Genomic DNA, 228502 nt, shown 5'->3' with positions numbered 1-228502 from the left:
AGCGACGCGGGAGAAGGGGCTCCGGCACCGGCTCGCTGAGCTGCGCGGTCCCGACGTACCGGCCAAGACCCTGGACGCGCGCGCCCTCGCAGCGCTCGCCGCGAACCCCGGGTGCGAGCGGCGGGCGATCCTGGACGGCGCCGGGGTGGACAAGGCGCGGCTGGCGAGCGCGCTGGGCGCGCCGTCCGGGTTCGGGCAGTCGCAGTTCGCGCTGACCCGTGGGAACGCGTTCGAGGCGAAGGTGAAGGCCGACGGCGGCGCGGAGTTGCTGCGACTGGCGCACGCCCGCCTGGATCCGGGCGCCGAACCGCCCGAGGGTGCCGCCGTACCCGACCTGACCGCGCACGGCCCCGAGGGGCGTGCTGCCCGGACGGCGCTGGCGCTGCGCGAGGCCACGCAGGCGGGCGGCTGGACCCTGCTGGACCATCCGATGCTCGCGCTGGACGTGGCGGGCTCACTCGCCTTCCTGGAGCCGGACGCGGTGGTGGTGCACCCGGACGGCAGCTGGTCGGTGGTGGAGATCAAGTCGTTCCCGATGCTGGACGGTTCGGCGGACCCGGCGAAGGTCGGCGCGGCGGCCCGGCAGGCGGCGGTGTACGTGCTGGCCCTGGAGAACGTCGCGGCGCGGCTCGATCCCGCCCCGGTCGTACGGCACCGGATCCTGCTGGTGTGCCCGAAGGACTTCTCCAACCTGCCCGCCGCGTCCGCGGTCGACGTCCGCAAGCAGCGCGCGGTCACCGCCCGTCAGCTGGCCCGGCTCACCCGGATCGAGGAGATCGCCGAGACCCTGCCCGAGGGCACGTGCTTCGCGCCCGACCGCAGCGCCGAGGAGCTGACGGCGGCCGTGGCGGCGGTCCCGGCGACGTACGCGCCCGAGTGCCTGTCCGCGTGCGAACTGGCCTTCCACTGCCGGGAACGCTCCCGCGAGGAGGGTGCCGTCACCCGCCTGGGCCGGCCGCTGCGCGCGGAACTGGGCGGTCTGACCACGGTCGAGGACGTCCTCGCGGCGGCCCGCGGCGAGAGCGGCGACCCGGCCGACCCGGCGGTTGTGGCCCTGCGCCGGGCGGCGGCCCTGCGCACGGAGGCCCTGGCGGACGCGCCGCGCCAGGAGGTCGCCCCGTGTCCCTGATCGCCACCCTCGCCCGGCTGGAGGCCGTCAGCAGTGGCCGGGCCCAGCCCGCCGCGACCGTCCGGCACCGCCATCTGTCGACATGCCCGCTGGTGTTCGTGCCGCTCACCACCGCCGGTGAGGCGGGCGCCCCGCTCGGCGCGCTGGTCGGCACCGACCGGGACGCGCCGCGCCTGCTGGTCGTGCCGCAGCCCCGCGACCGCGATCTGCGCTTCTCCTTCCTCGCCGACCTGGCCGATGTCGTCCTGCCGTACATCGACTCCTACGCCGAGTCGGTGGAGGCGGCCGAGCGCACCGAGACCGACCCGGAGACCGGCAAGCGGGTCAAGGTCGAGGTGGAACTGTGCGCGGACGCTCCCCAGCTGATCGTGCCGAGCCGCGCGGGCCTGGACTTCGTACGGCTGCTGGGCCGCTCGATGCGGTTCCGCCGGACCGCCGAGCAGGACCCGGACGCCCCCTACCCGGCGCCGCCCCGGGTGCCGCTGCTCGGCCGGTGGCTCACCCACTACGGCGAGCGGTCCCGCGTCCCCGGCTCCTCGCTCCTGCTCGCCCTGACCGACGTGCTGTCCCGGCACTGGGCGACCGGCCAGTCCAGTCTGGAGGACCAGCACCTGGGCGCACTGCTCGCCTGGATCGATCCTCCGGAGGGCACTTCCGGCGCCGAGGCCGCGCGCCGGGCCGAGCTCGCCCGCGACTCCGCCGGCCAGTTGCTGTGCCCGCCGGCCGGACCCGCCACCGACCCGGCGTTCGACAACAAGCTGCTGGCCCCGGCGATCGAGCGCTACGACCGCGCGCGCACCGCGCTCGCCGCCGCCGAGGACGCCCTGGCCGCCGACGACCGGCTGGCCGCGCTCACGGCGGCCGAGCGGGAGATCCGCGACCTGGTGGCAAGCCGCACCCGGCCCACCTGGGACGCGGTGTGGCGGGGTCTGGACCTGCTGCGGGCACTGCCGGAGGGCGCTCATGTGGCGGAGCGCTGGACCCGCGACCGCTGGTCCTTCACCGGGCACCGCGACCGGGTACTGGCGGGCGAGCCCCCGCAGCCGCGCCGGGACGACGCGGTGACGGCGGCGAACAAGCTGGCCACGCGCGAGCGCGAGCAGGCGCGGCTGGAGGCGCAGGAGGCGCTGGACGACCCGCTGGTGATGGCGGGCCGGCGGCTGGCCGGGGAGGCGTTCGCGGGCGAGGTGACCGATGTCGTCATGGCGTACAGCGAGGGCAAGCGGCCGAGCCCGCGCCCGCTGGTGACGGTCCGCACCGACGACCGGCCGCATCTCGCCGAGCGGGCGAGGGTGTACCGCTCGCTGGGCGGCAAGCCGCAGTCGTTGGAGTTCGCCGGGTACGAGGGCTCCTCGGACGGGGGTGTGCTGGTCCTCCGCGTCCTGGACAAGATGGGGCGCGGCAGGGAGCCGGAGCCCGGTTCGGTGCCGGAGAAGGGCGACCGGATCTGCTTCACCCTGTTCGAGCACGAGCAGCGCGGCGGCGCGAAGCTGCCCGACCCGGAGGAGACCCCGTGGACCCACGGCGGCCCGCCGGGTGAGGCCCTCCAGGAGGCCGCCGATCCGATCACCGAGGAGGACGTGCTGTGACGACGGTCGACTTCGACCCCGGAGCCGCTGCCGCCCGCGCCACCGACGCGATCCTCCACGACACCCTGCACGGCACCGAGCGCGGTGTGGTCGTGGACTCCCCGCCGGGTGCCGGGAAGTCGACGCTCGTGGTCCGCGCGGCCCTCGAACTGGCCGGGGCGGGCCGCCCGCTGATGGTGGTGGCGCAGACGAACGCCCAGGTGGACGATCTCGTGCTGCGGCTCGCCGAGAAGAACCCGGACCTGCCGGTCGGCCGCCTGCACAGCAGCGACAGCGACCCCTACGACAAGGCGCTGGACGAGCTGCCGCAGATCCGCACGTCGGCGAAGGCGGCCGATCTGAACGGCCTGCCGGTGGTCCTGTCCACGGCCGCGAAGTGGGCGCACGTCAAGGTGGACGAACCCTGGCGGCACGCGATCGTCGACGAGGCGTACCAGATGCGCTCCGACTCCCTGCTGGCCGTGGCGGGCCTGTTCGAGCGGGCGCTGTTCGTCGGCGACCCCGGGCAGCTGGACCCGTTCGCGATCGTCGGCAGCGAGCAGTGGGCGGGCCTGTCGTACGACCCCTCGGCCTCCGCGGTGACCACCCTGCTGGCCCACAACCCCGGCCTGCCCCAGCACCGCCTCCCGGTCTCCTGGCGGCTGCCCGCCTCGGCGGCGCCCCTGGTCTCCGACGCGTTCTACCCGTACACGCCCTTCCGCAGCGGCACGGACCACGGCGACCGCCGCCTGACCTTCGCCGTCCCCTCCGACGGCTCCGGCCCGGACCAGGTGATCGACGAGGCGGCGGAGTCCGGCTGGGGCCTGCTGGAACTGCCCGCCCGGCACACCCCGCGCACGGACCCGGAGGCGGTGCGGGCGGTGGCCGCGGTCGTGCGCCGCCTGCTGGACCGAGGCGGCGCGGCGGTCTCCGAGCGCTCGGACGATCCCGCTCCCCTCACCGCGGACCGCATCGCCGTCGGCACGGCCCATCGCGACCAGGCGGCGGCGGTCCGTGCGGCGCTCGCCGAGCTGGGCGTGGCGGACGTCACGGTGGACACCGCGAACCGTCTCCAGGGCCGGGAGTACGACGTCACGGTCGTCCTGCACCCGCTCTCCGGCCGCCCCGACGCCACCGCCTTCCACCTGGAGACCGGCCGCCTGTGCGTCCTGGCCTCCCGGCACCGCCACGCCTGCATCGTGGTCTGCCGCGCGGGCGTCGGCGACCTCCTGGACGACTACCCGTCCACGGAACCGGTCCAGCTGGGCACGCTGGTGAAGTTCCCGGACGGCTGGGAGGCGAATCACGCGGTGCTGGCGCATCTGGCGGAACACCGGGTGGGCTGGCGGACGTGAGCGGATCCCGGCGCCGGACGCGCACCCTCCGCCGGACGGAGTCCGGCACGCCGCCGGAGGCGGCCGATGAACACAGCCCGGACGGCTGGGAGGCGAATCACGCCGTGCCGGCGCATCTGGCGGAACACCGGGTGAGTTGGCGGACGTGAGCGGATCCCGGCGCCGGACGCGCACCCTCCGCCGGACGGAGTCCGGCACGCCGCCGGAGGCGGCCGATGAACGCAGCCCGGACGGCTGGGAGGCGAATCACGCCGTGCCGGCGCATCTGGCGGAACACCGGGTGAGTTGGCGGACGTGAGCGGATCATCGGGTTGCGGTCCCCCGCGAGAACCGGCCACGACGGCCTCTTGCGGGAGCGCGGGACAATGGACGGTGGCCCACCTGAAGGCGGCGCCCAGCGAACCGTACGAGGAGGAGACAGGACATGGCGGAGCCCACGCCGCGTCGTAACGAACCGCGGCTACGCCCCGCGCCTCTGATCTTCGAGCCCGCGGAGGCGGCCGGCGATCCCGAGCACTTCTTCGACCTGGAGTCGATCGAGGATCCGCGGTCGCTGCTGGCCCGGGCCACGGAGCTGACCCAGGCGTTCCGCGCGGCCGCCGACCGGGCCGTGGAGTTCCAGGCCATCGCGGCGGCCCAGCTCGCCGACCCGCGCCGGTTCGACCGGCTGACCCCGGCGGACATCGCCGAGCGCGCGGAATGGACCGAGGACTACGCGAAGAAGATGGTCGAGTACGGCCGGGACCTGATGCGCGGGAACGCCGAGGGACGGACCTACCCCGATCCCGTGTGATCCCGGGACCTGAGCAAGCCCGCCAGTAGGCCCGCCTGGCATATGCCAGGCGGGCAAGATACTCCTCCCCCACCGTCTCTGTCCCGGTTTTCGGCAACTCAGAAGAACTGCCCGCTCACGCCCGGTACATCTGGGTGGCATGAGCAGCGCACCGAACGTCACCCGAGTCACCTCCGACGGCGTCGCCTGGCTCGCCTCGGCCGGCACCTATCCGCGGAGCATGCTGGCCCTCTGGGACGAGCGCCCGGACGCCCCGGTCGTCCTGCCCTGCGGCACCGTCTTCGACGTGGTGAGCGCACCGGCGATCTTCGGTCGCCGGATGCTGGACCGGTTGTGGGACGACGGCCCCGGCTCGGGCCCGGTCGCGGTGTTCCGGGGCCGTGTGCTGCTGTTCGCCGCGCCGGGTACGGCCCAGCGGCTGCCCTCGCTGCTGGCGTGGGAGGAGTGGGGCTCGAACCGTACGGAGGCGGTGCCGCCGCTGCTGTGTCACGGCACGGGCGACGCCGTGACCGTCCCGGCGCCGGCCGGCTCCGACGCCCCCGGCGACTCCCGCTGGCTGGTCGCCCCGGACACGCGTCATCCCTGGTTGCCGGGGCCGGAGGTGGTCCTCTGGGCGGCCGTGCGGGCAGCCCGCGCGGCAGTGCGGATATCGATTTTTCCTCCCGCCGACCAGGATGCTAAGGTCTACGACGTCAGCAGGCGCCGCTAGCTCAGTTGGTTAGAGCAGCTGACTCTTAATCAGCGGGTCCGGGGTTCGAGTCCCTGGCGGCGCACGATGGCGATGGCGAGGCATGTCCGCGGAAGGTGCGGACCTGGCTCGCCATCTCTGTTATTGCGCGGCTTCGCCGCGCGTTGTGGGGGCTTCGCCACCCACACCCCCCTCAGGTGGGTCCAGTGAGCGTGGGTCGGGAGCGCATTGGCCCAGTGGGCGTGGACCCGGAGCGCATCGGCCCAGTGATCGTGGAGCTGGAGCGCATCGATCCAGTGGGCGCAGGCCGGAATCGCACCGGCCCAGAGACCGTAGACCCGGAGCGCATCGGCTCAGTGACCGGGCCCGGAGCCCATCGGCCCATGACCGGGGGCCCGGAGCCCATCGATCCAGTGGTCGCAGGCCGAAGCCCATCGGTCCAGTGGCCGTGGCCCCGAAGCCCACCGTCCAATCGCCGCAGGCCGAAGCCCATCGGCCCAGAGACCGTAGACCCGAAGCGCGTCGGCCCAGGACCGGGGCCTGGAGCGCGTCGCCCCAAAGACCATGGGCCCGGAGCGCATGATCCAGTGGCCGTAGTCCCGGAGCCCATACGCCCAGTCACCGCACGCCGAAACCCATCCGCCCAATCACCGCAGCCCGAAGCCCATCGCCCCAGTGACCAGAGGCCCGAAGCCCATCGGCCCAGAGACCGTAGGCCCGGAGCACATCGCCCCAGTGACCAGGGGCCCGGAGCAGATCGGTCCAGTGATCGAAACCCCGGAGCGCACGATCCAGTGATCGAAACCCGGGAGCGCACGATCCAGTGATCGAAAGCCCGGAGCGCAACGATCCAGTGATGCCGGCCCGGAGCGCGTCAGCTCAGAGACCGTAGGCCCGGAGGCGTCGGACCAGTAACCGTGGGCCCGGAGCGCGTCGGTCCGGCGGCCGCCAGGGCCGGGCCGTATCGGCTCGATTCAGTGGCCGTGCGCCGGGAGGTCAGCCGGTGATGCCCGGGGTGATCTGCACCGTCCACGCGCCGGACAACGTTCTCCCCTCCACCTCCACCTTGACGCCCTGGCCGGGCACGGTGAAGGTCTCGCCGACGCCGACCGGGGCGTCGGCGAGGGGTGGGTAGACCGAGTTCTCCCAGCAGGCCTCGGTGTGGGGGTGGGCGTCGACGACCTCCACGGGGCCGCCGCCGGATTCCGTGCCGCTTCTGATCCGGTACACCAGGACACCCTGCCGGCAGATGGCCCGGTCGTTGCCGGCCGCTCCGCGCGCCTCGAAGGCCAGGACGCTGTCGGGTCCGGTGCGCACGATCGCCAGCTTCACCCCGTGTCCGAGACCGAAGGCCGCGGCGCCCGCCGGGCCCAGCACCGGGACGCCGGGCCCGGCCTCCAGCGGCTCCAGGGTCAGCCGGGTCGGCCGCGCGCCGCGCACGCACACCACCTGGCGCGGATCCAGCCAGCCCAGCTTCCACTTGTGCCAGGCGAACAGGTCCGGCGACAGCCCGAACTGGCTGCCCATCAAGTCCCAGTCGCCGACGTAGGTGTCCCAGTCGCCCTTGCCGTCGACCGGGCGGTGGTAGAGATCGGGCAGGTCGAACACATGGCCGGTCTCATGGGCGAGGACGAGGCGGTCCGGCGGGTGCTTCTCGAAGACCGTGACGACCCGCCGGATGTCCGTGCCGTCCACATGGACGGGCGTGTCGAGGTTCACGACCTTCGTGGCGTCCGAGTCGACGCCGGGCGCGTCCGGGTCGGCGACGAAGTACACGACCTGGTAGCGGGAGAAGTCGACCTCCTTGTCGGCCACCGCGAACGCGTCCCGCAGATAGGCGGCCCGGTCGTCCTCGTCCCAGTCCCGCTTTATGGCGTACGCCGTGGACGGCCGGGGCATGCGCAGCCAGTGCTTCAGCGGGTGCGGTCGGATGGTGAACCTGCCGTAGGAGGCCTGCTGGTAGTAGCGGCTGGTGGCCGGGAAGTGGTCGGCCGTCAACTCGGCGGGCGTGGTGCGCGGGGTGGCGTCCGGGAAGGAGAGAAAGACCAGCACGGCGTCGTCCGCGCCGACCGCACGGCCGTAGTCGGCGTTCCAGGTGTCCAGACCCTCGGAGTGGTGGGCGTCGGTCCGGTGCAGGGCGCAGGGGGTCGTGGAGAAGGGCTCGGCGACCGCCGGGCCACCGAGGATCGAGGTCGCGGCGAGCGCCGACAGCGTGGTGCACACGGCGGCAGTGCTGCGCAACTTGGGCACGGGCGTGACCTCCGGACGCGTTCGCGGGGACCCGCATCCAGATTGCTGGTATTTATTGGGCTATGCCCTGTTCGTCTGCACCACAAGAGTGAGTGCGCCCCCGGGGTGCGCCGGCGCACCATGGCGCCCGACACCCCGAAACACTCACGGAACGTCACAACTGGTCGGGGGCCCCAAGAACCCGTCCAGGTGCGGGCAGAAACGATCTGTCAGAAACTGTGCTCCGTCCGGGACACTGGAGAGTGGCTGGAAGGGCCCGGGGCCAGCCTCTATGATCGGCACACTTTCCGGCACGGACATCGATCGAGTGCACTGCGGGAGCGAGCGGTGAGCGGAACGTCCGAAGGGCCGACGCCCGCGGCAGACCTCGACCGGTCAGCCGTCACAGACAGTGACCACACCACCTACCACCGTGTCTTCGCGGCCGCCCCGCTCGCCATGGCCGTCGTGGACCGCGCCGGACTCGTCGCCGGCGCCAACGCGGCCTTCGGCGAGCTTCTCGGCACCGATCCGGACACACTCACCGGACGGGTCGCCGCCGACCTCGTCGACCTGGCCTCGGACGCCCGCAGCTGGCACGCCTACCGCGAGGTCCTGCGCGGCCGGCAGGCGAAGCTGCGCTGCACCCGCCGGCTGAAGCACCCCGAGGGGCACTCGGTGTGGGTGCAGGTGACCGTGGCGCCGCTGAGCGGCGAGCCCGGGGTGCTGCTGTCCGTCGCCGACATCAGCGCGCGTCGCGAACTCCAGGCGCGGCTGCGGCACTTGCAGATGCACGACCCGGTGACCCGGCTGCCCAACCGCACGCTGTTCTTCGAGCGGCTGACGGCCGCGCTGGAGGCGGAGTCGTACGAGCAGAGCGGCACCGGCCGGATCGGCCTGTGCTATCTGGACCTCGACGGCTTCAAGGCGGTCAACGACACCCTCGGCCACCGCGTCGGCGACCGGCTGCTCGCGGCCGTCGCCGAGCGCCTGACCCGGGTGGCCGACGAGGCCGGCTACGCCCGCGCGGTGACCCCGCTGGTGGCCCGGCTCGGCGGCGACGAGTTCGCGCTGCTCGTGGAGGACTCCACCGGCACCGAACAGCTCGCCGATCTCGCCGAGTCGGCGCTCAAGTCCCTGGAGGAGCCCTTCGATCTGGCCGGTCAGCGGCTGTCGTTGACCGCTTCCATCGGAGTCGTCGAACGCCATGCCGCCGGCACGACCGCCACCGGTCTGATGCAGGCCGCGGACACGACCCTGTACTGGGCGAAGGCCGACGGCAAGGCCCGCTGGACCCTGTTCGACCCCGAGCGCAACGCGCACCGGATGACCCGTCAGGCGCTGTCGTCCACCCTGCGCCCGGCCATCGAGCGCGGTGAGTTCGCGCTGGAGTACCAGCCGTTGGTCGGGATGGAGGACGGACGCCTGTCCGGGGTCGAGGCACTGATCCGCTGGAATCATCCTCAGTTCGGCACACTGACCCCGAATCGGTTCATCGGACTGGCCGAGGAGGACGGTTCGATCGTGCAGCTCGGCCGCTGGGCGCTCGCCACCGCCTGTCGCCAGGCCCGCCGCTGGCAGCTGGACCATCCCGCGGAGCCGCCCATCTTCGTCAGCGTCAACGTGGCCGTACGGCAGGTGTGGGACTCCGACCTGGTCTCGGACGTGGCGGAGGTCCTCGCCGAGACCGGACTCGCCCCGCATCTGCTGCAGTTGGAGCTGACCGAGTCGGCGGTGATGGGCTCGGCCGGCCGCCCGCTACAGGCCCTGCAGGCCCTCAGCGACATGGGCGTCCGCATCGCCATCGACGACTTCGGCACCGGCTACTCCAACCTCGCCTACCTCAGCCGCCTGCCGGTCTCCACTCTCAAGCTGGACGGTTCCTTCGTACGCGGCTTCCAGTACGAGGCCGACAAGGACCCCGCGATCGCCCCCAACCCGGCCGACGAGGTCATCGTCGAGGCGATGATCCAGCTGGCCCACCGGCTCGGCATCACCGTCACCGCCGAGTGCGTGGAGACCTCGGCCCAGGCCACCCGCCTGCGCCGCATCGGCTGCGACACCGGGCAGGGCTGGCTGTACTCCCGTCCGGTGCCGCCGGATCGTATCTCCGAGCTGCTCGGCGAGCAGACCTACGCGGTCGGCAAGCCGTAGGCGTCCGCGATCAACTCATAGGAGCGCAGGCGCAGTTCGCCGCGGTGGGCGTGGGAGACGAGCATCAGCTCGTCGGCGCCGGTGCGCTTGTGCAGGTCGTCCAGGCCGGAGCGGACCTCGTCGGCGGTGCCGTGCACGATGTTGGCGGTCCAGGAGGCGATGAACTCCTCCTCCACGGGGCTGAACTCGTGCTTCTCGGCCTCGTCCGGGTCGGGGAAGAGGCCGGGCCGACCGGTGCGCAGCCGGAGCATGTTGAGGGCCATCGCCCGGGTCTGGCGGCGGGCCTCGCGCGCGTCGTCGGTGGCGAGGGTGGAGACGCCGATCAGCGCGTAGGGCTCGTCGAGGACCTCGGAGGGGCGGAAGGTCTGCCGGTACAGGTCGAGCGCCGGGATGGTGTTCTGCGCGGAGAAGTGGTGCGCGAAGGCGAACGGCAGGCCCAGCAGACCGGCGAGGCGGGCGCTGAAGCCGGAGGAGCCGAGCAGCCAGACGGGCGGGCGGTGCGGGGACTGGACGCCGCCGGGGGTGGTGGCCTGGACGGGCCCCGGGATCGCATGGATACGGCGGTACGGGTGCCCGTCGGGGAAGTCGTCGTCCAGGAAGCGGGTGAGCTCGGCGAGCTGCTCCGGGAAGTCGTCGGCGCCCTCGTTCAGGGTGTCGCTGCGGCGCAGGGCCGCGGCCGTGGCGCCGTCGGTGCCGGGGGCGCGCCCGAGGCCGAGGTCGATGCGGCCCGGTGCCAGCGCCTCCAGGGTGCCGAACTGCTCGGCGATGACGAGGGGCGCGTGGTTGGGCAGCATGACGCCGCCCGAGCCGAGCCGGATGCGCTCGGTGTGGGCGGCGAGGTGGGCGAGGATCACGGCGGGCGAGGAGGAGGCGACACCGGGCATGGAGTGGTGCTCGGCGACCCAGTACCGGTGGAAGCCGCGGGCCTCGGCGAACCGGGACAGCGCCACGCTGGTGCGCAGGGCGTCGGAGGCGGTGCTGCCCGCGCCGACGGTCACCAGGTCCAGTACGGAGAGCGGGACGGGGGCGGTGCCGTGCGTCGTTCCCCGGATCTCGTCTGCCTCGTCTGCCGACACGTGTGGGCCTCCTGTTTGTGGCGTGCGCTGTCCTGGGGTGCCTTAACAGGAGGCAGTCTCCGCTTATTCCGGCGTAGTCTCCGCTTATTCCGGCGTTCGTGCCGCCCGGGTCAGACCTGCACGATCGGTTCCCTCGTGAACAGCGTCCCGAGTGTGGGCGCGTTCACTCGCCGGTCGGCCAGCCGCAGCCCCTCCCACACCGTCACCTGGTTCGCGGTGAGCACCGGCTTGGACAGCGCCTTCTCCAGCAGTGACAGATGCGCGGCCGTGTGCAGGGCCGTGTCCGGCAGCAGGACCGCCTCCGCGTCCGGGACGTCGGCCGCCCGGGCCAGCGTCAGCACGTCCTCCTCGCCCCACGTGCCGACCTCGGCCGCCGTGATGATCCCGGAGGACCGGATCCCGGCCACCTCCAGGCCGCCGGCCCGCAGGAAGTCCGCGAACAGCGCGGCGATGTCCTCCGGGTAGGTCGCGCCGACCGCGACCCGCCGCACCCCGATCTCCCGGGCCGCGTGCACGAAGGCGAAGGACGTCGAGGACGCGGGCATCCCGGCCAGCCGGGCGAGCGTGCGCACCTGGTCCTGGGCGCCCTCCCAGCCGTGCACGAAGCCACCGCTGGTGCAGGCCCAGACCACCGTCTCGGCCCCGGCGAGCCGCAGGCTCTCCATGCCCGCCCCGAGCCGCTCGGCGGAGCCCATCTCGCGCAGCGCCGCCACCCGGTGCGCGTCCTCGCCGATGTCGGTGTGGACCAGGTCCACCCGGATGTCGCTGCCCAGGAGCTGCTCGATGCGCGGATAGTCGTCCTCGGCGGAATGGCCCGGGTAGAGGAATCCGAGTGCGGTCATGTCCAGCCTTCCTGCGTCTCTTCCGGCGTGTCTTCCGGCAGTGCGGAGGGCCAGGCGCGCGCCGACTCGTCCAGCAGCGCCTGATACGGCCCCACGGCTCGGGTACCCAGTCGGCGCAGCGCAGCCCACATCGTGACCTGGTTGGCAGACAGCACGGGAATGCGCAGCTCGGCCTCCAGCTGGGGGATCACGTCGTACGTCGGCAGGTTGGTGCAGGAGATGAAGAGCGCGTCGGCGGTGCCGGGGCGGACCGCCTGCCGGGCCATGGCCACGACGTCCCGGTAGGGCACCCGCCAGATGTGCCGGGTCAGGCCCATGAAGGCGCACCCGGTGACCTGGACGCCGGCCTCGGCGACGAAGTCCTCCAGCGCCCGGGTCACCGACACGGTGTACGGCGTGACCAGCGCGACGCGCCGGACACGCAGCTCCTCCAGCGCCTGAAGCAGCGCGCCGGACGTGGTCACGGAGGGCGGCGCGCCCGCGAGGCGCATCGCGGCGCACATCGCCCGCTCCCCGGCGACCCCGCCGACGAAGCTGCCGGAGGCGCAGGCGTAGGCGACGACCTCGGGCCCGACGGCGGTCAGCGCGCGCACGGCGTCGCCGAGGGTCTCGTGCTCGCTCACCAGCCGGGCCAGGTCCAGGCTCACCTCGACCGGCACGAACGGGGTCCGGGTCAGATGCAGCGACACCTCGTCGGGCACCCAGCGCCACAGCTCGCGATCCAGGGCGAAGTCGAAGGGGGCCACCACGCCGACCCCGCGCTGGGGGCGGGGGCCGCCGAGAAAGGAGACGTCCATCGCTGGCACCGGCCTCACGCTGGGAGACGAGTGGGCAACGGATCGCGAATGCGCCCGTGTTGACGAAGGTAGGTTCGGGTGCGAGCGTGGTCAATCCGCGGATAATCCGCGCATGTCAGACGCTCGATCCGCGCTCGTCGGACTCACGTGGTCCGCGCACGTCAGACGCTCGGAGCCGCCCCGTATGACGACCCTCCCGACCCTCCTGGTGCTGGACGCCGACCCGCCGCCGCGCCTCGGCCGGCTGACCGGCCGCGCCCGGATCGTGCACACGGACGCCGCCCGGCTGGCCGAGCGGCTGCCGCAGGCGGACGTGCTCCTGGTCTGGGACTTCACCTCGCACGCGGTGCGCGAGGCCTGGCCCGGGGAGGGGCCCCGCCCGCGCTGGGTGCACACGGCGAGCGCGGGCGTGGACCATCTGCTGGGCCCGGAGCTGGCGGCCTCCGACACGGTGGTCACGAACGCGCGCGGGATCTTCGACCAGCCGATCGCCGAGTATGTGGCGGCCCTGGTGCTGGCGGTCGCCAAGGATCTGCCGCGCACGCTGGAGCACCAGCGGGAGCGGACCTGGCGGCACCGGGAGGGCCGGCGGGTGGCGGGCACGCGCGCGTGCGTGGTCGGCTCGGGCCCGATCGGCCGGGAGATCGTACGCACCCTGAAGGCCCTCGGCGTGACGACGGCGCTGGTCGGGCGGGTGCCGCGGACCGGCATCCACGGCCCGGCCGACCTGGACCGGCTGATCTCCCGCGCGGACTGGGTGATCGCGGCGGCGCCGCTCACCGAGGAGACGTACGGCATGTTCGACGGCCGCCGCTTCGGCATGATGCAGCCCTCGGCGTTCTTCGTGAACGTCGGCCGCGGCCAGCTCGTCGACGAGGACGCCCTCGCCCACGCCCTGACCCGGCGCTGGATCGCGGGCGCCGCCCTGGACGTCTTCACCACCGAACCCCTCCCGCCGGACAGCCCGCTGTGGGGGCTGCCGGGGCTGATCGTCTCCCCCCACATGAGCGGGGACACGGTCGGCTGGCGGGACGAACTGGGCGCGCAGTTCGTGGAGTTGTACGAGCGGTGGGCGGCGGGCAGATCACTGGTGAACGTGGTCGACAAGAAACGCGGATACGTCCCCGGTCACTGACCGCCCGGATCCTTGGAGGGTGCATGCAGCTCACCGACCTCACCGCCGTCCAGCTCCTCGACGGTTACCGCAAGGGCGAGTTCAGCCCCGTGGAGGCGACCGGACAGGCCCTGGAGCGGGCGCGCCGGATCCAGCCGGAGGTGAACGCGTTCGTACGCCTCACCGAGGAGGACGCACTCACCCGGGCCCGGGAGTCGGAGGAGCGCTGGCGGCGCGGTGAGCCGGCCGGGCTGCTCGACGGGGTGCCGGTGACGGTGAAGGACATCCTCCTGCTCCGCGGCCACCCGACCCTGCGCGGCTCCAGGACGATCTCCGAGCAAGGTGATTGGGAGGAGGACGCGCCCTCGGTGGCCCGGCTGCGCGAGCACGGGGCGGTGTTCCTGGGCAAGACGACGACCCCCGAGTTCGGCTGGAAGGGCGTGACGGACTCCCCGCTGTCCGGGATCACCCGCAACCCGCACGACCCCTCCCGCACCGCCGGCGGCTCCAGCGGGGGCAGCGCGGCGGCCGTGGCGCTCGGCGCGGGCCCGCTGTCGCTGGGCACGGACGGCGGGGGCAGCATCCGTATCCCGGCCGCGTTCTGCGGCATCTTCGGGCTGAAGCCGACGTACGGCAGGGTGCCCCTGTATCCGGCGAGCGCGTTCGGCACGCTGTCGCACACGGGCCCGATGACCCGGGACGCGGCGGACGCGGCCCTGCTGCTCGACGTCATCGGCGCACCCGACCCACGCGACTGGTCGGCCCTGCCGCCCGCGCCGGGCTCCTTCACCGAGCACCTGAAGGAAGGCGCGCACGGCCTCCGGGTGGCGTACTCCCCGTGCCTCGGCGGCCAGGTCGCGGTCCAGCCGGCGGTCGCCGCGGCGGTACGGCGGACGGTGGCCACCCTCGCCGACCTCGGCGCGTACGTCGAGGAGACCGACCCGGACTTCAGCGAGCCGGTGGAGGCCTTCCACACCCTGTGGTTCAGCGGCGCGGCCCGGCTCACCGAGCGGTTCTCCCCACGCAAACGGCAGCTGCTGGACCCCGGCCTGCGGGAGATCTGCGTACGGGGCGCCCGCTACAGCGCGCTGGACTATCTGGCCGCGGTCGACGTCCGCATGGACCTCGGCCGGCGCATGGGCCGCTTCCACGAGCGCTACGACCTCCTGGTCACCCCGACCCTGCCGCTGACGGCGTTCGAGGCGGGCGTGGAGGTGCCCAGGGGCTCGGCCCACCACCGCTGGACGGGCTGGACGCCCTTCACCTACCCGTTCAACCTCACCCAGCAGCCCGCGGCGACCGTCCCGGTGGGCACGGACGCGGACGGTCTCCCGGTGGGCCTCCAGCTCGTCGCCGCCCGGCACCGGGACGACCTGGTGCTGCGGGCCGCGCACGCGCTGTACGAGGCCGGGGTGGCATCGGCGCCCACGGTCACCGCCGTCCGGTAGCCGGGCGGGCCTCACGCCCGACGGAAACCGAGCGTCTCCCCAGCCGCCCCGCTGCGCCACAGGTCGTTGCAGGCCTCGGCCATCGCCTCCAGCCCCTCCACCACCTGGCCCCACACGATCCCCGGCACCCACCCCACGTCACCGTTGAGCAGCAGGTTGTTGCGCTCGTAGAACAGGGCCAGGTCGACCACTGTGGTGCCGGGGCGGACCTCGCGGTCGTAGCCGTAGGCCCGGGTGCCCAGTTCGGTGCCGGCGAAGGAGAAGTAACAGAGGTCGCCGGGAATCGGGGTGACCGTCGGGTTCTCCAGTGGGGGTTCCGTGGAGGCGAACGGCGGGAAGAGGGCGTAGATCTCGTTGCGCGCGTATTTGGCGTGATAGACGTCACCCGCGAGCGGGAGCGCGTCCCATACCGCCGCGCAGGTCAGGGGTGCGCGGTCGGCCAGCAGTCGTGCCGTGCAGTGCACGTCCCGCTTCTCGAGCGAGACGGTGACGAATCGATCGGCCATGAAAACAAGGGTGCATAGCCCGGATGCGCTTGGGTAGCCGCGCCGCCATGGCTCCACCACTTGGGAACGACGTACACACATTCCGGTCGGAACTCAGACGCGCCGGGCACACCCGGCGTTCGGTGCTCGGTGGCCTCGCCGCCCTCGGTGTGCTGGGCGCGGCGGGCTGCTCCCGGGTGGCCGAGGCGTCCGGCAAGGAGGGCGGCGACCTGCTCGACCGCCTCCGCGCGCAGGGCGTCGTACGGCTCGGGATCGCCGGTGAGGTCCCCTTCGGGTACATCGACAAGAACGGGCAACTCACCGGTGAGGCGCCCGAGCTGGCCAAGGTGATTTTCAAGCGGCTCGGGGTGGACAAGGTACAGCCGGTGCCCACCGAGTTCGGCTCGCTGATCCCGGGGCTGAACTCGCAGCAGTTCGATGTCGTGGCGGCCGGAATGTACGTCAATCCGGAGCGCTGCCAGCAGGTTATCTTCGCCGACCCGGACTATCAGATGCTGGACTCGTTCATCGTGCGCAAGGGCAACCCGCTGGGGCTGCACTCCTACAAGGACGTCGTCGCGAAGAAGGCTAAGTTCGCCACCGGCACCGGATACGCCGAGATCGAGTACGCGGTCGGGGCCGGCTACAAGCAGAGCGACATTCTGATCGTCCCGGACCAGGTCGCCGGGCTGAACGCCGTCGAGGCGGGCCGCGTCGACGTCTTCGCCGGTACGGCGCTCACCACCCGCGAGGTGGTGAAGAAGTCGAGCAAGGCGGAGGCGACCCAGCCGTTCGCACCGCTGGTCAAGGGCAAGCCGCACGTCGACGGCGGCGCGTTCGCGTTCCGGCCGACCGAGACGAAGCTGCGCGACGCGTTCAACGTCGAGCTGCGGAAGCTGAAGAAGAGCGGGGAGTTGTTCCGGATCCTGCGGCCGTTCGGCTTCACCAGGGCCGAGATGACCGACCTCACCGCGAAGGAGCTGTGCGGCGGATGACCTCGGGACTGTGGGAACTCGTACTCAACGGCGTCTGGACCACCGTCCAGTTGCTGGTGTTCAGCGCGCTGCTGGCCGCCGCGGTGTCCTTCGTCGTGGGCATCGCGCGCACGCACCGGCTGTGGATCGTGCGCTTCATGGCCGGCTGCTACACCGAGGTGTTCCGCGGCACCTCGGCGCTGGTGATGATCTTCTGGGTGTTCTTCGTGCTGCCGGTCGCCTTCGGCTGGCAGCTGGTGCCGATGTGGGCGGGCACGCTGGCGCTCGGCCTGACGTACGGCGCGTACGGCTCGGAGATCGTGCGCGGCGCGCTGCAGTCGGTCGATCCGGCGCAGCAGGAGGGCGGTATCGCGCTCAGCTTCACCCCGGCCCAGCGGCTGCGGCTCGTTCTGCTGCCGCAGGCCGTGCCGGAGATGATCCCGTCCTTCTGCAATCTGCTGGTCGAGCTGCTCAAGGGCACCGCGCTCGTCTCGGTGATGGGCATGGGCGATCTGACGTTCAGCGCGAACCTGGTCCGGCTGGCGCTGCAGCAGAGCGCGGAGATCTACACGTATGTGCTGCTGATCTACTTCGTGATCGCCTTCCTGATCACGCGGCTTATGCGCGCCCTGGAGAAGCGGCTGAAGGCGGGGATCGGCAAGGACGCCGGGACGTTCTCGGCGGCGCGTGAGCTGAAACGCGCGCAGACGACCGGAGTGGGGGGTCGTGTCGCATGAAGTGGGACTGGAACGCGGTGAGCGAGTTCATGCCGCACTTCTGGGACGGGCTGCGGGTCACCCTGGAGGCCCTGGCCCTCGGCTCGCTGGTGTCCTTCAGCCTGGGCCTGGTGTGGACTCTGCTGATGCGGACGCCGAGCCGCTGGGTGCGCTGGCCGGTCGGGGTGGTCACGGAGTTCGTGCGCAACACCCCACTGCTGGTGCAGCTGTTCTTCCTGTTCTACGTGCTGCCCGAGTGGAATGTGACGTTCTCCGCGCTGACCACCGGTGTCTTCGCGATCGGCCTGCACTACTCGACGTACACCATGCAGGTCTACCGGGCCGGTATCGAGGCGGTGCCCGCCGGCCAGTGGGAGGCGGCGACCGCGCTGAACCTGCCCCGGCGGCGGACCTGGACCGCGGTGATCCTGCCGCAGGCGATCCGCCGGGTGGTGCCCGCGCTCGGCAACTACGTGATCTCCATGCTCAAGGACACGCCGATGCTGATGACGATCACCGTGCTGGAGATGCTCGGCCAGGCCCGGCTCTTCTCCCAGCAGCACTTCCAGTTCACCGAGCCGGTCACCGTGATCGGCGTGGCCTTCATCCTCATCTCCTACCTGGCCTCCCTACTCCTGCGAGCCCTGGAGCGACGCCTTGTCCGTTGAGACCCGTCCGCAGCCCTCCCGCACCGACGCCCAGCCCACCGAGCTGATCCGCCTGGAGAACGTCACCAAGCGGTTCGGCGCCAACACCGTGCTCGACCGGCTGGACTTCTCCGTCGACGCCGGCCGGCACGTGACCCTGATCGGCCCGTCCGGATCCGGCAAGACCACGATCCTCAGACTTCTGATGACCCTCACCAAGCCGGACGAGGGCACGATCACCGTCGACGGGGAGCAGCTGTTCCCGGCGCCGGAGAAGCAGGTCCGGGAGGTCCGCAAGAAGATCGGAATGGTGTTCCAGCAGTTCAACCTGTTCCCCAACATGAGCGTGCTGCGGAACATCACGGAGGCGCCGGTGCAGGTCCTCGGCATGTCCAGGGACGAGGCCGAGGAGCGCGCCCGGGAGCTGCTGGAGCTGGTGGGACTGACCGACAAGTGCGACGCGAAGCCGACCCGGCTCTCCGGCGGACAGCAGCAGCGGGTGGCGATCGCCCGGGCGCTGGCGATGCGGCCGCAGGTGCTGCTGCTGGACGAGGTGACCTCCGCGCTCGACCCGGAGCTGGTCGCGGGCGTCCTCGACGTGCTCAGGGACATCGCCCGCAGCACCGACATCACCATGCTCTGCGTGACCCATGAGATGGGTTTCGCCCGTGACATCTCCGACCGGGTGCTGATGTTCGACGGCGGCCAGGTGATCGAATCGGGTTCCCCGGAGAAGATCTTCTCCGAGCCGGAGCAGGACCGCACCCGGGAATTCCTCAGCGCGGTCCTGTGACCAGGGCGCGTGGATCCGGAAGATGCCGAGGTCCAACCGCTGGGTCATGACTTTGGCATATGCCAGAGGGTCTGCGCCGCAGTTGGGAGGGGTCCGGCGGGCAGAAGAATCTCGCCAACCCCCTCTCCTCGCAGCGGGTTTGCCCGTTATCGTGGTAGCGATCCGCCGACCGGATCTCGCGGCACCCACAGGCGAAGCGAGCGCAGGGGGAAACACCGTGGCGCTGATGAACGAGCCGACCGCCCCGTACCACTCGGCCCAGGACGCCCTGCGCGTGCTGGAGACCGTCGCCCGCCACTCCGCCGGCGTCACCGACACCGAGCTGGCCCACCGCACCGGCCTCGGCCCGGAGCGGCTCACCGCCCTGCTGCGCATGCTGCGCCGGGAGGGCTATGTCGAGCAGATCACCGATGGGGCGTACGTCACCGGCGACACCCTGCGCCGCCTCACCTCCGCGCACGACCGGGAGCGGGCGGTGCGCGAGAAGCTCCAGCACACCCTGGACCGGCTGCGCGACTCGGTCGGCGCGGCGGTCTACATCAGCCGGTACGTCGACGGCGAGGTCAAGGTCACCCAGTACGCCGCCGGGCCCACCACCCCGGCGGTCAACGAGTGGGTCGACTTCCGCTACTCCGCCCACGCCACGGCGGTCGGCAAGAGCCTGCTCACACAGCTCGACCACAACGCCCGCCGCGACCATCTCTCCCGCCACAAGATGGCCCGCCTCACCTCGCGCACCATCACCAGTGACAAGCTGCTGCTGTCCCGTCTGGAGTCCCAGCCGCCGACCGTGCCGGTCCTGGACCTGCAGGAGTACGCGATCGGCACCGTCTGCGCGGCGGTCCCGATCACGGCGGGCTCCTCGGTGGGCTGCCTGGCGCTGTCGCTTCCCGTGGCGCACGCCCACCGCCTGAAGCAGGCGGCGGACACGCTGAACCGGAACGCGGCGCCGGTGCTGCTGTCCCTGGCGCTCTAGGGGCCCCACAGGGTGGTCACGAGCACCCCTCAGGACCAGGTAGTATTTTCTTCGTCGCCAGCCGCGGGAGACAAAACCACGGCAGGCGAGAGTCATGCGCCGCTAGCTCAGTTGGTTAGAGCAGCTGACTCTTAATCAGCGGGTCCGGGGTTCGAGTCCCTGGCGGCGCACAATTGACGATGGCGAGCCAGGTCCGCACAAGGCGCGGACCTGGCTCGCCATCTCTGTTATTGCGCGGCTGCGCCGCGCGTTGTGGGGGCTTCGCCACCCACACCCCCTTCGCTGTCCGCAGCCGTGAGCCTTCGGTACCCCTCCTCCCCCGGCGGCCGCCACCACACCGGATCCGCGCACCCGTACCCCTCACGCCGCAGCAGCGCCCGGTGGATCTTGTTCGTGGCCGTCACCGGCATCCGCTCCACCACCCGCACGAACCGGGGCGCCATCTTGGTGCCCAGGTCCGGCTGGGCGGCCAGGAACTCAGTGAAGCCCGTCGGATCGAAGGTCCCGGCGATGGTCGCCATCACCTGGTCCCCGGTCACCGGGTCCGGCACCGCGTACACGGCGACGGCCACCGCGCCCTCGTAGCGGGCGACGATGTTCTCGATCATCGCGGCGGCCAGGTTCTCCCCGTCGACCCGGATCCGGTCATCGGTACGCCCCGCGAAGTACAGATAGCCGTCGGCGTCCCGGTAGAACAGATCACCCGTCCAGTACGCCCCGCCCCGGCGCCGCTCGGCCTCGGCGGCCGCGTTCCTCCAGTAGCCCTCGAAGGGGTTGGGTCCCCGGTTCACCAGCTCGCCGATCGCCCGCTCCCCGTTGAGCAGCCGCCCGGCGGGGTCGAACCGGGCCGGCGGGCACTCGCGCCCGGTGGCGGGGTCGAGCACCACCAGCCCCGGTCCGGCCGGCCCCACCGCGCCCCTCGGCGTACCCGGCGCCCACTGGATCGCCGCGCCGCCCTCGGAGGACCCGTACCCCTCCACCAGCCGGACCCCGAACCGCCGCTCGAAGGCGGCCGCGTCCACCGCGCCGGCCTCCGTGCCGAACCCGAGCCGCAGGGGGTTGTCGCGGTCGTCCGCACGTTCCTCGGTGGCGAGGACGTACTGGATCGCCCGGCCGACGTACGTGAAGTACGTCGCCCCGTACCGGCGCACATCGGCCAGGAACCCGGACGCCGAGAACCGCCGCCGCAGCGCGACGCCCGCGCCCGCCGCCAGCGCGGGCGCCCAGTCGGCGATCACCGCGTTGCCGTGGAACATCGGCATGCAGATGTAGTGCACGTCGTCCGCGCGCACCCCGAACTGCCGCACCAGCGCCTGCCCGGCCGCCGCCAGCCGGCCCTGGGAGCAGAGCGCGGCCTTGGGGGCGCCGGTCGAGCCGGAGGTGAAGTACAGCAGCAGCCGGTCGGCGGGTGTGGCGCGGGACGGGTCGGGTACGGCGCCGGCGTAGGGGGCGAGGAGGGCGGCGTACTCGGGAGTGTCCGTGACGAGGAGCCGTATGCCGGGCAGGCCGAGCCCCGCCAGCAGGGGCAGATGGGCCCGCTCGGTGACCAGGAGCGGGCACTCGGTGTGCAGGATGTCCCGGGCCAGTTCGGGTCCCCGGCGAGTGGGATTGATCCCGGCGACGGCCGCGCCGGCCAGGGCGGCGGCGCCGAGCCAGAGCGGGAACTCCTCGGTGTTGTCGAGGAGCACGCCGACATGCGGTACGGCACCCGGGGGCAGCAGGTCGGCCAGCAGTGCCGCCCGTGCCGCGGCGCCGGCGGCCGTCTCGTGCTGCGTCAGCGTGCGCCCCTCGCAGCTGAGTCCCGGCCGGTGGTCCCCCCACCGCGCCGCGACCAGCTCGGCGACCGTGCGTGTCATGGACTCCATGGAGCCGCACGGTAACTGACACAGCGTCAGATGAGGAGGGTCACGGGAACATGCCGGCCGACTCGGCGAACATCGTGTGCGCCATGACCATGAAGCCGACGCAGAAGGTGATGGCCGCGCCGAGGAAGGCCACCCCGAAGCCGGTGCCGACGGCCAGCCTGGCGGGCGCCGGCGGGCGGGCCGTGGCCCGCTGGGGCTGCTCCGGCAGATACCGCACGGTGACGAAGTCGCCTTCCATGACGGTCGACGGGCCGTTCTCCTCCTCGAAGCGGACCGTGCGGCCCTCGCGGGTGGTGAACTCGTAGACGTGGTGCAGGGTCGTCCGCACGGACGTGTCCCCGCCGCCCCCGCTGGTCGTCGTGTACATCCGCAGACAGCGCCCCTCGGCGGTCAGGCCGTGCGCCCACGTCCTGCCGATCCGCCGGGCGCGGCGCATCAGCAGGAAGGCGGAGTACCCGAAGCCGGCGATCATGACGGTGGGTACGGCGTAGAAGAAGATCTCGAACATGAGGTTCCCCCGAGGTCCGGTACGCCGCTCCACTCGATCGGCGTGCGAGGAACCTACCCGGCGGTAGGCGCGGTCGGCCTCAAGGGAACCTCAGTTTCCGTGCTGTGGCGGAACGGTCCTCAGAAGGTGACGTCCGAGCAGGCGTAGAACGCGTTGCCGGTGTCGGCGATCGTCCACACCGCGAGGATGACGTGGTGCCCGCTCAGCCCGGTCGGCAGGGTGCCGCTATGGCTGAGGGTGGCCGGCGGGCGCCGGCCGTCGTACGGGACCGTCAGGAACGGGGTGAGGTTGAGATCCGAGCGGGACAGGGCGTGGTTCTGGTTCCAGCCCTGCCTGGTGACGAAGTACTTGAAGTCCGTCGTGGCGTGCTGGGCGGTGAACTGCCAGCGGAAGGTGTACGTCTGCCCGCCCGTCACCCTGGTGGTGGGCCAGGCGCCGCCGGACGGGGTGGTCGGCGAGCTGAGCTGGGCGAACCGGCTCAGCCCGCCGTTGCAGAGCTGGCCGTCGGCGGGCCCCGCGGCCGGGAATCCCTTGGGGCCCTCGACGCTCTGCGGCTCGTACTGGATGTCGCCGCAGCCGGTCACCGTGCCGTTGGCGCAGAGTTTCTGCCTGCTGATCGGGAGGTCGGTGTAGCCGTGCCCGCTGGCGCCGCCGGTGGAGAGCGCGAACGCTCCGGCGGTCACCACGCCCAGCACGACCGCGGACAACCTGGTCCTGGTGTGCATACTGCCGCTCCTGGAGAACGTGGGGAGTTCGGTGAGCTGTGCAGGTAGGTCCAGACCAAGTGCCAGGTTATTGCCGTTAGTTGAACATGTCCATACCAATCTCGGCCCGTGCCGGGGGCCGTGCGGCAGGCCGGACTACGCCGGTTCCCCGCGCCCCGCGCAGAAGGCGACCGTCAGATCCCGCACCAGCACCTTCCGCTCGTAGTCGTCGAGTTCGACCAGACCGCGCCCGGTCAGCCGGGTCACCGTGTCCTCCACCGAGTCCACCACCGATTCGAGCATGCCGGCCCGCTGCCCGGCGTCCAGCCGGGCGATCCAGCGCCGATGCATCGCGGCGGCGACCTCCGGGACGTACTCCACCCGCAGCGGCTGCACCGCGAACACCTCCAGGCCGACCGGCTCGGTCTCCTCCGCCACCAGCCGGGTCAGCTCGTCCCCGGCCGCCGTCGCCCCGCCGTCCGTGCCGCCCGCCGGCTCCACCGGCACCCGCGCCAGCGCCGCCTCCACGCACTCGCGCAAATACGCCTCGTGGTCCTCGACGCCGAGCGTCGCCCGCGCGGTGTCCCGCATCCGCCACACCACCAGCACCGCCACCTTGAGCGGCACCCCGTCGGGATCCGCCGCCGGCATCGGCTCGCTGCGCCAGTGCCGCAGCCGCACATCGACCCGGTGGCGCGGCAGCAGCGGGTTCACCCAGAGCAGCCCGGTACGCCGCACCGTCCCCCGGTAGCGGCCGAACAGGCCGAGCACCCAGGCCCGCCCGGTCCGCCCCCGGGTCAGCCCGCCGAAGCCGAAGATCCCGAGCACACTGGCCCCGGTGTACGCCGCCCACTGCGCCGGGCCGAGCCCCGCGCCCAGGGACGCGGGCAGCCGCAGCACCTCCACCGCGGCCGGCGGGAGCTGCCCGGCCCACCAGGAGGTGGCCAGACAGCCGGTGATCCCGCACACCCCGGCCAGCGCACCGGCCGCGCCCGGCAGCACCCGCGCCGGGCGCTCCACCAGTTCCGGGTCGATCTCCGGCAGCGGCCGACGGCGCTCCGGCGCCGGGGGTGCTGCGTCCGGCTGCTCGCCGGTGTCCGGCCGACGGGCCACCACGGCGGGCTTCAGCGGCACCTTCACCGGGTCCAGCGGCTCGCTGTCGTCGCGGTAGAGCAGATGGACGGGGATCTCCGTGGCCGATCCGTTCTGGATCAGCCGGTCCGTGCGCTCGCCCGGCTCCAGTCCCTCGGATTCGGGCGGTGTGTGTGATGTGGTCGTACTCATGCGTGTCTCCAGCCTCCGCGCCAGACGCGTGATGAACAGGGGGATGAACAGGGGTTGGTGAGGATGCGTGATGAACAGGGGTGGTGTGCGGACAGGGATGGTGTGCGGGACAGAGCCCTTGGGGCCGGGGGCCGGCCGGGTCGGCGTCCCGTCGTGTGGTCGGGGTCCGGCTACGCGAACAGCCGGCGCCAGGTCTCCGGTCCCGGGTAGCCGTCCGCCGCGCCGCCGCGCCAGCCCTGGGTGCGCTGGAAGGCCTCCACCGCGCGCCGGTCCGCCTCGCCCCAGCGTGGACCGGGACCGGTGGCGTAGAACCTGCCGAAACCTTTCTCCATCAGCCGACGGCCCAGCTGCGTGACGTACGCGTTCTCCGCGCCCGGACGGAAATAGCCCCGGCCCGGATAGCCGGGCACCCCGTGCGAGGCCGGCACCCGCTGTGCGGCCGGCACGCCGTGCGCGGCCGACCGGCCCGGTCCTGCCGCCGGGGCGATGTTCTTGCCCTTGCCGGTGACCAGCAGTTTCCAGGTGCGGGGGCCGGGCAGCCCGTCGGCGTTCCTGCCGGTCCAGCCCTGGGCGAGCTGGAAGGCCCGGGTCGCCCGCCGGTCCGCCTCGCCCCAGCGCGGACCGGGGCCCCGGGTGTAGTAGCGGGCGCCGCCCCTGGCGATCAGCATCCGGCCGAGCAGGGTGACGTACGCGTTGTCGGCGCCCGGGCCGAAGTGGGCGGCGCCCGGATAGGGGACCTTCTTGAGCGCGGCCGGCGGCGCACCCGCGGTACCGGTGCTCAGGCCCTTGTAGCGGTAGGGGACGTACTTGTCGGCATGGCTCCAGTAGGGATACGGAGTGGCCTGCCGGCGGGTGTGCGGGGGTGTCTGCTCGTAAACCGTGTAGTAGGTGTGCGTGTAGTCCGTCCAGCCGCCGAAGATCACCACATGAGAGCCTTTCTCGGGGTCGTCGGGATTGTGGTAGAGCAGGATGTCGCCGGGTTCCAGCTCCTCCTTGGTGATCTTCACGCCGAACTGGTCGAGGCTGCCCGTCCACTCGTTGCTCGGCAGGCCCCAGGCCATGGACACATAGCCCGAGCAGTCCTGCCGGTAGCCGTCGCTCCAGTAGTCCTCCATGCTGTACGGCACCTGCGCGGCCACCCAGATCTTGGCCCGGTTGATGATCTTGGTCCGGGTGGTGGCGGGGACCCGGGCCGTGCCCGGCCCCGCCGGTTTGCCCTCGCGGCCGTGCAGCGGAGCCTGGGCGCCCTGGGGAGTGTCGGGCTCACCGCCATCGGCGGCGTCGGCGCGCGCGTCGGCGAGGCGGCCGGGGGCGACGACGGCGGCCGCCGGGGTGACCGCGCCGAGGACGGCGGACGCGGCGGCCACGGCCACGATTCCGCAGGCCGCCGAGCGGGCGCCGGAGCGGCCGGAGAACAGCCCGGGGCCGGCCCGCCGCCCCTGGACGCAGCCGGGGCAGTCGCAGTCGCGGGCGGGGGCGACTTCCTCGAACGCCGGAGCCGTCATGCGATCTACCTCACATTCGAAGGGGCTTTGTCCGTGAGTGTGCACATTGATCAGTTTTCCAACTGTCCGGCAGATCGCCACTTTGACGGTCCGAATGATGTACACACCCCTCCACGTCGCCGGCTGATCACCTGGGGGTGGTCACGGGCACCCCTCAAGGTCAGGTAGAGTTATCTCCGTCAGCAGGCGCCGCTAGCTCAGTTGGTTAGAGCAGCTGACTCTTAATCAGCGGGTCCGGGGTTCGAGTCCCTGGCGGCGCACGATGACGATGGCGAGCCACGTCCGCAAAAAGCGCGGACCTGGCTCGCCATCTCTGTTATTGCGCGGCTGCGCCGCGCGCGGTGGGGGCTCCGCCACCCACACCCCCGTGTCGCAGTGAACCGGTATCGAGAAGCGGAACAGGGTCGTCCCCCCGACTGGCCGGATACCCTCTGGCCATGGCAGCCCGGGACCTCCAGGAGCGGATCAAGAAGCTGATCGTCGACCGACGGCTGCCCTCGGGTGCCCCGCTGCCGACCGAGCCCGAGCTGATGGAGTACCTCGGCGCGAGCCGGAACTCGGTGCGCGAGGCCCTGAAGGCGTTGCAGGCGATGGGGATCGTGGAGATCCGGCACGGGTTCGGGACGTACGTCGGCTCGATGTCCTTCGCACCCATGATCGAGGGCTTGGCCTTCCGCACCGTCGCCGGGCACTACCGCGGCGAGGACTCCCTGCTGCAGCTGCTGGAGCTGCGCGAGGCCGTGGAGACCGGGCTGGTCTCGCGGCTCGCCGGGCGGCTGCCGGAGGCGGACCTCGTTGAACTGGACGCCCTCGTGGACCGTATGGAACAGGAGGCCGCCGAGGGGGCGGGCCTCGCCGAGACCGACCGGGCCTTTCACGCCACCCTCTACCGGGGGCTGGACAACGTGCTGCTGAGCGAGGTGCTGGAGGCGTTCTGGGACGCCTTCCACCGGGTGCAGCGGGATCTGGTGGACGTGCCGCAGGACCCCAGGGTCACCTGCCGGCAGCACCGGGAGATCCTGGACGCGGTCCGGTCCGGCGACTCACTGCGGGCGGAGGAGGCCATAAGAGATCACTTCGGCAACATCCGCGTCCGCCTCTCCACCACGGGCACTCCCCGGCCCGCCGAAACCACCGGCACGCCCCAGCCACCCGGGACCACCGGCCCGCCCCCGCCGCCGCAGACCACCGGCGCGCCCCCGCCTCCCGAGCCCCACGCGCGCCACAATGAACGGGTTTGATCGGTAAACACCGCGTTTCGCGTCTTGCGATCATGCGGAGCGCCGTAGAACCCTGGGTGTCCGAGCTGCCGCCGTTTGGAGGGAGTTGGGGGGAAGCAAACGGTTGCCGGACGGCGGGGCGGGGGCCCCGCCCATGAACCGATGCCGAGGGGGGCATCATGCAACCGGAAGGTCGCCGTCCCGTGTCTATGAGGTGGGGAAGACGTGGGGACTGCGAGCCACCACAGCGACAGAACACGCGGTGACCTGCGTGTGGGGGGAATGACTCATGACGTCGACGCCGAAGGGCGCCGGGCAGAGCCACGTTCACGACGATCCGTCACAGACCACTCAGTTGAGGGTGATCGGGCACCGGACGGGCCAGTTCCGCCGGATAAGGAAGAGCCTGCCGAGATACGACTACGAGCACTACAGCCGACTCGCCGGTCCCCTCACCCAGCCCGACCCGGGCAAGCCCTACAAGGTGCAGTACCGGTCGCTGCTCTCGCAGGAGCCGCACCGCATCCGCGCCGCGCTCATGCTGGGCGCGGCCCCGATCCTCTCCCTGGTCCTGCTGTTCTGGCTGCTGCAGCCCGAGCACTGGACCGAACGGGACTATCCCGCCTATGACTTCCTGCCGGCGCTCGACGTCGTCATGCTCGTCTCGATCGGCCTGATCGAGTTCTTCCGCTGCATGAACGTGCTGTCCAACGCGCACGCCACGCTCGTCGCCCGCGACCCCGTCCCGGTGATCCCGGAGACCGGCACCAGAGTCGCCTTCATCACCACCTTCGTGCCCGGCAAGGAGCCGCTGGAGATGGTGACGAAGACCCTGGAGGCGGCGGTGAAGCTCCGTCACCGCGGCCTGCTGCACGTGTGGTTGCTGGACGAGGGCGACGACCCGGCCGTCAAGGAGGTCTGCGCCCGGCTCGGCGTGCACCACTTCACCCGCAAGGGTGTGGAGCGGTGGAATCAGCCCAAGGGCCCGCACCGCGCCAGGACCAAGCACGGCAACTACAACGCCTGGCTGGCGGCGCATGGCGACGACTACGACTTCTTCGCCTCGGTCGACACCGACCACGTTCCGCTGCCCAACTACCTGGAGCGGATGCTCGGTTACTTCCGCGACCCGGACGTCGGCTTCGTCATCGGCCCGCAGGTGTACGGCAACTACGACACCTTCGTCACCAAGGCCGCCGAGTCCCAGCAGTTCCTCTTCCACGCCCTGATCCAGCGCGCCGGCAACCGCTACGGCGCCCCGATGTTCGTCGGCACGTCCAACGCGGTGCGGATCAGCGCCATCAAGCAGATCGGCGGCCTGTACGACTCCATCACGGAGGACATGGCGACGGGCTTCGAGATGCACCGCGCCAAGAACCCGGCGACGGGCCGGAAGTGGAAGTCGGTGTACACCCCGGACGTGCTCGCGGTCGGCGAGGGGCCGAACGCCTGGACGGACTTCTTCACCCAGCAGCTGCGCTGGTCCCGGGGCACGTACGAGACGATCCTCAAGCAGTACTGGAAGGGCCTGTTCACGCTGGGGCCGGGCAAGCTCTTCAACTACACGATGATGATCATCTTCTATCCGATGTCCGCCCTCAACTGGATCCTCGCAGCGCTGAGTTGCGCCCTGTTCCTGGGCCTGGGCGCCTCGGGCGTGAACATCGACCCGACCGTGTGGCTGATGCTGTACGGCAACGCCTCCGCGCTCCAGATCGGCCTGTACATCTGGAACCGGCGGCACAATGTCTCCCCGCACGAACCGGAGGGCTCCGGCGGTGTCGCGGGCATGGTGATGTCCGCCCTGTCCGCGCCGATCTACGCACGCTCCCTGATGGATGCCGTACTGCGCCGCAAGAGCAAGTTCGTGGTGACGCCCAAGGGCGAGTCGGCGAGCCCTGACACGCTGTTCGGGACGTTCCGGGTGCACTGGTTCTTCATCCTGGTCTTCGCCGGCTCGCTCGCCGCCGGCTTCGTGTTCGGGCACTCCCACCCCGCGATGCTCACCTGGGCCTCCTTCGCCCTGCTGATCACCGCCTCGCCGATCTGCGCCTGGCGGTACACGCTGTGGCAGGAGCGGAAGAAGCCGAGGCCGGCGGCGGCCACGGCGGCCGGCGAACCGCGGGACGCGGTGCCCGCCCCGTACGCGGCTCATCCGCCGCTCAGGCGGCCCACCTGGACGGCCGGCGAACAGCACGGGGACCGCGGCGCGGACCGGAGCGGGGAGAACGAGCAGACCATGCAGATCGCCCTTGGCGGACTTGGGGGAAGCAAGGAATGAAGGACCAGGCCGGCCGCCGTCGCGCCCGCAGGCTCGCGATCGGTACGGCGGTGGTACTCGCGCTGGCCGGGATGAACGGGCCGTGGCTCTATCGCTTCGGCACCGCGCAGTACCACCACTACAAGATCAACAGACCCGAGTACAAGGCCGAGAACGGCCACTGGGACATCATCGAGTTCCCGCCGGAGTACCGCCAGGACACCATCCACGCGGCGCTCCTGCACACCGGCAAGGTGCTGCTGGTGGCCGGCTCGGGCAACAACCAGGACAACTTTGACAAGAAGAAGTTCGACACCCGGATCTGGGACCCGGTCAAGGGCACGATCAAGAAGATCCCCACGCCCAGCGACCTGTTCTGCACCGGCCACACCCAGCTCGCCAACGGCAATCTGCTGATCGCGGGCGGCACCAAGCGGTACGAGAAGCTCAAGGGTGACGTCAAGAAGGCCGGCGGCGTCATGATTCTCTACAACGAGAACCCGGACAAGCCGATCACCCTGCCCGCGGGCACCAGGTTCACCGGCAAGCAGAACGGCAGGACGTTCGTCTCCCAGGACCCGGTGCTGATCCCGCGCGCCACGAAGGTCTTCGACAAGACCGGCAAGTGGCTGCGGAACAACCCCGGTTACGGCCGTGTCTATGTCGAGGCGCCGCAGGAGGGCGCCCAGTACGAGACCGGTACCCAGGACAACTACCGGATCCAGGGCCTGGCCGGCGCCGACGCGCGCAACACCTACGGCATCGCGCAGAAGCTCGCCCTCGACAAGAAGGACTTCGAGGGGATCAAGGACGCCTACGAGTTCGATCCGGTCGCCGAGCGGTACATCAAGGTCGACCCGATGAACGAGGCCCGCTGGTACCCGACGCTCACCACCCTGTCGGACGGCAGGATCCTCAGCGTCTCCGGCCTGGACGACATCGGTCAGCTGGTGCCGGGCAAGAACGAGGTCTTCGACCCGAAGACGAAGAAGTGGACGTACACGAAGACGGTCCGGCAGTTCCCGACGTATCCGGCGCTGTTCCTGATGCAGAACGGGAAGATCTTCTACTCGGGTTCGAACGCGGGGTACGGCCCGGACAACGTCGGCCGGGACCCCGGCATCTGGGACGTCGACACCAACAAGTTCAGCAAGCTCCCCGGGCTGAGCGACCCGAACATGATGGAGACCTCCGGAACCGTGCTGCTGCCGCCGGCGCAGAACGAGAGGTTCATGGTGATCGGCGGTGGCGGCGTCGGTGAGTCGAAGCTGTCCAGCAAGAAGACCCGGCTGATCGACCTGAAGGCGAAGAACCCGCACTTCGTGGACGGTCCCGAGCTGGAGAAGGGCACGCGCTATCCGCAGTCCTCGGTCCTGCCCGACGACACGGTGCTGGTCTCCGGCGGCTCCGAGGACTACCGGGGGCGCGGCGACTCCAACATCCTGCAGGCGCGGCTGTATCACCCCGACAGCAACAGCTTCACCCGGGTCGCGGATCCGCTGGTGGGCCGGAACTACCACTCCGGGTCGATCCTGCTGCCGGACGGGCGGGTGATGTTCTTCGGCTCCGACTCGCTGTACGGCGACAAGGCGAACACCAGGCCGGGGAAGTTCGAGCAGCGGATCGAGATCTACACACCGCCGTATCTGTACCGGGACTCGCGGCCGACGCTGAGCGGTGGCCCGCAGACGATCGCCCGCGGCGCCTCGGGGACGTTCACGTCGGATCACGCGGCCGGCATCAAGAAGGTGCGGTTGATCCGGCCGAGTGCGTCCACGCATGTGACGGACGTGGATCAGCGGTCGATCGCGTTGGACTTCAAGGCGGCTGGGAACAAGATCACGGTGACTGTGCCGAAGGATCGGAATCTGGTGCAGTCCGGGTGGTACATGCTGTTCGTGGACGATGATCAGGGGACGCCGAGCAAGGCGCAGTGGGTGCGGGTGCCGTAGCGCTCCCGCGGGTTGCATTGTCGGGTGCGGGAGCACTGTGGCTGAGCGCGCAGTTCCCCGCGCCCCTACCGTTGGCTGTTCTCAGCGAGTTCGAGAGCGTACGTCGCCCACCAATCGCCCGCCTTGGGCCCCCCCTTGCACTGCCCGTCGGACTCGCCCGGCCGCTTGACCCACAGATAGGCGTCCACCAGGGGGTCGGCCGTTTTCGTCGTCGGGGTCTCGCCCAGGGCGCGGCCCGGCGGGTTGCACCAGCGCTGGGCCGGGTCGCCGGACGTGTAGGGGCCGTTGCCGTTGCGGCTCGTGTCGATGACGAAGTGCTTGTTGCCGACCTTCGCCGAGAGCTGCTTGCCGTAGGCGATGGAGTCCTGGGTGGAGTAGAAGTTGGAGACGTTGACGGAGAAGCCGTCGGCCTGGTCGATGCCGGCCTGCTGGAGGGACTGGAAGATCTGGTCGGGGCGGCCCCAGCCGGCGTTGCCCGCGTCCAGGTAGACCTTGGTGTTCTTCAGCGACTTGAGCCTGGCGATCGCGCCCTTGAGAAGGTCGTAGCGCTCCTCGTGGAACTGGGCCGGGGTGCAGCCGTCCACGAGGTGGAGCACGGCGTCCGGTTCCAGGATCACGATGGCGGGACGGTCCTCGATGCCCCGGGCCACGGCGTCGATCCAGGCGCGGTAGGCGTTGCCGTCGGCGGCGCCGCCCTGGGAGTACTGGCCGCAGTCGCGGTGCGGGATGTCGTAGAGGACGAGCAGGGCCGTGCGGTCGGACTTCGCGGCGGCCTCGGTGAAGCCGCGCGCCTCCTTCTCCGGATTCTCCGGGCCGATCCACTCCCCCACCGGCTGCTCGGCGATCTTGCGGACCTGCGCGGCCTCGGCCTTCTTGCCGGACTTCTCGTAGGCGGCGAGCTGACGGGCCGCGGTGCCGTCCGGGTTCACCCAGAACGGATCGGCGGCCTTGGGCTGTTGGGTGATCCGGGCCCCCGGGTCGCCGTTCTTGTCCCCGCCACCGGAGGAGCATCCGGCGAGCAGCAGCGCCGCCCCCAGCACCGCCGCCGCCGACGCCCGCGCGGAAGAACGGGCCCCCCTGCTGTCGTACATGCGATTCCCCCCTGGGCGCACTGGTCCGGGTGTCCAATCGTGGCATATCCGCCCGGTCCGTCACGAGGTCGCGAGGTCGCGCGGCGGGGCGTACGGGGCGGGACGTACGGGGGTCAGCCTGCGGTTCCGGTGAGGTACGCGGAGACCACGACGTTGGCCGTGTAGCTGTGGGCGGCGCGGTCGAAGGGGCCGCCGCAGGTGATCAGGCGCAGCTCGGCGCGACCCGGCCGGTGGGGGCCGTAGGCCTGGCGGGCGTCGAAGCCTGCGCGGGGCAGGACGCGGACGTCGTCGATGACGAACTGGGCGACCTTGCCGTCCGAGCGGACCACCCGGACCGTCTCGCCGGGCTTGAGGGTGCTGAGCCGGTAGAAGACTGCGGGCCGGGTCTCCGTGTCGACGTGCCCGACCAGGAGAGCCGCACCCCTGGCGCCGGGTGTGGTGCCGGCGCCGTACCAGCCGACCACGCCCGGCTGGTCGAACGGGGGCGGGTCGACGGCGCCCCGGGCGTCCAGTCCCCGGCTCACCACCGGCGCCTGGACGCCCAGTTGGGGGATGTCGACGCGCTGGGGCACGGCGCCCGCCCCGAGCGGCGTGGCCGGGCTGGGCAGCCGGGCGGCCTGCGCGGGTGCGAGGCCGAACAGGTTCCCGGTGGCGGGGCCGTCCGCGGTGTGCGGTACGCCGGTCAGCCCGCGCCCCCACAGCCACAGCCCGAACAGCAGCACCGCCCAGGTCAGCCAGGTGATGAGCCGGTCGGTGCCGGTGGTGCGCCCGTGGTCGTCGGACATGGGCCGCGCTCAGCGGGTGCCGCGGCCGCGGCGGGTACGGAGTCCGACGGCGACCGCCGCGATGCCCGCGAGGGCCAGGCCGGTCACCGCCTGACCGGTGTCGGGGCCGGAGTCGGTGGTGGCCACCGTGGCGAAGTGAGCGGTGCCGCCGCCGCCCGCGGGGACGGGGGCGACGGGCAAGGGGGCCCCGCCGAACAGGCGGCCGGGGTCCTGGAACTGTCCGGCTGCCTGGTTGGGCGCCGTCCCCGGCGCCGTCCCCCTGCCGACCACCGTGATCCTGCCGCTGATCACGAAGTCGGCGCAGGTGATCCTGACGTCGTAGGCGCCCGCCCTGAGGGAGGAGCGGACGCGGGTCTCGCCGGACAGGGTGCCCTGGCTGCCGGTCAGCTGCGCGTCGGCGACGAACGCGTCCGAGACGGCGGTGCCCTGCCGCCCGGAGCAGCCGTGCACCCGCACGGAGACGTCGGTGCCGGGTGCGGGGGCCGCGGGCGTCACGGAGACCGAGCCTCCGTCGGCCGCGTGGGCCGCCGGAACGAACGCGGCGACGGCCAGGATTCCCGTACAGAGAGTGAGGCGTAGTGAGCCCATCGTGAACCTCCAGTTACCAGGAGGCTCCCCCGCGCCGGGCGCCTCCGCATCCTCGGGAGGCGCCCGATTGCTCCGAACGGGTGGATGAAGGTTTGAAAACCCCAGGTCAGACCCGTTTGGCGGCGGGTCAGACGAGTTCGACCAGGTCCGCGATGGAGTCGACGACCTGCGAGGGGCGGAAGGGGTAGCGGTCGACGTCGTCGGGCTGGGTGACGCCCGACAGCACCAGGAAGGTGCGCATTCCGGCCTCCAGGCCCGCGAGGACGTCGGTGTCCATGCGGTCGCCGATCATCGCGGAGTTCTCGGAGTGGGCCCCGATGGCGTTGAGCCCGGCGCGCATCATCAGCGGGTTGGGCTTGCCGACGAAGTACGGCTTCTTGCCGGTCGCGGCGGTGATCAGGGCGGCGACCGAGCCGGTGGCGGGCAGGTCGCCCTCGGTGGAGGGGCCGACGTTGTCCGGGTTGGTGGCGATGAACCGGGCGCCGTCGTTGATCAGCCGCACTGCCTTGGTCAGGGCCTCGAAGGAGTAGGTGCGGGTCTCGCCGAGGATGACGAAGTCGGGGGCGTGGTCGGTGAGGATGTAGCCGATGTCGTGCAGCGCCGTGGTCAGACCGGCCTCGCCGATGACATAGGCGCTGCCGCCGGGCCGCTGGTCGTCGAGGAACTGGGCGGTGGCCAGGGCGGAGGTCCAGATGTTCTTCTCCGGCACGTCCAGACCCATGCGGCGCAGCCGAGCGTGCAGGTCCCGGGCGGTGTAGATGGAGTTGTTGGTGAGCACCAGGAAGGGCCGCCCGGACTCGCGCAGCTTCTTCAGGAAGGCGTCGGCGCCGGGGATCGGAACACCCTCGTGGATCAGGACACCGTCCATGTCGGTGAGCCACGACTCGATCGGCTTGCGGTCTGCCATGTTGTGCGTCTCCTGGCGTGCGTACGGTCAAGAACAGCGGGGGACGCCGGAACCACGGCGTACCGACGTCCCCAGCCTAATCAGCGCGGCCTGATCTTGACCCGGCCCTACGGCGGCCGATCGGCTCAGCTTCCGGTGGCCGACTTCCAGTCCTCCACGTACGACGTGAGGTTCTTGTCGATGTCGTTCCAGTCCGGCTCGAAGATCTCCACGCCGTCCATCAGCTTGGTGAGGGCGATGGCGTTGGCGTCGGTGGCCTTGACGTCCTGGCGGGCGGCGAATCCGCCGCCGATCTCGCTGACCTCCTGCTGCTGCTTCTGCGCGAGCATGAAGTCGAGCAGCTTCTTGCCGTTCTCGCTGTGCGGGGCCTTGGTGACCAGGCCGGCCGCGTACGGCAGGGCGAAGGTGGTGGGCTTGCCGTCCTGGCCGGCCGGGAACCAGATGCCGAGGCCCGGCATGTCCTTGGACTGGGCGTAGTTCATCTGCACATCGCCGTTGGCGACGAGCAGCTCGCCCTTGTCCACCTTGGGCGCGAGCTTGCCGGTGGAGGCGGACGGGCCGACGTTGTTGGCCTGGAGCTTCTTCAGATAGGCGAGCGCCTGCTCCTTGCCGCCGAAGTCGTGGACGGCCTTGATGAGCACGGCGGTGCCGTCACCGGCGACACCGGGGGTGGAGTACTGGAGCTTGTTCTTGTACTTGGGGTCGAGCAGTTCGTCCCAGGTCTTCGGGGCCTGCTTCAGCTCCCTCTTGTTGTAGACGAACCCGAAGTAGTTGTCGACCACGGAGGTCCATGTGCCGTCGGCGGCCTTGTCGGCGCCGCCGACCTGGCCGAAGTCCTTCGGCTGGTACTTCTGCAGCAGGCCCTTGCTGTCGGCCTGCTGGATGAACGGCGGCAGGGTGACCAGCACATCGGCCTGCGGGTTGGACTTCTCGCGGACGGCGCGCTGCACCATCTCGCCCGAGCCGCCCTCGACGTACTTGACCTTGATGCCGGTCTGCTTGGTGAAGTCGGCGAAGACCTTGTCGTACCAGCCGTCGCCGTTCTCGCCCTTGAGGCCGTCGGCGCTGTAGACGGTGACGGACTGGGCGTCGGAGGCGGCGGAGGAGCCGCCGCAGGCGGACAGCACGGGGGTGGCGAGCAGGGCGAGGGCTATGGCGAGCGTGAGGCGGTTTCCGGACATGGCGAGGCCAACTCCTGGCGGGTGAAGGGATTTACGGGGGGTGCGGAGTGATCAGCGGTACGACGCCCGGGTGCGGACCCGGGAGACGGCGAACAGGACGAGCAGGGTCGCGGCCATCAGCACCACGGCGACGGCGGAGCCGGTGAACAGGGCACCGCGGTCGGTGGCCGCGTAGATCAGGACGGGCAGCGGGGTCCAGTCCGGCGGATAGAGCATCATCGTGGCGCTCAGCTCGCCCATGGACAGGGCGAAGCAGAGGCCGGCGGCGGCGGTGAGGGAGGGCAGCAGCAGGGGCAGGCGGACCCGCAGCAGGACGTGGGCGGGCCGGGCGCCGAGGGAGGCGGCGGCCTGTTCGTAGGCCGGGTCGAGGCGGGTGATCGCCGCCGACACGGACTGGTGGGCGAACGCGGTGACCAGCACGGTGTGGGCGAGGATCACGATCCACCGGGTGCCGTTGAGCAGCATCGGCGGCCTGGAGAAGGCCACCAGGACCGACAGTCCGACCACGACCGACGGCACGGCGACCGGCAGGACGAACAGGGCGTCCATGAGCCGCCGGTGGCGCTTCTTGAGGCCGGCGGCGGCCAGCGCGGCCCAGGTCCCGACGGTCAGCGCGAGCAGGCTGGCGGCGGTGGCGGTGAGCAGGCTGGTGGTGAGGGCCTGGAGGGCCTCGCCACGGGTGGCGGCACGGTAGTTCGCGGTGGTCAGTGCCGAGGGCAGCGCGCCGGACCAGTGGGTGGCGAAGGAGGCGCCGAGGACGACGAGCAGGGGAAGCGCGAACAGCGGCACGAACAGGACGAGGAACACCGCCCACACGGCCCACCTGGCCTTGCGGCTATGCACCAGCACGACGGCTCACCACCCGGTAGAGGCCGTAAAGCCCCACGGAGATCAGGACGTTGACGACGGCGACCACGCAGGCGCCCGGGTAGTCGGACTCCAGGATCGCCTTGCTGTAGACGAGCATCGGCAGGGTGGTGACCCCCTTCGCGCCGGTGAACAGCACGATCCCGAACTCGTTGAGACACAGCACCAGCACCAGGCTCCCGCCGGCCGCGAGCGCGGGCAGCGCCTCCGGCAGGACGATCCGGCGCACGATCCGGGGCGCCCGCGCTCCCAGCGAACCGGCCGCCTCCAGCTGCGCGGTGTCGAGCTGCGAGAAGGCGGCGAGCAGCGGCCGCATCACGAACGGCGTGAAGTAGGTGACCTCCGCCAGCAGCACACCCCAGGGCGTGGTGAGGAACTGGAAGGAGCCGATGATCCCTGTCGTGCCGTAGATGAACAGCAGCGCGAGCGTGATGAGGAAGGACGGGAAGGACAGGTACACGTCGATGAACCGGGCCACCCCCTTCGCCCCGGGGAACGGCACGAACGAGATGACCAGCGACAGCAGGAACCCGAGGACCAGGCACCCGGCGGTGGAGGCCAGCGCCAGCCAGACGGTGGTCCACAGCGCGTTGCGGAAGCCTTCGGAGGCGAAGACGTCGGCGTACGGCTGGAGGGAGGTGCCTCCGCTGTCCGGCTGGAAGGACTGCTGGACGACGAGGGCGAGGGGGTAGAGGAAGAAGAGGGCGAGGAGCGCCACGGGAGGAAGGGCCCACAGCAGCCGCCTACTCATGGCCGACCTCCGCGGGCAGCAGCACCGCGTCCTCGGGAGCGAAGTGCAGGGTCACGGTCTCTCCGTGCCGGGGCGGATCCTTCAGCTCGCGCACGTCCGCCATGACGGAATGCCCGTCGACCTCGACGTACAGCCGGTGCGTGGCGCCGCGCCACTGGATCTCCCGTACGGCGCCGACGAGTTGATTGGGGCCCTCGCCCAGCCCGACCAGATGCGGCCGTACACACAGCGTCGCCCGCGCTCCCGCGGCGGCGCCCGCCGTGTCGACCTTCAGTTCCGTGCCCGCGAACGCGACTCCCCCGGACCCCACGGTCACCGGCACCAGGTTCGCACCGCCCACGAAGGACGCCGTGAACTCGTCGCCCGGCGCCCGGTACAGCTCCCGCGGCGTACCACAGGCCCGCAGCTTCGCCTTGTCCATCACCGCGATCCGGTCGGCCAGTGTCAGCGCCTCGACCTGGTCGTGGGTGACGTACAGCATCGTCATGTCCGGCAACTCCCGGTGCAGCCGGGCGAGTTCGGCCAGCATCCCGGACCGCAGCCGGGCGTCCAGCGCGGACAGCGGTTCGTCGAGGAGGAGGACGTCCGGCCGGATGGCCAGCGCGCGGGCGATGGCGACCCGCTGCTGCTGCCCGCCGGACAGCTCGCGCGGGTGCCGGCGGGCGTAGGCGGCCATCCCGGTCAGCTCCAGCGCCTCGGCGACCCGCTGCCGTATCGCGCTCCTGGGCGTCTTGCGCGCCCTGAGTCCGAAGGCCACGTTCTCGTCGACCCGCATGTGCGGGAACAGCGCGTAACTCTGCACGACCATGCCGATGCCCCGCCGGTACGGCGGCAGGTCCGTCACGTCCCGGCCGCCGAGGAGCACCCGCCCGGACACGGGCCGTACGAACCCGGCGACCGCCCGCAGCGCGGTGGTCTTGCCGGAGCCGGACGGCCCGAGCAGCGCCATGACCTCGCCGGGCTCGACGGTCAGGTCGAGCGCGTGGAGGACGACGTTGCCGTCGTAGGCGACGGTGACGGAGTCGAAGCGGATGCTCATCTCACCGTTCTTCCCTGAGCAGGGCGGGCAGGCCGGCGACCGAGTCGAGGACGCGCGTGGCGCCGGCCGCGCGGAACTCCTCGTCGCCGTGCGCCCCGGTGCGCACGCCGGCGACCAGCCCGGCCCCGGCGCGTACCCCGCTGAGCACGTCGTAGGAGGTGTCCCCGACGACGGCGACCTGGCGTACGTCCTCGGCGGCCTTGGTGCGGACGAAGGCCTCCAGGACCATGTCCGGGTACGGCCGCCCGCGCCCGCCGGCGTCCGCCGGGCACAGGGTGAGCGGGACGAGGTCCCGCCAGCCGAGGGCGTCGAGGATCGCGTCCTGGGTGACCCGGGCGAAGCCGGTGGTCAGGACGACGGTACGGCCGCCGCCGGCCAGCTCCTCGATGGCCTCGCGCGCTCCCGGCACCGGGGCGATCAGGCCGCCGTCGACCAGATCGCCGTACGCCTTCTCGAAGGCGGTGTTGGCGCGCTGGGCGCGGTCCTCGGCGCCGAACAGGTGGCGGAAGACGGAGATCTTGGACTCGCCCATGGTGGCGCGGACGTAGGCGAGGTGCTCGGCGTGCTCGGCCGAGCCCGGCTCGACGCCGAGTTCGCCGGCCGCCGCCTCGAAGGCACGCTCGACCAGTCCGCCGTCGGCGACGGTCGTACCCGCCATGTCCAGGACGACCAGACGGATGTCCGGGGTGATGTCGGTCATGGGTTGCTCACCAGCCCAGTTCGTTCGCGGTGGTCTCGGCTATCGCGGGGGCGCAGGTCATGCCGCGCCCGCCGGGCCCGGTGACCAGCCACACCCCCTCGCGCACCGGCCGGCGGTGCACCACCCGGCCGGGCTCGGTGCACTGCGCGTACACACCGGCCCAGCGGCGGCGGATGCGCGGCAGCGGCCGGCCGAGCAGGGACTCGACGATCCCGGTGAGGTGCTCGTACGGCTCCTCGACGGTGTCGAAGGCGAAGGGGTGCTCGTACTCGTGGGTGTCGCCGATGGTCAGGCCGCCGTCGGCGCGCTGCACCATGAGCAGCTGCATCTTGTGCGTGGCCGCGGTCTCCGGCTGCGGCTGCCGGGCGTTGAGCTCGTCCAGCGCCGGGGAGGCGTAGGCCGGGTAGTAGCGGAAGCTGTCGGCGTCGGCGACGGAGGTCGGCAGCGGCTCGCCCAGCGGGTCGGTCTGCATCATCTGCAGGCGGACCCGGTGCACCGGGAGGGCCGGTCCCGCAAGTTCGCGGACCAGTCCGCCGAGCCAGGCGCCGGTGCACAGGACGACCGTGTCGGCGCGATGGACGTCGCCGTGGTCGTCCCGGACGGTGCCGGCGCCGACGACCTCGCGCACCTCCCGGCCCGGCAGGAAGGTGTAGTTCGGGGACTTCAACAGCTCGGTTCGGAGGGCGAGTTGGGCGGTGCGCGGCTCGACCGCCGCGTCCCGCTCGCAGTACAGGGCGGCGGTGAAGTCGCCCCGCAGGGCCGGGTTGAGGGCGCGGGCCTCGCTCGGGACAAGGAGCTTGTAACCGCGGGCCGCGGCGTCCGGGCGGGCCACGGCGGCCTCGGCGACGGCGAGTTCCAGGGGGCCGCGGACGGGGGTCAGGGACCCGTTCGCCCTGAAGCCCAGCGCCGGCACCCGTGCGCCGATCCCTTCCCACAGCTCCCGCGCCCGCAGCGCGGTCTCCAGCTCTTCTCCCGCGGCGCGGCCACTGACCCAGATCTGCCCGAAGTTGCGCAGCGAGGCGCCGCGCGCCTCGGCCTCGCGCTCGATCTGGACGACCTGGTGGCCGCGCTGTACCGCATGCCAGGCGTGCATGGTGCCCACCACGCCTGCTCCGACGACTGTCACTTTCACGACGGCAACGCTCCTCGGGATCGGGGAACCGGAGACATCCGGCTGACAACGCGAGCGTGAACGACCCATCACGTTTGGGCTAGACCCGTTATCTTTCCGTGACATTGAGGAGGGGGGTCGATACCCGGACATCAGTCGCTTTTCAGCCCTTGAGGTGGGTGGTGAAGGAGAACCGGTCCCCGCGGTACAGCGAGCGCACGCGCTCCAGGGGTCTGCCGTCGGTGTCCCGGGAGACGCGGTGGATCAGCAGCATCGGCAGGGCGGGCGGGGTGCCGATGAGCAGGGCCTCGCGGGGCGTGGCCAGCACGGTCTCGATGCGCTCGTCGGCGTCGCCGAAGGAGATGCCCTGGCTGGTCAGATAGCCGTAGAAGGAGGAGTCGGGGTCGAAGTCGGCGTCCAACCGGGGCACCCGCTCGACGGCGACGTACGTGCTCTCCAGGCCGACCCGCTCCTCGTCGGCGAGCAGCACGCGCTCCAGGTGCCAGACAGGTTCGCCCCGGGTGAGCCCGGTCTCGGCCGCGAGGGCGTCCGGACAGGGGAAACGGTCCAGGGAGACGAGCGCACGACCGGGCGTACGGCCCTGCCGGCGCACACCCTCGGTGTAGCTCGCGAGCGACAGCGGCTGGGCGAGCTTTGGCCCGGCGACGACGGTTCCCCGGCCCTTGCGCCGCAGCCGCCCTTCCAGCACCAGCTCCCGTACGGCCTGCCGTACGGTCTCCCGGGCGACGTCGTAGCGCTCGGCGAGGTCCCGCTCGGTGGGGATGACGCTGTCCTCCCCCAGCTCCGCCAGCAGCGCGGCGATCCGTGCCTTCACCGCGTAGTACTTGGGGATACGCCCGTGCTCGGGGATGCCGGAGCGGACGGGGGCGCCGGGGGCCTGGTCGTTCGGGTAGTCCACGCAGGGATCGTCGCAGACGGCAGGGGTATCCGAGGTACGGCCCCCGGGCTCAGCGGCGTCTGCGGGCCAGCAGCAACGCGCCGCCGGCGACCCCGAGAAGCGCGGCGGTGGCCGCGAGCAGCCCTTGGGCGAGGCGGGATCCGGTCAGCGCCAGCTCACTCGGGTCCTCCGCGTCACCCTCCCCCACGGCGGCGTACGGCAGGTCGGGGTCTGCGGTGGGGGCGGCCGGGGTTTCGGTGCCGGTGCCGGGTGTGGCCTGCGGGCCGCCGGACGCGCTGGGTGCCACACCGCCGCCGTCCTGGGAGGCGTCCGGAGCCGGGCCCTGCGTGGCGTCCGGAGCCGGCGACGCATACTCCCCGATCCCGAAGCGGTAGGCATTGGACTCCCCGACCCAGTCCCCGTCGTCACCCCGGCGCTGGACGACGGCTGCGTTGGCGGTGACCTGGTTGGCTGCGGTGCCGGAGGGGAACACGAGTCTGACCTTGACGCTGACGGTCCTGCCGGGCGGTACGGCGAACCCGTTGAACCCGGCGCCGTCGAGCACGCCGATCAGCTCCTGCTCGTCGGTGCTCTCGAACGTCACCGGCCGGGCCGTGCGGCCGTCGTAGAACTCCAGCTTGGGCTGGTTCGGTTTCAGCTCGCGCTTGTCGTCGACGAGGACGATCAACGGATGGATGCCGGTGCAGGCGTGGCTGGTGGTGTTGGTGAGGTCGATGTACCAGGTGCCGTATCCGCCGCCCGCCTCGTAGGAGGGCGGGCCGCCCCGGATCCGCGCGGCGAGCGGGAAGGCCCGCGGGTTGCCGGCGGTGCAGGCCGGGGGCGGGTCGGCGAGTGCGGCGGCCGGCGCCGCGGGGCCGACCACCCAGGCGGAGGCGGACGCGGCGGCCGCGGTGAGGCAGAGGGCCAAAGGTGTAAATGGTCGCATAAACACATAACCATGTCGGTCAGATGGGCACACCCGCGTCCGCCACTCCGGTACGGGCCGCGAAGTCCGCTCGATCGGCGGGGTAACACTTGAACAGGCCTGCGCACCCTGCCCGACAACAGTGCTGAGGAGCATGCAACATGAAGATCGCGACGTCCCAGAAGATCACCACGTTCCTGATGTTCGAGGGCGTCGCCGAGGACGCGATGACCTTCTACACCTCGCTCTTCGACGACGCCGAGGTCGTCAACGTCACCCGCTACGGGGCCGACGGCCCGGGCAAGGAGGGGAGCGTGCAGCACGCCACGTTCTCGCTCGCCGGTCAGCAGTTCATGTGCATCGACAGCCCCGCGCACCACGACTTCACCTTCACGCCCGCGATCTCACTCTTCGTGCAGTGCGAGGACGAGGCCGAGATCGACCGCCTCCACGCCGCCCTCACCGAACAGGGCACGGAACTCATGCCCCTGGGCAACTACGGCTTCAGCGCCAAGTTCACCTGGCTCAACGACCGCTTCGGCGTCTCCTGGCAGCTGAACCTGCCGGCATGACCTGACCGACGCCCACCCACCGAGCCGCGTCAGACCGTACGCGGCTGCGGGTCCGCCGTGGCCGCTCGCGCAGTTCCCCGCGCCCCTTCGGGGCGCTCCCGCCACAGCACAGCGCAACGCCCGTCACACATCCCCCCGCCCGAACACCGGCGCCAACAGCAACTGCGCGGCCCCCTCCGCCACCACCCGCTCCCCCCGCGGAGCGACCCGCACGGATGCCCCACGCACCCCCTCCCGCCGAGCCCGGGCATCGAGCACCTCCCCGACTCCCCGCACAAAACCCTCCGGCGCCCCCGCGATCGTCCGCCCGCCGAGCAGCACCACGTCGATGTCCAGCAGCCCGACCAGATTCGCCGCCGCCACCCCCAGCACCCGCGCCGCCTTCCCGGCCTCCCCGCGCCCCACCGCCGCCAGGCACAGCGCCTCCACGCACCCCCGGTTCCCGCACTCGCACAGCGGCCCGTCCAGCTGGATCACCTGGTGTCCGAACTCCCCCGCCCCGGTCCGCGCCCCCCGATGCACACGCCCACCGATCACCAACCCGGCCCCGAGCCCCGTACCGAGATGCAGATAGGCGAAGGAGCCGCCCTCGCCCCCCTCACCCCCGACCGACAAGCCGAGCGCCGCCGCATTGGTGTCCTTGTCCACCACCACCGGCACCCCCAACCGCTCCCCGAGCGCGTCCCGCAACGGAAACCCGTCCCACTCGGGAAACCCGGTCACCCGGTGCAGCACCCCCCGCGCATGATCGAGCGGCCCCGGAAGCGCCACCCCCACCCCGAGCAGCGACCCGGCCCCCGCCGGACCCTCCCCGCCCGGCCCTTCCTCACCCGGAAACGCGCCCAGCACCTCCCGCACCACCCCCGTCACCGCATCCCCGACCACCGCCAGCACAGCCTCCGCCCCGGCCCCCAGATCCAGCTCGGCCCGCCGCTCCCCCACCACGGCCCCGTCCAGATCGACCAGCACCACCCGCAGCTCGTCCCGGTCCAGATGCACCCCCACCGCGTGCCCCGCCTCGGGCACCAGCCGCAGCACGGTCCGCGGCTTGCCCCCCGTCGACGCCCGGCGCCCGGCCTCCGCCGCGAACCCCTCCTCCCGCAGCCGCGCGGTGATCTTGCTGACGGCCTGCGGGGTCAGCCCGGTCCGCTCGGCCAGTTCGAGCCGGCTGATCCCCTCCGCCCCGGCATCCCGCAGCAGCCCCAGCACCAGCGCGGCGTTGTGCGACCGCACCGCGACGAGGTTCGCCCCCACCGGCCCGCCACCGCTCGCCGACACTCCGCCCGCGGACACACCGCTCGCCGTCCTCGTCCTGTTCACGCCACCCATTGTCCCCACCACTTGCACTTTGGCAACAGCGTTGCGAAAGTAGCTCCATGGGATCCATGACAGGGCGCACGACCGCCACCCCTCTCCGCGTCGGCCTGATCGGCTACGGCCTCGCCGGCTCCGTCTTCCACGCCCCGCTGATCGCCGCCACCGAGGGCCTCGCCCTGGACACCGTGGTCACCTCCAACCCGGAGCGGCAGCAGCAGGCCCGCGCCGAGTTCCCGGACGTGACGCTCGCCGCCGGCCCCGAGGACCTGTTCGACCGCGCGGACGAGCTGGACCTGGTCGTCATCGCCTCCCCGAACAAGACGCACGTCCCGCTCGCCACCGCCGCCCTGAAGGCGGGCCTGCCGGTCGTCGTGGACAAGCCGCTGGCCGGCACCGCGGCCGAGGCCCGCGACCTCGCCGCCCTCGCCGAGGAGCGCGGACTGCTCCTGTCGGTCTTCCAGAACCGCCGCTGGGACAACGACTTCCTGACCCTCCGCAAGCTGATCTCCCAGGGAGACCTGGGTGACGTATGGCGCTTCGAGTCCCGCTTCGAGCGCTGGCGCCCCCAGCCCAAGGGCGGCTGGCGCGAGTCCGGCGACCCGGCAGAGATCGGAGGTCTGCTCTACGACCTCGGCAGCCATGTCGTCGACCAGGCGCTGGTCCTCTTCGGCCCGGTCACCGAGGTCTACGCCGAGACGGACCTCCGCCGCCCCGGCGCCGAGACCGACGACGACACCTTCATCGCGCTCACGCACGCGAACGGCGTCCGCTCCCACCTCTACGTCTCCGCGACGACCGCCCAGCTCGGCCCCCGCTTCCGGGTGCTGGGCTCGCAGGCGGGCTATGTGAAGTACGGCCTCGACCCGCAGGAGGCGGCCCTGCGCGAGGGCCTGCGCCCCGGCCCCCGGTGGGGCGCGGAGCCCGAGTCCCTGTACGGCCGTATCGGCGCCGGAGAGTCCCCGCTGACCGGCGGCGGCACCCCCGTACCGACGCTCCCCGGCGACTACCCCGCCTACTACACGGCCGTCGCCCGCGCCCTGGCCGGCGCCGGCCCCAACCCGGTGACCGCCCTGGAGGCGGCCGCCGCCCTCGACGTACTGGAAGCGGCCCGCAAGTCGGCCACGGACAAGGTGACGGTGACCCTCTGATGCCACACCAGCAGCACCCCCAGCACCACCCGCAGATCACCCCCAGGACCACCCCCGAACTCACCCCGTCCGTGGAGGAGTTGGAGGCCCAGGAACGCCGCCTGGTCTTCCCGCGGTTCACGTACGACGACGCCTGGGCCCTCGGCTCGCTGCTGGTCGAACTGGCCCGGGAGCGCCAGGCCCCGGTCGCCGTCGACATCCACCGCGCCGGCCGGCAGCTCTTCCACGCGGCCCTGCCGGGCTCCACCCCCGACAACGACTTCTGGATCGCCCGCAAGCGCCGGGTGGTGGAGCGCTACGGCGCCTCCTCCTATCTGGTCGGCGCCCGCTTCCGCGCCAAGGGCACGACGTTCGAGGACTCCTCCCGCCTCGACCCCGACACCTACGCGGCCCACGGCGGCTCGTTCCCGATCAACGTCGAGAACGTGGGCGTCATCGGCGCGGTGACCGTCTCCGGGCTGCCCCAGCTCCAGGACCACAGGTTCGTGGTGGAGGCGCTGGAGCAGTTCCTGAAGGTGTGACACCCGCCGGGATTACGTGACGGATCCCTCCGGTTGGGAATGGCTGCAGACGTGATGATCACGGCCCCACCCGGAGGGACAGCCCCATGAGCACCGTGAGCACCTTGAAGGACAGGATCGGCCGGTACGGCATCTGGAGCATCGGCCTGCGTGCGGAGGACCCCTCCCGGCGCGGTGAACTGGGCGAGGCGGCTGCCGAGTTGGAGGAGCTCGGCTTCGGCGCCGCCTGGCTGGGCGGCAGCAGCGCCGCCCGGCACGCCGTACCCCTGCTGGAGGCGACCGACCGGCTCACCGTCGGCACCAGCATCCAGAGCATCTGGCAGTACGACGCCGAGACCAGCGCCGCCGCCTTCGCCGAGGTCGACGCGGCACACCCCGGCCGCTTCCTGCTCGGCCTCGGCGTGAGCCACGCCAAGCTCGCCGACCAGTACCGCCGGCCGTACTCGGCCCTGGTCGCCTATCTCGACGCCCTGGACAAGGCCGGGGCGCCCGCCGACCGCCGGGTGCTGGCCGCCCTCGGCCCGAAGGTCCTGGAGCTGTCCCGCGACCGGGCGGCGGGCGCGGTGCCGTACCTGGTCACGCCCGAGCACACCGCGCACGCCCGCGAGATCCTCGGCGCCGACCCGCTGCTCGCCCCGGAACTGAAGGTCGTCCTGGAGAGCGACCCGGCCCGTGCCCGTTCCCTCGCCCGCGACACCCTCGCGATGTACCTCGCCCTGCCGAACTACACCAACAACTTCCTCCGGCACGGCTTCACCGAGGACGACCTGGCCGACGGCGGCAGCGACCGCCTGGTCGACGCCGTCTTCGCCTGGGGCGACGACAGCCGCATCCGGGACCGCATCGACACCTTCCACGAGGCGGGCGCGGACCACGTGGCCCTCCAGGTGGTGTCAGGCGGCGACAGGAACACCCTCCCGAGGGAGCAGTGGCGCCGCCTGGCTTCTCTCTTGGGGTGAGCTCAGGCGCCCCGAGGGGCGCGAGGAACTGCGCGAGAAACCACGGACGACCCGCACCCGCCGAACTCGCGCAGCCCTCACCCCCTTAGGCGTCTTTGAGCTCCTGCCGCTGCCGCCCGAGCCCAGGAATCTCCAGCTCGACCACATCCCCGGCCCGCAGATAGGGCTTCGGCTCGGGCCGCCCCATGGCCACCCCCGCCGGCGTCCCCGTATTGATGACGTCCCCGGGATACAGCGTCATGAACTGGCTGACATACCGCACGACCTCCGCCACGGGAAAGATCTGCTCGGCTGTCGTACCGTCCTGCTTCAACTCCCCGTTGACCCACAGCCTCAGCGACAGATCCTGCGGGTCGGCGACCTCGTCGGCCGTCACCAGCCACGGCCCCAGCGGATTGAACGTCTCGCAGTTCTTGCCCTTGTCCCAGGTGCCACCGCGCTCGATCTGGAACTCCCGCTCGGACACGTCATGGGCCACCGCGTACCCCGCGACATGCGCGAGCGCCTCCTCGGCCGACGACAGATAGCGGGCCGTACGTCCGATGACGACCGCCAGCTCCACCTCCCAGTCGGTCTTGGCCGAGCCCCTCGGGACGAGCACCGTGTCGTTCGGCCCGACCACCGTGTCCGGCGCCTTGAAGAAGACCACCGGCTCGGCGGGCGGTTCGGCGCCGGTCTCGCGGGCGTGGTCGTGGTAGTTGAGCCCGATGCACACGATCTTCCCGATGCGGCCGAGCGGCGGCCCGATGCGGAGCCCCGTCGCGTCCAGCGCGGGCAGCTCACCGGACTCGGCCGCCGCCCGCACCCGGTCGAGCGCGGCCTCGTCGGCGAGGAGCGCGCCGTCGATGTCGGCCACGAGGCCCGACAGGTCCCGCAGCGTCCCCTCGGCGTCGAGCAGCGCGGGCCGCTCGGCCCCTGCCGTACCCACTCGCAGCAGCTTCATGGTCACAATCTCCCTCGATCGCGGACGCCCGGACCGATGGGTGCAGCCATCGGAGGACTGGTCGATCCTCCAATCGGTCGGTCCAGTCCGCAAGACCTTGTTCACGTACTGGACCGTAACCGCGCCTGCTACTGGTACAGCGCGGCCCGTTCCACCGCGGTCCAGGCCGTGCTGGTGACGACGTACAGCGCGGCGGCCAGCGGTACGACCGCCACGGTGACGAGCGTGAAGAAGGACATGAACGGCATGACCTTGTTGACCGCGCCGAGCCCCGGCACCTGCTCGCCGCCCTTCGCGCCCGCCGCGCCCGCCGCGAAGGGATCGGCCGCCATCATCCGCTTGGTACGGAGGCAGTTGAAGGTGGCGATGACCGCGACGATCGCGAAGAGCCCGAGATAGACCAGCCCCGCCGGCCCGAACATCCCACCGCCGGCGAGGGCGTCGGCCCAGCGCCCGCCCAGCGGCGCCGCGAACAGCCGGTGGCGGAGCAGCCCGTTGCTCGCACCGCCGATCGTGGAGCTGGAGAAGAGGTGGTAGAGGAGGAAGAAGGCGGGCAGCTGGAGCAGGCTGGGCAGACAGCCGGACAGCGGTGACACCTTTTCCTCGGCGTGCAGTTCGAGCACCGCCTGCTGCAGCCGCTGCGGGTCCCTGTGGTGCTTCTCGCGCAGCTCGGCGATGCGCGGCTGCAGTGCGGCGCGGGCGCGCCGGCCGCGGGCGGCGGCGCGGGACAGCGGGTGGACGAGGAGTCGTACGAGCGCGGTGAACAGGACGATCGCGGCGGCGGCCGCGGAGGCGTGGAAGAGCGGCTGGAGCAGGTCGGCGAGCTGCTCGACCAGACGGGCGAAGACGGTGAAGACGGAGGAGAAGGACATGGGTGAGCCCTCCGGGGGTCTCGTCGTGCCGGAAGTGAACAGAGCGGCATGACGACCCGCGCGGGTCACGTGTGCGAAGGAGAGACGTGCCCTACGCGGCGGTCGCCGGAAGGGCGTGCCCGGGTGCCCTGGGCCGGCGCCGGCCGGGCGCGTCGGGATCGCGCTGCGGCAGGAAGGCCGTACGCCGGGCCCGGTCGCGGATCGCCGTACGCACGCGGGTGGGCGGGACGGCGGGCGCACAGCGGGCGGCGATCAGCGCGCAGGCGGTGAACGCTGCCCCGGCCGCCGCGGTCGCGGCGAGCGCCACGGTCGCGGAGAGGTTGCCGGTGTCGAGCAGCATGAGCGGCAGGAGCAGAAGCAGCAGCGGGGCGAGCGCACGCGACCGCGCGAGACTGCGGACCACTTGGCTTCCCCCTCCCACGGTCTCAACCTCCGTTGCCTGTTTGCCCTTTATACAGGTAGAGCCGAAGACAAGTAGAGCCGAATACAGGCAGCGCCGGATACAGGCAGAGCCGACCCGGCACCGGAAAGGGCCCCGCATGCCGCGCACTCCCACCTGCGTCCTGACCGACACGTCTCCCGCGCGGGTAGACCACGGTCACAGCGTGGACCGGTTCGTCGAGATCGGCTCCTTCACCAAGGTGCTCACCGGTACGGCGCTCATGCGCATGGCCGCCGCGGGCCTGCTCGACGTGGACGATCCCGTCGAGCGCTGGCTCCCCGCCGCGCCGCGCACCGGCATCACGCTGCGGCACCTGGCCGAGCACACGTCCGGGCTGCCGCGCCTTCCGCCCGGCGCCGGGGGCCGCGATCCGTACGCCGCGTTCGACGGCGACGCGCTGCAGCGGCTGCTCGGGCGGCTGGACGGGGTCGTGGTCCGGCCGCCGGGAGAGCAGGAGGAGTACTCCAACCTCGGGTACGCGGTCCTGGGCGCGGCACTGGTCGGCGCGGCCGGTGCGCCGTACGAGGAGCTGCTCGCCGAGCATGTCCTGCGGCCGCTGGACGTGCATGAGGTCAGCGCACGTCCCGACCCCGGCCGGCGCCTGCTGGCTCCCGGGTTCCTCGGCAGGACCCGCAGGCCCTGGACCATGGACGGGGCGATCCTTCCGGCGGGCGGTCTGTGGGCGACCCCGCGTGCGGTCGCCGATCTGCTGGTCCGGCTGGTGCTGGAGCGCCGGCTGGGAGATCCCGCCCCCTCCTGGCAGACGGCCGGCCCGCTGCTCTGGCACAACGGCGCGACCCGCCACGCCTCCGTCTTCGCCGGAGCCATGGCGGACGGCCGGTGGGTGGTCGTCCACCGGCTGGGCGGCCGGGCGGAGGCGACGGACCAGGCCGGGATCGACGTCCTCAGGGGCGCCGGATCGGGCACCGCCTGACCGGCCGGCTCAGAGCACGGCCTGTGGTCACGCCGGTTCCGTCTCCAGCGGCTCCAGCAGCCGCTTCGGCTTCAGCAGGACCCGGCTGACCGGATCCGCCGGGTCGGGGTCGAGGCCCGGGCCGGGCTCCATGACCACGTCCTCGACCGGTACGACGACCCCGCAGGCGCGGCATTCGCCGTACGACCCGAGCTCCGTGCCGCAGTCCGCGTGCCGGAAGTACCGCAGCCGAGTCTCGGTGAAGTGCTCGCGGCCCCACAGTCCGAGGGCGCGCAGGGTGGGCCACAGGGCGATGCCGCGCTCGGTGAGGACGTACTCGTCGCGCGGTGGCGACTCCTGGTACCGGCGCCTTTCGAGGATGCCCTCGGCGGTCAGGGTCTGCAGGCGGGCGGCCAGGACGGCGCGCGGGATGCCGAGGTGAGGTGGGTGTGGGTGGACCAGGAAGTCGTTGTGACCTGCTCTCCCCCCTGGAGGAGGGAGATTTCGGCCTGCTCGCCGCTGTTGTGCCGCTACGCGGCACGAGCATCGGTCGAGCTTCCGTGGCTTCCTGCTTCATCGTGCTGTGCCAGAACAGGTTCTGGTCTTACCGGCGCTGCCGTGATCACTTTCACTTGAGCGGTGAGTGGATGGCGCTGCGGGAGCGGGCGCAGCCGCGCTAGCGGGGCCGCATGGACACCAGCTTCCCCCACACCACCATCCGGTAGCGCGAGGTGAACTCGGGGGTGCAGGTGGTGAGGGTGATGTAGTAACCGGGCTGGTCGTACCCGTACCCGGGCCGGACGAGCGAGCGCGGGACCGGCCGGACGACCCCCGAGTCCAGGGCGGAGGTCTGCGGCAGGATCTGGTCGACGTCGTACGTGTACGTCGCCGTCCGCGTCTCCACCTCGATGTCGTCCCCGCGCCGCAGCCGGGGCAGGTACCGGAACGGCTCGCCGTGCGTGTTCCGGTGCCCGGCGAGCGCGAAGTTGCCCGCCTGCCCCGGCTGCTGGGTCCCCCGGTAATGGCCGACGTACCCCTTGTTGAGGACGTCGGCCTTGCTCACACCCTCGGCGATGGGCACACGCAGCCCCAGCCGGGGGATGGTGAGGACCGCGTACGCCTGGGACCGCAGGGGCAGACTGACGGACGTGTACGACCGCTGCGGCGCACGGGACTCGGAGCCGTCCGGGGCCGATGCGGGGGCCGTGGATGGTGAGCCGGAGGTGGCGTCGGGCGTCGGGGCCGCGCCACCGGCGCCGTACCCCCCATGCCCCCACTCCCGCTCCAGCGCCTCCACCTGCCGCTCGGCACCGCGCCGGGCCTCCCGGTTGGTCCACCACAGCTGGTGCACGACCAGCAGCATGAGCAGCACACCGACGGTGACCAGCGCCTCGGCCCCGCCCCACAGCACGCGCCGCCGCCGGGCACGCCGACGCCGATCGCTGTGCCGTACGACCCGCACACCCGACCATGCCGGCATCCGCACCCACCTCCACGGGCCCCCACGGGAGCCGCCCGCAGGGTAGGCGCAACGGGCACAACTGGCCATAGTCGCAAGCGAATCGCCGACTTCGGCGGCTTTCTCAACGGGTTTGAGGAACCACTGTCAGAACCCTCGACAACCCCACCCGTCACCCCCGATGCTTCCTGCTGCCGGAGCCGCAACGGAGAAGCGGACAGACGGAGAAGCAGACAGAAAGAAGCAGGCAGACGGAGAAGCGGACAGACGGCGAGGCGGGAGAGGCAATGATCCGACGCAGAACCCTGTTGGCCGCAGCGGGCAGCGGCATCCTGGGCGGCGCCCTGGCCACGGGCACGGCGAGGGCGGACGCGACGATATCGATCAACCCGGCGACCACCTACGGCACTTGGGAAGGCTGGGGCACCTCGCTGGCCTGGTGGGCGAACATCTTCGGGGCGAGGGACGACTTCGCGGACATCTTCTTCACGACGAAGACGACGACGTACGACGGCACGGCGCTGCCCGGCCTGGGCCTGAGCATCGCCCGTTACAACCTGGGCGCGTGCAGCTGGAACAGCGTGGGCGGCGAGTCCATGGTCGCCTCCCCCAACATCCCGTCCTTCAAGCAGATCGAGGGCTACTGGCAGGACTGGACGAACGAGGACCCGACGTCGTCGTCCTGGAAGTGGACGGCGGACGCGACGCAGCGCGCGATGCTGCAGAAGGCGACCCAACGAGGCGCCGTCAGCGAACTCTTCGCCAACTCCCCCATGTGGTGGATGTGCCTCAACCACAACCCCTCGGGCGCCTCGGGCGGCGGCAACAACCTCCAGTCCTGGAACTACCGCCAGCACGCCTCCCACCTGGCGTCGGTGGCCCTGTACGCGAAACAGAACTGGGGCGTGACCTTCACGACGGTGGAGGCCTTCAACGAACCGTCCTCCTCCTGGTGGACGGCGACGGGCACCCAGGAGGGCTGCCACATGGACGCGACGGTCCAGTCCGCCGTACTCCCCTACCTCCGCAGCGAGTTGAACAAGCGAGGCCTGACGGCGACGAAGATCTCCGCGTCGGACGAGACGAGCTACGACCTGGCCCGCACCACCTGGAACTCCTTCTCGTCGACGACGAAGGGCTATGTGGACCGGGTGAACGTCCACGGCTACCAGGGCTCGGGCGGCCGTCGCGACCTGCTCTACACGGACGTGGTGACGACGGCGGGCAAGGCCCTGTGGAACTCGGAGACGGGAGACGCCGACGCCACGGGCCTGACCCTGGCCGGCAACCTCCTCTACGACTTCCGCTGGCTGCACCCGACGGCGTGGGTGTACTGGCAGGTGATGGACCCGAGCGCGGGCTGGGCGACGATCGCGTACGACGCGAGCACCTTGCAGCCGGGAGCGGTGCAGACGAAGTACTACGTACTGGCACAGTTCACCCGCCACATCCGCCCCGGGATGACGATCCTGGACACCGGGGTGAGCTACGCGGCGGCGGCTCTGGACAGGCAGGCGAAACGCCTGGTGATAGTCGCGGCGAACACGTCGTCGGCGGCGACGACCCTGACCTTCGACCTGTCCCGCTTCTCCTCCGTGACCGGCGGCTCGGGAGGCCTCGTCCCCCGCTGGAACACGGTGACGACGGGCGGAGCGGACCTCTACACGCCGCATTCGGACACATACGTCTCCGGCAAGACCCTGTCGGTCCCCTTCGCACCGAAGTCGATCCAGACGCTCCAAGTGGACGGAGCGACGGCGTAAGGAGAGCGGCGGGAAGCCAATGAACTGGCCTTACTCCCTCCTGTCACCGCTCGGCAGTACGGTGTCCCCCATGCGCCCCGACACGCCTGCCGAGAACGTCGACCACACCGCCGAAGCGGCACGCCTGGAGCGAACCGCCGGACTGTACCCCGAGGACGCCGAGGCCCTGCTGCTGCGGGCGGCGGCCCACCTCGAACTGTCCGGCGACCGCCCCGCGGCCACCGCGCTCTACGACCGCCTGCTGTCCACGACGGACGCCCTGGAGAACCCCGCCCTCGTACGAGCCCTGAAGGCGTCGAACCTCTGGGAGTACGGCCACGAGGCGGAGGCAAGGGCGATCATCGAGGGCCTGCGCACCTCCGCTCCCCGCGATCCGGCCCCCTGGGTGATCATCGCGGAGTCCCTGGAGTCGCACGACGAGCTGGAGGCCGCGGCGGAGACCTTCACGGAGGGGGTACGGCTGCTCCTCCCGTCCGCGCAGGACACGGACCCGGCACCCACCACCCACCCCCTCCTCTACGGCCGCCACCGCGTCCGCCGCATGCTGGGCGTGCCCCACGACACCTGGGACACCCTGGCGGACAAGCTCCACACGTCGTCCGTGTCCCTGGACGAACTCCACGACCCCAAACGCGTCTGGTCCCTGGGCTCGGAGAACCCGGCCGAACTCCAGGCGGAAATCACCCGCCTCCAGGCCGAACTGGGCGCCTACAGAGAGGCCCTCTCCCGCCCCTTCCCGGTGGCGATCCTCCACTGGCCGGCGGGTGAGCTGACGGAACTCCTCTCGGCCTACCCGACCCTTGCCGTGGAGTACCCCTCCCACGACACCCACCTCGCGACCATAGAGTCGTCCCTGCGCGAACTGTCGTCTTCGGGCACGGCGAACCTGGGCATCGTGACGGGGACGGTCCCGTCGTACGAGGCCTTCGCCGCCTCGGAGGGGTCGTCACCGGAGGACGTCACGCTGCTGCCGCAGTATGCGACGACGCTGGCGGCGCGGGGGCGGGCGGTGGCTTGGCCGCCGCAGAGGGGGGCGGGGTGCTGGTGCGGCACGCCCCAGGCCTATGAGGCGTGCCACGGGGCATAGAGCCGGGGCCCTACGGCACACCCCCACCCTCACCACCGCAAGCCGCTGCCCCAGCCCGGCGCGCCGCCACGCCGCTGGCGCGCCCCTCATTCCGGCTGCCCATCCACCCCACCGAACGGCTACCCACCTGGCCCCCGCCTTCCCCGGGCCGCCCGCTCGCTTCTTCCCCGTGCTGGAGCGGCCCGGGTCAAGGGTGGCCCGAAGGGCCATCGGCGCCAGCCGACGCGAGAGTGAAGCGCAGCGGAACGGACGCGCCCTTGAGGCGGGCTGCGGAAGCACGACAATGCCGAGAAGCGGGCGACCCCACGGCCACTTCCCAATGGCTCTACTCAGCGCCGGGGTCAACTCGGCTCAGCCACCACTCACGGTGGTAGCGAATGTAGTCCAAGTGAATCTTGTGCTTCCGGTGCCTCTTGAGCTTCGGCCGAAGGTTCCCGCCCAAGGCCCCAGCCCGCACGATGATCGACCAATCGTCGTCAATAACGATGGCACCGATATCAAGTCGCACATGACAGTTGGGGCACAGACATAGGACGTTCGGCTCCACGTCCGGGCCCTTGTGTGGCTTCCCCAGGGGACGGATGTGGGCACCTTCGCTGTAAGGCTTCCCGCCCGGCCCCACCAGCCGGAGGCCACACGCCTGGCACTCTCCATCGTGGAGCCTCTTGACGTTCCTTATCACCGCGTCGTCGCGCACCAGGCGCTGGACTTCGGCGCGACGCGTCTCAGGGAACTTTTCCCCTTCCGGTGCCTCCTCGTCCGAGTCCTCCTCGGCGTCTTCACCCCCCACTTCCCCCGCATCTTCTTCCGGAAGCTCCTCCTGTGGGCGCTCTTCCCGCTGCTCCAGCAGGTCGGATATCTGGCGCTCCACCGAGGTTGGATCTTGGAGCTCATCGGGCAGACGCTTCAGGTCAAACTGGCAGATCTCGATCGGTGTGCCATCCGGCGCCGGTGACTTTGAGATGGCCGTGCGGATATCCGTTATCTCGTACAAGCCGTCGTACCTGTAGCAGTTGATCGGCGAGTATCTCGAATCACCCTTCCATCCACGTATGACCCGAATGACATGCCCTCGGTCATAGCTCCGCTTTAGCGCGGCATTGTCCTGATACTCCCAGGACTGGCTACGCAGGAGCCTCTTAACCCCATCAACCTTCACCTTGTCCTTGTCAGGCGAGGCCCCCGTGTACCGGATCGTGGTCCAGTCGTCGTGATCGTCCTCGTATCCGCCGTGCAGCACGATGGCGTCAGCAACTTCACTACCGTCCTCGTCATCGAGCCATGAGATGCCACGCACCGTGTCCCGATGGAGGTTGTTGTGCTTCACCTGCAGCCGCCGGTGGAACTCCGCGCCCGGGGCGATGCCATCGATGTGACCGATCTTTTGTTCTCCCACCCCGACATACTGAAGCGGCTCGATCAGTCATGTCACTTTCAAATCGCCATTTGACCGATTCACTGCCGTTGCACGATCGAGTTGAGCAGCGTCGGCAAGCTGCCACGGCTTGTCAGTGGTCCCTGTTACAACTGGTCATGCGGTCTGAGGGATCAAGGGGGGACACGCATGACTCAACCGGGGGATCTGCCACAACCCGTCTCGGGTGTGTACGAGCAGCTCGTTACGCGCCGCTTGCAGGCGCAGATGAGGCAGTTGGACGCACAAGGTTGGAAGGCCATCGATGCGGAGGTCAGCGAAGAGTCCACCCCGCATGTGCTGGCCCACCACATCGGTGAGGCCGTGAGGCTCAGACTGAGCCAACTGCCCCACAGCAAGCAGGTTGCCCTCGCCAACGAAATCATGTGCTCGCTGGCCGCCAGCGCTCCGGATCCCGATATGGACGAAATGGGCGGCGCCATCGTTGACGGCCCCCGGCAACTGCTCGCACTTGCCGAGCCTGAAGCGCCAGGCGTCTACGCCATTCGCCCGCTCACACCCCTGTCCGAGACGGCGTTGATCACGAACGCACCAGACGATCCCAGCCTGGGGGCAGAGTTGCGAGCGGAGCTGGCCACTGCGGACCGTATCGACCTGCTCTGCGCTTTCGTGAAGTGGTACGGCATACGGGTCCTCGAAGACTCACTGCGCGCGGCGAGGGAGCGCGGAGTCCCGATCCGGGTCATCACGACCACCTATATCGGCGCCACCGATCGCTACGCCTTGGACCGCCTAGTCCGTGAGTTCGGTGCCGAGGTGAAGGTCAACTACGAAGTCCGGTCCACGCGTCTACATGCCAAGGCGTGGCTGTTCCGACGCAACACCGGCTTCGACACGGCCTACGTGGGCAGTTCCAACCTGTCAAAGGCGGCACTGCTCGACGGCCTGGAGTGGAATGTCCGGCTGTCGTCGGTCGCCACTCCCAGAGTTCTCGACAAGTTCGAGGCAACCTTTGACGCCTACTGGGCCGACGCAGCATTCGAGACGTACGACCCCGTCCGCGACGGCGAGAGACTTGCGGAGGCGCTGACCCAGGCGGGCAGTACCGGGTCGGCCGGCGAGCTCAAGATCAGCCTGTCCGGCTTGGAAGTGCATCCACTCCCGCACCAGAAGGACATGTTGGAGCGTCTCCGTGTCGAGCGTGAGATCCGCGGCCGTCACCAGAATCTCCTAGTTGCGGCTACCGGCACCGGCAAGACCGTCATGGCCGCCCTGGACTATCGGAACCTGCGCGACAAGTTCGGCGGAGCACTCCCGCGGCTGCTCTTCGTCGCCCATCGCAAGGAGATCCTGAAGCAGTCCTTGCGGACCTATCGTGAGGTTTTGGACAACGCGTCCTTTGGCGAGTTGCTTTACAACGGTCAAGAGCCCAGCGACTGGACACATGTCTTCGCCAGCGTCCAATCGCTCAACCTCCAACGCCTAGAGCAGTGCGATCCCAAGCACTTCGACGTCATCGTCATCGACGAGTTCCACCACGCTACGGCGAACACGTACCGACGCGTGATCGAGCACTTCAGACCGACCGAACTCCTCGGCCTCACGGCCACCCCGGAGCGGATGGACGGGCTCAACGTTCAGGACGAGTTCTTCGGCGGGCGTATCGCCGCCGAGCTTCGGCTCTGGGAAGCACTCGAAAACGACCTACTCTGCCCCTTCCACTACTTCGGACTCCCAGACGGCACCGACTTGACCAACCTTGCGTGGCGATCGGGCACCTACGACCGGGACGAGCTCGGCAATCTCTACACAGGCGACCACGCGCGAGCTCGTATCGTCATCAAGCAGGTCAAGGACAAGATCGCGCATCCAGGTTCTATGCGCGCGCTGGGCTTCTGCGTATCCAAGGCGCACGCGCACTTCATGGCCAGGTGCTTCCGCGAGACGGGCTTCAAGGCCAAGGCCCTCGACAGCGACTCGGCTCCCGCCGTACGTGAACGCACGCTGGAGGATCTCAAGGCCGGACGTATTCAGGTGATCTTCTCCGTCGACCTCTTCAACGAGGGACTCGACGTCCCTGATGTCGACACCCTGCTCCTCCTGCGCCCCACTAACAGCGCAACGCTGTTCCTCCAACAGCTTGGGCGCGGACTGCGTCGTACACCGAACAAGCCAGTGCTGACGGTGCTCGACTTCATCGGTCAGCACCGTGCGGAGTTCCGCTTCGAGGAGCAGTTCCGAGCGCTGACCAACCTGTCTCGCAACCGCTTGGTGGACAGCATCGAGCGCGACTTCCCCCAGCTGCCTTCCGGTTGCCAGATCATCCTGGAGGGCAAGTCCAAGGACCTCGTCCTCGACAACATCCGCACTCAGCTCAAGGCGACCATCACAACACTCGCGAAGGAGGCCAAGAGCTACAGCACACCCAGGTTGGCCGACTACCTGCGCGAGAGCCGTCGCGAGATCAGGGAGCTCTACAAGAGCGACAACTCATGGACCAAGGTACTTCGCAAGGCTGAGTTCATCGAGGAGGCAGCCCCGACAGGTGAAGCAGACCTCCTCAAACGTGTTCATGCGTTCCTCCACGTAGACGACCCCGACCGGGTCCGGGCCTATCTCCGCCTTCTCGAAGATGACGCCCCCGACTACGGCTCGCTGTCGCCCAAGGACCAGGCGTACGCCCGCATGCTCTTTTTCAACCTGTGGGACAACGCCGGCGGCTTCAGTAGCTACCAACAGGGGCTCGAATCGTTGCGCACCCAGCGGCTAGTCCGGGACGAACTTCGACAGGTCCTGTCCTACATACTCGACGAAGCCGACCACTACCCCATCCCTCTGGACAGCTCACTCAGCCACATCCCACTGAAGGTCCACAGCGCATACAACCGTTCCGAGATCCTTGCGGCCCTGGGAGTGGCACAGCTGGGCGGACAGATGCCACGAGACTTCGGCCAAGGCGTGCGTTGGATCGAAGAGATCAAGACGGACGCACTGCTCATCACCCTGGAGAAGAACGAGCGGGACTTTTCACCCACGGTCCGCTACAGGGACTACGCACTCAGCCCCACCCGCTTCCACTGGGAGTCGCAGAGCACCACGCCGGAGAACTCGACAACGGGCCTGCGCTATCAGCGGCATGCCCAGCAGGGCAGCCATGTCCTGCTGTTCCTGCGCCGCTACAAGCGGAACAGCATTGGCAAGTCCGAGCCTTGGATGCTGCTCGGCCCAGCCACCTATGTGAAGCACACCGGCAGCAAACCCATGGCGATCACCTGGGATCTGCAGCATGAACTTCCCGCCGATGTGTGGTCGTACTCGGCCGCGATCTCCAGCGGATGAAAGTGCGGCCGCCTGTTACGCCGGAACGTCAGTCTCTGCCTCAAAGTGCACTTGAGCCCGGTCCAGCACATCGTCTGCATTGCGGCCGTGAGCGTGAAGCCAGTGGAGGAGGTCGGCGATGATGTTGATCGCTGCTTCCTCCGCACAGGCCAGTCTCATTCTGCGCCCCCCGGCACTCGCGGCACGTGGCGACTGTTCGGCCTCGTAGAGGTCCAACAATCCCTCTGCTCTGCTCAGGCGTGGACTGGCGTTCGCAGGGCAGGGCAAGGCCGACTCGGTAGGGATCTCACACCACGTCACCTTCCGATCCGTCCCGATCTCAACGCCCCAGCGGGTAGCGATGGACTCAACAAGTCGCATGCCACGGCCGCTTTCAGAGGCCAGTCCCACCTCAAGCAAGGCGGGCAGAGCGCGGGTGTCCGGATCGTGCACCTCGATCCGCAAGTGGGTGCCGCTCATGGAGACGGCGAGCGTGGTCGGGGTTCCGAGGCCCACATGCGTGATGACGTTGGTGACGAGTTCACTCACGCAGAGTTGTGCCGCCTCCACGACGTCCTCCAATCCCCACAGCCCCAGGTGAAGGCGCATCAGTCGTCGGAGAGCCGCCACTTCCTCAGGTTCTGCCGTGAACTGGAGATCCCACGGTTTCCTCGGCGGACTGGCCTCGTTGTGCCCCACGTCAACTCCCTCCCATGGATGCTGCGTTGCGCTCTGCAACTGACGATGCACCTAGAGTTGCAGTGGAACTCTCAAAATGGAACTCTCATGTTGAGGCCGTGGGAGCGCGAGCGGAGCACACGCGCCCCCGGCGCACACCGTCTTGCCGTGCCGCTACGGCAGCCAGGACGATCTAACCGATCGACGCGAAGGGTCAGGACATGGCAGTTGGACCGACTACTCGTAGGCGCCAGCTCGGCGCGGACCTCCGACGTCTTCGTGAGGTCAAAGGCCTAACCCTTGAAGAGGCGGGCGCCCGGGTCGGTATTTCAAAGGCAACGCTCAGCCGCTATGAGACAAAGGAAGGGACCGTCAAGTGGCCGACGGTAGACGCTCTTTGTCGTGAATACGGCGCCTCAGACGAGGAGCGCCTCGCGCTTGTCGAACTGGCCAAGGCGGCCAAGATCCAGGGCTGGTGGCGCTCGCTCGCCGACCCCATTCCCGAGTCCATGAACCTCATGCTGACCCTAGAGGACGAGGTCGTACGAGAAGACCACTACGCCTGCATGTACGTTCCTGGTCTCTTGCAGACCCGCGCCTACGCCGAAGCGGTCCACCGCGCTTCCGAAGTGGGCTGCCCCGAGCGGGAGGTACAGCACATGGTCGACATCCGCATGAAGAGGCAAGAGCTCCTTGACCGCGATGAGCCTCCGCACATCTGGTGTGTGATCGACGAGGCCGCCATCCGACGCATCGTGGGCGGACGCGAAGTCATGCAGGAACAGCTGCGGCACCTGCGGGCGCTAAGCGAACGACCGCACATCACCGTGCAGGTGCTCCCGTTCTCAAGGGGCGCCCACGCAGCCGCCGTCGGCAGCTTCGCCGTCCTCCGCGGACCGAAGCGGGAACTGGACGTGGTCTACGTCGATCTCCTCGGCGGCGGGCTCTTCATGGAAAAGCCCGGGGAACTAGATCGCTACAGGTTGGCGTTTGAGTATCTGAGCGCCCAGGCGCTCGACCTGGAATCCTCAGCAGAGCTCATCGCCCGCATAAGCAAGGAGTCCTGATGACCAGACCGTCTGCGCCCTTCTGGTTCACGTCGACTTACAGCGGGGGCAGCGGTACGGAATGCGTTGAATGCGCGCGGATGACCGAAAGTATCCTCATACGCGACTCCAAAGACAGAAGCGGGCCCGTGCTCTCCGTCAGCGGCCAGGCCTGGCACGCGTTCACCGGGGCCCTTCGAAGGGGACTGCTGGAAGACTGAGGCCCCGTGCTCCGAGGTGCCGCGGCACCCCACCCAGACGGAGACACTCCAGCCTCATCCACCGCGCCCACAGGGAGCTATACATGACCGACGGCCACCAGAGCGATACCGACCTCGTCTGGTTCAAGTCGTCGTACAGCGGAGGCAACACGACCGAGTGCGTGGAGACGGCCTTCGTCCCGGGGAGTGTGCTCATACGGGACTCGAAACGCCCTGGCGGCCTCCGTCTCACTGTCTCAGCGTCTGCGTGGACGAGGTTTGTTGCGGGCGCTCGATCTTCATCTCGCAATACTTCGGTGTAGCTTGACGGCGAGTGTCAGCCCGTTGAGGCGTTGAAGTTCTTGATCACTCCGGGCAGCTCCGCGAGACTCTCGATTCTGAAGGTCGGGAGCCTCTCGGCTTCCGCCGAGCGCCACTGGATCGTGGCCCATGGTCCTCGGTGGACCAAGGCAGTGTGCATGCCCGCGGCGGCGGCCGGCCGGATGTCGTTGTCGATGCGGTCGCCGACGTACAGGATCTCGTCCTTGCTGAAAGGGACCACTTCGGCGACGCAGCGGAAGAAGGCAGGATCTGGCTTGCTGGCGCCCCAGTCATCCGAGGTTCCGATCGAGTCGACGTTGTCCGCCAACAGTTCCCGGAGGATCTCGCCGGACCGGATCGTCTGGTTGCCTGCGATGCCCAGCCAGATGCCATCCGTCCGCAGCGTGGTCAGCGCAGGCCGGACGTCTTCGTAAAGGTCCTCTTCGCCGAAGGTCTCCGGCCGCCCGGCCGCCGCCCGCCTCTCACGTTCCTCGTACAGGTCAAAGCCGGGGCAGAACTCCTGGAAGACATCTCGGTAGTCACGCCCCTGAGCGATGACCGCCCCGAACATGGCGTGGAAGGTATGGCGGGCCACGCCGAGCCAGTCGGCCCAGGCACCGTACTCCCTGGTTTCGTCTACGAGGCACTCGCCGACGTCGAACACCACAGCACGAATCATGGGCGCAGGGTAGTAACCGGGTCTTCGCGGTCGACAGTGCATCGGTAGCCGATGAAGGCACCAACGGCCGAACAGAGCCCCGCTTCCTAGATCAATTACCCCACTACGGGAATATTTCCCTGTCGTCATGGACGCCCTGTGCCGAGCCGACCTAGCGTCATCCTCGGGTGGAGGGACAGGCCCTGCCCGTCGTACAGGGGGCACAATGGCGCGTGCGGATCTGACGCGGCTGACCGGCAATGGGAACTGGGAGTGCGGGGGCGATGACTGCCCCAACGTGTACCGGACCGGCTCAGGGTCGTTCGTGGTCCAGGGGAATCCGTCGGATGCCTTCGACCCGCCAGAGGGAGAGGCTCTCGTGGAGATCCCAGAGGCGGTGCTGAGGGAGGCTGTCCGTGCTCTTGGATGGTGAGGACTGGCGGAGGACGTTCGATGCCATGCAGAAAGAGGGTGGCGTCTGGAGACTCTGCCCGTCTACCGTGTGCCGCAGGAGGAAGAAGCTGTTCGCCGGTTCCTGGCCGGGGAGCCGGTGACGCGGGAGGCGACGCAGCCTTGGTTCGACCGGGTCAGGGCTTACGTGGCGAGCGGACGCAGTGTCGGGCGAGTGCACATCGTCACTCAGCCCCTCACGGACTACCTTCGCTTCGAGTTCGAGCACTACCGCCACAACGTCGAAGCCGGCGAGGCGATCCACATCCTCGACGTTTCCGATCGTCCCAACCCTCTCGATGGGGTGCAGGACTTCTGGATGTTCGACCATTCTCGGATCGTGCTCATGCACTATGAGCCGGACGGCACTCAGATCAGCCGGGAAGTGTACGACGGCGACCCGGTGCCGTACCAGGAGTACCAGCGCATCGCCCTTGCGGAATCGGTGCCCTTCGAGGAGTACGTGAAGGGCCTTGACACTTGATCCTCAGCAGCTAGGGCAGTCGAAAGCCGACCTGGCCGAAACACTGCGAACGCTGCGCAAGCGAGCCGGCCTGTCCCAAGTCCGGCTCGCCAAGCGTTGCAATGTTTCACAATCAAAGATCAGCAAGCCGTCGGCGCCAGATCCCCCCGCCCGAAGAGGAGGGCGTATCCCGGGGGGAGTTGGGTGAGGAGGCGGGTGGTCAGGGGGGCGCCGACCCAGTTCGCCAGGGTGCTGAGGACCGAGCTGACGTCCCAGCGGGCCGTCGCGGGGGTTGAGCCCTCGATGCGCGTCGCCACCGACTCCACGAACTCCCTTGCCGTCAGGGGGTGGGTCGCGGGGATCTGGGAGGCGATCACTCGGGCCGCTTCTCGGGGGAGGGACTGGGCCAGGGCGACGCGTTCGTCGCCGGTCACGTGGCCGCCGAGGGCTGAGAGGACTATCCGGGTCACGCGTTCCGCCTCCGCCCTCGTGGTGTACTGACCCGCCTCGCGCACCCGCTCCGTCAGTTCGTGCCAGCGCCTGGTGTCGGCGTCGCCATCACGGGCCGACAGGGCGGACGGGGTGGGGATCGTTGTTCTCGGCTGCGAGGTCGTCACGGTCATCGTGCTGGCTCCTCCTCCGGGGCACGTCGGGGCACGGGCAGGGCCGTGCCCCGTGATGCAGGGGACTTGGGTCGGTGGATCGGCGCGTCCCGGGTTCCGCTCGTCACCCGGGACGCCTTGTGCCGTCGGCTGTCCGCCGTGCGGGCGGTCAGCCGCTGATCTGCTTGCGGCCGACGTCGCCGCCCGTGATCTGGATGCGGCGTGGCTTGGCCGCTTCGGCCACCGGGATGCGCAGGGTCAGGACGCCGGCCTCGTACGACGCGTCGATGCGGTCCGTGTCGAGGGTGTCACCGAGGAACAACTGGCGGGTGAAGGTGCCCGAGGGGCGTTCGGCGACGAGCATCTCCGCGTCCTCGGGGGCCGGGTTGCGGCGCTCGGCGCGGACGTTGAGGACGTTGCGCTCGACGTCCAGCTCGATCGACTCGGGATCGATGCCGGGCAGATCGAAGTGGACCAGGAAGTCGTCCCCCGAGCGGTAGGCGTCCATCGGCATCGCGGCCGGGCGCGTGGCCTCTCCGAAGAGCTGCTGCGTGAGGCGATCGAATTCACGGAAGGGGTCCGTGCGCATGAGCATCACAGGTCACTCCTCTCTACGGGAACTGGGATGCGATGCCCTACGGCTTCTTATATAACCCCAAGAGGGAAAGTTGACAAGCCTCGACTCAGGTTGGTCGAGTCGACTGACCTGCGCGTTAGCCTCGGCCGCAGAGACAACGCAAAAGTGGAGAAAGAGGAGGCAGTCGTGGCCAGGGTTCCCAGTGCAGTCGTAGCCGCCACCGGGCTTGTCGGTGGGTATGGCGTGGCCCGTTGGACCAAGAAGCGGCAGCTGGGTGGGGCCGTGCTGGCCGTCGCCGGGGTCGCCGCCGCTCAGCAGTGGCGTGCGCAGGCCGGCGGGAAGGCTGCGGGTGCGCTCACGGCCGCTTACGTCGCCGCGTTCGCCGGGTCCCATCCGCTGGCCAAGAAGGTCGGCGCCTGGCCGTCCGTCCTCGGTGTCGCCGGCGCCGTCGCCCTCGCCTCCTGGGCCGTCGCCGACCGCCGGGGCTGACCCAGGGGCGCCAGTGCTCCGGCCGACGCCGACCGCAGGGGACACCCCCGGCACCGGCACTTCCTCCGGCGCCGGCGCCGCCGACGTCGACCGCCGGGGCGCAACCCCCGGCACCAGCACTTCGGCCGGCGCCGTGAGACCCCGTCGCGCAACGGCGCCCACCATCTGCCGAGCGCGTCCCCGCCGGGCAACGGCACCCACTACCTGCCGAGCACGTCCGACCCGAGCGGCAAAGCAGCGGTCAGGGGCTCGTGAGCCCCGCGTCGCCTCACTGCGTCAGGGATTCGGCGACCAGCCGCCAGATCTCCGCGGCGAGGTCCATGTTGCCGCTCGACTGGGCCTGCTCGGCGAGGTCGCGCAGGCCGGTGATGGCCGCCTCGCGGTTGCCCTCCATGAGCAGCACCCGGTTGCGCAGCATGTCGAGCCTGACCTGCTCCTGATAGGGCGTCACATCCTTGAAGCCCTCGAGCTGGGTCAGCAGCGCGCGCGCTTCGGCGGGGCGGTTCTGGAAGACGGCCACTCGGGCGTGCAACGCCAGCAGTTGCTGCTCCATGGTCGGCGTTGCCGCGAACGGCATGCACGCCTCCACTTCCTCGACGCGCCGCTGAGCGGACTCGATCTTCGGCGGTCTGCACAAGAGATCGAGGTGAGCCGCATCGAGGCGCAGGCGCATCCACAGCGTGAGGTCGTCCCGGCCGTTGAACCCTCGGATGGTCTGGTCCATCAACTCTGCGGCGGCATCGAGATCACCCTGGCGGGTTCGGATGTTGGCCATGGTCCACAGGGCCTCGGCCCAGCGCACTCCGGACTGCCCCTCGACCAGGGCGAGCAGCTCATCGCAGTAGCGCGCGGCATCAGGAAGCCGCCCGGCCTCGGCGAGGGCCGACACCAGGGCCAGCAGCGTGGACGTCAGCACCCGGCTGGGAAGGTCTTCGCTCTTCGCCAGCTCGTAGGCGCGCGTCGAGATGGCGACCGCGTCGTCGATCTGGCCGGTGCTGCGCATGCAGCGGGCCAACTCGGCCAGGACCCTGGCCTGCAGCTCGGGCAGTCCGATGTCGTCGCTGAGCGCGACCAGCTCGTCGAGGCTCTCCCGCTGTTCGGCGAACTCCCGGCGCCGGCGGCGCCACTCGGCGACCTGCCACAGCGCCTGCCAGCGAAGGAGCGGATCCTCGCCGCCCGACGCCTTCAGCGCCTCGGCGAGCGTCTCGCCGGCTTCGTCCTGGCCCAGGCCGGTGGCCAACGTCAGGCTCTGCACCAGTGACGTGGCCGTGGACTCCGCCAGCTCGGCCGGGCTGATGCCCAGCTGGGCGGCCAGATGCGCCACGGCCCGCTCGGTGGGCTGGCGCGCGCCGGACTCGAGCCGGGACAGATAGCCGGTCGACATGCCTTCGCCCGCGAGGGCGGCGAGGGTCAGGCCCCGCTCGGTCCTCAGTTGCCTGAGTCGGCGGCCGAAAACCGGCTGCTCCAGCATGTCTGAACTCCCGCGGGTGGCGACGTCGTACGACGTCCGACTGATCCCTTCACCCCGATCCTAACCCGCTTGCCCATATGGTGGCAATTCTTTGCCCGCCTGCAACCGCTCTGGTTGAGCGGTCCAAACTACCTTGGCAATCACTTTTGGCAACTACTTGCCAATGCCATGGCAAGCGTCGTAGCGTTCCTGTCGTCGCCAAACGCCGTACAGGACAAGGGGATTCGTCATGGGACAGAGCAACCGTGGTTTCGCCGAGGCAGGACTGCGCCGGCTGCACGACGTGCTGGCGCGGCATGTGGAGTCGGGAAAGATCCCGGGGCTCGTCGCCCTCTTCAGCCGGGGAGACGAGACGCACGTCGAAGCGCTCGGGACGATGCGTCATGACGGTGGCGCGCCGATGCGCCGGGACACGATCTTCCGGATGGCCTCGACGTCCAAGCCGGTCACGATGGCGGCGGCGATGGTGCTGCTCGACGAGTGCCGGCTGCGGCTGGACGACCTGGTGGAGCCGTGGCTGCCCGAGCTGGCCGACCGGCGGGTGCTGAAGCGGATCGACAGCCCGCTGGACGACACCGTGCCGGCGCGGCGGCCGATCACCGTACGGGACGTGCTGGCCTCCACCTTCGGGCTTGGCATGGATATGACGTCACTCGGCACCCCGATCATGAACGCGGTCTTCGAGCAGGGGCTCACGCCCAATCTGCCCGAGCCGATGCCCGAGCAGGACGAGTGGATGCGCCGCCTGGGCACGCTGCCGCTCATGTACCAGCCCGGGGAGCGCTGGCAGTACCAGATCAGCAACGACCTGGTCGGCGTGCTCGTCTCCAGGGTCACCGGCCAGTCGTTCGAGAGCTTCCTGCGCGAGCGCATCTTCGAACCCCTGGGCATGAAGGACACCGGTTTCCACGTGCCCGCCGACGACATCGACCGGCTGCCCACCCTCTACGCCCCCGACCCGCAGACCGGCGAGTTCATCGTGTGGGACGAGGCCAAGGGGGGACGCTGGAGCGAGCCTCCGGCGTTCCAGAGCGGCGGCGGCGGCCTGGTGTCCACCGCCGACGACTACCACGCCTACTTCCGGATGCTGCTGAACGGCGGCATGCACGACGGCGAACGGATCCTGTCCCGGCCCGCCGTCCAGCTGATGACCACCAACCGCCTCACGCCCGAGCAGAACGCCGCCCGCAACGCCATGGCCCGCGACAACGTCCACGTGTCCTTCGGCCAGGGACAGCACGGCGGCTGGGGCATGGGGATGGCGGTGCGCACCTACCGCGGTGACTACGCGCCGGTCGGCCAGTTCGGCTGGGACGGCGGAAGCGGCACCTCGACCTACGCCGACCCCGACAACCAGCTCACCGGCATCCTGCTCACCCAGGTCGGAGCGTCCGTCCCGGATTCGGTGCTGCTCATGCACGACTTCTGGACCACGCTCTACCAGGCCATCGACGACTGACACCGACCGACCACCCGACTGATACCGACCGACCACCCGACGTCCCCGTGGCCCCGCCTGTCGTCCGACGGGCGGGGCCACGTCCGGGGCTACGTCGTCCGGGCCGCCGACCGTGCCCCACGCCCCGCCCGGCACTCCGGTCGACCTCGAAAACCCTTCGTCACTCCGCCGGAATGACCTCACCTCGCCGGAACGCCCTCCGATACGCCTGCGGGCTCGTCCCCACCACCCTCCGGAAGCGTTCCCGGAAAGCCGTCGGTGAGCCGAAGCCCGTCTGGGCGGCGATGCGCTCCACCGGGTACGGCGTCGTCTCCAGGAGGTACTGGGCACGGCGTACCCGGGCCCGGTGCAGCCACTGCAGCGGTGTCGTGCCGGTCTGCTCACGGAAGCGGCGGTTGAGGGTGCGGGTACTCATCCCCGCCCGGGCCGCGATCTCGTCCACCGTCATGTCGCGGTCGCAGTGGTCCTCCAGCCAGTGGAGGAGCGGTTCCAGGGTGGCACCCGACGGTGCCGGGGGGAGGTCGTGGACGATGAACTGGGACTGGCCGCCCTCCCGTTCCAGCGGCATCACCGACATGCGTGCCGCGTGCGCGGCGACCGCGGAGCCGAAGTCCCTGCGGATCATGTGCAGGCACATGTCCAGCGCCGCCGCCGCGCCCGCCGACGTCAGGAACTGGCCGTTGTCGACGTACAGGACGTTCGGGTCCACCGTCACCTCCGGGTACCGCGCCGCCAGGTCCCCCGCCGCGCACCAGTGGGTCGTCGCGCGCAGGCCGTCCAGCAGGCCCGTCGCCGCGAACAGGAACGCGCCCACGCAGATCGAGGCGATCCGGGTGCCGTTCGCCGCCGCCGCGCGAAGGGCCTCCGGCACTCCCGGCGGTAGCTCCTGAGGCACTTCCGCCACGCCCGGCAGGATGATCGTGTCCGCCTCCGCCAGCGCCTCCAAGCCGTACGGCGCCCGCACCATGAAGGCCCCCGCGCTCACCTCCCCCCGCACCGAGCACACCCGCACCCGGTACGGCACCCGGCCGTCGGGCAGCCGCGCCCAGCCGAAGGTGTCGATGGGAGCGGAGAGGTCGAAGGGGATGACGCCGTCCAGCGCCAGTACGGCCACGGTGTGCATGGCAGGATCCTAGGCCTACGACGGATTGCGGCCGATGGCGCCCATCAGCCCCGTCACAGCGGAAACCGCCTGCCTCCCTATGGCGGGAATCCGTCGAAGCCTGGCACTCCCGCCACTTCTGCAAGATCCGTCCACCGCCTACCGTCACCGCGTGACCAAGTTCCTCCTCGCCGTCCACGTCCTGGCCGCCATCGTCGCCGTCGGCCCCGTGACCGTCGCCGCCAGCATGTTCCCGCCCGTCGCGCGCCGGGCCCTCGCCGCGCCCGGCGATCCCGGTGCCGGCGGCACGCTGCACCTGCTGCACCACATCTGCCGGGTCTACGCCCTCGTCGGCGTCGTCGTCCCGGTCTTCGGGTTCGCCACCGCGAGCGAGATGGGCGTGCTCGGGAGCGCCTGGCTCATCGTGTCGATCGCGCTGACCGCCCTCGCCGCCGTCGTCCTCGTCGCGCTGGTGCTGCCCGCCCAGGGCGCGGTGGTGGAGGGCCGGGGCACGAACCCCGCGCGGCTCGCCATGTCCACCGGCATGTTCAACCTGCTGTGGGCCACCGTGACCGTCCTGATGATCGTGCGGCCCGGCTCCACGACGGGGGCCTGACGGCACAGGCGCCCTACGGCGTACTCGGCGCCGACGGCCCCTGCGTACCCCCCACACCAGGCGCACCCCGCGTCGCCGCCCTCGTCCGGCTCGCCACCGCCGTCAGCGGCCGGGCGATGTCCTCCAGGGAGCGGCGCTCCGCCCGTACCGCCAGGAAGGCCGCGACCAGACCCGCCGCGCACATCAGGGCCGCGCCGATCGAGAAGGCCAGGACCGTGTCGCCGACCTTTCCCGTGCCGGTGAGGTCGGCGAACAGCAGCGGGCCGCTGATGCCGCCGGCCGCCGTGCCGAGAGCGTAGAAGAACGCGATGGACATCGCCCGCGTCTCCATCGGGAAGACCTCCGAGACCGTCAGATACGCGCTGGAGGCGCCCGCCGAGGCGAAGAACAGGACCGCGCACCAGCAGGCAGTCAGCGTGCCCGCGCTCAGCTCGCCCTGGTCGAACAGCCACGCCGTGCCGAACAGGAGCAGACCCGACAGCAGATAGGTCGAGGAGATCATCACCCGGCGGCCCACCGTGTCGAACAGCCTGCCCAGCAGCAGCGGGCCGCAGAAGTTGCCGACCGCGATCACCGCGAAGTAGTAACCGGTGTGACCGGAGGGCACGTCGAAGAACCTGGTCAGGATCGCGCCGAAGCCGAAGGTGATCGCGTTGTACAGGAACGCCTGGCCGATGAACAGGGAGAAGCCGAGGACCGCGCGCCTGCGGTAGTGAGCGAAGACCGTGCGGGCGATCTCCCGGAACGTCACGCTCCTGCGCTGGTGGATCTCCAGCTCGCCCCGCGGCTCGGGCAGCGTCACGCCCTTCTCCCGCTCCACCCGGCGCTCGATACCGGAGACGATCTCCTCCGCCTCCCGGTCCCTGCCGTGGATCAGCAGCCAGCGCGGGCTCTCCGGGACGTGCCGCCGTACCAGCAGGATCACCAGCGCCAGGACCGCCCCCAGGGCGAAGGTCAGCCGCCAGCCGACGTTCCTGGCCAGCAGATCCGTGTCGAGCGCCACGATCGACAGCAGCGCGCCGCCCACCGCGCCCAGCCAGAAGCTGCCGTTGATGATCAGGTCGACCCGGCCGCGGTGGACGGCCGGGATCAGCTCGTCGATCGCCGAGTTGATCGCCGCGTACTCACCGCCGATGCCGAAGCCGGTCAGAAAGCGGAACAGGAAGAACCACCAGGCCTCCCAGGAGACGGCGGTCAGCGCCGTCGCCGCCAGGTACACCGCCAAGGTGATCATGAAGAGCTTCTTGCGGCCGTGACGATCGGTCAGCCGGCCCCAGAAGAGGGCGCCCGAACAGGCGCCGGCCACATACAGCGCGGCGGCCGTGCCGGTGATCTGCCCCGAGGTGATCGACACCCCGCTGCCCGGTTCGGCCAGCCGGCCGGCGATGTTGCCGACGACCGTGACCTCCAGGCCGTCCAGGATCCAGACCGTCCCCAGACCGATCACGATCGTCCAGTGCCAGCGGGACCAGGGCAGACGGTCCAGCCGGGCGGGAAGGTCGGTGATGACGGTCCGGCCCGTCCCGCCGGGCCCGCCGGTCTGCGGTGCCGGCGTCCTCGCTGCGGCCATGGGCTCCCTCCTCGCCGAAGGACGTCCCCCCGACATACGGGAGACGGCAGGACGGGTGCCCGCGTACCGCGGATTCAGGCGCCCAGCGTCCGCGTCACCGTATAGATCAGCAGGCCCGCCAGTGACCCCACCACCGTGCCATTGATCCGGATGAACTGCAGGTCGCGGCCGATGTGCGCCTCGATCTTCCGGGTGGTGTGCTCGGCGTCCCAGCTCGCCACGGTGTCCGTGATCAGCGAGGTGATCTCCCGGCGGTACGTCGTCACCACATGCACCGCCGCACCCTCGACCCAGCTGTCGACCTTCTCCTGCACCTTCGGCTCCGTCGCCATCCGCGCACCCAGCGACAACAGCGCGGACCGCACCCGCATCCGCAGTTCGCTCCGCTCGTCCTCGGCCGCCGCCACCATCATGGCCCGTACGGCCGTCCACGCGGACGCGATCAGATCCTGCACCTCGCCCCGCCCCAGGACCTCACCCTTCAGCCGCTCCACCCGCGTCCGGGTGTCCGTGTCGGACTGCAGATCGGAGGCGAAGTCGGTGAGGAAACGGTCCAGCGCGCCACGCGCCGGATGCGAGGGCATGTCCCGCATCTCGGTGACGAACCGCAGCAGCTCCTTGTAGACCCGCTCGCCGACCTTCCGGTCCACGAACCGCGGGGTCCAGCCGGGCGCGCCACCCTCCACCGCCACCATCACGTCACCCCGGTGCAGCACCAGCCAGTCCTGCGCTCTGGCCACCACCAGGTCCACCGCCCGCCGGTGCCCGCCGTCGGCGACGATCCCCTCCAGCATCTTGCCGATGCCCGGCGCGACCTCCTTCGTGTTCGCCCGCCGGGTGATCGCCTCGCTCACCACCACCTGCACATCCCTGTCCCGCAACACGGTCAGCGCACCGCGCAGCGCCGTGGCCAGCTCCGCCGTCACCCGGTCCGCGTGCTCCGGCTCGGCCAGCCACGCCCCCAGCCGGCTGCCGATGCCGACCGCGCGCAGCCGCTGCCGTACGACGTCCTGGGAGAGGAAGTTCTCGCCGACGAACTCGCCGAGCGAGACACCCAGCTGATCCTTCTTGGTCGGGATGATCGCGGTGTGCGGGATCGGCAGCCCCAGCGGGTGCCGGAACAGCGCCGTCACGGCGAACCAGTCCGCGAGCGCACCCACCATGCCGGCCTCGGCGGCCGCCGCGACATAACCGGCCCAGGGACCGGCGCCCTCGTGCGAGGCGAGCTTGGCCAGGACATAGACCACCGCCACGACCAGCAGCATGCTCGTCGCCGTGAGCTTCATGCGCCGCACCCCGCGCCGGCGCTCCTCGTCGGCCGGGGTGAAGGCCGTCATGGTCCGGTACGACACACCCCGCGCCGGCGCCGCTTCCGTCTCGGTCGATTCCATCGGCTCCACCCGTTCAGCTCCGCCCGCTCACTGATCCGTCCAGTGATCCGGCCCAGTGATCCGGCCCAGTGATCCCGTCCGGTGATCCCGTCCGGTGATCCCGTCCGGTGATCCCGCACACAATTGTCCCTTCCTGACCGACTCCCGGAACGGAACAAGAGTTCCCGGCGTCTGTCAGAAAAGAGGATTTGAGCAGGGCCCTGACAGCTCTCCCCGGCCCATGACGCATCATGGGCTCACCAAGATCGGAGCCTCGGGCTCCCATCCCCGAGGAGAACAACACAAGCATGACCAAGCGTCATGGTTATGCCGTACTGAGTGCGCTCATCGCGCTGGTCGTAGCCGTGTCCGCCGCCATCTACCTCACCGTGGCGGCCGACGACGGCACCCCGCACGGCGCCCTCACCGACGACCGCCCCCACCACGGCTCCTCCGTCGCCCCCGCCTCCACCGGCACCTGGGTCGGCGCCTGGTCCGCCTCCCCGGTGGGCGGCGAACCCGGCACCGAGACCCACGGCCTCGCGGGCCGCTCCGTGCGCAACATCGTCCACACCAGCACCGGCGGCACGAGCGCCCGGATCACGCTCTCCAACCTCTACGGCCACGAGCCGCTGACCATCACCCACGCCTCCATCGCACTCTCCGCCGGCGACGGCACCGCCGCGGCCGAACCGGACTCCATGCGCCGCCTCACCTTCGACGGCGCCACCAGCGTGGTCATACCCGCCGGCGAAGAGATCGCCGGCGACCCCGTACACCTCACCGTCCCGCACGACAGCGACGTCCTGATCACCACCTACTCCCCCACCCCGTCCGGCCCGGTCACCTACCACCCGCACGCGAGGCAGATCTCCTACGTCGCCACCGGCGACGCCACCGAGGACGCCACCGGCACCCCCTACACCCAACAGACGACCTACTGGCGCTACCTGACCGCCCTGGACGTCCTCAGCAACGAGGCCGACGGCACCATCGTCGTCTTCGGCGACTCCATCACCGACGGCATCACCTCCACCATCGGCGCCAACCACCGCTGGCCCGACATCCTCGCCGGCCGACTGCGCACCGCGCTCGAAGACAGACGGCAGGTGCCCCGCTACAGCGTCGTGAACGAGGGCATCAGCGGCAACCAGGTCCTCGCCGACGGACTCGGCCGCCCGGCCGAGAACCAGAGCGGCCTGGGCCGCTTCGCCCGCGACGCGCTCACGCACCCGGACGTCAAGGTCGTCGTCATCGACCTCGGCGTCAACGACATCCTCCGCAACCCACGACTCGCCGACCCCAACCAGATCCTCACCGGCCTGCGCACCCTCGTCCGCGAGGCCCACGCCCGCGGCCTGAAGGTCGTCGGCGCCACACTGATGCCCTTCCAGGGCCACCGCGGCTGGACCGCCGCCCGCGAGGCGGTACGACAGCAGGTCAACGCCGAGATCCGCGCCGGCCGGGTGTACGACGCCGTGGTCGACTTCGACAAGGCGCTCCGCGACCCGTACGACCCCCGACGCCTCCGCCCCGACTACGACTCCGGCGACCACCTCCACCCCAGCGACCTGGGCTTCAGCAGGATGGCCAAGGTCTTCGACCTGAACACGCTGAAGGGCGCGGGGCAGACGGAACTGTAGGTACGGGCACGAGGAACACTCACGGGCTGCCGGGATACTGGCTGGCATGACCCGCTTGATCCTCGCCACCCGCAACGCCGGAAAGATCGCCGAGCTGAGGGCGATCCTCGCCGAGGCCGGACTCCCCCACGAGCTGGTGGGCGCCGACGCCTACCCCGACATCCCCGACATCAAGGAAACCGGCGTCACCTTCGCCGAGAACGCCCTCCTCAAGGCCCACGCCCTCGCCCAGGCCACCGGCCTCCCCGCGGTCGCCGACGACTCGGGCCTCTGCGTCGACGTCCTGAACGGCGCCCCCGGCATCTTCTCCGCCCGCTGGTCCGGCCGCCACGGCGACGACAAGGCCAACCTGGAGCTGCTGCTGGCCCAGCTGGCCGACATCGCGGACGAACACCGGGGGGCCCACTTCGCGTGCGCGGCGGCGCTTGCCCTGCCGGACGGGCGCGAGCAGGTGGTCGAGGGCCGGCTTCGGGGTGCACTCCGGCATGCGCCCGCCGGCACGAACGGCTTCGGCTACGACCCGATCCTCCAGCCGGAGGGCGAGACGCGCACGTGCGCCGAGCTGAGCCCGGAGGAGAAGAACGCGATCAGCCACCGGGGGAAGGCGTTCCGGGCGCTGGTGCCAGTGGTTCGGGAGTTGTTGGGCTGAGATTGCGGAGAGGCCCCGCACCTTTGAAACGAAGGTGCGGGGCCACTTTTGCCTGTGCGCCCGGTCGGATTTGAACCGACAACACCAGGCTTCTAAGGCCTGTCTCTCTGCCATTGGAGTACGAGCGCGTGCCCGGATCTACCTTACTGGGCGAGAGTATGCCGTTGCCGACCACCTCGGCACCAGGTGCTCGTGGTCGCGTGGCAGTTGGGGCACAGCAGCCGGAGATTCTCACGCCGGTCGTCGCTCCAGTCGCCGTTGATGTGGTCGATCTCCAGCGTCATCGGCTGCCCGAACCACTCTGGCCCAACGCCGCACTCGGCGCACTCCTCCGGTACGCCCACCTCGTGGAGCGCGCGGCGCAACAGATGGGTTCGCGTCCTGCGTCGGCCGTCGTGATTGACCAGGATGTCCTCGGGGCGCTTCGCGCGGTCTGCGTACGTCTTGCCTCGTTGATGCGCCTGCCCCAGGAAGTGCGCGGTCGAGATGCCCTCTTCGGCGATCCACTCACGCAGCAGCGCGCGCTGCGTGCCGGTGTCGGGGCGCCCAAGGCGGCGCAGCGTCTCTGCGATGGAGATCGACTCGCCGACCGCTTGGCGCAATTCCTCGGGAGCGGGGCGACTTGGCCTGCCAGAGTCGGAGAAGTGCGAGATGTCGATCCCGAAGTGGGCGAATCGCCGCACGAGATAGCGACGCACCTTGCCGTACGGGCTGGTGCCGAAGAAGGCGATGACCTCGTTCAGGCTCGCACACCGCTCGGCGGCCTCGGCCAACCGCTCACGCGTGTACTGCACGCCGCTGCTCATAGGGCGCCGCCCCGAGAACGGCCCTTGCCGCGCCCTCGGTAATTGTCCGTGGTCGAGTGGCAGTTGGGGCACAGGAAACGGAGGTTCTCGATGCGGTTGTCACGCCAGTTGCCGTCGATGTGATCGACCTCCAGCGGTAGCGGACGGCCCCGCCACTCCGGCTCTGTACCGCAGCGAGCACAGCGCTCCGGCACCCCTACGGCCGTCATCGCCCACTTGAGCCTGTCGCTCGGAATGCGCCGGGCCTGGCCGACCGGTTGCTCGACGAGCAGGGCCTCCGGTGTTCGGGCGCGCCAGGGTTTCCCTCGCCGGGTCGGCAGTTGGAAGTGCGAGGTGTCAATGCCATACGCCTTGATCCTGCGGCTGATGTGCATGTGGCGGCCCCCGACCACCTCCAGGCCGAGATGGCGCAGCACTTCGCACATGTTGGTCGATGCCGCCACCGCCCGCTCAAGCATCTCCCGCGTCCACTTCACCCCCTCCCGCTCGAAGTGCGCGACATCCACCCCGAGCTTCTTCATCCGCTCCAGGACATAGCGCCGCATCGAACTCCTCGGATCCACCCCCAACCTCTCCAACGCATCCGACAAAGTCCGCGCCCCGCGAGCCGCTACTTCCAGCCGCTCCTTGGTGTACGCGCTGGCCCCCATCGCCCCCCTCCGTTCCAGGCGTGCGTTCGCCGCCCGCACGGAGTAACGAACCGGTAATCGGACAGTCACGCAGGGGAACGAGAAGGCGGCTCGCACCGGAATGTCCCGGTGCGAGCCGCAGGCAGTGGAGACAGGTGTCCTCAGATGCCCAGATCCTTGATGATCTTGGCCACGTGGCCCGTGGCGCGGACGTTGTAGAGGGCTCGTTCCACCTTGCCCTCCTCGTCGACGACGATCGTGGAGCGGATGACGCCCATGTAGGTCTTGCCGTAGTTCTTCTTCTCGCCGTACGCGCCGTAGGCCTCGGTGACCGTCTTCTCCGGGTCGGCCAGGAGCGTGACCTTCAGGGACTCCTTCTCGCGGAACTTCGCCAGCTTCTCCGGGGTGTCGGGGCTGATGCCGAGCACGTCGTAGCCGGCGGAGGCCAGGACGTCCAGGTTGTCGGTGAAGTCGCAGGCCTGCTTGGTGCAGCCGGGGGTCAGGGCGGCCGGGTAGAAGTAGACGATGACCTTGCGGCCCTTGTGGGCGGACAGGGAGACCTCGTTGCCGTCGGCGTCGGGGAGGGTGAAGGCGGGGGCCACGTCCCCCGGCTGGAGTCGCTCGCTCATCGGGCCAGCGTAACCGGGGGGCCTTGCGGCGCGCCGGGAGGAGAAGCTGACAGACTGTCCGGAACAGCATCACAGACTTCGGAGGCCGTACGGTGGCGGACACGTCGGACACCAGAACCCCGGCGCAGATCGAGGCGGACATCAAGCGCCGCCGCGAAGTGCTGGCCGAGACGCTCGACGAGATCGGGGTGCGGGTGCATCCGCAGACGATCATCGGGGATGCCAAGGCCAAGGTCGTCGCCAACATCGATCACACGGTCGGGCGGGCCTATGTCCAGGTCAACCGGGTGGTCACCGAGGTGCGGGCGCAGTTCGTCGACGAAGAGGGCGCGCTGCGGGTGGAGCGGGTCGTGCCGGTCGCGGTGCTCGCCCTCGGCGTCGTGGGACTGCTCGCCGTGGGCCGCAGGCGGCGCAGGCGCTGACCCGGGCTCGGACGAGCGGGGCGAAGGCAGGTAGGTTCGAGGCGTGAGCGCCAACAGAAACCAGCACAGCACCCCCCATCACGACAAGCTGCCCATCCGGATGCTGCACGACCGGGTTCTGGTCAAGCAGGAGACCGGTGAGGGCGAGCGGCGGTCTGGGGGCGGCATTCTGATTCCCGCCACTGCGGCGGTCGGGCGGCGGCTGGCCTGGGCCGAGGTCGTCGCGGTCGGGCAGAACGTACGGACCGTGGAGCCGGGTGACCGGGTTCTGTTCGATCCGGAGGACCGGGCCGAGGTCGAGGTGCGGGGTGTGGCGTACGTGCTCATGCGTGAGCGGGATCTGCACGCCGTGGCCGCGGACCGTTTCGAGGGGTCGGAGGACTCCACGGGTCTGTATCTCTGAGTCGTCGTCTTCGAGTCGTTCCGGTAGAGGGGTTCCGGTAGAGGGGCTGGTGACCGTGGTCACCAGCCCCTTTGTCAGGCCGCGGGGTCGCCGCCTCCGGTGCCGGCGGCCGTGCCGGTCGTGACGCCGCCGCCATCGGTTCCGCCGCCGGTGGCCGTGCCGCCTCCGGTGGTCCCTCCGTCGGTCGTGCCACCGCCGGTCGTGTTGCCGCCGCCCGTCGTGCCGCCGCCCGTGGTGTCTGCGCCGGTGGTGTTGGTGCCGCCGCCCGTGGTGGTGCCACCGGTGGTGCCGGTGCCGCCGGTGGTGGTCGTACCGCCGTTGGTCGGGGTGCCGACGGTGCCGCCGCCGGTCGGGGTGGTGGTCGCGCCGCCGCCCGTCGGGGTGCCGGTGGTGCCGCCGTTGCTCTGGTCACCGGTCGTGCCCGGCTGGGCCGAGCCGGTGGCGCTGGGCGCCTGCGGCTGGTCGGCGCCCTGCTCCAGTTGGAGGTCGAAGGCGGAGGCCGATGTGTTCTTCAGCGCGTCCGCCGTGTACTGGGCCCAGATCTGGGTCGGTGCGCCGCCACCGTTGATACGGGCCTGGCCGAGGGCGCCGTACAGCGGCATGTGCTTGGCCGTCACCGGGTCCTGGCCCATGACCGAGACCACCGTGGCCAGGTCGGGGGTGTAGCCGGCGAACCAGGCGGCGGTGTCGTTCTCGGCGGTACCGGTCTTGCCGGCCGCCGGGCGGCCCGCGGCCTGTGCGGCGGTGGCGGTGCCGTTGTCGACGACGCTCTGCAGGATGGAGGTGGTGGTGTCGGCGGCCTCGCGGCTGACGACCTGCTTGACCGACTGCTCGGGCAGCTTGACCTCGTCCGTGCCGTCCTTGGTGATCTTCTCGATCAGCGTGTACGTGCCGTGCTTGCCGTGGTTGGCGAGCGTGGCGTAGCCCTCCGCCATGTCCAGCACGCTGGCGGTGGCGGTGCCGAGGGCGATCGACGGGTACGGCTGGAGGTCCGGGGTGTCGGAGGGGATGCCGAGGTCGATCGCGGTCTGCTTGACCTTGGACGGGCCGACGTCGACGGCCATCTGCGCGTAGACGGCGTTCACGGACAGGTCGGTCGCCTTGGTGACGTCGATCTGGCCGTACGACTTCTGGTCCTCGTTCTGCGGGGCGTAGGCGCCGCCGCTCCAGCCCTGGACGGGGCGTTCGTTGGTGCCGTCGTACAGGGTGTTCGGGGTGATGGGGCGGCCGTCCTGGGTGGTCGAGCCGTTCTGCACCGCGGAGGTGAAGACGAAGGGCTTGAAGGTGGAGCCGACCTGGAAGTCACCGCGGGTCGCGCCGTTGGTGTACTGCTTCACGTAGTCGATGCCGCCGTACATGGCGACGACCTTGCCGGTCTTCGGGTCGACGGAGGCGCCGCCCGCGCGGACGTACCTGTCGACCTTGTTGTTCTTCTTGTCCAGCTTGGCGATCAGCTGGTCGTTGACCGCCTTGACGAAGGCGTTCTGCCGGTTCTTCTGGATGGTGGTGGTGATGCGGTAGCCGCCGGTCGCGAGCTGGTCGTCGGTGAGGATGTTGTTGGTGGTCAGGTAGTGCTTGACCGCCTCGACGAGGTAGCCGCGCTGGCCGGACATGCCCGTGGAGACCGTCTGCTCCTTCGGCATCGGGAACTTCATCCCGGCGCGCTGGGACTGGCTGAGCCAGCCCTTCTTGACCATGCCGTCCAGGACGTAGTTCCAGCGGGCGACGGCTGCGGCCTTGTTCTCGGGGTGGGCCACGACGTCGTACTCGCTGGGCGCGTTGACGAGCGCGGCGAGGTAGGCGGCGCGGGCCGGGTCGAGGTTCTGGGCGTCCACGCCGTAGTAGGCCTGGGCGGCGGACTGGATGCCGTAGGCGTTGCGGCCGAAGTAGCTGGTGTTGAGGTAGCCCTCGAGGATCTCGTCCTTGGACTTGTTGCGGTCCAGCTTGATCGAGATGAAGAACTCCTTGGCCTTGCGGGTGACCGTCTGCTCCTGGCCGAGGTAGTAGTTCTTCACGTACTGCTGGGTGATGGTCGAGCCGGACTGCTTGCCCTTGCCGGTCGCCGTGTTCCAGGCGGCGCGGACCATCGCCTTGGGGTCGATGGCCGACTCGGTGTAGAAGTCGCGGTCCTCGGCGGCCAGTACGGCGTGCTGGGCGTCCTTGGAGACCTGGGCGAGGCTGACGTTCTCCCGGTTGATCTGGCCGTCGCGGGCCAGCTGGGAGCCGTCGGCGTAGAGGTAGACGTTGGCCTGCTTGGTGGCGAGGGCGTTGGCCGGCGGGATGTTGACCATGGAGTAGCCGAGGAAGAAGAGGCCGACGAGCAGCAGGATGCCGATGACGAAGGTGCCGAGCACCATGCGCCAGGTCGGGATGATCCGCCGCCATCCGGTCCGCTTGGGCCGCTTCGGCTTCTTGCCGTTGCCTCCGGCCGGTTCACCGTCGCCGGGGGTGGGGGTGGCTGCCGCGCCTGCGGCGCCCGCGGGGCCGGCCTGGGAAGCCTGGGCGGCGGCACTGGCGGTGCCGACCGCTCCTGCCGCCTGGGTGGCGCGGGGGGCGGTGCCGGGGCCGGGCGTACGAGGGGTGCGCCCGGCGGCGTTCGGCTCGCCGGCGGCCGTCTTGGCGGGGTCGCCCGGCTCGGCCGCTCGGGGAGCGTTGACCCGCCGGAGCACCTGGGTGGTCTCGGGCGCGGGCGCCTGCCCGGAGCCCTGTGCGGCCCCGGCCGCGGGCGCCGTGACGCGCCGCAGCACCTGTGTGCTCTCGGCGGACTGAGCCTGCGCCGGGACCTGCGGCTTCCCGGAGTCAGTACGGGGCCGACCGGAGCCCTGGGATACGGCGGAGCCGCCGGAGTCCTGGGAAGAGCTGGAGGGCTTGGAGCCCTGGGGAACGCCGGGGGCACCTGCGGCCTGGGATGCGCTGGAGGACCCCGAGCCCTGGGACGCGCTGGAGGGCTCCGAGCCCTGGGAAGCGCTGGGTGCACCTGCGGCCTGGGACGCGCTGGAGGACCCCGAGCCCTGGGACGCGCTGGGGGGCTCCGAGCCCTGGGAAGCGCTGGGTGCACCTGCGGCCTGGGACGCGCTGGAGGGCTCCGAGCCCTGGGAAGCGACGGAGGACCTGGAGCCCTGGGAAGCACTGGAGGCGCCTGCGGCCTGGGACGCGCTGGAGGCGCCGGACGCCGAGGCGGCGCCGGCTGCCGAGCCACCCGAGACCTGGGTCTCACGAGCCGCCGAGCCGCTGCCGGACGCCGACGCGCCCTGGTCCGACGCGCCCGTACCGGAGCCCGCGCCGCCGCGAGCCCCCGAGCCGTCACCAGCAGCCCCACGGGACACCGGCGCGCCTCGGTCCACCGAGCCTGCGCCGAAGCCCGAGCCCCTACCGGAACCCGAGGCCTCACCGGACGCCGAGCCTCCGCGCGCCGTCGAGCCCCCACCGGGGCCCGAAGCCGCGCCGGAAGCCGAAAGGCCACCGGAACCCGTGTCGTTGGACGCGGTCGCCTCCTGCTGTTCCGTCCGGCCGCCTCGGGCCGCCTGGCGGGCCCGGGCCATGGAGGCCGTCCGGTCCAGGGCCGAGCGGTCCGCCGCAGTCGACGAGCCCGCCGGAGTCGAGCGGTCCGGGGAGGCCATACGGTCACCGGCTCGGCCGGACCCGGTCTCCCGAGCCTGACCACCCTGACCAGCCTGACCAGCCCGGTCAGCCGTGCCGCCCTGCTCAGCCTGACCAGCTTGCTCGGCCCGACCAGCCCGGTCGGCCTGCCGGGACTGCGCGCCCCGGTCAGCCTGCCGGGACTGCCCGCCCCGCTCGGCCGTACCGCCCGTCTCGGCCCGCGCGGACTCCGCCGCACCCGCCGCACCCGGCGTCTCCCGGGACCCCGCCCGTCGGCCGGACCCCTCGGACTCCGCCGTACCAGCCGCACCCGCCGCACCCGGCGTCTCCCGGGACCCCGCCCGTCGGCCGGACCCCTCGGACTCCGCCGTACCAGCCGAACCCGCCGGCCCCGGCCTCTCCCCGGACTGCCCGCCGGCGCCCTCGGGCTGTGTCGCTGTGCCGGCCCCCTCGGGCTCGGCCTCCCCGGGCCGCTTTCTCGGCGGCATGCCTTCGTTCGGCTGCTGCGGCTGCGGCTCGTCGCTCATTCGTGCACGGACTCCTGTTTCGCGTCGTACGTTCCCGTACGCCTCGTACGCTCTTCTGCGCCCCCAGTTTGAAGACTCTCGCACCTGGCGTTCCGTTCCCGGATTCCAGCACGCTTCGACCACGAAATTGCGTGGCCGGACGCCGGGCTCCGGGACTAGGCTCCTGCGCTTCGGTGTCGAGCGGTCCCGGGAGGTGGACTGGCGTGGGCGCGGGACGGTTGTACGTGGCCGTCGCGGCGGGGGGATTCAGACGGTACGCGACGTATCGGGCCGCCACTGCGGCAGGGGTGTTCACGAACACGGTCTTCGGGCTGATCCTCGTCTATACGTATCGGGCGCTGTGGGACGAGCGGCCGCACCTCGGCGGGTGGGATCAGGCGCAGGTCGTGACGTATGTGTGGCTGGGGCAGGCGTTCCTGTCGACGCTCGCGATCGGCGGCGGTGGCGTCGAGACCGAGTTGATGGAACGCATCCGTACGGGGGACGTGGCGATCGACCTGTACCGGCCCGCCGATCTGCAGATGTGGTGGCTCGCCACCGACCTGGGCCGGGCGTTCTTTCAGTTGGTGGGACGAGGGATCGTTCCCTTTGTCTTCGGTGCTCTGTGTTTTCCGGTGTACCTGCCGACGGACATGGGCACCTGGGTCGCCTTCTTCGTCGCCGTGCTGCTGGCGATGCTCGTCGGATTCGGCATCCGGTACCTGGTGGCGCTCAGCACGTTCTGGTTCCTGGACGGCATGGGTGTGACGCAGATGTCATGGCTGGTCGGCTACTTCTGCTCGGGCATGCTGCTGCCGCTGAACATCTTCCCGGGGGCGCTCGGCGAGGTCGTACGGGCGCTGCCGTGGTCCTCGCTGCTGCAGGCGCCGGCCCAGGTGCTGCTGGGGCACGCGGATCCGCTGGGCACGTATGTGTTCCAGGGCGCGTGGGCGGTGGTGCTGCTGGGCGCGGGGCGGCTGGTGCAGTCGGCGGCGACGCGCAGGGTGGTGGTCCAGGGTGGCTGAGATCGGCCCCGGCCGGGTGCGGGAGGGGGTGCGGGCCTATCTGATGATTGCCGGGATGTGGATCAGGTCCACCATGGCCTACCGCGCCTCGTTCCTGATGACCACGTTCGGCAACTTCTCGGCGACTCTCCTCGATTTCGTCGGGATCATGCTGATGTTCTCGCGGGTGGACGCGCTGGGCGGCTGGTCGCTGCCGGAGGTGGCCTTCCTGTACGGGCTGTCCGGTACGGCCTTCGGTCTTGCCGACCTGGTGATCGGGTCGATGGAGCGGTTGGGGCGGCGGGTGCGCGACGGCACGCTGGACACGCTGCTGGTGCGGCCGGCGCCGGTGCTGGCCCAGGTGGCGGCCGACCAGTTCGCGCTGCGCCGGCTGGGCCGGGTGGTGCAGGGCCTGCTGGTGCTCACCTGGGCGGTGGCCCGGCTGGACATCGCCTGGACGCCGCTGAAGCTGCTGCTGATGCCGGTGATGGTGGTGAGCGGCTGCGGGATCTTCTGCGCGGTGTTCGTGGCGGGGGCGGCCTTCCAGTTCCTGGCGTCGGACGCCTCGGAGGTGCAGAACGCCTTCACCTACGGCGGTACGACGCTGCTGCAGTATCCGCCGACGGTGTTCGCGAAGGAGCTGGTGCGCGGGGTGACGTTCGTGCTGCCGCTGGCCTTCGTCAACTGGCTGCCCGCGACCTATGTGCTGGGGCGGCCGTATCCGCTGGGGCTGCCCGAGTGGCTGGCGTTCGCTCCGCCGCTGGTGGCGGTGGGGTGCTGCGCGCTGGCGGGGCTGGCCTGGCGGGCGGGACTTCGTTCGTATCGGAGTACAGGGAGCTAGCGCGGTGGCGGACAGCGATTTCATCTCACTGGAGCAGGTCGAGAAGGTCTTCGAGGTGCGCAGGAAGACCGGGTTCCTGAAGCGGGAGCGGCGCGAGGTGCGGGCGGTGGACGCGATCTCGTTCAGGGTGGCGCGCGGGGAGATGGTCGGGTACATCGGGCCGAACGGCGCCGGGAAGTCGACCACGATCAAGATGCTGACCGGCATCCTGACGCCGAGCGGGGGCAGGCTGCGGGTGGCGGGCATCGATCCGTCACGGGAGCGCCGGCGCCTGGCGCACCGGATCGGGGTGGTGTTCGGGCAGCGTACGACCCTGTGGTGGGACCTGCCGCTGATCGACTCCTACCGGCTTGCGCACCGCATGTACCGGATCCCGGATGCGCGTTACCGGGAGAACCTGGACCGGTGCGTCGAACTGCTGGAGCTGGCCGCCCTGTTGGACGTGCCCGTGCGGCAGCTCTCGCTCGGGCAGCGGATGCGCGGGGACATCGCGGCGGCCCTGCTGCACGACCCGGAGGTGCTGTACCTGGACGAGCCGACGATCGGGCTGGACGTCGTGTCGAAGGCGAAGGTCCGTGGTTTCCTGCGGGAGTTGAACGCCGAGCGGGGTACGACCGTGCTGCTGACGACGCACGATCTGCAGGACATCGAGCAGTTGTGCTCCCGGGTGATGGTGATCGACCACGGCCGGCTGATGTACGACGGGCCGCTCGTGGGGCTGCACGAGGCCGGGGAGAGCGAGCGGACGCTGGTGGTGGACCTGGAGCGGGAACTGCCGCCGGTGGAGGTGCCGTCGGCGCGGGTGGTGCGGGTGGAGGGGCCGCGGCAGTGGCTGGCGTTCCCGGCGGGGCAGTCGGCGGCGCCGCTCGTGGCGTATCTCGCGGCGGAGTATCCGCTGGTGGACCTGTCGGTGCGGGAACCGGACATCGAGGCGGTCATCGCCAAGATGTACGCGGAGAAGGCGGTCTCGTAGGCTGCTGTCATGACCGACGACGCAAGTCCGGACCTCCGGGCGTCCGACAGCGACCGTGAGCGGGTCGCCGAGGTCCTGCGGGACGCTCTGGCCGAGGGCCGGCTCGACATGGCGGAGTTCGAGGAGCGGCTGGAGGCGACGTACAAGGCGCGTACGTACGGCGAGCTGGCGCCGCTCACCCGTGATCTGCCGGCGGCCGGCACGGTGACGGCGCCCGTCCCGGTGTCCTTCACCAAGGAACCGGCGGAGAGCGGGAGTTGGGCGGGCCGGATCGTCGGGGGCGAGGGGTCCTCGGCGGGTGCGGTCGCCATCATGTCCGGCTTCCAGCGCAAGGGCCGCTGGACGGTGCCGAAGCGGTTCGACTGCTTCGCGTTCTGGGGCGGCGGCGAGATCGACCTGCGGGAGGCGGACTTCGCGGACCGCGAGGTCGAGATCAACTGCGTGGCGATCATGGGCGGGGTGCAGGTCATCGTGCCGCCGGGGGTCGAGGTCGTGGTCCGCGGCATCGGCATCATGGGCGGCTTCGACCATCCCCGGGACGACGGCCCGCCGGAGCCGGGCGCGCCGCGGGTGATCATCGGGGGCCTTGCGTTCTGGGGCGGGGTGGACGTGACCCGCAAGATCACCCGAGCGGAACGGCAACGGCTGAAGGAGCGGCGCCGGGACCTGGAGCGCTGAGCCCTGCGCCCCTGGGTCACTTCGTGCAGACCTTGGTGAGTTCGCCGGCCGCGTCCGTGACCGGGCCCAGGTCCGGCGTCTTGTCGCCGTTCTTGAGGGCCGTACGGACGTTCCCCACGGCCTTATCCAAGTCGTCGACCGCCTTGTTGACGTCGGCGTTGTCCGTCTTGTCGCCGATCTTCCTCAGGTTCTGCTCGATGGAGTCGAGGGAGGCGTCCGCCCGGCTCGGGTCGCTCGCCGCGTTCTCGACCGCCTGCTGGAGGTCGGTGACGCTGTCGGCGATGGAGTCGGCGGTCTGCACGCAGTCCAGGGCCTTGTTCACGGCGTCGCAGCCGGTGGTGAGGCCGGTGGTGAGCGCGGCGAGCGCCACGGCGGCGACGGCGGTGAGACGGCGTCGGCTGACGGCCATGGTGGTGTTTCCCTCCCCTGGTAGGGCCCGTACGGCCCGGTGCGGCCGCCGTACCCCTAGGACGCCGGGACGGGCGCGCGGGTTGCCCCTGCGCGCCCGTCCTTTTGGTCTGCCCTTTACTTCCGGGTCTTCCTGCTTCCGGGTCTTCGCCTACTTCGCGAGCGTGGCTTCGAGGGCCGCGCGCTGGTGGGCGGCCAGTTCGGCGCAGCCGGTGACGGCGAGGTCGAGCAGGGCGTCGAGTTCCTCGCGGGCGAAGGGCTCGGCCTCGGCGGTGCCCTGGACCTCGACGAAGCGGCCGTCGCCGGTGCAGACGACGTTCATGTCGGTCTCGGCGCGCACGTCCTCCTCGTAGCAGAGGTCGAGCAGCGGGACGCCGCCGACGATGCCGACGGAGACGGCGGAGACGGTGCCGGTGAGCGGCTGGCGGCCGGCCTTGATCAGCTTCTTGCGCTGGGCCCAGGCGACGGCGTCGGCGAGGGCGACGTAGGCGCCGGTGATCGCGGCGGTGCGGGTGCCGCCGTCGGCCTGGAGGACGTCGCAGTCGAGGACGATGGTGTTCTCGCCGAGCGCCTTGTAGTCGATGACGGCGCGCAGCGAGCGGCCGATGAGCCGGGAGATCTCGTGGGTACGGCCGCCGATCTTGCCCTTGACGGACTCGCGGTCGCCGCGGGTGTTGGTGGCGCGGGGCAGCATGGCGTACTCCGCGGTGACCCAGCCCTCGCCGCTGCCCTTGCGCCAGCGCGGCACTCCCTCGGTCACGGAGGCGGTGCAGAACACCTTGGTGTCGCCGAAGGAGACGAGGACGGAGCCCTCGGCGTGCTTGCTCCAGCCGCGTTCGATGGTGACCGGGCGGAGCTGTTGGGGGGTACGGCCGTCGATGCGAGACATGGCAAGGAGCCTAGCCGTACCTGGGGAAGGGGCTCCGCCCGCGTCGGGAAGAGCCCCTTTTCCGGTGAGCCCGTGGGCTCACATCATGTCTTCGATCTCCGCGGCGATCGGGTCGGCATCGGTACCGATGACGACCTGGACGGCCGTGCCCATCTTGACGACGCCGTGGGCGCCGGCGGCCTTCAGGGCGGCCTCGTCGACCAGGGAGGGGTCGGACACCTCGGTGCGCAGCCGGGTGATGCAGCCCTCGATCTCCTCGATGTTGTCGATGCCGCCGAGGCCGGCGACGATCTTCTCAGCCTTGCTGGCCATGTTCCTTCTCCCTGATCCGAACCGCTTTGTCGCAGTAACCCACAGTTGGCCCATCTTCGCGAGCGGTCATGCCGTGCGTGCCGAATGATGGCGATCACGACAGCGGAACCGTCCGCCAACTGGTCTACACCACAGGGGGTACGGTCGCCAAACCGCGTCCGAGTCGAGTGGCCGGGAGGACGCCATGAGTGCCGAGAGCGCGCCCGCGGCCAGCACGGCCGGCCCGGCGCGGGAACGCTGGAACCACCTGTTCCAGGGCCTGCAGAAGATGGGCCGCAGTCTGCAGCTGCCGATCGCGGTGCTGCCGGCGGCGGGCATCATCAACCGGCTGGGCCAGCCGGACGTGTTCGGCAAGGACGGGCTCGGCTGGACGAACGTCTCGAAGGTCATGGCCGGCGCGGGCGGCGCCCTGCTCGACGGCTCGATCGGGCTTCCGCTGCTGTTCTGCGTGGGCGTGGCGATCGGCATGGCGAAGAAGGCGGACGGCTCGACGGCGCTGGCGGCGGTGACGGGTTTCCTCGTCTACTACGGGGTGCTGCACCAGTTCCCCCAGAACTGCCCCGGCGGCTCCAAGGCGATCCCCCAGGTCGGCTGCCAGGTAACCGTCGGCGCGGGGACGGGTTCGGTGACGCCCTTCACCTTCCAGAACCCGGGCGTCTTCGGCGGCATCGTGCTGGGCCTGCTGGCCGCCTTCTTCTGGGCCCGCTTCCACCGCACCAGGCTGGTGGACTGGCTGGGCTTCTTCAACGGCCGGCGACTGGTGCCGATCATCATGGCGTTCGTCGCCATCGTCCTCGCGGCGCTGTGTCTGTGGATCTGGCCGCCGATCGGCGGCGGACTGGAGAGCTTCAGCAAGTGGCTGCGGGACGCGGGTTCCTGGGGCGCGGGGGTCTTCGGCGTCGCCAACCGGGCGCTGCTCGTCGTCGGTCTGCACCAGTTCCTCAACGTGCCCATCTGGTTCCAGTTCGGCAGCTACACCAAGCCCGACGGCACGGTGGTGCACGGCGACATCAACATGTTCCTCCAGGGCGATCCGCACGCCGGCCAGTTCACCTCGGGCTTCTTCCCGATCATGATGTTCGCGCTGCCGGCCGCCGCGCTGGCCATCACGCACTGCGCCAGACCGAGCCGCCGCAAGGAGGTCGGCGGCCTGATGCTGTCGGTGGCGCTGACGTCGTTCGTCACCGGCATCACCGAGCCGATCGAGTACTCGTTCATGTTCATCGCGCCGCTGCTGTACGCCGTCCACGCCCTGCTGACCGGTGTCTCGATGGCGGTGACCTGGGCGCTCGGGGTGCACGACGGGTTCAGTTTCTCGGCCGGCCTGATCGACTACGTCATCAACTGGCGCCTGGCGACGAAACCGGGGCTGATCATCCCGATCGGCCTGTGTTTCGCGGCGGTGTACTACGCCGTCTTCCGGTTCGCGATCACGAAATTCGACCTGAAGACACCGGGCCGTGAGCCGGAGGACGAGGTCGAGGACATCACCAAGGCGTGACTCCCTAGCACATCGGCACGCCGCGTAGCGTTCCGGTAGCGGATTTCGTGGTTCCTTATACCGCCTTCATCGTGCTACAACAGGTCTACACCACTGAGTGGTGTAGACCACCACCGATGGAGGAACCATCCATGAGCACCGCCACCGCGACGGCGGCTCCCGCGAAGAAGCGGGGATCCGGTCTGTTCCAGGGCCTGCAGAAGGTCGGCCGCAGTCTGCAGCTCCCCATCGCCGTACTGCCGGCGGCGGGCATCCTGCTGCGTCTGGGCCAGCAGGACATCCACGACAAGCTGCACCTGCCCGACAAGGTCACGGCGGTGTTCGCCACGGCCGGTGGCGCCATCTTCGACAACCTGCCGATGCTGTTCTGCATCGGTGTCGCGATCGGCTTCGCCAAGAAGTCGGACGGCTCGACGGCGCTGGCCGCCCTGGTCGGCTTCCTGGTCTACAGCAATGTGCTGAAGGCGTTCCCGGTCACCGAGGCCAAGATACAGAAGGGCGCGGACATAGCCGCGACCTACAACAACCCCGGTGTCCTCGGCGGCATCCTGATGGGTCTGCTGGCCGCCGTTCTGTGGCAGCGCTACCACCGCAAGAAGCTGGTGGACTGGCTCGGCTTCTTCAACGGCCGCCGGCTGGTGCCGATCATCATGGCCTTCGTCGGCACCGCCATGGGTGTCTTCTTCGGTCTGGTCTGGAAGCCCATCGGTGAGGGCATCTCCAACGCCGGCGAGTGGATCACCGGTCTCGGCGCGGTGGGCGCGGGTCTGTTCGGTCTGGTCAACCGCGCGCTGATCCCGGTCGGCATGCACCAGTTCGTGAACACCGTCTCCTGGTTCCAGATCGGTGACTACAAGAACGCGGCCGGCCAGGTCGTGCACGGCGACCTGAACCGCTTCTTCGCCGGTGACCCGCACGCCGGTATGTTCATGTCCGGCTTCTTCCCGATCATGATGTTCGGCCTGCCGGCCGCCGCTCTCGCCATCGCGCACGCCGCCCGCCCCGAGCGCCGCAAGGCCGTCCTCGGCATGATGATCTCCCTCGCGCTGACCTCCTTCGTCACCGGTGTCACCGAGCCGATCGAGTTCTCGTTCATGTTCATCGCACCGCTGCTGTACGCGATCCACGCGGTGCTGACGGCCCTGTCCATGGCGATCACCTGGGCGCTCGGCGTCCACGCGGGCTTCACCTTCTCCGCGGGCTTCATCGACTACGCGCTCAACTGGAACCTGGCGACCAAGCCCTGGCTGATCATCCCGATCGGTCTGGTCTTCGCGGCGATCTACTACACGGTCTTCCGCTTCGCGATCGTCAGGTTCAACCTCCCCACCCCGGGCCGCGAGCCCGAGGAGGAGGTCGAGGACCTCACCAAGGCCTGACGGCCACGACATGACGAAGGCCCCCGGAAGGTTCCGGGGGCCTTCGTCATGCGGAGGCTAGATCTCGTACGTCGTCCTCGGCGCCGCCAGCTCCACCGGCCCGCCGAACACCGCACGCGCGTCACGGAGGTTCACCTGCGGATCGGTCCACGGCGGGATGTGCGTGAGCACCAGGCGCCGCGCGCCGGCCCGCGCGGCCGTCTCGCCCGCCTCGCGGCCGTTGAGATGCAGGTCCGGGATGTTCTCCTTGCCGTGCGTGAACGCGGCCTCGCACAGGAACAGGTCGGTGTCCCGGGCCAGCTCGTCCAGCGTCTCGGTGACCCCCGTGTCGCCGGAGTACGTCAGCGACCTCCCGCCGTGCTCGATACGGATGGCGTACGCCTCCACGGGATGGCGGACCCGCTCGGTGTGCACCGTGAACGGGCCGATCTCGAACGTGGACGGCTTGACCGTGTGGAAGTCGAACACCTCGCTCATGGACGAGGCGGACGGGGTGTCGGCGTAGGCGGTGGTCAGGCGGTGTTCGGTGCCCTCGGGGCCGTAGACCGGGATGGGGTCGCAGCGGCCGCCGTCGTGGCGGTAGTAGCGCGCGACGAAGTACCCGAGCATGTCGATGCAGTGATCGGCGTGCAGATGGCTCAGGAAGATCGCGTTCAGGTCGTAGAGACCGCAGTGGCGCTGCAGCTCGCCAAGGGCGCCGTTGCCCATGTCGAGGAGCAGCCGGAAGCCGTCGGCCTCGACGAGGTAGCTCGAGCAGGCCGATTCCGCGGACGGGAACGACCCCGAGCAGCCGACGACGGTGAGCTTCATGAAGCAGAAACCTCCGCTGGCGGAAAGATCATAAAGGGGCTGGAAACGGGGGTCGTGCGGTTCGTCGAGCGTAAGGCGCGAAAGCACGGGTCGCTCCTCCGCCAGGGGCCGTTGTGGGCGAACTCACCTGTGCTGTCACCGGTTCGGCTGGACCGGGGGCGCATGAGGATCCGCAGAGGGCGCGCAATCCTCGGCGCGCGCCGGTAACGTCGTCGTATGGACACGTCCTGGTGGCTGGCACTCGCGGCGGTGGTACTGCTCGCGCTGGTCGCCACGCTCATCGACGGCTGGGGGCGCGGCCGCCGGTACGCCGGCCGGCGCCTCGGATCGCTCGGCCGCATGCGCCCGGGGCAGGCCGCCCGGCCGGTCCCCGGGGACATCTGGTGGGCGGACGTCCCCTACGAGGACCGCGCCGACGCGAAGGACCGGCCGTGTCTGGTGCTGGCCGTGCGCGGGAACAGGGCCACGGTCGCCAAGATCACCAGCAAGTACCACGACGAGCGCGCGGGCGTGATCCCGCTGCCGCCGGGCGCGGTCGGCGACGCCCGCGGCCGCCCGAGCTTCCTGGAGACCGACGAGCTGCGCGAGGTGCCGGTCGGTGACTTCCGGCGCCGGGTGGGTGTGGTGGACCCGGTGCTGTGGGACCAGGTACGGCACCTGGCCGGCTGATCACTTCACGTTCACCGTGACCGTCCACTCCTGAATGCCTTTGCAGGACACCTGGCCCGGCGCCGTCGGCTCGGCGCACAGGGGGCGGGAGGACGTCAGTTTCTCGGTGCCGGTGGCCACCGCCTGGTACGCGGCCGTCGCCTGGCCCGGCAGGATGACGAAGCCCGCGTTGATGCCCTTCAGCGCGCTGCCGGTGGCCATGAGCGGCTTCCAGGGGCGGGACTTGGTGCCGTCCAGGGTGACCCGGACCTCGCCGCCCTTGGCCACGCACACGGTACGGCCGCTGTCGGAGGCCTTGAGCTGGACGAGGGGGGCGCAGCCGGCGCCGCTCGGGGATGCGGACGGTGACACCTTGCTGCCACCGCTGCCGGTGTCCTTGCCGCTGTGGGAGCCGCAGCCGGCGAGGAGCAGCGCTGTGGCCGCGAGGGCACAGAGGGTCGTACGGCGCATGGGGGTTCGCCTTTCTGCCGTGCGTGGCCGTGAGGGTTCGGCCGCCTGGTGCAGATGTGACGTACCGGTACCGAAATAGGATCCCGCACGCGGACGGTTTCCGCGTGCGGGACCCGGGGTCGTGCGGAGGATCAGCTGGTCGTCAGGGCGGTGTCGTCCACGACGAAGCTGGTCTGGAGGGAGGAGTCCTCCACGCCGTTGAACTTCAGGGTGACCGTCTGGCCCGCCAGCGAGGACAGGTCGAAGGTCTTCTGCGCGTACCCGGAGTTCGCGTTGACGTTCGAGTACGTCGCCAGGGTGGTCGAACCGGCGGTCACGGTCAGCTTGTCGTACGCGGTGCTGCCGGTCTCGGCGGTGTCGATGTGCAGGTAGAAGGTGAGCGTGGCCTTGCAGCCGGCCGGGATCGTCACCGACTGGGACAGCGTGTCGGTGTGGCTGGAGCCGTAGCCGTCGAGCCAGGCGTAGTACGAGCCGCCGTGGGCCGCCTCACCGGTGTCGTTGGTGATGACGCCGCTGGAGGTGCTCCAGCCGGTGTTGCCCGACTCGAAGCCCGGGTTGGCCAGCAGCTGGGAGGAGGAGCAGGTGCCGCCGGAGGAGCCGACCGTCCAGGTGAAGGACGTCGAGCCGGAGGCGCCGGTGGAGTCCTGCGCGGTGACCGTGACCTGGTAGGTGCCCGCGGTGGACGCCGTACCCGAGATCAGGCCGGTGGAGCTGTTGATGGACAGCCCGGTCGGCAGGCCGGAGGCGCTGTAGGTGAGGGCCGCGCCCGCGCTGTCGCTGGCCTGGATCTGCAGGCTCGCCGAGCTTCCGGTGGTGGTCGACTGGCTGCCGGGGTTGGTGACGGTCACCGTGTTGCCGCTGCTGGAGCCGGCGGTGAAGGCGGCGGTGCCGTTCGGGGTGCCCCAGCCGGTCGGGCCGTCGTAGCCCGTGCGCGCGGTGCAGAAGTACGAGGTGGAGCAGGAGCCGTTGGAGCCGCTGGTCACGTCGTACAGGTTGCCGGTGTGCTGGTAGGGGTACTTCGCCGGGTAGTCGCTCGCGCCCGGGGTGCCCGCGAGGGCGTAGACGCTGGCGACGATCGGCGAGGAGGCGCTGGTGCCGCCGACGACGCCCCAGCCGGAGCCGCCGTAGGTGTCATAGACCGCCACACCGGTGGCCGGGTCGGCGACCGCGGAGACGTCGGCCTCCATGCGCTTGGTGCAGCCGGTGTCGGTCTGCCAGCTCGGCTTCGGGTCGTAGGCGGAGCAGCCGGAGCCGGTGCCCTCGGTGGAGTTGGTGTGCCACACCGACTCGCTCCAGCCGCGGGAGTTGGAGGCGGTGGTGAGCGCGGTGCCGCCGACGGCCGTCACGTACTGGGAGGTGGCCGGGTACTCGGCGCCGTAGGCGGAGTCACCCGAGGAGACGGTGATCGCGACGCCCGGGTGCTTGAAGTACGAGGTGTCCTCGCTGGTCTGCGAGGAGGACTCGGAGCCGCCCCAGCTGTTGGAGACGAACTTGGCGCCGAGCGAGACAGCCTCGTTCTCGGCGATGCCGAGGTCGGTGTCGTTCGCGGAGTTGGCCTCGACCAGGATGATGCTGCAGTTCGGGCAGACCGCGCTGACCATGTCGATGTCCAGCGCCTCTTCACCGGCCCAGCCGCTGTCGTTGGTCGGCAGCGAGGTGGTGGAGCCGGTCTGGCTGACCTGCTTGAAGCAGCCGTTGGCCTTGGTGCAGGAGGACAGGCCGTAGGTGGAGCGGTAGGTGGCCAGGTCCGACTCGGCGTTGGGGTCGTTGTAGGCGTCGACGATGGCGACCGTCATGCCCGAACCGCCCGTGGTGGGCAGGTTGTAGGCGCTGTGCAGGTTGGCCGGGGAGAGGCCGGAGGGCGCCGCGGCGGCGACCGCCGAGGCGAGGCGCTGCCGGATGTCCGTGCGGCGCTGGGCGAAGCAGGACGCGTAGCCCGGCTTGGCCTTGGCGCACAGGTGCTCGGTCGGCACCTTCTGGCCAGCCTTGCCGGTCGAGTGGAAGGTCTGCCGCTCGGGGGCGGTCAGCGCCTTGGCGTTCTGCGTGACCTTGGAGGTGTGGGGGTGAGCGGTGGCGGACTGGGCGCCGGCGGTCGGTGCGGCGACCAGACCGGCGACGGTCAGGGCGAGCGCGGGGAAGGCGACGGCGACGAGTCTTCGCAGACTCCGTCTCCGCCGCGTAAGGCGTGACTCACGCATGGGGTACTGCCTCCGGTTGACGTGGGGTATCGCACTGGATTGGCAGGCCCGTGACGCGCGTAGCGGCGGCAGAACCGCGCAGTCATGAGCATGACACTCTCAGGCACCTGTCATCGCCTGGTGAGCGTGACATGACAGGGTGCGGGAGGACGCTAGCTCTGGCCTGAGCACCACTGGCAGTGGTGAAAGAATTTCTTTGCCTTGCCATAGGAATGGCTTAGCCCCCTCATGGGAGGGGGCTGGTGACCGCTTGATCCGCGTTAATGCGGTGTTACGAAAACCGTGCTACGCCCAGAGCTGGCCCTGCAGCGTCTCGATGGCCTCCTCGGTGGTGGCCGCCGTGTAGACGCCGGTGGACAGGTACTTCCAGCCGCCGTCGGCCACGATGAAGACGATGTCCGCGGACTCCCCCGCCTTGACCGCCTTCCTGCCCACGCCGATCGCCGCGTGCAGGGCCGCTCCGGTCGAGACGCCCGCGAAGATGCCCTCCTGCTGCAGCAGTTCACGGGTACGGGTCACCGCGTCGGCCGAGCCGACCGAGAAGCGGGCGGTGAGGACCGAGGCGTCGTACAGCTCGGGTACGAAGCCCTCGTCCAGGTTCCTGAGGCCGTACACCAGGTCGTCGTAGCGCGGTTCGGCGGCGACGATCTGCACGCCCGGCCGGTGCTCGCGCAGATACCGGCCGACGCCCATCAGGGTGCCGGTGGTGCCGAGGCCGGCCACGAAGTGGGTGATCGAGGGGAGGTCGGCGAGGATCTCGGGGCCCGTGGTGGCGTAGTGGGCGCCCGCGTTGTCCGGGTTGCCGTACTGGTAGAGCATCACCCAGTCGGGGTGCTCGGCGGCCAGTTCCTTGGCCACGCGTACGGCGGTGTTGGAGCCGCCCGCGGCCGGGGAGGAGATGATCTCGGCGCCCCACATGCCGAGCAGGTCCCTCCGCTCCTGCGAGGTGTTCTCCGGCATCACGCACACCATGCGGTAGCCCTTGAGCTTGGCGGCCATGGCGAGGGAGATGCCGGTGTTGCCCGAGGTGGGCTCCAGGATGGTGCAGCCCGGGGTGAGCCGGCCGTCCTTCTCCGCCTGCTCGATCATGTGCAGCGCGGGACGGTCCTTGACCGAGCCGGTGGGGTTGCGGTCCTCCAGCTTCGCCCAGATACGGACGTCGGCGGACGGCGACAGCCGCGGCAGGCGCACCAAGGGGGTGTTGCCCACCGCGGCCAGCGGGGAGTCGTAGCGCATCGCTGCTCAGCGACCGATCAGCGCATGCCGCCGGCGACGGCCGGCAGGATCGTCACGGTGTCGCCGTCGGACAGCTTGGTCTCGATGCCGTCGATGAAGCGCACGTCCTCGTCGTTCAGGTACACGTTGACGAAGCGGCGCAGCTTGCCCTCGTCCACGATGCGGGCCTGGATGCCCGCGTGCCGGGTCTCGAGGTCGGCGAACAGCTCGGCGAGGGTGTTCCCGCTGCCCTCCACCGCCTTCTGGCCGTCCGTGTACGTGCGGAGGATGGTCGGGATGCGGACCTCGATGGCCATGGCTCAGGGCTCCTGTCGGAAGGTGTCGTCGGTTCGGTCAGGCGCGCGGCGGCGGCGCGCCGCGGCTCAATGCCGGACGGCGGCAGCGGGGTGGATCAACAGATGGCGCTGTTCAGCCTGCACAGGTCGACGTGCAGCCGCGCCACGAGCAGCATGCCCGGCGCCTTGTCGCTCACGTCGAGAAGAACCATGGGCTCATCGTAACGATTCCCGGTCGGGTCATCGGAGTGTGATCTCGCATGCTGGATGAAATCCGACCGCATCGCGGGATCAGTAGGCCTCCACGACCTTGACCTCCTCCTCCGTGACCTCGCCGTCCACGATCCGGAAGGAGCGGAACTGGAACTCGCCGAGGCCGTCGGCGTCGCGGGTGGAGACCAGGACGTAGTGGGCGCCGGGCTCGTTGGCGTAGGAGATGTCGGTGCGCGAGGGGTAGGCCTCGGTCGCGGTGTGGGAGTGGTAGATGACCACCGGGTCCTCGTCGCGGTCGTCCAGCTCGCGGTAGAGCTTGAGCAGATCGCCCGAGTCGAACTCGTAGAAGGTCGGCGACATGGCCGCGTTCAGCATCGGGATGAAGCGCTCGGGGCGGTCCGCGCCCGCCGGGCCCGCGACGACGCCGCACGCCTCGTCGGGGTGGTCCTTGCGGGCATGGGCGACGATCTGGTCGACGAGGGCCTGGGTGATGGTCAGCATGTCCGTCAGGATAAGCAGAAGGGCCGTTCCGTACCGAAGAGTGGTACGGAACGGCCCATATGCCGGACGTCCTGAGCGGCAGCCGCCGCGGGGCACCACGAGAGCCCCGTGCGGCCGGACGTCCCGGAGGGGATGGTCAGCGCTTGCGGAAGGCCGCGGCCTCCGGGTTGCGGCGCTTGAGCACCCAGTAGGAGACGCCGAGGATCGCGGCCCACAGCGGAGCACAGTAAAGCGAGACCCGGGCGTCCTTGTCGATACCCATGAGTACGATCACCATCAGGATGAACGCCAGCGCGAAGACGCTCGTGTACGGCGCCCCCGGCGCGCGGAACTCGCTGTGCGGCAGCAGCCCGCGGTTCGCCTTCGCCCGGTAGCGGATCTGGCAGACCAGGATGACGATCCAGGCCCACATGCCGGAGATGGTCGCGAAGGAGACGACGTAGTCGAACGCCTTGCCCGGCCACTGGTAGTTGATCCAGACGCCGACCAGCATGAGCGCGGCGGAGAACGTCGTGCCGACCAGCGGGGTACCGCTGCGCGTCAGCCTGGTGAAGAACTTCGGGCCCTGGCCGTTGAGCGCCAGGTCGCGCAGCATGCGGCCGGTGGAGTACATACCGGAGTTGCAGGAGGACAGCGCGGCCGTGAGCACGACGAAGTTGACGATGCCGGCGCCGACGGACAGCCCCATCTTCTGGAAGGCGGCCACGAACGGGCTCACGCCCGGGTGGAACTCGGTCCACGGCACGACCGACAGGATCATGATCAGCGCGCCGACGTAGAAGACGGCGATGCGCCACGGCACGGTGTTGATCGCCTTGGGCAGCACCTTCTTGGGGTCCTTGGACTCGCCCGCGGTGACACCGACCAGCTCGACGGCGAGGAAGGCGAACATGACCATCTGCAGGGTCATCAGCGTGTTGCCGACGCCGTGCGGGAAGAAGCCGCCGTCGCTCCACAGGTGGCTCACCGAGGCGGTCCTGCCCGCGTCGGAGAAGCCGATCGTGAGGATGCCGGCGCAGATCAGGATCATGCCGATGATCGCGGTGACCTTGACCATGGAGAACCAGAACTCCAGCTCACCGAAGAGCTTCACGGAGATCAGGTTGGCGCCGTACAGCACGATCGTGAAGATCAGGGCCGAGACCCACTGCGGGATGTCGAACCAGTACGTCATGTAGGCGGCCGCGGCCGTGACCTCGGTGATGCCGGTGACCACCCAGAACAGCCAGTACGTCCAGCCGGTGACGAAGCCCGCGAAGGGGCCGATGAACTCGCGCGCGTACTCCGAGAACGAACCCGACACCGGGCGGTACATCAGCAGCTCGCCGAGCGCCCGCATGATCAGGAAGATGACGAGACCCGCGATGGCGTAGGCCAGGATGAGGCTGGGGCCCGCCTTGGAAATGCCCTTGCCCGCGCCGAGGAACAGGCCGGTGCCGATGGCTCCGCCGATGGCGATCATCTGGATCTGCCGGGACCCGAGCCCGCGCTGGTACCCCTCGCCGTCCTCGCTGTCGGCCGGCGCGGCGTCCTTGCCGTCCCGATGCTGGTCGACCTGCGCTGAGGTCATGTGTGGTGCGCCTTTCTCCATGCCGACCCGGGCCTTTCGTCGGCCTCGGATCGGGTTTCGATCCCCCCGGATTGCTGGAGCTGGGCGGCTTTCCAGGTCCGCCCGTGCCTGGCCGACGGTCGTCGGCTCGGTGGCGCACCCGGCCGGACATGGGTGGTGTCGGCCGGGCGGTCGTGAAGATTTATCACGGCCGCAATATGGATCACGGGGGCGCGGTGTGGCGCATCGCACAGGGAAAAGGGGACAAAGAGCGCCCGTATGCGGCAAACCAGGCCGCAACGGTGACGGGATCGTTATCCGGATTTGAGCGTCCGCTGAGCGAACACCCGTGCACCGTAAAATGCCCTGATTACGCCATAAGCGTGTTGACCAGGGTCTCCTGGAGCCCGCCCAGCCACAGATAGGCCATCACCATCGGCTTGCGCGGGTCCTCGTCCGGGAGCCGGTAGAGCAGATCGGTGTCGTCCTCGTCGGTGATCTCCAGCCGGGTGCCGATGGCGAGCCGCAGGTCGTTGAGCGCGCCGAGCCACTGCCGGGACTCCGCCGGCGCCAGCTTCAGCACCGCCCCGCCCTCGCCCACCGGGGCGAGCGCGTCCAGGGCGCGGATCACCGCGAGCGCGTTCTCGCGCTTGCCGGCGCGCAGGTCGTTCTCGGTGTAGCGGCGGAACTCGGCGGAGTGGGCCTGCCGCTCCTCGGCCTCGGCGGGCGAGTCCGGGGCCTGCTCCGGGTCGTTGTAGGCATCCGGGAAGAGTCTCCTGAGCACCGGATCGGCGGGCGGCTCGCTCGGGCCCTCCGCGAACAGCTCGGCGAGCGGGTCCTCCGGGCTGTCGGCGCCCGGCCCTGGGCCGATGAGCTCCAGGAGCTGGACGGCCAGCGACCGGATGATGGAGATCTCGACGTCGTCGAGCGCGACGGCCGCGCCGCCGCCGGGGAGCGGTTCGAATTGTCCGGGCATGTAAATGAGTTCGCTACTTCCGGTCCTGCTGCAGGGTGGCCCACAGACCGTAGCCGTGCATCGCCTGCACGTCGCGCTCCATCTCCTCGCGGCTCCCGCTGGAGACGACCGCCCGGCCCTTGTGGTGGACGTCGAGCATGAGCTTGGTGGCCTTGTCCTTCGAGTACCCGAAGTAGGACTGGAAGACATACGTCACGTAGCTCATGAGGTTGACCGGGTCGTTGTGCACGATCGTGACCCAGGGGACGTCGGGCTCGGGTACGGCGAAGACCTCCTCCGCCGACTCTGTGCGTTCGATCTCTAGGGGCGCGGGTGACGTCACATTGCCCATGCTGCCACGGCGAGGAAAAATCGTCACACCGACGAAAAGGGAGTACGATCCCCAGTCATGAACACAGCGGACCTTGGGCTGCCGGTGGACGTTCCCTCGACGGCGCTCTTCACTGACCAGTACGAGCTGACGATGCTGCAGGCCGCCCTGAAGGCCGGTACGGCCGAACGGCGGAGCGTGTTCGAGGTCTTCACCCGGCGCCTGCCGGAGGGGCGCCGCTACGGCGTGGTGGCGGGCACCGGGCGGGTCCTGGACGCGGTGGAGAACTTCCGCTTCGACGCCGACGTCCTCGGCTTCCTGCGCGAGCGGCAGATCGTCGACGAGCGGACCCTGAAGTGGCTCGCCGACTACCGCTTCAGCGGGGACATCTGGGGCTACCCCGAGGGCGAGGTCTACTTCCCCGGCTCGCCGATCATGCGCGTCGAGGGCACCTTCGCCGAGTGCGTGCTGCTGGAGACGGTGATCCTCTCCATCCTCAACCACGACTCCGCGATCGCCGCGGCCGCCTCCCGGATGGCCTCCGCCGCGGGCGAGCGCCCGCTGATCGAGATGGGCGCCCGCCGCACCCACGAGCTGGCGGCGGTCGCCGCCGCGCGCGCCGCCTACGTCGGCGGCTTCGCGACCACCTCCGACCTCGCGGCCGGCTTCCGCTACGGCATCCCGACGGTCGGCACCTCGGCCCACGCCTTCACCCTGCTCCACGACCGCGAGCGGGACGCCTTCCAGGCCCAGGTCGACACCCTCGGCCGGGGCACCACCCTGCTGGTGGACACCTACGACGTCGCCGAGGCCGTCCGTACGGCGGTGGAGGTGGCCGGCCCCGAGCTGGGCGCGGTCCGCATCGACTCCGGCGACCTGCTGCTCGTCGCCCACCGGGTGCGCCAGCAGCTGAACGAGCTCGGCGCGGCCAACACCAAGATCGTCGTCACGTCCGACCTGGACGAGTACGCGATCGCCTCCCTCGCCGCCGCTCCCGTGGACGCCTACGGCGTCGGCACCCAGCTGGTGACCGGCTCCGGGCACCCGACCTGCTCCATGGTCTACAAGCTGGTCGCCCGCGCCGAGTCCGGCGACCCGAAGGCGCCGCTGGTGCCGGTCGCGAAGAGGTCCAGCGGCGGCAAGACCTCCATCGGGGGCCGCAAGTGGGCGGCGCGCCGGCTGGACGAGGACGGGGTGGCGGAGGCCGAGGTGGTGGGCACCGGCCCGGTCCCGGCGGACCTCGCCGACCGACAGCTGCTGGTGGAGCTGATCAAGGGCGGGGACGTGGTGGCCCGCGAACCCCTGGACGCGCCGCGCGACCGCCACATCGCCGCCCGCGCGAACCTCCCGCTCTCCGCCACCCAGCTCTCCCGAGGGGAACCTGTCATTCCGACGGAGTACGTCCAGGGGCGCTCGGGTAGCTAAAGCGGGACCGCCGTCCGCCTCGCCCACGCCCCCTCCCCTACGGGCCCGTAAGTCTCTAGGCTCAGTTACTTAATCCTCAGTCGAAGGACAACCGCCATGCGTCGCGCCTTGATCGTCGTAGATGTGCAGAACGACTTCTGCGAGGGGGGCAGCCTCGCGGTGGCCGGGGGTGCGGACGTGGCCGCCGCCATCACGGAACTGATCGGCCAGACCGGGGGCAGCGGATACCGCCATGTGGTGGCCACCCGCGACCACCACATCGCACCCGGCGGCCACTTCGCCGACAACCCCGACTTCGTCCGCTCCTGGCCCGCGCACTGTGTCGCGGGCACGGAGGGGGTGGGCTTCCACCCCAACTTCGCTCCCGCCGTCGCCTCCGGCGCGGTCGACGCGGTCTTCTCCAAGGGGGAGTACTCGGCGGCCTACAGCGGCTTCGAGGGCAAGGAGGAGAACGGCACACCGCTCGCCGACTGGCTCCGCGCCCGCCACATCGACGAGGTCGACGTGGTCGGCATAGCCACGGACCACTGCGTACGCGCCACGGCCCTGGACGCCGCGCGGGAGGGCTTCCGCACCCAGGTCCTGCTGGACCTCACGGCGGGGGTTGCTGCGGAGACGACGGAGCGGGCGCTGGAGGAGCTGCGAGAGGCGGGCGTGGAGCTGACGGGCAAGCCCGTGGTCAGTGGCTGAGGGTCACTGAACCACCGCTGACCTGCGCTGAAGCGCCCGGATGGGGTGCCACAGCTCGGTCACGATGACACCGTTGTCCGTCGGTGCCGTGCGCCATATCAGGCCGTCCGGATGGTGCAGCACGGCCGTGATCTCGTCCGGGGTCGGCGGCGCGGCGTTCCCCCGGAGGTAGATCGCACGGAACCCCAGGTTGCGGAGCCTGGTCAGGGCTCGGGCCCGGTTCTGGGCGTGCACCAGAACCCGCACCCCGGCGGAGCCGTGGGGCAGGTTCAGCGCCACCACGACCGTGCCGTTCGGCAGCTTGCAGAAGCCTCCAGCGGCCATGCGGTCACATCCCCGTTTCGGTCGGTGTCAATAAGCGGTCCACAGGACGCACCTAAACACGATCGGTGGCGACCCGCCAAGGGGTCGCCGCCGATACATGCCTGACCTGCGAAAACGTGGACTACCTCGGGGCGGGACCAACCTTGAGCAAGATCGTCGAGCCGTCCTTGGCCTCCTTGACGATCGCGATCTTGGTGTTGGTGTCAGTGACGCGCACGCCACCGGTGGGGTTCGACGGGTCGTAGTAGGTGCTGGTGTGGTCGTTGAAGACCGGCACCCCCTTCGACGCCTTGATCACCGTCGCGACGTCCGCCTTGTGCAGCGTGATGCCGTCGGTGCCGTACCGGCTGAACGGGGAGTCGTACGCCTGCATGCGGTTGCGCATCAGCGTGCCGTCGGACCACTTCAGCGCCGTCGGGTGCGAGTCGACCGGCAGGATCAGACCGGTGCCCGGGTGGCCGTTTGCGCTGTTGGTGTTGTTGTCCGCCTGGGAGGTGTCCCACTTCCAGATCAACAGGCCGTTCTGGTACGGGTAGTGCTCCACCCAGTCCGGACAGGTCGTCGAGAAGCCGAAGTTGTACGGGCCGGCCTTCAGGGTCCTGTCGTACGACTCCTTGGTCCCTGTCCGGCAGGGCGACCACAAGGGCCTGCTTGTCCAGGTGTTGTACTCGGCGACGCCCGACTTGTGCGTGGACTGCGTACCGGCCTTGGCGGTGTCGTAGTTGAGCCAGCCGAACTGCAGCTTGTCCCCCCGCGGTGCCGCTGAGACAGGCCTTGAGTTGGGCCAAGCGCACTACATGGAGCAGACGTTCGCCTTACGAACCTGCTCGCGGTCTATGCCTCCACCCCATGACTCCGTGCGCCCCCTGTGCACCGGTACCGTGGGTTAGGTCACGCTTACCGGGTGCCTGGCTCGGGCATGCACGCGAAGAGAGTCGAATGGCACGCCCATCCGAAGAATCGAATCCCCCGAAGACTTCCGAGGACACGATTGCCATGCCTCGTCCGACTGCCGCACAGCTCGTTTACGGTTCGTGCACCGTGATCTTCTCGACGCTCGCCATGCTGCTGCTGTCCCAGACGAGTTCACGCCTCGGGGTCAGCGTCATCGCCCTCGCGGCGCTGGCCCTCGGGCTGCTCGTGGCGATGACGGTACCGCTGCCGAAGGCCCGCACCACCGGGGCACCGGCCCGGACGCCGGTCGAATCCGCCGAGCCCGCGCCCCAGGAGCAGCCGGTCTCCACGGCCCTGTGAACACTCCGCACGAAAGCGGCGGGCCCGTGATCCCACGGACCCGCCGCTTTCGTACGGGCGCCCCTGACGCTTCGCTCAACCGGTGCTGACCACCACCGTCTTGGCCGCCTTGTCATGCAGCCCCTGCTTGTAGGGCTTGTCGAAGTAGCTCCAGCCGCCGCAGATCGCCGTCCAGATGCAGGCACAGCAGAAGGCGAACGGCAGCCACAGCACCAGGGCGCGGATCAGGTTCGTCTGCACCGAGGGGGTGGCGCCGTTGTCCAGGTTCGCCACCCGCATGTTGAGCCACTTCTTGCCGAGGGTCTGGCCGTACTTGCTCATCATGAAGGTGTCGTACGCGATGTACAGCACGGCCGCGATGAAGGCCTGCCCCAGGGACTTGCCGACCGTGACGTGGTCACCGTTGACCTGGTACTCGCGCACTCCGAAGGCCCAGGTGAGCAGCCAGACGACGATGCCGACGAGAATCATGTCGGCGATCCGCGCGAGCGTCCGCCTGCCGCTGTCGGCGAGCGGGGGCATACCGGCGAGCGGGTCCTCGGGGTAACCGCCGGCACCCGCGCCATAGGGGCCGCCCCCGTAGGGTCCGGCGCCTCCGTACGGGCCGCCCCCGTAGGGAGGAGGCTGCTCTCCGCCGTACGGGGGCGGGGGCTGGTTGCCGTACGGCGGCGGGGGCTCCCCGCTTCCGTACGGGGGTGGCTGGCCGCCGCCCGGAGGCTGCCCGCCGCCCGGTGGCGGAGGCTGCTGGGCGCCGCCGTACGGGGTGTCGTACGGCGAGCCCGGCCCCTGGTCCGACGGGGGCCGCTTCCTGAACGGGTCGTCCTCGGGGGGCTGCTCTCCGGAGCCGGGGGGCGGTTGGCTGCTCATGGCCCGAGTGGACCGCGAACGCCCCGGCTCCGCATCCGGCGGACGGCCGTACGGAGTACGTCCGTGCCCCGCGCTCAGCCAGCGACGAAGGTGTGCGCCGCCTTGTCGTGCCAGCACTGGTGCCAGGGCCGGTCGAACAGGCACCACAGCACGCCGACGATCCCGATGCCGAGCAGGCCCGGCACGCTGTAGACCAGCCAGCGGCGCAGCGCCAGGCCGAAGGTGGGGGGCTCGTGCGCCTCGATGTCCCGCACTTCGAGCCCCAGCAGCTTCTTGCCGAGGGTGCGGCCCCATTTGGCGGTCGGCAGCACCTCGTACGCGACGCCGCCCAGGAGCAGGACCGCGAGCACGATGCCGAGGCTGGTGGCGGTCGTGCCGTCGAGCAGCCAGACGGTGACCTCGCGGCCGGACAGCCTGGCCGCGTCGATCTTCTGCTGGACGTGGTCGACGGCCTTGGTGCCGAGCGGTACGGCGGCGGCGGCCGTCACGGCGCCCACGACCAGGGTGTCGATCAGCCGGGCGGCGAACCGCTTGCCGAGTCCGGCGGGACGGGCGGCGGCCTGGCGGCGCGCGGCCGCCTGGAACAGGTCCTCGACGGGCGGCTTCCACGGCGCCACGGGCTGCTCGTCCGCGCCGCCGGCCAGCTGGTGCACCTGCTGCGCCCAGGACGCCTGCCCGCCGCCGGGCCCGCTGGTCACCGGGGTGACCGGGGCACCGCTCTGCGCCGGCACCGAGGGGGCCACGGCCTCCGGAGCGGGCTGAGCGGACGGGGCCTGCGGCGTCTGCGCGGCGGCGCGGGCGGCGGCGGCCTTGCCGGCACCGAAGCCGGGGCCGCCGGCCGGGGAGGCGGAGGCGGGGTTCGGGGAGGACGCGGCGAGGGGCGGGGTGGGCGCGCCGACGGGGCCCTGCGGGCCGACGCCGGAACCGGCCCCGGGGCCGACGCCGGCGCCGGGGCCCTGCGGGCCGAAGCCGGACGAACCGGCCGCGCCCGCCCCGGGCCCACCGGAGGCCGGCGCCTGCGCGCCGGACGCGGGCGCGCCGAAGCCGGAGCCCTGGGCCGCGCCCTGCGGGCCGAAGCCGGGGCCCGGCCCGGCTTCCGCGCCGGTGGCCTGCGGCCCGGACGCGGGCTGCGCGCCCCGCCGGCCCTGGCCGGGTACCGGGCGGAACGTCATCGTGCCGTCGTCCGTGACGGCCGCGGGCCCCGGGACCGGCCGGCGGAAGAGGAAAGTGCCGCCGGGGTCCTGGTCCTCGCCCTCGCCCGGGCCTGCGTCGGTGCGGCCGCCCGGTCCGGCCGACCCGGCCGAGCCCTCCGCGGGCACCCGCGGATCGGCACCCCAGGCGGTCCGCCCGTCACCGGCACCGGCCTGACCCGTGCCCCGGTCGCCGTACCCGGCGTGGCCTGTGCCGCTGCGGCCGTCGGTGCCCCAGGCGCCTGCGCCGTCCTGGCCGGGGGGCGTCGGCTGTGGGTCCTCGTCGAAGAAGTGGGGGCCCGTCTCCTCCACGGCCGACGGCGCGGCGCGGACACCGGGCGGCGGGATGAGCGGTTCGCCGTCCTTGGGCGCCGGGCGGCTGGTGCCGGGCACCCAGGAGGCGCCGTTCCAGTACCGGACGTATCCGGGGATGGACGGGTCCGGGTAGTAGCCCTCGCGGGGCCGGTCGTCACCTGGGGCCGGGGTTGGGGCGCTCATGTCCGTCGTCCCGTATCTGCTCGGGGGTGGGATGGGAGCCTCCACATCTATCAGACGGCGGCAGCCCGCAGCGCCAGTCCCGCAGGACCCACCCCTTTCCGGGCAACTCCGTGCCCGGCTCTCACACGTCCGCGGAAAAAGTTTCCCCGAACCCGCGTAATGGAGCGGCCCCTGCCCCCTCTTCCCCGGTGCGGGCCCGTTCCGAGCGGCCCCGAACAGAAAGGACACGCAGGTCATGCAGCACACCGTGGTGGAGCGGGAGCTGGAACTGAGGCTCATCCTGTCGCCGGAGCGCGGCATCCCGGTGCCGGCCCGGCTGAGCTACCGCTCCGACGATCCGTACGCCGTCCACATCACCTTCCACATCAACTCCGAGTCCCCAGTCGACTGGACGTTCGCCCGCGATCTGCTGGTCGAGGGCGTGTTCCGGCCGTGCGGGCAGGGGGACGTGCGGGTGTGGCCGACGAAGGTGGAGGGGCGCAGTGTCGTGCTGTTGGCGCTGAGCGCGCCGGACGGGGACGCGCTGCTTCAGGCGCCGGTCCCGCAGGTGTCGGCCTGGCTGGAGCGGACGCTGCGGGCCGTGCCCCCGGGGACGGAGGGCGGGCAGCTGGGCATCGACGACGCGCTCGACCAGCTGCTCGCCCAGTGAGGGGCCGTACCGAGGGCTCAGAGGACCTTGCCCGGGTTGAGGAGGTTCAGCGGGTCGAAGGCCTGCTTCACGGCCCGCTGCATCTCCACCCCGACCGGGCCGATCTCCCGGGCCAGCCACTCCTTCTTCAGCACGCCGACGCCGTGTTCGCCGGTGATGGTGCCGCCGAGCTCCAGGCCGAGGGCCATGATCTCGTCGAAGGACTCGCGGGCCCGCCGGGACTCGGCCACGTCCTGGGCGTCGAAGCAGACCGTGGGGTGGGTGTTGCCGTCGCCGGCGTGTGCGCAGACGCCGATGGTCAGGTCGTACTTGGCGGCGATCCGCTCGACACCCTCCAGCATCGCGCCGAGCCGCGAGCGGGGCACGCACACGTCGTCGATCATCGTCGTGCCCTTGACCGCCTCCAGCGCGGTCAGCGAGAGCCGCCGGGCCTTGAGCAGCAGCTCGGACTCGGCCGCGTCCTCGGCCGGGACCACCTCGGTGGCTCCGGCGGCCTCGCACAGGGCGCCGACGGCGGCGAGGTCGGCGGCCGGGTCCGGGGTGTCGAAAGCGGCCAGCAGCAGCGCCTCGGTGGTCTCCGGCAGGCCCATGTGGGCGAGGTCGTTGACCGCCTTGACGGTCGTACGGTCCATCAGTTCGAGGAGGGACGGGACGTGACCGCCCGCCATGATCCGGCACACGGCGTCGCAGGCGGCGGCCGCGGAGGGGAACTCGGCGGCCAGCACCAGTTGCTGCGGCGGCTTGGGCTTGAGCGCGAGCACGGCCCGTACGACGATGCCGAGCGAGCCCTCGGAGCCGACGAACAGGCGGGTGAGGTCGTACCCGGCGACGCCCTTCGCGGTGCGGCGGCCGGTCGACATCAGGCGGCCGTCGGCCAGCACCACGTCCAGGCCGAGCACGTACTCGGCCGTGACCCCGTACTTCACGCAGCACAGGCCGCCGGACCCGGTGCCGATGTTGCCGCCGATGGTGCACATCTCCCAGCTGGAGGGGTCCGGCGGGTAGTACAGGCCGTGCTCCTCGACCGCGCGGGAGAGGGTCGCGTTGATCACGCCGGGTTCGACCACGGCGATCCGGTCGACGGGGCTGATCTCCAGGATGCGGTCCATCTTGGTGAGGGACAGCACGATGCAGCCGTCGGTGGCGTTGGCGCCGCCGGACAGGCCGCTGCGGGCGCCCTGCGGGACCACCGGCACGCGCAGTGCGGTGGCGGTGCGCATGACGTGCTGGACCTGTTCGACGGTGCGCGGGAGGACGACGACGGCCGGGGTGCCGGCCGGGCAGAAGCTCGCCATGTCGTTGGCGTAGGCGGCGGTGACGTCGGGATCGGTCACAACGGCCTCGGCGGGCAGGCCGGCCAGGAGCCGGTCGGTGAGGCTGCCGGTGTCCACGGCGTCTTCGGAGCGGGGCGCTTCGATGCGGCTCATGATCAAAGGGTCGCACTCACGGCCATCGGTGTGAACCCGCGGGCGTCGGGCGACGCGAGCAAGCGCCGCCGCCCGACTGAACCCCGGACGGACCTAGAGGTTGCCGCGCTTGGCCTGCTCGCGCTCGATCGCCTCGAACAGGGCCTTGAAGTTGCCCTTGCCGAAGCCCATCGAGCCGTGGCGTTCGATGATCTCGAAGAACACCGTCGGGCGGTCCTGGACCGGCTTGGTGAAGATCTGCAGCAGATAGCCGTCCTCATCCCGGTCGGCGAGGATCTTCAGCTCGCGCAGGGTCTCGATCGGCACGCGGGTGTCGCCGACCCACTCGCCGAGGGTGTCGTAGTAGGAGTCGGGCGTGTCGAGGAACTCGACACCGGCCGCGCGCATGGTGCGGACGGTCTGCACGATGTCGTTGGTGTTCAGCGCGATGTGCTGGACGCCGGCGCCGCCGTAGAACTCCAGGTACTCGTCGATCTGGGACTTCTTCTTGGCGATCGCGGGCTCGTTGATCGGGAACTTGACCTTGAGGGTGCCGTCCGCGACGACCTTCGACATCAGCGCGCTGTACTCGGTGGCGATGTCGTCGCCCACGAACTCCTTCATGTTCGTGAAGCCCATGACCTTGTTGTAGAACGCGACCCACTCGTTCATCCGGCCGAGTTCCACGTTGCCGACGCAGTGGTCGATGGCCTGGAAGGTGCGCTGGGCGGGCGGGGCGACCATGGGCTTGGCGGCGACGTAACCGGGCAGGTAGGGGCCGTCGTAGCCGGAGCGGTCGACCAGGGTGTGGCGGGTCTCGCCGTAGGTGGCGATCGCGGCGAGGACGACGGTGCCGTGCTCGTCCTTCACCTCGTACGGCTCGACGACGCTCTGCGCGCCGTGCTCGACGGCGTACGTGTACGCGGCGCGGGCGTCCGGGACCTCGATGGCCAGGTCGATGACGCCGTCGCCGTGCTCGGCCACGTGCCGGGCGAGGAAGTGGCCCCAGGCGCTGCTCGGCTTGATCACGGAGGTGAACACGAAACGGGCGGAGCCGTTCTCCAGCACGTAACTGGCGGTCTCGCGGCTGCCGTTCTCCGGTCCGGAGTAGGCGACCAGCTTCATGCCGAAGGCGGTGGAGTAGTAGTGCGCCGCCTGCTTGGCGTTGCCCACGGCGAAGACGACCGCGTCCATTCCCTTGACCGGGAAGGGGTCGGCCTGCCGGGCGGTGTCGGGAGTGTGGTGAGTGGTCTGCGTCATAGCGGAAGCGTGGACCTGGCCTGCAAGGTGCGCAATAGTTTCCATGTCCGCTGGGCAATCTGCTCAGCAGTACGGCCGTATCGGCGGTCTTTCTGTACAGGATGCCCATCCCTGGAGGTGCCGTGGCGATCGATCATCTGGACGGGCGGATCATCGTGCTCCTCGCCCGCGAGCCACGCATCGGCGTGCTGGAGATGTCCCGGCGGCTCGGGGTCGCCCGGGGCACGGTCCAGGCGCGCCTGGACCGGCTTCAGTCGAACCGGGTCATCCGGGGATTCGGCCCGCAGGTGGACCCGGCGGCCCTCGGCTACCCGGTGACGGCCTTCGCCACGCTGCAGATCCGCCAGGGCCAAGGCCCCGACGTCCGGGCGCACTTGGCGACCGTGCCGGAGGTGCTGGAGCTGCTGACCACCACCGGCAGCGGCGACATGCTGTGCCGTCTGGTGGCCCGCTCCAACGCCGATCTCCAGCGGGTCATCGACCGGGTCGTCGGTTTCGAGGGCATCGTCCGGGCCTCCACGGCGATCGTGATGGAGAACCCGGTGCCGCTGCGGATCATCCCGCTGGTGGAGCAGGCGGCGGCGGACAGCAGGGAAGGGACGTAGGCCGGCTCAGCAGCTCGGCACGGACCCCTTGCCGCTCTCCAGCGTCTGAAGGGAGTTCACGGCGCCCTTGAGGGTGGTCACCGGGATCAGGCGCAGGCCCTTGGGCAGTTCCGCCTTGGCGTCGGCGCACTCGGCCTTCGGGACCAGGAAGATCGTGGCACCGTCGCGCCGGGCGGCCTGGGTCTTGAGGGCCACGCCGCCGACCGCGCCGACCGTGCCGGAGGCGTCGATCGTGCCCGTACCGGCGATGGTCCGGCCGCCCGTGAGGTCGCCGCCGCTGCCGTCGCCGTGCAGCTTGTCGATGATCCCCAGCGTGAACAGCAGGCCCGCGCTCGGCCCGCCCACGTCGGCGAGCGTCAGTGTGACCCTGACCTTGTCGGCGCTCAGCCCCAGGTACTTCAGCGCCGCCTGCGTCGCCGCGTCCTGGGACTGCCGCATCTGCGCCTCGTTGTGCTTCTCGATCTCCTTGACGGTGTTGCCGCTCGGGTAGACCGCGTCGCGCGGCATGACGGCCCGGTCGGTGCGGAACCAGTTGCCGGCCACGTCACCGAGGGTCACCGTGGCGTCCGGGCCGGTCGCCTCGATCGTCACCATCCGCAGTTGCCCGCTGGTCGTCCGGACCGGCGCGCCGGACACGTTGATCACCTGGGTGCCCTTGTTCGCTCCCAGCACGTTCGCCGTCATTCCGGGCTGCGCCACCGAGAACGGCAGCGGCGCGAAAGCGGCCGTGGCCAGCAGGGCCACGACAGGCAGAGCGCAGACGGCTACGGCCTGGGGACGCGTGAGACGTGAGAGCACGGGATCAATCTAACGTGACCAGCGGCTGCGCCTTATGCCGCGTACAGGTCCCGTCGCTGACGGGTGAAGCGGCGCAGGGCCTCCGGGAGGGGCTCGACGCCGATCCCGGGGGCGGTCGGGACCGGCAGATGGCCGTCCTGGAGCACGAAGGGCTCGGTGACGTCCTCGGCGAAGTACCGGGAGGAGGCGGAGGTGTCCCCGGGCAGGGTGAAGCCGGGCAGGGCGGCCAGGGCGAGGTTGGGGGCGCGGCCGATGCCCGTCTCCAGCATGCCGCCGCACCAGACCGGGACCCCCTGCGCGTGGGCGACGTCGTGGACCCGGCGGGCCTCCGGATAGCCGCCGACCCGGGCGGGCTTGACGTTCACCACCCGGCAGGCGTCCATCGCGATCGCGGCGGCGGTGTCGGAGGCGTGGTGCAGGGACTCGTCCAGGCAGACGGGGGTGCGCAGGCGTTTCTGCAGTTGGGCGTGGGCGTGCAGGTTGTTCTCCGCCAGCGGCTCCTCGATCAGCAGCAGCCCGAAGTCGTCCAGGCGCCGCAGGTGCTCGGCGTCGGCCAGGGTGTAGGCGGTGTTGGCGTCGACCTGGAGGGGCAGCGCCTCGCCGAAGCGGTCGCGTACCGCCCGCACCGGCTCCACGTCCCAGCCCGGCTCGATCTTGAGCTTGATGCGGACGTACCCCTCGGCGAGATAGCGCTCGACGTCGTCCAGCAGCTCCGGCACCGAGTTCTTGATGCCGACCGACACCCCGGCGGGCACCCGGTCCCGCACCGCGCCCAGATACGTCGCGAGCGGCATGCCGTACGCCCGCAGCTCGGCGTCCAGCAGGGCCGTCTCCAGGGCCGCCTTCGCCAGCTCGTGGCCCTTGATCTTCGCCATGGCCGGGGCGAGGGTGGCGGTCGTGACCTCCCCCAGCGCCGCGACGCGCGGGATCAGGAAGTCGCGCAGCACGATCTCGGCGCCGGCGACGAACTCCGAGCAGTACAGCGGCTCGGGGTCGGCGGCGAACTCCGACCAGCCCTCGGCGGAGTCCGTGACGACGTGCAGCAGGAAGGTGTCCTTCGTCGTCATCGTCCCGAAGGACGTACGGAACGGGGTGACCAGCGGGATCGCCACGTGCACGATCTCGACGCGCTCCAGCTTCACGCGGCAGCCCCCTCACGGGTGAGGGTGTACCAGCCGTCGCGGGACATCCCGGTGGCCCGGAACCCGTCCTCGAAGGCCGTCAGCAGCACCTCGCGCACCGCGTGCCGCCAGCGCAGCGCCAGCGCCGGGTCGGCGGCGCGCAGCTTGACGACGTCCTCCGGCACCCGGCACCACAGGTGCCGCTCGTCGCGGCGGGCGAGGGGGTCGCCGTCGGGGGCGGTGGCGGTGACCGGTCCGCGCGGTGTGTCGTACGCCGCCGTGGGCGTGCCCGGGTCCGCGCCCAGGTCCCACGTCACCGTCAGCCGGTCGCTCTCGTCGCCGTCGTTCACGCCGTCGGTCATCGGGCCGTAGAAGTCGACCAGGTACTCGGTGCCGGTGGCTCCCAGCTTGGCCAGGTTGAAGCGGGCGTTTCGGCCGACCAGCGGGTCGAAGGTCCAGCGCATGGTGCGGGCGCCCAGGCCGAGGGCCCAGTCGCGCTGGGCCAGCTTCACGGCGTGCCCGAGCCCCCGGTCGGCGGCGGCCACCAGCGAGTACGTGCCGCGGTCGGCGCCGAGGACGGCGACGGAGGCGCCGGCGAGCCGCTGCCCGTCGTACGCGGCGTGCACCGCGCCGCCGGCGTGCACCAGGCTGTGCAGGACCTCGGCCGGGTAGGGCGGGGCGGTACGGGGCGTCTGCCAGACGTCGCTGAAGTAGTCGGCCACGGCCGCGAGGGAGGCGACGTCGTGGACGGTACGGATGGTGACTCCTGCTGTCATGGCACGAGTCTCAAAGGAGCCGGCTCCGCGTGTGTTGTGTGAGTGGCCAACGCACGCGTAGGTTCGTTTCACTATCCGCCAACAGCCCGCTGGAGACCGCCATGGACGCCTGCACCCTGGGTGACCTCCTGGACGTCGTCGGCGGCCCCGCCCTGCGCCTGCACACGGCCCCCGCCGGGCAGGCCGTCCCGGTGACCGAGGCGGTGCTGCACGACGGCCGCACCCCGCTCCCCCGGCAGCCCGGCGCACTCCTGCTCGCGGTCGGTGTCCCGGCCGCGGAGTCCGGGCCGCTGCTGCGGGCAGCCGCCGGAGCCGGGCTGACCGGGGTGGTGGTGCGCGGCGCGGACGGCCCGGTCGCGCAGGCGGAGGAGCACGGCGTGGCCCTGCTGTCGGTCGCCGAGGACGCCGCCTGGCACCACGTCCATCTGCTGCTGGCCTCGGCCATCGCCGCCCAGCCCGCCGCCGTGCCCTCCGACACCGGGCTCGGCGATCTGTTCGCGCTGGCCGACGCGATCGCGACGGCGACCGGCGGGGCCACCGCCATCGAGGACCCCCGGCAGCGGATCCTCGCCTACTCCACCGTCCCCGGCCAGCCGGTGGACGAGGACCGCCGGCAGGGCATCCTCGGCCGGCAGGTGCCGGCCAGCGCCGAGAACACCGAGCAGTACCGCAGGCTGTTCGCGGCCGACCGCCCGCTCCGGCTGCCCTCGCTGACGGACGGCGAGCTGCCCCGCCTGGCGATGCCGGTACGGGCCGGCGGGGAGACGCTCGGCTCGGTGTGGGTGATCGACGGCGGCTCGCTCGCGCCGGACGCCGAGGACACCCTCGCCCAGGGCGCCTCCACCGCCGCCCTGCTCCTGCTGCGGGCGCGCGCCGCCCGGGAACTGGCCCGGCACCGGGGCAGCGAGCTGCTGCGCCGGATGCTGGACGGCACGGCGACGGACCCGGCCACGGCCGCCGAGCGCCTGGGCCTCGCCGGTCCCGCCCGGGTGGCGGCCTTCGTACTGGACTCCGCCGCGAGCGTCCCGGACGCCGAGCGCACGGCGCTGCGCCTGCTGGACGTCGTACGGCTGCAGTGCGAGGCGCGCTACGGGCGGCACGCGGGCGTGCTGGTGGACGGGGTGGTGTACGCGGTGCTGCCCGGTCCTGGTGAGCGGCACAAGCGGCTGGCCGAGGACATCGTGGCGCGGGCCGGGCAGGCGCTGCGGATGCCGGTGCGGGCGGCGCTCGGCGAGGTCGTGCCGGACGCGGCGGGGCTGGCGGACTCACGGGCGGACGCGGATCTGGTGCTGCGGGTGCTGGACGCCGACCTGCCGGTGGCGGTCGTGGACGAGGTACGGCCCCGGGTGACGCTGCTGCGGCTGGCCGAAGTGATGGGTGAGCGGCGGGAGTTGAGCGCGGGCGCCTGGCGGCGGGTGCTGGCGTACGACGCCGCGCACGGCACGGAGTACGCCCGCACCCTGGTCTGCTGGTTCGACGCGGGCTGCGACATGGCGGGCGCGGCGAAGCCCCTCGCCGTGCACCCCAACACCTGCCGCTACCGCCTGAGGCAGCTCCAGCAGCACGCCGGGGTCGACCTGGACGACCCCGACGAACGGCTGGTGCTGTGGCTCCAGTTGCGGGCGCTGGCGGGACTCAGAGGAGCCACTGCCTGAGCCGCTCCTCGCACCGCCGAAGGTGCTCCACGGGGACGTACTCCCCCGGCGTGTGGGCGAGGGAGGGGTCCCCGGGGCCGTAGTTGAGCGCGGGCACGCCCAGCGCGGCGAACCGGGCGACGTCCGTCCAGCCCAGCTTGGGCCGCGGCTCGGCGCCGAGCGCGGCGACGAGCCCGCCGACCCGGTCCAGGTGCGGCAGGGCTCCGCCGACGACCTCGATGATGCGCACCTCGTACTCCGGGAAGAGCGAACGCACGTACGCCTCGGCCTCCTCGGGTGAACGGCTCGGCGCGAAACGGCAGTTGACGGTGACGACACACTCGTCCGGCACCACGTTCCCGGCGACCCCGGCCCGTACGGCGACGGCGCTGAGCCCCTCCCGGTACTCCAGCCCGTCGACGAGGATCCGCTCGGGCCGGTGCGCGTCGAGGCGTTCGAGGACCCGGCCGGCCTTGTGGGCGGCGTTGACGCCCTGCCAGGCGCGGGCGGTGTGGGCGCGGGCGCCCTCGACCACGATGTCGGCGGTGAGGATGCCCTGGCAGCCGGCCTCCACACCCGCGTCGGAGGGCTCCATGAGGATGGCCAGCCCGGCCTCGGCGAGCAACTCCGGCCGCTCGGCCCCGATCCGGGCGAGGCCGTTGCGGTCCCCTTCCACCTCCTCGCACTCGTAGAAGACGTAGGTGAGATCGCGGACGGGCGCGGACACGGTGGCCGCCAGCCGCAGAGCGACGGCCACCCCGCCCTTCATGTCGCAGGCGCCGAGTCCGTGCACGCGGTCGCCGGCGAGCCGGGAGGGCAGGTTCCCGGCGGCCGGCACGGTGTCCAGGTGCCCGGCGATCAGGGCGCGTTCGCCCCGCCCGAGGTGGGTGCGGGCGACGACGGAGTTGCCGATCCGGTCGACGGTGAGATGGGGCAGGTTGCGCAGGGCGGTGTGGACGGCGTCGGCGAGCTCCGCCTCCCGCCCGCTCTCGGAGGGCAGGTCCACCAGGGCGCGGGTGAGGGTGACGACGTCGGCGGTGAGGTCGAGGGCGGTCATGCGAGGTCTTCCGGGATCTGGGCGAGCTTGGAGTGCCGGATGCCGTAGAGGCCGTAGATGACGAGCCCGGCCGCCATCCATGCCCCGAAGGCGATCCAGGTGTCGGCGCCCAGGCTGCCCAGCATGTAGACGCAGAAGACGACGCCGAGCAGGGGCGTGACGGGCGAGAACGGCACCCGGAAGGAGCGCGGGGTGTCGGGGCTGCGCCGGCGCAGCAGTACGACCGCCAGGTTGACCAGCATGAACGCGAAGAGGGTGCCGATGCTGGTGGCGTCGGCGAGGCTGCCGAGCGGGACCAGGGCGGCGAGGACGGCGATGAACGCCGACACGATCACGGTGTTGGCGCGGGGCACGCCCGTGCGCGGGTGCACCTTGGCGAACAGGGGCGGCACGAGCCCGTCCCGGGCCATGGCGAAGAGGATGCGGATCTGCCCGTACTGCACGGTGAGCACCACGCTGGTGGTGGCGACGACCGCGCCGACGGACAGCAGGATCGGCCACAGGTTGCCGCCGCCGACGGACCGTACGAGCACCTCGCTGAGCGTGGCCTCGGTCCCCGCGAACTGCTTCCACGGCATGGCACCGAGCGCGGCGACGGCGACGAGCACGTACAGGGCGGTGACCAGGATCAGCGACAGGATGATGGCGCGCGGCAGGTCCCTTTGCGGGTTGCGTGCCTCCTCACCCGCGGTGGAGGCGGCGTCGAACCCGATGTAGGAGAAGAACAGCGAGGCGGCTCCGGCGCTCATGCCGGCGGCGCCGAGCGGGAAGAGGGGGTGGAAGTTCCCGGCCCGGAAGGCGGTGAAGGCGACGGCGCAGAACAGCACGAGGGCGGCGATCTTGACGCCGACCATGATGGTGTTGGCGACGGCGCTCTCCTTGGCCCCGCGCAGCAGGACGACCATGGCGAGTACGACGATGAGGGCGGCCGGGATGTTGAGGGTGCCGCCGGCCCCGGGCGGCGCACTGAGCGAGTCGGGCAGCGTGACGCCGAAGGTGAGCTGGAGCAACTCGTTGACGTACTGCCCCCAGCCCACGGCGACGGCGGCGACCGACACTCCGTACTCCAGGATCAGACACCAGCCGCACACCCAGGCGACCAGCTCGCCGAGGGTGGCGTAGGCGTAGCTGTACGAGGACCCGGAGCCGGGGATCATGCCGGCCAGCTCGGCGTACGACAGCGCCGAGAACAGGGCGGTGACACCGGCGAGGACGAAGGAGACGACGATGGCGGGTCCCGCCTCCGGCACGGCCTGCCCGAGCACCACGAAGATGCCGGTGCCGAGGGTGGCGCCCACGCTGAGCAGCGTCAGCTGGGCCACGCCCATGGTCCGCTTCAGAGGGCTGCCGGCGGCCTCCCCGACGAGGCGTTGCACCGGCTGGCGCCGGGTGAGCCGATGTGTGCTGCTTGCTTCGCGTGCTGTGGCCTCCGGCCGGGTGCCCACTGTGTCCACCGCGCTGTTCCCTCCGCCTCGGGGTGTATGGCCCTTGATGATGCGGAGGGGGAGGGATGGCGGGGTGTGCGGATCGGCCAAAGGTGTGGGGCGGGGGTTGGCCGGATGAGCAAACGCAGTTGCGGGCAGTCGTGCCGCCGGGGCGGCACGCCACCCATCGCACCGCTCGGCGCGGCCGGCGTCAGCGCAACGCTTCGGCGACCTCCTTCGCCGCCTCCACCACCCTCGGCCCCACTCGCTCCGGCACGGAGTCGGCCAGCATCACGACGCCCACGCTGCCCTCGACGCCCGTGACCCCCACCAGCGGCGCAGCGGCCCCGCTCGCCCCGGCCTCCAGTTCCCCGTGCGTGAGGGTGTACCCGGGATCCGCGGACGACGACTGCCGCGCGGAGAGGATCGCCTTGCCGGCCGCCCCCCGCTCCAGCGGATGCCGGAACCCGGCGCGATACGCCACGTGATAGTCGGTCCACGTCGGTTCGACCACGGCGACGGCCAGCGCCTCCGTCCCGTCCACCAGCGTCAGATGCGCCGTCGCCCCGATGTCCTCGGCGAGCGACCGCAGCGCCGGCAACGCGGCCTCCCGCACCAGCGGATGCACCTGCCGGCCGAGCCGCAGCACTCCCAGCCCGACCCGGGCTCGCCCGCCCAAGTCACGCCGTACGAGCGCGTGTTGTTCCAGCGTGGCGAGCAACCGGTACACCACGGTACGGTTCACGCCCAGTTTCGTGGACAACTCCGTGACGGTCAGCCCGTGATCGGTGTCGGCCAGCAGCTTGAGGACACGCAGTCCCCGATCGAGCGTCTGAGAGGTCTCCGCGGTCACGACGCCCACTCCTTCGGCGGTGAGGTCGGCGGACCCCTGAGCGGCGGATGCGCCGCCGAGTCCCGTCGGCGACGCGCTTCAGAGGCCGCCGATCGGCAGGACGCCCGGCGGCTCCGGGCCATGTCGCTTCACGGCTGCGCTCCGCGGCGGCGCTGCCACGGGGCGTGTGCGTAGCCGGACAGTAGCGAAGCAGGTTCGCTGAGCGGAAGTCTCCGTCCAGAATCCGGGCAAGACCAGTTCCGGCCTGCCTGAATTCGTCCGGATACGCACCGGCCCCAGGAACTGACACGTGGCGGGACCGGGTCACCTCATCCGGGTCGCCCACTCCTGCACCTTGGCGATCCGCTGCCGCAGCTGCCCCGCCGTGGCCTCCGCGCTGGGCGGCCCGCCGCAGACCCGGCGCAGCTCGGTGTGGATCACCCCGTGCGGCTTGCCGCTCTGGTGGACGTACGCGCTGACCATCGTGTTGAGCTGCTTGCGCAGCTCCATCATCTCCTTGTGGCTGACCACCGGCCGCCGCTCGGCCGGCAGCTCCAACAGGTCGGCCTCGCTGTCCGGTTTCTTGCGGCTGTGCGCGATCTGCCGGGCCTGCCGCTTCTGCAGCAGCAGCTGCACCTGCTCGGGCTCCAGCAGGCCCGGAATGCCGAGGTAGTCCTGCTCCTCCTCGCTGCCCGGGTGCGCCTGCATACCGAACTCGGCGCCGTCGTACAGCACCCGGTCGAAGACGGCGTCGGACTCCAGCGCCTCGAAGGGCAGCATGTCCTGCTCGCCGGTGTCCTCGTCCTGCTGCTTGTTCGCCTCCTCCATCTCCTTCTCGGATTCGGCGTACGGGTCCTCCTCGCCCTCCTTCTTCGGCTTGTCGAGGGCGTGGTCCCGTTCCTTCTCCATCTCGCCCGCGAAGGTCAGCAGGTCAGGCACGGTCGGCAGGAACACGGACGCGGTCTCGCCGCGCCGCCGGGACCGTACGAAACGCCCGACGGCCTGAGCGAAGAAGAGGGGGGTGGAGATCGTCGTCGCGTACACGCCGACCGCGAGCCGGGGCACGTCCACGCCCTCGGACACCATGCGCACCGCGACCATCCACCGGTCGTTGCTGTCGCTGAACTCGTCGATCCTCTTCGAGGCACCCGCGTCGTCCGACAGCACGAGCGTGGCCTTCGTTCCGGTGATCTCACGGATGAGCTTGGCGTACGCGCGTGCCGAGTCCTGGTCGGAGGCGATGACGAGGGCACCGGCGTCCGGGATGGCCTTCCTGACCTCGGTCAGCCGCTGGTCGGCGGCGCGCAGCACGCTGGGCATCCAGTCACCGCGCGGGTCGAGCGCCGTACGCCAGGCCTGGCTGACCGCGTCCTTGGTCATCGGCTCGCCGAGCCGGGCGGCCACCTCGTCGCCGGCCTTCGTGCGCCAGCGCATGTTGCCGCTGTAGGAGAGGAAGATGACGGGTCGCACGACCCCGTCCGACAGGGCGGAGCCGTAGCCGTACGTGTAGTCGGCGGCGGACCGCCGGATGCCCGCGTTGTCCTCCTCGTACGTCACGAAGGGGATGGGGTTGGTGTCGGAGCGGAAGGGCGTACCGGTCAGGGCGAGCCGGCGCGTGGCGGGCTCGAACGCCTCCAGGCAGGCCTCGCCCCAGGACTTGGAGTCACCGGCGTGGTGGATCTCGTCGAGGATGACGAGGGTCTTGCGCTGCTCGACCCGGTTGCGGTGCAGCATCGGGCGCACGCCCACACCGGCGTAGGTGACGGCGACGCCGTCGTACTCCCGGCCGAGCGGCCCCGCGCTGTACTCGGGGTCGAGCTTGATCCCTATCCTGGCGGCCGCCTCGGCCCACTGCTTCTTCAGGTGCTCGGTCGGCGCGACCACGGTCACCTGCTGCACGACGTGGTGGTGCAGCAGCCAGGAGGCCAGCGTCAGCGCGAAGGTGGTCTTGCCGGCGCCGGGCGTGGCGACGGCGAGGAAGTCACGCGGCTGCTCCTGGATGTACTTCTCCATCGCCCCCTGCTGCCAGGCACGCAGCTTGCTGGCGGTACCCCAGGGCGCGCGGCCCGGGAAGGCGGGCGACAGATGGTGGGAGTGAGCGGAGGAAGCGGCGGTGGTAGTCACGGTCTCCGTATGTCTTGCGGGTCGGGCGGCTCGGCTACGTATGACAACCGGGCCACCCTACCGGCGCCCCGGTGGTGTCAACGCGCGAACGAGGCCGGGTCGCCCGTGGGTGGGAGCCACGTCACAGCCGCCGCAGCCGCCCCGCGATCACCCCGACATCACCGAGGTCACCGGAGGCCACATCGATGACCAGGTCGTACGCGGAGTCCTGGTCGGCGTCCGCGAGATCCACACCGTTGACGGCGAGGAAGGTGGCGGTGGCCAGCCACGCGGTGCGCTTGTTGCCGTCGACCAGGGGGTGGTTGGCGGCGAGGGCGTGCAGCAGGGCGGCGGCCTGCTCGTACAGGTCCTCGTAGGCGGCCGTATCGAACATCCGGGCCCGCGGCCGGTGCACGGCGGAGTCCAGCAGTCCCGGCTCGCGCGCCTCGGGCGGCCGGCCGCCGAAGGCGATCTCGGCGATGGCGGTGACCTCGGCGACGGTGAGATGGCGGCTCATTCGCCCAGCCTCCGCAGCAGTTCGGCGTGGCTGCGCGCGAGGCGCTCGGCATGGGCGCGGACGATCGCCTGCTCCTCGTGCAGATACCGGTGTACGGCCGCCAGGACGACCTCGTCGATCCGGCGGCCGGAGGCGTCGGCAAGGTCGTCCAGCGCCTGCCGGGTGGCGAGGTCGAGGGAGAGGATCAGCTCGGACATGCGGGAAGGCTAGGGTGCGACAGGCCGCCCGGCGACCGGATTTCCCAGGTCATCGCGCCCTCAGTCGGGTTGTCACCCAGGCCCCCGCCAACGCCACCCCCGCCATCGGCAGGAAGACGGCGGCGAAGGCGGCGGGGTGGGTCCCGTCGGTGGCCGTGGCCGTGCCGGCCGCCGTGCTGCCGCCGCCCAGGGCCGCGAAGGCGGCGCCGGTCGCGGCGAGGAGGACGACGTTGGAGAGGGCGTCGGAGATCTGGAGTGCGGCGGAGTTGGCGCCGGCCTCCTCCGGGGCGGACAGCTTCAGCATGAGCACGCTGGTGGAGGAGATCACCAGGCCCATGCCGAAGCAGCCGAAGGCCCAGGCGACGGCGAGGGTCCAGACCGGCACGGAGTGCAGGAGCACACTGGGCGCGGCCGTGATCGCGGCGGCGACCAGCACCATCCCGACGGCCATCAGCCGCTCCCGGTACGGCTGCACGCGCGGCCGGGACTGCGTCCACGAGCCCAGCGCCCAGGTGCCGCCGCCCGCCGCCAGCGAGAACCCGGCGAGCGTCGGCGACAGCCCGCGCTGGGTGACCAGCATCAGCGGCACGAAGGACTCGGCGGCGACGAAGGAACCGGCGGACAGCCCGCGCAGCAGCACCACGGAGGGCAGGCCGCGGGACGCCCGGTAGGTGCCGTGCGGGAGGAGACCGAGGACGGCGGGAACCAGCAGGGCGGTGCCGGCCAGCCCTGGGAGCAGGGACAGGGGGCGCAGGTCCTGCGCGGCGTACTGGAGGAGGCCGGCGCCGGCGGAGATGCCGAGAGCGAGCCGGATCCGCCGCCGGTCGAAGGCGAGGGCGCCGGCCTCCTCGTCCACCGGGCCGGCCGCCCTCCGCCGTATCTGCGGCAGGGCGAGGGCGAGCGGGAAGACGACGAGGACCGGGATGCCGAGGAAGACCCAGCGCCAGCCGAGGTGCTCGGTGACGGCGCCGGAGGCGAGCGGGCCGACTACGGACGGCACGATCCAGGAGGCCGCGAACGCCGCCATGATCGCGGGCCGCAGCCGCTCGGGGTAGGCGCGGCCGACGACGACGTACAGCGCGACGATGACCAGTCCGCCGCCGAGCCCCTGCACGGCCCGGCCGAGGATGAACACCCACATGGCCTGCGCGGTCCCGGCCACGACGAGCCCGGCGGCGAAGGCGCCGATCCCCGTGGTCAGCGCCCCGAGCGGCCCCCGCCGGTCGGACCACTGGCCGGCCAGCACCATGCCGAACAGGCTCGTCGTGAAGTACCCGGAGAAGGCGAACGCGTACAGGGCCACGCCGTCCAGCTCCCGCGCGGCGACCGGCATGGCGGTGCCGACGGCGGTCGCCTCGAAGGCGATCAGCAGCACGACGGACACGATCCCGACACTGAGCGCCCGATGAGCCCTGCCCAGCACTCCGTCGCCCTGCTCGACGGGGCTCACGACATCGGTGTCACGCGACTCAAGGGCACTCATGGCCGCCAGCGTAAGGCGCACAGCACGGTTTGACCCCTGTCGGTGGTCCCGCTCACCCTGCGACCTTGGTCGTACGCCCCCGCCCCCGGGCCGTTCATGAACGCCGTGTGGCAGTCGCATTGCAGCGCCACCGATTCCCTTGAGCCCTTGAAGCACCTCGCCATAACGTCATTCCCACGAACACGGCCGTGTGCCCGAGTGGTTCAGGGGCTCGCCTGCGCTGCATCCATCAGCGAGCTCCGCTCGCGGGGAGTCACGTGGGTCCGAATCCCGCCACGGCCGAGAACAACGATTCAACACGGCCGTGTGCCCGAGTGGTTCAGGGGCTCGCCTGCAAAGCGAGTTACGTGGGTTCGAATCCCGCCACGGCCTCCACCTACCCTGACCAGGGAAATCAGCAGGGCGGCACCCTCTCGGGGGTGCCGCCCTGCCATTCACTCGTCTCAGTTCCCGTCTCAGTCGGTACTGCGCAGATGCCTCAGAAGCACGGCTCGATGGATCAGCCTGCCTAAGGGTTGTCCCGCAAACGATCTTCTACGGGTTGGGGGCGCGGTGGGCCGGCCGGCGGTATCTGCTCCTATCCCGTGAGGACGAGGTTGTGCAGGCGGGCGATGCCGCGCATGGCGTGGTGGACTCCGTCGCCTTTCAGGCGGCAGTCGCGGAGGATCTTCCAGCCCTTCATGCGGGCAAAGGCATGCTCGACGCGGGCGCGGACCTTGCGGTGGGATGCGTTGTGTTCCTCTTTCCAAGCCGGCAGTTCGGTCTGACCGCGCTCACGGCGATGCGGAATCACCAGTCCGGTGCCCCGGTAGCCGCCGTCCGCGATCACCGTGGTCCTGCCGACGGCGTCCTTGGCTCCGGACAGCTGCCACGCCTTGCAGTCGTTGCGGTTGCCGGGCAGCGGTCGACCGACCACGACGACGAGTCGGCTGTCGGCGTCGATCACGACTTGGTGGTTGGTGGAGTACCGATAGTTCTTGGACTGCTCGGCTACCTCGTGGTCGCGGGTGGGCACGAGGGTGCCGTCCACGATCAGCACGGTGTCCTTGGAGAACCGGCGCCGCGGCTGCAGGGACATCAGCGGGCCGAGGTGGTCGATGATCCGGTCTGCCGCCGACTTCGAGATGCCGAACAGCAGGGCCAGCTGGCGCATTGTCAGGTTCGTGCGCCAGTAGGCCGCGACCAGCAGTACTCGGTCCTCAAGGGGCAGGCTCCAGGGCCGTCCCCTGCCAACCGCGTCGGCCCCCTCACTCCGCAGTGCGGTCACCAGCTTCCCGAAGCAGCGCGGGCTCAGCCCGGAGAACGGGGCTATCCAAGACGGCTCCGACGCCGTAATCACACCAGTCACACCGTGATCATCCAACCCGTAGCCGACAGCCTTTAGCGTCGGTTGCGCAGGAGGGATCCGAGCGCCAAGCCAGTGCCCAGGCCGATCAGGGCGCCGACTGACGTCCGCCAGGCGGGCACTGCTCCGGCGACGGGCACGTCAGGTGGACGAGGTGCTACGGCCGACGGCGTTGGTGGTCCGGCAGCGATAGCGCGAGCGTGCTCCTCGTCCACGATGGCCAGGAACCGACGACCGATACGGCTTCCGGACGAGCTGGCGGTCCATGAGAGCTGGGCCCTGCTCCAGTAGTGCCGCCCAGCCTCTCCGGTGAACATCCCGGCCAGCATGTCCCGCAGGAGAGGCTCGCGAATGGTCCCAATTTCGAAGCCCATCCACGCGTAGTTCATCATCAGGTCGGCATAGACATGCCGCTTGCGCTCATGGGGATCGGCAATGTCCGTGGCGCCCCAAACAGGCTGGTAGAGCGCCATGTCGTCAAGTTCCAGGCGGACTAGCTCAAGGTAGTAACTGCGGATTCCCTGGACCTGCTCCGCCCGGGCCTGACGGTTCTGAACAACCAGCGAAGCAGCGACGCCGGCCAACGCGAGTGCCGAGACGATCGCCGACGTGAAGCCGTACGCCGCGCCGACCTGACTCAACCTGTTCCAGTCCACCCCCTTGGAGCCGGAGATGTCCTCCAGCACGAAAGGCGACAACAGCAGCGCCGCCAGCACGGCCGCCGCAGCGGCGACCAGCCCCAGAGCTCTGCCCACCCGGCGAGCCACTGATACTGCAGCCACAGGCCGATGACGAGCTATCAGGTAAATCACCCCCAGGCGGGCCTGTCCCGGTGACTAGGCCGAGCCAGGGGGCAGCCTACGTGCAGCCGTCATGCTCGGCATCGTCCGCCTACACAAGATCACCGTCGCCCGCCGGAGGACCGCCGCCACACCGACCGAAGATCGTTTACGGGACAGCCCTTAGTCGACCGGTGTCCGCCCCCACGACGTCGTCTCTACGCGCTTCAGCCGTCAAGCGTTGTCAGCTACGCACGTCGACACCGATCACCCCACCCCAGCTAGGGCCTGCGGATACGCTGGTGAGCCTTCACCAGACTTCTACCGTTGGGGAGTTACCCGTGCCGCAGCTCGCCGTCGCGAACACGCTCTGGGCCGAGTATGAGCGGCTGGAGAAGCCGGTGCGGGCCGGCGTCCGCAAGGCGATGACCAAGTTCCAGGTGCTGACCACAGCGGAACTACTCATGGACAAGGGTCTCGGTCTACAGGCCGTTCCCGGTGCACGTGACCCGCGCATGAGGACAATTCGCATCACGGCCTTCTGGCGAGGCGTAGTCCTTGCACCCAACGACGGCAGTGACACCTTCCTTCTGGTTAATGTGCTGCCGCACGATGCAGCGATTCAGTGGGCCGCCAATCGGCTGTACAGCGTTAACTCTGCCACTCATAGCCTCGAAGTGCGCAATGTGGCAGCCATAGAGCAGTTGGCTCTCCCGTCAGCCAACCCTCATCTCCCGGAAAGGCTGTTTGCTCAGTTCTCCGATGAGTCCCTTGGAGAACTAGGTATCGATTCTCTAACGCTGGGAGCCGTGCGCACCGTCACAGATAAAACACAGCTGGAAGCGATTGGCCCATTGCTCCCAGAGGACCAGTACGAGGTGCTGCAGTACCTTGCCGAGGGGTTCTCCACTGAGGAAATTTACCGTGACCTAGTGGCTGCGCGACGCCCCGTTGGTTCGAGTCCCCAAAGGGCCGATGATCTTGCGACCGCCATCGCCAACACGCGAAGCCGAATCACCCTTGTTGCAAATACAGGGGAGCTAGAGGAAATCGCGGGCAAGCCTCTCGTCACACCACATCGTGGGGAACTAGTCAGCTACGCCAGGCGCGGCGAACGCAAGGACTACCGATGCGAACGTCTTCCCCTTGTCGGTGGCGGACAAGCGGACGTTTTCAAGGCGACACACAAGCCATCCGGTGCAATCGTGGCTCTCAAAAAGTTGCGGGAAAAATATCCGTTTCCTCGCCAGGTAGCCCGCATGGGGCGCGAGATTGAACTGGGCCGTCGTCTCAATGGGCATCCTCACGCGATGCCAATCTTGGATTTTGACCCTAAGAACACATGGTTCGTCATGCCCTACGCAGAAACCACTGCGGAACAATGTCGAGACGAGCTAACCAACATAACGACTCTGCGGGCGCTCCTGGAAGCCCTCTGTTCCGTCCTGGCGGTCGCACACCGAGAGGGATGGGTTCACCGAGACATCAAGCCGGCCAACGTGCTTCGACTAGACGATCGCTGGGTTCTTGCAGACTGGGGCATCGTACGACGCCCTCCTGGACAGACAACTGACCCGCAGCGCACGCGCGTGGGGGTCTTCATGGGCTCTGATGGGTTCGCCGCCCCCGAACTGTACAGCGATGCCCACCACGTAGGTGCAACCGCCGACATCTACAGTCTCGGACAACTCATCGGGTGGGCCGTCACAGGCGATATGCCCCTCGTGAACGTCCCCCTGATTCCGAAATCTGGACCCTGGCGTGCGATCGTTCGGGAAGCCACGCAAATGGATCCCCAACGACGACCAGGCACGGTCGCGGATCTCCTCACTCTCGTCAGCCAAGAACTCGATACACCGCCAGAGCCACCGATTTTGCGCGGCGAGATCATGAAACGGGAATTGACCAGTGGATCACACAGCGCAGGCGAGGAGTTGGTTTCTCTCGCCGCCGCTCACACTGAGGACGCCTCCCTATACTGCGACCTTTTGGTCAATATTCCTGTGACTCTACTCATCCCGGATCTTCTGGCTGACCCTCAGCGCGCAGTCGAGGTCGTGCGTGCCATGGCCAAGTTGCTCGGAACCCACAGATCACCAGAGCGCGGCGAAGTAGACGCCACCATCATGTGGCTGATCACCATCGCCAAGAAAGCCGCCTCGGAGGGTGAACTTGACCTACTAGAGGCATGTTGCAGCGGCGCGTTCGAGTGGGATGCCTTGTGGGACCAATGGGCACCTCAGGACGATATTTCCTCGTGGCTGTCCACTTTGACCGGAGATTGCGCGAGTTCAGTGGCAGCGATGCTGCGACAGCATCCCGAGTGCGCAGTGCACTTCCGTCATCTTGCTAACAACTTCCGCGTCGACCATCGAATCCGCGCGGCTGTCACCGTCCAGCAGGAGTGAACATCATTCGCCCGGGGACGGCCCAATTGGTACCCATTATAGGACCGCTGACATTTCCGCGGGAGCACGGCCCCAGCCTGCTCGCTAGAAAACACATGCCGGGGGCACCCCCAATGGGAGTGCCCCCGGCTCTTTGCTCAAACGACCGGAAGACTCATGCCAGCCGTGCCGCCTTCATCCGGCCGGTCCGCCTCAGTCTTCCAGATCAGACCGTCCACCTGCCGCGCGATGTCCGCCCGCACCGCGTCCACCATGTGCTGGTAGCGGGCGGCCATGGCGGTTGTCGACCATCCCATGAGGCCCATCACGGCCCGCTCAGGCACGCCGAGGATGAGAAGGACCGTGGCCGCTGTATGACGCGCATCATGAGGTAGCGGGCCCCGTCGAGGGGGTGGAACCCGGTCTTGGCGAGGTCGGGGGCGTAGCCAACGTCGTGCAGCACGGCCGCAGCCTCCAGCAACGCGGCATCTTCTCCGAGGATGAGCGCGATGGTACGCGCCCGCTCAGCTACTCCGAGGCAATGCTTCCAGCGACGCGGCAGCGGCTCAGCCAGCAGGGACTCAGCCAGGGGATACGCCCACTCCGTCAGCTCCGACAAGCTACGACCACTCCTCTCGATCCGGCACGGCACGGACGGTCCGCACCTTGCCCTGCCCTCCACTCGCAAGCACTCCGGCGGCCTCCAACTTGTCGAGCGCCTTTGTCACGGTGGGACGCGAGACTCCGAACCTGGTGGCGAGCGTAGACGCGCTAGGGAACGGTGCCCCGGCTTCCAGGCGATCATCCGTGATGACGGCCGCGATCCGCTCCTCAAGCGGCCGACGGTCGACCGGGTCTCCCGGTCGGATCACGCGCCAGCGCCCACCGGGTACCGGCTCTGCATCACCGTTCGTCCGAAGCACCTGAAACGCCCGGAGCACGACGCCACGAGAGACCGCATACCTCTCCATGAGCTCCCCAACCGGAGGCAAGGCTGCCATCTCTTGGTCATCGGCGATCTGCGCCCTCAACGCGTCCGCGATCCGCTGAAAGGTCCCCCGAGGGCTGGCCTGCTGCGACACGCATTCTCCCTACCTGTCTGCTTGCCACCTGCCTAAAGCTTCGCATGCCACAGACCCATTGCTCTGACGACCGCCGCCGCCCACTCTAGCCGTCGCGAAGCTCTCGCATGTCAAACCACCCAACCCTTCAAGAGGTTCACCTCATCCTTGAGTACCGCCCATTGCCTTTCGAGAGATTCCAGTTCATTACGCAGGGCTACATACCGCGCTTCCGCGTGATGGAGCCTTTCCGCAGTTGCAAAATATTTGTCCGGCAAATACTCTCCCCCCTGCCCAGCCACCTCCGCTTGGTGCCTTGCTCGCACTGCCTCCGCTTCGACCGCCGCCTCCTGCACCTCCAGTGAAGCTATTCTCACGTTTTCCCGCACCGATGCAATATGCGCTGCGATCCGGTCTATTTCCAGGCGCCTCTTAGAGACATGCTGTTTCATTTCCTCAACAGGGAGCAACTTATCGTTTACTTGGTCAATGGTGTTCTGACTTACCCGCACATTCAATACAATTGAAGCTCGCGCAAGGAAGGTCGCCAACGGCAGCTGATGAAATGAAACGCCAGCCGTTTCCCGCATCTCTCGCACGAGCTCAGGACGAGGGCCTACAGGCAAACCACACTGGATTCGAATCCAATCCTCCTTGATGTCTGTAGAGACGAACAGAACACTCCGCTTGACTGTCGCCGCATAGTCCAGAATCTCCGCCCATATCAAGTAGTCCCCGATCCCCCCCTCTCCCTTTTTCTTCACGTCCACATACCCAGGCGGAATTCCCTCACTCCCGCGTCGAACAGCCTCCTTCTTCACCTCATCTTGCCTATCCCTTGGTATGCCATCACCAACCCGCTCATCAAATAGGATAGCTAGCCTCTCAAGGATGGGATCCCTTGAAAGAAGGGTCCCAGGATTTAGGTCATACTCCTCCACTTCCACCATAATCGAATCGATAATTTGAGAAATTGAATTATTCACGGGCGTCAAATATTCGCTAGATCGCCCATCGGCCAACGAGTGCAGCTTATAGAAGTCTCGCACAGCCTTCCGCAATCCATCTGCGGCTGACGATACAGCCTCAGATTTCTCCTTGAGTGAATTCGCGTGGCCGGCAACGCTAGAGAGCCTGTTTCTATGAAATTCGTCAGCCACTTGTCGAGGAATCCAAATCCTTTCGGCGACAGCCTCTAGGACCTTAATGTACTCATCCCTGGCCGACGGCTTCATCCGGTACAAGTTGAGCACTGCATTAGTATCCAAAATAATGGAACTTGATTTAATCGCATCGTCCACAAAATGGGCGGGCTTGCGCCAAAATTCCTCATACCCTACCGTGAACGAGCCGGAGTGGTAGTCAGACATGAGCCCTCCCTAACTTGATGTCGCTGATTAACTTACCGCTGCGACGCCGGGTCAGGAGTGGGTTCGATCAGATTGCGGCTAAGTGCGACGCTCACCACCCGTAAGGGGTCGTAACAGGATCTTGTTGAAGCGCCCAGGTCGGACGTAACTGTTGTGACGATCCGACGGTTCGACAGGGTGTGACGACTCGACCGTGGATCGTGGACGACGACTTGTGGGCGTTGATCGAGCCGTTGCTGCCACCGTGGCCAGAGCGGTCACCGGGGCCGAAACCGGTGGCAGACCGGCTGTGTCTGCAGGGCATCCTGTATGTCCTGCACCAGGACATCGCCTGGCAACTCCTGCCCTTGGAACTGGGGTTCGGCTCCGGACAGACCTGCTGGCGTCGGCTGGAGCGATGGCAGCAGGCCGGAGTCTTCGAGCAACTGCACCGCATCTTGCTGGCGAAACTGAACGCAGCCGGCGAGCTGGATTGGTCGCGCGCCTGTGTGGACGGCTCCCACGTCCGCGCGAAAAAGGGGGACCCGCTACCGGTCCGTCGCCGGTCGACCGGCGGAAGACGGGCAGCAAACACCACCTAATCTGTGACGGCAAGGGGACCCCGCTACATGTCATCACGACCGCCGCGAACGTCAACGACGTCACCCAGACCCTCGCCCTGGTCGACGGCATTCCGCCGGTAGCCGGACGCCCGGGCCATCCGCGTAAGCGCCCTGAGGCCGTGCTGGGCGATAAGGCCTACGACTCGAAGGCGGTACGACATGCGCTACGGCATCGCCGGATTATGCCGGTGATCTCCTGCAAGGGTGCCCCGAACATCAAAGGCATGGGCAAGCTCCGCTACGTCGTGGAGCAGACCTTTGCCCTGCTCCACCAGTTCAAACGTCTTGCCGTGCGCTGGGAGAGGCGCCTGGAACTCCACGACGCTTTCCTCTCATTGGCCTGCAGTCTCATTTGCTGGCGGCGTCTCAAGACGGCCGCATCGTGATCCGTCGGTGGGGTGCCGGAAAGGCTGGGGGCTATGGCTATGCCGAGGCAAGGAAGTCCCGGACGGCGTCCGCGAAACCGACCGGGTCGTTGGTGTACAGGAAATGGTCCGTCTCCAGTTCGACCAGACGGGTGCCGGGCCGCCGGGCGGCCATCTGTGCTGCCTGTTCCGCCGGCAGCACACCGCCTTCGGCGCCGCGTATCAGCAACGCTGGGCAGGTGGAGCCGGTCCAGTCGGCCCAGTGGTCGCCGTGGACCTGGTCCTCGGATTCGTAGATGTCCTTGGGGTGGAAGTGCAGGCCCCAGCTTCCGTCCGGCCGCTCGCGAACGGCAGATTCGAAGGAGGGCGCGAACGGGCCCAGCTGCGCCACGAACTCCTCCCGGCTGGGGCAGGTGCCCTGCGGAAGGTTCAGTACGAACGCCAGCGGGTTGCCGCCGTCCAGGCCGAGTTCGGCGCAGCCTTCGCCGTTGACGAGGGCGGTCACGCGCTCGGGGTGGCGGGCGGCGAACTGGTAGGCGTTGATCGCGCCGAGGGAGTGGCCGAGGAGGGCCGCGCGGTCCAGTCCCAGGTGGTCCATGAGGGCTTCCAGGTCGGCGAGGTAGCCCTCCCGGCTGTAGTCGGCCGCCCGGTCGGAGTCGCCGTGGCCTCGCTGGTCGGGCGCTATGACCCGCCAGTCCGGGGCGAGGCGGGCGGCGAGATCGGCGTACGACATGCCCTCGGACATGTGTCCGTGCAGCGCGAGCAGCGGGCGGCCGGGGCCGCCGAAGTCCACGTAGGACAGGGTGCGGCCGTCGATGGTGAGCGCGGAGCGCTTGGCGTTGTCGGTGTTCATGGGTTCACCGTAGACGACATCTATACGCATGTACAAGACGTATGTGTTAGACGATCGTCAGAACCGCGGCGTCATGCGGCCAACCCACCCGCCGGATCGCTGGTGCACCTGAACGGCTCCTAGGTTCATGCGAAGGGGGCTGCCGCGACCGGCCTGTCACCGCTCGACTGGCGGGAAGGGCGGCACGCGCCTCCCGACCTGTGCGTGATCGTGTTACGAGCTCTAAGACCGTTCCAGACGCTAGTCATGGCATGGGCAAGCAAGCCGAGTAGTCCTAGCCATCCGCTATGAGGACGAAGGGCACCCGATGTGCTGCGCCAGCAAGTGATGGGGTCCCTCACCGCGACACTCAGCACGCGGGGTTCCTGAAGCAATCCCCCGTCTCAGTTTCCGTCTCGTTCGTCCTCGTACTCAGTCGTCCGGGGTCGTTCGCTCCGCCCCGCTGGGTGGGGCGAATGTACTGGGCTGTACGTCCGCGAACGCGTCCGGAGAACGCCCTGACGAGCACCGACCAACCTGCAAAGCGAGTTACGTGGGTTCGAATCCCGCCACGGCCTCTACCTGTCTGATCAGGCAGACCGAAGGGGCGGCACCCGGGAGGGGTGCCGCCCCTTCGGTCGTCCGTCGGTGTTTCAGAGCACCCCGCCCGCCTCGTCCTGGAACAGTTCCGTCCAGTAGTGCCAGTCGGTGCCGGGTGCCGTGCCCGTGGGGTCGACGGCCGACAGGGTGTGGATCATCGCCGCGGCCAGCTGGTCGTACGCATCCGTCGTCAGTTCGTTGGCAAGGTGTTCGTCGATGGTGCGCTCGTGGTGGAGGAGCCAGAGCGTGAAGGCGAGGGTGGAGACGTCGGTGTTGAGGGGGTAGAGCGTGGCCTCCGGCTCGCTGAAGGTCAGCACCGCGCCGGTTCTGCCGTCGACCACCAGGCTGTTGTCCTCGATGAGGTGGCCCAGGCGGATCAAGTGGTCGGCGTGGGCCGGGAGTTCGTCCAGAGGGTAGTCGCCGGCGTGCTCCTCCGTGAAGTACTCCCGGAGCGTCGGCAGCGGGACGTCCGTGTCGGCGTGGAAGAGGACCGCCTGCTCCGGCAGCCCGGTCTCGCGCAGGAAGCGGCGGGTCGGCCCGTGCGTGAGGGTCGCGGGGAAGTCGACCTCTTCGAAGCGGGTCACCCTGCCGTGCCCGAACTCCTGGTCCAGGACACGGGCGGGGACGTCCAGGGTGAGGCCGGAGGCGGTGCCGGGGCCGGCGACGAGGGCGAGCGGGCGGATCAGGGCCGCCGCCTTCCAGTACGGCGGGACCTCGCCGCCGGCGCCCTCCTCGAAGAGGGAGAGCAGGCGGCGGGTCGCCTCGGTGGCCGTCCTGGGGCCGTACTGACCCGCCAGGGACGCGAAACGGCCGCGCAGCCCCGCCAGTTCCTCGGTGACCGCGGCGAAGCGCAGCAGCGTGGACAGGGAGGGCGCGAAGGGGCGGGGCTCGGACGGGTCGAACAGGTACGCCGTCGTCAACTCGCCGGTGCCGCCGTCGAGCAGGATCGACTCGCGGTCCATGCCCGCCGGGTTGAGGAGTTCGCCTATCACCAGCCGGTCCCGCAGCTCGTCCGCCACCCGGAACGGGCCGTCCGCGGCATCGGCGAGCGTGCGCAGGCCGTGCGTGCGCAGCGGGGAGAAGGTCAGCAGGTCGGTGTCCGCGGGCAGTCCGGTGCCGCTGAGCAGGCCGCGCGTCGGCCCGTGGGTGACATAGCGGTCCAGCTCCGCCTCGGTCAGTGTGATCGCCGGAACCCCGGCGTCGGTCGTGCTCATCGCTCCCCCGCGATCTTCCCCGTCGGTGCCCACGCGCGTCGGTCCGCACGTGAGTCCGTGAGTGCGAGTGCCCCCACCGCTCAGAACAGTACGCCGCACCACTGACAACGGCCCTCACCGGGAAGGACGTCGGATCACGGGGACGCGTTGCGCGCGGCACGGGACACGTTGCGCGCGGACGAGGACCGCCTCCGCCGCGGGGTGAGCCTCCGGGCGCTCACTGTCCCGTGACCACCGCCGCCTGTGGCCGGATGGGGAGCCGGTTGACCGGGCGGCCGGTGGCCGCGCGGACCGCGGAGGCGATCGCGGCCGGTGCCGTCACGACCGGGACCGCGCTGACGGACTTGGCTCCGAAGGGGGCGACCACGTCCCGTTCCTCGACCAGTTTGACGATCCGGATGTCCGGGGCGTCCAGGGCGGTCGGGAGGGCGTAGCCGGTCAGGTCGGGGTGGCGGATCAGGCCGCGGGGGGTGCGCAGGTTCTCGGTGAGCGCGATGCCCACGCCCTGGGTCACGCCCGCCTCGATCCGGGCCGCGAGCTGGGTGGGGTTGAGGATCCGGCCGACGTCCTGGGCGACCGAAAGCTCCACCACCCGCACCGAGCCCAGCTCGATGTCGACGTCCACCACCGCGCGGATCGCACAGAAGGCCAGGCCCACGAAGGCGTCGCCCTGGCCGGAGGCGTTCAGCGGCTCGGTGGGGTGCGGCCGGCACTGCGCCGTCGCCCACAGCTCCTTGCCGTCCATCGCCTCGGTGACGGTGGTGGACAGCACGCCGTCGTACGACGTGATCTTGCCGTCGGTGATCTGGAGCAGCTCCGTCGACATGCCGAACTTGTGGGCGAGCGGCTGCAGGAGCTGAGTGCGGACCATCTTCGCCGCGCGTTCCACCGCGCCGCCCGACACCCAGGTGTGGCGGCCGCGGCAGCCCGCGCCGGCCGGGGGTTGGTCGGTGTCGACCGGCGCCACGTGGACTTCCTCGATGCCGAGGGTCTCCTGGACGATCTGCCGGGCGAGGGTGGTGAAGCCCTGGCCGGTCTCGACGGCCGCGCAGAGCACGGTGGCGACTCCATCGTGGACCTTGACCGTCGCCGTGGACACCTCGTCGGCTCCCTCCGCGCCGAGCATGTGCACCATGCCCAGGCCGTAGCCGACGCCCCGGCGCACCGCGCCCGGTTCGCCCGCGCCCTCGGGGCCGCCGGGCAGCAGCCACTCCTCCTCGGGCGTGTCCTTCGGCAGAGCGGGGAGCGGGAAGTCCCGGACGGCCTGCAGGAGTTCGGCGACCGGTGCCGGGCAGGTCACCGTCTGGCCGATCGGGAGGACGTCACCGGTCGCGAGGACGTTGCGCAGGCGCACCTCGGCCGGGTCCAGGCCGAGTTTCTTGGCCAGCTTGTCCATCTGGGCCTCGTAGGCGGCGCACACCTGCATCGCGCCCTCGCCGCGCACATGGCCGGAGGGCGGGTTGTTGGTGCGCACGGCCCAGCCCTCGATGAAGGCGTTCGGGACGACGTAGGGGCCGCAGGCGAAGGAGACGGCGGCGGCCAGGGCGTCGGAGGAGGTGTCGGCGTACGCGCCGGCGTCCAGCAGGATCTGCGCCTCCACCTTCACCAGCCTGCCCTCGGCGTCGGCGTGGTGGCGGTACCTGAGCAGCGTGGGATGGCGGTGGGCGTGGCCGAGGAAGGACTCCTCGCGGGTCGCCGTGAGCTTCACCGGGCAGCCGGTCTTCAGGGCGAGCAGGCCGAGCGGGAGCTGGAAGCCCTGGTCCTCGCGGTCGGCGGTGGCGCCCGGCACCCCGGTGACGACGATCTTCACCCGATCCGGGGACAGGCCGTAGCAGGCCGCGGCGGTGTTGCGGTCGGTGTGCGGGTCGGTGGAGGCCAGGTACAGCTCCACGCCGCCGTCGGGGCGCGGCACGGCGAGGCCGGCCTCGGCGCCGATGGGGGCCGGGTCCTGGCGCCCTATCCGGTACAGGCCCTCGACGACGACCTCGCCGACCGCCTCCGGGTCGCCGTGCCGGAGCGGGATGTGCCGGATCAGGTTGCCGTCGGGGTGCAGCGGTTCGGCCTCGAAGGCCTGTTCGGGGTCGGTGACCGGGTCGAGTACTTCGTACTCGACGATGACGGCCGCCGCGGCCATCCGCGCGGTGTCCGGGTGGTCGGCGGCGACGGCCGCGATGGGCTCGCCGTGATGCCGTACGACCTCCGAGGCGAACACCGGCCGGTCGGGGGTGCCCCGGCCGTGGCGGGGGGTGCCGGGCACGTCCTCGTGCGTGACGACGGCCCGTACGCCGGGCATCTCGCGCGCGTGGCTGGTGTCGATGGACACGATGCGCGCGTGTGCGTGCGGGGAGCGCAGGACGGCCGCCCACAGCAGGCCCTCGGCCCACAGGTCGGCCGCGTACGGGAAGGTGCCCTCGGTCTTGGCGCGGGCGTCGGCGTGCGGCAGGGAGGCGCCGAGGCCGTGCGGCAACGCCTCGGCCTCGGGGGCGGGTTCCGCGGCGGTGGTCGCCGTGGCGGCTTCGTTGCTCACGCCTGGCCTCCGTCCTGGCCGTAGTGCGGGTCGTGCGGGCCGTGCGGTCCCGGGATGCCGTGCGGCGGTGTGCCGTACGGGTCGGGTGTGCCGTACGGCGGCGTGTCGCCGTAGCCGCCGGGGGCGGCGTGCGGGGTGTCGAACGCGCCGGGCGCCTCGAACGCCGACGGGTTGACGCCGCCGGATCCGGGGCCCGCCTGGTGGGGAATACGGGCCTCGTCCGCGTCCGTCTCGGCGTCGGCGTCGGCGGCGTGCGACGCCTCGCGTTCGGCGACGACCTCCTTGACGGCCTCCAGAACGCCCCGATAGCCGGAACAGCGGCACAGGTTGCCGCACAGCGCCTGCCGGGTCTCCAGCTCGGTCGGCGCCGGGTTGCCCTCCAGCAGGTCGTGCACGGTCATCGCCATGCCGGGCACGCAGAAACCGCACTGCACGGCCCCGCACCGGGCGAGCGCGCGCTGCACGTCGGAGGGCTGTCCGTCGGCGGCCAGGCCCTCGATCGTGCGCACCTCGCTGCCGGCCGCGGTGACCGCCGGGACCAGGCAGGAGGCCACCAGCCGGCCGTCGACCTGGACGTTGCAGGCCCCGCACTCGCCCTGCGAGCAGCCGTCCTTGGCGCCCGCGAGCCCGAGCCGCTCGCGCACGACGTACAGCAGCGACTCGCCGATCCAGGCGTCGGTGACGGGTCGCTCGACGCCGTTGACGCGCAGGACGTAGGAGGCGAGCGGGTGGTCGTCGTGCGGCGGGAGGGGGGCGGTGTGCTCCGCGTGTTCCTCTGCCGCGGCTTCCTGCGGCCGGGGCGCGGTGTCCTCGGCGGCGCCCTCGGGTGCGTCGTCGGCCTCGGGCCCGTCGGAGGAGTGCTCCGGTACGGCTGCGGAGGCCGGGGCCCGCGGTGCCGGGTGCTCGGCCGCCGCCGCGTCGGCCGCGGTGGGGCCCGTGGGCGTTGTGGGGGCTGTGGCTGCCTGCCGGACGCGGGCCCGGGCCGCCGGTCCCTCATGACCTGCCGGGCCGCCAGCGGGGCGCTCAGCGGCCTTCGCGGGGCCGTGGCCGTCGCTGTCCGGCTCCGCGGACTCGCCGAACTCCCCGTACTCGAACCCGGCGGGCTCCGCGGACTCACCGAACCCGCCCGGGTGACCGGCCTCGGCGCGGCTAGGCGAGACGCGCCCCTCAGCGGCCCCCAGTCGGCCGCCCTCGTGACCGGCCGACGCGTGCCCCGAGCCCCCGGGGCCGGCTTCCGCAGACCCTGTCTCCTCGTGAGCGGCCGGGCCCTGCCCGTACCGCTCGTCCGGCGCGGGCGCGTACCCCGGCGCCGCCGGGCCGGCCGGACCGCCCGCCGGGTGGGCGTCGGTGGGGTCGGGCAGGCCGGTCTCGGCGGGCCGGTCCCAGGAGCGGCCGGTCTCCTCCGTCGCCCAGGGCGCGGGCGCGCCGCCGGGCAGGGTGGCCGGCGGGGTCCCGCCCCACTGCTCGACCAGGGACGACGTGGTGAACTCGCCCGAATCGTCCGGGAGATCACCGTCGGCGACCGGGATCGACCACTGCCCGGTGACGTCGTGCCCGGACGCGGCCGGCGCCGCGGGCTCCTCGAAGGTCCAGTGCTGGGTCGCACCGGGGCTGTAGGTGAACCGGTCGTCGGCCTGCGTCTGGGGCGTGGCGTTCGGGTCGGGCCACTCGGCGCCGCCCGCGGGCGCGGCCCAGGTGCCGGTCTGGGCGGGGTCCCCGGTGCCGGGGGCGACCGCTATCTGCGGCGGCACATAGCCATGCCCCGGCGCGGCCAGCGGACTGTCGCCGGACAACAGGGCGTCGATGCCGCCCTCGGGGAGCTTGACGAAGGCGGTGGCGCCGTCGTCGTAGTCGCCCTGGGGCAGCGGGTCCCAGCGTCCGCCGCCCTGGGGCGTGCCCTGTCCGTGCTGGTCGTCGGTCACGACAGCGCCCTCCCCAGTGCTCGTCGGGCCAGTGCGGCGACGGTGCGCCGCAGGTGCAGTACGGCGGGCGGAAGCGGGGCCACGGAGCCGTCGGGCTCCGGTGCCGGATCCGGGATGCAGGCCGCGGCGACGTACTCGCCGAAGGCGTTCAGGGCCTCCGGGACGAGCTCGCGGTCGTTGTCCCAGTCGATCAGCTGGGCGACCCACTGCTCGGCGTCCAGAGGCCGGAGCGGCATCGGCGCTATGGCACCGACGGCGCACCGCACTCCGCGCCGGGCGGGGTCGAGGACCAGGGCCACGGAGGCCAGCGCGCGGCCCGGGCCGGTGCGGCCGGTCGCCTTCAGGAAGACCTGCGGGGCGTGCAGCAGCGGCACGCGCACGTAGCCGATGAGTTCGCCGCCGCGCAGCATCTCCATGCCGGCCAGCAGGTGCGACACCGGGACCTCGCGGCGGGCTCCGTCCGGACCCGCGATGATCAGCGTCGCCTCCAGGGCGGCCAGCACCGGCAGTGCGTCCCCGGTGGGGGCGGCCGAGGCGATGTTGCCGCCCAGGGTGCCCGCGTTGCGGATGTGCGGCGGGCCCGCGGCGCGCGCGGCGGCGGCGAGCGCCGGGATCAGGGCCGCGAAGTCGGGGCGGCCCATGCGCGCGTGCGTGAGGCCCGCGCCGAGCAGCGCATGGCCGTCCTGGTACTGCCAGCCGCGGATCTCGCTGATCCGCCCGAGGCCCACCAGGGCAGCCGGCCTGAGCTGGCCGGAGTTGACGGCGGCCATCAGGTCGGTGCCGCCCGCGACGGGCACGGCGGTGGGCATGGCCCCGAGGGCCGCCACGGCCTCGTCCAGCGTCGTGGGCAGCGTGACGGCCTGCTCCGCCTGCGGTGCGTGCGTGGTCAAAACCGGCTGCCCCTTCCCGCTGCCCCACCTGGTCCCACCTGTGTGGCCGTACGGTACGTGCTCACAGGGCGGACGTGGCAACTCTGGCACATCTTCGCAAGGGCCGAAGACGGGGGTCCGCTAGGAGGCAGTAGAGGGCATTCGCCCACCTCATCGCGGAGATGGTCCGTTTTTGTACGGCATCGCCGGTGCGCGCCGATTGACACTCTTCGGTGACCCTTGGCGCGGTTTTCCAGCACTTGTTCGGAACGGTCGCCCGGACCGGGCGGTCACTTGTTCGGCGGAGGTCCCTCGATGGGACGGCCGAGGACACCGGGGCGTTTCTGCCACGGCCGGGGCCCGGTGGGCGGGCGGTAGGCCACGCCGAGGGCGTCGAGTCGGGCGTAATGGGCGGTCATACGGCGTTCGAAGCCGGCGAAGTCCCGTTCCGCGGGGGCGGGCAGCCGACTCCAGGCCACCTCGGCGAAGGCCGCGAGCCGGGGGAAGGTCTGGTAGTCCACGCGCGCGGCGTCCTCCAGCACCTCGGTCCACACGTTGGCCTGAGTGCCCAGCACATGCCGGGCCTCCGCCTCGGTGAGCCCCTCCGGAACGGGTTCGAACCGGTAGACGTCCTCCAGGGTGCGCACGAACCCGATCGGCACCGGCTCGTCCTCGCCCGGGGCCTGACGGTGGTCCAGATACACGTACTGCTCAGGGCACATGACGACGTCGTGGCCGGCCCGCGCGGCCGCGATCCCGCCGCCGTAACCGCGCCAGGACGACACCGCGGCCCCCTTGGCGAGCCCGCCCTCCAGGATCTCGTCCCAGCCGATGAGCCGGCGCCCGCGCGCGGCGAGCCAGGCGTCGAAGTGGCCGATGAACCACGACTGCAGTTCGTCCTCGTCGGCGAGAGACAGGTCCGCGATCCGGGACTTGGCGGTCACCGACTCGGTCCACTGCTCCTTGCGGCACTCGTCGCCGCCGACATGGACGAACTGCGACGGGAACAGCTCCAGGACCTCCTCGAACACCCCCTCGTAGAACCGCAGGGTGGTGTCGGTGGGGGCGAGTACGTTGGAGGAGATTCCCCAGTTGTCCCAGACCTCAAGGGCGGTGGTGTCGATGACGTCGGTGTTGCCGAGTTCCGGATACGCGGCGATGGCGGCCTGCGAATGCCCCGGTACGTCGATTTCCGGGACGACGGTGATATGCCGCTCGGCGGCATAGGCGACGATCTCCCGGATGTCGTCCTGGGTGTAGTAACCGCCGTGCGGTTTCTCCTCCCACAGCAGGGAGGCGCGGTGACCGAATTTCGACCGTGCCCGCCAGGAGGCGGTTTCGGTCAGCTTCGGATACCGCTTGATCTCGATCCGCCAGCCCTGGTCGTCGGTCAGATGGAAGTGGAAGACATTGAGTTTGTGCGCGGCCATCAGGTCGAGATAGCGCAGCACGCCTTCCTTGGGCATGAAGTGCCGTGCCACGTCCAGGAGAAGACCGCGCCAGCGGAATCGGGGCGCGTCGCGAATGGTGACGGCCGGGAACTCCCACTCGGTGCGCCCGCTGATCGGGGCGCGCCGGAATGCCTCAGGACCGAGCAGCTGCCGGAAGGTCTGGGCGCCCCAGAACAGGCCGGCCTCGCTCGCGCCGTCGATGCAGATCAGATATCCGTCGGCGCACAGCTGGTAGGCCTCCGGGCTGCCGAGTTCCTCCTCCAGCGAGGGGGCGATCCGCAGCAGGACGCGGAAGCCGCTGTCGCGGTGCGGGGCCAGCGGCAGCCCGGTCGCCGCGCCGACGGTCGTCCGCAGCCAGCGCGCGACCCGCTCGGTGCCCTCGGTGGCCTCGATCTCGGTGTCCGCATCGATCACGAATCCGGTGCCGCCGCCCGGCAGCGAGGCCGAAACGCGGCTGGGCGCGGGGATCAGCGCCACATCGGGTTCCGGGAAGAGGGGTGTGTCGCTCATGTGCCGCCGCACCTCCGCGCCTGCGTTGCACTGAGTGCAACGGCCGTTCCGCTACGCACAACCGAAGCGGAGGCTACAGGTCTCGACCACTCCTGACCAGAGAACACGAAAGCCCCCGGCGCGCGCACCGCACACGCACCGGGGGACCTCCCGAACTCGGACCGACGCCTACTTGTCGCCGCCCTTGTCGTCGCCGCCGCTGCCCATGGATTCGTAGATCTCCTTGCACATGGGGCACACGGGGTACTTCTTCGGGTCGCGGCCGGGCACCCAGACCTTGCCGCACAGCGCCACGACGGGGGTGCCGTCGAGGGCGCTCGCCATGATCTTGTCCTTCTGGACGTAGTGGGCGAAGCGCTCGTGGTCACCGTCGCCGTGGGACACCTGTGGCGTCGGCTCTACGAGGGTCCCCGTACCAGTCCCGCGCTCGGGCTCAAGAGTGCTCATAAAGCCCAGGGTAATCAACCGCCCGGGGCTGCGGGCCCAGGGCTTGCACAACGATCATCACTGGCTGTGACACGCCGTTTGCGTCCAGTCCCGCCCGGACACTTCCCGGGCAGGTCAGGGGCGGTTGACTGCGCCCCGCGTCGCCACAACGCCCACGCTCTGGCGCGGATGTTGCGGGAGCTGTTCCGGTCCGCGTGATCAACGAATCCGCAGGACCGGCACACGAAGCGGGCCTGCGAGACCCGATTCGCCCTGTCGACGTGCCCGCACTCGGCACAGGTACGTGAGGTGTACGCCGGATCGACGAACACCACCGGTACCCCCGCCCGGCGGGCCTTGTACGCGATGAACTGCCCCAACTGCGCGAAAGCCCAGCTGAAGTGGGTGGCCCTCCCCCACTGCCTTAAGGGCGTGGGAGGTACCCCCAGGCTTGTTGAGCCGTACCCGCTCGCGGATGCCCGTCAGCTCTTCCAGGGCGATCCCACGACCGGTGCGTGCTGCCTCGGCCACCACTCGTTTCGCGATCTTGTGATTGATGTCCCTCGCCCGCCGCGCCTCCTTGCTCCTGCGCTTCTTCAAGCGGCGCTTGGCGGAGGCGGTGTTCTTCTTCCGCAGCTTGGCGCGCAACCGCCTCTCCCTCACCCGGATGCGGTTGAGCTCCCGCCCGGCCATGATCTCTCCGTCGGACGTCGTGGCGATATTCACAATGCCCAGATCGATGCCGAGGAAGTCCACCGGATCTGCGTTCAAGGGCGCTTCCGGGACCTCACAGGTGGCATTCAGGAACCACATGCCATCCCGGCACACGAGATCAGACTCACCCCTCCGGTACAGGGCAAGGGTGGCCAGCTGCTCGGGCGCGGCAGTGAACGCCACGTCCTTCACCCGTCCCGACACCGTCCAGATCGACACCTGGCGCTCCGGGATCTGCCAGGACAGCATCCGGTCGTCGTACGGCTGCGCCCCTCCCGGTCGGAAGGCAATCGGCTTCTCCAGAGCCCGCCGGTACCGCTTCGAGCCCGGCCTGCCCAGGTTCCCCGCCCCCAGGCTGGCCTTAAGCGTGGCATACGCATCGCACGTCTTCTTGATCACATGCTGGGCAGCCTGTGCACCCAGCCCCCACCGCGCCTTGATCTCGGTGTAGGTGTGCTCGCGCAGTGCGAAGTTCCTCTGCACACCTTTTTCCCACGCCACACCGCTGGCCCAAGTGGCCGCCTCATTGCAGGCGCGCAGCGTCGCCTCAAGCGCTGCCGCCTGCATAGGCGTCGGCAACAGCGTCACCTGGACCACCAACTTCATGCCGGTGACGCCATTCATCGAAGATGGGCCTGACAGTCGAAAGGACAGGCGATCACTCGAACGAGTGATCCACGCTCGCGGACCCACGTCCACACGCGCATCAGTTGAGCGATGGGTCGTCCGGATACGTGGCCACCATCGCCAGTTCGTTGCGCTGGCGGCGCAGCACCTCGCGCCACAGTCGCTCCGGGGCCGGTGAGGAGACGTCCCCGGGCTCCGACTCGACCACGTACCAGGCGCCCTCGACCAGCTCGTCCTCCAGTTGGCCGGGGCCCCAGCCGGCGTATCCGGCGAAGATCCTGAGGGAACCGAGGGCCGAGGCGAGCAGTTCCGGCGGGGCCTCCAGGTCGACCAGGCCGATCGCGCCGTGCACCCGGCGCCAGCCAAGCGGAGCGAGGTCGCTGTTGGCGCCGCCCGGGATGACCGCGACGCCGAGCGCGGAGTCCAGCGAGACGGGCCCGCCCTGGAAGACCACGCCGGGCTCGCCGGTGAGATCGGCCCAGCCCTCCAGGATGTCGCTCACGTCCACCGGGGTGGGGCGGTTGAGGACGACACCGAGGGAGCCCTCCTCGTCGTGGTCGAGAAGGAGCACCACAGCGCGGTCGAAGTTCGGGTCCGCCAGGGCGGGAGTGGCCACGAGCAGCCGCCCTGTGAGCGAGGACACCTCGGTCATGCCAGACATGATCCCGCATCTTCCCCTTCGGTGGGGAGCCAATCGGGGTGCGGGAGTGAACGCAGCTCAGGGTGTACGGGAGCGCTGCGGGCGCATGCCCTGAACCGGTGACCCCATGTGCCCGATAGCGCACGGTTCGTGTTGTGACACACATATGACGCGACTGAGTGGTCCTTGGGCTTACGGACGGGGGGTGATCGGCGATTACCCTGTCTTCCCGGCCCCCGCGCACAAGTGATCGGCCGGCCCCTGCCCAACTCATCGGAACGCGAGATACATGACCGTCAACGACGATGTCCTGCTTGTCCACGGCGGAAACCCGCTGGAGGGCGAGATCCGTGTCCGCGGTGCGAAGAACCTCGTACCGAAGGCCATGGTCGCCGCCCTGCTGGGCAGTGCGCCCAGCCGCCTGCGCAACGTCCCCGACATCCGTGACGTGCGGGTCGTCCGCGGCCTGCTGCAGCTGCACGGCGTGACGGTCCGCCCGGGCGAGGAGCCCGGCGAGCTGGTGCTCGACCCGACGCACGTCGAGAGCGCCAACGTGGCTGACATCGATGCCCACGCGGGCTCCAGCCGTATCCCGATCCTCTTCTGCGGCCCGCTGCTGCACCGCCTGGGTCACGCGTTCATCCCCGGCCTCGGCGGCTGTGACATCGGCGGCCGGCCCATCGACTTCCACTTCGACGTGCTGCGGCAGTTCGGCGCGACGATCGAGAAGCGCGCGGACGGGCAGTACCTGGAGGCGCCGAAGGGCCTGCGGGGCACGAAGATCCGGCTGCCGTACCCGTCCGTCGGCGCGACCGAGCAGGTGCTGCTGACGGCCGTACTCGCCGAGGGCGTAACGGAGTTGTCCAACGCGGCCGTCGAGCCGGAGATCGAGGACCTCATCTGCGTGCTGCAGAAGATGGGCGCGATCATCGCGATGGACACCGACCGCACGATCCGCATCACCGGTGTGGACAAGCTCGGCGGCTACACCCACCGCGCCCTGCCGGACCGCCTGGAGGCCGCGTCCTGGGCGTCCGCGGCCCTCGCGACCAACGGCAACATCTACGTCCGCGGTGCCCAGCAGCGCTCGATGATGACGTTCCTGAACACCTACCGGAAGGTGGGCGGTGCCTTCGAGATCGACGACGAGGGCATCCGTTTCTGGCATCCCGGTGGCCAGTTGAAGTCCATCGCGCTGGAGACGGACGTACACCCCGGTTTCCAGACCGACTGGCAGCAGCCGCTGGTGGTCGCGCTGACCCAGGCGACGGGCCTGTCGATCATCCACGAGACGGTGTACGAGTCCCGGCTGGGCTTCACCTCCGCGCTGAACCAGATGGGCGCGCACATCCAGCTCTACCGCGAGTGCCTGGGCGGCTCCGACTGCCGCTTCGGCCAGCGCAATTTCCTGCACTCCGCGGTCGTCTCGGGGCCCACCAGGCTCCAGGGCGCCGACCTGGTCATCCCCGACCTGCGCGGCGGCTTCTCGTACCTGATCGCGGCGCTGGCGGCCGAGGGCACGTCCCGCGTCCACGGCATCGAGCTCATCAACCGCGGCTACGAGAACTTCATGGAGAAGCTCGTGGAACTCGGCGCGAAGGTCGAGCTGCCGGGCAAGGCGCTCGGTTAACCCGCTACGACACGACAATGGGGCGGCCCCTTGGCGAAAGGGGCCGCCCCATTGTCGTTGTCCACGCCCGCCGTGGACGCGTCCCGAAGGGGCGCGGGGCTGTGTCGATCTGCGGCTCCGCCGCGCTGGCGCGGCCGGCTACAGACGACACGGCCCACGGCGCTCCAGTGGGACCGGCGCTCGAAGCGGAGCGCTTACTTGCCCTTCGCCGCTTCCTTGAGCTTGGAGCCCGCGGTGACCTTCACGCTGTAGCCGGCGGGGATGTTGATCGGCTCGCCGGTCTGCGGGTTGCGCGCGGTGCGAGCGGCACGGTGGGTGCGCTCGAAGGTCAGGAAGCCGGGGATGGTGACCTTCTCGTCGCCCTTGGCGACGATCTCGCCGACGGTCTCGGCGAACGCGGCCAGCACGGCGTCGGCGTCCTTGCGGGTCACCTCGGCGCGGTCGGCCAGCGCGGCCACCAGCTCACTGCGGTTCATGTTGTTACTCCCGTGTTTTTCTTGCCGTTGGGGTGTGCCACGCGGCGGATCCGCCCGAGGCACTGCGATGCCGATGCGCTCGCGCCCAGGGACGCATCCTGCCCCTACCTGCGGCGGTAAAGCCAATCCGGCACCCGTAGGAGTCGTGAGAACACCCTGGGGAGTCACACGAAAAGCGCCCGCTCGGCGTCACCCTAGAGGGCGCCCGGCATCGGCTGGTTCCACGACGCGCCGGTGCAGAGGCCGCCGTGGTGATCCTCACAGCCCCTGCACAGTACGGCACGGCGTCACCGGGACGTCGCCCGGGCGCCGCTCCGCCGTCACCCGACGGAGCGGCGTGGAGCAGGCTAGGCCGTCGCGCCGGCCGCCCTCGCGGCCTCGCGGACCGCGCCCGCGACCGCGCCCGCGACCTTGTCGTTGAAGACGCTCGGAATGATGTAGTTCGGGTTCAGCTCGTCCTGGCTGACCACGTCGGCGAGGGCCTTCGCGGCGGCCAGCATCATCTCTGTGTTGACGGTGCGGGACTGGGCGTCCAGCAGGCCGCGGAAGACGCCCGGGAAGACCAGCACGTTGTTGATCTGGTTCGGGAAGTCGGAGCGGCCGGTGGCCACAACGGCCGCGGTCTGGCGGGCGATCGCCGGGTCCACCTCGGGGTCCGGATTCGCGAGCGCGAACACGATGGCGCCGTCGGCCATGGCGGCCACGTCGTCGCCGTCGAGCACGTTCGGGGCGGAGACGCCGATGAACACGTCGGCGCCGCGCACGGCCTCCTTGAGGGTGCCGGTGAGGCCCTCGGGGTTGGTGTTGTCGGCGATCCAGCGCAGCGGCGAGTCGGCGGGCGCGTTCACCAGGTCCTCGCGGCCGGAGTGGACGACACCGTGGATGTCGGCGACGACGGCGTTCTTCACACCGGCGGCGAGCAGCAGCTTGAGGATGGCCGTACCGGCGGCTCCGGCGCCGGACATCACGACCCGGATGTTCTCGATCGCCTTGTCGGTGACGCGAAGTGCGTTGGTCAGGGCGGCGAGGACGACGATGGCGGTGCCGTGCTGGTCGTCGTGGAAGACCGGGATGTCGAGGGCCTCGCGCAGCCGGGCCTCGATCTCGAAGCAGCGCGGCGCGGAGATGTCCTCCAGGTTGATGCCGGCGAACCCGGGGGCGATCGCCTTGACGATCTCCACGATCGCGTCGGTGTCCTGGGTGTCCAGGCAGATCGGCCAGGCGTCGATGCCGGCGAAGCGCTTGAAGAGGGCCGCCTTGCCCTCCATGACCGGCAGCGCGGCCTTGGGGCCGATGTTGCCGAGGCCGAGCACGGCGGAGCCGTCCGTCACGACCGCAACGGAGTTGCGCTTGATGGTGAGGCGGCGGGCGTCCTCGGGGTTCTCGGCGATCGCCATGCAGACGCGGGCCACGCCCGGCGTGTAGATCATGGACAGGTCGTCACGGTTGCGGATGGGGTGTTTCGACGCCATCTCGATCTTGCCGCCGAGGTGCATCAGGAACGTACGGTCGGAGACCTTGCCGAGGGTGACGCCCTCGATCCCGCGCAGCTTCTCGACGATCTCCTCGGCGTGGGCCGTGGAGGTGGCCGCGATGGTGACGTCGATACGGAGCTTCTCGTGGCCGGACGCGGTGACGTCGAGGCCGGTCACCGAGCCTCCGGAGGACTCCACCGCGGTGGTGAGCTGCGAGACGGCGGTTCCGCTCGCGGGCACCTCCAGCCGGATGGTCATCGAGTAGGAGACGCTGGGCGCCGTTGCCATGGCCGACTTCCTCTGCTTTCACCGTGTCGCGAGTTGTGCCGTCCGATCGTCGCACCTACCGCGGAGTACGCGGTAGTCGCCCCGGATTGCGGACGTTGTGTTCATGAGCGGTGCATGGTTTTGGAAAACCACTTCCACCATACGAGAGACGATCAGGCAAATAAAGAGACCCACGTCACACGGACGTGGGTCTCTTTCACGCTTAGGACACCGACCCGCCATGCTCGCCTCGCGGCAAGTGGTCCCTCGCAGGGACGAAGGTTGGGCCCGGGGGCTTGGATCGAGCCGGTGCCGCATCCAGGCTAACAAACACCTGCCGAGGACCATTCCCCCTGCGGCGAGTTCACAGAAAACTCAGTCCCGCAGCAGGTCCGGCACCCCGGCCGCGTCCGGCTCGTCCCGGTCCCCCGACAGCACCGTCAGCTGCTGGGTGGCCCGGGTCAGCGCCACGTAGAGCACGCGCAGGCCGGCCGGGGACTCGTCGGCGATCTCCGCCGGCGAGACGACGACCGTCGCGTCGTACTCCAGGCCCTTGGCCTCCAGGCTGCCGAGCGCGACGACCCGGTCGCCGAGCCCGGCCAGCCAGCGCCGGGCCTCCTCGCGCCGGTTCATGGCGACGACCACGCCGACCGTGCCGTCCACCAGGTCCAGCAGCCTTTCGGCCTCTGCCCGCACGGTCCGCCCCAGGGAATCCCGTACGACCGTGAAGCGCGGCTCGACCCCGGTGGACCGCACGGCGCTGGGCGCCTCGGAGCCGGGCATGGCGAGCGCGAGCACCTTGGCGGCCAGCTCGGCGATCTCGGCGGGGTTGCGGTAGTTCACGGTGAGCTGGAAGCGGCGCCGGGGCCGGCTGCCGAGAGCCTCGTCGCGGGCCTGGGCCGCCTCGTCCGGGTCGGACCAGGAGGACTGGGCCGGGTCGCCGACCACGGTCCAGGTGGCGTGCCGGCCGCGGCGGCCGACCATGCGCCACTGCATCGGCGTGAGGTCCTGCGCCTCGTCCACGATGACGTGCGCGTACTCGGTGCGCTCCTGCGCGAGGCGCTCGGCCCGCTCCCGCTGGGACTCCTCGCGCACCGGCATCAGCTCCTCCAGGCCGGTGAGCTGGTCCAGCGGATCGAGCTCGCGCTTCTTCCGCGGCCGGGCCGGAGCCCCGAGGATCGCCTGGAGCTCGTCCAGCATGGCGATGTCGTGCACGGAGTACCCGTCCCGCTGGAGCGAGCGGGCGACCCTGCGGATCTCACCGGGGTTGAGGATCCGACGCGCCCAGCGGCCCAGCCGCTTCTCGTCGGCCATGGCGGCGAGCACGGCCTTCGGGGTCAGCTCGGGCCACCAGGCGTCGAGGAAGGCGAGGAAGGCGTCCTCGCTCGTGACGTCCTCATCGAAGGAGGAGCGCAGCTCGGCGGCCAGCTCCGGATCGGTGTGCCGGGCGCCGGCGCCCGACTTGGCCCACAGCGCGTCCAGCAGCAGCTTGCGGGCGCGCGGGCGCAGCAGGTTGACCGGCGCGGTGCCGCCGAGGGCGGTGCGGCGGATGCGTTCCAGCTCCTCCGGCTCCAGCTCCAGCCGGCGTCCGAAGGCGACGACGCGCAGGCGGGACGGCGGCCCGTCGAAGGCCCGCGGCGCGGCGTCCTCGTCGGCGGCGGGCCGGGGGGCGGGCCCCAGTTCCAGGGCGCCCCGGGCCGCCTTGCGCAGCACCTTCAGCATCCGGTACGAGCCCTTGGCCCGGGCCACGGACGGGGAGTCGTACAGCGTGGCCTCGGCGCCGACGGCGTCCACGGCGAGGGAGCCGATCGCGCGGATCGCGACCTGGCCCTCCTCGCCGAGCGAGGGCAGCACCCCCTCGGTGTACGCCACGAGCAGCGGGGTCGGGGAGACGATCAGGATGCCGCCCGCGTAGCGGCGTCTGTCCTGGTAGAGCAGGTAGGCGGCGCGGTGCAGGGCGACCGCGGTCTTGCCGGTGCCCGGGCCGCCCTCGACATAGGTGATGGAGGCGGCGGGGGCGCGGATGACCAGGTCCTGCTCGGCCTGGATGGAGGAGACGATGTCCCGCATGGTGTGGCTGCGGGCCTGGCCGAGGGCGGCCATGAGGGCGCCGTCGCCGATCACGGGCAGCTCACGGCCGTCGAGGCAGGCGGTCAGCTCGGGCCGCATCAGATCGTCCTCGACGCCGAGCACCCGCCGCCCCTTGGACCGGATGACCCGGCGCCGTACGACCCGCCCGGGATCCACCGGAGTGGCCCGGTAGAAGGGCGCGGCGGCGGGCGCCCGCCAGTCGATGACCAGCGGCGCGTAGTCCTCGTCGAGCACGCCGATGCGCCCGATGTGCAGGGTCTCGGCGATGTCGGCGGTGTTGTCGTCCCGCACGGCGCCCTCGGCGGGCTCCACGGCGGTGTAGGCGCCGTCGGGCCCCTTCTTGCCGTCCTTGCCGAGGAGGAGGTCGATGCGCCCGAAGAGGAAGTCCTCGAACTCGTTGTTCAGCCGGTTCAGGTGGATGCCGGCCCGGAAGACCTGCGCGTCCCGCTCGGCCAGCGCACCCGGCGTGCCGACCTGTCCGCGCTTGGCCGCGTCGTGCATCAGGAACTCGGCCTCGTGGATCTTCTCCTCCAGCCGCCGGTACACCCGGTCCAGGTGTTCCTGCTCGACGCTGATCTCTCGGTCACGGACGGAGTCGTGTGCGTCGTGTACCGAGCCGACCGCGGACTGCTGAACCTGAGCGGCCACCGGGCCCCCTTCTGACGTGCTGGGCAGCCGTCAACCGTACGCGAAGGGGACCAATGAAAGCTACGGGGCGGCAGTTCCCCAGGGGCGCGGGGCCGCGTCGACATGCGGCTCCGCCGCGTGGGCGCGACCAGCCACAACCGGCCCGCAGGCGAGCATGGCCAGGACACATCCGAACCGGGACCCGGCCAAGCCCGCCGCAGGCGCTACGCGTCGACCTGCACCAGCTTCTTCCCCTGGAAGGTGACGACCTCGAAGTGGTCGATCTCGTTCGGCTTGAAGGCCGCCGCGCCGCCGATGTAGAGCGGTTTCCTGGACTCCGGCGTCTTCCCGTTCGGGATGCCGTAGCCCCAGTCCGGCACGGACCAGGACGACATCGTCACGCGCTGCCCGTTCTTCGCGACGAGGACCAGTGAGCACTTCAGCGGGCCCTTGGCGTTCTTCAGCTGCAGGACCGTCTGGGTGCCCCAGTCCTTCCGGGCCATGGCGACGGTGGCGCTGATCTGGGACGACGGGTCCGTGGCCGACTTCTTGTCGGGCATGGCCTCGAAGGTCGTCTGCGCCGAGGACGCGGTGACCTGCCCGCCGCCCGAGCCGCCGTTCACCGCCACCGCGGCCAGCGGTCCGGCGATGATCAGCGCGGCCGCCGCCGCGATCATGTAGAAGCTGCGCCGGCGCTTCTGGGCGCGCTTCTCCGCGACCTCGTCGACCAGCTTCTCCACGATCCGTGGGCTGGGCCTGGCGGACAGCGACTCGCCGATCGCGGGGGTGCTGCCGGAGCCCGGCAGATCCGCGAGGGCGGCCAGCATGGGCTCCATCCCGGCCAGCTCGTCCAGCTGCTGGGCACACCACTCGCAGCCGGCGAGGTGCGCTTCGAAAGCGGTTGCCTCGGCGTCGTCGAGAATCCCGAGGGCATAGGCGCCGACGGTCTCGTGCTCGCTCGGCACCGAAGATCCCGATTGGGGGTTCATGGGCCCAGACATACCCGGACCACCTGCACCGAATCCCTGCATTCCCCCGTAACCACTGCTCATCACGCCGTCACCCCCCGCTCCTCCAGTGCCAGCTTCATCGATCGCAGGGCGTAGAACACCCGAGAGCGCACCGTGCCGCTGGGGATACCCAGCGTCTCGGCCGCCTCATTGACCGTACGCCCCTTGAAGTACGTCTCGACGAGCACCTCCCGGTGGGCCGGGGTCAGGTCGTCGAGCGCGTCCGACAGCGTCATCAGCCACAGCGCCTTGTCGATCTCGTCCTCCGCGGGGATGACCTCCAGCGGCGACGGATCGACCTCCTGCGGCCGGGCCTGCCGGCTGCGGTGGCCGTCGATGACGATGCGGCGCGCGACCGTCACCAGCCAGGGGCGTACCGAACCGGTCGCCCGATTGAGCTGACCGGCGTTCTTCCAGGCACGGATGAGCGTTTCCTGTACGACGTCCTCGGCGCGCTGCCGATCACCGGCGACCAGCCGCAGGACATACGCGAGCAGGGGTCCGGCGTGCTCTCGATACAGCGCACGCATCAGCTCCTCATCGGGTTCCGAGGGCTGTGAGGACATGCGATGTCGGGCCCTCGATCCACGTTCATTGGCCACGGCCGCATCCTTGCGCACGCCCACCTCCGGTGTCCGGGGGTTCCCCCAGTCGGTCGCTCGCCCACCCGTACGGAAGGAAGCGGCGCGGTGTTCAAACGGAGGTGACAGTTTTCTCGTGGGTGACATGACGAGCGGGACATGTGACCACAATCCCACCACTTGATCTTCACATTTCAGACACATTGCAGGGAGGGGTGCGGAATCCCCGTGCATGGGCCAACCAAACCCGGTGTTACGGAAATCACGCCCGCGCGAGCGCGGCCCGCCGCCGGTGCCGGGCCACCCGCTCCCGGTTCCCGCAGACCTCACTGGAACACCACCGCCGACGTCGCCCCCGGGAGGTGTCCAGGTACACCAGCGGGCAGTTGTCACCCTCGCACTCCCGCACGGCCGCCCGTGCGACGGGGTCGGTGAGCAGCTCCACGGCGTCCCGCGCGACGAGCGCGAGCAGCCCGGCGCAGGCCGGCGGATCGGCCAACTCCCGTGTGAGCACGCCGTCCTCACCGCGCACGGCACGCGGGACGGGGGTCGCGGCATGGGCCACCTCGTTGACCCGCCGGAGCGCGCTCTCGTGCGACGGCGTGTCCGGCGCGTGCGGGTTGCGCACCAACGTCCCTATGTGTGCGCGCAGTTCCCGGAACCCCACGAGCCAGGAGGCATCGGCATGACCGAGCGCCGTCCCCTCCGGCACGAGCCCCACCCCACCGATCCACGCGCACAACGCCTCCACGCCGTCCAGCCGTTCGGCCGGATGCGTGGTCGCGAGGAGATCGAGACAGATCCGTCCGGCGTCGAACCGTGGCTCGTACGGGGGTGTGGCCGTACCCAGTGCCATGTGCCTGTCACCGCCTAGGCAGGAAGCGTGGGGGCTCTTCTCTGTGGGCCTCTCCCCTTCACAGTGCCCGCCCGGACGCCGGGCCGGAACCCCTCGTACCTCCTGGACGCGCGCGTGTGCGAACGCGCGCCTCGGCCATGTCGGCGCGCGGGGGCGCCCGGGTGCGCTGGAGCCATGACGAACACGACGACTACGGCCGGCACCCCGAACACGCCGAACAGGACGACCACGCCGACCACGGCCGCCGCGGCGGCCACGCCCGGCAGGACCGCCGTCCTGGTCGCGGGCCATGATCACCATGGGCCTGAGGGCGGGCGTCTTCTACATCTTCGCCTGAGCGGTGATGCCGGCCCTGGCCCGCAGCGACGACCGGACCTATGTCGAGGTCATGCTGGCCCTGGGACTACTGGCCCGGGCCCTGATGCTGTACGGCCGCCTCGTCCGCTCCGCCCAGCCGGAAGACCGCGCGCCGGCAACGGCGTTCACGCGTCCGCGTACTTCGCGTCCGTCGCCGGGTCCAGGGCCAGGCGGTAGCCGCGCTTGACCACCGTCTGGATCAGCTTCGGTGCACCGAGGGCCGTACGGAGCCTCGCCATCGCCGTCTCCACCGCGTGCTCGTCGCGGCCCGCACCCGGCAGGGCGCGCAGGAGGTCGGCCCGGGGCACCACCCAGCCGGGGCGGCGGGACAGGGCCCGGAGCAGGGACATGCCCGCCGGGGGGACCGGCTTGAGGGCGCCGTCGATCAGGACCGCGTGGCCCCGGATCTCCACCCGGTGGCCGGCGATCGGCAACGCGCGGGCGCGGGCCGGGAGTTCCTGGCACAGGAGCTGGACCAGGGGGCCCAGACGGAAGCGTTCCGGCTGGATGGTGTCCACGCCGTGGGCCTGGAGGGGGAGCGCCGTGACCGGGCCCACGCAGGCCGGGAGGACATCGTGGGCGAGGGCCGACAGCAGGTCGGTGAGCAGGCCACGGTCCTCCGCCCGGGAGAGCAGCGAGGCGGCCGCGGGGGCACTCGTGAAGGTGAGGGTGTCCAGGGAGCGGGAGACCGTCGCGTCCAGCAGTCGGTCCAGCGGGGTGATGTCCTCCGGCGGCATCCAGCGGTACACCGGGACCGGGACCACCTCCGCTCCCCCGGCCCGCAGGGACTCCACGAAGCCCGGGAGCGGCTCGCCGTGCAGCTGTACGGCGATACGGCGGCCGTCGACCCCCTCCTCCAGCAGGCGGTCCAGGACCTCGGCCAGGGATTCCGAGGACGGCGACCACTCCTCCGTCAGGCCGGCCGCGCGGATCGCGCCCTTGACCTTCGGCCCCCTGGCCAGGAGTTCGGCGCCGCGCAGCCCGCCGAGCAGCTGTTCGCCGAGGCCCCAGCCGTCGGCGGCCTCGATCCAGCCCCGGAAGCCGATCGCCGTGGTGGCCACGACCACGTCGGGCACCTGGTCGATGATCTCCTTCGTGGCGGCGAGGAGTTCGCCGTCGTCGGCCAGCGGCACGATGCGCAGGGCCGGCGCGTGCAGGACGGCGGCTCCGCGCCGCTGGAGCAGGGCGCCCAGCTCGTCGGCCCGGCGCGCGGCGGTGACGCCCACGGTGAATCCCGCGAGCGGACCGTGCTCGACGGCTCCGGATTGCTGCTCTTCGTCGTACATGGGCCTCTCCTGGCTGACCGGCGCGCGAATCGAGCCTGTCAACGGCGCGTGACAGGCTCGGTTCGGCTTCATTGCACCGGTGTTACGTCACACTTCGGCGTAGCTGAGCTGTGCCTTTGTCTCCGAAGCCGCCACCGTCGCGGTCTCTAGCGCCGGGCGGCGAAGGTATACGGCCCACGTCACCGCGAAGCAGAGGGCGTAGAAGGCGAGGAAGGCGACGAACGCTCCGGTGCCGGTGCCGTAGGACAGGAAGGACTGGCGGAAGGCGAGGTTGATGCCGACTCCGCCGAGCGCGCCGACCGCGCCGATCAGGCCCATGGAGGCACCGGACAGCCGGCGGCCGTAGGCCACCGCGGCCTCCCCCTCCAGGCCCTTGGCCAGGGCCTTCGCCTGGAAGATGCCCGGGATCATCTTGTACGTCGAGCCGTTGCCGAGCCCGCTGAGCACGAACAGGACGACGAAGACGGACACGAACAGCGGCAGCGACTTCTGCTGGCTCGCGGCGATCAGCACGGCGGTGGCGGCGGCCATGGCGACGTAGTTCCACAGGGTGATGCGGGCGCCGCCGAAACGGTCGGCGAGCCGGCCGCCGAGCGGGCGGATCAGGGAACCGAGCAGCGGGCCGATGAAGGTGAGGTACGCCGCCTGCAGCGGGGTGCGGCCGAACTGGATCGTCAGGACCTGGCCGAAGGCGAAGCTGTAGCCGATGAAGGAGCCGAAGGTGCCGACGTAGAGGAAGGACATGATCCAGGTGTGGGCGTCCTTGGCGGCGTCCTTGGCCGCGCCGGTGTCGTTCTTCACGGAAGCCAGGTTGTCCATGAAGAGGGCGGCCAGCACCGCGGCCACGACGATCAGCGGGATGTAGATGCCCAGCAGGACCCGCGGGCCGCCGCTCGCGCCGATGACCGCCAGGGCGACGAGCTGGATGACGGGCACGCCGATGTTGCCGCCGCCCGCGTTCAGGCCGAGCGCCCAGCCCTTCTTCCTCAGCGGGAAGAAGGCGTTGATGTTGGTCATGGAGGAGGCGAAGTTGCCGCCGCCGATGCCGGCCAGCAGGCCGACGACGAGGAACGTGCTGAAGGACGTGCCCGGTGTCATGACCGCGAAGGCCGCGATCGTCGGGATGAGCAGCAGGCTCGCCGAGATGATCGTCCAGTTGCGGCCGCCGAAGACGGCCACGGCGAAGGTGTAGGGGACTCGCACGACCGCGCCGACGAGGGTGACCATCGAGGTCAGCAGGAACTTGTCGGCGGGCGTGAGTCCGTACTCCGGGCCCATGAACAGGACGAGGACGGACCACAGGGTCCAGATCGAGAAGCCGATGTGCTCCGAGAGGACGGAGAACCAGAGATTCCGGTTGGCGATCCGCTGCCCGGTCGCCGTCCAGAATCCCTCGTCCTCCGGGTCCCAGCGCTCGATCCAGCGGCCACTGCGACGGGTTGGGGCTGTTGGGGCTGGGGCTGTCATCACGCCTCCACGGGGCTCCGGCTGCTCGGTCTGCCGTCGACCTGCCGTCGACCGACTGAGCCCGAAGGTAGGGAGGGCGCGTTTCCGGCCTGTGGCTGTGAGTGACCGGAAGGGAACGTTGCTCTCACCCCGGCCGGAGCGGGGATGAGAGGTCCCGCGCCGGACCGGGCGCGGCCACGCCACCCATGCGGCGCAGCTTCTGCCAGCGCAGCCGGCCACCGGTGAGCGCGGTGATCCAGGACTGGAGCAGCACCACGTACATCAGCTGGCGGTAGAGGATCTGCTGCAGGGGCAGCGAGAGCAGCGGGGTGAGGCGCTCGCGGTCCAGGGCGAAGGCGTAGGAGGCGCAGACCGCCTGCACCGCGAGGACGGCGAACCAGGCCACGATCGTCTTCCCGGTCGGCCCGAAGACCAGGCCGTAGACGAGGAAGAGGTCGATCAGCGGCGCCAGCAGCGGAGCCACCACCATGAACAGGGACACCAGGGGAAGGCCCACCCGGCCGAAACGGCCGGAGGGACCCCGCTCGAACAGGGCCCGGCGGTGCTTCCAGATCGCCTGCATGGTGCCGTACGACCAGCGGTAGCGCTGGGACCACAACTGCTGGACGGACTCGGGCGCCTCGGTCCAGGCGCGGGCGCGCTCGGCGTAGACGACCCGCCAGCCGTCGCGGTGCAGCGCCATCGTGATGTCGGTGTCCTCGGCGAGCGTGTCGTCGCTCATCCCGCCGACCCGTCGCAGCGCCGAGCGGCGGAACGCGCCGACCGCGCCGGGGATCGTCGGCATGCAGCGCAGGATGTCGTACATCCGGCGGTCGAGGTTGAAGCCCATCACGTACTCGATGTGCTGCCAGGCGCCGATGAGCCGGTTCTTGTTGCCGACCTTGGCATTGCCGGCGACGGCGCCGACGGACGGGTCGGCGAAGGGCTGCACGAGTTCGCGGACCGTGGACGGCTCGAAGACCGTGTCTCCGTCCATCATCACGATCAGGTCGTACCGCGCGTTGTCGACGCCGCGGTTGAGCGCGGCCGGCTTGCCCGCGTTGACCTGCCGGATCACCCGGACGTTCGGCAGGTCCAGCGCCTCGACGATCCCGGCCGTGCCGTCGGTGGAGCCGTCGTCGACGACGAGCACCTCGATCGGATGCTCGCTGCGCATCAGCGAACGGACCGTGTTCTCGATGCACTTGGCCTCGTTGTACGCCGGGACCAGCACCGACACCGGCTCGGTGACCGGCTCCTCGCCCCAGCGGAAGTCCCGGCGCCGGGTGCGCCGGGCGTGGACGCCGGCCAGCAGCAGCATCAGGGCGAAGCGGGCGAGGACGAGGAAGCCGACGACCGCGAGACCGGCGACGAGGACACCGGTGACGCTGTCCGACGCTCCCACCAGGAAGATCCAGGCCTTCCCCTTCCACAGGTCGAGGCCGGTGACCGGGGTGTCGGCGCTCGGCGCCTTCAGCGCCTCGGTGACGGTCTGGAAGGCGTACCCCTGCTGCTGGAGCCGGGTCAGGTACCGGTCGAGCGCCTGGACCGTCTGGTGGCGGTCGCCGCCCGAGTCGTGCATGAGGACGACCGCGCCCTTGCCGCCGTGCGGCGTGGCGTTGCGGATGATCGTGGCCACGCCAGGCTTGCGCCAGTCCTCGCTGTCGATGTCGTCGACGACGGTGAGATAGCCGCGGCTGCCGACGTACTCGGTCACCGGCCAGGACGCGTCGTCCATGGCGTCCGCGAAGGAGGAGTACGGCGGCCGGAACAGGGAGCTGCGGATGCCGGCCGCACCGGCGAGCGCGAGCTGGCTCTGCGACAGCTCCCAGTCGATGCGCTGCCTGGAGTGGTACGAGAGGTCGGGGTGGTCGAAGGTGTGCACGCCGACCTCGTGGCCCTCGGCCACCATGCGCCGGACGAGGTCCGGATAGCGCGAGGTCATCGTGCCGGTGACGAAGAAGACCGCGTGCGCGTGGTGCTTCCTGAGGACGTCGAGGACCTTCGGCGTCCAGGTCGGGTCGGGGCCGTCGTCGAAGGTGAGCACGATCCGGTGGTCCGGTATCCGCAGGCTGGTGACGGCGCCGTCCCGGGTGTCGATGACCGGGCCGCCGTCGACGATCTTCGACGGCACCTTGTCCTGCGCGGCCCCGGGCCGGATGCGGTGGTCCGCGAGGATCTCGCTGTGCACGTAGCCACGCAGCATGAGCATCGCCAGGGTCGCGCACAGCACCAGGACGGGGAGCAGATAGCGCAGCGGCAGTCGGGTGCGCCGTACCGGTGACGGGGTACGGCCGTCGCGGAAACGCGAAGCCATCAGAGGTTGTTTCCCTGGCGAGTCAGAGCGGGAGCGGGGGGAACGAGTGCCGGGCCCGGCCCGGAGGCGAGCGCCTGGTGTGCGTCGGGGACGCGGAGGGGTCGGCGGTGGACCCGGGGCCGGAGGCGGTCGGGGAGGTGCCCGCCGACGGAGCCGACGCGGACGGGGAGACCCCGGGACCGCTCGGCGCGGCGGTGGCGGAGGCACCGGCCGTGGGTGTGGCGGCTGCCGAGCCACCGGGCGCCGGGCTGGACGAACCGGCACCGGGTCTGGCGGTGGCGCCCACCGACACGGGGACACCCGTCCCGGTCACCGTGCCGGGACCGGACGGGCTCGGCGCGGAGGAGGCGCTGGGGTGCGGCGAGGTGTGCATCTGGCCGGCCGGCTTGTCGTCGCCCTGGCCGGGCACCGGCAGCCACGGTGCGGTGGAGTTGCCGGAGAGCAGGGTCGCGGCGATGACGGCGGCGTAGCCGGCGCAGGCGATGGCGACGGCCATGCCGAGCCGCCGGAAACGCCGTCCACGGCGACCGGACGCGTCGACGAAGACCGGCCCGTCACCGCCCTCGCCGCCGGCACTCGGAGCTTTCGTGGCGGATCCGGGCGACGTCTCTCCGTGCCCGACCGGGGCCAACTGGACCGTCACGTCGGGGAGGGTGTGCACGGGTTCGTGGGCCGGGGGCTCCGCGGAGGCTTCCGGGTCCTGCCGTTCGGCGCTCACCAGGGCGGCCTCGGCGGCCACGCCGTCCACAGCGCACTCGGCACCCTCGGCGCCCGCGGCCTCGACGACCCGCTCGCCGTCCAGGGTGTCCACGGCCTCCACGGCTTCGGTGTCCTCGGATTTCGCGTCGCCGTCGGCGGCGCCACCCGTCGGAGCCTCTCCGGCCCCCGGAACCACATCGGTGTGCGAATCGGAGTCCGAACCGGTGTCCTGATCGGTGTCCGGAACAGTCGCCTCGCCCTGAGCGCTGCCGGGCTCCGGCACGGCCGGGGTCCCGCCCCCGGCCACCCTCGGGTCCGCCTCTGCGGGTGCGGTTATCGGACCCTCCGGTTGGGCGTCTTCTGGCCACCTGTTCACGCGCGCACTTCCCCCCACGGGACAGTTCCGGGTGCGCTGACGGCCCGAGCGCCGTCGACCGAAACACGCCCCCACCCTGGATCGAGCGCCCCCAAAGACCACTCTGCGCTCGGGCCATGAATGTAGCGCACGCGCTGCACCGGTGATGGCCAGGCATCACTTCCAGCCGCTGGTCACCCCCTCATCACGCCCTCATCAATGGCCGGAATCCATCCGCCGGCGGGCCGCCGCAGCCACCCCTCCGCCGCCGCGAGTTCGGCCGCCGCCCGGCGCAGCGCGTCCAGCCCGGGATGGACCAGCCCCTTCCGCCACACCAGGGAGACCGGCGACAGCGGGACGGGTTCGACGAGCGGCCGGCGCACCGTGCGGGGCAGCGCCGGAAAATCCACGACGGCCAGTACCGGATGCCGGGTCTTGGCCATGATCCGCTCGAACTCCTCGTCCCCGACGGCCAGCGGCAGCGGCGCGGCGAGCCGGATGCCGCGGCCCTCGAAGAGCCGGGTCGCCAGGTCGGTCCACTCCAGGGTGCGCGGGTTCCCGGCGCCCGCGTACACGGTCTCGCCGGCCAGCGCGGCCAGCGGCACCTCGGCGCGGGCCGCCAGCGGATGGCCCTCGGGCAGTACGACGGCCATCGGCTCGTAGCGGACGGGCTGCTGTCCGAGACCGGAGCGCAGCGCCGGGTCCAGGCCGGCGAAACGGCCGAAGGAGGCGTCCAGCCGGCCGGCCAGCACTTCGGCGGCGGCCCGGGTCAGGCCGCTCTCGTAGCGTGCCATCAGCTCGCAGTCGGGGGCGAGCTCACGGGCCCGGTGCAGCACGCGGCGGCCGGTGGCCAGGCCCGGCGAGTTGAGGTCCACCAGCAGCGGGCGGGACCGGCCGGAGGCGAAGGCGGCGAGCAGGTCGTCCTGGGCGGCGAGCACCCGACGGGCGTGCGGGAGCAGCCGTTCGCCGTCCGGGGTCAGCGTCACCTGCCGGGTCGTCCGCACGAACAGCTCGGCGCCCAACTCCCGCTCCAGCCGCCGCACATCCCGGCTCAGCGCCTGCTGGGCGACGTACAGGCGGGCCGCGGCGCGGGTGAAGTGCAGCTCCTCGGCCACGGCGACGAAGGCGCGCAGCAGACGGGGCTCTATGTCGGCGGGGACGGGCATGTCCGTGAACTTACAACGCAGGTGCGTGAATCGGCACCGAGAAGGTGTTGGACCCGGTGATCCACTCGCGTCGAAGGTGGACCCATGTCCTCGGTCATATCCACCACCAGCGGCTACCGCCGCCTCTTCTCGCTCCCCGGCGCCCGCGCCTTCACGACCGGCAACCTTCTCGCCCGGCTGCCCATGGGCATGTTCAGCGTGAGCGCCGTCGTGATGATCGCCGGCTCGCGGGGCTCGTACGCCCTGGCCGGTGCCGTCACCGCGACCGGTCTCGCGGCGACCGCGCTGGCCGGGCCCTGGATCGCCCGGCTCGTCGACCGCCGAGGGCAGTCCAGGATCGCCGTACCGGCCACGCTCGTCTCCGTGCTCGGCAGCCTGGCCCTGCTGCTGTGCGTGCGCTACGACGCCCCGGACTGGACCCTGTTCGCCGCCTACGCCCTCACCGCGGCCACCCCGAACATCGGCGGCCTGTCCCGCGCCCGCTGGGCCCATCTGCTGCGCGAGGACCCCGGCGCGCTGCACACCGCGAACTCCTTCGAACAGGCCGCCGACGAGCTGTGCTTCATGCTCGGCCCGGTGCTGGCCTCCTTCCTCACCGGCACCCTCTTCCCGGAGGCGGGCACGCTGGCCGGCGCGGTGCTGCTGCTCACCGGCATGCTGCTGTTCACCGCCCAGCGGGCCACCGAGCCGCCGCCGCGGGCCCGCTCCCAGGCGCCCTCGCCGCTGCGCAGCCCGGGCATCCCGCCACTGCTGGCCTGTTTCACCGCGACCGGGGCGGTGTTCGGCTCGATGGAGGTCGTCACCATCGCGTACGCCGACGCGCAGGGGCACCGTACGGCGGCCGGCGCGGTGCTCGCGTTGCAGGCGGCGGGGTCGTGCGCGGCGGGCCTGGTGTACGGCGCGCTGAAGCCGACGGGGGTGCGGCTGGGGCACTGCCTGGCGGGGATGGCCGTGCTGATGACGCTGCCGTGGGCTGCCGCCGGGGTCGCCGGTTCGCTGTGGGTGCTGGCGGGTGCGCTGCTGGTGGCGGGGATGGCGACGGCGCCGACGATGGTGACGGCGATGACGCTGGTCCAGCGGCGCACCCCGGCCGACCGCCTGAACGAGGGCATGAGCCTGATGGTGACGGGGCTGCTGACGGGTATCGCCTGCGGCTCGGCGGCGGGGGGCTGGGCGGCGGAGCACCTCTCGTCGGCCTCCGCGTACGCCGTACCGGCGGCCGGCGCCGCCCTGGCCCTTGGGTGGGTGTCGCTTACCGGCGCCGGCAAGGTGCCGCATCAAGAGGCCGACGGCGCTGCAGTCCCCTAAGGCGCGCGGGGAACTGCGCGAGCAACCCACCACCCGCCCGCACCCGGCAACGCCGGCACACCCCCACGGCGCTGCCCACGACAACGGCCCCGCCGCTGAAAAGCGACGGGGCCGTTGCCCACATGGGGTGAACCCCCGGAGGGGCCTGGTGGAGATGGCGGGAATCGAACCCGCGTCCAACGGTGCGGAATCAGGGCTTCTCCGTGTGCAGTCCGCTTCGCTTTTCTCGGCCCCGGCGATCACGCGAACAAGTCGCCGACGGGCTCAGTCACTGTTTGGTTTCCCTCTTCACCCCGTGACCGGGATCAAGGTTTAGTTCCCTAGCTGATGCCAGGATCCGGGTCGGGAACAGCCCCGGGCTGACACTTCGCAAGTCGCTACTTAGGCAGCGAGGGCGAAGGAATCGCGCTTGGTGTTGGCGATTATTTTTTTCGGCCTGTGGTTTACGAGATCATGGCCGCTTCCTCGACACGCTTCCCCTGCTTCGACAGCCGCTGTCGAAACCGATCATCCCCATGTTGATTTCTCAATGTGCACACCGGGCGTCCCCGTCCGGTGTTGGTGCCATCGTACGGGAACAACGCAGGTCGATGCCAGCGTATTCCCCTCGCCAGGGGGCCTAGCCCCGCTGCTTGCGGCGCACCGCCGCCATCGCGCGGTCCGCCTCGCGCCGGTCCTGCTTCTCGCGCAGGGTCTGGCGCTTGTCGTACTCCTTCTTGCCCTTCGCCAGCGCGATCTCGATCTTGGCGCGGCCGTCCTTGAAGTACAGGGCGAGGGGCACGATCGTGTGACCCGTCTCCTGGGACTTGGACTCCAGCTTGTCGATCTCCTCGCGGTGCAGCAGCAGCTTGCGCTTGCGGCGGGCGCTGTGGTTGGTCCAGGTGCCCTGGCTGTACTCGGGGACGTGCACGTTGTGCAGCCACGCCTCGTGACCGTCCAGTTGCACGAAGCCGTCGACCAGCGAGGCCCGGCCCTGGCGCAGCGACTTCACCTCGGTGCCCATGAGGACCAGTCCGGCCTCGTAGGTGTCGAGGATGTGGTAGTCGTGCCGCGCCTTCTTGTTCTGCGCGATCAGCTTGCGCCCTTTTTCCTTAGCCATAGTGCCGACCATTTTGGCACCACACAGGGGGTGTGAGTACAGCCGATTACGAGTGGCTACGAGGCGTCGCCCAGGCCGGTGAGGACCGTCTCGGCCCGGGTCAGGGCCTGTGGGCCCCCGTCCAGGTCGGGGGTGATGCCCCGGCCGTCGACCGCGTGGCCGGACGGGGTGCGGTAGTGGCCGACGGTGAGCTCGGCCACCGAGCCGTCGGGGAGGGTCGTCGGCATCTGGATGGAGCCCTTGCCGAAGGTGCGCGAGCCGATCACCACCGCGCGGCCCCGGTCCTGCAGGGCGCCGGTGAGCATCTCGGCCGCGCTCATCGTGCCGCCGTCGACCAGGGTGACCAGGGGCCGGGCGGTGTCGCCGCCGGGCGCGGCGTGCAGCGAGCGCTGGGCGCCCTTGACGTCGTAGGTGGCGACCAGGCCCCCGTCGAGGAAGGCGGAGGCGGTGTCCACCGCTTCGGTGACCAGGCCGCCGGAGTTGCCGCGCAGGTCGAGGACGATCCCGTCGTCGGCCGGGGCCTGCCGCACCGCGGCGCGGACGGCGGCGCCGGAGCCCTTGGTGAACGCGGCGATCCTGATGACGGTGACCCCGCCGGGCAGTCGGCGCACGGTCACCGAGTCGGTGGACAGGCTGGCCCGGTGCAATGTCTCGGTCCACGCGCGCGTGCCGCGCTGCAGGCCAAGGGTGACGGGTGTGCCCGCGGCCGCGTCGTCGGCGTCGCCGCGCAGTAAGGAGACGACCTCGGTGACCGGCCGCCCGTCGACCTTGCTGCCGTCGACGCTGCGCAGCCGGTCCCCCTTGCGGATCCCGGCCGCCGCGGCCGGCGAGCCGGGCTGCACCCTGGTCACCTCGATCCGGCCGTCCCGCTCGCGCCGCGCCCACAGGCCGACGCCGGTGTAGCGGCCGTCGAGGGCCTCCTGGAACTCCTGGTACTGGCCCTCCGAGTACACCGCGCCCCAGCGGTCCCCGCTGCGGCTGACGGCCCGCTCGGCGGCCTCCATCGGGGACTTGCCGTCGGCCATCGCCTCGGCGGCGGCCTTCTGCACGTCCTCGTGCCCGGCGGCCGTGGGCGCCGGCCCGGCGACGGATCTGCGCGCGGTGGCGTCGGGCTCCTGGAAGGAACCGGTGGCGGCGCCGGTGACCAGGACGCCGGCGAAGACCAGTGTCAGGGCGGCCCCGCGGCTGACGTGGCGGGGCTGACCGAACAGGTCTCGGCCTGACAATGCGGTGAGTCCTCGGCCCGACATGGCGGTGAGTCTAGGACAACGCGAAGGGCCGTACGGGCGGATGCCCGTACGGCCCTCTTGGCATGCGTCACACCTTCAGGTACTTGCGCAACGCGAAGAACGCGGCAAGTGACGGCATGAGAACGCTCGTTGCGAGGATCAGCGGCAGCTTGGTCAACACCGCGTCCCACCCCACGAAGTTGATGAGAGTCAGCTTGTGGGCGAGGTCCATGCCGTGGTCGATGGTGAAGTACCGGCCGACCACCAGGGCCACACAGGCGAGGCCGCCGCCGATGAGGCCGGCGACCGCGGCCTCGGCGATGAACGGCGCCTGGATGTAGAAGCCCGAGGCACCGACCAGACGCATGATCCCGGTTTCCCGCCGACGGCTGAACGCCGACACGCGCACGGTGTTGACGATCAGCAGCAGCGCGACGATCAGCATCATCGCCATCACGCCGAGCGCGCCCCGGTTCATCAGGTTCAGCAGCTGGAAGAGGTTGTCCAGGATGCCCTTCTGGTCCTGCACGGACTGCACACCGGCGCGCCCGTTGAAGGCGGACGCGATCACCTGGTACTTCTGCGGGTCCTTGAGCTTGATCCGGTACGACTCCTGCATCTGGTCCGGCGTGAGCGAACTGGCCAGCGGGGAGTTGCCGAACTGCTCCTTGTAGTGCTTGTACGCCTCGTCCTGCGACTCGTACGCCACCTTCTCGACGACCGGCATCTTGTGCAGGTCCGAGAGGATCTGCTTCTTCTGGTCCTCGGTCACCGCGCCCTTGGCGCAGTTGACGTCCGAGTCGGCGTCGTGCTTGTTGCACAGGAAGATCGAGACGTTGACCTTGTCGTACCAGTAGCCCTTCATGGTGCTCACCTGGTCGCTCATCAGCAGCGAGCCGCCGAAGAGCGCCAGGGACAGGGCGACGGAGACGATGACGGCGAAGGTCATCGTCAGATTGCGGCGGAGACCGACACCGATCTCCGACAGGACGAACTGGGCGCGCATGGCGTCTTGTCGAGCCTTTCCGTCGTGAACTTGCTTAGTGCTGGTAGCCGTAGACGCCGCGGGCCTGGTCGCGGACGAGGCGGCCCTTCTCCAGCTCGATGACGCGCTTGCGCATCTGGTCCACGATGTTCTGATCGTGCGTCGCCATGATGACCGTGGTGCCCGTCCGGTTGATGCGGTCGAGCAGCTTCATGATGCCGACGGAGGTCTGCGGGTCGAGGTTGCCGGTGGGCTCGTCGGCGATCAGCAGCTTGGGCCGGTTGACGAAGGCCCGCGCGATGGCCACGCGCTGCTGCTCACCACCGGAGAGCTCACCGGGCATCCGGTCCTCCTTGCCGCCGAGCCCGACGAGATCGAGCACCTGCGGCACGGATTTGCGGATCTCGCCGCGGGACTTGCCGATGACCTCCTGGGCGAAGGCCACGTTCTCCGCGACGGTCTTGTTCGGCAGGAGCCGGAAGTCCTGGAACACCGTCCCCAGCTGGCGGCGCATCTGGGGCACCTTCCAGTTGGAGAGGCGCGCGAGGTCCTTGCCCAGCACGTGCACCTGTCCGTGGCTGCACCGCTCCTCGCGGAGGACCAGCCGCAGGAAGGTGGACTTTCCGGAGCCGGAGGACCCCACGAGGAACACGAACTCGCCCTTCTCCACCTCCAGGGAGACATCCCTGAGCGCGGGGCGGGTCTGCTTGGGGTAGACCTTGGAGACGTTGTCGAATCGGATCACGGATGCACCACGGGTCGCCGGGGGTAGATGAGCGTGACCATACGCGAACCGGGTGCGCAAGTGCAGTCGCAGGTCGAGGTTGGGTAAGGCTTGTACGTTTTTGTACCGGCAGCTGCCCTCTCTCGGCTCTCCGAGGCCCCGCGCAAGCTCCCCGGGAACCTGGCACAGTGGAGGGGGAACGTTCTCGTTCCCATGAGCGTTGTATGAGTGATGGCCGGTGCAAGGAGGGCGAGCGCATGACGTACGACCGGTTGGTGTGCGCGAACTGCGCGGCGCCCGTGAGCGAGGGCCGGTGCCCGGTGTGCCGTGCCAACCGCGAGCGGCTGCAGCAGGAGGGTTTCCTCGGCGGAGTGAACCCGATGGCGCTGATCGCCCTGCTGGCGGTGCTGATCGCCGCGCTGGCGCTGCTGGCGCATCAGACCGCGTAGGACGCCGGGTCATCAGAACGACCGCGTAAGAAAAGCCTCAGAAACCCGTCAGGGCCCGGAGCATCAGGCTCCGGGCCCTTCGGTGTGCGCATCGCGCGCGCTGCGTGACCGTACGGCTACGCTCAGGCGGCCGCGCCGCCCCGGCCGTTGACCAGACGCGGCAGGATGCGGAAGCCGATGCCGCCGGCGATCATCGTCGCGGCGCCGATGACCAGGAACGCGGTCTGGCCGGCACCGGTCTCGGCGAGCTGCTTGTCGCCGCCCTGCGCCTGGGTGTCGGAGCCGGTGTCGGTGAGGGTCGAGGACCCTTCCTCCTGCGAGGCGTTGTCGTTGCCGCCGCCCTGCGGGGTGTCGTTGTTGCCGCCGGTGCTGGAGGAGCCACCGGTGCTGCTGCCGCCGGTGCTGGAGGAGCCGCCGTGTCCGCCGGTGCCGCCACCGTTGCCGGAGCCACCGTTGCCGGAACCGCCGTTCCCGGATCCGCCCTCGGTGCTGCCCTGGGTGGAACCTTCGGTCGACCCCTGGGTGCTGCCCTGCGTCGAGCCCTGGGTGGAACCCTGGGTGCTGCCCTGGGTCGAACCCTGGGTGCTGCCCTGGGTCGAGCCCTGAGTGTCGCCCTGGGTCGAGCCCTGAGTGTCGCCCTGGGTCGAACCCTGGGTGTCACCCTCGGTGGCCCCGAGGGACGTGCCCTGGGTGTCGCCCTGGGTGGTGCCCTGGGTGTCGCCCTGGGTCGAACCCTGGGTGTCGCCTTCGGTCGACCCCTGGGTGGACCCCTGGGTCGTCCCCTCGGTCACGCCCAGAGTGGCACCCTGGATGTCACCCTCGGTCGTTCCCTGGGTCGACCCGTCGGTGTCATTGCCGTCCGTGGTGACACCGAGGCTGATCGGACCCGCCTGGACATTGAGGTCCAGGGCGGAGGCCGCGCCGGCCGCGGTCAGTGACGCACCGGCCGCGATCACGGCGCCGGCGGCTATCCGCGCGACCCGGATTCGCGTCTTCTTCGTCATATGGTTGCTACCCCCAGTAGCTGTTCGTCAATGAGGCGCGCATGGGGCGTTGCCGTGATCGACGGGAGGCAGCCGGTGACGAAGTCCGCGTCAACTCATTCCCCCGGTTCACATGCGCCCCTTGAGTACGCATGCCGCACTTCACCCTTCCGATTTTTCAAAGCAACGTCAAGGCCGTTGCGGGCGCGATGTCCCATCGGGGGGCGTTTGTAGTGAGTTGAAGCCTGTGAGTGTGATGTAAAACCCAGACAAAAGACAACTGCCGCCTCCCGGGCGGCAGTTGTCATGTCGACAAAGCTACTTCTCCTGCTGCTTGCGCCAGCGAATACCGGCCTCCAGGAATCCGTCGATCTCACCGTTGAACACGGCCTCGGGGTTGCCCACTTCGTACTCCGTCCTCAGGTCCTTGACCATCTGGTACGGGTGCAGCACGTAGGAACGCATCTGGTTGCCCCAGGAGTTGCCGCCGTCGCCCTTGAGGGCGTCCATCTTGGCCTGCTCCTCCTGCCGGCGGCGCTCCAGCAGCTTGGCCTGGAGGACGTTCATCGCCGTCGCCTTGTTCTGGATCTGCGACCGCTCGTTCTGACAGGAGACGACGATGCCGGTGGGGAGGTGGGTGATGCGGACCGCGGAGTCGGTGGTGTTCACGCCCTGGCCACCGGGACCGGAGGAGCGGTACACGTCGATCCGGAGGTCGCTCTCGTCGATCTCGACGTGGTCGGACTGCTCGACGACGGGCAGCACCTCCACACCGGCGAAGGACGTCTGGCGGCGGCCCTGGTTGTCGAAGGGCGAGATGCGCACGAGGCGGTGCGTGCCCTGCTCGACGGAGAGGGTGCCGTAGGCATACGGCGCCTGGACGGCGAAGGTGGTCGACTTGATGCCCGCCTCTTCGGCGTACGACGTCTCGATGAGCTCCGTCTTGTAGCCGCGCTGCTCGGCCCAGCGCAGGTACATGCGCTGGAGTCGCTCGGCGAAGTCGGCGGCGTCGACGCCACCGGCCTCGGCGCGGATGTTGACGAGCGCCTCACGGGAGTCGTACTCACCGCTGAGCAGCGTCCGGACCTCCATCTCGTCCAGCGCCTTGCGCACCGCGGTCAGCTCGGACTCGGCCTCGGCGCGGGTGTCCGGGTCGTCCTCCTCCTCGGCCATCTCGAAGAGGACGGCGAGATCGTCGATCCGGCCGCGCAACGCCTCCGCCTTCCTGACCTCGGCCTGGAGGTGGGAGAGCTTGCTGGTGATCTTCTGCGCCTCGTCCGGGTTGTCCCAGAGGGACGGCGCGGCCGCCTGCTCCTCGAGCACGGCGATGTCTGCCCTCAGCTTGTCGAGGTCCAGGACGGCCTCGATCGACTCCATGGTCGAGGAGAGGGACTTCAGCTCTTCGGATACATCGACGACTGCCACGCCTTCAAGCGTAACGGCTGTGGCAACCTTCCCCGGCCGAGCTGCACCCGGTACCGCGGTCGCCCCCCTGGGTGGGTCACGGGGTCGACGTGCTGTGGGTGTTCTGCGGCGTGTCCGAGTCCCCGTCGGCGGACGCCAGCCACGCGCCGACGCCCACGACGGCGGCCAGGACCACTCCGGCCACTCCCAGAGTCACCCGGCGCCGCCGCACCGCGGCCCTGTGCCGGGCCGAACCCGGCCGGGGCGCACCGCTGGCCCGGGGAGCGCGAGCGGTCCCGTGCGCGCCGCCCGCGAGCTCGTCCGGCCCCGGCACCCGCATCGAGGTGTGCGTGTCCCGGTTGGAGTCCGGCTTGGCGCCCGGCACCAGCGACACCGCACCCCGCCGTCGCACCGGCTCACCATGCGCGGGCGCCGGCCCCGGCTCCTCCGCCGCCGCGCCCTCGGAGGGCTCCGGCTCGTCCACGTCCAGCGGCGGCAGTCCGGCCAGCGTCGGCAGCTGCTCCCGCAGCCGGGCCGCCAGCTCGGAGGCGCGCAGCCGGGACGCGGGCGCCTTGGCCAGGCACTGCACGATCAGCTGCCACAGCTCCTCCGGGATACCGGGCAGCGGTACGACGGTCTCGGTGACATGGCGGCGCAGGACCGCGCCGGGGTGGCCTCCGCCGAACGGGGTGAAGCCCGCGAGCAGCTCGTACAGGACCGTCGCCAGGGCGTAGATGTCCACGGACGCGCGCGGCGGCAGGCCCTCGACGATCTCCGGGGCCAGATAGTCCGGCGTGCCGATGATCTTCGTGGCCCGGGTCCGCTTCGGCGAGTCGATCAGCTTGGCGACGCCGAAGTCCGTCAGCAGGGCGGGGTGGGAGCCGCCCGGACCCAGCGGTCCCTGCATGTCGAGGAGGACGTTCTCGGGCTTGACGTCCCGGTGGACGACCCCGGCCGCGTGGGCCGCCGCCAGCGCGTCGGCGATGTCGGCGGCGATCGCCACGGCCGCCTCGGGGGCGAGCCGGCGCTCGCGCTCCAGCCGGGTGCGCAGGTCGGTGCCGCGCACGAGGTCCATCACCAGGGCCAGGTCGTTGCCGTCGACCACCAGGTCGCGCACGGTGACGATGTGCGGGTGCTCCAGGCCGAGCAGCGCGGTGCGCTCCTGGACGAAGCGTCCGACGAGCTCCTGGTCGGAGGCGAGGTCCTCGCGCAGCAGCTTGATCGCGACGGGACCCTCCGGCCCCTCGCCCAGCCACACCGTGCCGGCGCTGCCCCGCCCGAGGATCTGGTTCGCGGTGTACCGGCTGCCGATCTTCCGTGCCAAGACTGCTCCTACCAGACGCGTGTTGCCGACAAAACTACGCGTCCGAGGAGCCAACCTTCACCGCGGAGACGGAAATCACCCGCCAGGTGTCGACAAATCCGCAAACTCGTGGTCGCTCACCGCGAGTTCGCGCGATCGGCCGCCACGCGTGCGTGCGGTCAGTTGCCGCCGCCGGAGGAGCCGCCGAGGTTCTTGGCCCACTTGCTCACCTGGCCGACCCAGTGGCTCACTTCGTGCCAGTAGCTCCGCCCCTGGCCGATCCAGGTGTGCACCGGGGTCAGCTCATAGATCATCCAGCTCGCCACGACCAGGATGACGATCGTGAACAGGCAGCCCTTCAGGCAGCCGAGCCCCGGGATCTTCATCGGGTTGGCGCTGCGCTGCCGGGGCGCCCGGGGCTCGCGCGCGGGCCGCTGCGGCTCCGGCGCGGGCGGCGCGTACCGCTGCGGCGCCTGCGGCGGGGCGTACTGCTGGGGCTGTTGCTGCGGCGCATAGCCGTACCCCTGCTGGTACCCCTGCTGCCGGCCGCGCGGCTGCGGCTGCTGCGGGCGCGCCTGCGGAGCCTGCCGCTGCGGCTGCTGAGGACGGGCCACCTGCCGCTGGGGCCGGTGGTGCAGCGGATCGTCCTCCGGGGACAGGTACTGGATCTGCGTCTGCTCGTTGCGGTCGCGGGCGGCGCGCAGCTGGGTCTGCCAGGGGTGCGGCTGCTCGGGCTGCTGCCCCTGCGGGCCGGTGTTCGGCAGCACCGCCGTCGGGTCCGCCGCGCCCGTGCTCGGCAGTACGGCGGTCGGGTCGGCGGCGCCGGCGGGGCCGCCGGTGTGCGGCAGCACGCTGGTCGCGGCGTTGGGGTCGTACGCGCCCTGGGGGCCGGTGTTCCGCAGTACCTGGGTGGGGTCGGCGGCGCCGGGGACGCCCGGGACGGCGGTCGGGGCCGGGTCGGGTGCGAGCAGCGCACCCACGCCCTCGGCGGCGGCGATCTGCGCCGCGTTCGCGTGCACGCCGATGCCCTCGGCGACGACCCTGAGGCCCCGCGCCAGGTTCTCGGCGCTGGGCCGTTCGTCGGGGTTCTTGCGCAGGCAGCGCTCTATGACCGTCCACAGCGGGTCCGGGACGGTGGAGGGGCGGCGCGGCTCGGCGCTCAGGTGCTGGTGCAGCACCTCCAGCGCGGTGCTGCCGGCGAACGGCGGGCGGCCGGTGACCAGCTCGTACAGCAGGATGCCGGCGCCGTAGATGTCCACGGCGGAGGTCTGCGGGCGGCCCTCGGCGGACTCCGGCGCCACGTACGCGGGCGTGCCGACGAACTCCTGGGTGCGGGTCAGGCCCGGGGAGTCGGCGAGGCGGGCGATGCCGAAGTCGGTCAGCATCGGGTGCATCTGGCCGCCGGCCTGCATGAGCAGCACGTTGGCGGGCTTCAGGTCGCGGTGGACGACACCGTCGGCGTGGCTCGCGGCGAGCGCGTCGGCGATCTGCGCGGTCATCAGCGCGGCTGCGACCGGTGTGAGGGGGCCGTTCTCGCGCAGGTAGCGGTGCAGGTCGGGGCCGTCGACGAGGTCCATCACCAGGGCGAGCAGATCGCCCTCGACGACCAGGTCGCGGACCCGGACGATGTTCGGGTGGGTGAGGCGGAGCAGGACGGAGCGCTCGCGCAGGAAGCGCATCACGATGTCCGGGTCGCTCGCCAGCTCTTCCTTCAGGACCTTGATCGCGACCGTCTCGCCGGGCTGCCCGGGTACGGCCGCCTCGGCGCCCGCGGTCTCGCGCTGGCGGGCACGCCAGACGGTGCCTGTGGCGCCGCGTCCGAGCGGCTCCTCAAGCAGGTACTTGCTGCCGACTGGCCGCACGTCACGCGCTCCCTGCTGCTTGCTGATGCTTGCTTGCCTGCGTTCCGGTTGTCGTTCCGGTTGCTCCGGACCACTGTAGTGCCGCCCTCGTCGGCACCACGTGTCGACGGAAAGACGCGCTTCCCGGTCTCCTGGTTGCCGAAGCCGGACGTGACCGATCTCAAGTGATCGCCCGTGCACCACTGGTCAGGCACTTTTGGGGGCAGAGCCGACCAATCAAGATCACTTGGTGCCGGGTTCCGGGCGCGTTGTCAGTGGCAGGTGCGAGGATGCCTTCCAGTACTGGCCGACGTGCTCGTGTGGGGTGGGGGGTAGTCCGTCCCGCGCAGACCCGCGCAGAAGGGACCGCTGACGCCGATGCAGATCCGGCTGACCGTCGTAGACCCGCTGGGCCCGCCCCCGCAGCGGGGCCGCGCCGCGAGCCGCGACGTGCTGGTCACGGCGCCCACGGGCACGGACCTGGCCGCGGTCGCGTCGGCGCTGGCCGGCGCGGTCACCGGGGAGGGCCGCGACACCGGCGGCGCGCCGGTGCTGTACGCCGGCACCGACCGGCTCGATCCGCGCCGCTGCACCCTCGGCGAGCCCCCGCTGGTCGACGGCGCGGTGCTGTCCCTGGGCGCGCCGGCGGCCGCCGAGCCGCATCCCGAACTCGACGACGCGCCGACCCAGCTGCATGTCGTCGCGGGCCCGGACGCGGGCGGGGTCCATCTCCTGCACGGCGGCCGGATCACCGTGGGCCGCTCGGCCGACGCGGACGTGCCGCTGGACGACCCCGACGTGTCCCGGCTGCACTGCGCGGTCACGGTCGGCGCGGACGGGCGCGTGTCGGTCGCCGACCTCGGCTCCACGAACGGCACGACGCTGGACGGGGTGCCGGTGGGCGAGCGTCCGGTGCGGGTCCCTGCCGGCGGCTTGCTGCGGATCGGGGAGTCGGCGCTTCGGGTTGCTCCGTCCGGGGGACCGGGAGCACGGACGGTCGCCGACGGTGAGGGGTGCCTTCGGGTCGTCCGGGACGCGTTGCCGGGTGCCGGTGGTCCCGGTGGGGGTGACGCGCCCTCGGCGACTGCCGGTGCCAGTGGTGTGAGCGGACCGACGTCCGCAAGTGCCGAAGGCGCCTCCGAGATCGGGCAGCACAGCTACGGCTCGGGTGGCTGGGGTACCTCGGGCAGTGGGGGCCAGGAGCATCGGCGGGGGTCGGCCGTGGTGCCTGGGCAGGGCGGGGCGCCCCGGATCGAGAGCGCGTCCGGTGCCGCTTCCGGCGGAGACACGCACGCGGGGCGCTTCGGAGTCGGGGAGACGGACGGGGAGCCGCTGGACAGCGGGCGCAAGGCCACCCCCCTGCACGGCATCGACGCCCCGCAGGGCGCACGCCGGCGTGGCCTCGGCGCCTGGGCGCGCCGGCTGGCCGGTGCGCGTGGCGAGCAGTCCACCGGTCCCGAGGCCTACGACGGCACCGACACCCGTACCGTCACCGGCCCGGCGGCCACCGCGCCGAAGCAGCCCGAGACCTGGCCGGATCCGGCCGCACTGCTGCTGACGGCACTCGGCCCCGGGTCCCGGCTGTGGGAGCGCGGGCCCGGTCACCCGGAGACGCTGACCGTGCGGCTCGGCACGGCGGACCGGAGCGCGCCGGACGGCTCCGGCCCGGTGCCCGCGGTGCCCGTGACGGCGGCGCTGCGCGAGGCGGGCGCGCTGGGCCTGGCCGGTCCGCGCCCCCGGTTGTCCGGGCTGACCCGCGCGGTGCTGGCCCAGCTGGCCGCGCTGCACTCGCCCGACCTGCTGGAGATCGTGCTGATCAGCGCCGACCGCTCCCGCCCCGTGGAGGAGCGCACGGCCGAGTGGTCCTGGCTGGGCTGGCTCCCGCATGTCCGGCCCGGGCACGGCCAGGACTGCCGGCTGCTGCTGGCCTACGACCGCGAGCAGGCGGCGGCCCGCACGGAGGAGCTCCTGCGCCGGGTCGACGACCACGCCGCGACCGGCCGAACCGCGGCGCACCCCACCCGCACCGCGACACCCGGCATCGCACCGGGCGCCCCCGCGCACGGCCAGCAGTCCGGTGCCACCCAGGCCGCCCGCTTCGAAGCGGGCGGGGCCACGAGCGACCGCGGCGCCACCCTCACCCCGGGCACACAAGCCCAGGGCCTCGTCTCCGGCCACCCCGGCACCCCCGCCGAGGCCTTCGGCCCTCCCGCGCAGGTCCCGGCCGAGAGCGCGCCCGCCGAGTGGGCCACCACCCCCAGCACGGCCGGCGCCCCGTCACAGGGACCCGCCCCCACCTCCCCTCCCCACACCGGCACCCGCCCGCCGGCCACCCCCTCGACCCCCGTCCGCCGCCCCTCCTGGGCCAAGGAGGACGCCGAGGTCGGCGCGAGCAGTGGTTTCGCCGGGCCCTACACCGTCGTCGTCGTGGACGGAGACCCCGGCGGCAGCGCGCTGCGGGACGCGGTCGCACGGCTGGCCGTGGCCGGGCCGCGGGCCGGGATCCACGTGGTCTGTCTCGCCGAGACCGACCCCGCCTCGCCCGCCTCCCCCGTGACGCGGACGTACGAGGCGGCGTGCGCGGTGACGCCGACGTTCCGGCACTGCGGTGCCGTGGCGCTGCTCAGCGGGGATGTCGCGACGGCCCTGCGCCTGCTGCGAGTGGCGCCGGGCGGACCCGTCGGACCGGGAACGCTCGCCGCCGTGGACGCCGTGTCCGTCGCCTGGGCGGAGCGGTTCGCCCGGGCGCTGGCGCCGCTGCGGCCGGACGGCCCGGCCGGCGAGCGGGACACACGCGTGGCGACGCCCCTGCCGCAGTCGGCGCGGCTGCTCGACGAGTTGGGGCTGGCTCGGGCCACCCCGGCGTCGCTGATGGCGCGCTGGGCCGACGCGGCCGACGACACCCAGGCGCTGGGCGGCCGGGCGCGGGCCATACTCGGTGCCGGGCCGCGCGGGCCGCTCACCGCCGACCTGGTGGCCGACGGACCGCATCTGCTGGTCGAGGGGCCGGCCGGCAGCGGTCGTACGGAGTTGCTGCGGGCCGTGGTGGCCTCGCTGGCCGCCGCCGAGCGGCCGGACCGGCTGGGCCTCGTGCTGATCGACGGCCGGGACGGGGTCGGCACCAGCCCCGCGCACGGTGAGGGACTACGCGGATGCACCGACATACCGCATGTCACCACCCACCTCGTCGCCAACGACCCCGTGCGCATGCGGGAGTTCGCCCAGTCGCTGGCGGCCGAGCTGAAGCGGCGCGCGGAGCTGCTGGGGCGGACGGACTTCGCGCAGTGGCATGCGGGCCAGGCGGTGTCCGGCCGTATCGTCGCCCAGCGCACCCCGGCCCCCGCCGGCGGTGACGTAGAGGCGCCGCCCAGCTCCACCCTGCGGCTGCGGCCGGGCGGGGCCACGCGGCAGCGGGACGGGGCAGCGCCGCCGTTGCCGCGGCTCGTGATCGTCGTGGACGACCTGGACGCGCTGGTCTCGCCCCCGCTCGGCTCGCCGGGCCGGCCCGCCGCCGGTTCGGTGATGCGCGCGCTGGAGGCGGTGGCCCGGGAGGGCGAGCGGCTCGGGGTGCATCTGGTGGCGGCTGCCGGGACCGGCGGTCGTACGGCGGAGACCGAGCCCGCGCGGCGGGCGGCCCTGCGGGTCGTGCTGGACGCTGCGCAGCAGGGACCGGCCGAACCGGCGCCGGGGCGTGGGCGGCTGGCGTACGCGGACGGGCGGGTCGTCGGTTTCCAGGGCGGCCGGGTGACGGGCCGTATCCCGCGTACCGCGACCCAGCGGCCCACGGTGGTCCCGCTGGACTGGCAGCGCATGGGCGACCCCCCGGCCCGCCGGCCCGTACGGGAGCTGGGCAACGGCCCGACCGACCTGGCCCTGCTGGCGAGCGCGGTGCAGCGGGCGGCCCGGGAGGTGTCGGCGGCGGAGGTGCCGTCCCTGCTGTAGCCGGAGACACTGTTGTAACCAGGAAGGCCGCATACACCCCCGGTCACGAGCCGGTCACGATGCGCCGCTCGACGCCGCAGGCGCTCTTGCCGCCCCTGAGCGGCCCGGCGTAGACCGGACCGCACGGGACACGCTCGACGACGTTCAACGAGGAACGACGAACGGGGAAGTGATGCGCACCCACAGCAGCAGCACCATCCGGACAAAGAGGACCGTCACCGCACTCGCCGCTCTGCTCACGGGAGCCCTCGCCCTTTGCGCCTGCTCCAGCAGCAAGGACAACGGCGACAAGGGCAGCGGCGGGAAGACCGGCGGGGCCACCGGCTCCACCGTCACCCTGCCGAAGCTGAACGGCACGAACCTGGAGATCGCCGCCGTCTGGACCGGTCAGGAGCAGAAGAACTTCAAGCAGGTCCTGGCCGAGTTCGAGAAGCGCACCGGCGCGAAGGTCACCTTCGTGCCCGCCCAGGACCCGATCATCAACTTCGTCGGTTCGAAGATCGCGGGTGGCCAGCCGCCGGACGTGGCCATGCTGCCGCAGCCCGGCGCCATCAAGCAGGCCGTGCAGCGCGGATGGGCCAAGCCGCTCGGGCCGGACGCCCTGAAGGAGCTGCAGAAGAACTACTCCCAGGGCTGGCAGGACATCGGCAAGGTCGGCGGCAAGCAGTACGGGATGTACTACAAGGCCGCCAACAAGTCGCTGATCTGGTACAACGCCAAGGTCTTCGAGAACGCGAACGCCAAGGAGCCGAAGACCTGGAAGGACTTGCTGGGCGCCGCGCAGGCAGTGTACGACTCCGGTGTCACGCCGTTCTCGGTGGCCGGCGCGGACGGCTGGCCGCTGACGGACTGGTTCGAGAACGTGTATCTGTCCCAGGCGGGCCCGGAGAAGTACGACCAGCTCGCCCAGCACAAGATCAAGTGGACCGATCCGTCAGTGAAACAGGCACTGACCACGCTGGCGCAGATCTGGGGCAAGAAGGACTATCTCGCGGGCGGCCAGGACGGCGCACTGCAGACGGAGTTCCCGGCCTCGGTCACCCAGACCTTCACCGGCGGCGACCAGCCGAAGTCCGCGATGGTCTACGAGGGCGACTTCGTACAGGTCAACATCGGTGAGACCAAGGCGAAGGTGGGCACGGACGCGAAGGTGTTCCCGTTCCCGGCGGTCGGCTCCACCGCGCCGGTGGTCTCCGGCGGTGACGCGGCGGTGGTCCTGAAGGACTCCAAGGCGGCCCAGGCCCTGGTCACCTTCCTCGCCTCCCCGGACGCGGCGACGATCGAGGCGAAGCTCGGCGGTTTCCTCTCGCCGAACAAGAACGTGCCGATCTCGGCGTACCCGAACGCGGTGCAGCAGAAGATCGCCAAGGCGCTGATCGCGTCCGGCGACGACTTCCGCTTCGACATGTCCGACCAGACACCGCAGGCCTTCGGCGGCACCCCCGGCAAGGGTGAGTGGAAGGACCTGCAGGACTTCCTGAAGAACCCGACGGACGTGGCGGGCACCCAGGCGAAGCTGGAGAAGGACGCGGCGGCCGCGTACGGAAGCGGGAGCTGATCCGGCCATGGCGTCGGCGGCAACGGCGGCGGGGGCCCCACCGGGTCCCGCCGCGCCCCGCAGTCGTAGGAGCGTGACCGGCACCCGCAGGACCGTGGCAGCCCTGTTTCTGCTGCCCGCCCTGGTGCTCCTCGGCGCGCTCGTGGTCTACCCGATCGGGTACTCGGTCATCCGCAGCTTCTACAACGCCTCCGGCGACGGTTTCTCCGGCGTCGACAACTACAGGACGCTCTTCACCGACGACGGCATCCGCACCGCCCTGAAAAACAACGTCATCTGGGTGGTGTTCGCGCCCACGGTCTCCACCGCGCTCGGTCTGGTCTTCGCGGTGCTGACCGAACGGGTGCGCTGGGGTACGGCGTTCAAGCTGGTCGTCTTCATGCCCATGGCGATCTCGATGCTGGCGGCCGGGATCATCTTCCGGCTGGTGTACGACCAGGATCCGCACAAGGGCGTCGCGAACGCGGTGTGGGTGGGCGTCCACGACACCTTCGCACAGTCGTCGGCGTTCCCGAAGGCCCACCCGGGCCGCGAGTCGCCGCTGGTCGCGCAGAACGGCGGCTTCATCACCAAGGCCACCGTCCACGCCGGCCAGGCGGTCACCCTCCCCCTCGTCGGCGTCGCCCCGGACCAGATGCCGGACAGCGCGAAGAAGGCCGTGGCCGCCAGGCCCGAGCCGGGGAAGATCACCGGCACCACCTGGCAGGACTTCACGCGCGGCAAGGGTGTCGGCCGGCTCGGCGCGCCCGACCCGTCCGAGCTGGGCTATGCCGGGATGCGGATCGAGGCGGTGAAGGACGGCAGGGTGGTCGCCTCCGCCAAGGCCGCCGGCGACGGCACCTTCACACTGCCCGCCTCCGCCGACGGGGCCCGGCTGCGGCTCCCGGCGAGCAACTTCAAGGAGCCGTACAACGGCGTCGAGTGGCTCGGCCCGGCGCTGGTCACCCCGGCGATCATCGGGGCGTACGTGTGGATGTGGGCGGGCTTCGCGATGGTGCTGATCGCGGCCGGGCTCGCGGGCGTGCCCCGGGAGCTGCTGGAGGCGGCGCGGGTGGACGGCGCCAACGAGTGGCAGGTGTTCCGCAGGGTCACCGTGCCGCTGCTCGCGCCGGTCCTCGCGGTCGTCACCGTCACGCTGATGATCAACGTGCTGAAGGTGTTCGACCTCGTCTACATCATCGCGCCGGGCTCCTCCCAGGACGACGCCGACGTGCTCGCCCTGGAGCTGTACCGCAAGGGCTTCGCGGAGAACCAGCCGGGCGTCGCGAGCGCGATCGCGGTGCTGCTGCTGGTGCTGGTGATCCCGGTGATGGCGTTCAACATCCGTCGGCTGAGGCGGGAGGTGCGGCGATGACGGCGACCGCCGGAAGCATCGGGAAGGTCGGGCCCGTCCAGACGGTGAAGGCGCGGCAGTCCCTCGGCTCGAAGATCGCCGAGAGGCTGAGCGGCGGCCTGGTCCGGGTGTTCCTGATCGTCGTGGGCCTGTTCTGGCTGGTGCCGACGTTCGGTCTGCTCATCTCCTCGCTGCGCGCGCCCGAGGACATGAGCGCGAGCGGCTGGTGGAAGGTGTTCACCAAGCCGTCCCAGCTGACCTTCGACAGCTACCGCAAGCTGCTGGAGAACGGCGACATCACCCACTCCCTGTGGAACACCGTGCTGATCACGGTCCCGGCGACGCTGCTGGTCGTCGTGGTCGGCTCCCTCGCGGGCTACGCGTTCGCGTGGATGGAGTTCCCGGGCCGGGACTGGTGGTTCCTGGGAGTGGTGAGCCTGCTGGTGGTGCCGGTGCAGGTGGCGCTGATCCCGATCGCCGAACTGTTCGGCAAGGTCGGCCTGTTCGGGACGATCCTCGGGGTGATCCTGTTCCACACCGGCTTCGGACTGCCGTTCGCGGTGTTCCTGCTGCGGAACTTCTTCGCGGAGATCCCGCGCGAACTGCTGGAGGCGGCCCGCCTCGACGGCGCCGGTGAACTGCGGCTGTTCGCCCGGGTGGTGATGCCCCTCGGCGGGCCGGCGATCGCCAGCCTCGCCATCTTCCAGTTCCTGTGGGTGTGGAACGACATGCTGGTCGCGCTGGTGTTCACCAAGTCGGGCACCCAGCCGATCACGGTCGCGCTGCAGACGCAGGTACGGCAGTTCGGCAACAACATCGACGTGCTGGCACCCGGTGCGTTCATCTCCATGGTGATCCCGCTGGCCGTGTTCTTCGCGTTCCAGCGGCAGTTCGTGTCCGGGGTGATGGCGGGCGCGGTCAAGTAGCCACGGCCACCGGCTGCGACGAGGGCGGGCCTTCCCGGGCCCGCCCTCTGGCGTTCACCTGATGTCCCCCATATGCCGCATGAACCGTAACCAATTCACACCATCGGCCGTTTCCGGTCAGAACCCCCGCGCCGACCGACGACCCATGGATGCCCCTTGCCCAGGTTCAGTGTCATTGTCCCCGCGTACAAGGTCCAGGCGTATCTCTCCGAGTGCCTGGACTCGGTGCTCTCGCAGTCGTATCCCGATCTGGAACTGATCGCCGTGGACGACTGCTCACCGGATGCCTGCGGGGCGATCATCGACGAGTACGCGGCCCGCGATGCGCGCGTGCGGCCCGTGCACCTGGCCGAGAACCAGGGGCTCGGGCGGGCCCGGAACGCCGGCCTGGCCGAGGCGACCGGTGACTACCTGGTCTTCCTGGACAGCGACGACACCCTCACCCCGGACGCGCTGCGCTCGATGGCCGACCGGATCAAGGAGTCCGGCGAGCCCGACGTCCTGGTGTACGACTACGCGCGCACCTACTGGGACGGCCGGGCGGTGCGCAACCAGCTGTCCGCCCCGCTCACCGAGCAGGGCCCGGCGCCGTTCCGCCTGGAGGACCGGCCGGGGCTGCTCCGGGTGCTGATGGTGGCCTGGAACAAGGCGTGCCGGCGGGAGTTCGTGGCCGGCCATGGTTTCACCTTCCCGCCGGGCTACTACGAGGACACCCCCTGGACCTTCCCGGTGCTGATGGCGGCGGAGTCGATCGCCACCCTGGACCGGGTGTGCGTGCACTACCGGCAGCGCCGGCAGGGCAGCATCCTCGGCACCACCAGCCGCAAGCACTTCGATCTCTTCGAGCAGTACGACCGGGTGTTCGCGTATGTCGAGGCCCATCCCGAACTGGCGCGGTGGCGGCCGGACCTGTTCCGCCGCATGATCGACCACTACGCCACGGTGTTCGCCAAGCCGGACCGGCTGCCGCGCGGCAGCCACGGCGAGTTCCTGCGCCGGGCCCGCGCCCACTACCGCCGCTACCGGGTCCCCGGCACCCGGATGCGGCGGCGCAACGTCCTGGTCCGCTTCGGTCTGCACCGCACCTTCCGTGCGTTCCGGCTGGTCTCGGCGGCGCGCCGGCGCATGTCCAAGGCGGTGCTGAAGCTGGTCCGCGCCGTGTGGACCGGAGTGCTGCGGCTGCACTACCGGATCCAGCTGCGGCTGCCCGTCCGCACCGACCGGGCGGTGTTCACCTCCGGGGCCGGCCGGGGCCATGGCGGCGACCCCGGCGCCCTGGAGGAGGCCTTCCGCACCCACGCCCCGCACATCCGCACCGCCTGGATCGCCCGCCCCGAGCACCAGCACGCGGTCCCGCCCGGCCCGCGCCGGCTGCGGCCCGGCAGCGCCGCCTACTGGACGGCGCTGGCCCGCGCCAAGTACCTGGTCACCGACGACGTGCTGGACCGGGACCTGCGCAAGCGGCCCGGACAGATCCTGGTCCAGACCCGGCAGGGCACTCCGCTCAAGCACATGGGCCTGGACCTCCAGGAGCGCCCCGCGGCGGCCCGCGACACCGACTTCGCCGAACTGCTGCGCGGCGTCGACCAGTGGGACCTCGTCCTGTCCGGCAACCGGCACTCGACCCTGACCTGGGAGCGCGTCTTCCCGGGCCGCTACACCACGCTGGAGTACGGCGCCCCGCGCAACGACGTCTTCCAGCGGGCGACCTCAGCGGACGTGACCCGGCTGCGAGAGTCGCTGGGCATCCCGGAGGGCTCGGTGGCGATCCTGTACGCGCCGACCTTCCGCGATCATCTGCGCACCCAGCGCCCGCTGCTGGACCTGGAGCGGATCGTGCGCCGTCTCGGCCCGCGCTTCGTGATCCTGGCCCGACCGCACCCCGTACACGGCGGCGGCCCTCTGGGCACGGGCGGCCGGATCATCGACGTCGGTGACCGTCCGAGCGTGCAGTCCCTGTGTCTTGCCTCGGACGTGCTGGTCACCGACTACTCGTCGATCATGTTCGACTACGCCGGCCTGGACCGGCCGATCGTGGTCCACACCGGCGACTGGGAGGCATACCAGGCGGCCCGCGGTACCTACTTCGACCTGCGTGCCTTCCCGCCGGGCGCGGTCGCGCGCAGCGAGGACGAGCTGATCGACATCTTCGCGACCGGTCAGTGGCGCGGCTCGCGCTCGGCCCAGCTGCGGGCGGCGTTCCGGCAGCGCTTCTGCCCGTACGACGACGGACACGCCGCCGAGCGGGTCGTACGGCATGTGGTGCTGGGCGAGACGGGTCTGCCGCCGGTGGTGCCGCTCCAGGAGCGCAAGCCGGTGCCGTCGGCCTGCGCGCGCTCGCCGCTGGCCACCGTGCCGCAACCTGCCGGTCCCCCTTCCGTCACCGAGAGGTGCTGAACGGCGTTGGTCCCTCCGGGAGTCCCCGTGCCCCTCGGCTCGACGCGGCCCACCCCGAGCCGGCCCTCCACCTGGCGTCCGGCGGGGCGGCCCGGTCGCATGGCAGGTCTCGTCCGCAGGACACGCGTCCGCAAGACAACAGAGAGAACAGCATGCCCCGCTTCAGCATCATCGTCCCGTCCCACGGGGTCGCCGCCCGGCTGGCCCAGGCGCTGGACTCGGTCCTCGGCCAGTCGTTCGGCGATCTGCAGCTGATCCCGGTCTGCGACGCCCCCGACTCCCCGGCCGCCGCCGTGGCCGCCGGACACGCCGAGCGGGACTCCCGGGTGACCCCGGTCCACTCGCCGCCGTCCGCCGGTCTGAGCGGGGCGCGCAATGCCGGGATCCGGGCCGCGACCGGCGCGTATGTGCTGTTCCTCGACGGCGACGACCTGCTGCTGCCGGGCGCGCTCGCGGCGCTGGACGCCCGGTTGACCGAGACCGCCGACGTGGACGTGCTCTATGCCGAGCACGAGCGCGCCCCCTGGTGGGAGGGCGAGCCGACCAACCCGGCCAGGCCCCTGTTCGCCGGTGCCCCGAAGAGCGCCTTCGCCCCCGCCGACCTGCCGGAGCTGACCGGCGTGCAGCTCCCGGCCTGGAGCGCGGTCTACCGCCGCAGCTTCCTCACCGAGCACGAACTCACCTTTCCGGACAGCCACTTCACCGACCTCGGCTGGGGCGGGCTCACCACGCTCGCGGCCGGGCGGATCGCGGTGCTGCGCCGGGTCGTCGTACGGCACCGGCTGCGCCGGCAGGGCAGCCGGCTCAATCTGCCGGGGCCGCACCAGCACGACCTGCTCGACCAGGTGGAGCTGGTGCTGACCCGGGCCGCCGAACAGGAGCTGCCCGCCGAGCGGGCGCGCGCGCTCTTCGAGCAGCTGTTCACCTGTGTGCTGAAGACCGCATCCCGGCCGGAGCGGCTGCCGTCCGGGCACCGGGCGTTCTTCCGCCGCGCCGCCCGGCTCTACCGGCGCCACCGGCCGGCCGGTTTCCGGGCGCCGGACGGCAGCCTGGGCGTGCAGCACCGGCTGCTGGCGACCGGGGCGTACAGCGTCCGGGCGTTGCGCGGCGCCAACCAGCTGGCCTCGAACGCCGCCGAGCGCCTGCCGCGCCCGCGCGCGGTGCGCACCCGGCTGCGCTACGTCCGCGATCTGCGCCGCCCGCTCGACGAGAACCTGGCCGTGTACTGCGCCTACTGGGGCCGGGGCTACGCCTGCAACCCGGCCGCGATCCACGCCAAGGCCCGCGAACTCGCCCCGCACATCCGCGCGGTGTTCCTGGTCGAGGCCGACCAGGCGCACACGATGCCGGAGGACGTGGAGCACGCGGTGATCGGCTCCCGGCGCTACTGGGAGGTGCTGGCCCGGGCCAAGTACCTGGTCAACAACGCCAACTTCGCCGAGGGGATCGTCAAGCGCCCCGGCAGCGTGCACCTCCAGACCCAGCACGGCACCCCGCTGAAGACGATGGGCGTGGACCAGTCGACGTACCCGGTGGTGGCGGCGCAGTCGGGCAGCTTCACCAGGCTGCTGGGCCGGGTGGACCGCTGGGACTTCAACCTCTCCGCCAACCGCCACTCCACCCAGATGTGGGAGCGCGCCTTCCCCGGCTCCTGGGAGGCGCTGGAGTACGGCTATCCGCGCAACGACGTCTACTACACGGCGACCGCCGAGGACGTGGCGCGGATCAGACGGCGGCTGGGCGTCCCGGAGGGCAGCACGGCCGTCCTCTACGCACCCACCCACCGCGACCACCACACCGGCTTCGAGCCCGGCCTGGACCTGGAGGCCTTCTGCGAGGCGGCCGGCGAGGACGTCGTCGTACTCCTGCGCGCCCACTACTTCTACGACCAGGGGCGGCTCGGCCGCGGCGACGGCCGCGTCATCGACGTCACCGCGCACCGCTCCTCGGAGGACGTGTGCCTGGCGGCGGACGCGCTGGTCACCGACTACTCCTCGATCATGTTCGACTACGCCAACCTGGACCGGCCGATCGTCGTGTACGCCGACGACTGGGAGGTGTACCGGGAGACGCGGGGCGTCTACTTCGACCTGCCGGCCGAGCCGCCGGGACCGGTCGCGCGCACCCCGAAGGAGCTGGCCGCCGTCTTCCGTGACGGCTCGTACGCGGGCGCAAAGGCCGCGGCCCTGCGGGCCGCGTTCCGGGAGCGGTTCTGCGAGTTCGACGACGGCCGGGCCGCCGAGCGCGTCGTACGGCGGGTGCTGCTCGGCGAGCCGCCGGAGGCGGTCCCGCCCGTGATCCCGCTCGCACAGCGCGTCCCCGCCCCGGCCGCCGCGACCCTCGTGAGGAGCTGACCCGCCGTGCCCCGCTTCAGTCTGATCGTGCCCTGTTTCAAGGTGCAGGGCTTTCTGCGCGAGTGCCTGGACTCGGTGCTGCTGCAGTCCTTCGGCGACTTCGAGCTGATCGCCGTGGACGACCGCTCCCCGGACGGCTGCGGCGCGATCCTCGACGAGTACGCCGAGCGCGATCCGCGCGTGCAGGTGCTGCACCTGCCGGAGAACGTGGGCCTCGGCCGGGCCCGCAACGCCGGGATGCCGCACGCCACCGGCGACTACCTGTTCTTCCTGGACAGCGACGACACCCTCACCCCGGGCGCGCTGCGGGCGATCGCCGACCGGCTGGCGGAGGCCGCGGACCCGGACGTGCTGGTCTTCGACTACGCGCGCACCTACTGGTGGGGCGGCACCCGTCGCAACGCCCTGGCCGAGGTGCTCGCCGAGGCCGGCCCGGACACCTTCACCGCCGACGGGTTCCCGCGGATCCTGGACCTGCTGATGGTGGTGTGGAACAAGGTCTACCGGCGGGAGTTCGTGGCGTCGGAGGGCTTCGCGTTCCCGCCGGGCTACTACGAGGACACGCCCTGGACCTTCCCGGTCATGCTCAGCGCCCGGCGGATCGCCGCGCTGGACCGGATCTGCCTGAACTACCGGCAGCGCCGGCAGGGCAGCATCCTGTCCACGACCAGCCGCAAGCACTTCGACATCCACGACCAGTACGAGCGGGTCTTCGCGTTCGTCGAGCAGCACCCTCGGCTCGCGCACTGGCGGCCGTATCTGCACCGCAAGATGGGCGAGCACTGCCTGGACATCCTCGCCAAGCCGGACCGGCTGCCGCCCGCCGACAAGGCCGAGTTCTTCCGGCGCACGCGGGAGATGTTCCGGCGCCACGAGCCGGCGGAGGGCGCCCTGACCGACGGCGAGACCGGCCTGCTGGAGGGCTCCTGGACGGCGTACCGGATCAGGCGGCAGGCGGCGCGCGCCGGGGAGGAGGCGGCGCGCCGTGCCGGTCTGGTCCGGGACGTGGCCGCCGCGCGGGCCCGCTCCGGCTGGGCGGCCGTGCATGCGCACCGGCCGCTGGACCCGAACCTGGTCGTCTACTCGGCGTCCTCGCACCGGGGCATGCTGGGCGACCCGGCCGCCGTGTACGCCAAGGCTCGGAAGATCGCCCCGCAGTTGCGCGGGGTGTGGGTGGTGAAGGACGAGGAGACCGCCGCCCGGCTGCCGCCCGAGGTGGAGCACGTGGTCCTGGGCTCCCGGCGCTGTCTGGAGGTCACGGCGCGGGCGAAGTTCTTCGTGAACGACGTCAACTGGCCCGGCACGATCGCCAAGCGGCCCGGCAGCGTGCACATCCACACCCACCAGGGGACCCCGCTGAAGTACATGGGCGCCGACCTGCTGGACAAGCCGGGCGCCCGGCTCGGCCTCGATGTGCCGCAGATGCTGCGCCGGGCCGACCGCTGGGACTACAGCCTGGTCGCCAACCGCCACTCCGAGCTGGTCTGGGAACGGGCCTACCCCTGCCACTTCACCTCGCTGCGCACCGGCAGCCCGCGCAACGACGTGCTCGTGAACGGCGGTGCCAGTGACTTCCGGCAGCGGTACGGCATCCCGGAGGCGGACACGGTCGTGCTGTACGCGCCGACCCGCCGGGACTACCGGCGCAGCGGGCATGTGGACCGGATCGACCTCGCCCGGTTCGCGGCGGACCTGGCCGAAAGCCTGGGCGAAGGCAGGGGTGGGCTGCGTGGCGAAGGCCAGGACGGGGGCCGGGGCGGGGGGCTCACGCTGGTGGTCCGGCTGCACCCGTCGCTGGCGACCGGACCCGCGCGCGGGATGGGGCTGGCCGAGCTGGCCCGGCGCGGGATCGTGGTCGACGCGACCGACGAGCCGAGCGTCGAGGACGTCCTGCTCGCGGCGGACGTGCTGGTCACGGACTACTCGGGGGTGATGTTCGACTACGCCTGTCTGGACCGGCCGATCGTGGTGCACGCCGACGACTGGCCCGCGTACGCGGCGAGCCGGGGCGCCTACTTCGACATCACCGCCGAGCCGCCCGGCCATGTCGCCCGCTCCTACCGCGAGCTGGCCCGGCTGTTCGCCTCGGGGTCCTGGCGGGACGAGGAGTCGGCGCGGCTGCGCGCGCTCTTCCGGGCCCGGTTCTGCGAGTTCGATGACGGCCGTGCCGCCGAGCGGGTCGTACGGACGCTGCTGCTCGGCGAGCCGATGACCGGCCCGGGTGAGGTGCGGATCCCGGGTCAGGCGGCCGGCCAAGGCACGCTGACGTCCGCGTAGGGCGCGGGGGTGCCGGTGCCGAGGCGGCCACCGGCACCCCGGGACGCGTGGGTCACTCGATGACGAGGTCGACGTCGATGTTGCCGCGGGTGGCGTTGGAGTAGGGGCAGACCTGGTGGGCGGTCTCGACCAGCTTGCGGCCGGTCTCCTCGTCCACGGTGTCGGGCAGCTCGACGCGCAGCGTCACCTTCAGCCCGAAGCCCTCGCCCTGCTTGCCGATGCCGACCTCGGCGGTCACCGCGGCGTCGCTGACGTCGACCTTGACCTGCCGGCCGACGAGGCCGAGGGCGCTGCCGAAGCAGGCGGCGTAACCGGCGGCGAAGAGCTGCTCGGGGTTGGTGCCCTGGCCGTTGCCGCCCAGCTCCACCGGAGGGGCCAGCTTGACGTCGATCTTGCCGTCGTTGGAGACGGCACGACCATCACGGCCGTGGGTGGCGGTGGCGACTGCGGTGTAGAGCGCGTCCATGGGGACCCGTCCTCTCGATCGTTCGATGCGGTGTCCGTCGCGAGGTTGTCGCGTGGTTGTCGCTTGGTTGCGAGCACAAGTAGAGCACACAATTAAGTTGCGCACAACTAAATGGGTTGCAAGAGCTATCCTGGGACCCATGACCACCTCGCCCGCCTTCCCCGCCGAAGCCGACTGGCTCCACCTGGACCGCCAGATCTGCTTCTCCCTGCACGCGGCGTCCCGCGCCTTCAACGGCCTCTACCGGGTGATCCTCAAGGACCTCGGGCTCACCTATCCGCAGTACCTGGTCATGCTGGTGCTCTGGGAGCAGGGCGACCTGCCCGTCAAGAGGCTCGGCGAACATCTAAGGCTCGATTCCGGCACGCTCTCCCCGCTGGTCAAGCGGCTGGAAGGGGCCGGTCTGGTGCGCCGGGAGCGCAGCGCCGAGGACGAGCGCTCGGTGCGGGTCCGGCTCACCGAGGAGGGCGCGGCGCTGCGCGAGCGGGCCCTGGAGGTGCCGCGCCGCATCGCCCGGGGGACCGGCTTCGGCCTGGCGGAGATCGACGAGCTGCGCGAACGCCTCGACCGACTCACGACCGCGCTGGACGCGGCGGCCGTCACAGCGGCGGCCGAGGAGCCCCGGCCGGCGCCGACGGGGGCTTGACCGGGTCACGGGGCTTCCCGGCGGCACGGACGTACAGCCGTACGGCCATCCCGCCCCGCAGGACCTCCTCCCGCGCGGTGAAGTCCCGCCGCAATGCGGCGAGTTTGGCCTGCTCGGTGAGCCTGCGCGGGCTCCAGCGCCCGGCGAGCAGACCCGGGTCCGCCACGACCCACACCCGCTCCAGCCGTTCCATCCGCCACCGCATCCGGCGAGGCCCGGCCTCCCGTCCGTAGAGCGTCCCCGACCCGGCGGCCCCCTCCACCAGGGCCACATCCCGAGCCCCCCGGAACGCGCCCGGATAGGTCAGCGCCACGTTCCGCGCACTCGCCGGCAGGAACAGGACGGCATCCCCAGGCGCCAACTCCCGTGCCACGACCCGCGAAACGGCCGCGAGATCGTCGGGCCGGGCGCCCGGGCTGCGGTCCGCGCGAAGGAGGGGGAGCTGATGGAGAAAGGCGAGCGCGATCGCCAGGACACCGGTGAGGGTGACGAGGGGGATGTGCCGGGGGAACTGCGCGACCCTGCGGCGCCGCGGCAGAGCGCGCTTCAGGGGGCGACCCACCGCCCCCGCCACCCGCTCGGCCCCCGCCGCCACCAGCAGCGGCGCCCCGCTGAGCGCGTACAGCACATACCGGTCGACGAACAGCGGCGAGGCCTGGGATGCCAGCATCAGCACCACGGGCGGCACCACCGTCAACGGCAACGCCACCCCCACAAGAGTGATCTCGCCCCGCCGCCCCACAAGCCCCGCCGACCCGAGCAACGCAAGGCCCAGACACACCGCGTACACCGCACCCGAAGGCCCGAGAAACGCCCGCAACAGCCCTTCCGCCGTCACCGCCGTGGGCCTGCGCAGCCACGCCACCTGCGCCGCCTGCCCCCGCGACACGAGAACCATCGGCACCAGCGACACCGCGACCCCGCCCGCCGCACACCCCCACGCCCGCAACACCCGCCCCCCGACCCGGCCCAGCGCCAGTGACACCGCGTGCGCGCACAGCAGCAGCACCGCGAACTCGTGCAGCCAGCAGGTGAGTCCGAGGACGGCGCCGTACGCCACCCAGGAACCCGTGGAACCGCGCTGCACGGCCCGGACGAACAGCAGCGTCGCCCCGGTGGCCCCGGCGGCGACCAGGGCGTAACTGCGGCCCTCCTGCGCGTAGTGGCCGGTCATCGGCACGACGGCGTACAGCAGCCCGGCCCACAGTCCGAGGCGCGGCCGGGCGAGCCGGGTGCCGAGCGCCGCCACCAGCGCGGCCGTCACCGCCGCCGCGCACACCGACGGCAGTCGCAGCACGACCTCGCCGGGGTGAACGGTGAGCACGGCGTGCGCAAGGAGGTAGTACAGCCCGTGCACGGCGTCCACGTCGTGCAGCAGCAGCCAGATCTGCGGCACCGTACGCCGGCCGACCTGGAAGCTGACCGCCTCGTCGCGCCACATCCCGCCCCGGTCCAGCCCCCAGAGGCCGACCGCGAGCATGACCAGCGCGGGCACCCCCACGGCGGTGCGGCGGCGGAGCCGGGCGCGGTGGCCGCGGGGCACGCGCGCCGCCCCGCCGGCCGGCGCGAAGACCGCCGTCGCAGCCGTCCTGCCCGACTGCGGTTTCACAAGAAGCCCGACGTTCACCACGGTCCGCCCGATCTTTTGCGATTAGCCAGCCTTTTCCGGTCATGACGGCGTATCAGCGGGGATACGCCATTCGCGGCGCTTAGGCTCCCATGCGATGAACCGTCTCCGTGTCAACTCCCGTTCGGTGCTCGGCGTCACTGCCCTCTGGCTGGCGAGCCGCGCCCTGATGCTGTGGCTGCTCGCACACGACGACACCCCGCTGCTGGGCGGGGGCACGGTGTCCCGTGAGGTGTCGCGGCTCTACGCCGAGTGGTGCGGCGTCCTCGCACACGGCGCGTTCCCGGCGCACGACATGCTGTGGCAGTACCCGCCGGGCGCCGGCGTGCTGCTGCTGGCGCCGCGTCTGCTGCCGTGGCTGCCGTACTTCCAGGCTTTCGTCGTGCTCACGCTGGCCGTGGACGCGCTGGTCACGGCGGCGCTGACCCGCGCGGGCGGACGTCCCGGGCACAGCCTGCTCGGCGCGGCGCTGTGGACGGGCGGCCTGCCGCTGCTGCTGCACCTCCCGCTCGCCCGGTACGACGTCCAGGTCACCGCCCTCGCGGTGCTCTCCCTGCTGATGCTGAAGCGCTCCACGCGCGCGTGCGGGGTGCTCGGGGCGCTGGGCGCGCTGGTGAAGGTGTGGCCGGCGCTGGTGCTGCTGGGCACGCCCCGGGGGCCGGCGTCACGCCGGGCGTGGGGGTGGGCGGCGGCCGCCGGAACCGCCTCCCTCGGAGCGCTCGCCGTGCTGTTCGACCACCCCTTGTCCTTTCTGCGGGGGCAGGGCGGGCGGGGCGTGCAGATCGAGTCGCTCGGCGGTACGGTGCTGAACCTGGCGCGGCACGCCGGCTGGCCGGGCCGGGCGCGCTACCAGTACGGCGCCACCGAGCTGGTCGGCCCGCACGTGTACGCTGTCGCCACCCTCTCCCTGACGCTGACGTCGGTCGCCCTCACGCTGCTGGTGCTGTGGCGGTTGCAGGCGCAGCGCTGGAGCGAGGCCACGCCGTACGACGCGGCGCTGAGCGCGGTGCTGCTGTTCACGGTCACCAGCCGGGTGATCAGCCCCCAGTACATGGTCTGGCTGCTCGGTCTCGCCGCGGTGTGCCTGACCTCGCGGCACACCAGCCAGCGACCGGTGGCGGCGCTGGTCCTGGCGGCGGCCGCGCTGAGCACCGTGGTGTTCCCGATGCACTACGCCGAGGTGGTCAACGGCACCTGGGGAGGCTGTCTGCTGATGCTGGCCCGCAACGGCATCCTGGCGGCCGCTGCCGTACTCTCGTTCATGCGGCTGTGGCAATCGACGGGTCCGGATGAAAAGACCGTGGAAACAACGGAACCCCGAGCCGACTCCGACCGTCTTCCGGACCGAGCACTAAGCCTCTCTTAACGGCGTATTACCGAAGAATTCTACGCTTCCGCCCTGTGGACCCGATGCGATCAGACCCGACCGACACATCCGATACAGCTGGTACCGCCGAGTCGCCGCGCCCAGCGCAGGTCGGTGTCGTCGTCATCGGCTACAACGACAGTACCCATGTGGGTGACGCCGTGCGCTCAGCGCTCGCCCAGGGGCCGGCGGTCGCCGAGGTCGTCGCCGTGGACGACTGCTCCACGGACGGCAGCGCCGAGCTGCTCGACCGGCTGGCCGCCGACGAGCCCAGGTTGCGGGTGGTGCGCCGGGATGTGAACAGCGGTGGCTGCGGCAGCCCGCGCAACGCCGGGATCGACGCGGTGACCACACCGTACGTGATGTTCCTGGACAGCGACGACGTGCTGCCGCCCGGTGCGGTGGACGCCCTGCTGGCGGCGGCCACCGGGGCGCACGCCGAGGTCACGAGCGGGCTGTGCGTGCGCCGGGAGCTGCCCTCGGGGCGCGAACAACCCTGGCAGGCGCCCCTCTACACGGCGCACACCGTGCTCGCGCGCCCCTCGCAGCGGCCGCGCCTGGTCCACGACACGCTCTGCGTCAACAAGCTGTACCGCACCGACTTCCTGCGCGAGCACGACATCCGCTTCCCCGAGGGCCGCTTCCTCTACGAGGACATCGTCTTCACCGCGCGCGTGCTGGCCGCCGGCCCGCGCCTCGCGCTCATACCGGACCGCGTGTACGTGTGGCATGTGCGCCGTGCCGCCGAGCAGCTGTCGCTCTCGCTGGACCGGGAGCACATCGACAACTGGAAGGCGCGCGTGACGGCGTGCGCGCTGGCGTACGAGATCCTGCTGAGCGCCGGGCAGAAGGAGCTGGCGCGGGCGGCGCGGGCCAAGTTCCTCGACCACGAGGTGCGTATGTACGCGCGTGAGCTGGGGTTGCGCGACGCGCACTACCAGCGCGCGTGGTGGGAGCACACCCGGGAGTACCTCGCGGGCTACGACGCCGCCGACTGGGAGCTGAACCCGGGCGCTCCGGGCCGGCTGCTCGCGCGGGTCGTCCTGGAGTCGCCCGAGCCCCGCGACCTGCCCCGGCTGCGCGAGCTGGCCGCCCGGCCGGCGCGCCTGCTGCCGCCCTACGCCCGCACGGCCGACGGCGTCCCGATCTGGTCCACCGACCTCCCCCAGGTCACCCTCACCCCGCTTCTGACCCGCCCCACCGGCATCCTCCCGCTCGCGGTCGACGCGGAACTGCAGGCACGCGCGCGTACCTCGCTGCTCCGGCTGCGACTGCACGAGCTGTACGGCAGGGTGGCCGAGGCGGGCCCACGCGAGATGGACGTGGAGTGGCACTCCCGCGACGACGACCGCGCACACGGGCGCATGACGGTTCCGCTCGCGCCTGCCGGGACGGAGACAAGCCCGGACAGTTGGTCGGCCGAGTTGCCCGTCGACCTGGCCGGGCTCGGTGCGGGTACCTGGGATCTGTGGCTGACCGTGCGCTTCGCCGACGGCGCAGAGCGCGAAGTGACGGCGCACGCGCTGGCGGGCGCCGGACGACTCGGCCGACGCGCCGTCCCGAGCGCCCGGCACGTGGTGCTCCTGGTGCAGCCGTACGCCACGCACTCCGGCGCACTGGCCGTGCGCGTGGCGAGCGGCGTGCGCGGGGTGTGGCAGGTGGCGCGCAGCCGACTCCGCCGTCTGCTTCACTGACACCCACCGCTGCACAGGGACACCCGCTGATCCGGCGGGACACACACTGCTTCACTGAGAGAGACGCCCGCTGCTCCACCGAGCGGCTGAACGGGCCAACTGACGAGGAGACGGCCGCAATGACCTGGCTGATCACCGGCGGTGCCGGATACATCGGGGCACATGTCGTACGGGCGATGACCGAGGCGGGCGAGCGCACGGTCGTCTACGACGACCTGTCCACCGGCGTCGCCGGGCGCGTACCGGCCGAGGTCCCCCTGGTGCGGGGCTCGGTCCTGGACGCCGACCGTGTCGCCCGCACGCTCGCCGAGCACGAGATCACCGGGGTCGTGCACCTGGCGGCGAAGAAGCAGGTGGGCGAGTCGGTGGAGCGACCGCTGCACTACTACCGGGAGAACGTGGAGGGTCTGCGCACCCTCCTGGACGCGGTGACCAAGGCGGAGGTCCCGTCCTTCGTCTTCTCCTCCTCGGCCGCCGTGTACGGCATGCCGGACGTCGACCTGGTGACGGAGGAGACCCCCTGCCTGCCGCTGTCCCCCTACGGCGAGACGAAGCTGGCCGGCGAGTGGCTGGTCCGCGCGACGGGCAGGGCGACCGGCATGTCCACGGCGTCCCTTCGCTACTTCAACGTGGCGGGTGCGGCCGGCCCCGAACTCGCCGACACCGGTGTGTTCAACCTCATCCCGATGGTCTTCGAGAAGCTCACCGAGGGCGCGCCGCCGCGCATCTTCGGCGACGACTACCCGACGTCGGACGGCACCTGTGTGCGCGACTACATCCACGTGGTCGACCTGGCCGAGGCCCATGTCACCGTCGCCCGCGCCCTGGCCTCCTCCCCCGGCACCGATCTGACCCTCAACATCGGTCGCGGCGAGGGGGTGTCGGTCCGCGAGATGATCGACCGCATCAACGCGGTCACCGGCTACGACCGCCCGCCGACCGTCACCCCGCGCCGCCCCGGCGACCCGGCACGCGTCGTCGCCTCGGCCAACCGCATCGGCACGGAACTGGGCTGGCAGGCCAAGTACGACGTCCAGGACATGATCACCTCGGCCTGGGAGGGCTGGGTGCACCACCACCCGGAGGCGGCGCGGTCGTAGGCTCCGCGGGTGAACGTTCCCGCAGGTCTCGAACGCGCGATCGGCGCCGTACTCGGCTCAGCCGTCGGCGACGCCCTCGGAGCGCCCTTCGAGTTCGGCCCCGAGGGCGCCTTCTCCGCCCGTTTCCCCCGTCCCGGACACGGCGGCGAGATGTGCGGAGGCGGGGGCTGGGAGCCCGGCGAGGCGACGGACGACACCCAGATGGCGGTCCTGGTCGCCGAGTCCCTGCTGGACCACGGCGGCCTGGACCTGCCCGATGTCTTCCGGCGCTTCCAGCGGTGGGCGACGGCCGACCCGAAGGACATCGGCCTCCAGACGGAGGCGGTCCTGACCGGTGGCGACCCCTGGGACACGGCCGCCGCACTGCACTTCCAGGTGAACCAACGGGCCGCGGGCAACGGCGCGTTGATGCGGGCGGCCCCTTCCGCGGTGCACTTCGCCCGCGCCGGCCGCGAGCCCACCATGGACGCCGCCCGCCGCCTCTCCGCGCTCACCCACGGCGACCGCGCGACGTGGGAGGGCACGGCGGCGCTGCACGACCTGGTCCGCGTGGCCCTGGAGGGCCGGGACCCGCTCGGCGCCGTACCGGAAACCCTGGCCGCCCTCCACCCCGATCACCGGCGGCGATACTCGGTGGTCCTCTCCCCCGACTGGCATCCCGACCGGGCAACCGAGTTCAACGGCGCTGTGTGGCCCTGCCTGGGCTCGGCCGTATGGGCGCTGCGGACCACGACGTCGTACGAGGAAGCGGTCCGCGCGGCGATCGACCTCGGCGGGGACACGGACACGGTGGCGGCGGTCACCGGGGCGCTGGCGGGGGCGACGTACGGGGCCGACGCCATACCGGAACGCTGGACCGAGCCCCTGCACGTGCCGCTACCGGGATTCGACGACCGCGTACTGCGCGCACAGGACCTGGCCGAACTGGCCGAGCGGCTGGTCGTACCCGCGTAGCCGGGCAGGCGTGCCGCAGCTCACAACGCCTTGAGCGCGCCCGCCGTGGCCCGGGCCAGTTTCTCCAGGTAGCCCTTGGGCGGTTTCGGGGAGCGGATCACCACCGCGCGCCAGTACAGCGGGCCGGAGATCAGGTCGAGCGCGAGGTCGGGATCGATTCCCGCGCGCACCTCCCCGCGCTCCTCCGCCGCCGCCACGATCTTGCTGGCCACGCCCTCCTGGCCGTCCCGCAGGGCCTTCTGGAAGGCGTCGGCGATGTCGGGATTGCGGGCCGCCTCCGCCTGGAGGTCGGGGATGATCTGCGAGGCGACCGGGTGGCGCAGGGCGCGGGATGTCACCTCGTAGAGGAGGCGGAGGTCGCCCTCCAGGGAGCCCGTGTCGGGGACCGGCAGGCCGAGCACCGCCATCGCCGAGACGACGTCCAGGACCAGGTGCAGCTTGGACCGCCACCGCCGGTACACCGCCGTCTTGCCCACGCCCGCCCGCCGCGCAATGCCCTCGATGGACATCCGCGCGTATCCGACCGCCGCGAGTTCCTCGAAGACTGCCGCCCGGATGGCCTCGGTCACATCCTCCCGGAGTACGGCGGCCCCGGCAGGGGTCCGGCGGCGCGCACGCGTCGAGGGCTCGTCGGCGTTCGTCGTCATGTCCCACAGCATAGGCCGTTACGACGAAACGGTTGCGTTCCGACGTCGATTGGTTCTACGCTCGCGTTGCGACGATACGGTCCCGTCCCGACGTAAGAGAATGTGAAGAGAAACGTAAGGAAACGTCGGACCATGTGACCGTGCGCGCCCCGGCTGCCGGCCGGGCCGCGGCATCCCCTCCCCCCGAGTGAAAGCAGCGGATGTGAGCCAGGTCCTCGACACACCGCCCCCCACCCAGGCCCCGGCCGACGACGACCTCGCGGCACTGGCCGCCCGGCACGGCCTGTCGGTCAGTGGCGCCCGTCCCAGCCTGCCCGAGTACGTCCGCCAGCTGTGGGCCCGGCGCCACTTCATCACCGCCTTCGCCACCGCCAAGCTCACCGCTCAGTACAGCGAGGCGAAACTCGGCCAGATCTGGCAGGTCATGACCCCGCTGCTGAACGCGGCGGTCTACTACTTCATTTTCGGTGTGCTGCTCGGCACGAAGCACGGAGTCCCGGACTACATCCCGTTCCTTGTCACCGGCGTGTTCGTCTGGACGTTCACGCAGAGCTCGATCCAGGTCGGCACCCGCGCGATCTCCGGCAACCTCGGCCTGGTGCGCGCGCTGCACTTCCCGCGCGCCGCCCTGCCGATCTCCTTCTGCATCCAGCAGCTCCAGCAGCTGCTGTTCTCGATGGCCGCGCTGGTCGTCATCCTGCTCAGCCTGGGCGTGCCGATCTCCGTCTCCTGGCTGCTGGTGATCCCCGCGCTGGTCCTGCAGTTCGTGTTCAACGCGGGCATGGCGATGATCATGGCACGGATGGGCGCGAAGACCCCGGACATCGCCCAGCTGATGCCGTTCGTGCTGCGCACCTGGATGTACGTGTCCGGCGTGATGTGGAGCATCGCCAAGCTCACCAAGAAGGACCACCTGCCGCACATCGTCACGGTTCTGCTGCAGACCAACCCGGCCGCGGTCTACATCGACCTCATGCGCTTCGCCCTGATCAAGAGCTTCCACGCCAAGCAGCTGCCCCCGCACGTGTGGCCGACGGCGATCGGCTGGGCGCTGGTCATCGGCGTCGGCGGCTTCATCTACTTCTGGAAGGCAGAGGAGAAGTACGGCCGTGGCTGAGCAGAACCCCGAGAACCCCGAGAAGCCCGACGAGAAGGTCGAGGAGACTCCCGACGAGCGCATGATGCGGGAGAGGCTCGAGCGCCTCTCCCAGGCCGAGAGGATCCCCACTGTCGTCTGCGACGGCGTCGACATCGTCTACCGGGTCAACGGCACCGGCTCCGGCCGCGGCTCCGCCACCGCCGCCCTCAACCGCATCCTGCGCCGCAAGCAGGCGGAGAAGGCGGCCGGTGTGCGCCGAGTCCACGCGGTGAAGAACGTGTCGTTCGTCGCCTACAAGGGCGAGGCGATCGGCCTGATCGGCACCAATGGCTCCGGCAAGTCCACGCTGCTCAAGGCCGTCGCCGGCCTGCTGCCGGTGGAGAACGGCCACATCTACACCCATGGCCAGCCCTCCCTGCTCGGCGTCAACGCGGCCCTGATGAACGACCTGACCGGGGAACGCAACGTCTACCTCGGCGGCCTGGCCATGGGGATGACCCGCGAGCAGGTCAAGGAGCGCTACCAGGACATCGTCGACTTCTCCGGCATCAACGAGAAGGGCGACTTCATCACCCTTCCGATGCGCACGTACTCCTCCGGCATGGCCGCCCGGCTGCGCTTCTCCATCGCCGCCGCCAAGGACCATGACGTCCTGCTGATCGACGAGGCCCTGGCCACCGGCGACCGCAGGTTCCAGATGCGCTCCGAGGAACGGATCCGCGAGCTGCGCGCGACAGCGGGTACGGTCTTCCTGGTCAGCCACAACAACAAGTCGATCCGCGACACCTGCGAGCGGACCATCTGGCTGGAGCGCGGCGAGCTGCGGATGGACGGGCCGACCGAGGACGTCATGAAGGAGTACGAGGCCTTCACCGGTGACAAGAGCGACAAGAAGGCCGCTGGTAAGAAGGCAGCGTAAAAGTTGCCGGAAGTGAAACCCTAGGCTACGGAATACCCTCTTCCATACTGTCGTCCTCTTACCGTGAGCGCGGTTATCCCTTTCATCCGCTTAGTGACAGTATGTTATGAAGGGCGGCCCCAGCCAACGAACCAAAGGAGTCCACTGCGATGCCCCAACTCAGCGTCATCGTCTACGGACCGAACGCACAGGGGCATCTGACAGAGTTGCTGGACTCTCTGGAGGCCCACCCCGTCCCCGCCGCCGAGGTCATCGTCGCCGCGGTCGGCGACTGGGCGCGGGAGACGGCCGAGGGCCACGCCCCCGAGACGGTGGTCGTACCGCTGCCGGAAGGCACCGGTGACGCGGCCGCCCGGGCCGCCGGCGCCGCCCGCGCGACCGGCCGCTGGCTGCACTTCGTCCACGCCAAGGACAGCCTGCCGGCCGGCGCCTCCCGGCTGATCACCGAGCGGACCGCCGAGCTGGACGCCACCGACGGCGCCGGGGTGGACGTACTCGTCTTCGACCACCTCACCACCACATGGCAGACCGCCGGCACCCCCTCCCGCGACGGCCGGCTCCTCGCCGCCGTCGGCCGCGAGAGCCTGCCCCTGGACGAGGCCGCCGACCTGCTGCGCCTCACCCCGCTGCTCGGCAACCGCGCCCTGCGCGCCGAGTTCTGGCGGGCACACGAGCAGCACCTCACCACCGACGACGAACCCCAGGCCGCCCACGCCGCCCTGCTGCACGCCGGCCGGGTCGCCTGCCTGAACCAGGTGGCGTACGAGAACCGCGAACTGCGCCCCGAGAGCCTGCCACCACTCGCCCCCGAGGACCGGTTCGCGCTGATCGGCCGCTACGAGTCGCTGCTCGCCCTCACCAAGGACCGTCGCGCCGCCCGGACGGTGCTCTACGACCTGATGATGCGCGACCTCGTGCGCACCTTCGCCGGCGAGAACCTGCCCGACGCGGTGGCCCGCGAGTTCTTCCGCCGCGCCTCCCTCGCCGCGGTCCGCTGGCGCCCCGAGAACCACGAACGCCCGGCGGGCGTGGAGGGCGTACGGCACGCCCTGCTGGAGGAGGGCGCGTACACCAAGTACCGCGCGTTCCAGGCCGCCAACCGCACCCGCCGCGCCGCCAAGAAGGCCGTACGGACCCGTAAGAAGCAGGTCGGCGCCAAGCTCCGCGACCAGCAGTACCACCGCGCCCTGGCCCGCCCGGTCGACCCGGACCTCGCCGTGTTCGCCGCCTACTGGGAGCGCGGAGTGGCCTGCAACCCGGCCGCGATCGCCGCCAAGCTCCGCGAACTCGCCCCGCACATCCACCCGGTGTGGGTGGTGTCGAAGAGCAACGAGGCCCTGCTGCCGCCCGGCACCGACCATGTGATCCCCGGCACCCGCCGCTACTGGGAGACCCTGGCCACCGCCAAGTACCTCGTCAACAACGTCAACTTCCCCAACGCGGTGGTCAAGCGCCCCGACGCGATCCACCTCCAGACCCACCACGGCACCCCGCTCAAGCGCATGGGCCTGGACCAGATGGAACACCCGGCCGCCGCCAAGGGCCTGGACTTCGACGCCCTGCTGGCCCGGATCGACAAGTGGGACTACAGCGTCAGCGCCAACAGCCACTCCACCCGCATGTGGGAGCGTGCCTACCCGGCCCGCTACACCTCGCTGGACTACGGCTACCCGCGCAACGACGTCTTCTACTCGGCCACGGCCGCCGACGTCCGCGCCGCCCGCGAACGCCTCGGCATCCCGCGCGGCAAGACGGCCGTCCTCTACGCGCCCACGCACCGCGACTACGAGGCCGGCTTCACCCCGCGCCTGGACCTCGCGGCCCTCGCCGACCGCCTCGGCGAGGACACCGTGCTCCTGGTCCGCGCCCACTACTTCTACGGCGGCGCCGCCTCCCCCCTGACCGGTCTGCGCCGCTCCGGCCGGATCATCGACGTCTCCTCCTACGACCCCGTCGAGGAGCTGTGCCTGGCCGCCGACGCGCTGGTCACGGACTACTCGTCGATCATGTTCGACTACGCCAACCTCGACCGGCCGATCGTCGTCTACGCCGACGACTGGGAGACCTACCGGACCACCCGAGGCGTCTACTTCGACCTGATGGCGGAACACCCCGGCCAGGTCGCCCGCACCCAGGAGGAGCTGACGGAGATCTTCGTCTCCGGCGCCTGGCGCGACGAGGGCGCGGCGAAGGCGCGGGCCGCCTTCCGGCGCCGGTTCTGCGAGTACGACGACGGCCGCGCCGCCGAACGGGTCGTACGACGGGTGTTCCTGGGCGAACCGGAGGAGTCACTGCCACCGGTGATCCCGCTCGAGGAACGCACCCCCGCCCCGACCCCCGAGGAGGCCTCGGCATGACGACCCCCGACGTGACGGTGACGGTCATCGTCTACAACGACGCCGCCCGCCTGCCCCGGGCGGTCGCCTCGCTGCGCGCGCAGACGCACGCGAACATCGAGATCATCATCAGCGACGACCACTCCACCGACGACACGCCGACCGTGGCGCGCCGGCTGGAGGCCCAGGACGACCGCATCCGCTACCTCCGCCTGCCGGAGAACAGCGGCGGGTGCAGCGCCCCGCGCAACCGCGCGATCGAGATCGCCAAGGCGCCGTACCTGATGTTCCTCGACAGCGACGACGAGCTCCCGCCCCGCGCGGTCGAGTTGCTGCTCGCCGCGCACCGCGAGCGCGAAGTGGACTTCACCATGGGCGCGGTGCGCCGGGTGCGGGTGGACAACGGCCGCCGTACGACGTGGATGCCGCACCTGGTCGCCGAGCGGCGCACGGTGGAGGGCATCGAGGCCGACCCGCGGCTGCTGTTCGAGCACCTGTCGACGAGCAAGATGTACGCGCGTTCCTTCCTGGACCGCCACGAACTCCGCTTCCCGGAGGGCATCCACTACGAGGACCAGCTGTTCTCGGCGCAGGCGTACTGCCTGGCGAAGGCGTTCACGATCATTCCGGACCCGGTGTACGTCTGGTACATCGACCCGTTCGCGGCGGCGGCGACCGCCTCGATCTCGAACCAGCGGCACAAGGTCACCAACGTCCGCGACCGCGTCCACGTCCAGCGCCTGATCGACGACTTCCTGGTGGAGAGCGGTCACGCCGGGCTGCGCGAGGACAAGGACTTCAAGTTCCTCAAGCACGACTTCCGGATGTACGCGGGCGACCTGCCCTACCGGGACGAGGAGTGGCTGGCCGCCTTCGCCGACATCATGAACCCGTACCTGGAGACGCTGTCCCCGGGTGCGTACACCCGCCTGCCCCGCCCCGAGCGGGTGGTGCTGGAGCTGCTGCGGGAAGGCCGCCTGGACGACGTACGGCTCGCGGCCCGCGGTCTCGGGCACGGGGTGGCGCCGCGGCAGGTCACGGCCGACGCGTCCGGTGTCCCGTACTGGGGCGACAGCGTGCCCTCCTCCGACCGCGCCCGGCGCGAACTGGAGGTGTCCGACCTGGAGTTGGACACGCGGCCGTTCCCGAGCGCGCAGTTCCGGCACGAGATCACGGAGCTGACCCCCGGCGCCGGCGCCTCGCTCACCCTGGCCATTCGCACGTACGACCCGGGCCTGCGCCTGCCGGTCGGTCCGCAGCGAGCCGGGCTGGTCCTCTCCCCCGGCAACCGCCGGATGACGGTGCCCTTCCGCCTCGACCCGGTCCGCCCCGGTGTCTTCGAGGGCACGGTGCACCTGGACCTGACCGAGGCCCCGCTCCCCCTGCAGGGCTTCTCCGGGGTACGTCACCCCCTGGTGCGCCTGCACCAGCAAGGTCTGGCCAACTCCGGCCTGCTGCTGGCGCCGCTCTTCTTCCCCACCCTCACGGCCCGCATCGAGTACCGCTCCGGTGCGACCCCGCACGAGCTCACCATCGAACCGGAGGGCCGCAACCCCGGCCGCCTGCAGCTCCGCTGGCGGCCGGTGGGAGTCACGGCCCGTGTCATCCGCCCGGTCGTCCAGAAGGTGGCCCGCCCGAAGATCCGCAAGGCAGCGAAGCTGCTGTCCAGCGTGCTGAGGTAGGACGGGCGGTCCCGAAGCGCCGTTGTACTGAGGGGGCGTGGGCGACTGCGGGTCGGTTGTGGCTGATCGCGCATTCCCCGCGCCCCTTCGGGGCGCGGGGACGGCACGGGTAGGCGCAGCTCAGGGCACCACTCGGTACAGGACCTGTCCGGCCGGACCCGCGGTCACCTTCCGAAGCCCCGGCCCCGCCAGGCTCTTCCCACCCACGACCCACTTCACGCCGTACTCCCGCAGAATCCCGGCCCGCTCAGCAGCGGAGGTCCCCGCGGCGAAGTACCGGCCCACCGCCGCCTCCCGCCGGGCGGCGTCCTTCAGGAACACATCCGGATACCCCGGCGCCACGGTGTACGGCCCATACGCGGGGATCTGCCGCGCCGGATTCGTCCGAGCCATCACCACGTCCCCGTACTTCACCCACGGCGTGATCCAGTGGTACCCCACCCACGGCGTCCGGTACTTCGAGGCGACCACGGACGGCAGAGCAGCACGCCCCGTCACATACCCGAGCGTCCCCACCTGCGTCCACGCGCCGACGAGCAGGGCGGCACCCAACACGCACGCCCAGCCCACCCGCACCGCCCGCCGTCCGGCCGACACGACCTCCAGCGCGGCCGCGAGCTGCGCCGGGATCAGCGCGGCGGGCAGGGCGCGGCCCCAGGAGTAGTGGCCGCTCAGCCCGCCCGCGGCGAACACCAGCACGCCCAGCGCGAAGAACAGGACCAGCGGGTCCCAGCGGTCGCGGCGGAAGCGGAGCACCAGCGCCGCCACCCCGAGCAGCACCAGGCCGAACCGTGCGGCCAGGTCCTCGTACAGCGGCTTGTGGATGGCCTCCAGGTCCGCACCGGCGGAGAAGAGCGAGAAGAAGTCGTAGTACGGCCACAGCCACAGCAGGAGCAGGCCCAGGGCGAGCGCGGCGGACAGTCGCAGCAGCACCGAGCGGCTCGGTCGCGCCGCGATCACCATCGCCAGGGCGCCCAGAGAGGCCACCACGCCGGTGAACTGGTGGCACAGCAGAATCAGTCCCCACAGCACACCGAGCCACAGCCACCTTCCCCACGCGGTCTCCTCCCGCGTCGCCCGCGTGACCCAGGCCCAGAAGTGGAAGGTGAGCCCGAGCGCGAAGCAGCTGGGGTACGACACCGTCAGCGCAAGGGAGTTCAGGCCCAGGAAGCCGGACCAGTTGAACAGCACCGGGCCCCAGAGGAAGAGCAGGCTGAGCAGCGCCAGCGCGGGTGCCATGCCATGGGAGCTGAGCGTGCGGACGTACCGCCAGACGCCGGTGACGAGCAGGGTCAGCCCGACGAGCGCCGCGAGCCGCAGGACCACGAACACCGAGAGGCCGGTCAGCTTGGCGACCACGCCCAGGACCAGCATCCACGGCGAGTAGTAGGGGCTCGGCGTGTCCGCGTCGACCAGCGGGTTGCCGGGATGGAACAGGTTGTGGCTCAGCCGCTGGACGGTGGCCGCGTGCATGCCGAGGTCGCCCGTCCAGGGCAGACGGACGATGACCAGGAGCAGGAGGACGACGACGAGCGCGGCGGCGGCGTGCGGCAGCGCCCGGCCGGCCCGCGCGGCGCCGGACGGGGACGGTGTGCGGCTCAACGGCTCGATGTCAGACGGTGCGGTGTACATCCTGCTGGAACACCCAAGTGCGATAGACGAGGAACCGGAAGGCGGAGGCGAGCACGATCGACAGGGCCTTCGCCGCGTTCGACGCGATCACGCTGTGCATGCCGAGACCATGGTAACCGGCCCAGAACAGGCCGATTTCCATGACGACACCGAGGCCGCTGAAGACGAAGAACAGGATGATCTGGCTGCGGGTGCGCGAGGACCGGTCGCGATAGGCGAAATAGCGGAAGCCCAGGTAATTGGTCGCCATCGCGATACAGCTGGCCAGGACGGTCGCGGTCATCGCCTGCCAACCCAGGCCGTGCAGCAGCAGGTTGAAGATCAGGAAGTTGACGAGGACACCGCTGCCGCCGACGATCCCGAATTTCACGACCTCCAGCACGACACGCGTGACGGGCCGCCGGGCCGGAGCCGGCGCGGGGGGTGCTGCCGGGCGGGTCTCGGTGAGTTGAACAGTCACAGCGCCGACCCTATCCGAGAGGCCCTGATTAGCAGGAAACGGTAAATTCGCTGATCGTTTTTGTATAAGGGTCGGCAAGAACGGGAACGCCCCGGGTCGATTTGTCGTCGGCCCGGGGCGCTCTCACCGTCGTACGGCTCTCAGCACCGTGCTGCTACGAATGCGTGCGCAGCAGCGTCCGCATCGTCCGCATCGCCACCGACAGGTTGGCGAGGTCGAAGGTCTCCGAACCGCGGATCTCCTCCAGGGTGGTGCGCGCCCGGCTCAGGATGGGCGCGTTCTTCTGCTCCCAGGCCTTGAAGCGCTGCTCGGGAGTGGAGGTGCCGTTGCCGACCGCGAGGACGTCCGCGGTGAGCGCCGCGTGCGCCGCGTACAGGTCCTCGCGGATGGAGGCGCGGGCCATGGACTGCCAGCGGTCGGCACGGGGCAGCTCGATGATGCGGTCCATCAGCTGGGCGATGTTCAGCCGGTCGGCGAGGTCGTAGTAGATCTCGGCGACGTCGAGCGGCTCCTTGCCCATGCGGTCGGCCACGGACACGATGTCGAGCGTCGGGAAGGCGGAGGAGAACCCGGCCACGCGCGTGGCGAGTTCGTCCGGGACGCCGGCCGCGGACAGCTCGTCGTACACGTGCTGGTACCACTCCAGGTCCGGGCCGCGCAGCAGCTTCGGCAGCTCCTGCCAGACCCGCTCGACCCGCTCGGCGAAGAACTCGACCGTCTCGGCGAGCTGCAGCGGCTGCGGCCGGTTGTTGAGCAGCCAGCGCGTGCCGCGCTCGACGAGCCGGCGCGAGTGCAGCCGGATCCGGGTCTGGACGGCCGCGTCGACCTTGTTGTCCAGGGCCTCCACCGCGTCCCACACCGGGGCCGAGGAGAAGATCGTGCGGGCCGCGGTCTGGGCGCGGACGATCTCCTCCAGGGAGGCGCCGGTCTCCTCGCGCAGACGGTGCAGATACGTCGTACCGCCCGTGTTGACCGTGTCGTTGACCAGCACGGTCGTGGTGATCTCACGGCGCAGCGGGTGGTTGTCGACGGCGTCCGCGAACCGCTCGCGCAGCGCCGACGGGAAGTAGGCGTGCAGCAGGCTGCGCAGGTACGGGTCGTCGGGCAGGGAGGTGGCCAGCAGCTCCTCGGCGACCGTGATCTTCGTGTACGCCAGGACGACGGCGGTCTCCGGGCTGGTCAGGCCCTGGCCCTGGCCGAGGCGCTCGCGGATCTGACGGTCGGTCGGCAGGAACTCCAGCGCCCGGTCCAGGTGGCCCTCACGCACCAGGTGGCGCAGGAACCGCTGCTGGGCGTGGAGCATGTCCTTGGCCTGGAACAGGGCGTTGGCCAGGGCGGTGTTCTGCGCGTAGTTGTTGCGCAGGACCAGCGCACCGACCTCGTCGGTCATCTCGGCGAGCAGCTTGTTGCGCTGCTTGATGGTCAAGTCGCCGTCCGCGACCAGGCTGTTGAGCAGGATCTTGATGTTCACCTCGTGGTCGGAGGTGTCCACGCCGGCGCTGTTGTCGATCGCGTCGGTGTTGATCTTGCCGCCGTGCAGAGCGAACTCGATCCGGCCGAGCTGGGTCAGGCCCAGGTTGCCGCCCTCGCCGACGACCTTGACCCTGAGGTCCTTGCCGTCGACGCGGATGGCGTCGTTGGCCTTGTCGCCGACGTCCGCGTTCGACTCCGCCGACGCCTTCACGTATGTGCCGATGCCGCCGTTCCACAGCAGGTCCACCGGCGACTGCAGGATCGCCTTCATCAGGTCGGCCGGGGTCATCTTGGCGACCTTGCCCTCGATGCCGAGGGCCTCGCGGATGTGGCTGTTGATCGGAATCGACTTGGCGCTGCGCGGGAAGATCCCACCGCCCGCCGACAGCAGCTCGGTGTTGTAGTCGGCCCAGCTGGAGCGGGGCAGCTCGAACAGGCGGCGGCGCTCGGCGTAGGAGGTGGCCGCGTCCGGGGTGGGGTCGATGAAGATGTGCCGGTGGTCGAAGGCGGCGACCAGGCGGATGTGCTCGGACAGCAGCATGCCGTTGCCGAACACGTCACCGGACATGTCACCGATACCGACGACCGTGAAGTCCTCGGACTGCGTGTCCACGCCCAGCTCACGGAAGTGCCTCTTCACGGACTCCCAGGCGCCGCGCGCGGTGATGCCCATGCCCTTGTGGTCGTAGCCCGCGCTTCCACCGGAGGCGAAGGCGTCGCCGAGCCAGAAGTTGTACTTCTCGGCGACCCCGTTGGCGATGTCCGAGAAGGTCGCCGTGCCCTTGTCGGCCGCGACGACCAGGTAGGTGTCGTCGCCGTCGTGCCGGACGACGTCCTGCGGCGGCACGACCTCGCCCGCGACCATGTTGTCTGTGATGTCGAGCAGCGCCGAGATGAACGTCTTGTAGCTGGCGATGCCCTCGGCCAGCCACGCGTCGCGGTCCTTGGCCGGGTCCGGCAGCTGCTTGGCGACGAAGCCGCCCTTGGCGCCGACCGGCACGATGACGGTGTTCTTCACCATCTGCGCCTTGACCAGGCCCAGGATCTCCGTGCGGAAGTCCTCACGGCGGTCGGACCAGCGCAGGCCACCGCGGGCGACCTTGCCGAAGCGCAGGTGCACGCCCTCGACCCGCGGCGAGTACACCCAGATCTCGTACGCCGGGCGGGGCGCCGGCAGGTCCGGGATGGCCTGCGGGTCGAACTTCATGGAGACGTAGTCGTGCGGCTTGCCGCCGTGCGCCTCCTGGAAGAAGTTCGTGCGCAGGGTCGCCTTGATGACGGTCAGGAAGGACCTGAGGATCCGGTCCTCGTCCAGGCTCGCCACCTGGTCCAGGGCCGCGTCCAGCTCCTCCAGCAGGGCATCCGTGATCTCCAGGCCGGCCTTCTGCCGGTCCGGCGACATCCGCGCCTCGAACAGCGAGACGAGGAGCCGGGTGGTGTGGACGTTGTTGCGGAGGGTGTCCTCCATGTAGTCCTGCGAGAAGGTCGAACCGGCCTGCCGCAGGTACTTGGCGTAGGCGCGCAGCACCATCGCCTGCCGCCAGGTCAGCCCGGCACTCAGCACCAGGGCGTTGAAGCCGTCGTTCTCCGCCTTGCCCGTCCAGGTGGCGGCGAAGGCCTCCTGGAAGCGCTCACGGGCGTCGTCGGCGAGGTGGTCGCCGCTGCCCGCCTTGGGCATGCGCAGACCGAAGTCGTAGATCCAGGCGGTGGTGCGGTCCGCACAGCGCAGCTCGTACGGCCGCTCGTCGGTGACCTCGACGCCGAGGCGGCTGAGCACCGGCAGCACGTGCGAGAGGGAGACGGTGCCGCCCTTCTGGTAGATCTTGAACCGGCGCTCCTCCGGCCCGGCGCCCACCGGCTCGTACAGGCTCAGGCTGAACGCCTTGTCCTCACTGAGCTGCTCCAGGTGGACCAGGTCGGCGACCGCGGCGCGCGGGGTGTGGTCGGCCTTGTAGCCCTCGGGGAAGGCGTGGTTGTAGCGGCGCAGCACCTCGGCCGCGTGCTCCTCGCCGCACTCGGCGGTCAGCGCCTCGGCGAACGCGTCGGCCCAGGACCGGGCGGCCTCGACCAGACGGGCCTCGATGCGGTCCTTGTCGGCGTCCGACAGCTCGGGCAGCACGGTGCCCGGCGGGACGCGGACCACGAAGTGCAGCCGGGAGAGGATCGACTCGGTGTTCCAGGCGGTGAAGTCGACGCTGACGCCGCCGAGCTCCTCCTTCAGGATGTCGATGATCCGCAGCCGGACACCGGTGGTGTAGCGGTCGCGCGGGAGGTAGACGAGGGCCGAGTAGTAGCGGCCGTACTCGTCCTGGCGCAGGTAGAGCCGCAGGCGCCGCCGCTCCTGCAGATACAGGACGCTGGTCACGATGGACTGCAGCTCGGCGACGGGCGTCTGGAACAGCTCGTCGCGCGGGTAGGTCTCCAGGATCTGCAGCAGGTCGCGGCCGTCGTGGCTGTGGGGCGAGAACCCTGCGCGCTCCAGCACCTCGTCCACCTTGCGGCGGATGACGGGCACCCGGCGCACGGACTCGGTGTAGGCGGCGGAGGAGAACAGACCGAGGAAGCGCCGCTCGCCGACGACGTTCCCGTCCGCGTCGAACTTCTTGACGCCGATGTAGTCCAGGTACGACGGCCGGTGCACGGTGGCCCGGCTGTTGGCCTTGGTCAGCACGAGCAGCTTGTGCTCGCGGGCCTTGGCTCGGGCGTCGGCCGGAAGCCGCTCGAAGGAGGGGCTGACCGGGTGCTGCTCGTCCTCGGCGTGGTGCGGGTCCGAGCGCAGTATGCCGAGACCGGTGCCGGGCACGGCGGCGAGCGTGTCGTCCTCGCGCAGCTGGTACTCGCGGTAGCCGAGGAAGGTGAAGTGGTCGTCGGCGAGCCAGCGCAGCAGCTCGCGGGCCTCCGCGACCTCGGGCCGGGGCAGATCGCCCGGGACGGGCTCGCTCTCCAGGCCGTCGGCGATCCGGGTCGCCGACTCCCGCATCTTCTCCCAGTCCTCGACGGCCTCGCGCACGTCGGACAGCACGCGCAGCAGATCGGCGGTGATCTGCTTCAGGTCGGCGCGGTCGGTCTCCCGGTCGATCTCGACGTGGATCCAGGACTCGAAGTGCGCGTCGTGCGGCAGGTCACCGCCCGGCGGGGTCGGCAGGACCTCGATGAGCTTGCCGGTGAGGTCGCGCCGGACCACGAACTGCGGGTGGACGACGACATGGATGCCGCGTCCGCGCCGGGTCAGCTCATTGGTGACCGAGTCGACGAGGAAGGGCATGTCGTCGGTGACGACCTCCACGACCGTGTGGCTGCAGGTCCACCCGTTCTCCTCCACGGTCGGGGTGTGGACCCGCACGTTCGCCGTGCCCTGGGGGCGGTTCTCGGCGAGACGGTAGTGCGAGACCGCGGCGCCGAAAACGTCGACCGGGTCGCGGTCGGTGAGGTCTTCCGGGGCGGTGTGCAGGTAGTAGCGCTGGAGGAACGCGAGCATGGACTCGCTGTCCGGGGTGCCCGGGGAGCCCTCGCCCTTGGTCCCGGTCGGTAGGTGCCCCCCGACCGGGCTGTTCTCAGCTACCCGGGCGGCCCTCTCGAGCAGCTCGGCCTTGGCTTCGTCCAGCTTGGTCTGCATTGTCCTCTGACTCCTGTCGCGCGCCGTTGCGTGACGTAGAAGGAAGTACGGTCTCTTTCCCTCCGGCTCGACGCCACGGCCCGGGGTGTCCGGTCCGCTTCGACGCTATGCCGCGAGGTGAGATGAGCGGGGGGTATTCGGCCATTCTCGACACGCCCGTGGGGTGTGACGCTGCTCTCGGCGCCGCCGTGTCCAGGGTTGCCCTCGGCGTCCCGGGGGCTGCTGCGGCCCCGTCCCGCCCGCGAAGACCAGCGACCGCCGCCCGGTCACGGAGGTGTTCCGTGCAACCCGGGCGCAGGGCAGGAGCAGGATCGCCCCCGCGAGATATCGCGCTGATCACGCCACAAGGCTATCGCTCATTACCGGGGGCCCGTCATGAGCCGTATGTGTACAAAACCGAGGGGTGAAGTTTGACGTTCTGCACAGGGGTGGGTTGGGGGGCGGTGGCGTATCCGGCGAGGTGCCCGGTCGCGCCGGACGGAGCCTGACCGCACTCTGAGAGCAGAGCACCCTGCCACGAGGTGCGCTCCCGGCGCTCGGACGTGGGCCGGAACCGCGACGGCCCTCTTGGCAAGCACGCCCGGTGTTGGCACGTTGCCAGGGACAGTGAGTCCCGCACAGGAGCACACAGGTAGTGCAGGAGCACCGGAGCACCCGGAGGAGCCGACATGCCCGCGAAGATCCTGATCGTCACCGGCGACGCGGCGGAGTCCCTGGAAGTCCTCTACCCGTACCAGCGCCTGCGCGAGGAAGGCTACGAGGTCCATATCGCGGCCCCCTCCCGCAAGACCCTCCGCTTCGTCGTCCACGACTTCGAACCCGGCTACGACACCTACACCGAGAAGCCCGGCTACACCTGGCCCGCCGACCTGGCCTTCGCCGACGTGGACCCCGGCGAGTACGCGGCCCTCGTCATCCCCGGCGGCCGGGCCCCCGAGTATCTGCGCAACGACCCCGAGCTCCGCAAGATCCTCAAGGCGTTCTTCGACTCCGACCGGCCGGTCGCCCAGATCTGCCACGGCCCGCTGCTCACCGCGGCGATCGACAGCCTGCGCGGCCGCCGGGTCACGGCGTACCCCGCGCTGGAGCCCGACATGCAGGCAGCCGGGGCGAGCTTCCAGGACACCGAAGCCGTGGTCGACGGCACCCTGGTCTCCTCCCGAGCCTGGCCCGACCACCCGACCTGGATGCGCGAGTTCCTTAAGATCCTGCGCTCCAAGACACCGGCGAGCTGAGGGGCTGCGTGGCTTCGCAGCTGCGGCAGTCGCGTCCTGCTGGGCCGGCGCACCTGCGTGGCTGCGGGCAGTCGTGCCGCTGGGCGGCACGGGTGGGCGCAGCCGCACGCCGCCGGGCGCGGCAAGCGAAACGCCCGTCGCCCAGCGGCAGCACCCCCCGCCCCGCACCCCGCCAACGCGGGCAAGCCGAACCCACTGCCCGCCACAGCACAGGACTCCGCCACCGCACCCGCGGCTACGCCGCTATTCGCTGCGCTTCCTCCACCGCCTCGGCCAGGGTGTCCACCACCGGCACCCCCACTTCCTCGAGACTGGCCCGGCTGTGCGACCCCCCGGTGTACAGCACGGCCCGCGCCCCCACCCCCCGCGCGGCGATCGCGTCATCCGCCGCGTCCCCGATCACCACGGTCCGCGCAGGCTCCACGAACCCGCTCAGCGCCTCCAGATGCCGCACCATGTGCTCGGCCTTGCTCCCCCCGGACGGCCCCGTACGCCCCTCGACCCGCAGAAAGTGCGCCTCGATCCCGAACCCGCGCACGAGCGGCACCAGTTCCTCGTGCACATACATGCTCAGCAGCGACTGGCTGTGCCCCGCTGACCGCCACCCCGCGAGCAGCTCCTCCGCGCCCTCGGTCAGACCACACCGCGCCCGGTGCTCGGCGTAGTACCGGTGGAAGACCCCGTCCATCAGCTCCCACTCGGCATCGGTCGGCAGCCGTCCGATCAAGCGCTCGTAGAACTTCGGCACCGGTACGCAGTACAGCGACCGGTACTGCTCCAGCGTGATCGGTTCGAGGCCCAGCTCGGCGAAGGCCGCGTTGGTCGCCCCGATGATCGCGTCATTGTCGTGGAACAACGTGCCGTTCCAGTCCCAGACGATGTGCGAACTCCCCTTCATCCCCATGCCAGAAACCGTACCCGCCCCCGCTGACAACGAGGCCGGCCGATGAATCCGCCCAGGTCGGACCGGGTCAGGCGAGTCCGACGAGGTTGGGAATCTCCTGCGAGGCGTACCACAGCAGCTCATGATCGTCCGCGCCGTCCACCACGAACTGCGCGTCGTCGTCCCCACCGTCGGCCGCCTCCAGCGCCTCCGCCGCCGCGGCCACGTCCTGCTCCGCGTCATCGGCGTCGACATGCACCGCGGCCGCCTTGGCGAGCGGCACGGACACCGTCACGGTCACCTCGCCGAGGGCGGACGGGTCCAGCCCACGGTCCGGGTCGACACTCGCGGCGCCGTCGGCCACGTCCACGGCGACCACGACCCGGCGCCGTACCGCACCCCGGTCCGCGGCCAGCAGCCGCAGGGAGGCCAGCGCGGCCCGGCTGAGCGCCGCGTACTCCAGTTCCTCGATGTCCTCGGAGAGGTACCACTCGCGCAGCGCGGGCGTGACGGCGTACGCCAGGAACGGGCCGCTCCCCAGCTCGCCCGTCTTGTGCGCCTCGGCGAGACCGGGGAGGGTCAGGGGGACGTAGACGCGCATGCTGGCCGCTCTTTCCTGCTCAAAGGCTCCGCTGAGGCCCCGGGAAGGCCGGTTGCCGCGTCTCCCGAGGGCCTACAGGATACGTGCGCCAGTCCCCTTTCGGGTCTGTGCCCAGGCCCCGTGAGCCGTCCATTCCAGGCCCCGGATTCACCCGGTACACCCGCCACACCTCGGGGTCCGGCGCGCTCCGCACCCCTCGGATAGGTGAACCTTCCCGCACCTTCCGAGCCCTCCCCGCCCTCCTTGCCACCCCGCCCGCGGCCCCCGTACAAGATCCCCACCAGCTAGTTACCGCCCGGTATCACCGGGCCCGCCGAACGGGGATCCCATGAACAAGGTCATGAGCCGCACCGCGCCCCAGACGACGAACCGCGCGCCGCACCCGCGCCACCGCCCGCCGACCCGGCACGACACCCGCCGCCCGGGCGGCGCCCCACCCCGGAAGCCGGCGATCAGGGGCAGGCACACCATGCCACCGGCCGCGCCCCGAAACGCCGACACGGCCCGCACAGCGCCGGAGACCGTCCTGCCCCCGGTACGCCCCACCGACCTCTTCGCCGACCGTCTGCTGGCCGTCCTGAGCGGTCAGCGACCCGTCCACTGGATGCTCCGCCACACCGCCGGCCGCGCCTACGACGACCTGACCCGCCTCGCCGAACGCAGCCCCCTGCGCACGCGCGGAGCCCGCCCCGTGGTCCACGACATCGGCTACTACGTCCCCAGCGAGGGCGCCCTGGAGGTCTTCGCCCGCATCGCCGCCGGCAACCAGCTCCGCGCCCTCGCCTTCCGCCTGGAACGCGGCCAGGACCTCCGCTGGCGCTGCACAGCAGTGGAAACCGGCCCCCGCCCCTAGGCCCCTGTCGTCAAACTCCCTCCCCCAGCCTTCGGCCGGGCGGTGCCCCCAGCCGCGCGACGCCATGCCCGCTCCCCCAAAGGGGGCACCCCCACTCGCCGCACCGGGCCCCGACCCAAGTACATCCAGTACAAGGGCCAGGATCCGGCACTCCCCCAGCCTTCGGCCGGGGGGACCCCCACAGCACGCACCTACTGCATACATCAGCCGCTCCGCGGCGGGCGCGAGGCCCGCCCTCCGGGTGAACGACTGGAGTTAGACGAGAGGGCCCAGCAACAGAAGGGCCGGGTCCCCAAAGGAACCCGGCCCTTCACACACGGCTGAGGCGCCGCGGTCAACCGCTACTTCTTACGGCGCCGCCCGCCCTTGGCCTGCCGCCGCCGCTCCGCCCGCGTCAGCCCGTCCGCCTCGGACCGCACCGGCTCGTCGTCCTCCAGGTCGCGCTCCACGATGCCGCCCTCACCGTCGACGGTCGGCGCCGAGAAGTGCAGATCCCTCCGCTGCGGAACGTCCAGCCCCTTCGCGCGGATCTCCGGACGCGCCCCGGCCTGCGCCGGAACCGTCTCTGGAACACCCTCGCCGACCGGCTCCGCCGCCTCGACCGGCACCTCCTCGACCTGCTGCTCGACCTGGACCTCCAGGTTGAACAGATAGCCGACGGACTCCTCCTTGATGCCGTCCATCATCGCGGTGAACATGTCGAAGCCCTCACGCTGGTACTCGACCAGCGGGTCCTTCTGCGCCATCGCGCGCAGGCCGATGCCCTCCTGGAGGTAGTCCATCTCGTAGAGGTGCTCACGCCACTTGCGGTCGAGGACCGACAGCACGACCCGGCGCTCCAGCTCACGCATGATCTCGGAGCCGAGCTGCGCCTCCCGGGCCTCGTACTGCTCGTGGATGTCGTCCTTGATGGACTCGGAGATGAACTCCGCGGTCAGACCGGCCCGGTCGCCGGCGGCGTCCTCCAGCTCCTCGATGGTGACCTTCACCGGGTAGAGCTGCTTGAACGCGCCCCACAGCCGGTCCAGGTCCCAGTCCTCGGGGAAGCCCTCGGAGGTCTCCGCGTGGATGTACGCGTCGATCGTGTCGTCCATGAAGTGCTGGATCTGCTCATGCAGGTCCTCGCCCTCCAGCACGCGCCGGCGCTCGCCGTAGATGACCTCGCGCTGCCGGTTGAGGACCTCGTCGTACTTCAGAACGTTCTTACGGGTCTCGAAGTTCTGCTGCTCGACCTGCGACTGCGCGGACGCGATCGCGCGCGTGACCATCTTGTTCTCGATCGGCACGTCGTCCGGCACGTTGGCCATGGACATCACGCGCTCGACCATCTGGGCCTTGAACAGGCGCATCAGATCGTCGCCGAGGGAGAGGTAGAAGCGGGATTCGCCCGGGTCGCCCTGACGGCCGGAACGACCGCGCAGCTGGTTGTCGATGCGCCGGGACTCGTGCCGCTCGGTGCCAAGGACGTAGAGGCCGCCGAGCTCCTCGACCTCCTCCTTCTCGGCCTTGACGGCCTGCTCGGCCTTCTCCAGCGCGGCGGGCAGGGCCGCGGCCCACTCCTCGATGTGCTCCTCGGGGTCGAGGCCGCGCTGGCGCAGCTCCGCCTCGGCGAGGTCCTCGGGGTTGCCGCCGAGCTTGATGTCCGTACCACGACCGGCCATGTTGGTGGCCACGGTCACCGCGCCCTTGCGGCCGGCCTGCGCGACGATCGACGCCTCGCGCTCGTGGTGCTTGGCGTTCAGCACCTCGTGCTGGATGCCGCGCTTGCTGAGCTGCTGCGAGAGGTACTCCGACTTCTCGACGGACGTCGTGCCGACGAGGATCGGCTGGCCCTTCTCGTGCTTCTCGGCGATGTCGTCGACGACCGCCTCGAACTTGGCGACCTCGGTGCGGTAGATCAGGTCCGACTGGTCCTTGCGGATCATCGGCCTGTTGGTCGGGATCGGGACGACGCCGAGCTTGTAGATCTGGTGGAACTCGGCGGCCTCGGTCATCGCCGTACCGGTCATGCCGGACAGCTTCGAGTAGAGGCGGAAGAAGTTCTGCAGGGTGATCGTGGCGAGCGTCTGGTTCTCGTCCTTGATGTCCACCCCTTCCTTCGCCTCGATCGCCTGGTGCATGCCCTCGTTGTAGCGGCGGCCGGCGAGGATACGTCCGGTGTGCTCGTCGACGATCATGACTTCGCCGTCGAGGACGACGTAGTCCTTGTCGCGCTTGAAGAGCTCCTTGGCCTTGATGGCGTTGTTCAGGTAACCCACGAGCGGGGTGTTCACCGACTCGTAGAGGTTGTCGATGCCCAGCCAGTCCTCGACCTTGCTGACGCCGGCCTCGTGGATGGCGACCGTGCGCTTCTTCTCGTCGACGTCGTAGTCGCCGGTCTCCTCCATGCCCTTCAGCGGGTTGCCCGCCTCGCCCCTCTTCAGGCGCGTGACCAGCTTGGCGAAGTCGCCGTACCACTTGGTGGCCTGGTCGGCCGGGCCCGAGATGATCAGCGGCGTACGGGCTTCGTCGACGAGGATGGAGTCGACCTCGTCGACGATGGCGAAGTTGTGTCCGCGCTGGACGAGCTCGTCCTTGGACCACGCCATGTTGTCGCGCAGGTAGTCGAAGCCGAACTCGTTGTTCGTGCCGTAGGTGATGTCGCAGTTGTACTGCTCGCGGCGCTGGGCCGGGGTCATGCTGGCGAGGATGCAGCCGACACTCAGGCCCAGGAACTTGTGGACGCGGCCCATCATCTCGGAGTCGCGCTCGGCCAGGTAGTCGTTGACCGTGACGATGTGGACGCCCTCGCCGGACAGGGCGTTCAGATACGCGGGCAGGGTGCCGACGAGGGTCTTGCCCTCACCGGTCTTCATCTCGGCCACATAGCCGAGGTGGAGGGCGGCGCCACCCATCAGCTGCACGTCGTAGTGCCGCTGGCCGAGGACGCGCTTGGCGGCCTCGCGGACGGTGGCGAAGGCCTCGGGGAGCAGGTCGTCCAGGCTCTCACCATCGGCGTACCGCTGCTTGTACTCATCGGTGAGGGCCCGCAGCTCGGCGTCGGAGAGGTTCACGAAGTCCTCTTCGATGGAGTTGACCTGGTCCGCGATGCGGTGCAGCTTGCGCAGGATCTTGCCTTCGCCTGCACGCATGATCTTCGAGAGGACGGACACGGGGGTTTGTCTCCTTGCCGGTCGGGCCTGGGACGGTCGGTTTCCATTTGACGTACTGAGCAACGGCCATCGTATGCGAGACCCCGGCTGGGCCGGGAGGCCTGGCGGTCCGACGGCTGCTTCGTGGCTGCTTCATCCCGGACAACGGACGGGCCACACGGATAGTGCCGCATCCGCGCGAGGAATTGCGCGAACTGTGATCACGCGCTCACATATAGCGAAAACCGATGGCCCGGCCGCGCATCGCCGAGCACAATCAGCCGATGGAACCCGTCACACTCACCACCGACCGCCTGATCCTGCGCACGGTCGGCCCGCACGACACCCAGGCGGTCCACGACGCCGCCCAGGACCCCGAGATCCAGCGCTGGACCACGGTGCCCTCGCCGTATCTGCCCGAGCACGCGAGCGGCTTCACCGAGCAGCTGGTCCCCGACGGCTGGGCGGAGGGTTCGATGTTCACCTTCGGTGTGTTCCTCACCAGCGGCGAACTCGCCGGCATGCTCGGTCTCACCATGCGTTCGCTCGGCGTGGCGGAGGTCGGCTTCTGGGCGGCCAAGGAGCACCGCGGCCACGGTTACGTCACCGAGGCCACGCTCACCGCCTGCCGGTGGATCTTCACCGAGGTCGGCGTCGACCGGGTCGAATGGCGCGCCGAGGTCGGCAACCGCGCCTCCCGCGCGGTGGCGGAGCGCGCGGGGTTCACCATCGAGGGCACCCTGCGCTCCGCGCTCAACAACAAGGGAGTGCGCCGGGACTGCTGGGTCGGCTCCCTGCTCCCCTCGGACCTGGGGCTGCCGTCCACGGCGCCGTACCTGCCCGCCCGCGGCTAGCGAAGCCGCAGCTCACCGCGGACTGTCAGTGGCACCCTCTATCGTCCGGGCCATGACGACCCTTCCGCGCCCGACCGCCACTCTCACCGCGGACGACGCCCGCCGTATCGCCCTGCGGGCCCAGGGCTTCCTCGGCGCGCCCGACCGGCGGGCCGGAGTCCGCGGCGTGCTGCGCCACCTCGGCGCGGTCCAGCTCGACACGATCTCGGTCCTCGCCCGCTCCCACGAACTCGTGCCGTACGCCCGTCTCGGCGCGGTCGGCCGCAAGACGGTCGAGGCCGCCTACTGGACGGGCACCCACGCCTTCGAGTACTGGTCGCACGCGGCGTGCATCCTGCCCGTCGAGGAGTGGCCGCACTTCGCCTTCCGCCGCCGCGCCTACCGCAACCGCCCGCACTGGAACCACGAGCTGCCCGAGGGTGTCTACGACCTGGTCATCAAGCAGCTGCGCGCGGAAGGTCCGCTGACCTCCACGGAGCTGGGCGGCGCGAAGAAGACGAGCGACTGGTGGGACTGGTCGGGCACCAAGGTCGCGGTGGAGCGCGCGCTGATGTACGGCGAGGTGGTGTGCGTCGAGCGGCGCGGCTGGAAGCGGGTGTACGACCTCGCCGAGCGCGCGGTCCCGGAGGCGCTGCTGCACGACGAGCTGGACGACACCGAGTGCCTGCGCCGCCTGGTCCGGCTGGCCGGCGAGTCCCTCGGTGTCGGCACGCGCGCGGACATCGCCGACTATCACCGCCTCAAGGGCGAGCAGGTCGACGCGGTGATCGCCGACTCGGGTCTGGTGCCGGTCGAGGTCGAGGGCTGGGGGAAGCCGGCCTGGGCAGATCCGGCGGCCCTGGCGACTCCGCCGCGCGGCCGGCACCGCACCACCCTGCTGTCGCCGTTCGACTCGCTGATCTGGGAGCGGGCGCGCACGGAGCGGATCTTCGGCTTCACCCACCGCCTGGAGGCGTACGTGCCCAAGCCGAAGCGGGTCCACGGCTACTTCGCGATGCCGGTGCTCGCGGGCGGCCGGCTGGTCGGGCGGGTGGATCCGGCGCGCGAGGGCCGCACGCTGGTGGCAAGGCAGGTCACCCTGGACGGCCCGAAGGCGGTCCCTGCGGTCGCCGAGGCCCTGGTCGAGGCGGCGACCTGGGTGAACTGCACGGACGTCCGGGTGGAGCGGGTGGACGCGCCCGGCCTGCGCGAGCCCCTGACGAGGGAACTCGCCGGCCTGCTCGGGTAGGCGCTAGCGGATCTCGAGGATCTTCTCCCGCATCGCGTAGACCACGGCTTCCATCCTGGAGTGCAGCTGGAGCTTCTCCAGGATGTTGCGGACGTGGTTCTTCACGGTGTTCTCGGAGATGAACAGCTCCTTGGCGATGTCCCGGTTGTTCATCCCGGTGGCGACGAGCTTGAGCACCTCCAGTTCCCGGTCGGTCAGCCGCGGCGCGGGCACCAGCCGGCGCTCGTCGGTGCGCTGGATCATCGACTTGAACTCGGTGAGGAGCTTGGACGCCATGGACGGGCTGATCTGCGACTGGCCGTCGGCCACCGCGCGAATGGCGGTCGCCACCTCGTCCGTGGAGATCTCCTTGAGAAGGTATCCGGTCGCGCCCGCCTTGATCGCGTCGTAGAGGTCGGCCTCCTCATCGCTGATCGTCAGCATGATGATCTTGGCGCTGGGGGCGACCTCCTTGATGGAGGTGCAGGCCTCGATCCCGCCGCGCTTGGGCATGCGGACGTCCATCAGCACGATGTCGGGCAGCAGATCGGCGGCCTTGTCCACGGCCTCGGCCCCGTCACCGGCCTCGCCGACGACCTGGATGTCCTCCTCGGCCGCGAGCACGATCTCCAGGCCGCGCCGGAAGAGGGCGTGGTCGTCCACGACCAGGACCCTGATCGGCTCCGCGCGAACGGAGCCCGCATCCGTGCCCATGCCGATGACACCGTCGTCGCCATCCTCGTCCCGCATCGGTCCGAAGGTGTCCGCCATCGTTCCTCCCCCTGAAGGCTGTGGCCTGTGGTCCTGTGCCATCGCCAACCCAAGGCAGCGGCCCACCGGTTGGGCCGGTCCGGCCATGATTTCATGCCCGGGCGGCACCGGGGTGACGAGCGAGGCGCGAACTGGTCGCACACAGGTGCCCCTGGGGGCGCACACGCGCTTCCAGGGGCACCGGCTCGACGTGGGCCGGATGGGTCAGCCGCCCAGCGTGCCACCTGCCGCGGGATGCTGCGCCTCAGCGACCATCGGGTCCGTGCTGAGGTGGATCACGCCGTAGTCGTAGGCGTGCCGCCGGTAGACGACGCTGGGTTCCTTCGTCTCCGCGTCGACGAACAAGTAGAAGTCGTGGCCGACCAGTTCCATCTCGTAAAGGGCCTGGTCGAGGCTCATCGGAGCGGCGACGTGCGTCTTCTCGCGGACGACGAGGGGACCTTCTCCCTTGACCTCCAGCGAGCCGATCTTCTTCGTCGGCACTCCGTCCGTCTCTTCCTCCTGAGCGGGGAGGCCGTTGCCGTTCAGCGTCGCCGCGCCCGGCACATGGTCGGGAACCTCGGCCGCCGAGATCCGGCGTGCGCCTCGGCGGGAGAAACGCTTGTCGTGCTGCTTGCGCAGCCGGGCGTCCAGCTTCTCCGCCGCCAGGTCGAGTGCCGCGTACGGGTCGCTTGCCGCTGCCTCCGCCCGGATCACCGGACCGCGGGAGCGGAGCGTGATCTCCACTCGGTCACAGCGGTCGGCCTGTCGGGGGTTGGGCTCCTTGGACACCTCGACGTCGAGGCTGATCACCTTGGCATCGAGCCTCTGGATCTTCTCCAGCTTCAGCTTCTCGGCCACGTGCTTGCGGAACCGCTCGGGCACCTCGGTCTTGCGGCCTTTGACGACGATGTCCACGCAGAACTCCGTTCCCGGATCGCTCCGCTCCGTCGGCGGAGCATCTCCCTTTTGCACCAGATCCGGTGAGCACCGGACCTCGGACTCGGTGACTTCCACCTCCTCCTCCCCCAAGGGCGAGATCTGCACCCCACCGCCACGGGTGATTGCCGAAAACCCGCGGCACGGCATTCCGATATGAGAGGTGTGGCCTGCGCCTTTCCTCACAACCGAACATATCTCGCCCGGACGGATGTCGTCACCCTCTACTCCGGCGTACCTCCGTTCAGGTGAATTACCCCTCCCGCTACCTGCAACGATGCAAGTCAGCGATCAGTTCCTGTTTATTTCGAAAGAATCCAGCGGGGCGGCGATCACGGCCGCATGGAGTGCATGCCGGAGACTGTTCACAGCCGCCTTTTCCGGTGCACCATGCACCCACTTCCCACTCTCCCACCGTGCTCCGATCCGTCGTTCATCCCTTCCTTCCCGAGTTACGGCTCCGTACACGACTGTTCTCACTCCAGTTCCCTCCTCTGCCACCTCCCGGACAGCCCGCGCCGCCTCCGCGAGGCTGGCGCCCGTCGTGATCAGGTCGTCGACGAGCACGACGCGTCCCGCGCCGAGCAGCCGGCCACCGTCCGCCGTCACCTCCAGCGCACCCGTGAGGTTCGCCAGGCGCCGCCGAGCGTCCAGCCCGGCCTGGTCCGCCACCGGCCGCCGCTGCCGCAGCACGGCCGCCACCCTGGCCGGCGTACCGGTGCGCCGCAGCTCCCCGGCCGCCGCGAGCGCCATCCGCCGCACCGGATCGTGCCCACGCGCCCGCACGGCCCACCGCGCGGAGGGCACGGGCACGAGCAGCACGGGCCCAAAACCGGCGTCGAGCCCCGCCCGCACGGCTCGCGCCAGGGCCGCACCCAGTGCTCCCGCGAGGGCCAGCGCGCCCCGCTCCTTGTGCGCGAGAAGCAGCGTGCGCACCTCCTCCGCGTACGGAGCCACCGCATGCACCACCGGCAGCCCGGCCGGCTCCGGCACCGGCCGCACCCGCCGCGGCGCGCGCCCGCACAGCGCGGCCCGGCACCGCGGGCAGAGCACCGCACGAGGTGCTCCGCAGCCCGCGCAGTCGGTCGGCAGCACCAGGTCGGTGAGGTCCTGCCACCACCCCCGCATGTCCACCACTGTGCCAAGGCGGAAGCGGCCCGGCCACCCCTGTGGAAAACGCCCTGTGGACAACCCGGGGAAACGCACACCGCCCCTCACCCACACGGGGAAGGGGCGGTGCCTGACGCGACGCTCAGCCCGGATAGACCGGCGCCGTCCCGTCCTTGTCGACCTTCTGCCACTGCGACCCGGACGGCAGCCGTACGATCCCGTCGTCCTGCGAGGAGGCCACCAGCGGCACCCGCTCGTCCTCGGACGCGGCGATCGACTTCACGCCGGTGAGCGCGCCCGGCGCCGGACCGTCGAGCGTGGAGCCGTCGACCTGGACGTACCGCATCTGCAGCACGCCGCCCTGCTCCCGGCCGACCACGAGCAGCCTGCTGTCCCCGGCCCACGACAGGGCGCTGACCTGCTCCAGGTCGGGCGCGGCCGACCGCAGTTCGACCACCGACGTGTCCTGCCCGGTGCCGTCGTCGCGCTGGATGCGGCCGATCAGCAGGGACTGCTTGCCGTCCTTCTTCTCCACGACGAGCGCGATCCGCACCCCGTCGGCGGCGACCCGTGCGTCCGTGATCCGGCCGGGCAGGTCCGGGACCGCGACCTCCTCCGGTTTGGCGGCGCCCTGCTGCAGCACGTACAGCCGGGGACGGCGCGGGTCCCGGTCGGCCACCCACAGGTCGCCGCGGGCGTCCCAGCTCGGCGTCGTCAGCCGCTCGTCCAGGGTCGCACCCTGGCTGGTCACCAGCGCCTGACCCAGCGAACCGCCCGACGCCAGCGACGTCACGTACAACGACTTCCCCTGGTCGCCGACGCCGGCCCCGCTGTGCTCGTCCCGCGACACCGCGACCGACTCGAACGCCTTGCCGCCCTCACCCAGCGGACCCGGCACCGGTACGGCGCTGGTGGTGGTGCTCCCGGTCGGCATCCGCACCAGCCGGTGCTTGCCGTCGAGGTAGTACAGGTTCTCGGGGCTCTTGGCCGACCCGTGCCAGGCGGTGGCCTCGGCGCGCTCCTCGCTCAGGTTGCACAGCCGGTGGCCGCCGACGCCCTGCAGCTCGACGGACTCCAGCGTCGGCGCCAGGTTGCGCAGCGTGAACAGCAGCTGCGTCGCCATCTCGGTGCACTTGGTCGCCGCGACCTGGGACTCCTTGAGGTTCAGCGGCACGGTCACCTTGTTCTGGTCGTCCGGAGCCAGCCCCGACACGTCCTTCTGCAGGGCCGTACCGGTCGGGAAGCTGGACCTGACGACCGGCCCGAGCCAGCGGGTGGGCCCCCTCAGCAGCGAGCGGACCATCTGCGTCATCGGGTCCACCTTGCTGCGCACGAACACCGGATCGGCGACCGCCACCGGCTCGCCCGCGGACCCCACCGCCGTGTCGGAGGCGAAGTAGTACTTGTCGACGGGCGTGTAGTTGCGCTGGAAGTCCGACTTGCCCATGACGACCCCGTCGGGCAGCGCGTCGATGCGCCACTGCCCGTTCTTGGGGTCCCGCGTCAGATGCACCTTCTTGCGGTAGGAACCGCCGACCGGCTCATGCGCCTGCTGCGCATCCACGGTCGCGACCATGCTGCCGGCGAGGACACAGGTCGCGCTGCCCGCCCGGTCCGGCCCCGCGCCCGGCCGGCAGTCGGGCTCGATGCTCGGCCCATTGGCGAGGACCGTGGTCGACTGCTCCGGCCGCCAGGTGCGCGCCGCGTCGGGCGTCAGGTACTTGCGCGCCGTGTCGTACGCCGGGTCGTCGCTGGTCAGCGCCTCCAGGAAGCCCTGCATGATCTCGGCGGGCCCGGCACCCTCGGCCGGCGGCATGGCGAACACCCGGACCCCGGTGTCCTGCCGCGGCGTGGACTCCACGTTCCGCAGGTCTCCGCTGTCCGGCATCGAGGCGCACCCGGCCAGCAGTACGGTCCCCAGGGCGGCGTAGGCCACCGCGCGTCCCGGCCGCGGCCGGGCGCCCCCCTTGCGGTCAGCGCCCACGAAATGCCTCCCCTGGCTCGGTCGAGTCCTCCTTGTCGGCCGCATCCGGCCGGGCCGCGCCCACATCGGGTGCCGGACGCATGGTGGGCCCGTCGTCCGCACGCCGTGCGCCACCGGTGGGCCGGGGTACCACACGTGCGCCGTTTCCGTTGCCGGGCAGCGCGGCCGGATCGGCGGTAGGCCCAGCAGGGGCGCGCGGCGGCAGCGCGGGCGCCTGGGCGCCGCTCTGCTGCACGGGAAGGGTCGCCCGCTTCTCCTCGCCTCCGCCGGGCAGACCGGCCTCGTCGAGGCCGCGGTTGCGGCGCGAGTCCTTGGGCTCCAGCGGTATCGGCGAGCCCCGCAGCGGCTCGTCCGCGGTCCTGGGCAGCGTCAGCCGGAACTGGGAGCCGCCGCCCGGCTCGCCCCAGGCCTGCAGCCAGCCGCCGTGCAGCCGCGCGTCCTCGAGCGCGATCGACAGCCCGAGGCCCGTACCGCCGGTGGTACGCGCGCGTGCCGGGTCCGCCCGCCAGAAGCGGCTGAATACGCGCGTGGCCTCGCCCGGCTTGAGTCCCACGCCGTAGTCGCGCACCGCGACGGCGACCGCGCCGCCCGCGGCAGCGAGCTTGACGACGACGTCCTTGCCCTCGCCGTGCTCCACGGCGTTGACGACGAGGTTGCGCAGCACGCGCTCCACACGGCGGGCGTCGGCCTCGGCCACGACGGGCTGCTGATCGCCGACCACGCGTATGTGCGTGCCCTTGCGCTCGGCGAGCGGCTCGGCGCCGCTGACCACACGCCGGACGACCTCGCGGAGGTCTATCGGCTCGGCCTCCAGGGCCGCCGCGCCCGCGTCGAAGCGGCTGATCTCCAGCAGATCCGCGAGGAGCGACTCGAAGCGGTCCAGCTGGTCGGCGAGCAGCTCGGCCGAGCGCGCGGTCACCGGGTCGAAGTCCTCGCGTGCCTCATGGATGACGTCGGCGGCCATGCGGACGGTGGTCAGCGGGGTGCGCAGCTCGTGCGAGACGTCCGACACGAACCGGCGCTGCATCCGCGACAGGTCCTCCAGCTGCTGGATCTTCACCTGGAGGTTCTGCGCCATCTTGTTGAAGGCCTCGCCCAGTCGGGCGATGTCGTCCTCGCCGGTGACCTTCATCCGCTCCTGCAGCCGCCCGGCCGACAGCCGCTCCGCGATCCCGGCCGCCATCCGCACCGGCGTGACGACCTGGCGCACCACCAGCCAGGCGATGGCCCCGAGCAGCACGACCACGAACAACCCCGCGGTCGCCAGAGTGCCCTTGACCAGGCTCAGGGACTTCTCCTCCTGCGTGAGCGGGAAGAGGTAATACAGCTCGTACGGCCGCCCGTTGGGGTCGCTGACCTGCTTGCCGATGACCAGCGCCGGCTGCGACTCCTTGCCGTTGGCGTAGACGATCCGGGTGTAGCTCTGGGCGGCCGTCGTACCGCTGTTGACCCGTTCACGCAGGGCGTCGGGGATGCTGGAGGTCGGGTTGACGTTCCCGGAACCGCGCGGGCTGCGGCCGCCGCCGCTGTCGTCGCCGACGGGCAGCGTGACGACGTCGAAGGCGCCCGCGCCGCCGCTGGACAGCGACTCCACGAGGTCGCTCATCCACTGGATGACGTTCTGCGACTGCCGGCCGTCCGCGGTCGCGGTGCCGTCGGCGGTGCCGCTGCCGGCGGCCGCCGCACCCGTACCGGCGCCGCTGGCCGCCTCGTCCGCCTTCTGCTTGGCCACCGCGAAGCCGCCCGTGGCCTGGCTCTGCGAGGCCCTCACCTTGGCGTCCAGCAGGCCGTTGCGCACCTGCCCGATCACGACGAAGCCCAGCAGCAGCACGACGCCCAGGGACATCACGAGCGTGGTGGCGACGACCCGCAGCTGGATGTTGCGCCGCCACAGCCGCATCACCGGCAGCAGCGGACGGCGCACCCAGCGCAGCAGCAGCCTGATGACCGGACTGCCCTGGACCCCGCCCTCGAGCAGCCCGCCCTCGAAAAGATTCCTGAACCGGGCACCCGCCGTCCGGCCGACAGGCCGCCCCGGACGGGCCCCGGACCGGCCGGGGGCCGAAGCGGCGCTGTCCCCGGACATGTCAGCTCGGCCCCGCCTTGTAACCGACACCACGGACGGTCACCACGATCTCGGGCCGCTCCGGGTCCTTCTCGACCTTGGAACGCAGCCGCTGGACGTGCACATTGACAAGCCGCGTGTCGGCGGCGTGCCGGTAGCCCCACACCTGCTCGAGCAGCACCTCACGGGTGAATACCTGCCACGGCTTGCGGGCGAGCGCGACCAGCAGGTCGAACTCCAGCGGGGTCAGCGCGATCGACTGCCCGTCCCGCTTCACCGAGTGCCCGGCCACATCGATGACCAGGTCACCTATGGTCAGCTGCTCCGGCGCCGGCTCCTCCGACCTCCGCAGCCGCGCCCGGATCCGGGCGACCAGCTCCTTCGGCTTGAACGGCTTGACGATGTAGTCGTCGGCGCCCGACTCCAGGCCCACGACCACGTCGACGGTGTCGCTCTTCGCCGTGAGCATCACGATCGGCACCCCGGACTCGGCCCGGATCAGCCGGCACACCTCGATGCCGTCCCGACCGGGCAGCATCAGGTCGAGCAGGACCAGATCCGGCTTGGTCTCCCGGAAAGCGGCCAGCGCCTTGTCGCCGTCGGCTACGAAAGACGGCTCAAAACCTTCACCACGCAGCACGATGCCGAGCATCTCGGCCAGTGCGGTGTCGTCGTCGACGACAAGGACTCGTCCCTTCATAAACGACATCATCCCATTCTCATAACAGCGACAGGCGCCCTGGTGAGGGAGGTCACTGGCCGGTGACGATAGTCGTACGGAGCCGTCACTGTCTGCCCCTGTCCGCCGACCGTCGAGCCGGCATCAGCCCATCAGCCGGTCGTCACCTGGCGCGACCTGGCGCACAGCTCCGCGAGAGCCTCGGCCGTCACGGGTGAGATGGCACCCTCCTCGGTGACGATGGCCGTCACCAGCTCGGGCGGCGTCACGTCGAACGCCGGGTTGTACGCCTGGGTCCCCAGGGGCGCCACCGGCACCCCGCCTCCCGCTCCCGTCACCGGCACCTGAGGCGCCGCGATCTCGGTGACCTCGAAGCCGGGTCGCTGCTCGACCTCGATGGACGCCCCGTCGGGGGTCTCCGGGTCGACCGTCGTCACCGGAGCCACCACGATGAACGGCACATGGTGGTACCGCGCCAGCACGGCGAGCGGATAGCTCCCCACCTTGTTCGCCACCGAGCCGTCGGCCGCGATCCGGTCCGCCCCGATCAGCACCGCGTCCACCTCACCGGCCGCGAGCAGCGAACCCGCCGCGTTGTCGGTGAGCAAGGTGTACGCCATGCCCGTGCGGGCCGCTTCGTACGCCGTGAGGCGCGCACCCTGCAGCAGCGGGCGCGTCTCGTCCACCCACAGCCGGCGCAGCCGCCCCTCGCGGTGCGCCTTGAGGGCCACCGCGAAGGCCGTGCCCTCGCCCCCCGACACCAGCGAGCCGCTGTTGCAGTGGGTGAGGATCCGGTGCCCGCCGCCGGGCACCAGTTCGTCCAGCAGCGCCAGTCCGTGAGCCGCCATCCGGGTGCTGGCCTCGGCGTCCTCCCGGTGCAGCGCCCGCGCCGCGGCCAGCGCCGCCGTCGCCGCCTCGGTGGGATCGCCACTTTCCGCCAGCCCGGCCTGATACGCGGCCTGGGCGCGGCGCACGCCGACGGACAGGTTCACCGCGGTGGGCCGGGCGCCCTCGAGGGCCTGCGCCGCCTCGGCCACGTCGAATCCGCGTGCGGCGGCGAGCGCGACACCGTACGCCCCCGCGATCCCGAGCAGCGGCGCCCCGCGCACGGCGAGCGAACGGATCGCCTCCACCAGCGCCGGCGCGTCCGTGCACACCAGCTCGACCTCTTCGACCGGCAGCCGCGTCTGGTCGAGAAGCACAACCACAGGGCCTTCGGGTGGTTCCTCCCATCGGATCGCAGGTATCTCGGTCGGCCGCTTGTCTCCGTCGGTTCGCGCCTGCTGATCAGCCATGCGGTCAGTCTGCCCCGGATCCGGCGGACAATTGAAGGCATCCAGCGCCCACCGCGGCCGGTCCCTTGATGACCACCCCATGGCACGATGGCTGCCAACCTGCCGCCGCGACCGCGGACGGGCACCGAGAAGGAGCTTCGATGACAGACACTCCGGGCTGGGCCTCGCCCGGAACCGCCCCGTCGAACGAGGGGCGGGAACCCGGCGCGTCCGGTCCCGCCGAGCCTGCCGACCGCCCCGGCGACGCCGCACCCCCGGCGCAGCCGCATGCCGACGCGCAGGGCCCAGGCGGAAAGTGGTCCAAGGAGCAGCCGCCACCCGGCCAGTGGTCCGCGCCCACCGGTGCCCCCGGCACCCACCAGACCCCGCCACCCCCGCCGCCCGGCCCGGGCTGGACCGGACAACCGCCCGGCGGCAGGTACGGCGGCCCTCCCGGCGGCCCCGGCGGCTACGGAGGCGGGTACGGCAGCCCTCCCGGCGGCTACGGCGGTTACCGCAACCCCGGCGGATACGGAGCCTGGGGCGGCGGCTGGGGCGGTCCCCCGCCCGCGGCCAAGCCCGGCGTCATCCCGCTGCGCCCGCTCGGCGTCGGCGAGATCCTCGACGGCGCCGTCTCCACCATGCGCACGCACTGGCGCACAGTCCTCGGTATCTCGCTGGCGGTGTCCCTGCTCCTGAACACCAGCATGGTCCTGCTGCAGGGCCTCGTCCTGAACGACACCACCGTCCAGACGACGATCAACGACCCGAACAACGCCAGCCCCGACGAAACGCTCCACGCCCTGCGCGAGACCATGATCGGCACTGGCATCGTCTCGGTGATCCGGACGGTCGCCATCATCCTTTTGACCGCCCTGCTCACGACCATCACCAGCCGGGCCGTCCTCGGCAGGTCGATCACCGCCGGCGAGGCCTGGCGCGAATCCCGCCCGCAGATCCTGAAACTCTTCGGACTGCTCGTTCTGCTCGGCCTGATCTTCGCCGGTGTCGTGGTCGCCGGCGGACTGCCCGGCCTCCTCCTCCTGCTCGCCGGCAACAGGACCGGCGGAGCCGCCCTGCTCGCGCTCGGCTTCCTCGCGGCCACCGTCGTCGCGATATGGCTGGGGATCCGCTTCTACCTGGCCGCGCCCGCTCTGATGCTGGAGCGGCAGGGCATCGTGAAGTCCCTGAAGCGCTCCGCGAAGCTCGTCCGCGGCTCCTGGTGGCGCACCTTCGGCATCGTGCTGCTCACCCTGCTCATCACCGTCATCGTCGCGTCGGTCATCTCCATCCCCTTCACCCTCATCGGGTCCGCCGTCAGCGGCGACAGCACCAGCGACGTGCTCGGTACCAGCGGCGGGCACATCGGCTGGACCGCCCTGATCATCCGGGGCATCGGCGCCCTGATCGGCACCACGCTCACCCTGCCGATCAGCGCGGGCGTCACCGTGCTCCTCTACATCGACCAGCGCATCCGCCGCGAGGCCCTCGACCTCGAACTGGCCCGCGCCGCCGGTGTCCGGAACACCGCCGGGCCCGGCCCCGTCCCGGGGAGCTGATGCGGTGAGTCTCACGGGGGGAGTGCTCGCGGTGGCGGCCCCGTCCGGCGCCGGCGGCACGGTCGTACGAGGCCTGCTGCGCGCGGCGGACACGGCCGTCCGCGCAGCAGGCGGCTCGGGAGACGAGCCGCCCCTGACCATCCCGCGTGATCCCGCGCGGGAGGCGGCACGCCGCGAACTGTCCAAGCGGCTGTACCACGAGAACGAACCCGGCCTGTTCCAACGTGCCCTGAACGCCTTCTGGGACTGGCTCGGCCGGCTGCTCGACTCGGCCGCCTCGGCGACACCCGGCGGCACGATCGGCCTGGTCGTCGTGGTCCTGTTCGTCGTCGCCGTCCTGGCCGCCCTGTGGTGGCGCCTGGGCACCCCACGCCGGCAACCCTCCTCCTCCGCCGCCGCCCTGTTCGACGACCGGCCCCGCAGCGCCGCCGAACACCGCGCGGCCGCCGAGGCACACGCGGCCCAGGGCCACTGGAACCAGGCCGTGCAGGAACGCATGCGGGCCATCGTTCGCTCCCTGGAGGAACGCACGCTGCTCGACGTCCGCCCGGGCCGCACCGCCGACGAAGCGGCCGCCGAAGCCGGCCGGTCCCTGCCCGCACACACCGACCGACTGCGGGCCGCGGCCCGCGAGTTCGACGACGTCACATACGGCGGGCGCAGGGCGACCGAGCAGTCGTACCACCGCATCGCCGAACTCGACCGTGACCTGGAACGCGCCAGGCCCGCCCTCGCCCACAGCACCACCAGCACGGCCCACACCGCCCACCAGGGGGCCGCCGAGTGACCGCCGAGGCCGCGCCGCCGACGACCTCCACCGCGCCCACCGTCCGCCAGGCATGGACGCGCGCGCGAGGCATCGCACTCGCCGCCGTACTGATCCTGGTGGCGGCCGTCGCCATGGCGGCCGTACGCTCCACCGTCCGGCACGGCGCACTGGACCCGCGCTCCGCCGACCCCTACGGCAGCCGTGCCGTCGCTCAACTCCTCGCCGACCGAGGCGTCGCCACGCGCGTGGTCACCTCGCTCGGCGCCGCACGGGACGCAGCTGGGCCGGACACCACTCTTCTGGTCGCCGCACCCGATCTCCTGACAGACCGTCAACAGGCCCAACTGCGCGCGGCCACCGCCACCTCCGGCGGGCGAACCGTTCTGGTCGCGGCGGGCACCCCCTCCGTCGAACGGCTCGCCCCTGGAGTCACCGCAGACCCCGCCACCAGCAGCGCCACCACGCTCGCCCCCCACTGCACCCTGCCCGCGGCCCGGCGCGCGGGCAGCGCCGACACCGGCGGCATCCGCTACACCACCACCCGCCTCGGCGCCGACCGCTGCTACCCCAGCGCGCGCCTCGCCACCCTGCTGCGCGTCCCCGAGACATCCGGGGGCGGCGACACCGTCGTGCTCGGCGCGCCCGACATCCTCTACAACGACCGCCTCGACAAGCAGGGCAACGCCTCGCTCGCCCTCCAACTCCTCGGCTCCCGCCCCCATCTGGTCTGGTACCTCCCCTCGCTCTCCGACACCTCGGCCACCGGCACCGGCGACCAGAAGAACTTCCTCGACCTGCTCCCCTCGGGCTGGCTCTGGGGCACCCTGCAGCTCTTCATCGCAGCGGTACTCGCCGCCTTCTGGCGGGCTCGCCGCTTCGGCCCCCTCGTGCCCGAAAGGCTCCCCGTCGCGATCCGCGCCTCCGAGACCGCCGAAGGACGAGCCCGCCTCTACCGCAAGGCCGACGCCCGCGACCGCGCGGCCGCCGCTCTTCGCTCCACCACCCGCACCCGCCTCGCCCCCCTCGTCGGCATCCCCGTCACCCAGGCGCATGCGCCCGAGGTCCTGCTCCCCGCCCTGTCCGCCCACCTCACCGGCGAGCAACAGGCCCTGCACTCCCTCCTCTTCGGACCGCCGCCCGGCGACGACGCGGCTCTCATCGCACTCACCGACCAACTCGACGCCCTCGAAAGAGAGGTACGCCGTTCATGATGGACCCGACCACTGACAACGCCGGGAACACCGGGGACCCGGGCACCGCCCGAGCCTCCCTGGAGGCCCTGCGCGCCGAGATCGCCAAAGCCGTGGTCGGCCAGGACCCCGCCGTGACCGGCCTCGTCGTCGCCCTCCTCTGCCGCGGACACGTTCTCCTTGAAGGAGTCCCCGGAGTCGCCAAAACGTTGCTCGTCCGCGCCCTGGCATCCGCACTCGAACTCGACACCAAGCGCGTCCAGTTCACTCCCGACCTGATGCCGAGCGACGTCACCGGATCCCTCGTCTACGACACCCGCACCGCCGAGTTCTCCTTCCAGGAGGGCCCGGTGTTCACCAACCTCCTGCTCGCGGACGAGATCAACCGCACCCCGCCCAAGACACAGTCCTCCCTCCTCGAAGCCATGGAGGAGCGCCAGGTCACGGTCGACGGCACCCCGCGCCCGCTGCCCGAACCGTTCCTCGTCGCCGCGACGCAGAACCCCGTCGAGTACGAGGGGACGTACCCCCTCCCCGAAGCCCAACTCGACCGTTTCCTGCTCAAACTGACGATCCCTCTGCCATCCCGCCAGGACGAGATCGACGTCCTGACCCGGCACGCCTCGGGCTTCAACCCGCGCGACCTGCGCGCCGCCGGCGTGCGCCCTGTCGCCGGCCCGGCCGACCTGGAAGCGGCCCGCGCCGCCGTCGCGAAGACGACCGTGTCCCCCGAGATCACCGCCTACGTCGTGGACATCTGCCGCGCCACCCGTGAGTCGCCCTCCCTCACCCTCGGCGTCTCCCCCCGCGGCGCCACCGCCCTCCTGGCCTCCTCGCGCGCCTGGGCCTGGCTCACGGGCCGCGACTACGTCATCCCCGACGACGTCAAGGCCCTCGCCCTGCCCACCCTGCGGCACCGGGTCCAACTGCGCCCCGAGGCCGAGATGGAAGGCGTGACGGCGGACTCCGTCATCAACGCCATCCTCGCCCACGTCCCGGTCCCCCGCTGATGGCACTCACCGGACGCGCCGCCCTCCTCGCGGCCCTCGGTTCGATCCCCGTCGGAATCCTGGAACCGGGCTGGGCGGGCATCCTCGCGGTCAACGGCCCCCTGGCCCTCGCCTGCGCCTGCGACTACGCGCTCGCCGCCCCCGTACGGCGCCTCGTCCTGTCCCGGTCCGGAGACACCTCCACCCGCCTCGGGGAGACCGCCGACGTCACGCTCACGGTCACCAACCCGTCCCGCCGCCTTCTGCGGGCACGGCTGCGTGACGCATGGCCGCCGAGCAGCTGGGAGCCGGGCACCGAGATCGAGGCCTCCCGGCACCGACTGACCGTCCCCCCAGGCGAACGCAGACGCGTGACGACAAGGCTGCGCCCCACCCGCCGCGGCGACCGCCACGCCGACCGCGTGACGATCCGCTCCTACGGCCCCCTCGGACTGTTCTCCCGCCAAGGCGCCCACAAGCTGCCCTGGTCCGTACGAGTTCTGCCCCCTTTCACCAGCCGAAAGCATCTGCCGTCGAAACTCGCCCGATTGCGTGAACTCGACGGCCGCACCAGCGTGCTGATCCGCGGCGAGGGAACTGAGTTCGACAGTCTGCGCGAGTACGTCCCCGGAGACGACACCCGCTCGATCGACTGGCGAGCCACCGCCCGCCAGTCCGCCGTCGCCGTCCGCACCTGGCGCCCCGAACGCGACCGTCACATCCTGCTCGTCCTGGACACCGGCCGCACCTCCGCCGGCCGCGTGGGCGACGCACCGCGCCTCGACGCCTCCATGGACGCCGCACTCCTCCTCGCGGCCCTGGCCTCCCGAGCCGGCGACCGCGTGGCACTCCTGGCGTACGACCGCCGGGTGCGAGCCCTGGTCCAAGGGCGCTCGGCAGGAGACGTACTGCCGGGCCTGGTGAACGCGATGGCACCGCTGGAACCGGAACTCGTCGAGACCGATGCCCGGGGACTCACCGGAGCAGCTCTGCGCACGGCACCCCGCCGATCCCTGATCGTGCTGCTCACGACGCTGGACGCGGCCCCCGTGGAGCAGGGGCTGCTCCCCGTGCTTCCGCAGCTCACTCAGCGGCACACCCTTCTGGTCGCTTCCGTGGCCGACCCACACATCGCCCGAATGGCAGAGTCCCGGGGCAGCGCGGAGGCGGTGTACGAGGCAGCGGCGGCGGCTCAGGCGCAGAGCGAGCGTCAGCGCACGGCGGAGCAGCTTCGACGGCATGGCGTGACAGTTGTGGACGCGACGCCGGAGGATCTGGCGCCGGCATTGGCGGATGCGTATCTGGCTCTGAAGGCGGCGGGCCGGCTCTGATCCGCCCTGGCTCCGCCGCCCTTCGGGGTATTGCGGGGCCCCCTAAACGCAGAAAGGCCCACGCCATCCGGCGTGGGCCTTTCCCAAGAATTGTTCGGCGGCGTCCTACTCTCCCACAGGGTCCCCCCTGCAGTA

General features: G+C 70.8%; 196 protein-coding genes, 6 tRNA genes, 1 other RNA gene and 7 pseudogenes (2 of these 210 running past the window's edge). 88 read left to right on the top strand and 122 right to left on the bottom strand.

Annotation, left to right across the window (positions count from 1 at the left end):
- Positions 1–39, top strand: partial view of a phosphatase PAP2 family protein gene (locus ACWCQS_RS08295; RefSeq protein WP_451003695.1) — the final stretch only. It extends 906 nt beyond the left edge of the window; the window shows 39 of its 945 coding nt (coding positions 907–945); its start codon lies off the left edge, out of view; it ends in the stop codon at positions 37–39.
- Positions 1–1129, top strand: partial view of a hypothetical protein gene (locus ACWCQS_RS08290; RefSeq protein WP_451003694.1) — the 3' portion only. Its footprint begins 65 nt before the window's first position; the window shows 1129 of its 1194 coding nt (coding positions 66–1194); its start codon lies off the left edge, out of view; the stop codon is at positions 1127–1129. Before ACWCQS_RS08295 ends, ACWCQS_RS08290 begins: the two co-directional genes overlap by 104 nt.
- Positions 1120–2718 (top strand): hypothetical protein, encoded by a 1599-nt coding sequence (locus ACWCQS_RS08285; RefSeq protein WP_451003693.1) that lies wholly within the window; start codon positions 1120–1122, stop codon positions 2716–2718. Before ACWCQS_RS08290 ends, ACWCQS_RS08285 begins: the two co-directional genes overlap by 10 nt.
- Positions 2715–4052 (top strand): AAA domain-containing protein, encoded by a 1338-nt coding sequence (locus ACWCQS_RS08280; RefSeq protein ID WP_451003692.1) that lies wholly within the window; start codon positions 2715–2717, stop codon positions 4050–4052. The genes ACWCQS_RS08285 and ACWCQS_RS08280 overlap by 4 nt, the downstream gene beginning before the upstream one ends.
- 424 nt (positions 4053–4476) lie before the next feature.
- On the top strand, positions 4477–4845 hold the full coding sequence (locus tag ACWCQS_RS08275) for a hypothetical protein (RefSeq protein WP_388627530.1): 369 nt from the start codon (positions 4477–4479) through the stop codon (positions 4843–4845).
- Between the two features lie 139 nt (positions 4846–4984).
- Positions 4985–5554, top strand: a complete 570-nt coding sequence (locus ACWCQS_RS08270; RefSeq protein WP_451003691.1) for a bifunctional DNA primase/polymerase — start codon at positions 4985–4987, stop codon at positions 5552–5554.
- Positions 5545–5618 (top strand) — tRNA-Lys (locus ACWCQS_RS08265). Before ACWCQS_RS08270 ends, ACWCQS_RS08265 begins: the two co-directional genes overlap by 10 nt.
- Before the next feature lie 911 nt (positions 5619–6529).
- On the opposite strand, the gene ACWCQS_RS08260 is transcribed toward ACWCQS_RS08265, so the two are convergent.
- Positions 6530–7783 (bottom strand): M6 family metalloprotease domain-containing protein, encoded by a 1254-nt coding sequence (locus ACWCQS_RS08260; protein ID WP_451003690.1) that lies wholly within the window; start codon positions 7781–7783, stop codon positions 6530–6532.
- A gap of 327 nt (positions 7784–8110) precedes the next feature.
- On the opposite strand from ACWCQS_RS08260, the gene ACWCQS_RS08255 reads away from it, so the two are divergent.
- Positions 8111–9916, top strand: a complete 1806-nt coding sequence (locus tag ACWCQS_RS08255; protein ID WP_451003689.1) for a putative bifunctional diguanylate cyclase/phosphodiesterase — start codon at positions 8111–8113, stop codon at positions 9914–9916.
- Here ACWCQS_RS08255 and ACWCQS_RS08250 read toward each other — a convergent pair.
- From ACWCQS_RS08250 to ACWCQS_RS08240, 3 genes are all read right to left on the bottom strand, one after another.
- Positions 9895–10992: an LLM class flavin-dependent oxidoreductase gene (locus ACWCQS_RS08250; RefSeq protein ID WP_451003688.1), complete on the bottom strand. Its 1098-nt coding sequence runs from the start codon at positions 10990–10992 to the stop codon at positions 9895–9897. The two genes, ACWCQS_RS08255 and ACWCQS_RS08250, sit on opposite strands and share 22 nt — an antisense overlap.
- A gap of 110 nt (positions 10993–11102) precedes the next feature.
- Positions 11103–11834, bottom strand: coding sequence for a maleate cis-trans isomerase family protein (locus tag ACWCQS_RS08245; protein ID WP_451003687.1), 732 nt, complete (start codon positions 11832–11834; stop codon positions 11103–11105).
- Positions 11831–12631, bottom strand: coding sequence for a maleate cis-trans isomerase family protein (locus tag ACWCQS_RS08240; protein ID WP_451003919.1), 801 nt, complete (start codon positions 12629–12631; stop codon positions 11831–11833). The genes ACWCQS_RS08245 and ACWCQS_RS08240 overlap by 4 nt, the downstream gene beginning before the upstream one ends.
- A 184-nt stretch (positions 12632–12815) precedes the next feature.
- Between ACWCQS_RS08240 and ACWCQS_RS08235 the strand changes: the two genes are divergently transcribed.
- Both ACWCQS_RS08235 and ACWCQS_RS08230 read left to right on the top strand, forming a co-directional pair.
- The gene (locus tag ACWCQS_RS08235) at positions 12816–13766 is read left to right on the top strand and encodes a D-2-hydroxyacid dehydrogenase (RefSeq protein ID WP_451003686.1); all 951 of its coding nucleotides are present in this window, start codon (positions 12816–12818) and stop codon (positions 13764–13766) included.
- 23 nt (positions 13767–13789) lie between these two features.
- Positions 13790–15193 carry an amidase gene (locus ACWCQS_RS08230; protein WP_451003685.1) on the top strand — a complete coding sequence of 468 codons (1404 nt, stop codon included), beginning with the start codon at positions 13790–13792 and terminating at the stop codon, positions 15191–15193.
- Between the two features lie 11 nt (positions 15194–15204).
- Here ACWCQS_RS08230 and ACWCQS_RS08225 read toward each other — a convergent pair whose 3' ends face one another.
- Positions 15205–15699: a DUF3830 family protein gene (locus tag ACWCQS_RS08225; protein ID WP_451003684.1), complete on the bottom strand. Its 495-nt coding sequence runs from the start codon at positions 15697–15699 to the stop codon at positions 15205–15207.
- Between the two features lie 47 nt (positions 15700–15746).
- Here ACWCQS_RS08225 and ehuB point away from each other — a divergent pair, with 47 nt between their 5' ends.
- The 6 genes from ehuB (at position 15747) to ACWCQS_RS08195 (ending at position 19954) form a co-directional block, all read left to right on the top strand.
- Entirely contained in the window at positions 15747–16673 is a 927-nt protein-coding gene (ehuB, locus tag ACWCQS_RS08220; RefSeq protein WP_451003683.1) for an ectoine/hydroxyectoine ABC transporter substrate-binding protein EhuB, read from the top strand.
- Complete coding sequence (ehuC, locus tag ACWCQS_RS08215) at positions 16670–17389, top strand: ectoine/hydroxyectoine ABC transporter permease subunit EhuC (protein ID WP_451003682.1); 720 nt, start codon at positions 16670–16672, stop codon at positions 17387–17389. Before ehuB ends, ehuC begins: the two co-directional genes overlap by 4 nt.
- Positions 17386–18036, top strand: a complete 651-nt coding sequence (ehuD, locus tag ACWCQS_RS08210) for an ectoine/hydroxyectoine ABC transporter permease subunit EhuD (RefSeq protein WP_450985459.1) — start codon at positions 17386–17388, stop codon at positions 18034–18036. Before ehuC ends, ehuD begins: the two co-directional genes overlap by 4 nt.
- Positions 18026–18808 carry an ectoine/hydroxyectoine ABC transporter ATP-binding protein EhuA gene (ehuA, locus tag ACWCQS_RS08205; protein ID WP_450985458.1) on the top strand — a complete coding sequence of 261 codons (783 nt, stop codon included), beginning with the start codon at positions 18026–18028 and terminating at the stop codon, positions 18806–18808. Before ehuD ends, ehuA begins: the two co-directional genes overlap by 11 nt.
- A 217-nt stretch (positions 18809–19025) precedes the next feature.
- Positions 19026–19784, top strand: coding sequence for an IclR family transcriptional regulator (locus tag ACWCQS_RS08200; protein ID WP_451003681.1), 759 nt, complete (start codon positions 19026–19028; stop codon positions 19782–19784).
- A 96-nt stretch (positions 19785–19880) separates the two neighbouring features.
- Positions 19881–19954 (top strand) — tRNA-Lys (locus ACWCQS_RS08195).
- 57 nt (positions 19955–20011) lie between these two features.
- On the opposite strand, the gene ACWCQS_RS08190 is transcribed toward ACWCQS_RS08195, so the two are convergent.
- The 5 genes from ACWCQS_RS08190 to ACWCQS_RS08170 form a co-directional block, all read right to left on the bottom strand.
- Positions 20012–21649: an AMP-binding protein gene (locus tag ACWCQS_RS08190; protein WP_451003680.1), complete on the bottom strand. Its 1638-nt coding sequence runs from the start codon at positions 21647–21649 to the stop codon at positions 20012–20014.
- A 40-nt stretch (positions 21650–21689) separates the two neighbouring features.
- Positions 21690–22157: a DUF3592 domain-containing protein gene (locus ACWCQS_RS08185; protein ID WP_451003679.1), complete on the bottom strand. Its 468-nt coding sequence runs from the start codon at positions 22155–22157 to the stop codon at positions 21690–21692.
- Between the two features lie 119 nt (positions 22158–22276).
- Positions 22277–22882 (bottom strand): lytic polysaccharide monooxygenase auxiliary activity family 9 protein, encoded by a 606-nt coding sequence (locus ACWCQS_RS08180; RefSeq protein WP_451003678.1) that lies wholly within the window; start codon positions 22880–22882, stop codon positions 22277–22279.
- Positions 22883–23017: 135 nt separating this feature from the next.
- A complete protein-coding gene (locus ACWCQS_RS08175; protein ID WP_451003677.1) occupies positions 23018–24145 on the bottom strand; it encodes an SPFH domain-containing protein in 1128 nt (375 codons plus the stop codon).
- Positions 24146–24315: 170 nt separating this feature from the next.
- Entirely contained in the window at positions 24316–25650 is a 1335-nt protein-coding gene (locus ACWCQS_RS08170; protein ID WP_451003676.1) for a peptidoglycan-binding protein, read from the bottom strand.
- A gap of 186 nt (positions 25651–25836) precedes the next feature.
- Here ACWCQS_RS08170 and ACWCQS_RS08165 point away from each other — a divergent pair.
- From ACWCQS_RS08165 to ACWCQS_RS08150, 4 genes are all read left to right on the top strand, one after another.
- A tRNA-Lys gene (locus ACWCQS_RS08165) sits at positions 25837–25910 on the top strand.
- 177 nt (positions 25911–26087) lie between these two features.
- Positions 26088–26891 (top strand): FadR/GntR family transcriptional regulator, encoded by an 804-nt coding sequence (locus tag ACWCQS_RS08160; protein ID WP_451003675.1) that lies wholly within the window; start codon positions 26088–26090, stop codon positions 26889–26891.
- Between the two features lie 268 nt (positions 26892–27159).
- Positions 27160–29151: a glycosyltransferase family 2 protein gene (locus ACWCQS_RS08155; RefSeq protein WP_451003674.1), complete on the top strand. Its 1992-nt coding sequence runs from the start codon at positions 27160–27162 to the stop codon at positions 29149–29151.
- Positions 29148–31082 carry a galactose oxidase-like domain-containing protein gene (locus ACWCQS_RS08150; protein ID WP_451003673.1) on the top strand — a complete coding sequence of 645 codons (1935 nt, stop codon included), beginning with the start codon at positions 29148–29150 and terminating at the stop codon, positions 31080–31082. The genes ACWCQS_RS08155 and ACWCQS_RS08150 overlap by 4 nt, the downstream gene beginning before the upstream one ends.
- Positions 31083–31147: 65 nt before the next feature.
- On the opposite strand, the gene ACWCQS_RS08145 is transcribed toward ACWCQS_RS08150, so the two are convergent.
- The 12 genes from ACWCQS_RS08145 to ACWCQS_RS08090 form a co-directional block, all read right to left on the bottom strand.
- Positions 31148–32173 (bottom strand): glycoside hydrolase family 6 protein, encoded by a 1026-nt coding sequence (locus tag ACWCQS_RS08145; protein WP_451003672.1) that lies wholly within the window; start codon positions 32171–32173, stop codon positions 31148–31150.
- Between the two features lie 113 nt (positions 32174–32286).
- Entirely contained in the window at positions 32287–32958 is a 672-nt protein-coding gene (locus ACWCQS_RS08140; RefSeq protein ID WP_451003671.1) for a class F sortase, read from the bottom strand.
- 9 nt (positions 32959–32967) lie between these two features.
- Entirely contained in the window at positions 32968–33546 is a 579-nt protein-coding gene (locus tag ACWCQS_RS08135) for a hypothetical protein (protein WP_451003670.1), read from the bottom strand.
- A gap of 127 nt (positions 33547–33673) precedes the next feature.
- Complete coding sequence (locus tag ACWCQS_RS08130) at positions 33674–34453, bottom strand: HAD-IIA family hydrolase (protein ID WP_451003669.1); 780 nt, start codon at positions 34451–34453, stop codon at positions 33674–33676.
- Between the two features lie 125 nt (positions 34454–34578).
- On the bottom strand, positions 34579–35634 hold the full coding sequence (locus ACWCQS_RS08125; RefSeq protein WP_451003668.1) for a 2-aminoethylphosphonate ABC transporter substrate-binding protein: 1056 nt from the start codon (positions 35632–35634) through the stop codon (positions 34579–34581).
- 51 nt (positions 35635–35685) lie between these two features.
- A complete protein-coding gene (locus ACWCQS_RS08120) occupies positions 35686–36483 on the bottom strand; it encodes an ABC transporter permease (protein WP_451003667.1) in 798 nt (265 codons plus the stop codon).
- Positions 36470–37252, bottom strand: a complete 783-nt coding sequence (locus ACWCQS_RS08115; RefSeq protein WP_451003666.1) for a 2-aminoethylphosphonate ABC transporter permease subunit — start codon at positions 37250–37252, stop codon at positions 36470–36472. The genes ACWCQS_RS08120 and ACWCQS_RS08115 overlap by 14 nt, the downstream gene beginning before the upstream one ends.
- Positions 37245–38291, bottom strand: coding sequence for an ABC transporter ATP-binding protein (locus ACWCQS_RS08110; protein WP_451003665.1), 1047 nt, complete (start codon positions 38289–38291; stop codon positions 37245–37247). Before ACWCQS_RS08110 ends, ACWCQS_RS08115 begins: the two co-directional genes overlap by 8 nt.
- 1 nt (position 38292) lies before the next feature.
- Positions 38293–38991: an HAD family hydrolase gene (locus ACWCQS_RS08105; RefSeq protein ID WP_451003664.1), complete on the bottom strand. Its 699-nt coding sequence runs from the start codon at positions 38989–38991 to the stop codon at positions 38293–38295.
- Positions 38992–38998: 7 nt separating this feature from the next.
- Positions 38999–40123 carry a TIGR03364 family FAD-dependent oxidoreductase gene (locus tag ACWCQS_RS08100; RefSeq protein ID WP_451003663.1) on the bottom strand — a complete coding sequence of 375 codons (1125 nt, stop codon included), beginning with the start codon at positions 40121–40123 and terminating at the stop codon, positions 38999–39001.
- Between the two features lie 142 nt (positions 40124–40265).
- Positions 40266–41021, bottom strand: a complete 756-nt coding sequence (locus ACWCQS_RS08095; protein ID WP_451003662.1) for a GntR family transcriptional regulator — start codon at positions 41019–41021, stop codon at positions 40266–40268.
- Between the two features lie 49 nt (positions 41022–41070).
- Positions 41071–41928: a hypothetical protein gene (locus tag ACWCQS_RS08090; RefSeq protein ID WP_451003661.1), complete on the bottom strand. Its 858-nt coding sequence runs from the start codon at positions 41926–41928 to the stop codon at positions 41071–41073.
- A 158-nt stretch (positions 41929–42086) separates the two neighbouring features.
- On the opposite strand from ACWCQS_RS08090, the gene ACWCQS_RS08085 reads away from it, so the two are divergent.
- The gene (locus ACWCQS_RS08085; protein WP_450985438.1) at positions 42087–42497 is read left to right on the top strand and encodes a VOC family protein; all 411 of its coding nucleotides are present in this window, start codon (positions 42087–42089) and stop codon (positions 42495–42497) included.
- A 123-nt stretch (positions 42498–42620) separates the two neighbouring features.
- Here the strand turns inward: ACWCQS_RS08085 and ACWCQS_RS08080 are convergent, their stop codons facing one another.
- Positions 42621–43826, bottom strand: coding sequence for an ROK family transcriptional regulator (locus tag ACWCQS_RS08080; RefSeq protein ID WP_451003660.1), 1206 nt, complete (start codon positions 43824–43826; stop codon positions 42621–42623).
- 56 nt (positions 43827–43882) lie between these two features.
- On the opposite strand from ACWCQS_RS08080, the gene ACWCQS_RS08075 reads away from it, so the two are divergent.
- From ACWCQS_RS08075 to ACWCQS_RS08065, 3 genes are all read left to right on the top strand, one after another.
- A complete protein-coding gene (locus ACWCQS_RS08075) occupies positions 43883–44962 on the top strand; it encodes a Gfo/Idh/MocA family protein (protein WP_451003659.1) in 1080 nt (359 codons plus the stop codon).
- Positions 44962–45483, top strand: a complete 522-nt coding sequence (locus ACWCQS_RS08070) for a heme-degrading domain-containing protein (RefSeq protein WP_451003658.1) — start codon at positions 44962–44964, stop codon at positions 45481–45483. Before ACWCQS_RS08075 ends, ACWCQS_RS08070 begins: the two co-directional genes overlap by 1 nt.
- A gap of 86 nt (positions 45484–45569) precedes the next feature.
- A complete protein-coding gene (locus tag ACWCQS_RS08065) occupies positions 45570–46442 on the top strand; it encodes an LLM class F420-dependent oxidoreductase (protein WP_451003657.1) in 873 nt (290 codons plus the stop codon).
- A gap of 85 nt (positions 46443–46527) precedes the next feature.
- Here the strand turns inward: ACWCQS_RS08065 and ACWCQS_RS08060 are convergent, their stop codons facing one another.
- The 3 genes from ACWCQS_RS08060 to ACWCQS_RS08050 form a co-directional block, all read right to left on the bottom strand.
- Positions 46528–47385, bottom strand: a complete 858-nt coding sequence (locus ACWCQS_RS08060; RefSeq protein WP_450985433.1) for a fumarylacetoacetate hydrolase family protein — start codon at positions 47383–47385, stop codon at positions 46528–46530.
- A gap of 128 nt (positions 47386–47513) precedes the next feature.
- Positions 47514–48257, bottom strand: coding sequence for a YidC/Oxa1 family membrane protein insertase (locus ACWCQS_RS08055; protein ID WP_451003656.1), 744 nt, complete (start codon positions 48255–48257; stop codon positions 47514–47516).
- Positions 48258–48348: 91 nt separating this feature from the next.
- Positions 48349–48660, bottom strand: coding sequence for a DUF6412 domain-containing protein (locus tag ACWCQS_RS08050; protein WP_451003655.1), 312 nt, complete (start codon positions 48658–48660; stop codon positions 48349–48351).
- Positions 48661–48796: 136 nt separating this feature from the next.
- Between ACWCQS_RS08050 and ACWCQS_RS08045 the strand changes: the two genes are divergently transcribed.
- Entirely contained in the window at positions 48797–49633 is an 837-nt protein-coding gene (locus ACWCQS_RS08045) for a serine hydrolase domain-containing protein (protein WP_451003654.1), read from the top strand.
- Between the two features lie 27 nt (positions 49634–49660).
- Here ACWCQS_RS08045 and ACWCQS_RS08040 read toward each other — a convergent pair.
- Together ACWCQS_RS08040 and ACWCQS_RS08035 are read right to left on the bottom strand one after the other, a co-directional pair.
- Positions 49661–50086: pseudogene (locus ACWCQS_RS08040) on the bottom strand (winged helix-turn-helix transcriptional regulator); the annotation flags it as partial.
- 202 nt (positions 50087–50288) lie between these two features.
- Positions 50289–51092: a class E sortase gene (locus tag ACWCQS_RS08035; RefSeq protein WP_451003653.1), complete on the bottom strand. Its 804-nt coding sequence runs from the start codon at positions 51090–51092 to the stop codon at positions 50289–50291.
- Positions 51093–51358: 266 nt separating this feature from the next.
- Between ACWCQS_RS08035 and ACWCQS_RS08030 the strand changes: the two genes are divergently transcribed.
- Both ACWCQS_RS08030 and ACWCQS_RS08025 read left to right on the top strand, forming a co-directional pair.
- Positions 51359–52834: a beta-1,6-galactanase gene (locus tag ACWCQS_RS08030; RefSeq protein ID WP_451003652.1), complete on the top strand. Its 1476-nt coding sequence runs from the start codon at positions 51359–51361 to the stop codon at positions 52832–52834.
- Between the two features lie 70 nt (positions 52835–52904).
- On the top strand, positions 52905–53921 hold the full coding sequence (locus tag ACWCQS_RS08025; protein WP_451003651.1) for a hypothetical protein: 1017 nt from the start codon (positions 52905–52907) through the stop codon (positions 53919–53921).
- Positions 53922–54246: 325 nt separating this feature from the next.
- On the opposite strand, the gene ACWCQS_RS08020 is transcribed toward ACWCQS_RS08025, so the two are convergent.
- A complete protein-coding gene (locus ACWCQS_RS08020) occupies positions 54247–55317 on the bottom strand; it encodes a YDG/SRA domain-containing protein (protein ID WP_451003650.1) in 1071 nt (356 codons plus the stop codon).
- A 168-nt stretch (positions 55318–55485) separates the two neighbouring features.
- On the opposite strand from ACWCQS_RS08020, the gene ACWCQS_RS08015 reads away from it, so the two are divergent.
- Entirely contained in the window at positions 55486–58635 is a 3150-nt protein-coding gene (locus ACWCQS_RS08015; protein ID WP_451003649.1) for a DUF3427 domain-containing protein, read from the top strand.
- Positions 58636–58650: 15 nt separating this feature from the next.
- Here ACWCQS_RS08015 and ACWCQS_RS08010 read toward each other — a convergent pair whose 3' ends face one another.
- Entirely contained in the window at positions 58651–59313 is a 663-nt protein-coding gene (locus tag ACWCQS_RS08010; protein ID WP_451003648.1) for an ATP-binding protein, read from the bottom strand.
- A 200-nt stretch (positions 59314–59513) separates the two neighbouring features.
- On the opposite strand from ACWCQS_RS08010, the gene ACWCQS_RS08005 reads away from it, so the two are divergent.
- The 3 genes from ACWCQS_RS08005 to ACWCQS_RS07995 all read left to right on the top strand — a co-directional run bounded on the left by ACWCQS_RS08005 (position 59514) and on the right by ACWCQS_RS07995 (position 60861).
- Positions 59514–60359 carry a helix-turn-helix domain-containing protein gene (locus ACWCQS_RS08005; RefSeq protein WP_451003647.1) on the top strand — a complete coding sequence of 282 codons (846 nt, stop codon included), beginning with the start codon at positions 59514–59516 and terminating at the stop codon, positions 60357–60359.
- Positions 60359–60559: a DUF397 domain-containing protein gene (locus ACWCQS_RS08000; RefSeq protein ID WP_451003646.1), complete on the top strand. Its 201-nt coding sequence runs from the start codon at positions 60359–60361 to the stop codon at positions 60557–60559. The genes ACWCQS_RS08005 and ACWCQS_RS08000 overlap by 1 nt, the downstream gene beginning before the upstream one ends.
- 83 nt (positions 60560–60642) lie before the next feature.
- A complete protein-coding gene (locus ACWCQS_RS07995; protein WP_451003645.1) occupies positions 60643–60861 on the top strand; it encodes a DUF397 domain-containing protein in 219 nt (72 codons plus the stop codon).
- Positions 60862–60875: 14 nt separating this feature from the next.
- Here ACWCQS_RS07995 and ACWCQS_RS07990 read toward each other — a convergent pair whose 3' ends face one another.
- Entirely contained in the window at positions 60876–61538 is a 663-nt protein-coding gene (locus ACWCQS_RS07990; RefSeq protein ID WP_451003644.1) for an HAD family hydrolase, read from the bottom strand.
- Between the two features lie 205 nt (positions 61539–61743).
- Here ACWCQS_RS07990 and ACWCQS_RS07985 point away from each other — a divergent pair, with 205 nt between their 5' ends.
- From ACWCQS_RS07985 to ACWCQS_RS07975, 3 genes and pseudogenes are all read left to right on the top strand, one after another.
- Positions 61744–61950: a hypothetical protein gene (locus tag ACWCQS_RS07985; RefSeq protein WP_451003643.1), complete on the top strand. Its 207-nt coding sequence runs from the start codon at positions 61744–61746 to the stop codon at positions 61948–61950.
- A pseudogene (locus tag ACWCQS_RS07980) lies at positions 61934–62451 on the top strand (DUF6879 family protein). The gene ACWCQS_RS07985 and the pseudogene ACWCQS_RS07980 overlap by 17 nt, the downstream one beginning before the upstream one ends.
- Positions 62441–62638, top strand: coding sequence for a helix-turn-helix domain-containing protein (locus ACWCQS_RS07975; RefSeq protein ID WP_451003642.1), 198 nt, complete (start codon positions 62441–62443; stop codon positions 62636–62638). The pseudogene ACWCQS_RS07980 and the gene ACWCQS_RS07975 overlap by 11 nt, the downstream one beginning before the upstream one ends.
- Here the strand turns inward: ACWCQS_RS07975 and ACWCQS_RS07970 are convergent.
- The gene (locus tag ACWCQS_RS07970) at positions 62571–63053 is read right to left on the bottom strand and encodes a DUF2267 domain-containing protein (RefSeq protein WP_451003641.1); all 483 of its coding nucleotides are present in this window, start codon (positions 63051–63053) and stop codon (positions 62571–62573) included. The two genes, ACWCQS_RS07975 and ACWCQS_RS07970, sit on opposite strands and share 68 nt — an antisense overlap.
- Positions 63054–63201: 148 nt before the next feature.
- Positions 63202–63627 (bottom strand): Hsp20/alpha crystallin family protein, encoded by a 426-nt coding sequence (locus ACWCQS_RS07965; RefSeq protein WP_451003640.1) that lies wholly within the window; start codon positions 63625–63627, stop codon positions 63202–63204.
- Positions 63628–63795: 168 nt separating this feature from the next.
- On the opposite strand from ACWCQS_RS07965, the gene ACWCQS_RS07960 reads away from it, so the two are divergent.
- A complete protein-coding gene (locus ACWCQS_RS07960; protein WP_323374794.1) occupies positions 63796–64098 on the top strand; it encodes a hypothetical protein in 303 nt (100 codons plus the stop codon).
- Positions 64099–64366: 268 nt separating this feature from the next.
- Here the strand turns inward: ACWCQS_RS07960 and ACWCQS_RS07955 are convergent, their stop codons facing one another.
- Positions 64367–65569 (bottom strand): helix-turn-helix domain-containing protein, encoded by a 1203-nt coding sequence (locus tag ACWCQS_RS07955; RefSeq protein ID WP_451003639.1) that lies wholly within the window; start codon positions 65567–65569, stop codon positions 64367–64369.
- Positions 65570–65798: 229 nt separating this feature from the next.
- Between ACWCQS_RS07955 and ACWCQS_RS07950 the strand changes: the two genes are divergently transcribed.
- Entirely contained in the window at positions 65799–67028 is a 1230-nt protein-coding gene (locus ACWCQS_RS07950; protein WP_451003638.1) for a serine hydrolase domain-containing protein, read from the top strand.
- Positions 67029–67188: 160 nt separating this feature from the next.
- Here ACWCQS_RS07950 and ACWCQS_RS07945 read toward each other — a convergent pair whose 3' ends face one another.
- Complete coding sequence (locus tag ACWCQS_RS07945; RefSeq protein WP_451003637.1) at positions 67189–68151, bottom strand: GlxA family transcriptional regulator; 963 nt, start codon at positions 68149–68151, stop codon at positions 67189–67191.
- A 151-nt stretch (positions 68152–68302) separates the two neighbouring features.
- Between ACWCQS_RS07945 and ACWCQS_RS07940 the strand changes: the two genes are divergently transcribed.
- Positions 68303–68746 carry a hypothetical protein gene (locus tag ACWCQS_RS07940; protein WP_451003636.1) on the top strand — a complete coding sequence of 148 codons (444 nt, stop codon included), beginning with the start codon at positions 68303–68305 and terminating at the stop codon, positions 68744–68746.
- A gap of 13 nt (positions 68747–68759) precedes the next feature.
- Here the strand turns inward: ACWCQS_RS07940 and ACWCQS_RS07935 are convergent, their stop codons facing one another.
- Together ACWCQS_RS07935 and ACWCQS_RS07930 are read right to left on the bottom strand one after the other, a co-directional pair.
- Positions 68760–70316, bottom strand: a complete 1557-nt coding sequence (locus tag ACWCQS_RS07935; protein ID WP_451003635.1) for an MFS transporter — start codon at positions 70314–70316, stop codon at positions 68760–68762.
- 74 nt (positions 70317–70390) lie between these two features.
- Complete coding sequence (locus tag ACWCQS_RS07930; RefSeq protein ID WP_451003634.1) at positions 70391–71707, bottom strand: DUF445 domain-containing protein; 1317 nt, start codon at positions 71705–71707, stop codon at positions 70391–70393.
- 287 nt (positions 71708–71994) lie between these two features.
- On the opposite strand from ACWCQS_RS07930, the gene ACWCQS_RS07925 reads away from it, so the two are divergent.
- Together ACWCQS_RS07925 and rdgB are read left to right on the top strand one after the other, a co-directional pair.
- The gene (locus ACWCQS_RS07925; RefSeq protein WP_451003633.1) at positions 71995–73329 is read left to right on the top strand and encodes an SGNH/GDSL hydrolase family protein; all 1335 of its coding nucleotides are present in this window, start codon (positions 71995–71997) and stop codon (positions 73327–73329) included.
- Between the two features lie 46 nt (positions 73330–73375).
- Entirely contained in the window at positions 73376–73978 is a 603-nt protein-coding gene (gene rdgB, locus ACWCQS_RS07920) for an RdgB/HAM1 family non-canonical purine NTP pyrophosphatase (protein WP_451003632.1), read from the top strand.
- Between the two features lie 55 nt (positions 73979–74033).
- Here the strand turns inward: rdgB and ACWCQS_RS07915 are convergent.
- The 4 genes from ACWCQS_RS07915 to bcp form a co-directional block, all read right to left on the bottom strand.
- Positions 74034–74106 (bottom strand) — tRNA-Leu (locus ACWCQS_RS07915).
- A 15-nt stretch (positions 74107–74121) separates the two neighbouring features.
- Positions 74122–74784, bottom strand: a complete 663-nt coding sequence (locus ACWCQS_RS07910) for an HNH endonuclease (protein ID WP_451003631.1) — start codon at positions 74782–74784, stop codon at positions 74122–74124.
- A complete protein-coding gene (locus ACWCQS_RS07905; protein WP_451003630.1) occupies positions 74781–75434 on the bottom strand; it encodes an HNH endonuclease signature motif containing protein in 654 nt (217 codons plus the stop codon). Before ACWCQS_RS07905 ends, ACWCQS_RS07910 begins: the two co-directional genes overlap by 4 nt.
- Positions 75435–75574: 140 nt before the next feature.
- Positions 75575–76042, bottom strand: a complete 468-nt coding sequence (gene bcp, locus ACWCQS_RS07900) for a thioredoxin-dependent thiol peroxidase (RefSeq protein ID WP_450985408.1) — start codon at positions 76040–76042, stop codon at positions 75575–75577.
- Positions 76043–76134: 92 nt separating this feature from the next.
- Between bcp and ACWCQS_RS07895 the strand changes: the two genes are divergently transcribed.
- Both ACWCQS_RS07895 and ACWCQS_RS07890 read left to right on the top strand, forming a co-directional pair.
- The gene (locus ACWCQS_RS07895; protein ID WP_451003629.1) at positions 76135–76464 is read left to right on the top strand and encodes a DUF3618 domain-containing protein; all 330 of its coding nucleotides are present in this window, start codon (positions 76135–76137) and stop codon (positions 76462–76464) included.
- Between the two features lie 43 nt (positions 76465–76507).
- Positions 76508–76867 carry a GroES family chaperonin gene (locus tag ACWCQS_RS07890; RefSeq protein WP_031159553.1) on the top strand — a complete coding sequence of 120 codons (360 nt, stop codon included), beginning with the start codon at positions 76508–76510 and terminating at the stop codon, positions 76865–76867.
- A 74-nt stretch (positions 76868–76941) separates the two neighbouring features.
- Here ACWCQS_RS07890 and ACWCQS_RS07885 read toward each other — a convergent pair whose 3' ends face one another.
- Positions 76942–79614 carry a transglycosylase domain-containing protein gene (locus ACWCQS_RS07885; protein WP_451003628.1) on the bottom strand — a complete coding sequence of 891 codons (2673 nt, stop codon included), beginning with the start codon at positions 79612–79614 and terminating at the stop codon, positions 76942–76944.
- A 121-nt stretch (positions 79615–79735) separates the two neighbouring features.
- Between ACWCQS_RS07885 and ACWCQS_RS07880 the strand changes: the two genes are divergently transcribed.
- The 5 genes and pseudogenes from ACWCQS_RS07880 to ACWCQS_RS07860 form a co-directional block, all read left to right on the top strand.
- Positions 79736–80527, top strand: coding sequence for a hypothetical protein (locus ACWCQS_RS07880; protein ID WP_451003627.1), 792 nt, complete (start codon positions 79736–79738; stop codon positions 80525–80527).
- A gap of 670 nt (positions 80528–81197) precedes the next feature.
- Positions 81198–81998 carry an ABC transporter permease gene (locus ACWCQS_RS07875; protein ID WP_451003626.1) on the top strand — a complete coding sequence of 267 codons (801 nt, stop codon included), beginning with the start codon at positions 81198–81200 and terminating at the stop codon, positions 81996–81998.
- A 43-nt stretch (positions 81999–82041) separates the two neighbouring features.
- Positions 82042–82818, top strand: a complete 777-nt coding sequence (locus tag ACWCQS_RS07870; protein WP_388627733.1) for an ABC transporter permease — start codon at positions 82042–82044, stop codon at positions 82816–82818.
- 4 nt (positions 82819–82822) lie between these two features.
- Positions 82823–83791, top strand: a complete 969-nt coding sequence (locus ACWCQS_RS07865) for an ABC transporter ATP-binding protein (protein WP_451003625.1) — start codon at positions 82823–82825, stop codon at positions 83789–83791.
- Positions 83792–83800: 9 nt separating this feature from the next.
- Positions 83801–84466 (top strand): annotated as a pseudogene (locus ACWCQS_RS07860) (DUF1707 SHOCT-like domain-containing protein); the annotation flags it as partial.
- A 19-nt stretch (positions 84467–84485) separates the two neighbouring features.
- Here the strand turns inward: ACWCQS_RS07860 and ACWCQS_RS07855 are convergent.
- The 3 genes from ACWCQS_RS07855 to ACWCQS_RS07845 all read right to left on the bottom strand — a co-directional run bounded on the left by ACWCQS_RS07855 (position 84486) and on the right by ACWCQS_RS07845 (position 86078).
- Positions 84486–84878 (bottom strand): hypothetical protein, encoded by a 393-nt coding sequence (locus ACWCQS_RS07855; RefSeq protein ID WP_451003624.1) that lies wholly within the window; start codon positions 84876–84878, stop codon positions 84486–84488.
- Between the two features lie 150 nt (positions 84879–85028).
- A complete protein-coding gene (gene rph / locus ACWCQS_RS07850; RefSeq protein WP_451003623.1) occupies positions 85029–85766 on the bottom strand; it encodes a ribonuclease PH in 738 nt (245 codons plus the stop codon).
- A 78-nt stretch (positions 85767–85844) separates the two neighbouring features.
- On the bottom strand, positions 85845–86078 hold the full coding sequence (locus ACWCQS_RS07845) for a PTS glucose/sucrose transporter subunit IIB (protein WP_356309433.1): 234 nt from the start codon (positions 86076–86078) through the stop codon (positions 85845–85847).
- A gap of 184 nt (positions 86079–86262) precedes the next feature.
- Between ACWCQS_RS07845 and ACWCQS_RS07840 the strand changes: the two genes are divergently transcribed.
- On the top strand, positions 86263–87579 hold the full coding sequence (locus ACWCQS_RS07840; RefSeq protein ID WP_451003622.1) for a PTS transporter subunit EIIC: 1317 nt from the start codon (positions 86263–86265) through the stop codon (positions 87577–87579).
- Positions 87580–87710: 131 nt separating this feature from the next.
- The gene (locus tag ACWCQS_RS07835) at positions 87711–88958 is read left to right on the top strand and encodes a PTS transporter subunit EIIC (protein WP_450985377.1); all 1248 of its coding nucleotides are present in this window, start codon (positions 87711–87713) and stop codon (positions 88956–88958) included.
- A 57-nt stretch (positions 88959–89015) separates the two neighbouring features.
- On the opposite strand, the gene ACWCQS_RS07830 is transcribed toward ACWCQS_RS07835, so the two are convergent.
- The gene (locus tag ACWCQS_RS07830; protein ID WP_451003621.1) at positions 89016–89768 is read right to left on the bottom strand and encodes an MBL fold metallo-hydrolase; all 753 of its coding nucleotides are present in this window, start codon (positions 89766–89768) and stop codon (positions 89016–89018) included.
- A 216-nt stretch (positions 89769–89984) separates the two neighbouring features.
- On the opposite strand from ACWCQS_RS07830, the gene ACWCQS_RS07825 reads away from it, so the two are divergent.
- Positions 89985–90437 carry a type II toxin-antitoxin system PemK/MazF family toxin gene (locus tag ACWCQS_RS07825; protein ID WP_451003620.1) on the top strand — a complete coding sequence of 151 codons (453 nt, stop codon included), beginning with the start codon at positions 89985–89987 and terminating at the stop codon, positions 90435–90437.
- Here the strand turns inward: ACWCQS_RS07825 and ACWCQS_RS07820 are convergent, their stop codons facing one another.
- The 9 genes from ACWCQS_RS07820 to clpS all read right to left on the bottom strand — a co-directional run bounded on the left by ACWCQS_RS07820 (position 90438) and on the right by clpS (position 98166).
- Complete coding sequence (locus ACWCQS_RS07820) at positions 90438–90887, bottom strand: hypothetical protein (RefSeq protein ID WP_451003619.1); 450 nt, start codon at positions 90885–90887, stop codon at positions 90438–90440.
- Positions 90888–91018: 131 nt separating this feature from the next.
- On the bottom strand, positions 91019–93085 hold the full coding sequence (locus ACWCQS_RS07815) for a putative Ig domain-containing protein (protein ID WP_451003618.1): 2067 nt from the start codon (positions 93083–93085) through the stop codon (positions 91019–91021).
- 285 nt (positions 93086–93370) lie between these two features.
- Positions 93371–94321 carry a PLP-dependent cysteine synthase family protein gene (locus tag ACWCQS_RS07810; protein ID WP_388627398.1) on the bottom strand — a complete coding sequence of 317 codons (951 nt, stop codon included), beginning with the start codon at positions 94319–94321 and terminating at the stop codon, positions 93371–93373.
- A 17-nt stretch (positions 94322–94338) separates the two neighbouring features.
- Complete coding sequence (locus ACWCQS_RS07805; RefSeq protein ID WP_388627396.1) at positions 94339–94617, bottom strand: MoaD/ThiS family protein; 279 nt, start codon at positions 94615–94617, stop codon at positions 94339–94341.
- Between the two features lie 95 nt (positions 94618–94712).
- On the bottom strand, positions 94713–94808 hold the full coding sequence (locus ACWCQS_RS07800; RefSeq protein WP_317774922.1) for a putative leader peptide: 96 nt from the start codon (positions 94806–94808) through the stop codon (positions 94713–94715).
- Positions 94809–94887: 79 nt separating this feature from the next.
- Positions 94888–95310 carry a Mov34/MPN/PAD-1 family protein gene (locus ACWCQS_RS07795; RefSeq protein ID WP_451003617.1) on the bottom strand — a complete coding sequence of 141 codons (423 nt, stop codon included), beginning with the start codon at positions 95308–95310 and terminating at the stop codon, positions 94888–94890.
- 136 nt (positions 95311–95446) lie between these two features.
- Positions 95447–96880 carry an amino acid permease gene (locus ACWCQS_RS07790; protein WP_451003616.1) on the bottom strand — a complete coding sequence of 478 codons (1434 nt, stop codon included), beginning with the start codon at positions 96878–96880 and terminating at the stop codon, positions 95447–95449.
- 349 nt (positions 96881–97229) lie between these two features.
- Positions 97230–97835, bottom strand: a complete 606-nt coding sequence (locus tag ACWCQS_RS07785; protein ID WP_451003615.1) for a DUF2017 domain-containing protein — start codon at positions 97833–97835, stop codon at positions 97230–97232.
- A 13-nt stretch (positions 97836–97848) separates the two neighbouring features.
- The gene (gene clpS, locus ACWCQS_RS07780; protein ID WP_107455226.1) at positions 97849–98166 is read right to left on the bottom strand and encodes an ATP-dependent Clp protease adapter ClpS; all 318 of its coding nucleotides are present in this window, start codon (positions 98164–98166) and stop codon (positions 97849–97851) included.
- A 57-nt stretch (positions 98167–98223) separates the two neighbouring features.
- Here clpS and ACWCQS_RS07775 point away from each other — a divergent pair, with 57 nt between their 5' ends.
- Together ACWCQS_RS07775 and ACWCQS_RS07770 are read left to right on the top strand one after the other, a co-directional pair.
- Positions 98224–99570 carry a nicotinate phosphoribosyltransferase gene (locus tag ACWCQS_RS07775; protein ID WP_451003614.1) on the top strand — a complete coding sequence of 449 codons (1347 nt, stop codon included), beginning with the start codon at positions 98224–98226 and terminating at the stop codon, positions 99568–99570.
- Between the two features lie 96 nt (positions 99571–99666).
- Entirely contained in the window at positions 99667–100260 is a 594-nt protein-coding gene (locus ACWCQS_RS07770; protein WP_451003613.1) for a nicotinamidase, read from the top strand.
- 3 nt (positions 100261–100263) lie between these two features.
- Here ACWCQS_RS07770 and ACWCQS_RS07765 read toward each other — a convergent pair whose 3' ends face one another.
- Both ACWCQS_RS07765 and ACWCQS_RS07760 read right to left on the bottom strand, forming a co-directional pair.
- Complete coding sequence (locus ACWCQS_RS07765) at positions 100264–100584, bottom strand: hypothetical protein (protein WP_450984980.1); 321 nt, start codon at positions 100582–100584, stop codon at positions 100264–100266.
- A gap of 121 nt (positions 100585–100705) precedes the next feature.
- Positions 100706–101194 (bottom strand): annotated as a pseudogene (locus ACWCQS_RS07760) (immune inhibitor A domain-containing protein); the annotation flags it as partial.
- Between the two features lie 386 nt (positions 101195–101580).
- On the opposite strand from ACWCQS_RS07760, the gene ACWCQS_RS07755 reads away from it, so the two are divergent.
- Positions 101581–101838 (top strand): hypothetical protein, encoded by a 258-nt coding sequence (locus tag ACWCQS_RS07755; RefSeq protein ID WP_451003612.1) that lies wholly within the window; start codon positions 101581–101583, stop codon positions 101836–101838.
- 75 nt (positions 101839–101913) lie between these two features.
- Here the strand turns inward: ACWCQS_RS07755 and ACWCQS_RS07750 are convergent, their stop codons facing one another.
- Positions 101914–102705, bottom strand: a complete 792-nt coding sequence (locus ACWCQS_RS07750) for an RDD family protein (RefSeq protein ID WP_451003611.1) — start codon at positions 102703–102705, stop codon at positions 101914–101916.
- A gap of 74 nt (positions 102706–102779) precedes the next feature.
- Positions 102780–104393 carry an RDD family protein gene (locus ACWCQS_RS07745; RefSeq protein ID WP_451003610.1) on the bottom strand — a complete coding sequence of 538 codons (1614 nt, stop codon included), beginning with the start codon at positions 104391–104393 and terminating at the stop codon, positions 102780–102782.
- A 235-nt stretch (positions 104394–104628) separates the two neighbouring features.
- On the opposite strand from ACWCQS_RS07745, the gene ACWCQS_RS07740 reads away from it, so the two are divergent.
- Complete coding sequence (locus ACWCQS_RS07740; protein WP_451003609.1) at positions 104629–105042, top strand: SsgA family sporulation/cell division regulator; 414 nt, start codon at positions 104629–104631, stop codon at positions 105040–105042.
- Positions 105043–105059: 17 nt separating this feature from the next.
- Here the strand turns inward: ACWCQS_RS07740 and ACWCQS_RS07735 are convergent, their stop codons facing one another.
- Both ACWCQS_RS07735 and hppD read right to left on the bottom strand, forming a co-directional pair.
- Complete coding sequence (locus ACWCQS_RS07735) at positions 105060–106475, bottom strand: FAD-binding oxidoreductase (RefSeq protein WP_451003608.1); 1416 nt, start codon at positions 106473–106475, stop codon at positions 105060–105062.
- A gap of 87 nt (positions 106476–106562) precedes the next feature.
- Complete coding sequence (gene hppD, locus ACWCQS_RS07730) at positions 106563–107708, bottom strand: 4-hydroxyphenylpyruvate dioxygenase (protein WP_451003607.1); 1146 nt, start codon at positions 107706–107708, stop codon at positions 106563–106565.
- 122 nt (positions 107709–107830) lie between these two features.
- Here hppD and ACWCQS_RS07725 point away from each other — a divergent pair, with 122 nt between their 5' ends.
- Positions 107831–108313, top strand: coding sequence for an Lrp/AsnC family transcriptional regulator (locus tag ACWCQS_RS07725; RefSeq protein WP_451003606.1), 483 nt, complete (start codon positions 107831–107833; stop codon positions 108311–108313).
- A gap of 6 nt (positions 108314–108319) precedes the next feature.
- Here ACWCQS_RS07725 and ACWCQS_RS07720 read toward each other — a convergent pair whose 3' ends face one another.
- From ACWCQS_RS07720 to ACWCQS_RS07710, 3 genes are read right to left on the bottom strand one after another with little or no spacing between them, the layout of a single operon-like run.
- Positions 108320–109111, bottom strand: a complete 792-nt coding sequence (locus tag ACWCQS_RS07720; protein ID WP_451003605.1) for a S16 family serine protease — start codon at positions 109109–109111, stop codon at positions 108320–108322.
- Between the two features lie 32 nt (positions 109112–109143).
- Positions 109144–110253 carry an o-succinylbenzoate synthase gene (gene menC, locus ACWCQS_RS07715; RefSeq protein WP_451003604.1) on the bottom strand — a complete coding sequence of 370 codons (1110 nt, stop codon included), beginning with the start codon at positions 110251–110253 and terminating at the stop codon, positions 109144–109146.
- The gene (locus ACWCQS_RS07710) at positions 110250–111008 is read right to left on the bottom strand and encodes a chorismate synthase (protein ID WP_451003603.1); all 759 of its coding nucleotides are present in this window, start codon (positions 111006–111008) and stop codon (positions 110250–110252) included. The genes menC and ACWCQS_RS07710 overlap by 4 nt, the downstream gene beginning before the upstream one ends.
- A gap of 101 nt (positions 111009–111109) precedes the next feature.
- Here ACWCQS_RS07710 and ACWCQS_RS07705 point away from each other — a divergent pair, with 101 nt between their 5' ends.
- Positions 111110–112663 (top strand): PucR family transcriptional regulator, encoded by a 1554-nt coding sequence (locus ACWCQS_RS07705; RefSeq protein WP_451003602.1) that lies wholly within the window; start codon positions 111110–111112, stop codon positions 112661–112663.
- Here the strand turns inward: ACWCQS_RS07705 and dapE are convergent.
- The 7 genes from dapE to ACWCQS_RS07670 all read right to left on the bottom strand — a co-directional run bounded on the left by dapE (position 112644) and on the right by ACWCQS_RS07670 (position 120255).
- Positions 112644–113699 carry a succinyl-diaminopimelate desuccinylase gene (dapE, locus tag ACWCQS_RS07700; protein WP_451003601.1) on the bottom strand — a complete coding sequence of 352 codons (1056 nt, stop codon included), beginning with the start codon at positions 113697–113699 and terminating at the stop codon, positions 112644–112646. The two genes, ACWCQS_RS07705 and dapE, sit on opposite strands and share 20 nt — an antisense overlap.
- On the bottom strand, positions 113696–115153 hold the full coding sequence (locus ACWCQS_RS07695) for an amino acid permease (RefSeq protein WP_451003600.1): 1458 nt from the start codon (positions 115151–115153) through the stop codon (positions 113696–113698). Before ACWCQS_RS07695 ends, dapE begins: the two co-directional genes overlap by 4 nt.
- Before the next feature lie 181 nt (positions 115154–115334).
- Complete coding sequence (locus ACWCQS_RS07690; protein WP_388627360.1) at positions 115335–115976, bottom strand: IclR family transcriptional regulator; 642 nt, start codon at positions 115974–115976, stop codon at positions 115335–115337.
- A 303-nt stretch (positions 115977–116279) separates the two neighbouring features.
- The gene (locus tag ACWCQS_RS07685; RefSeq protein WP_451003599.1) at positions 116280–118079 is read right to left on the bottom strand and encodes a DEAD/DEAH box helicase; all 1800 of its coding nucleotides are present in this window, start codon (positions 118077–118079) and stop codon (positions 116280–116282) included.
- A gap of 121 nt (positions 118080–118200) precedes the next feature.
- Positions 118201–118575, bottom strand: coding sequence for a type II toxin-antitoxin system death-on-curing family toxin (locus ACWCQS_RS07680; protein WP_451003598.1), 375 nt, complete (start codon positions 118573–118575; stop codon positions 118201–118203).
- Complete coding sequence (locus tag ACWCQS_RS07675; RefSeq protein ID WP_451003597.1) at positions 118572–118772, bottom strand: hypothetical protein; 201 nt, start codon at positions 118770–118772, stop codon at positions 118572–118574. The genes ACWCQS_RS07680 and ACWCQS_RS07675 overlap by 4 nt, the downstream gene beginning before the upstream one ends.
- 49 nt (positions 118773–118821) lie before the next feature.
- Positions 118822–120255, bottom strand: a complete 1434-nt coding sequence (locus ACWCQS_RS07670; RefSeq protein WP_451003596.1) for an MFS transporter — start codon at positions 120253–120255, stop codon at positions 118822–118824.
- A 184-nt stretch (positions 120256–120439) separates the two neighbouring features.
- On the opposite strand from ACWCQS_RS07670, the gene ACWCQS_RS07665 reads away from it, so the two are divergent.
- Both ACWCQS_RS07665 and ACWCQS_RS07660 read left to right on the top strand, forming a co-directional pair.
- A tRNA-OTHER gene (locus ACWCQS_RS07665) sits at positions 120440–120537 on the top strand.
- Between the two features lie 18 nt (positions 120538–120555).
- Positions 120556–120630, top strand: a tRNA-Cys gene (locus ACWCQS_RS07660).
- 202 nt (positions 120631–120832) lie between these two features.
- On the opposite strand, the gene ACWCQS_RS07655 is transcribed toward ACWCQS_RS07660, so the two are convergent.
- Positions 120833–121603: a transposase gene (locus tag ACWCQS_RS07655; RefSeq protein ID WP_451003595.1), complete on the bottom strand. Its 771-nt coding sequence runs from the start codon at positions 121601–121603 to the stop codon at positions 120833–120835.
- Positions 121604–121635: 32 nt separating this feature from the next.
- Positions 121636–122355: a DUF6082 family protein gene (locus ACWCQS_RS07650; protein ID WP_451003594.1), complete on the bottom strand. Its 720-nt coding sequence runs from the start codon at positions 122353–122355 to the stop codon at positions 121636–121638.
- 365 nt (positions 122356–122720) lie between these two features.
- On the opposite strand from ACWCQS_RS07650, the gene ACWCQS_RS07645 reads away from it, so the two are divergent.
- Positions 122721–124787, top strand: coding sequence for a serine/threonine-protein kinase (locus tag ACWCQS_RS07645; RefSeq protein WP_451003918.1), 2067 nt, complete (start codon positions 122721–122723; stop codon positions 124785–124787).
- A gap of 137 nt (positions 124788–124924) precedes the next feature.
- Here ACWCQS_RS07645 and ACWCQS_RS07640 read toward each other — a convergent pair.
- The 4 genes and pseudogenes from ACWCQS_RS07640 to ACWCQS_RS07625 all read right to left on the bottom strand — a co-directional run.
- A pseudogene (locus ACWCQS_RS07640) lies at positions 124925–125155 on the bottom strand (tyrosine-type recombinase/integrase); the annotation flags it as partial.
- Positions 125155–125385, bottom strand: a pseudogene (locus ACWCQS_RS07635) (HD domain-containing protein); the annotation flags it as partial. The pseudogenes ACWCQS_RS07640 and ACWCQS_RS07635, both read right to left, overlap by 1 nt.
- Before the next feature lies 1 nt (position 125386).
- Positions 125387–125848: a GntR family transcriptional regulator gene (locus ACWCQS_RS07630; RefSeq protein WP_451003593.1), complete on the bottom strand. Its 462-nt coding sequence runs from the start codon at positions 125846–125848 to the stop codon at positions 125387–125389.
- 110 nt (positions 125849–125958) lie between these two features.
- Complete coding sequence (locus ACWCQS_RS07625) at positions 125959–127197, bottom strand: PIN domain-containing protein (protein WP_451003592.1); 1239 nt, start codon at positions 127195–127197, stop codon at positions 125959–125961.
- Between the two features lie 179 nt (positions 127198–127376).
- On the opposite strand from ACWCQS_RS07625, the gene ACWCQS_RS07620 reads away from it, so the two are divergent.
- Positions 127377–128185, top strand: a protein-coding gene (locus ACWCQS_RS07620) for an IS5 family transposase (RefSeq protein ID WP_451003591.1) whose coding sequence is annotated in 2 segments (ribosomal slippage) — positions 127377–127694 and positions 127697–128185 — 807 coding nt in all. Because the reading frame shifts where the segments join, the coding sequence is not laid out codon by codon here.
- Between the two features lie 37 nt (positions 128186–128222).
- On the opposite strand, the gene ACWCQS_RS07615 is transcribed toward ACWCQS_RS07620, so the two are convergent.
- The 9 genes and pseudogenes from ACWCQS_RS07615 to ACWCQS_RS07575 form a co-directional block, all read right to left on the bottom strand.
- Positions 128223–129017, bottom strand: coding sequence for an alpha/beta fold hydrolase (locus ACWCQS_RS07615; protein ID WP_451003590.1), 795 nt, complete (start codon positions 129015–129017; stop codon positions 128223–128225).
- A 632-nt stretch (positions 129018–129649) separates the two neighbouring features.
- A complete protein-coding gene (locus ACWCQS_RS07610; RefSeq protein ID WP_451003589.1) occupies positions 129650–130810 on the bottom strand; it encodes an SUKH-4 family immunity protein in 1161 nt (386 codons plus the stop codon).
- 217 nt (positions 130811–131027) lie between these two features.
- Positions 131028–133337, bottom strand: coding sequence for a xanthine dehydrogenase family protein molybdopterin-binding subunit (locus tag ACWCQS_RS07605; RefSeq protein ID WP_451003588.1), 2310 nt, complete (start codon positions 133335–133337; stop codon positions 131028–131030).
- On the bottom strand, positions 133334–135259 hold the full coding sequence (locus ACWCQS_RS07600) for a (2Fe-2S)-binding protein (protein WP_451003587.1): 1926 nt from the start codon (positions 135257–135259) through the stop codon (positions 133334–133336). The genes ACWCQS_RS07605 and ACWCQS_RS07600 overlap by 4 nt, the downstream gene beginning before the upstream one ends.
- On the bottom strand, positions 135256–136149 hold the full coding sequence (locus ACWCQS_RS07595; protein ID WP_388627332.1) for an FAD binding domain-containing protein: 894 nt from the start codon (positions 136147–136149) through the stop codon (positions 135256–135258). The genes ACWCQS_RS07600 and ACWCQS_RS07595 overlap by 4 nt, the downstream gene beginning before the upstream one ends.
- 269 nt (positions 136150–136418) lie before the next feature.
- Positions 136419–138089 carry a beta-N-acetylhexosaminidase gene (locus tag ACWCQS_RS07590; RefSeq protein WP_451003586.1) on the bottom strand — a complete coding sequence of 557 codons (1671 nt, stop codon included), beginning with the start codon at positions 138087–138089 and terminating at the stop codon, positions 136419–136421.
- Positions 138090–138257: 168 nt separating this feature from the next.
- Positions 138258–138536: a DUF3039 domain-containing protein gene (locus ACWCQS_RS07585; RefSeq protein ID WP_143638399.1), complete on the bottom strand. Its 279-nt coding sequence runs from the start codon at positions 138534–138536 to the stop codon at positions 138258–138260.
- 14 nt (positions 138537–138550) lie between these two features.
- Positions 138551–139835: pseudogene (locus tag ACWCQS_RS07580) on the bottom strand (RNA-guided endonuclease InsQ/TnpB family protein).
- 100 nt (positions 139836–139935) lie between these two features.
- Positions 139936–140508, bottom strand: a complete 573-nt coding sequence (locus tag ACWCQS_RS07575; protein ID WP_388627329.1) for a YqgE/AlgH family protein — start codon at positions 140506–140508, stop codon at positions 139936–139938.
- Between the two features lie 277 nt (positions 140509–140785).
- Here ACWCQS_RS07575 and murA point away from each other — a divergent pair, with 277 nt between their 5' ends.
- The gene (murA, locus tag ACWCQS_RS07570) at positions 140786–142126 is read left to right on the top strand and encodes a UDP-N-acetylglucosamine 1-carboxyvinyltransferase (protein ID WP_451003585.1); all 1341 of its coding nucleotides are present in this window, start codon (positions 140786–140788) and stop codon (positions 142124–142126) included.
- 194 nt (positions 142127–142320) lie between these two features.
- Here the strand turns inward: murA and ACWCQS_RS07565 are convergent, their stop codons facing one another.
- The 6 genes from ACWCQS_RS07565 to ACWCQS_RS07540 form a co-directional block, all read right to left on the bottom strand.
- Entirely contained in the window at positions 142321–142602 is a 282-nt protein-coding gene (locus tag ACWCQS_RS07565) for an HU family DNA-binding protein (protein WP_023550134.1), read from the bottom strand.
- A gap of 347 nt (positions 142603–142949) precedes the next feature.
- Complete coding sequence (locus ACWCQS_RS07560; protein ID WP_451003584.1) at positions 142950–144365, bottom strand: malic enzyme-like NAD(P)-binding protein; 1416 nt, start codon at positions 144363–144365, stop codon at positions 142950–142952.
- Positions 144366–144719: 354 nt separating this feature from the next.
- A complete protein-coding gene (locus ACWCQS_RS07555; RefSeq protein ID WP_451003583.1) occupies positions 144720–147083 on the bottom strand; it encodes a HelD family protein in 2364 nt (787 codons plus the stop codon).
- A 203-nt stretch (positions 147084–147286) separates the two neighbouring features.
- Positions 147287–148051: an anti-sigma factor family protein gene (locus tag ACWCQS_RS07550; RefSeq protein WP_451003582.1), complete on the bottom strand. Its 765-nt coding sequence runs from the start codon at positions 148049–148051 to the stop codon at positions 147287–147289.
- A 62-nt stretch (positions 148052–148113) separates the two neighbouring features.
- Positions 148114–148698 (bottom strand): sigma-70 family RNA polymerase sigma factor, encoded by a 585-nt coding sequence (locus ACWCQS_RS07545; RefSeq protein WP_030167252.1) that lies wholly within the window; start codon positions 148696–148698, stop codon positions 148114–148116.
- Between the two features lie 217 nt (positions 148699–148915).
- Positions 148916–149509 (bottom strand): CGNR zinc finger domain-containing protein, encoded by a 594-nt coding sequence (locus ACWCQS_RS07540; RefSeq protein ID WP_451003581.1) that lies wholly within the window; start codon positions 149507–149509, stop codon positions 148916–148918.
- 116 nt (positions 149510–149625) lie between these two features.
- Between ACWCQS_RS07540 and ACWCQS_RS07535 the strand changes: the two genes are divergently transcribed.
- Positions 149626–149802, top strand: a complete 177-nt coding sequence (locus tag ACWCQS_RS07535; RefSeq protein ID WP_451003580.1) for a hypothetical protein — start codon at positions 149626–149628, stop codon at positions 149800–149802.
- Between the two features lie 189 nt (positions 149803–149991).
- On the opposite strand, the gene ACWCQS_RS07530 is transcribed toward ACWCQS_RS07535, so the two are convergent.
- The 5 genes from ACWCQS_RS07530 to ACWCQS_RS07510 form a co-directional block, all read right to left on the bottom strand.
- Complete coding sequence (locus ACWCQS_RS07530) at positions 149992–151152, bottom strand: uroporphyrinogen-III synthase (RefSeq protein WP_451003579.1); 1161 nt, start codon at positions 151150–151152, stop codon at positions 149992–149994.
- Positions 151153–151239: 87 nt separating this feature from the next.
- Positions 151240–152619 carry a nitrate/nitrite transporter gene (locus tag ACWCQS_RS07525; protein ID WP_451003578.1) on the bottom strand — a complete coding sequence of 460 codons (1380 nt, stop codon included), beginning with the start codon at positions 152617–152619 and terminating at the stop codon, positions 151240–151242.
- Between the two features lie 124 nt (positions 152620–152743).
- Positions 152744–154915: a bifunctional polysaccharide deacetylase/glycosyltransferase family 2 protein gene (locus ACWCQS_RS07520; RefSeq protein ID WP_451003577.1), complete on the bottom strand. Its 2172-nt coding sequence runs from the start codon at positions 154913–154915 to the stop codon at positions 152744–152746.
- A 22-nt stretch (positions 154916–154937) separates the two neighbouring features.
- Positions 154938–155897, bottom strand: a complete 960-nt coding sequence (locus ACWCQS_RS07515) for a hypothetical protein (RefSeq protein WP_451003576.1) — start codon at positions 155895–155897, stop codon at positions 154938–154940.
- Between the two features lie 266 nt (positions 155898–156163).
- On the bottom strand, positions 156164–157135 hold the full coding sequence (locus ACWCQS_RS07510) for a LysR family transcriptional regulator (RefSeq protein ID WP_451003575.1): 972 nt from the start codon (positions 157133–157135) through the stop codon (positions 156164–156166).
- Between the two features lie 84 nt (positions 157136–157219).
- Between ACWCQS_RS07510 and ACWCQS_RS07505 the strand changes: the two genes are divergently transcribed.
- Positions 157220–158443 carry an MFS transporter gene (locus ACWCQS_RS07505; RefSeq protein ID WP_451003574.1) on the top strand — a complete coding sequence of 408 codons (1224 nt, stop codon included), beginning with the start codon at positions 157220–157222 and terminating at the stop codon, positions 158441–158443.
- Between the two features lie 146 nt (positions 158444–158589).
- Here the strand turns inward: ACWCQS_RS07505 and ssrA are convergent.
- The 5 genes from ssrA to ftsE form a co-directional block, all read right to left on the bottom strand.
- Positions 158590–158958: a transfer-messenger RNA gene (gene ssrA, locus ACWCQS_RS07500) on the bottom strand.
- 104 nt (positions 158959–159062) lie between these two features.
- Positions 159063–159542, bottom strand: a complete 480-nt coding sequence (gene smpB, locus ACWCQS_RS07495; protein ID WP_388627309.1) for an SsrA-binding protein SmpB — start codon at positions 159540–159542, stop codon at positions 159063–159065.
- Between the two features lie 56 nt (positions 159543–159598).
- The gene (locus ACWCQS_RS07490) at positions 159599–160768 is read right to left on the bottom strand and encodes a S41 family peptidase (RefSeq protein ID WP_451003917.1); all 1170 of its coding nucleotides are present in this window, start codon (positions 160766–160768) and stop codon (positions 159599–159601) included.
- A gap of 91 nt (positions 160769–160859) precedes the next feature.
- Positions 160860–161777, bottom strand: a complete 918-nt coding sequence (gene ftsX, locus ACWCQS_RS07485; RefSeq protein WP_451003573.1) for a permease-like cell division protein FtsX — start codon at positions 161775–161777, stop codon at positions 160860–160862.
- 34 nt (positions 161778–161811) lie between these two features.
- Positions 161812–162501: a cell division ATP-binding protein FtsE gene (gene ftsE, locus ACWCQS_RS07480; protein WP_031159396.1), complete on the bottom strand. Its 690-nt coding sequence runs from the start codon at positions 162499–162501 to the stop codon at positions 161812–161814.
- A 236-nt stretch (positions 162502–162737) separates the two neighbouring features.
- On the opposite strand from ftsE, the gene ACWCQS_RS07475 reads away from it, so the two are divergent.
- Positions 162738–162929, top strand: a complete 192-nt coding sequence (locus ACWCQS_RS07475) for a hypothetical protein (RefSeq protein WP_360160477.1) — start codon at positions 162738–162740, stop codon at positions 162927–162929.
- A 122-nt stretch (positions 162930–163051) separates the two neighbouring features.
- Here ACWCQS_RS07475 and ACWCQS_RS07470 read toward each other — a convergent pair whose 3' ends face one another.
- The 4 genes from ACWCQS_RS07470 to ACWCQS_RS07455 all read right to left on the bottom strand — a co-directional run bounded on the left by ACWCQS_RS07470 (position 163052) and on the right by ACWCQS_RS07455 (position 168481).
- Positions 163052–163933: a hypothetical protein gene (locus ACWCQS_RS07470; protein ID WP_451003572.1), complete on the bottom strand. Its 882-nt coding sequence runs from the start codon at positions 163931–163933 to the stop codon at positions 163052–163054.
- 297 nt (positions 163934–164230) lie between these two features.
- Positions 164231–165337 carry a peptide chain release factor 2 gene (prfB, locus tag ACWCQS_RS07465; RefSeq protein ID WP_450985015.1) on the bottom strand — a complete coding sequence of 369 codons (1107 nt, stop codon included), beginning with the start codon at positions 165335–165337 and terminating at the stop codon, positions 164231–164233.
- Between the two features lie 76 nt (positions 165338–165413).
- On the bottom strand, positions 165414–166640 hold the full coding sequence (locus tag ACWCQS_RS07460; protein ID WP_451003571.1) for a serine/threonine-protein kinase: 1227 nt from the start codon (positions 166638–166640) through the stop codon (positions 165414–165416).
- Positions 166641–166798: 158 nt separating this feature from the next.
- Entirely contained in the window at positions 166799–168481 is a 1683-nt protein-coding gene (locus ACWCQS_RS07455) for a serine/threonine-protein kinase (RefSeq protein ID WP_451003570.1), read from the bottom strand.
- 357 nt (positions 168482–168838) lie between these two features.
- Between ACWCQS_RS07455 and ACWCQS_RS07450 the strand changes: the two genes are divergently transcribed.
- The 7 genes from ACWCQS_RS07450 (at position 168839) to ACWCQS_RS07420 (ending at position 183247) form a co-directional block, all read left to right on the top strand.
- The gene (locus tag ACWCQS_RS07450) at positions 168839–172402 is read left to right on the top strand and encodes an FHA domain-containing protein (protein WP_451003569.1); all 3564 of its coding nucleotides are present in this window, start codon (positions 168839–168841) and stop codon (positions 172400–172402) included.
- Positions 172403–172574: 172 nt separating this feature from the next.
- Positions 172575–173960 carry an ABC transporter substrate-binding protein gene (locus tag ACWCQS_RS07445; protein WP_451003568.1) on the top strand — a complete coding sequence of 462 codons (1386 nt, stop codon included), beginning with the start codon at positions 172575–172577 and terminating at the stop codon, positions 173958–173960.
- Between the two features lie 7 nt (positions 173961–173967).
- Entirely contained in the window at positions 173968–175314 is a 1347-nt protein-coding gene (locus ACWCQS_RS07440; protein WP_451003567.1) for a carbohydrate ABC transporter permease, read from the top strand.
- Entirely contained in the window at positions 175311–176219 is a 909-nt protein-coding gene (locus ACWCQS_RS07435; protein WP_451003566.1) for a carbohydrate ABC transporter permease, read from the top strand. The genes ACWCQS_RS07440 and ACWCQS_RS07435 overlap by 4 nt, the downstream gene beginning before the upstream one ends.
- Positions 176220–176375: 156 nt before the next feature.
- Positions 176376–178616 carry a bifunctional glycosyltransferase/CDP-glycerol:glycerophosphate glycerophosphotransferase gene (locus ACWCQS_RS07430; RefSeq protein WP_451003565.1) on the top strand — a complete coding sequence of 747 codons (2241 nt, stop codon included), beginning with the start codon at positions 176376–176378 and terminating at the stop codon, positions 178614–178616.
- Positions 178617–178768: 152 nt separating this feature from the next.
- On the top strand, positions 178769–180970 hold the full coding sequence (locus ACWCQS_RS07425) for a bifunctional glycosyltransferase/CDP-glycerol:glycerophosphate glycerophosphotransferase (RefSeq protein ID WP_451003564.1): 2202 nt from the start codon (positions 178769–178771) through the stop codon (positions 180968–180970).
- A 6-nt stretch (positions 180971–180976) separates the two neighbouring features.
- Positions 180977–183247, top strand: a complete 2271-nt coding sequence (locus ACWCQS_RS07420) for a bifunctional glycosyltransferase/CDP-glycerol:glycerophosphate glycerophosphotransferase (protein ID WP_451003563.1) — start codon at positions 180977–180979, stop codon at positions 183245–183247.
- 52 nt (positions 183248–183299) lie between these two features.
- Here ACWCQS_RS07420 and ACWCQS_RS07415 read toward each other — a convergent pair whose 3' ends face one another.
- Entirely contained in the window at positions 183300–183713 is a 414-nt protein-coding gene (locus ACWCQS_RS07415) for an organic hydroperoxide resistance protein (protein WP_451003562.1), read from the bottom strand.
- A 139-nt stretch (positions 183714–183852) separates the two neighbouring features.
- Here ACWCQS_RS07415 and ACWCQS_RS07410 point away from each other — a divergent pair, with 139 nt between their 5' ends.
- Positions 183853–184359: a MarR family winged helix-turn-helix transcriptional regulator gene (locus ACWCQS_RS07410; RefSeq protein ID WP_451003561.1), complete on the top strand. Its 507-nt coding sequence runs from the start codon at positions 183853–183855 to the stop codon at positions 184357–184359.
- On the opposite strand, the gene ACWCQS_RS07405 is transcribed toward ACWCQS_RS07410, so the two are convergent.
- The gene (locus tag ACWCQS_RS07405) at positions 184313–185902 is read right to left on the bottom strand and encodes a glycosyltransferase family 39 protein (protein WP_451003560.1); all 1590 of its coding nucleotides are present in this window, start codon (positions 185900–185902) and stop codon (positions 184313–184315) included. The two genes, ACWCQS_RS07410 and ACWCQS_RS07405, sit on opposite strands and share 47 nt — an antisense overlap.
- Positions 185903–186083: 181 nt before the next feature.
- Between ACWCQS_RS07405 and ACWCQS_RS07400 the strand changes: the two genes are divergently transcribed.
- The 4 genes from ACWCQS_RS07400 (at position 186084) to ACWCQS_RS07385 (ending at position 191100) form a co-directional block, all read left to right on the top strand.
- Positions 186084–187352 (top strand): glycosyltransferase 87 family protein, encoded by a 1269-nt coding sequence (locus ACWCQS_RS07400; protein ID WP_451003559.1) that lies wholly within the window; start codon positions 186084–186086, stop codon positions 187350–187352.
- A gap of 44 nt (positions 187353–187396) precedes the next feature.
- Entirely contained in the window at positions 187397–189046 is a 1650-nt protein-coding gene (locus tag ACWCQS_RS07395; RefSeq protein WP_451003558.1) for a glycosyltransferase family 2 protein, read from the top strand.
- 119 nt (positions 189047–189165) lie between these two features.
- On the top strand, positions 189166–190146 hold the full coding sequence (gene galE / locus ACWCQS_RS07390) for a UDP-glucose 4-epimerase GalE (protein ID WP_451003557.1): 981 nt from the start codon (positions 189166–189168) through the stop codon (positions 190144–190146).
- Between the two features lie 9 nt (positions 190147–190155).
- A complete protein-coding gene (locus ACWCQS_RS07385) occupies positions 190156–191100 on the top strand; it encodes an ADP-ribosylglycohydrolase family protein (RefSeq protein ID WP_451003556.1) in 945 nt (314 codons plus the stop codon).
- A 20-nt stretch (positions 191101–191120) separates the two neighbouring features.
- On the opposite strand, the gene ACWCQS_RS07380 is transcribed toward ACWCQS_RS07385, so the two are convergent.
- Entirely contained in the window at positions 191121–191747 is a 627-nt protein-coding gene (locus tag ACWCQS_RS07380) for a TetR/AcrR family transcriptional regulator (protein ID WP_451003555.1), read from the bottom strand.
- A gap of 202 nt (positions 191748–191949) precedes the next feature.
- On the opposite strand from ACWCQS_RS07380, the gene ACWCQS_RS07375 reads away from it, so the two are divergent.
- The 4 genes from ACWCQS_RS07375 to ACWCQS_RS07360 all read left to right on the top strand — a co-directional run bounded on the left by ACWCQS_RS07375 (position 191950) and on the right by ACWCQS_RS07360 (position 197783).
- A complete protein-coding gene (locus ACWCQS_RS07375; RefSeq protein ID WP_450985032.1) occupies positions 191950–192864 on the top strand; it encodes an ABC transporter permease in 915 nt (304 codons plus the stop codon).
- Between the two features lie 64 nt (positions 192865–192928).
- Positions 192929–193765: an ABC transporter ATP-binding protein gene (locus tag ACWCQS_RS07370; protein ID WP_451003916.1), complete on the top strand. Its 837-nt coding sequence runs from the start codon at positions 192929–192931 to the stop codon at positions 193763–193765.
- A gap of 149 nt (positions 193766–193914) precedes the next feature.
- A complete protein-coding gene (locus ACWCQS_RS07365; RefSeq protein ID WP_451003554.1) occupies positions 193915–196122 on the top strand; it encodes a CDP-glycerol glycerophosphotransferase family protein in 2208 nt (735 codons plus the stop codon).
- Positions 196119–197783, top strand: a complete 1665-nt coding sequence (locus ACWCQS_RS07360; protein WP_451003553.1) for a glycosyltransferase family 2 protein — start codon at positions 196119–196121, stop codon at positions 197781–197783. Before ACWCQS_RS07365 ends, ACWCQS_RS07360 begins: the two co-directional genes overlap by 4 nt.
- Before the next feature lie 120 nt (positions 197784–197903).
- Here ACWCQS_RS07360 and ACWCQS_RS07355 read toward each other — a convergent pair whose 3' ends face one another.
- The 3 genes from ACWCQS_RS07355 to ACWCQS_RS07345 form a co-directional block, all read right to left on the bottom strand.
- Positions 197904–199415, bottom strand: a complete 1512-nt coding sequence (locus ACWCQS_RS07355) for a hypothetical protein (protein ID WP_451003552.1) — start codon at positions 199413–199415, stop codon at positions 197904–197906.
- Positions 199396–199875: a GtrA family protein gene (locus ACWCQS_RS07350; protein WP_451003551.1), complete on the bottom strand. Its 480-nt coding sequence runs from the start codon at positions 199873–199875 to the stop codon at positions 199396–199398. Before ACWCQS_RS07350 ends, ACWCQS_RS07355 begins: the two co-directional genes overlap by 20 nt.
- 154 nt (positions 199876–200029) lie before the next feature.
- Positions 200030–204964: an NAD-glutamate dehydrogenase gene (locus ACWCQS_RS07345; protein WP_451003550.1), complete on the bottom strand. Its 4935-nt coding sequence runs from the start codon at positions 204962–204964 to the stop codon at positions 200030–200032.
- Positions 204965–205632: 668 nt separating this feature from the next.
- Between ACWCQS_RS07345 and ACWCQS_RS07340 the strand changes: the two genes are divergently transcribed.
- Positions 205633–206199: a DJ-1/PfpI family protein gene (locus ACWCQS_RS07340; RefSeq protein WP_388627256.1), complete on the top strand. Its 567-nt coding sequence runs from the start codon at positions 205633–205635 to the stop codon at positions 206197–206199.
- Positions 206200–206434: 235 nt separating this feature from the next.
- Here the strand turns inward: ACWCQS_RS07340 and ACWCQS_RS07335 are convergent, their stop codons facing one another.
- Positions 206435–207103 carry an HAD family hydrolase gene (locus ACWCQS_RS07335; protein ID WP_451003549.1) on the bottom strand — a complete coding sequence of 223 codons (669 nt, stop codon included), beginning with the start codon at positions 207101–207103 and terminating at the stop codon, positions 206435–206437.
- Between the two features lie 67 nt (positions 207104–207170).
- Positions 207171–207683 carry a DUF6912 family protein gene (locus tag ACWCQS_RS07330; RefSeq protein WP_450985039.1) on the bottom strand — a complete coding sequence of 171 codons (513 nt, stop codon included), beginning with the start codon at positions 207681–207683 and terminating at the stop codon, positions 207171–207173.
- 328 nt (positions 207684–208011) lie between these two features.
- Between ACWCQS_RS07330 and ACWCQS_RS07325 the strand changes: the two genes are divergently transcribed.
- Positions 208012–208536, top strand: coding sequence for an Rv3235 family protein (locus ACWCQS_RS07325; protein WP_451003548.1), 525 nt, complete (start codon positions 208012–208014; stop codon positions 208534–208536).
- A gap of 341 nt (positions 208537–208877) precedes the next feature.
- Here ACWCQS_RS07325 and secA read toward each other — a convergent pair whose 3' ends face one another.
- Positions 208878–211688 carry a preprotein translocase subunit SecA gene (secA, locus tag ACWCQS_RS07320; RefSeq protein WP_451003547.1) on the bottom strand — a complete coding sequence of 937 codons (2811 nt, stop codon included), beginning with the start codon at positions 211686–211688 and terminating at the stop codon, positions 208878–208880.
- 263 nt (positions 211689–211951) lie between these two features.
- On the opposite strand from secA, the gene ACWCQS_RS07315 reads away from it, so the two are divergent.
- Both ACWCQS_RS07315 and ACWCQS_RS07310 read left to right on the top strand, forming a co-directional pair.
- Positions 211952–212521: a GNAT family N-acetyltransferase gene (locus tag ACWCQS_RS07315; RefSeq protein ID WP_451003546.1), complete on the top strand. Its 570-nt coding sequence runs from the start codon at positions 211952–211954 to the stop codon at positions 212519–212521.
- 52 nt (positions 212522–212573) lie between these two features.
- Positions 212574–213749: a winged helix-turn-helix domain-containing protein gene (locus tag ACWCQS_RS07310; protein ID WP_451003545.1), complete on the top strand. Its 1176-nt coding sequence runs from the start codon at positions 212574–212576 to the stop codon at positions 213747–213749.
- Positions 213750–213752: 3 nt separating this feature from the next.
- On the opposite strand, the gene ACWCQS_RS07305 is transcribed toward ACWCQS_RS07310, so the two are convergent.
- The 7 genes from ACWCQS_RS07305 to mtnA form a co-directional block, all read right to left on the bottom strand.
- Complete coding sequence (locus tag ACWCQS_RS07305) at positions 213753–214499, bottom strand: response regulator (protein ID WP_388627244.1); 747 nt, start codon at positions 214497–214499, stop codon at positions 213753–213755.
- 204 nt (positions 214500–214703) lie between these two features.
- Complete coding sequence (hpf, locus tag ACWCQS_RS07300) at positions 214704–215396, bottom strand: ribosome hibernation-promoting factor, HPF/YfiA family (protein WP_388627242.1); 693 nt, start codon at positions 215394–215396, stop codon at positions 214704–214706.
- 312 nt (positions 215397–215708) lie between these two features.
- Positions 215709–216545: a ComF family protein gene (locus tag ACWCQS_RS07295; protein ID WP_451003544.1), complete on the bottom strand. Its 837-nt coding sequence runs from the start codon at positions 216543–216545 to the stop codon at positions 215709–215711.
- A gap of 124 nt (positions 216546–216669) precedes the next feature.
- Positions 216670–218511, bottom strand: coding sequence for an LpqB family beta-propeller domain-containing protein (locus ACWCQS_RS07290; protein WP_451003543.1), 1842 nt, complete (start codon positions 218509–218511; stop codon positions 216670–216672).
- Positions 218501–220597: an MtrAB system histidine kinase MtrB gene (mtrB, locus tag ACWCQS_RS07285; RefSeq protein WP_451003542.1), complete on the bottom strand. Its 2097-nt coding sequence runs from the start codon at positions 220595–220597 to the stop codon at positions 218501–218503. Before mtrB ends, ACWCQS_RS07290 begins: the two co-directional genes overlap by 11 nt.
- 1 nt (position 220598) lies before the next feature.
- Positions 220599–221288: a two-component system response regulator MtrA gene (gene mtrA, locus ACWCQS_RS07280; RefSeq protein WP_191870552.1), complete on the bottom strand. Its 690-nt coding sequence runs from the start codon at positions 221286–221288 to the stop codon at positions 220599–220601.
- A gap of 119 nt (positions 221289–221407) precedes the next feature.
- Entirely contained in the window at positions 221408–222550 is a 1143-nt protein-coding gene (gene mtnA, locus ACWCQS_RS07275) for an S-methyl-5-thioribose-1-phosphate isomerase (RefSeq protein WP_451003541.1), read from the bottom strand.
- A gap of 140 nt (positions 222551–222690) precedes the next feature.
- Between mtnA and ACWCQS_RS07270 the strand changes: the two genes are divergently transcribed.
- The 5 genes from ACWCQS_RS07270 to ACWCQS_RS07250 are packed head-to-tail and all read left to right on the top strand — an operon-like array spanning position 222691 to position 228367.
- Complete coding sequence (locus ACWCQS_RS07270) at positions 222691–224088, top strand: glycerophosphoryl diester phosphodiesterase membrane domain-containing protein (RefSeq protein ID WP_451003540.1); 1398 nt, start codon at positions 222691–222693, stop codon at positions 224086–224088.
- Positions 224089–224092: 4 nt separating this feature from the next.
- Complete coding sequence (locus ACWCQS_RS07265; protein WP_451003539.1) at positions 224093–224875, top strand: DUF4129 domain-containing protein; 783 nt, start codon at positions 224093–224095, stop codon at positions 224873–224875.
- Positions 224872–226068: a DUF4350 domain-containing protein gene (locus tag ACWCQS_RS07260; RefSeq protein ID WP_451003538.1), complete on the top strand. Its 1197-nt coding sequence runs from the start codon at positions 224872–224874 to the stop codon at positions 226066–226068. Before ACWCQS_RS07265 ends, ACWCQS_RS07260 begins: the two co-directional genes overlap by 4 nt.
- On the top strand, positions 226068–227057 hold the full coding sequence (locus tag ACWCQS_RS07255; RefSeq protein ID WP_451003915.1) for an AAA family ATPase: 990 nt from the start codon (positions 226068–226070) through the stop codon (positions 227055–227057). The genes ACWCQS_RS07260 and ACWCQS_RS07255 overlap by 1 nt, the downstream gene beginning before the upstream one ends.
- Positions 227057–228367 carry a DUF58 domain-containing protein gene (locus ACWCQS_RS07250; protein WP_451003537.1) on the top strand — a complete coding sequence of 437 codons (1311 nt, stop codon included), beginning with the start codon at positions 227057–227059 and terminating at the stop codon, positions 228365–228367. Before ACWCQS_RS07255 ends, ACWCQS_RS07250 begins: the two co-directional genes overlap by 1 nt.
- The last annotated feature ends 135 nt before the right edge of the window (positions 228368–228502 follow it).

The organism is Streptomyces sp. NPDC002076 (genome assembly GCF_053593835.1).
The sequence above is the reverse complement of the archived record's forward strand: the minus strand, read 5'-3'. Positions and strand labels throughout refer to the sequence as shown.

Excerpts from the sequence above, each read along its gene's own strand:
- ACWCQS_RS08275 (WP_388627530.1), top strand. The coding sequence starts at position 4,477 with ATGGCGGAGCCCACGCCGCGTCGTAACGAACCGCGGCTACGCCCCGCG.
- ACWCQS_RS08270 (WP_451003691.1), top strand. The coding sequence starts at position 4,985 with ATGAGCAGCGCACCGAACGTCACCCGAGTCACCTCCGACGGCGTCGCC.
- ACWCQS_RS08245 (WP_451003687.1), bottom strand. The coding sequence starts at position 11,834 with ATGACCGCACTCGGATTCCTCTACCCGGGCCATTCCGCCGAGGACGAC.
- ACWCQS_RS08240 (WP_451003919.1), bottom strand. The coding sequence starts at position 12,631 with ATGGACGTCTCCTTTCTCGGCGGCCCCCGCCCCCAGCGCGGGGTCGGC.
- ACWCQS_RS08235 (WP_451003686.1), top strand. The coding sequence starts at position 12,816 with ATGACGACCCTCCCGACCCTCCTGGTGCTGGACGCCGACCCGCCGCCG.
- ACWCQS_RS08230 (WP_451003685.1), top strand. The coding sequence starts at position 13,790 with ATGCAGCTCACCGACCTCACCGCCGTCCAGCTCCTCGACGGTTACCGC.
- ACWCQS_RS08225 (WP_451003684.1), bottom strand. The coding sequence starts at position 15,699 with ATGGCCGATCGATTCGTCACCGTCTCGCTCGAGAAGCGGGACGTGCAC.
- ehuB (WP_451003683.1), top strand. The coding sequence starts at position 15,747 with ATGGCTCCACCACTTGGGAACGACGTACACACATTCCGGTCGGAACTC.
- ehuC (WP_451003682.1), top strand. The coding sequence starts at position 16,670 with ATGACCTCGGGACTGTGGGAACTCGTACTCAACGGCGTCTGGACCACC.
- ehuD (WP_450985459.1), top strand. The coding sequence starts at position 17,386 with ATGAAGTGGGACTGGAACGCGGTGAGCGAGTTCATGCCGCACTTCTGG.
- ACWCQS_RS08190 (WP_451003680.1), bottom strand. The coding sequence starts at position 21,649 with ATGGAGTCCATGACACGCACGGTCGCCGAGCTGGTCGCGGCGCGGTGG.
- ACWCQS_RS08185 (WP_451003679.1), bottom strand. The coding sequence starts at position 22,157 with ATGTTCGAGATCTTCTTCTACGCCGTACCCACCGTCATGATCGCCGGC.
- ACWCQS_RS08180 (WP_451003678.1), bottom strand. The coding sequence starts at position 22,882 with ATGCACACCAGGACCAGGTTGTCCGCGGTCGTGCTGGGCGTGGTGACC.
- ACWCQS_RS08175 (WP_451003677.1), bottom strand. The coding sequence starts at position 24,145 with ATGAGTACGACCACATCACACACACCGCCCGAATCCGAGGGACTGGAG.
- ACWCQS_RS08170 (WP_451003676.1), bottom strand. The coding sequence starts at position 25,650 with ATGACGGCTCCGGCGTTCGAGGAAGTCGCCCCCGCCCGCGACTGCGAC.
- ACWCQS_RS08160 (WP_451003675.1), top strand. The coding sequence starts at position 26,088 with ATGGCAGCCCGGGACCTCCAGGAGCGGATCAAGAAGCTGATCGTCGAC.
- ACWCQS_RS08155 (WP_451003674.1), top strand. The coding sequence starts at position 27,160 with ATGACGTCGACGCCGAAGGGCGCCGGGCAGAGCCACGTTCACGACGAT.
- ACWCQS_RS08150 (WP_451003673.1), top strand. The coding sequence starts at position 29,148 with ATGAAGGACCAGGCCGGCCGCCGTCGCGCCCGCAGGCTCGCGATCGGT.
- ACWCQS_RS08145 (WP_451003672.1), bottom strand. The coding sequence starts at position 32,173 with ATGTACGACAGCAGGGGGGCCCGTTCTTCCGCGCGGGCGTCGGCGGCG.
- ACWCQS_RS08140 (WP_451003671.1), bottom strand. The coding sequence starts at position 32,958 with ATGTCCGACGACCACGGGCGCACCACCGGCACCGACCGGCTCATCACC.
- ACWCQS_RS08135 (WP_451003670.1), bottom strand. The coding sequence starts at position 33,546 with ATGGGCTCACTACGCCTCACTCTCTGTACGGGAATCCTGGCCGTCGCC.
- ACWCQS_RS08130 (WP_451003669.1), bottom strand. The coding sequence starts at position 34,453 with ATGGCAGACCGCAAGCCGATCGAGTCGTGGCTCACCGACATGGACGGT.
- ACWCQS_RS08125 (WP_451003668.1), bottom strand. The coding sequence starts at position 35,634 with ATGTCCGGAAACCGCCTCACGCTCGCCATAGCCCTCGCCCTGCTCGCC.
- ACWCQS_RS08115 (WP_451003666.1), bottom strand. The coding sequence starts at position 37,252 with ATGAGTAGGCGGCTGCTGTGGGCCCTTCCTCCCGTGGCGCTCCTCGCC.
- ACWCQS_RS08110 (WP_451003665.1), bottom strand. The coding sequence starts at position 38,291 with ATGAGCATCCGCTTCGACTCCGTCACCGTCGCCTACGACGGCAACGTC.
- ACWCQS_RS08105 (WP_451003664.1), bottom strand. The coding sequence starts at position 38,991 with ATGACCGACATCACCCCGGACATCCGTCTGGTCGTCCTGGACATGGCG.
- ACWCQS_RS08085 (WP_450985438.1), top strand. The coding sequence starts at position 42,087 with ATGAAGATCGCGACGTCCCAGAAGATCACCACGTTCCTGATGTTCGAG.
- ACWCQS_RS08080 (WP_451003660.1), bottom strand. The coding sequence starts at position 43,826 with ATGGGTGGCGTGAACAGGACGAGGACGGCGAGCGGTGTGTCCGCGGGC.
- ACWCQS_RS08075 (WP_451003659.1), top strand. The coding sequence starts at position 43,883 with ATGACAGGGCGCACGACCGCCACCCCTCTCCGCGTCGGCCTGATCGGC.
- ACWCQS_RS08070 (WP_451003658.1), top strand. The coding sequence starts at position 44,962 with ATGCCACACCAGCAGCACCCCCAGCACCACCCGCAGATCACCCCCAGG.
- ACWCQS_RS08065 (WP_451003657.1), top strand. The coding sequence starts at position 45,570 with ATGAGCACCGTGAGCACCTTGAAGGACAGGATCGGCCGGTACGGCATC.
- ACWCQS_RS08060 (WP_450985433.1), bottom strand. The coding sequence starts at position 47,385 with ATGAAGCTGCTGCGAGTGGGTACGGCAGGGGCCGAGCGGCCCGCGCTG.
- ACWCQS_RS08055 (WP_451003656.1), bottom strand. The coding sequence starts at position 48,257 with ATGTCCTTCTCCTCCGTCTTCACCGTCTTCGCCCGTCTGGTCGAGCAG.
- ACWCQS_RS08045 (WP_451003654.1), top strand. The coding sequence starts at position 48,797 with ATGCCGCGCACTCCCACCTGCGTCCTGACCGACACGTCTCCCGCGCGG.
- ACWCQS_RS08035 (WP_451003653.1), bottom strand. The coding sequence starts at position 51,092 with ATGCCGGCATGGTCGGGTGTGCGGGTCGTACGGCACAGCGATCGGCGT.
- ACWCQS_RS08030 (WP_451003652.1), top strand. The coding sequence starts at position 51,359 with ATGATCCGACGCAGAACCCTGTTGGCCGCAGCGGGCAGCGGCATCCTG.
- ACWCQS_RS08025 (WP_451003651.1), top strand. The coding sequence starts at position 52,905 with ATGCGCCCCGACACGCCTGCCGAGAACGTCGACCACACCGCCGAAGCG.
- ACWCQS_RS08015 (WP_451003649.1), top strand. The coding sequence starts at position 55,486 with ATGACTCAACCGGGGGATCTGCCACAACCCGTCTCGGGTGTGTACGAG.
- ACWCQS_RS08005 (WP_451003647.1), top strand. The coding sequence starts at position 59,514 with ATGGCAGTTGGACCGACTACTCGTAGGCGCCAGCTCGGCGCGGACCTC.
- ACWCQS_RS08000 (WP_451003646.1), top strand. The coding sequence starts at position 60,359 with ATGACCAGACCGTCTGCGCCCTTCTGGTTCACGTCGACTTACAGCGGG.
- ACWCQS_RS07995 (WP_451003645.1), top strand. The coding sequence starts at position 60,643 with ATGACCGACGGCCACCAGAGCGATACCGACCTCGTCTGGTTCAAGTCG.
- ACWCQS_RS07990 (WP_451003644.1), bottom strand. The coding sequence starts at position 61,538 with ATGATTCGTGCTGTGGTGTTCGACGTCGGCGAGTGCCTCGTAGACGAA.
- ACWCQS_RS07985 (WP_451003643.1), top strand. The coding sequence starts at position 61,744 with ATGGCGCGTGCGGATCTGACGCGGCTGACCGGCAATGGGAACTGGGAG.
- ACWCQS_RS07970 (WP_451003641.1), bottom strand. The coding sequence starts at position 63,053 with ATGACCGTGACGACCTCGCAGCCGAGAACAACGATCCCCACCCCGTCC.
- ACWCQS_RS07965 (WP_451003640.1), bottom strand. The coding sequence starts at position 63,627 with ATGCTCATGCGCACGGACCCCTTCCGTGAATTCGATCGCCTCACGCAG.
- ACWCQS_RS07955 (WP_451003639.1), bottom strand. The coding sequence starts at position 65,569 with ATGCTGGAGCAGCCGGTTTTCGGCCGCCGACTCAGGCAACTGAGGACC.
- ACWCQS_RS07950 (WP_451003638.1), top strand. The coding sequence starts at position 65,799 with ATGGGACAGAGCAACCGTGGTTTCGCCGAGGCAGGACTGCGCCGGCTG.
- ACWCQS_RS07945 (WP_451003637.1), bottom strand. The coding sequence starts at position 68,151 with ATGCACACCGTGGCCGTACTGGCGCTGGACGGCGTCATCCCCTTCGAC.
- ACWCQS_RS07935 (WP_451003635.1), bottom strand. The coding sequence starts at position 70,316 with ATGGCCGCAGCGAGGACGCCGGCACCGCAGACCGGCGGGCCCGGCGGG.
- ACWCQS_RS07930 (WP_451003634.1), bottom strand. The coding sequence starts at position 71,707 with ATGGAATCGACCGAGACGGAAGCGGCGCCGGCGCGGGGTGTGTCGTAC.
- ACWCQS_RS07925 (WP_451003633.1), top strand. The coding sequence starts at position 71,995 with ATGACCAAGCGTCATGGTTATGCCGTACTGAGTGCGCTCATCGCGCTG.
- rdgB (WP_451003632.1), top strand. The coding sequence starts at position 73,376 with ATGACCCGCTTGATCCTCGCCACCCGCAACGCCGGAAAGATCGCCGAG.
- ACWCQS_RS07910 (WP_451003631.1), bottom strand. The coding sequence starts at position 74,784 with ATGAGCAGCGGCGTGCAGTACACGCGTGAGCGGTTGGCCGAGGCCGCC.
- ACWCQS_RS07905 (WP_451003630.1), bottom strand. The coding sequence starts at position 75,434 with ATGGGGGCCAGCGCGTACACCAAGGAGCGGCTGGAAGTAGCGGCTCGC.
- bcp (WP_450985408.1), bottom strand. The coding sequence starts at position 76,042 with ATGAGCGAGCGACTCCAGCCGGGGGACGTGGCCCCCGCCTTCACCCTC.
- ACWCQS_RS07870 (WP_388627733.1), top strand. The coding sequence starts at position 82,042 with ATGATTGCCGGGATGTGGATCAGGTCCACCATGGCCTACCGCGCCTCG.
- ACWCQS_RS07855 (WP_451003624.1), bottom strand. The coding sequence starts at position 84,878 with ATGGCCGTCAGCCGACGCCGTCTCACCGCCGTCGCCGCCGTGGCGCTC.
- rph (WP_451003623.1), bottom strand. The coding sequence starts at position 85,766 with ATGTCTCGCATCGACGGCCGTACCCCCCAACAGCTCCGCCCGGTCACC.
- ACWCQS_RS07845 (WP_356309433.1), bottom strand. The coding sequence starts at position 86,078 with ATGGCCAGCAAGGCTGAGAAGATCGTCGCCGGCCTCGGCGGCATCGAC.
- ACWCQS_RS07840 (WP_451003622.1), top strand. The coding sequence starts at position 86,263 with ATGAGTGCCGAGAGCGCGCCCGCGGCCAGCACGGCCGGCCCGGCGCGG.
- ACWCQS_RS07835 (WP_450985377.1), top strand. The coding sequence starts at position 87,711 with ATGAGCACCGCCACCGCGACGGCGGCTCCCGCGAAGAAGCGGGGATCC.
- ACWCQS_RS07830 (WP_451003621.1), bottom strand. The coding sequence starts at position 89,768 with ATGAAGCTCACCGTCGTCGGCTGCTCGGGGTCGTTCCCGTCCGCGGAA.
- ACWCQS_RS07825 (WP_451003620.1), top strand. The coding sequence starts at position 89,985 with ATGGACACGTCCTGGTGGCTGGCACTCGCGGCGGTGGTACTGCTCGCG.
- ACWCQS_RS07820 (WP_451003619.1), bottom strand. The coding sequence starts at position 90,887 with ATGCGCCGTACGACCCTCTGTGCCCTCGCGGCCACAGCGCTGCTCCTC.
- ACWCQS_RS07815 (WP_451003618.1), bottom strand. The coding sequence starts at position 93,085 with ATGCGTGAGTCACGCCTTACGCGGCGGAGACGGAGTCTGCGAAGACTC.
- ACWCQS_RS07810 (WP_388627398.1), bottom strand. The coding sequence starts at position 94,321 with ATGCGCTACGACTCCCCGCTGGCCGCGGTGGGCAACACCCCCTTGGTG.
- ACWCQS_RS07805 (WP_388627396.1), bottom strand. The coding sequence starts at position 94,617 with ATGGCCATCGAGGTCCGCATCCCGACCATCCTCCGCACGTACACGGAC.
- ACWCQS_RS07800 (WP_317774922.1), bottom strand. The coding sequence starts at position 94,808 with ATGGTTCTTCTCGACGTGAGCGACAAGGCGCCGGGCATGCTGCTCGTG.
- ACWCQS_RS07795 (WP_451003617.1), bottom strand. The coding sequence starts at position 95,310 with ATGCTGACCATCACCCAGGCCCTCGTCGACCAGATCGTCGCCCATGCC.
- ACWCQS_RS07790 (WP_451003616.1), bottom strand. The coding sequence starts at position 96,880 with ATGACCTCAGCGCAGGTCGACCAGCATCGGGACGGCAAGGACGCCGCG.
- ACWCQS_RS07785 (WP_451003615.1), bottom strand. The coding sequence starts at position 97,835 with ATGCCCGGACAATTCGAACCGCTCCCCGGCGGCGGCGCGGCCGTCGCG.
- clpS (WP_107455226.1), bottom strand. The coding sequence starts at position 98,166 with ATGGGCAATGTGACGTCACCCGCGCCCCTAGAGATCGAACGCACAGAG.
- ACWCQS_RS07775 (WP_451003614.1), top strand. The coding sequence starts at position 98,224 with ATGAACACAGCGGACCTTGGGCTGCCGGTGGACGTTCCCTCGACGGCG.
- ACWCQS_RS07770 (WP_451003613.1), top strand. The coding sequence starts at position 99,667 with ATGCGTCGCGCCTTGATCGTCGTAGATGTGCAGAACGACTTCTGCGAG.
- ACWCQS_RS07765 (WP_450984980.1), bottom strand. The coding sequence starts at position 100,584 with ATGGCCGCTGGAGGCTTCTGCAAGCTGCCGAACGGCACGGTCGTGGTG.
- ACWCQS_RS07755 (WP_451003612.1), top strand. The coding sequence starts at position 101,581 with ATGCCTCGTCCGACTGCCGCACAGCTCGTTTACGGTTCGTGCACCGTG.
- ACWCQS_RS07750 (WP_451003611.1), bottom strand. The coding sequence starts at position 102,705 with ATGAGCAGCCAACCGCCCCCCGGCTCCGGAGAGCAGCCCCCCGAGGAC.
- ACWCQS_RS07745 (WP_451003610.1), bottom strand. The coding sequence starts at position 104,393 with ATGAGCGCCCCAACCCCGGCCCCAGGTGACGACCGGCCCCGCGAGGGC.
- ACWCQS_RS07740 (WP_451003609.1), top strand. The coding sequence starts at position 104,629 with ATGCAGCACACCGTGGTGGAGCGGGAGCTGGAACTGAGGCTCATCCTG.
- hppD (WP_451003607.1), bottom strand. The coding sequence starts at position 107,708 with ATGACGCAGACCACTCACCACACTCCCGACACCGCCCGGCAGGCCGAC.
- ACWCQS_RS07710 (WP_451003603.1), bottom strand. The coding sequence starts at position 111,008 with ATGACAGCAGGAGTCACCATCCGTACCGTCCACGACGTCGCCTCCCTC.
- ACWCQS_RS07705 (WP_451003602.1), top strand. The coding sequence starts at position 111,110 with ATGGACGCCTGCACCCTGGGTGACCTCCTGGACGTCGTCGGCGGCCCC.
- dapE (WP_451003601.1), bottom strand. The coding sequence starts at position 113,699 with ATGACCGCCCTCGACCTCACCGCCGACGTCGTCACCCTCACCCGCGCC.
- ACWCQS_RS07680 (WP_451003598.1), bottom strand. The coding sequence starts at position 118,575 with ATGAGCCGCCATCTCACCGTCGCCGAGGTCACCGCCATCGCCGAGATC.
- ACWCQS_RS07675 (WP_451003597.1), bottom strand. The coding sequence starts at position 118,772 with ATGTCCGAGCTGATCCTCTCCCTCGACCTCGCCACCCGGCAGGCGCTG.
- ACWCQS_RS07670 (WP_451003596.1), bottom strand. The coding sequence starts at position 120,255 with ATGAGTGCCCTTGAGTCGCGTGACACCGATGTCGTGAGCCCCGTCGAG.
- ACWCQS_RS07625 (WP_451003592.1), bottom strand. The coding sequence starts at position 127,197 with ATGTCTGACTACCACTCCGGCTCGTTCACGGTAGGGTATGAGGAATTT.
- ACWCQS_RS07615 (WP_451003590.1), bottom strand. The coding sequence starts at position 129,017 with ATGAACACCGACAACGCCAAGCGCTCCGCGCTCACCATCGACGGCCGC.
- ACWCQS_RS07610 (WP_451003589.1), bottom strand. The coding sequence starts at position 130,810 with ATGAGCACGACCGACGCCGGGGTTCCGGCGATCACACTGACCGAGGCG.
- ACWCQS_RS07590 (WP_451003586.1), bottom strand. The coding sequence starts at position 138,089 with ATGAGCGACACACCCCTCTTCCCGGAACCCGATGTGGCGCTGATCCCC.
- ACWCQS_RS07585 (WP_143638399.1), bottom strand. The coding sequence starts at position 138,536 with ATGAGCACTCTTGAGCCCGAGCGCGGGACTGGTACGGGGACCCTCGTA.
- ACWCQS_RS07575 (WP_388627329.1), bottom strand. The coding sequence starts at position 140,508 with ATGACCGAGGTGTCCTCGCTCACAGGGCGGCTGCTCGTGGCCACTCCC.
- murA (WP_451003585.1), top strand. The coding sequence starts at position 140,786 with ATGACCGTCAACGACGATGTCCTGCTTGTCCACGGCGGAAACCCGCTG.
- ACWCQS_RS07565 (WP_023550134.1), bottom strand. The coding sequence starts at position 142,602 with ATGAACCGCAGTGAGCTGGTGGCCGCGCTGGCCGACCGCGCCGAGGTG.
- ACWCQS_RS07560 (WP_451003584.1), bottom strand. The coding sequence starts at position 144,365 with ATGGCAACGGCGCCCAGCGTCTCCTACTCGATGACCATCCGGCTGGAG.
- ACWCQS_RS07550 (WP_451003582.1), bottom strand. The coding sequence starts at position 148,051 with ATGAACCCCCAATCGGGATCTTCGGTGCCGAGCGAGCACGAGACCGTC.
- ACWCQS_RS07540 (WP_451003581.1), bottom strand. The coding sequence starts at position 149,509 with ATGGCACTGGGTACGGCCACACCCCCGTACGAGCCACGGTTCGACGCC.
- ACWCQS_RS07530 (WP_451003579.1), bottom strand. The coding sequence starts at position 151,152 with ATGTACGACGAAGAGCAGCAATCCGGAGCCGTCGAGCACGGTCCGCTC.
- ACWCQS_RS07525 (WP_451003578.1), bottom strand. The coding sequence starts at position 152,619 with ATGACAGCCCCAGCCCCAACAGCCCCAACCCGTCGCAGTGGCCGCTGG.
- ACWCQS_RS07520 (WP_451003577.1), bottom strand. The coding sequence starts at position 154,915 with ATGGCTTCGCGTTTCCGCGACGGCCGTACCCCGTCACCGGTACGGCGC.
- ACWCQS_RS07510 (WP_451003575.1), bottom strand. The coding sequence starts at position 157,135 with ATGCCCGTCCCCGCCGACATAGAGCCCCGTCTGCTGCGCGCCTTCGTC.
- ACWCQS_RS07505 (WP_451003574.1), top strand. The coding sequence starts at position 157,220 with ATGTCCTCGGTCATATCCACCACCAGCGGCTACCGCCGCCTCTTCTCG.
- smpB (WP_388627309.1), bottom strand. The coding sequence starts at position 159,542 with ATGGCTAAGGAAAAAGGGCGCAAGCTGATCGCGCAGAACAAGAAGGCG.
- ftsX (WP_451003573.1), bottom strand. The coding sequence starts at position 161,777 with ATGCGCGCCCAGTTCGTCCTGTCGGAGATCGGTGTCGGTCTCCGCCGC.
- ACWCQS_RS07475 (WP_360160477.1), top strand. The coding sequence starts at position 162,738 with ATGACGTACGACCGGTTGGTGTGCGCGAACTGCGCGGCGCCCGTGAGC.
- ACWCQS_RS07470 (WP_451003572.1), bottom strand. The coding sequence starts at position 163,933 with ATGACGAAGAAGACGCGAATCCGGGTCGCGCGGATAGCCGCCGGCGCC.
- ACWCQS_RS07450 (WP_451003569.1), top strand. The coding sequence starts at position 168,839 with ATGCAGATCCGGCTGACCGTCGTAGACCCGCTGGGCCCGCCCCCGCAG.
- ACWCQS_RS07445 (WP_451003568.1), top strand. The coding sequence starts at position 172,575 with ATGCGCACCCACAGCAGCAGCACCATCCGGACAAAGAGGACCGTCACC.
- ACWCQS_RS07440 (WP_451003567.1), top strand. The coding sequence starts at position 173,968 with ATGGCGTCGGCGGCAACGGCGGCGGGGGCCCCACCGGGTCCCGCCGCG.
- ACWCQS_RS07435 (WP_451003566.1), top strand. The coding sequence starts at position 175,311 with ATGACGGCGACCGCCGGAAGCATCGGGAAGGTCGGGCCCGTCCAGACG.
- ACWCQS_RS07425 (WP_451003564.1), top strand. The coding sequence starts at position 178,769 with ATGCCCCGCTTCAGCATCATCGTCCCGTCCCACGGGGTCGCCGCCCGG.
- ACWCQS_RS07415 (WP_451003562.1), bottom strand. The coding sequence starts at position 183,713 with ATGGACGCGCTCTACACCGCAGTCGCCACCGCCACCCACGGCCGTGAT.
- ACWCQS_RS07410 (WP_451003561.1), top strand. The coding sequence starts at position 183,853 with ATGACCACCTCGCCCGCCTTCCCCGCCGAAGCCGACTGGCTCCACCTG.
- ACWCQS_RS07400 (WP_451003559.1), top strand. The coding sequence starts at position 186,084 with ATGAACCGTCTCCGTGTCAACTCCCGTTCGGTGCTCGGCGTCACTGCC.
- ACWCQS_RS07395 (WP_451003558.1), top strand. The coding sequence starts at position 187,397 with ATGCGATCAGACCCGACCGACACATCCGATACAGCTGGTACCGCCGAG.
- galE (WP_451003557.1), top strand. The coding sequence starts at position 189,166 with ATGACCTGGCTGATCACCGGCGGTGCCGGATACATCGGGGCACATGTC.
- ACWCQS_RS07380 (WP_451003555.1), bottom strand. The coding sequence starts at position 191,747 with ATGACGACGAACGCCGACGAGCCCTCGACGCGTGCGCGCCGCCGGACC.
- ACWCQS_RS07370 (WP_451003916.1), top strand. The coding sequence starts at position 192,929 with ATGCGGGAGAGGCTCGAGCGCCTCTCCCAGGCCGAGAGGATCCCCACT.
- ACWCQS_RS07365 (WP_451003554.1), top strand. The coding sequence starts at position 193,915 with ATGCCCCAACTCAGCGTCATCGTCTACGGACCGAACGCACAGGGGCAT.
- ACWCQS_RS07360 (WP_451003553.1), top strand. The coding sequence starts at position 196,119 with ATGACGACCCCCGACGTGACGGTGACGGTCATCGTCTACAACGACGCC.
- ACWCQS_RS07355 (WP_451003552.1), bottom strand. The coding sequence starts at position 199,415 with ATGTACACCGCACCGTCTGACATCGAGCCGTTGAGCCGCACACCGTCC.
- ACWCQS_RS07345 (WP_451003550.1), bottom strand. The coding sequence starts at position 204,964 with ATGCAGACCAAGCTGGACGAAGCCAAGGCCGAGCTGCTCGAGAGGGCC.
- ACWCQS_RS07340 (WP_388627256.1), top strand. The coding sequence starts at position 205,633 with ATGCCCGCGAAGATCCTGATCGTCACCGGCGACGCGGCGGAGTCCCTG.
- ACWCQS_RS07335 (WP_451003549.1), bottom strand. The coding sequence starts at position 207,103 with ATGGGGATGAAGGGGAGTTCGCACATCGTCTGGGACTGGAACGGCACG.
- ACWCQS_RS07330 (WP_450985039.1), bottom strand. The coding sequence starts at position 207,683 with ATGCGCGTCTACGTCCCCCTGACCCTCCCCGGTCTCGCCGAGGCGCAC.
- ACWCQS_RS07325 (WP_451003548.1), top strand. The coding sequence starts at position 208,012 with ATGAACAAGGTCATGAGCCGCACCGCGCCCCAGACGACGAACCGCGCG.
- ACWCQS_RS07315 (WP_451003546.1), top strand. The coding sequence starts at position 211,952 with ATGGAACCCGTCACACTCACCACCGACCGCCTGATCCTGCGCACGGTC.
- ACWCQS_RS07310 (WP_451003545.1), top strand. The coding sequence starts at position 212,574 with ATGACGACCCTTCCGCGCCCGACCGCCACTCTCACCGCGGACGACGCC.
- ACWCQS_RS07305 (WP_388627244.1), bottom strand. The coding sequence starts at position 214,499 with ATGGCGGACACCTTCGGACCGATGCGGGACGAGGATGGCGACGACGGT.
- ACWCQS_RS07295 (WP_451003544.1), bottom strand. The coding sequence starts at position 216,545 with ATGCGGGGGTGGTGGCAGGACCTCACCGACCTGGTGCTGCCGACCGAC.
- mtrB (WP_451003542.1), bottom strand. The coding sequence starts at position 220,597 with ATGTCCGGGGACAGCGCCGCTTCGGCCCCCGGCCGGTCCGGGGCCCGT.
- mtrA (WP_191870552.1), bottom strand. The coding sequence starts at position 221,288 with ATGATGTCGTTTATGAAGGGACGAGTCCTTGTCGTCGACGACGACACC.
- mtnA (WP_451003541.1), bottom strand. The coding sequence starts at position 222,550 with ATGGCTGATCAGCAGGCGCGAACCGACGGAGACAAGCGGCCGACCGAG.
- ACWCQS_RS07270 (WP_451003540.1), top strand. The coding sequence starts at position 222,691 with ATGACAGACACTCCGGGCTGGGCCTCGCCCGGAACCGCCCCGTCGAAC.
- ACWCQS_RS07255 (WP_451003915.1), top strand. The coding sequence starts at position 226,068 with ATGGACCCGACCACTGACAACGCCGGGAACACCGGGGACCCGGGCACC.
- ACWCQS_RS07250 (WP_451003537.1), top strand. The coding sequence starts at position 227,057 with ATGGCACTCACCGGACGCGCCGCCCTCCTCGCGGCCCTCGGTTCGATC.